We start from the raw sequence: 223,903 nt of genomic DNA on the forward strand, positions 1-223,903 counted from the left end.
CGCGGGCAGATCCCGCGCGAACGGCGGCAGATCCTCCGCGGGATCGGCGAACGTGAGACCGGCGGTCGCGGCGAGCGCGGTCGCCTCAGGCAGGCCGGCGAGCGTCGACCGCGCCGCGCGCACCTCGGCCGCCGGGGCGACCGCCTGCCACAGCTCGGCACCCGCCCAGGTCTCGTCCCACGGTCCGACGCCGCCCCCGGGGTCGCCTCCGCGCGCCGGCTCGCCCCCGCGCGCCGGCCCGCCCCCGCCCGGCCGCCAGGCCGGGTCGGCCGCCAGCCGCAGTGCGCGGACCGTCACCTCGTGCGCCCGCACGTGGTCGGGGTGCCCGTATCCCCCGCCGGGCTCGTACGTCGCGACGACGGCGGGACGCGTCGTGCGGACCAGGGCCGCGAGCCGCCCGGCCGGCTCGTCGAGCGGAACGCGCGCGAACGCCGTCGGCGGGGAGTCCGGCGCCGGACCGGCGACGCCGGGCGCCACCCACGTCATCCCGGAGTCCTCGTACCGCACCGGGTCCGCTCCAGCGCCCACAACCCGGGTGACCTGCGCAGATGCCTGCGGCAGCGTGTCGAGGAAGGCCTGCTCGACCGCGCCGTCCACCCCGCCGCCCAGCGCCAGGAGCGCACGCGCCAGCTCGGTCTCCCGGTAGGCGCCCAGCGCGGGGCCGTCGCCCGCGAGGCCGGCCCGGCCCTCCGACGTCGTACCGGCCAGGGCGATGACCTCGCCGCGCTCCCCGCGCGTGCAGGTCACCACGCGGACCGGCAGCCCGGCGGCGGCGAAGGCCGCCAGCAGCCCACCGGTCGACAGGGTCTCGTCGTCGGGGTGGGCGTGCACCGCCAGCACACCCCCGAGCACCCCCTGGAAAGCACTGAGTGCTGGATCCTCGCCCTCGGAACGCATGTTCATGGGCGAAGATCCAGCACTCAGCGACGCGGGAGCGTCAGCCGCGCTTGGCGCGAGCCGTCGCGCGGGCGCGGTCGGTGGCGTTCAGGAGCACCTTGCGGATGCGCACGACCTCGGGGGTCACCTCGACGCACTCGTCCTCCTGCGCGAACTCCAGCGACTCCTCGAGCGTGAGCTTGCGCGGCGGGATCAGGTTCTCGAAGTTGTCGGCGGTCGAGGACCGCATGTTCGTCAGCTTCTTCTCCTTGGTGATGTTGACGTCCATGTCCTCGTTGCGCGAGTTCTCGCCGACGATCATGCCCTCGTACACCTCCTGCGTGGGGTCCACGAAGAAGGAGCCGCGCTCCTGGAGGTTGATCATGGCGAACGGCGTCACCTTGCCGGAGCGGTCGGCGACGAGCGAGCCGGTGTTGCGCGACTCGATCGGGCCGTGCCACGGCTCGTAGCCCTCGGAGATCGAGGCCGCGATGCCGGTGCCGCGGGTGTCCGTGAGGAACTGCGTGCGGAAGCCGATCAGGCCGCGCGCCGGGACCATGAACTCCATGCGGACCCAGCCGGTGCCGTGGTTCGTCATGGTCTCCATGCGGCCCTTGCGCTGCGCAAGGAGCTGCGTGACCGAGCCGAGGTACTCCTCGGGCACGTCGATGGTCATGCGCTCCATCGGCTCGTTGACCTTGCCGTCGATCGTCTTGGTGACGACCTGCGGCTTGCCGACCGTGAGCTCGAAGCCCTCGCGGCGCATCTGCTCCACCAGGATGGCCAGCGCCAGCTCGCCGCGGCCCTGCACCTCCCACGCGTCGGGACGCTCGGTCGGGAGCACCTTCAGGGAGACGTTACCGATGAGCTCGGAGTCGAGGCGGTCCTTGACCTGGCGGGCGGTGACCTTGTGGCCCTTGCCGCCCTTGCCCGCGAGCGGGGAGGTGTTGATACCGATGGTCATCGAGATCGCGGGGTCGTCCACCGTGATGAGCGGCAGCGGGCGCGGGTCGTCCAGGTCGGTGAGGGTCTCGCCGATCATGATGTCGGCGATGCCCGCGACGGCGACGATCTCGCCGGGGCCGGCCGTGTCGGTCGGCACGCGGTCGAGCGCCTTGGTCTCCAGCAGCTCGGTGATCTTCACGCTCTGCAGGGTGCCGTCGTGGCGGGCCCACGCGACGTTCTGCCCCTTGGACAGGGTGCCGTTGTGGATGCGCAGCAGCGCGAGGCGGCCGAGGAACGGCGACGCGTCGAGGTTGGTGACGTGCGCCTGCAGCGGCACGCCCTCCTCGTAGGTCGGGGCCGGGATCTTCTCGAGGATGGTCGCGAACAGCGGCTCGAGGTCCTCGTTGCCGGGCAGGCCGCCGTCGGCGGGCTGGTCGGTGGAGGCACGGCCGGCCTTGGCCGACGCGTAGACCACGGGCACGTCCAGGATGGCGTCCAGGTCGAGGTCCTCGACCTCGTCCGACAGGTCGCCGGCGAGGCCGAGCAGCAGGTCGGTGGTCTCCGCGACGACCTCGCTGATGCGGGCGTCCGGACGGTCCACCTTGTTCACGACGACGATGACGGGCAGCTTGGCCGCCAGGGCCTTGCGCAGCACGAAGCGGGTCTGGGGCAGCGGGCCCTCGGACGCGTCGACGAGCAGCACGACGCCGTCGACCATCGACAGGCCGCGCTCGACCTCGCCGCCGAAGTCGGCGTGGCCCGGGGTGTCGATGACGTTGATGGTGATGCCGTCGGCCTCACCGTTCGCCGCCGCCGCGGGACCGGCGTACCGGATCGCGGTGTTCTTGGCGAGGATCGTGATGCCCTTCTCGCGCTCGAGGTCGCCGGAGTCCATCACCCGGTCCTCGAGGTGCTGACGGGCTTCGAACGCCCCGGCCTGCCTGAGCATGGCGTCCACGAGCGTGGTCTTGCCGTGGTCGACGTGGGCCACGATCGCGACGTTACGCAGGTCGGAACGGGTCGCACGGGCCGAGGTCGGCGCGGTTGCAGGCACGGTCACGAAGCACTCATTTCCAGAAGGGAGGTCAGGGGCGCGGACTCTGGCCCGGAGCGGACCGGTCTCGCAGCACCACCCATCTTACCCGCGAATCGAAATCCCCAGGTGTCGACCGTGTCACTGTGCGGTGAACACCCCCGAACGTGTCAGACCCCCAGATCACCGGAGTGACCTGAGGGTCTGACACGTACGCGGGAGGACCGGGTCAGCCGCCGATCTCCAGGCTCGCGCCCGGGATCGCCGCCAGGAGGTCCTGCGTGTACTCCTGCTGCGGGTTGTCGAACACCTCGTCCGTGGTCGCGTGCTCCACGATGCTGCCGTCCTTCATCACGGCCACCAGGTCGGCGATCTGCCGGACCACGGCCAGGTCGTGCGTGATGAACAGAAAGGACAGCCCGAGCTCGGCCTGCAGGTCGTTGAGCAGCGTCAGGATCTGCGCCTGGACCAGCACGTCGAGCGCCGAGACGGCCTCGTCGAGCACGAGCACCTCGGGCTTGAGCGCCAGCGCACGCGCGATCGCGATGCGCTGCCGCTGCCCGCCCGACAGCTCGTTCGGGAACCGGCGCATCGTCGCCTGCGGCAGCGACACCATGTCGAGGAGCTCGCGCACCCGCGCCTCGCGGGACTTGCGGTCGCCCACCTTGTGCAGGACGAGCGGCTCCTCGATCGACCGGTAGATCGAGTACGTCGGGTCCAGCGACCCGTACGGGTTCTGGAACACCGGCTGCACGCGGCGGCGCAGCGAGAACTGCTCCTTCGCCGACATCTTCGAGACGTCCTTGCCGTCGTACAGGACGGAGCCCGACGTCGGGTCGAGCAGGCCCAGCACCATGTTGGCCGCCGTGGACTTGCCGGAGCCCGACTCGCCCACGAGCGCCAGGGTGTGACCCTTGGGCAGCGTGAAGTTGATGCCGTCCACCGCGGTGAAGTCGGTGTGCGAGCCCGGCCGGGAACCACGGATGTGGAACACCTTGGTCAGGTCCTTCGCCACGACGACGTCGGGCGCCGTCGTCTCCGCCTCGTCGGCGTGCTCGGCGAGCAGGTCGTCCGACTCCTGCCCGCGCTCGTGCGCGGACTGGATGCGCCGGGAGGCCAGCGACGGGGCCGACGACACGAGCCGCTTGGTGTACTCGTGCTGCGGGTCCTTGAGGATCTGCGCCGCCGGGCCGGACTCCACGACCCGGCCCTTGTACATCACGATGAGGTGCTCGGCGCGCTCGGCGGCCAGGCCCAGGTCGTGCGTGATGAACAGGACGGCCGTGCCGAGCTCCGCCGTCAGCCCCTCCAGGTGGTCCAGGATCTTCTTCTGGACCGTCACGTCGAGGGCCGACGTCGGCTCGTCCGCGATGAGCAGCTTGGGCCGCGAGGCCAGGCCGATCGCGATGAGCGCACGCTGGCGCATGCCGCCCGAGAACTCGTGCGGGAACTGGCGCGCGCGCCGCTCCGCGTCGGGCAGGCCGGCCTCGCTGAGCAGCTCGGCGACGCGCGCGGTGCGCTCCGCCTTGCCGCCCTGGAAGCCGTTGGCCACCAGCGCCTCGTCGATCTGTGCGCCGATGCGCCACACCGGGTTCAGGTTGGACATCGGGTCCTGGGGCACCAGGCCGATCTCCCGGCCGCGCAGGTCCTCGACCTGCTTGCGGCCCAGCCCGACGAGCTCGCGCCCGCCGAACGAGATGGACCCGCCGGTCACCTTGCCGGTCCCCGGCAGCAGGTCGATGATCGCGTGCGCCGTCGTGGACTTGCCGGAACCCGACTCGCCCACGATCGCCACGGACTGCCCCGGGTAGACCGTGAGGTCCACGCCGCGGACGGCCTCGACCGTGCCGGACGCCGTGGTGAACGAGATCTGCAGGTCCTTGATCTGGAGCAGCGGCGTGGTGTCGTCGTGCTTCTCGACGGGCACCGGGGCGTCCTCGGTGGTCCCGTCGGTGAGGGTGATCGTGGTGCTCATCGCTTCCTCGCCTTCGGGTCGAGGGCGTCGCGCACGACGTCGCCCATCATGATGAAGCTCAGCACGGTCAGCGCGAGCGCGGTCGCCGGGTAGATCATGATCTCCGGGGCGACCCGGATCGACTCCTGCGCCTTGGCGAGGTCGCCGCCCCACGAGACGGTCGACGTCGGCAGGCCGATACCGAGGAAGCTCAGGGTGGCCTCCGCGACGATGAACGTACCGAGCGCGACCGTCGCGTAGACGATGATCGGCGCGGCCGAGTTGGGCAGCACGTGCTTGCCGAGGATCGCTCCCCGGCCCATGCCCAGCGCCTTGGCGGCGGTGACGAACTCGTTGTTCTTCACACCGAGCACCGCACCGCGCGTGATCCGGGCGATGGACGTCCAGCCGAAGACCGCCAGCACGACGGCGACCACGAACGCGTTCCGGTCGTCCAGCAGGCTCATGATGACGATCGCGGCGAGCACGAACGGCACGGCGAAGAAGATGTCGGTGAACCGGGACAGGAGGGTGTCGAGCAGGCCGCCGAAGTAGCCGGCGATCGCGCCGATGAGGGTGCCGATCACGACGACGAACAGCGTGGACAGGATGCCCACCGTGACCGACGCGCGTGCCCCGTAGACCGCTCGGGCGTAGATGTCGCAGCCCTGCTTGTCGAACCCGAAGATGTGGCCCGCGGTGGGCCCGCCCAGCGAGTCCTCCAGGTGGCACTCCGTGGGGCTGGTCGAGGTGAACAGCCCCGGGAACACCGCCATCAGGACGACGAACACGATCAGCGTCGCGGACACCCAGAACAGCGCCCGGTGACGCATGTCGCGCCAGGCGTCGGACCAGAGGCTGCGCGGTGCCTCGGACGTGTCGACGGCGTCGATCACGCCGACCTGCACCTCCTCAGGAGGCGCCACGAAGTGCTCTTGCCCCGAGCGGGGAGTCTTCTCGTAGCGGTTCTCAGGCATAACGGATCCTCGGGTCCAGGACGGCGTAGAAGACGTCCACGAGCAGGTTGGCGAAGATGTAGACGACGACGAGCACGGTGGACAGCGACACCACCGTCACGTTCTCGCCGCGGACGATCGCCTGGTACAGGGTTCCGCCGACGCCGTTGATGTTGAAGATGCCCTCGGTCACGATCGAGCCGGCCATGAGGTTGCCCAGGTCGATACCGATGAACGTGACCACTGGGATCAGCGAGTTGCGCAGCACGTGGCGCGACATGACCTTGTCCCGGGGCAGGCCCTTGGCCCGGGCGGTCCGCACGAAGTCCGCCGTGATGTTCTCGACGACCGACGTCCGTGTCAGTCGCAGGATGTAGGCGAAGGAGGTCGTGGCGAGCACGATCGCGGGCATCAACAGGCTGATGAAATCAGGGTCACGGCCGGCGGTGATCGGCAGCCAGCCGAGCTGCACGCCCACGACGGCCTGCATCACGAAGCCGATCACGAACGTCGGCACCGAGATGAGCACCAGGCTCCAGAGGAGCACGGTCGAGTCGAAGAGCTTGCCCTTGCGGACGCCGGCCCAGAGCCCGAAGCCGATGCCGAAGACGGTCTCGATGACGATCGCCATGAGGGCGAGCTGGAACGTCACCGGGAAGGCCTGGGCGATCACCTCGACGACCGGGCGGCCGGTGAACGTGACGCCCATGTCGAAGGTGAAGACGCCCTTGAGGAAGTAGAGGTACTGCATGAAGAACGGCTGATCCAGGTGGTACGCCTCGCGGATGGCGAGCTCGGCAGCTGGGGACAGGCCACGTTCGCCGCCCAGCGCGGCCACGGGATCGCCGGGGCGCAGGAACACCAGCCCGTACAGCAACAGCGTGGCGCCGAGGAACACGGGGATCACCTGCAGCAGCCGGCGTCCGATGTACCAGAGCATTCGTAGGTCTCCTTGGTAGATGGCTGCGGAACATTCTCCAGGACGTCACCCGGTGTTCTTGCTCCGCACAGTGGAGGGCGGGGCGCGTGGTTCACGCGCCCCGCCCGTCACCTGGGGTGATGACTCACGCCGGCGGACCGGACGTGATCACAGTCACTCCGTCTTGGTGACCTCGTACAGGAGCGGCATGCTGTCCCAGCCGAACTCCACGTTGTCCACGTACTCGGAGTGCCCAGCGGTCGTGGAGTAGTACCACAGCGGGATACCCGGGAGGTCCTTGAACAGGATCTCCTGCGCCTTGTTGTAGAGCACGTTGGCCTCGTCCAGCGAGGGAGCGGCCGCGGCCTCCTTGAGGGCGGCGTCGAACTCGTCGCTCTCGTAACGGCCGTCGTTCGAGCCGGCCAGCGCGGCCTTGCTGTAGAGCGGGCCGAGGTAGTTCTGCAGCGACGGGTAGTCAGCCGACCAGCCGGCACGGAACAGACCGTCGACCTTGCCGTCCGGGCCCTTGTCGCGCTCGTTGAGGACCTCGTCGAACGTCGGGTAACCGGTCATCTCGCACTTGATGTCGAGGTCGTTGATGTACCCGTTGCACACGGCCTCGACCCACGCCTGGTGGTCCGAGTCGGTGTTGGTGTGGATCGTCAGGACGTAGTCGTCCGGCAGCGGGTCTTCCTCGTTGGCCTCGTCCCAGAGGGCCTTGGCCTCCTCGGCGTTGTACGTCGTGACCTCGTTGCCCGGGATCTCACCGGTCCAGCCGTTGATGACCGGCGACGTGAAGTCGGTGGCCGGGATACGGGTGCCGGCGAAGATCGTCTCCGTGATCTGCTCACGGTTGATCGCCATGGAGAGGGCCTGACGGCGCTTGAGGCCGGCGTCGCCCTGGAACTCGGGGAGCCACTCGGGCACGGTCATGGCCGCGAAGCTGGCGGACGGCTCGCTGATGGCGCCGTCACCCAGATCCTCCTCGAAGGTGCTCATCGCCGAGGTCGGGACGTTCTCGAGGATGTCGAGGTTCCCGCCCTGCAGGTCGGCGTACGAGGTGTTCTCGTCGGTGTAGACGATGAAGTCCAGGCCACCGTTCTGGGCCTTGCGCGGGCCGTTGTAGGCCTCGTTCGGGACCAGGTTGATCTCGGAGTCGTGCTCCCAGCTCTCCAGCACGTACGGACCGTTGGTGACCGGCTTCTCGCCGAACGCCGCGGTGTCGCCGTAGTACGCGTCGGGCAGCGGGAAGTACGCCGAGTAGCCCAGGCGGATCGGGAAGTCGGACTCCGGCTGGGTCAGCTTCACCGTGAACTCGGTGTCACTGACGACCTCGAGGCCCGACAGCGTCTCCGCGGTCGGCTCCTCGGCCATGCCGGAGACGTTGCCCTCCTCGTCGAACTCGGGGACACCCTGCGCCTCGGCGAAGCCCTCGATGGGGTCGAAGAAGCCGGCGCCCTTGGCGCCGTTGGGGCCGTAGGCCGCCCAGTTCCACGCGTCCACGAAGTTGGCCGCGGTGACCGGCGTGCCGTCGGACCACTCCCAGCCGTCCTGGATGGTGATGTTCCAGGTCTGGTTGTCGTCCGACTCGATCGACTCGGCGATCTCGTTGTGCACGACACCCTCGGCGTCGTAGTAGACGAGGCCCGAGTAGAGCTGCTGGACGACGAGCCCACCCTCGGTCTCGTTGGTCATCGACCCGACGAGCGGGTTCTGGGGCTCACCGTTGCTGATCGTCACGATCCCGGTGCTGGCGCCGTCGCCGGTCGCCTCATCGCCGCTGTTGCCACCGCCACAAGCGGTCAGCACGAGCGACGAGGCGAGCGCGAACGCGCCCAGCCCCACAAGTCGCTTTCGAGGTGTCACGTGTCCTCCTGGGTAGCAGTACACCCCGGCACGGCGGGTGCCGTCCGGAGCGATGCGGACGCTTCGTTGCGCCCCGTGGTATCACGGAATAACGTAACCGCTCCCCGGACGTGCCGATGACCACCACCCGAGAAACTCCACCGAGTTGTGACCATCTCGGTATGCACGGGTAACACCGAGTAACAGTTCTGACCAGGTGGTTCTCACAGCCGTAACACGACCGCCGTGAGCGCCCGGAGCAGGAAATTCACCCGTTGCCCGGGGCGATGAACCGCCCGACCAGGCGGGATGCCCGAGGTCCCGCGTACGGTCCGCCACGCGAGGAGTCACCCCATCGATCCGACCTACTCGATCAGCCCGGCAGCTTCTGCGCATTCGTCCTGGTCCTTCTCATAGGCGTCCATCTCGCCCTCAGGAAGGACCGGACCGTAGAGCACACCCTCCCGCGCCGTCACCTCCCAGCCCTGGTCGACGAGGCAGTCACGCACGGTGGTCATCTGGGGGTTGAGCGCGCCGGCAGGTTCCGACGCGGAGGGCAGCGCCCCGCGCGGCTCGGTCCCCGGTGCGCCGCACGCACCGAGGACCAGAACCACGAGGAGCGCTCCCCCGAGCCCCGTCAGGAACTGACGCAAGACGCACCCGCGGAGGAGACGGTCCCCGTGATCGTCCAGGTCGCCGCGCGCCACCCCTCCCAGTAGATGTTGTACGTCTTGTAAGTGGTGCCGGCGTTCGGGGTCAGCGCGAGCTGCTGACGGCCGCTGCCCTCCAGCTTGTGGGTGGCCACGCCCTTGTTCACCGACGTCGTCTTGAGGACCTGGCTGGCCGAGCACGAGCGGAACCCGGTGGCCGCGCTCGCCGGCGCCGCCGCGCCGAGCAGCATCCCGAATGCCGCGAGAGTCGCAATACCGCCGCTGACGAGCACCCTCTTCTTCTTCATGTCACTCCCGTTGTGAGTTGGGCATGAACCTCGCTGCGCAAGGCGGCAGGAGGTCGGTGCAGCAAGTCTTGTGCCGGGAGACGGGATCAAACAGGCGGCGGACCGGCAGGAGACCGGCAGGACGGGAGCCTCCGCAGCGGGCCCGGTCCCACAGCACTCCGGCCTCGGGAACGCCGCACTCCGCGTACGCCCGCGCGGCCCGGACCAGATGTCGCCGTTCCGTGACCACCTCGCCCTGACGACGGCAGAGGTCGGCGAGACCGTGATGGGCCCGCGCCAGCTCGAAGGTGTCCTCGTGGGCCTGGGCGAGGGCCGCCGCGCGCTCGAGGTGACCGGCGGCCTCGTCGAGCGCACCGGTCAACACCTTCGCCCGCCCGAGGTCGACCAGGGCGGTCCGCACCAGCGACGGATATCCCAGGTCCTCCGCGTCCTCGAGCGCCTGACCCAGGTGGACCACGGCCTCGGCCCCTCGGTCGAGCTCGATGAGGTCCGTGCCGAGCTCAGTGAGGATCGGACCGAACCCGGCCCGGAAGCCCAGCTCCCGGCACCGGTCGAGGCACGCGCCGTGCACCACCAGGGCCGCGGCCGCGTCACCGCCTTCACGGGCCAGGGTCCCCCGGTAGCTCTCGAGCCGGAGGCGGTTGTACTCGTCGTGGTCCTCGACGAGCCGTTCGGTCTCGTCGAGGCAGCGCTCGGCGTCGGCGAGGCGGCCCAGGCGGAGCAGCGGGACGATCATGTTCGCGCCCACCACCACGCGTGCCATCGGGTCGCCGGCCTCCTCCGCGGAGGCACGAGCCGTCTCGTAGACCTCCAGGGCCGCCGCGAAGCGGCCGGACTGCCGGTGAGCGATCCCGATGCTCCTGAGCGCGAGCGCGGCCGCGGCGTCGTCCCCGAGCCGGCGGTACAGGACCACCGCCTGCTCGAGGCACTCGATCGCGGCGCGACACCGGCCCGCTACCAGCAGCTGACGGCCCCGGTCGGCGAGGGTGATCGCCTCGTGCCCCTCGTCCTTGAGCTTCCGGGCGATGTCCAACGCGGTCCGGTTGATGGTGAGGTACTCCTCGTGGTCCCGGTCCGCCAGCCGGAACGCTCCGAACGCGATGGCCAGGTGCCAGGCCGCCTCGAGGTTCCCGGACCGTTCTGCCGCGGGCACGGCGGCCGCCAGGTTGGCCCGCTCGGCCCTGAACCAGGCGAGCGCCTCGTCCCTGTCGGCGAACCCGGGCAGACCGAGGTCGTACCTCGCCACACCCTCGACCAGGATCCGGACCGTGGTCGCGGACACCTGGCTCGCCGCGCGGTAGGCGAAGTGCAGGTACACGTCGACCAGCCGGGCCAGGGCGCCGTCGCGCTCCGCCGCCGTCTCCTCGGTGCCGGTGAGCTGTGTCGTGTAGACCCGCACCAGGTCGTGCAGGCGGTAACGGCCCGGAGAACGGCTCTCCACGAGGTGCACGTCGACGAGCGCCTCCAGCATCCACGCGACGCGCTGCTCCCTCAGCTCCGACAGGGCAGCGGCTGCCGGCGCGTCCACGTCGTCGCCGGGAACGAGGCTGATCCGCCGGAACAGGCGCCGATGGTCGGCGTCGAGCTCGACGTACGACGCGCTGAGTGTGGCGGCGACTCCCCCGTGCCGGACGTCGAGCTCCGGGAGGAGCCGGTCGTCGTCGGCCAGGCGCGCCAGCAGGTGCTCGGCCCGCCAGTGGGGACGGCTGCGCAGGCGTCCCGCGGCCAGACTCATCGCCAGCGGCAGCCGACCGCATCGCTCCGCGATCCCCGCCGCTTCCTGACGGGTGATGCGGTCGGGAACCGCGGCCAGGAGCATCGCGACGGCCTCGGCGGGCTGCGGGAGGTCGAGCGCGACCGAGTGCGCACCCACGAGGTGCGACAGGTCGCGACGGCTCGTGGCGAGGACGAGGCTGCTGGGTGTGCCCGGCAGCAGCGCGTCCACCTGATCCGCGTCGGTCGCGTTGTCGAGCACCAGCAGCACCCGCCGGTCGGCGATGACGCTCCGGTAGCGAGCCCTGAGCTCGTCGACGCCCGTCGGCAGGTCCCGGTCGGCGGTGCCCAAGCCGCGCAGCAGGCGGGTCAGGGCGTCCTTCTGCCCGAGTGGCGGTTCCTCGGAGAACGACACCCCGTGGAGGTCCACGAACAGCTGGCCGTCCGGGAAGCGGGGAGCCAGCTCGTGGGCCGCCCACACCGCCAGGGACGTCTTGCCCACCCCGGCCATGCCGTGCACGGTGACGACCGCCGTGCCGTCGTCCACCGCGGCGACGATCCCGTCCACGTGCCGTTCCCGGCCGACGAACCGCGCCGGGATCCGCGGCAGCTCCCGGGGTACGACGACGCCGTCCGACGGCGCGCCCGGCAGCGCGCGGTCGCCCGCGGTCAGCCCCAGCGCGTCGAGGAGGAGCCGTATCGTCCGTGGTTGCGGCTGCGTCCTGCCCGACTCGATGTCCCGGATCGTCCGCGTCCCGATGCCGGCCTTGTGGGCGAGCTCCTCCTGCGTCAACATCGCCCGGAGCCGGAGGGGCCGCAGATCGATCTGACCGTCGGACCGTCGTTCGGGCATCTCCGAAGAATAGGCGGCAAACCGGGCACGACCGAACGAGCCCGACGGGACCTCCCGCTAGGACGCCGGAGCGACTACCTGTCCGTCGCGCAGCTCCACCACGCGGTCGGCCCGAGCCATCAGCTCGGGGTCGTGGGTGGAGACGACGGCGGCCACGCCGCGCTCGTGCACCACCCGGGCCAGCAGGTCCATCACGACGGCCGCCGTCCCCGAGTCGAGCTGCCCGGTGGGCTCGTCCGCGAGCAGCACCTCCGGGTCGGCCACGAGCGCGCGGGCGATGCCCACCCGCTGCTGCTGCCCGCCCGAGAGCTCGTACGGCCGCTGCTTGGCGTGCCCGCTCAGGCCGACGGCGTCCAGCGCCTCCGCCACGCGCCGCGACCGCTCGCCCTGCGCGGTGCGCCGCAGGCGCAGCGGGACCTCGACGTTCTCGGCCGCGGACAGCACGGGCACCAGGCCGAACGACTGGAACACGTACCCGATCCGGTCCCGCCGGGCCGCGAGCACGGCCTTCTCCCCGAGGGCGGTCAGCTCGGCGTCGCCGAGCCACACGCTGCCCGACGTCGGCCGGTCCAGCCCGCCGAGCAGGTTCAGCAGCGTCGTCTTGCCCGAACCGGACGGGCCGCGCACCACGAGCAGCTCGCCCGCCGCGACCTCCAGGGTCGCGTCCGACAGGGCCCGCACCTCGCCGGCGCCGGTGCCGAACACCCGGGTGAGACCTTGGGCCCGCAGCACGGTGCGGGCCGGGGTCGTGGTGGTCATCGGTCCTCCTCGGTGGGGGTGGTCTCAGCCGACGGGTGGGGCTCCGCGGCCTGGCCGGGCGCCGCCGGCCACACGCCCACGTGGTCGGGCTCGAGCGCCAGGCGCACGCGGTCACGCAGGTCGAGCGCGTGCACGAAGTCCTGCGGAAGCTGCAGCCGGCCGACCCGGTCGACCACCGCGAACTCCTCCGCGACGTGCCGCTCGGCGCCGTGCTCGTCGACCTCCGTACGCCGCAGCGTCTCCGTCGCCGTGCGGCCGTCGCGGATCTGGATCGTGCGCGCGACGTGCTCGGACACCGTCGGGTCGTGCGTCACGATCAGCGTCGTCACACCGGTCTCCCGGTTCACGCCCCGCAGCGCCTCCAGCACCTCGACCGAGGTGGTCTCGTCGAGCTCGCCGGTAGGTTCGTCGGCCAGCAGCACGCGCGGGTTGTTCGCCACGGCCACCGCGATGGCGGTGCGCTGCTGCTCGCCGCCGGACATCTCACCGGGCCGTCGCCCGGCGACGTGGCCGACCTCCAGCAGGTCGAGCAGGTCCGCCACGCGGCGTGCGCGCTCCCGCCGCGGGAGCGCCCCGGCCAGCTCCAGCGGGAGCCGCACGTTCTCAGCTGCCGTGAGGTACGGCAGCAGGTTGCGCGACGTCTGCTGCCACACGAAGCCGACCGTCGAGCGCTGGTACCGCACCCGCTCGGCGTGGCCCATGGTCAACAGGTCGGTGCCCGCCACCACGGCGGAGCCGCCGGTCGGCGTGTCCAGGCCGGAGAGGATGGTCAGCAGCGTGGACTTGCCCGACCCGGACGCGCCCACGACGGCGACGATCTCCCCCGGCTCGACCGTCAGCGTGAGGCCCTGCAGCGCCTGCACCTCGACGCCGTCGGTGGCGAAGATCCGCACCAGGTCGGCGCAGCGGATCTCCCCGCCGCCCGCCGGGCCCGCCGCGGCCGGCGCGCCGCCGTCCGTCAGCTCGATGGTCGTGCTCATCGGGTCTCCCTCATGTCAGTCGTTGCTCCCCATCCGGAGCTGGGCCGCCACCTCGCCGCGGCGGCTCAGCGCCGCCGCCACGCCGACCGCGGCCAGCACCACCACCACGAAACCGGCGGCGGCCGCGCCCAGCAGCAGCGGGTCGTACCTCGCGCCGGGCTGGGTGGGACCGCCGGTCAGGGCGGTGACGTCCACGGCGGCCAGCACCAGCTCCGGCACCACCACGCCGAGGACGGCGCCCACCACGAGGGCGACCACGGCCCAGGGGCCGATCTCCCAGCCGACCAGCCCGCGCCCGAGCCGAGGCGAGAGGCCGAGGGTCTGCAGCACGGCGAGCAGCCGCGCCCGCGCGGGAGCGGCGAGCATCAGCGTCATCACCACGGCCCCCGCGCACAGCAGCCCCGCGAGAAGCACGGCCAGCACGAACGCGATGGCCAGCCCGCCGGAGACGGGCGCCGCCAGCACGGCGTCCGCCTCCTGGTCCGGGTCCTCCACGACGGACGACGGCAGCAGCCGCGAGAGCTCCGCCGTCACGGCGGCGCGGTCGGCGTCGTCGGTCAGGCCCACGAGCGCGAGGCGCGGGTAGCTGACGTCGCCCGTGGCCTCGGTGAGACGGCCGGCGTCGGCCACCACGAGCGCGCGACCCGCGGGGAGGCCCGGCAGCTCGTCGACCACGTCGACGACCCGGACGGGTACGTCGCCCTCCTGCGTCGTGAGCGTGATCCCGGTGGTGCCCGGTCCGACGCCGGGGCCCGCCGCGCCGGGGGTGAGGATCACGGGCAGCGCCTCGTCGCCGTCCGCGCCACCCGACCCGGCCAGGCCGGCGAGCGTCTCGGGGGCGCCCTCGACGTCCCGCTGGGCCACGACCAGCTCCGCCGTGTCCACCGTCCACACCTCGACCCGAGGCGAGGAGCCCGCTCCCTGCAGCAGGCCGTCGCCGACGTCGCCCACCGGCGACACGGCGGCGACGCCGTCGAGCGCGGCGATCTGCTCCGCGACCGGCTCGTCGACGACCGGGCCGGAGACGCGCAGGTCCGCGCCGGTCGCGCGCCAGGCCTCGCGGACCACGCCGCCGGAGACCGTGGAGTACAGCACCGCCGAGGTCGCCGCGACGGCCACCGCGAGCACGAGCGCGACCGCCGGGACCGGGCCGCCGGCGGGGTCGCGAGTGGCGCGGGCGGCGCCGAGGAACGGGACCAGGTCGCGCCGCGGTGCGAGCGCCCGCTCGGCCGCGAGCGCGAGCCAGGGGTAGGCGCGGACGGCGAGCAGCGTGAGCGCCAGGGAGACCAGCAGGGGTGCCGCGGCGACCAGCGGGTCGACTCCGGCACCGGAGCCGGAGCCCGAGCCGGCGACGACCCCGCGCGACAGCAGCAGCCAGGCGGCGAGCGCCGCACCGGCGACGACGAGCACCTCCAGCACCCAGCGCACCCGGCTCCGGGAGCGGGGCGCGAGGTCAGAGCGCGTGGTCCGCAGGCCGGCAGGCGACGTGGCGAGCGCGAGGGCCACCGCCGGCGCGAGCCCCGCGGCCACCGCCAGGAGGACCTGGGCGACGGTGACGGGGGCGTCGACGCCGACGGCGGCCGAGAGCACGAGGCCCGCCGCGAACCCGACGGCCGCCGAGCCGAGCCCGACGACGAGCCCCTCGCCGCCCATGAGCAGGCGCACCTGGGTGCCGGACGCGCCACGGGCGCGCAGCAGCGCGAGCGCGGACCGCCGCCGGTCGACGACGAGCCGCGCCCCGAGGGCCAGCACGGCGACGGTGGCGCCGAGCGGCCCGACGGCGAGGACGGCGACGATCGCGTCGACCCCGGTGCGCTGCGCGAGCAGGTTCTCGAGGATCTCGGTGAGCCTGCTGGTGGGCCGGAGCTGGAGCGGGGTCGGGTCGTCGGGGCCGGCCGCGACGAGGAACGTCTTCGCCGACTGGCCGTTCATCTGGGCCAGGAGCACGGGCACGTCGGCGGCGGTCAGGCCGTCGGTGCTCACCGGGTACCAGACGCGGGTCTCGGCCACGCCGAGGGTCAGCGGCGTGATCATGGCCGGGTCCACGTAGGCGGTCGCGGTGCCGAGCAGGCCGCGGTTCGGGTCGGCGATCACGGAGGCCCTGGCCCCCAGGGCATGGTGCAGCCAGTAGTCGGCGTCCGGGTCGCCGGTCTCGAAGATCCCGGTCACGACGAGGGACGGGTAGCGGCCGGCCAGCGCGATCACGCCCGAGCCCGAGAGGTTGTCGTACCGGCCGCCGAGCTTCCAGCCGTACGTGTCGGCGACGGCGCGCGACACGGCGACCTCGAACGCCGGCGCCCGCTCCGTGGGCTGGCTGATGGACTGCTCGTCCCCCACGAACACGGGCCCCGCGGTCGCGGTGGGCCAGCGCCCCTCGACCAGCTCGGCGTGCTCGGCCAGGTCCGGGGCCGAGCGGAGGAAGACCTTGGCCTCGGCCAGCTCGGAGCTGGGTTCCGGCTCGGTGTACGCGGGGTCGCCAGACGTCACGTGGAAGAGCGGGGCGCCCATCACCGAGCGCAGCGGCTCGGGGGTCTCGGCACGCACGGCGTCCAGGTTCTCGGCGAACGGCGTCCAGTCCGGCTCGTCCGGCACGCCGCTCCCGACGCTGCCCGGGTCGTAGAAGCCCCCGCTCGGTGCCTGGCCGGGGATCGAGCCCGCCACCGAGATCACGTCCCGGGCCGGTCCCGAGGCCGTGGCGGTCTCGTAGACCACCTGGTCGGCGTGCATGGTCGCGACGGCGCGCGGCGCGGTCGAGAGCACCCCCGCGGCGAGGAAGGCGACCACGCCCAGCGCGGCCGTCGCACCCCAGGAGGTGCGCAGCTGCCGTCGCGCGAGCAGGCCGAGCCCGGACAGCGCCCCCATCAGCGGACCTCCTCGCGGTAGGTGGTGTCGCGGGCCTGCGCGGTGACTCGCCCGCCCACCCCGATCGCGACCAGGACCAGCCCGGCCACGGCGGCGGCGAGCACCAGGCCGGTGCCCCCGGTCGCCAGCACGAACTGCGCGGGCGGTGCCGCGTCGATCCCGGTCAGTGTCGCGGCGGCCAGGCCGCCCGCGGCCAGCCGGGCCACGCCCCAGCCGGCGACCGCGCCGACGGCGAGCGCCACGATCCCGACGGTGACGAGCTCCGCGGCCCGTGCCCGGCCCTGTGCCGCGGGGCCGAGCCCCACGGCGCGCAGGACGATGACCTCGCCGCGCCGCTCCCGGAGGGTGGCCACGGCGACGGCGAGCACGCCCGCCAGCGCGAGCACGGTCGCCCCGGCCGCGGCGAGCCAGAACGAGACGCGCACCGGCACGGCCGTGTCGGTGGAGCCGTAGCCCGGCGTCGTCACGATGGGCCGTTCCCGGCTGCTGCGGCCGGCGGCCTCCGCGGCATCCGTCGCCTGCCGGGCGAGACCTGCCACGGCCCCCGCCGGCGCGACGGCGCCGGGCGGCCCGGCCGCGAGCCAGACCTCGTTGGTGAGCGCGGGGTCGTTCACGTCGCGCACCAGCACTGCGGCGAGCGCCGCGCGGTCCACCAGGACGGCGTACGGTTCGAGCGCCCCGGGCACGGTGCCGGACGACGCCACGACCTCGACGGGCAGGCGGGTCGCGCCGAGGGTGAGCTCGAAGGTGTCTCCCGCGGTGACGCCGAGCGAGTCGACCAGCGAGGACGAGGCCAGCAGCGGGACGGGGCCGGCGGCCGGGGTGGTCAGGAGGCGCAGCCGGTTCGCGCCCGCGACGCCGTCACCGAGGGACATGCGGAACGCGGCCTCCCCCTCGGTCAGCTCCAGGCCGGTCGGTCCGTCGAAGGTCTCGGACGGCGTCCACACCGGCTGGTCGACGCGCAGCCCGCCGGCCGTGATGCCGTCGACGGCCAGCGACACCTCCGCGATCGACCACCCGGGCCGGGTGTCCACGTCCAGAGCCGCGATCCGCCACGTCTGGCCGGGCGGCGGCGCGGGGACCTCGCCCCGCAGCTCCTGCGCGACCTCGTGCTCGCCGAGGGTGCCGTCGCCGCCGTCGCCCTCCGTGAGCTGCCCGAGGTCGACGGTGGCCAGCGTGCCGTCCATGGCGGCGAGCACGATCGACAGGTCGAGCTGGTGCCGCGGCGCCCAGCCCACCAGGTCCGTCTCCACCGTCTCGTGGATCCGGCCGCGCACGGTGACGCCGATGTCCCGGGCGTCGCCGACCAGGGCGGGCGCGTCGGCGAAGGCGTCGTTCGCCAGGTCGTCGGCCAGCGCCGCGGTGTCGAGCACCTCCTGCGGGGCACGCACCACCTTCGGCACGTCGGCGGCGGGCAGCGCCAGCATCGCGACGGGCAGGCCGTCGGAGTAGGCCGTCCCGGACAGCACGGGCGCCGCGGCGCGGGCGGTGCTGCCCGGACCCGTCGTGCCCGGCAGGTACGGCGCCGGGTCCAGGCGGCCGCTCTCGGGCGCCGTGACGCGCACGTCGGCACCGTTGGCGAGCACGTCGACGTCGGCGCGCAGGCGCTCCGCGGTGCCGGTGTAGCCGCCGGCGAGGGTCGCGGCCCCGCCCGCGAGCACGAGCAGGACCACGGGCACCACGTAGACGACGATCCGGCGGGCCACCTGTCGCGCGGCCAGCGGGCCGACGACGCCACGCGACCGCCCGGCCAGCCCCGCCCACAGCCGCGTAGCCGGGCCGAGCACCGCCATCGCCGCCACGGCGAGCGCCGCCAGCGCGAGCGCGGGTGCCGCGGCCGCGGCCGGGTCGGTGCGCAGGCCGCCGGGCGTGGAGACGAGCGGCGACCCGTAGCGCAGCAGCTGGGTCACGCTGACCGCAGCGGCGGCCACCGTCAGCACCACGGTGCCGAGCGCGGCGACCTGGCGCACGCGCCCCGAGCGGTCGGTCACCTGGCGCCGCACCGCTGCCTGCACCTGCAGCGTCGCCACCAGGACGAGCGTCGCGGTCGCGGCCACCGTGACGGCGAGGGCGACGGCCAGCGGCGTCCCGACGGAGACCGCCGCGCCGGCCTCGGCGCCCACGACCGCGCGCAGGGCGCCCCACGCGGCGGCCCCGCCCGCCGCGGCGGCGGTCAGCGCGAGCAGCGCGCCCTCCACGGCAGCCGCGGCCGTCACGGTGCCGGGCGCGGCACCGCGGGAGACCAGGAGGGCGACCTCGCCCTCCCGGGTGGCCGCCAGCAGCCGGGCCACCTGGACCAGCGCGACGAGGCCGACGAGCGCCAGCAGGCACAGCGGGACGAGCGCGACGGCGTCCGCGGCGCGCAGCGCGGCCCCCAGGTCGGCCGCGATCACGTCGAGCGTCCCGGTGACGGTCAGCCCGCGGGGCGCGACGTCGGTGTCCTCGCCGAGGATGCGGTCGACCTCGGGCGTCAGCGCCGCCAGGGCGGGCAGGTCCTCGGGGGTCAGCGCGGCGCCGTCGGGCACCACCGTCCAGCGGGCGAACGGGTCGGTGTCGAGCCCGGCGACGACCTCCTCGCTCACCACGACGGGGCCGGGGTACGCGCCGTCCGACCCGGTGAGCACGCTCGGGTCGCCGAGCCAGCCTGCGTCGTCGGGGTCGGTGACCCGCCAGGTCGCGGCGATCGTGACCGCCGTACCGGTGTCCGCGGGGTCCTCAGGGTCGATGCCGAGCCGGACCCGGTCGCCGACCGCCAGCCCGGCGGCCTCGGCGGCGTCGGCCTGGACCGCCGCCTCGTCCGCGGCGGCCGGCCAGGCGCCGTCGACCAGCGTGACACCGCTCGCGCCCGCGCCCGACAGGGCCTCCTGCCGCGAGGGCGCGGGCAGCAGCGCGACCGTCCAGCGGCCGAGGTCCTGCCCGTCGGCGTCCGTCGTGTACTGCGCCTCGGTCCGCACGTCATAGGTGACCCGGTGCGGCACGCCGTCCAGCAGGTCCGCGAGCACCTCCTGCACACGCGCGTCCTGGGCGTCGGCCGCGGCGCCGTCCGCGAGCCGGGTCGCGAGCTGAAGCGCCCGCCCCGAGGGCTCGGCCGCGGCCAGCCCGTCGCGCGCTCCCGCGGTCGCCGCGGCCTGCGTCCAGCCGACCGTCACGCCCAGGGCGCCGGTCAGCACGGCCACCAGCAGCCAGACGAGCGCGAGCAGCCCACGGTGCGCCGTGGACCGGCGGGCAAGGAGGGTGGCTCGACTCACGGGGCCAAGGTAGCCCGGCCCTGTGACACGCACGACGAAACTAGGGACGCCCCGGGCAACGATCCGGTCACGCCGCTCAGCCGGCTCGCTCGCCCTCCAGCGCCCCGCCCGCGGCGCGCCAGCCCATCAGGCCGCGCGCCAGGCTCACGACGTCGAACCCCAGCTCGGCCAGGAGGTTGGCCGCGCCCCGGGAGAGCAGGCCACCCGTGCAGAAGGCGATCAGCACCCGGTCGTCGGGCAGTTCCTCGGCCCGCGCCTCCAGCTCGGTCAGCGGCAGGTGGACCGACCCCGGGACGTGGTGGTCGCGCCACTCCCGCTCCCGGCGCACGTCGACCACGAGCGCACCCTCGTCGACCAGACGCAGCGCCTCGGCGGCGCTCACCTCCGGCGGACGCCGGAGGTAGTGGCGGACGCTCATCGCCGCGCCTCCCGTCGCACGTTGACCAGGGTGAAGACGCCGCCGAGCACCGGCACGAGCGCCAGGAACCGGGTGCGCGGCAGGAGCCCCTGCCCGAGCAGCGCCGTGACCGCCACCGCGAGGTAGAGCGCGCCGTGCGTCGGGCCGAGCGCCGACGCGACGCCCTCGACGTGCACGGTGGCGAGGTTGCCGAGCAGGAGCGCCACGCTCACGAGCTCCAGGACCGAGAGCACCTCCAGGGCGCGCAGGAGCGGCCTCACGCCGACCCCGGCCGCACGACCATGAGCACGACGACCGCGGCCCACAGCAGGTTGAAGACGCCGGTCAGCATGCTGAGCGAGCGGAGCCGCGCGGCGTCGTCCGGCGCGTCGAGCGCCACGCGCTGGCCCGGCGCGATCCGCAGCGCGAGCAGGCCGCCCGCGACGGCGGTGAGCACCATCGCCACGACCACCCAGATCTCGCCCAGGCGCCCCTGGACGCCGGCGAGCACCAGACCGATCACGGGCACGACGAGGGCCAGCAGGCCGTAGACCCGGGTCACACCGTGCAGCACCCGGGCCACCGAGGCACTGCGCCCGGACCGGGCGGACGGGTCCGCGGAAGGCGCCGTCGCGCCGGCCGAGACGGGCACGAATCGCGGGAACAGGCTGGTGGTCACCGCCACCGGGCCGACGAACAGGATGCCCGCGAGCACGTGCGCGGACAGCAGCAGGTTTTCCATACCTTCAGCCTAACTGAAGGATGGGGGTGCTTCAGCCCACCTGAAGGTTGGTGCGACCCCGCGTCACCGGCTCCGCGCCAGGTGCTCCTCGATCTGCCGCCGCAGCGCCTCGGTGAGCACGGGGTGCTCCTCGGCGAACTGGGCGTCGAGCACGGCGACCCGCTCCGCCGCCTGACCCAGCAGGCGCTCGCCGGCGGCGGTGACCCGGAGCCGGGACGCCGCGCCCGCGCGCGCCGTGGCGTCCTCGACCAGGCCGTCCGCCGCGAACGCGGCCACGGCGGAGTGGGCGCTCTGCACGGTGATGCGCGAGCGCCGGGCCAGCTCGCTGAACGAGACTCCCGGCGTGGCGCGGATGTGGCCCAGCAGGCCGTACTTGCGGGTCGTCAGGCCGAGCGGCTTGAGCGCGTCCGCGAACGCCGCGTCCCAGACCCGGCCCATCGTCAGCAGGGCGATCGTCGGGCTGAACGGCGGTTTCTCGGGCATGGCAGCAGGCTAACCGCCGGGCATGACGCAGGCCCCCTCGCCGTGGTGGGCCGAGCGGCTCCACCAGGCCAGGGGGCCTCGTGACATCGGACGGCGGCGGGGCCGCCGTCATCCGTGCTAGCGCTGGTTCGCGGGCACGTACGGGCGCTCGGTGGCGCCGGTGTAGACCTGGCGCGGACGCCCGATCTTGGTCTGCGGGTCCTTGATCATCTCGCGCCACTGGGCGATCCAGCCGGGCATGCGGCCCAGCGCGAACAGCGGCGTGAACATGGCCGGCTCGAAGCCCATGGCCTTGTAGATGAGGCCGGTGTAGAAGTCGACGTTCGGGTAGAGCTTGCGCTCCACGAAGTAGTCGTCCGAGAGGGCGATCTCCTCCAGGCCGCGCGCGATGTCGAGCAGCTCGTCCTTGGCGCCGAGCTTGTCGAGCACCTCGTCCGCGGACTTCTTCACGATCGCGGCGCGCGGGTCGTAGGACTTGTAGACGCGGTGGCCGAAGCCCATCAGGCGCACGCCATCCTGCTTGTTCTTGACCTTCTCCATGAAGGTCTCGACGGTCTCGCCGCCCGAGCGGATCTTCTCCAGCATGGTCAGCACGGCCTCGTTGGCCCCGCCGTGCGCCGGACCCGAGAGCGCGTTCACGCCCGCGGCCACCGACGCGTACAGGGTCGCGTTGGACGAGCCGACCACGCGCACCGTGGACGTGGAGCAGTTCTGCTCGTGGTCCGCGTGCAGCACGAGCAGCTTCTCCAGCGCGTCCACGATCACCGGGTCGGCCTCGTAGGCCTCGTACGGCGTCGCGAACGTCATGCGCAGGAAGTCCTCGACGTAGCCGCGCGAGTAGTCCGGGTACAGCAGGGGCTCGCCCACCCGGCGCCGGTGCAGGTAGGACGTGATGGTGCGCGTCTTGGCGAGCAGCAGCACGGTGGCCAGGTCGACCTGCTCGTCGTCCGCCGGGTCGAGCGACTCCGGGTAGAACGTGGACAGCGCGTTCACCGCGGAGGCGAGCACCGCCATCGGGTGCGCGTTGCGCGGGAACGTTCCCATGAACGTGCGGAAGTCCTCGTGCACCAGGGTGTGCCGGTTGACGCGCTCGGTGAACGCGTCCAGCTCCGCGGGGCTCGGCAGCTCGCCGTAGATGAGCAGGTAGGCCACCTCGAGGAAACCGGAGGCCTCGGCGAGCTGGTCGATGGGGTACCCGCGGTAGCGCAGGATGCCGGCGTCGCCGTCGATGTAGGTGATCGCGGACTCGCACGACGCCGTGTTCATGAAACCGGGGTCGACCGTGACCAGACCCGTGTCCTTGAGCAGCGACGACACGACGATGCCGTCGTTGCCCTCGCTGGCGGCGACGACAGGCAGGGTGTGAGTGGTTCCGTCGACGGCGAGCTCGACGCGGCTCGAGCCGTCCAGCGGTGTGGAGGTCATGTCTTCCTTCCTGAGTGGCGCACGAGGGACGCTGCTGTGAAAGAAAGGTGTCGGGACAGCGTCGACCTGGGGCACGACAGTATCGCGCCCTGCTTTAGTTTTTCCAATCCATCGGTCAAGGCTGCGTGATGCGTGTCACAGCATCGGCAATCTGCGCGTCAGTCGAGGTCAGCGCCACCCGGGTGTGCGTGCCGTCGCCGTACAGGTGCCCCGGCGCGGTCAGGATGCCCCGGGCCGCGAACCACTCCGCGACCGCCAGGCCCGGGCGGCCGTCCGGCGCCGCCACCCAGAGGTACAGCCCGGCCTCCGAGCCGTCGATGACGAACCCGGCCTCGACGACCGCCGCGGCCAGCGCCCGGCGCCGCGCGCCGTAGGCCTCACGCTGGGCGGCGACGTGCGCGTCGTCCGCCAGGGCCGCCGTCATGGCGGCCTGCACCGGCGCGGGCACGATGAGGCCCAGGTGCTTGCGGGTCTGCGTGAGGTCGGCGACCAGGGCGCCGTCGCCCGCGAGGAAGGCCGCGCGGTAGCCCGCGATGCTGGACTGCTTGGAGAGGGAGTACGCGGCGAGCAGGCCCTCGTGGGAGCCACCGCACACGCGCGGGTCGAGGATCGAGGGGACGCCGCCCGTGCCCGTCGCGGCGTCGTAGGGGGAATCCCACACCAGCTCGGCGTAGCACTCGTCGGAGACGACGACGGCGCCGATCGCGCGCGCGGCGTCGACCACGGCGCGCAGCGCCTCGACGCCCAGCACCCGTCCCGTCGGGTTGCCGGGGCTGTTGACCCAGACCATCTTCACGTCGTCGCGCCCGGCCCAGTCGGCGACGTCGTCCGTCGCGAGCGGCGTGGCACCGGCCGCGCGGATGCCCGCGAGGTAGGTGGGGTAGGCCACGGCGGGGTGCACCACCACGTCGCCGGGGCCCAGGTGCAGCAGGGCGGGCAGCAGGCCCACGAGCTCCTTGGAGCCGACGGTCGGCACCACCGCGGCCGGATCGAGGCCCGGCACCCCGCGGCGCCGGGCGAACCAGTCGGCGACGGCCTGGCGCAGCGCGGGCGTGCCCGCGGTCATCGGGTAGCCCGGCGCGTTCGACGCGGCCTCGAGCGCCCGCCGCACGACCTCGGGCGTGGGGTCCACGGGCGTGCCCATGGAGAGGTCGATCAGACCGGCCGGGTGGGCCTTCGCCGTCGCCGTGATCCCGTCGATCGAGTCCCAGGCGAAGGGTAGGTCGGTCAGATCGTGCAGACCCACGTCAGGCCTGGGGCGGAAGGGCCGCGATCATCGGGTCGTCCTTCTCGATGACGCCCATCTTCGCGGCGCCGCCGGGCGAGCCCAGGTCGTCGAAGAACTCCACGTTCGCGCGGTAGTAGTCCTTCCACTCGTCGGGGACGTCGTCCTCGTAGTAGATGGCCTCGACCGGGCAGACCGGCTCGCACGCGCCGCAGTCCACGCACTCGTCCGGGTGGATGTACAGGGAGCGGCTGCCCTCGTAGATGCAGTCCACGGGACACTCCTCGATGCACGCCCGGTCCTTGACGTCGACGCACGGCTGAGCGATCACGTAGGTCACTTGGAGGGTGTCCTTCCACTTCCGGACTGAGGATCATGCACGATGCCGACCGCGGTACGACCCGGCGGGGCGATCCTAGTATCTCTCGGGACGCCCCCAGATCCCCACCGGTCTCACGCAGCGGAAGGAGAACCGACGTGACATTCGCTACACCGGCCGCGCCCGGCGGGTGGCGGGACCTGCGCCCCGGCACCCGGGTGGTGGTGAGGCGGCGCCTGGCGCCGGGCGGTCCCGTCGTGTCGGACGGCGGGACGGAGCACCGCTGGACGGACCTGATCGGCTTCGTCGTCGAGGTGTCCGACGCCGGCCTGCGACTGCGCACCGACCCGGTCCCGGGCCGCGGCGAGCCGCAGGAGGTCGACGTGGCGGCCGCCGACATCGAGGCCGCCAAGCCGATCCCCCCGCGACCCGTCAGGCGTTCTGGTCCACCCAGATGACGCCGGTCGGGCACATGCTCACGGCCTCCTGCACCGCGAAGTCGAGCTCGGGAGCCGGACGCTCGTCGAGCAGCACGACGATGCCCTCCTCGTCCTGGTCGAACACGTCGGGTGCGAGCAGGACGCACTGGCCGGCGCCGCAGCAGGCGTCGCGGTCCACGTTGATCTTCATGGGGGTCACTCTCCCCACTTGACGGGCAGTTCGTCGAATCCGGCCACCAGCAGGCCTTCCTTGCGCGGCACGGACTCGACGTCCACCGCCAGCTCCAGGGTCGGCACCTTGCGCACCAGGGCGGCGAGCACGATCTGCAGCTCGGTGCGCGCCAGCGACTGGCCGAGGCACGAGTAGGAGCCCGCGCCGAACGAGAGGTGGGGATTCGGACGGCGCCCCAGGTCCATCTCGTCCGCGCCCTCGAACGTGCCCTCGTCCCGGTTCGCCGCCGCGAGGCTGCACACCACGGTCGTGCCCGCGGGGACGGTCTCGCCCGCGATCTCGATCTCCTCGTCCACCCAGCGCACCATGCCGAAGCCCGCGTTCGGGTCGAACCGCAGCGACTCCTCGACCGCGCTGCGCACCAGCGACGGGTCGGCGACGAGCTGCTCCCACCGGGAGCGGTCGCCGAGGAACAGCGCCATCATCTTGGCGATGTGGCTCGCGGTGGTCTCGTGGCCGGCCACGAGCAGCGCCATGCTGGTGCCGATCACGGTCTGCGCCGTCAGCCGTGGGTCGTTCTGGTCCACGAGCGCGATGAGCTCGGAGATCAGGTCCTCGCCCGGGTCCGTCCGCTTGGCCTCCACCAGGCCGGCCATGTACGCGCCGAACTCCTGGCGCGCCGCCGAGATCTCCTCCTGCGTGTACCGCGTCGTGCTCAGCGCCGTGTCCGACCAGTAGGGGAACCGCTCCCGCTCGTCCTCCGGCACACCCAGCAGCTCGCAGATCGCCCACACGGGCAGCGGGAACGCGACGGCCGGGACCAGGTCCGCGGGACCGCCGGCGGCCAGCATGTCGTCGATGAGCTGCTCGGCCTTCGCCTCGATCCCGGGGGCCATCGCCTGCACCCGCCTGGCGGTGAACGTCGCGTTGACGAGCCGCCGCCAGGCCTGGTGCTGCTCCTCGTCCGCCATGACCCCGGTCGGGTCGTTGCTGAACGTGCCGCCGTCGTCCTGGGACCCCACGCCCGTGCCGCTCGCCGGGATCACGCGGCCGAACCGCCCGTCGGTGAGCATCGCGCGGACGTCGTCGTACCGGGTCAGCAGGGTGGCCTCGCCACCGCTGGCGAGGCGCACCCGTGCCACGGGGCACTGCTGGCGCAGCTCGGCCCACTCCGGTGGCGGCTCGATGGCGCGATCCGACGGGATGGGGTAATCGAGCAGGTCAGACATGTTGTCCTCCGGTTGGCTGAGGGGGTGTGTCCTCCCCATCCAATACCGGTCCGGGTGAATCGGACAAGGGTGTCCGGTTACTCAGGCGTTGGCGACCAGACCCAGCTCCGCCACGCTCGCCAGGTGCTGGTGGCGCGGCACGATCCGGACGGTGTAGCCGAACGGCCCGGAGGTGTCCAGGCCCACCTCGCCGCCGAACGCGTGCCGCCCCGCCTCGTAGGACTCCACCAGCGCGAGGGACTCGGCGGTGAACTCGTCGATGACGTCGGCCTCGGTGACCCGTCCGTGCACCACCTGCACGTCCACGTCGTCCGGCGACAGCGGCCCCAGCGAGACGTACGCGCGGACCGTCAGTCGGTCCCCGACCCGCACCGCCTCACCGATGCCCGCCGACTCGACGTGGTCCACACGCACCTGCGGCCACGAGCCCCGCACGTGGGCCTTCCAGCCCGCGAGATCCTTCGCCGCGGCGTACCCGTCGGCGGCGAGCACCCGACCGGCCTGCGCCGCGGGCGCGTACAGCCCGTGCACGTACTCGGAGACCATCCGCGTCGCCTGCACCTTGGGGCCGAGCGTGGCCAGCGTGTGTCGCACCAGCTCCAGCCAGCGGCTCGGCACGCCGTCGGCGGACCGGTTGTAGAAGGCGGGCGCCACCTGGGACTCCACCAGGTCGTAGAGCGCCGCGGCCTCCAGGTCGTCGCGGCGGTCGGCGTCCTCGACGCCGTCGGCCGTGGGGATGCCCCAGCCGTTCTCGCCGTCGTACCACTCGGCCCACCAGCCGTCCTCGATGGACAGGTTCAGGCCGCCGTTGAGCGCGCTCTTCATCCCGGAGGTGCCGGACGCCTCCAGGGGCCGCAGCGGGTTGTTCAGCCAGACGTCGCAGCCCGGGTACAGCGACTGCGCCATGCCGATGTCGTAGTTCGGCAGGAACACGATGCGGTGCCGCACCTCGGGGTCGTCGGCGAAGCGGACGAGCTGCTGGATGAGCCGCTTGCCGGAGTCATCGGCCGGGTGCGACTTGCCGGCCACGATGAGCTGCACCGGGCGCTCGGGGTGCAGCAGGAGCGCCTTGAGCCGCTCCTGGTCGCGCAGCATGAGCGTGAGCCGCTTGTAGGTGGGCACGCGCCGCGCGAAGCCGATGGTGAGCACGTCGGGCGACAGCACGTCGTCCACCCAGCCGAGCTCCGCCGGGGACGCCCCGCGCTCCCGCCAGGACTTGCGCACCCGGCGCCGGGCCTCGGCCACCAGCTCGCCGCGCAGCTCGCCGCGCAGGGCCCACAGCTCGGCGTCCGGCACCTTGCCCGGGTCCAGCCAGCCGGCCGACGCCTCGGGCGCCGTGATCTCGTCCAGGCCCATGCGCTCCGCCTCCACGGCGGCCAGCCGCGGCGCCACCCAGGTGGGCGAGTGCACGCCGTTGGTGACCGACGTGATCGGCACCTCGCGCGAGTCGAACCCGGGCCACAGGCCCTCGAACATCTCGCGGGAGACCTGGCCGTGCAGCAGCGAGACGCCGTTCGCCCGGCCGCCGAGCCGCAGGCCCATCACCGCCATGTTGAACACGGTGGGGTCGCCGCCGTCGTAGTCCTCGGCGCCGAGCGCGAGCACCGTCTCCAGCGGCACGCCAGGCATCGCGTTGTCGCCGCCGAAGTAGGCGCTGACCAGCTCCTTGGGGAACCGGTCGATGCCCGCGGGCACCGGGGTGTGGGTGGTGAAGACCGTGGCCGCGCGCACCGCCTCGTGGGCCTCGCCGATGTTCAGGCCGGACCCGACGAGCTCCCGGATCCGCTCCACGCCGAGGAACCCCGCGTGGCCCTCGTTGGTGTGGTAGACCTCGGGCTCCGGCGCGCCGGTGAGCCGCGACCAGGCGCGCAGCGCGCGCACGCCGCCCACGCCGAGCAGCAGCTCCTGCTGCAGGCGGTGCTCTCCCCCGCCGCCGTACAGGCGGTCGGTCACCTTGCGGGCCGCGTCGTCGTTCTCCGGCACGTTCGAGTCGAGCAGCAGGAGCGGCACCCGGCCGACCGCCGCGACCCACACGTGCGCGTGCAGGGAGCGCCCGCCGGGCAGGGCGAGCGAGATGACGGCGGGCGTGCCGTCCTCCTCGCGCAGGACCGCCAGCGGCAGGCCGTCCGGGTCGAGCAGCGGGTAGGTCTCCACCTGCCAGGCGTCCCGCGTCAGGGACTGCCGGAAGTAGCCGGCGCCGTACAGCAGGCCCACGCCCACGATCGGCACGCCCATGTCGGACGCGCTCTTGAGGTGGTCGCCCGCCAGGATGCCGAGGCCGCCCGAGTACTGCGGCAGCACCGAGGTGATGCCGAACTCCGGCGAGAAGTAGGCGATCGCGTGCGGCAGCTCGCCGCCCGACGTCGTGGTCTGGCCCTGGTACCACTGCGGGTCCCGCAGGTACCGGTGCAGGTCGTCGGACGCCGCCCGCACGCGGCCCGTGAACTCCTCGTCGGCCGCGAGCGCCGCGAGGCGGTCGGAGCCGAGCGCCGCGAGCAGGGCGACGGGGTCGCCCCGGACGTCGGACCAGAGGTCGGGGTCGATGCTCGCGAACAGCTCGCGCGTCGGCGCGTGCCAGGACCAGCGAAGGTTCTGGGCCAGCTCGTCGAGCGCCGCGAGCTGCTCGGGGAGGACCGTGCGGACGGTGAATCTGCGGATCGCTCTCACCGGCAGAACACTACGCACATGTGGAGGCGAGCACACCTGTTGCCGAGGGCTTCACCGACCCGTCCGACGACGTTCACCGGACCTCGGCGCGCCCCACAGGCGAGTCCCCCGCCAGGCTCGATAGCGTGTTCCGGTGAGCCCGCACACGAGTCCCGGCCGGATCGGCCGCATCCCCGTCCTCGAGGTCGCTCCTGTCGTCGAGGGTGGCCGCTGGCCTGCGAAGGCGGTGGTCGGTGAGGTCGTGCCCGTCGAGGCCACGGTCTTCCGCGAGGGGCACGACGCCGTGGCCGCGACGGCCGTGCTCGTCGCCCCGGACGGGACGGACCACTCGTGGGCGCCCATGACCGACGTCGCGCCGGGGCTCGACCACTTCCGCGGCGAGCTGCAGCCCGACGCCGAGGGCGACTGGTCCTTCCGCGTCGAGGCGTGGTCGGACCCGTACGGCACGTGGACGCACGACGCCGGGATCAAGATCGCCGCGGGCATCGACACGGAGCTCATGCTCGCCGAGGGGGTGCTCCTCTTCGAGAAGATCTGCCGCCGGGTGCCGGGCGACCCGCTGGTCGCGGCGGGCCGCACGGCGCGCGACGCACGGGTGCTGACGGCGGCCGCCAAGGCGTTGGCCGACGCCCGCCGTCCGGCGCTGGCGCGGTTCGCGGCGGCGACGTCGCCCGAGGTGGTGGAGGCCCTGCGCCGCGCGCCGCTGCGCGAGCTGGTCTCGGCGTCGGACACGTACCCGCTCCGGGTCTCGCGCAAGCTGGCGCTGGCGGGGTCCTGGTACGAGATGTTCCCGCGGTCCGAGGGTGCCTACCGGAAGAAGGACGGCACGTGGGTCTCGGGCACGTTCGCGACGGCGGCGAAGCGCCTGCCGGGCATCGCGGCGATGGGGTTCGACGTCGTCTACCTGACGCCGGTCTCCCCCATCGGCACCACGTTCCGCAAGGGCCGCAACAACACCCTGGAGGCGGCGCCCGGCGACCCGGGCAGCCCGTACGCCATCGGGTCGGCGGACGGCGGGCACGACGCGATCCACCCGGACCTGGGCACGGAGGCGGACTTCCGGGCCTTCGTCGCCGCCGCACGGGCAGAGGGGCTGGAGGTCGCGCTCGACATCGCCCTGCAGTGCTCGCCGGACCACCCCTGGGTCACCGAGCACCCGGAGTGGTTCGTGGTGCGCGCGGACGGGTCGATCGCGTACGCGGAGAACCCGCCCAAGAAGTACCAGGACATCTACCCGCTCAGCTTCGACACCGACCCGGACGGCCTGTACGCGGCGGTGCTCGGCGTGATCCGCACGTGGATCGACCGGGGCGTGACCCTGTTCCGCGTCGACAACCCGCACACCAAGCCGCTCGACTTCTGGGAGTGGCTGCTGGCACAGGTGCACGCGACCGACCCCGAGGTCATCTTCCTGTCGGAGGCGTTCACCAAGCCGGCGATGATGCAGACGCTGGCCCGGATCGGCTTCCACCAGTCGTACACCTACTTCACCTGGCGCAACACCAAGGAGGAGGTCGAGGAGTACCTGGCCGAGGTGAGCGGTCCGCAGGGCTCGGTGCTCCGCCCGTCGTTCTGGCCCACGACCCACGACATCCTCCCGCCCTACCTCATCGAGGGCGGCGTCTCGGCGTTCGCGGTGCGCGCGGTGCTGGCCGCCACGGGCTCGCCCACGTGGGGCATCTACTCCGGCTACGAGCTGGTGGAGAACGTGCCCCGCCCCGGCGTCGAGGAGCAGATCGACAACGAGAAGTACGAGTACCGGCCGCGCGACTGGGCGCGGGCGGACGACTACGGGATCGCCCTGCTGCTGGGCGAGCTGAACGCGATCCGCCGCGCGCACCCGGCCCTGCAGCAGCTGCGCAACCTGACCGTGCACCCCACGACGAACGACCAGGTGGTCGCGTACTCGCGCCGGATCGGCGCCGATCACGCGTCGCGCGCGACAGCGACGCCACCGGGCCGCACCATGAGAGCAGGGGGTAACGATCGGCGTGCCCCGCGGCACGACGACGTGATCGTGGTCGTGCTGAACCTGGACCCCCGGAACGTGCAGGAGTCTGTAGTGCACCTGGATCTCTCCGCCCTCGGCCTCAGTGCCCCCGACGGCGACGACAACGCCCCGTTCTACGTGGCACACGACCTGCTGTCCGGCGAGACCTACGGCTGGGGAGCGCATCCCTGGGTGCGGCTCGACCCGCAGGTCCGGGTGGCGCACGTCCTCCAGGTGGGGCCGGCATGACGACGTTCGGGCCGGGAGGCCCCGCCGTCGGGCCGCCGGAGGGATACCCCGCACAGCCCACGCCGCCGCCGGCGGCGCAGCCGGCCGCGGCCCGGCCGCCCGTGTCCGTGCCCAACCCGCCGTCGGTCCCGGTGCCCGTCCAGGCCCTGCCGCCGCGTCGGCAGCCGCGCCTGGACGCCCGGCGCAAGGGCCTCGTCGCCGACCCCGAGTGGTACAAGAAGGCGGTCTTCTACGAGGTCATGATCCGGTCGTTCTCCGACTCGGGCGACAACGGGTCGGGCGACCTGCGGGGCCTCGTGGAGCGGCTCGACTACCTGGAGTGGCTCGGCGTCGACTGCCTCTGGCTGCCGCCGTTCTTCCCGTCGCCGCTGCGCGACGGCGGGTACGACGTGGCCGACTTCACCGCCGTCTCGCCGCAGTTCGGCACGATCTCGGACTTCAGCGACCTGGTCACCGCCGCGCACGAGCGCGGCATCCGGGTCGTGATCGACCTGGTCATGAACCACACGAGCGACGCCCACCCGTGGTTCCAGGCGTCCCGCGCCGACCCGGACGGCCCGTACGGTGACTTCTACGTGTGGAGCGACGACGCCTCGCAGTACCAGGACGCCCGGATCATCTTCGTGGACACGGAGACCTCGAACTGGACGTTCGACCCGGTGCGGCGGCAGTACTTCTGGCACCGGTTCTTCAGCCACCAGCCCGACCTCAACTTCGAGAACCCGCGCGTCGTGGAGGCCATGCTCGACGTCGCCCGGTTCTGGCTCCAGCTCGGCGTGGACGGGTTCCGCCTCGACGCCGTGCCGTACCTGTTCGAGGCCGAGGGCACCAACTGCGAGAACCTGCCGGAGACGCACGGGTTCCTGCGCAAGGTGCGCCGCATGCTGGACACCGAGTTCCCGGGCCGCATCATGCTGGCCGAGGCGAACCAGTGGCCGGCGGACGTCGTCGAGTACTTCGGCACGGAGGACGACCCCGAGTGCCACATGTGCTTCCACTTCCCGGTGATGCCCCGCATCTTCTACGCGATCCGCGACCAGCGGGCCCGCCAGCTCCTGGAGATCCTCGCGGACACCCCCGCGATCCCCGCGAACGGGCAGTGGAGCACGTTCCTGCGCAACCACGACGAGCTCACCCTGGAGATGGTCTCGACGGAGGAGCGCGCCAGCATGTACGGCTGGTACGCCCCCGACCCGCGGATGCGGGCCAACGTGGGCATCCGGCGGCGGCTCGCGCCGCTGCTGGACAACGCCCGCAAGGAGATCGAGCTGGCCAACGCGCTGCTGCTGTCGATGCCCGGCACCCCGTGCCTCTACTACGGCGACGAGATCGGCATGGGCGACAACATCTGGCTGCCCGACCGCGACGCGGTGCGCACGCCGATGCAGTGGACGCCGGACCGCAACGCGGGCTTCTCCACGGCCGACCCGGGCAAGCTGTACCTGCCGCTCGTGCAGTCGCTGGTGCACCACTACCAGCACACCAACGTCGAGGCGCAGCTCGCGCAGCCGACGTCGCTGCTGCACTGGATGCACAACATGCTGGCGTTCCGGCGCCTGCACCCCACGTTCGGGACGGGCGACTTCACCGCGCTCGACTGCAACGACGAGTCGGTCATCGCGTTCACCCGGTCGTCGGCCGAGGAGACGCTGCTGATCGCCGCGAACCTGTCGGCCACGGCGCGCTCGTCCACGATCAAGCTGCCCGGGTACGCGGGCTGGACGCTGACGGACGTGTTCGGCGGCGCCGCGTTCCCGAGCGTCGGCGACGACGGCATCCTGACGATGACATGGGGCGCACGCGACTTCTACTGGCTGGTGCTGGCCCCGCCCGCACCGGCCGGGCCGAACGGCGCCACGGAGACGAGCGAACCCGTCGGGCAGGCGCGAGAGGGGTGAGCCCGGCGCGTCCTGTCCACGTCTCCCCCGGAGCCGCGCACCTCCCGCCCGAGGTGCTGCGGCTCCTGGACACGTGGCTGCCCGCACAGCGCTGGTACCCGGTGCCCGCCGAGGGCGTGACGCACGAGCCGTGGCTCACGATCACGTTCGGCGGCGTGGCCGACGTCGTCGTCGCGCTCCTGCGGCTGGCCGGCCCGGGCCTGGCGGCGGGCGACGAGTCGCTGGTGATCCAGGTCCCGCTGGTGCTGACCCCGACGGCGGAGCCGGAGGCCGACACCGCCGACACCGAGGCGGCCGGCCTCATCGGCACCGTCACCACGGCGTCAGGCACCGCGACCGTGCACGACGGCGGGGTCCACCCCGCGGCCTGGCACGCCTACTTCACCGCCGCCCTGCCCGCCGCGTGCGAGCCGGAGGACTGCGCCGAGCTCCGCGACGCGCGGCGCATCTCCGGGGAGCAGTCGAACACGTCGGTGGTGCTCCCGGCCCTGCCGCACGCGACCGGGCGCGGCGGGATGCTCAAGATCCTGCGGACGGTCGCCCTCGGGCCGCACCCCGACGTCGTGATCCCGGAGGCCCTGACCCGGGCCGGCTGGGACGGCGTGCCCCGGTTCCTCGGCGCGGTGGAGCTGCCCGCGCCGGGCGCCGGCTCGCCCGGCGACTCCCGCAGCGGCGACGCCGGGCCCGTGGCACACCTCGCGGTGCTGTCCGAGCTCGTGCACGAGGCGACCGACGGGTTCGAGCTGGCGTGCGCGTACGCGGCCCGGGACGAGGACTTCGGGGAGCGGGCCGCCGAGCTGGGCGCCGTCGTCGCGCACCTGCACGCCGCCCTGCGCGAGGCCCTGGGCCCCGGACCGGCGCTCGAACCCGCCGGGTTCATGGGCGTGCTGCGCCGCCGGGCCGCCGAGGCCTTCGCCGACGTCCCCGTCCTGGCCCCGCATCGCGCGGGCGTCACCGCCCTGTACGACGCGCTGAGCGCGCGGCTGTCGGCGGTCGTCGAGCGCGCCGACGTCGTGCCGCTGCAGCCGATCCACGGCGACCTGCACCTCGGGCAGGCGCTCTGGTCGCCGGACGGCTGGAAGGTCCTCGACTTCGAGGGCGAGCCGCAGCGTCCCGTGTCCGAGCGCACGGCGCCCGACCTGCCGCTGCGCGACGTCGCCGGGCTGCTCCGGTCGCTGGACTACGCCGCCGCCGTCGGGCAGGCCATGGACCCGCACTGGGTCTCGCACGCGCAGGTGAGCTTCCTCGAGGGGTACCGGCAGGCCAGCGGCGAGGCGCACGGCGAGACCGTGCGCCCGGTCGACGGAGCGACATCGACGGGCAGCCCGCTCGACGTCGGCACCGCCGAGCTCCTGCTGCGTTCCCTGACCGTGGACAAGGCGCTGTACGAGGTGGTCTACGAGTTCCGGCACCGCCCCGCGTGGACCCATATCCCGCTCGCCGCCGTGGACCGCGTGCTCGGCTCGTGACCTGGGCATCGGTACGCGCCGGGTACGTGTCGCACGTCACGCGCCCGACGTGGAAAGGTGAACCCATGGCTGACCTGCCCGACGTCGACCTCGAGGTCCTGACCGCTGTCGCGTCCGGAACCCACCACGACCCGCACACCGTGCTCGGCCCGCACCTGCTGGACGGGCCCTGGACCGTGGTGCGCGCCCTGCGCCCGCTCGCCGACGAGGTGGTCGTCGTCACGGCGAGCACCGAGGTGTCCGCCACGCACCAGGGTGCTGGCGTGTGGGCCGCCGTCGTCCCGGCCACCGAGGAGGAGGACGGCTCCCGGCACGCGCCCGACTACCGGATCCGCACCCGGTCCGGCACGGACACCTGGTCCTCCGACGACCCGTACCGGTTCCTGCCCACTCTGGGCGAGGTGGACCTGCACCTGATCGGCGAGGGACGGCACGAGCAGCTCTGGCAGGTGCTCGGCGCCAACGTCCACCGGTACCCGAGCGCGGCCGGCGACATCGCCGGGGTCGCCTTCGCCGTGTGGGCGCCGAACGCACGCGGCGTACGACTCGTCGGCGACCACAACGGCTGGGGCGGCACGCACCCCATGCGGTCGCTCGGCGCCACGGGCGTCTGGGAGCTGTTCGTCCCCGACGTCGGCCCGGGTCTGCGGTACAAGTTCGAGATCCTGGGGGCCGACGGCGTCTGGCGCGCCAAGGCCGACCCCCTCGCCAAGGCGACGGAGCAGCCGCCCGCCACCGCGAGCGTGGTCACCACCTCGACGTACGAGTGGCAGGACGACGCGTGGCTCGCCGCCCGGTCGTCGTCCGACCCGCACTCCGCGCCGCTGAGCGTGTACGAGGTGCACCTGGGCTCGTGGCGGCCCGGCCTCGGCTACCGCGAGCTCGCGGAGCAGCTCACCGGCTACGTCGTGGAGCAGGGCTTCACGCACGTGGAGCTGCTGCCCGTCGCGGAGCACCCGTACGGCGGTTCGTGGGGCTACCAGGTCACGAGCTACTACGCGCCGACGTCGCGGTTCGGCTCGCCCGACGACTTCCGGTACCTCGTGGACCGGCTGCACCAGGCCGGCGTCGGCATCGTCCTGGACTGGGTGCCCGCGCACTTCCCGCGCGACGAGTTCGCCCTGGCCCGGTTCGACGGGACGCCCCTGTACGAGCACCCCGACCCGCGGCGCGGCGAGCAGCAGGACTGGGGCACGCTGATCTTCGACTTCGGCCGCCGCGAGGTGCGCAACTTCCTGGTCGCGAACGCCACGTACTGGTTCGAGGAGTTCCACGTCGACGCGCTGCGCGTGGACGCCGTCGCCTCGATGCTCTATCTCGACTACTCGCGCAAGGAGGGCGAGTGGACGCCCAACGTGCACGGCGGGCGGGAGAACCTGGAGGCCATCGCGTTCCTCCAGGAGGCGAACGCGACCGCGTACCGGCGCACGCCCGGCGTGATGATGATCGCCGAGGAGTCCACGGCGTTCCCCCAGGTCACGGGCCCGACGTCGAGCGGCGGGCTGGGTTTCGGCCTGAAGTGGAACATGGGCTGGATGAACGACACCCTGCGCTACCTCGCGGAGGACCCGTACAACCGGCGCTACCACCACGGCGAGCTGACGTTCTCGCTGGTGTACGCGTTCACGGAGCAGTTCGTGCTGCCGATCAGCCACGACGAGGTGGTGCACGGCAAGGGGTCGCTGCTGCGCAAGATGCCCGGTGACCGGTGGCAGCAGCTCGCCGGCGTCCGCTCGTTCCTGGCCTACCAGTGGAGCCACCCCGGCAAGCAGCTGCTGTTCATGGGGTGCGAGTTCGCGCAGGACACGGAGTGGGCCGAGTCCGAGGGGCTGCGCTGGGACCTGCTCGGCGACGCCGGGCACTCCGGCGTGCAGCATCTCGTCCGGGACCTGAACACGCTCTACCGCGCGACGCCGGCGCTGTGGGAGCTCGACTTCGATCCGGCGGGCTTCGAGTGGCTCGAGTCGGACGACGCCGACCACAACGTGCTCGCCTACGTGCGCCGGTCGCGCTCCGGGGACCCGGTGGTCGTGGTCGTGAACTTCGCGGGGGTGCCCCACGAGGGGTACCGCCTGCCGCTGCCGGAGGTACCGGCACCGCGGGTCGAGCCTGGATCGCGGGTCGAGCCTGTCGAGACCCTGCCGCCCGCCGAACCGGTGGAGACGTCGATGCGCGTCGCGCCGGCCGACGCCGCGACCCTGGCCACGCCGGTGCCCGCGGGCGGGCCGGTGTGGCGCGAGGTGCTCAACACGGACGCCACGGTCTACGGCGGCTCGGGCGTCGGCAACATGGGCAGCGTCCAGGCCGAGCCGGTCCCCCACCACGGCCGCGCCTGGTCGGCGACCATGCGAATTCCCCCGCTGGGCGCCCTCATCCTGATCCCGGAGTAACCCGATTCCCTTTGGGGCCCGGCTTTCTTCGCTTTGAAGAGACTCAAAGCGAAGAAAGCCGGGCCTCAAAGGCGATCAGCGAGACGCGCGGAACCGTCCGACCGACGGCACGCCCCGTCAGTACAGGCTGATCGCCAGGCGCTTGCGGGCCTTGCTCACCCGCGGGTCCGCGGTGCCGGCCACCTCGAAGAGCTCCAGCAGCCGCACCCGGATCTTCTCCTTGCCGTCGGCGTCCGCCTCGGGCAGCAGGTCGAGCAGGCGCGCGAACCCGTCGTCCACCTTGCCGCCCAGCATGTCCATGTCCGCCACGGCGAGCGCGGCGTCGACGTCTGACGGCGCCGCCGCGGCAGCCTGCCGCACGGCGGCGAGGTCGGAGCTGTAGGTGCGCTGCATGAGGTGCACCTGGGCGAGGCCGGCCGTGGCGTCCGCGTCCTTCGGGTCCTGTCGCAGCGCCTTCTCGTAGGCGGCCGCGGCACTCTCCAGGTCGTCGCGCTCGATCGCGTCGTACGCCTCCTGGTGCAGCGGCGGCAGCGGCGGCTCCACCTCCGGCGCCGGCTCGTCCGTCGCGGGGGCGCCGCCCGGGGCCCGGCCCGTGACGCCGTTCTGCTCGGCGGCGGCGAGCACCTGGTCGAGCACGCCGCGGATCTGCTGCTCGTCCGCCGCGCCCTGGAACAGGGGCAGGGGCTGGCCCTGCAGCACGGCGACGACGGTCGGCACGCCCTGGACCTGGAACGCGGCGGCGACCTGCGGCGAGGCCTGCGCGTCGACGCGGCCCAACAGGAACCGGCCGCCGTACTCCTGGGCGAGGCGGCCCATCGTGGCACCGAGCTCGGCGTTCGCCTGGTCCGTCGGGATCCAGAGCAGGATCACCACCGGGTACGTGGCCGAGTCGCGGACCAGCTGCTCGAAGTTCGCCTCGCTGACGTCCACGACGAAACCGCTGGCTTCGGGTGCGCCACCGGGTTCTCCGGGCGGCGGCGCCTGGGGACGGTTGAGGGCGGACAGGTCGACGGCGCCGCGCACCGCGAACTCGGGCTGCGCGCTCCGGGCGGGGCCGGGCTGAGGGGAGGTACTGCTCATGGGGGCAATCCTAATGAACCACGCGATCGATACCCGTCGACTCCGCTCTCGGCGATCACGTGCCTACTTGTTCGACACCGCGTAGGGCACCCGGTGGAAGCCCAGCAGGCTCACCTGCTCCGCCGAGTCGGCCGGCGGTACGTACAGCGCGACCATGTCGCGGTAGGCGACCTTCATCACCTCGGTGCCCGTGGCGCCGCCCCACAGCGCCTTGGCCGACGGCGTGCTCGGCGAGAGCTGCCATCCCTTGTCCGCCGTCAGGGTCTCCTGGCTCAGCAGCGCAGCCAGCACCACGGCGCCGCCGTCGGACGTGCGGACCGCCTTGACCGGGTCCTTCGTCGCCTCGTACGCGACCTTGAAGGTGCCCTTGGCCTCCTTGTCCGCCTTCTTGATCTCCGCGAGCTGGCCGTCGCCGGTCTTGCGCAGGGTCGTCCGCAGCTTGTCGTCCGCGGCGTCGCCGAAGTTCGCGGCGTACTTCGACTTCTCGTCGACGTTCAGGACCGACACGTACTGCGTGACGGCGTCCTGCGGCGTCACCTTGAGGCTCGAGTCGTCGGCCGGCACGGCCGGGCTGCCCAGCGCGGCCTCCGCGAACTGCGGCATCGTCACCCCGGGTACCAGGTAGACGAAGCCCCACATCTTGTACTGGTCGCGAGGTGCGGGCTGCTCGAACGCCGCGAGCATCGGCGTGCCCTTGACCGGCTGCTCCGTGATGACGAAGCTGCTGCGCGGCCAGCCCTGGTCGGACGGCAGGATGAGCTGCCGCGTCTCGATCGACATGCCGCTCAGGCCCTCGCCGTCACGGGCCGCGGCGATCCGCAGCTCGGCCCGGCGCAGCTCGAGCGCGGGGCCGGTCAGCCGCTCGGCCAGCGCCTCCGCGCCGTCGGCGCCCTGCGCGCCGTCGACGACCCCCGTCACCTGGTCCAGGATCTTGCGCTCCTGGGTCTCGGTGACGACCGCGGCCACGACCGGGGCGTCGGCGACCGGGACGGGGAGCTCTGCGGTGCACCCCGCGAGCAGGAACGACGTGATCGCGAGCGCCGCGGGCGGGACGAGCCCGGAACGCGGAAAGGGTGGCCTCCGTGAGTTCACGGAGGCCACCCTAACCAGGGCTGACGCGCTGGTCAGCGAAAGATCAGCCGTTCGAGACCGACCACGGCACATGCTCGTACCCGACCAGGCTGACCTGGTCCTCCGAGTCCTTGGGCGGCACGTACATCGCCACCATGTCCTTGTAGTTGACCTCGACCACGTTGGTCACGTCGGCATCGCCCCACAGGGCCTGGGTCGTCTTGGTCGGCGGGCCGATCTCGCAGCCCTCCTCCTTGGCGGTGATGGTCTCCTTGCTGATCATCGCCGCCATCACGAGGGCGCCGCCGTCCGCCGTCCGGACCGACTTGACCGGGTCCTTGGTGGGCTCGTACGCGACCTCGAAGGCTCCCTTGCAGTCCTCCTTGTTGATCGCGTCGACCTGCAGCTTGCCGTAGTCCCGGAAGAACTGGCGCAGGTCGTCGTCGGCGAAGTTGCCGGCGTACTTCGAGTCCTTGTCCACCGTGAGCACGGACGCGTACTGCTCCACGGCGGACTGGGGCGTCATCTTCAGGCTCTCGTCGTTCGCCGGGACCGCGGCGCTGCCGAGGTCGGCCTCCGCGAACTGCGGCATCGTGACGCCCGGCAGCAGGCGGACCCAGCCCCACATCTTGTACTGCTCGCGCGCGCTGGACTGGTTGAAGGCCATCAGCACGGGCGTGGTGAGGTCCTTGGGCTGGACCGTGATGGCGAAGCTGGTGCGCGGCCACTCCTGGTCGGAGGGCAGGATCACCTGCTGCATCTCCATCGCCAGGTCCGTCAGCGGTTCCTTGTCCTTGCGGGCGGCGGCGACCTTGAGCTGGGTCTCGCGGATCGCGAGGGCCGGCCCGGACAGGCGCGCGGCGAGCGAGTCGGCGTCGCTGGACTTGGTCACGCCCTCGACCACGCCGGAGACCTTGTCCAGGATCTTGCGCTCCTGCGACTGCGAGACCACGGCCGCCGCGACAGGCGCCTCCGGCTTGGGGACGGGGAGCTCCTCGGCGCAGCCGGCCAGCAGGCCCGTGGCGAGCAGGGTCGCCACCACGGCCATGGAGCGGGTCGTGGTGCGTCTCATCGATTACCTCCGTCGTCGTTCCCCGTGACGCCCCAGGTCTGGCGCCACGCAGCGGCACGGCTGCTCGGGGTCTCCTGCTCGGGTTCGGGTTCGGGCTGCGGCTCGGCGGCCGGGACGGCCGGCATGGCGCCGGTCGCGGCCCGGCGCTGCGCCTGCTCGCGCATGCGCATCTCGCGCCGGGTCATCGGCTTGCCCGACGCCGCGGGGGCGGCCTCGGCGGGAGCCGGTGCCACGGGCCGCGCGGGAGCGGGCTGCGTGTGCTCGGGGACGGCGCCGCCGAACTGCGCGGGCGCGGGCTGCGCGGGCGCGGCGGGTGCGGGCGCGCCCGGACCCTGGCTGCGCCGGCTCCGCCGCATGCCGCGGATGGAGGCCGCGGGGGCGGCGACCGGCGCGGGAGCCGGCTCGGGCTCCGGTGCCGGGACGATCGGGGCGGCACCGCCGAAGGGGGCGGGCGCCCCCCATGCCTGCGTGCGGTCCTCGTGGGGCTCGGGCGTGCCCGGCTCGGGCCGGCCCTGCCCGGGTCCGCCCGGTCGCGGCGTGCCCGGTCGCGGCGTGCCCGGCTCGGGACGCGCGCGGCCCGGACGCTCCGGGGCCGCCGGCGGGAAGACCGCCGTGCCGCCGTCGGGCGCCGGGCCGGGCGCTCCGCCCGGTGCGGGCGGGAATCCGCCGCGGGTCTCCTCGGGGTGCTGCTCCGGCTCGGCGCCGTCCACCCCGAAGACCGCTTCACGACGCGGCAGCTCCGAGGACGACTGGCGCGTGCGGACCGCGGACGTCGATCCGCCCTTGCCGTTGCGCTTCTTGCGCCGGGAGCCGAGGAGCATGAAGACGCCGAGGATCAGGACGAAGCCACCGCCCAGCACGCCGGGCCACAGGTACGGCGTGTTGACGGGGCGCGGCCAGGTGAGCTCGAGCGTGGGCGCCTCGGCGCCCTTGCCGACGCCCGCGGCCAGCAGCACGACGCGGCCGGGCTGCTCGGTCCAGCGCAGCTGAACGGTGGTCTCGCCGCTCACCTCGGAGATCCACATGTCGGACCCGGCGGGGTCCGGACCGGTGGTCGGCTTCTCCGCCGGGGTCTCCTCCGCGTCCTCGTCGTCCGTGGCGGCGGGGGTGCCGGGCGCGACGCTGAGCGTCTCCCACGAGGACAGGCCGGTGACCGAGTCGTAGGGGTCGCTGCCGACCCAGCCGAGCACGTCGACGTCGGACCCGAGCGCGAGCGTGACCTTCTGTCCCTCGGGGACAGTGGCCCGCACGGTCACCTGGTCGTCGACGAGGCCGAGGACTCCGGGCTCCGTCACGACCATGGTTCCGTCACCGCTGGGGGTCGCGGTCGCGACAACAGTGTCGGAATCGCGCAGGACGGTTGCCGTCGCGATCCCGAAACCGATCCCGCCGAGGCCGGCCAGGATCAGGAGAATCGCCAAAAAGCGTTGCACCACCGATTCCCTTCGAATTTAGGGCGCGAGCCCGTCGATCAGGTGGATGTTCCAGCATAGGGACCCAACTCAGAGCACTGTCCAATGACGGGTGTGCTTGTGAGGTTCGGCCGGGACTCTCACTCTTCCTTCACCGAGGTCTGCCTGAACCGCCACGGTGGTCGAGGGGCCCCGGACCAGCGGGCAGTATTCCACGCATTGCGTAGATTGCATCCCGCTGCGGAGTATCCACATCCGCAGAAGGCACGTATTCTGGGCGCCGGACGGGCCGATAACCGGCGTCCCAGGGGGGAGCCTGACCCGCGCCTCACCAAGTTCCGACACTGGAGGTCTGCACCGTGTCCGACGAGCGCTCGCTCTTCCCGACTGCCATGCGTGGGTACGACCGCGACCAGGTGCACGCACACCTGGACCGCCTGAACCACGCGCTCGAAGAAGCACGCCGGCAGGTCGAGGCCTCCGACGGCCGTGCCATGCAGCTCACGCAGGATCTGAACGATGCCAAGCGCAACCTGCGCGAGACCGAGAAGCCGTCGTACGCCGGCCTCGGTTCCCGCATCGAGCTCCTCCTGCGTTCCGCCGAGGACCAGTCGACGGACATCATCAACCAGGCCAACCAGCAGGCTGCGGACATCATGGCACGCGCCAAGCTGTCGGGCGGGCAGGTGCGCTCCCGCGCCGAGTCCGAGGTGGCGGAGATGCTCGCCAGCGCTCGCCGCGAGGCCGAGGAGATCCGCACGACGATGGCCGCCGAGGCCGAGGGTCACCTGCTGGCCGCGCAGCGCCGTGCCGAGGAGCTCGTCGGCTCCGCGGAGCGCGAGTCCGCGCAGATCGCCAGCGCGATCAACGCCGAGGAGAGCGAGCGCCGGGCCAGCCTGGAGCGCGAGCTCGGCACCCTGCGCTCGACGGTCGAGCGGGAGACCACGGAGCTGCGCGTCAACACCGAGCGCGAGACCGCCAAGCTCCGTGCCCAGGTGAACGCCGAGACCACGGAGCAGCGCGAGACCGCCGAGCGCGACTCGTCCGCGATGCTCGCGAGCGCCCGCGCCGAGTCCGAGCAGATCCTCTCCGAGGCGCGCCGTCAGGCCGCCGAGGCGTCCAACGCCGTCACCACCGAGATGGAGGACCTGCGCGAGCAGGCCCGCGCCGCGCTCGCCCAGGCCGAGCTCGACATCGCCACCCGCAAGGAGGCCGTGGAGAAGGAGCTCGCCGAGCGCCACGAGACGGCCAAGGCCGAGACCGCCAAGCTCGTCAAGACGGCCGAGGAGCACGCGGCCGAGGCCGAGAAGCGCGTCGCCGTCGCGCTGGAGCAGTCCGAGAAGATCCGTTCCGAGTCCGACGTCTACGTCAAGGACCTCGTGGCCGACGCCCGCAAGTCCGCGGACCGGATCGTCGCCGACGCCCGCGAGTTCGCGGAGCAGACCATCGACGACGCCCGCGCCGAGGCCGAGTCGAGCCGGTCCGCCGCACAGCACCAGCTCGAGGACCTCACGCGTCAGCACGACTCGATCAACTCCTACCTCGAGGAGCTGCGCGGCATGCTCGGGACCCCGGCGACGGCCCCGGGCGCTCCTGCCGCGACGCCCGCCCCGGCGGCCAAGGCCGCGAGCATGGCGGGGGCCACCCCGGCACAGCAGGCACGCTTCGCGGTCGTCGGCGACGGCACCGAGGCCGAGCCCGAGGTGCCCGACGCGGACGGGTCGATGCCGGCCTCGATCCCGCCGAGCAACCCGACGCCCGTGCCCGTCGGCACCGCGACCGTCGTCATCCCGTCGGTCAAGGGCACCAAGGCCAGCACGAAGGCCGGCCAGGCCGCCTCCGACTCGGCCTCCTCCCCCGCGGAGAGCGACGACGCCGAGGCGCCCGTCTCCGAGAAGGCCGGCGCGTCGAGCTGATCCACTCCCCCGGCAGGACCGGGACGGAACGAGGGGCGTGACCCACCGGGTGGTGGGTCACGCCCCTCGTTCTGTTCTGTCGGGCCCGTTCAGTGGTGCGCGACCACGTGCGTGTGCAGCAGCCCGAGGGCCGCGGCGACCGCCTGGGGCTCCTCGACGACGCTCAGGTGCCCCGCGCCGGGCACGAGCGTGAGCGCGGCGTCGCCCATCGCGGGACCCAGGGGCGATCCTGCCGCCCGGACCATGTGCTCGGCCTCGGTCAGCGGCGTGATCGAGTCCTCGGCCCCCACCACGACGGCGACCGGCGCGTCCAGGCGATCGAGCACGTAGGTCCGGTCGGGCCGGGACGCCATCGCGCGCTGCGACCATGCGACGCCCGCCGGCGACTGGGCGCGGATCCACGAGTCCAGGACGGGGAACAGGTTCCGGCGGTGCTCCGTGCTGGTGGCGCCGACCAGGTTGGCGGGCATCCCGAGCACCGCGTCCACGGTCTGGCTGGCGTCGACCGCGGCGGCGATCCGCAGCCGCTTGGCGCGCGCCTCCTCGGTGTCCGCCGTCGACTTCGTGTTCACCAGGCCCAGCCCCGCCACGAAGCCCGGGTGCCGCTCGGCGAGCGCGAGCGCGACGTACCCGCCCATCGAGTGCCCGACGACGACGGCGTTGCCCTCCCCCGCGTCGGTCATCGTCAGGTAGACCGCGTCCGCGATGTGCTCGATGCTCGGCGGGAAACCGTCCAGGTCGCTGTGCCCCGCACCGGGCAGATCGACCGCGATGGCCCGGACGCCCGGCGGGAGGTGCTCCGCGCACGCCACCCACATCCGGTGGTCGAGCGGGAAGCCGTGCAGCAGCACGAGCGGCACACCCCCGCCGTCGCGCAGCGTGAAGGTCGCCAGGTTCCTGGTGGCTCGAGAGGTCATCGTCGTCCTCCTCCGGAGAGTGCTGTGGTTGGTGCCTGGTGTGGTGTCGTTCAGGAGACGCCCAGCGGCCCGTCCCAGTGGGTCGGCAGCGGGAGCGGGTGGTCGGGCAGGACGTGGGCGACGATCTCGTTCAGCGCACGGGCGACGGCGGGCTCGCCGACCCAGAGGTGCTTCGCGCCGTCGACGCCGATCACCTCGGCCTGCGGCACCCGCGCGAACCGCCGGCGGGCCTCGTCGGGCCGCAGGTAGTCGTCGAGCTCCGGCACCAGGACGACGAGCGGCTTGCCGAATGCCGCCCAGCGGTCCAGGTCCTCGTCCGTGGCGCGGTGCAGCGGCGGCGAGAGCAGGACGGCACCCTCGACGCTCGGGTCGGCGCCGTGCTTGAGGACCAGCTCCGTGCCGAACGACCAGCCCACCAGCCACGGCCGGGGCAGCCCGCGGAACTCGGCGAACTCGATCGCGGCCGCGACGTCGTACTTCTCCGCCTCGCCGCCGTCGAACGTGCCCTCGCTCGTGCCACGCGGGGAGGAGGTGCCCCGGGTGTTGAACCGCAGCACCGCCAGGTCGGCCAGCGCGGGCAGCCGCCACGCGGCCTTGCGGTACACGTGGGAGTCCATGAATCCGCCGTGCGTGGGCAGCGGGTGGAGCGTCAGCAGGGTGGCCGCCGGCTCGGTGTCCGCCGGCAGGGCGAGCTCGCCCACGAGCGTGAGACCGTCGGCGGTGTGCAGCTCGACGTCCTCCCGCAGCGCGGGCAGGACGGTGAGCGAGCGGATCTGGTGGTTCGTCTGGCCGGAGGCCGCGTCCGGCGTCGCTTCAGTGGTCATCGGGACCATTGTCCTCCCGCGCGCGGGAGGACGCGTCGGCGCGCGGGTGTGTCTCGCAGCACCTTGACCATCCGCGGCGGACGGGGAGCGGGTGCTCCGAGCTCCTGACCTCAGCGCAGGTTGGCCCGCCGCTGCCAGCAGCTCGTGTGCCAGTGCCGCCGCGCGTCCAGCCCGGCCTCGGGCCCGCCGAACCCGTCGGTCCTCCAAGCGACGACGTGCGCCGTGCCGGCCGTGACCTCCTGGCGGCAGGCGGGGCAGACGTAGGTCTTGTCGGACGACCGGATCCGCTGCACCACCCACTCGCCGTCCGCCGCCGACTCGCTGCGACGTCCGCCCGTGGCCCGGTCCACGTCGAGGGGGACATGGCCCGCGGCATACGGACGCTTGCTGGAGCGGCGGTTCGACGGCATGCCATCTATTCTTCCGCAGGGCGGAGCGGATGGCTCAAGGCTGTTCGGGAACAGCCCGCATCGCGCACCACAATGCCTGGGAGCCGCACTCATCTCCGCCCGCTAGAGTGTGGCGGTCCCCAGCAAGGCGCACACCTACCGAAGGACTACTCGTGAAGCACCGCACCACTGCCGCCCTGGCAGCCGTCGCGCTGGCATCCATCGCGCTCACCGGCTGCGCGAGCGCCGACGACTCCGGGAGCGACAACGCCGCCGCCTCCGACGGAAACGTCTGCGAGGTGACGCCCGCCGCGGAGCCGTCGCCCATGCCCAGCCCGGCCGAGGAGGACGTCAAGGCGGTCGACGCGATCGAGGTCTCGGGCCCGGTCGGCAAGGAACCGAAGGTGACGTTCAAGGCGCCGCTCAAGGTCACGACCCCGACGTCCCGCGTCGTGGACGAGGGCACCGGCGCGGAGCTCGTCGAGGGCGCCCAGGTGACCATCAACTACGTGGTCATCGCGGGCAAGGACGGTTCCACCAGCGGCTCGACCTGGGAGACCAAGAAGCCGGAGTCGTTCACGCTGGGCGACCCGCAGTACGACCTGCTGAACGACCGCCTGATCGGCCAGAAGGTCGGCACCCGCCTCCTCATGGCGAGCACCGCGATGGACCAGACCATCCAGGTGACGATGGTCGAGGTGACCGAGTCCAAGGAGATCCCGACGCGTGCCGAGGGCGCCGAGGTGGCCCCCAAGGAGGGCCTGCCCACCGTCGAGCTCGCGGAGAACGGCCAGCCGACCGTGACGATCCCTGCCGACTACGAGGCGCCCACCGAGCTGGTGGTCCAGCCTCTCGTCGAGGGTGACGGCGCCGAGGTCACGAAGGACCAGACGGTCACCGTGCAGTACGCGGGCTGCCTGCTCGACGGCACGTCCTTCGACTCCTCGTGGAGCCGTGGCACGCCGACGTCGTTCCCGCTGAGCGGTGTGATCCCCGGCTGGACCAACGGCATCGCCGGCCAGAAGGTCGGCAGCCAGGTGCTCCTCGTCGTCCCGGCGGACCAGGGCTACGGCGAGCAGGAGAACGGCGCGATCCCGGCGAACTCGACGCTGGTGTTCGTGGTCGACATCCTCGAGGCCAAGGCGGCCTGACCCGACCGGCCCGCTCGCGGGCCGGCCTGAGATCTCGCGCACGTACCGTGCGCATCACCGCTGATCACGGCACAGACGTGGCGGGTACCCGAGCCGGGTGCCCGCCACGTCTCGTAGGGTCTTCCCATGACCTCGACCGACCTGCCGGCCACCGAGCCGGCTCCCGTGGAACGCGAAGTTCTCACGTGGGAGACCTTCCCTGTCGCGGTGCGCGACCTGGCCCACAAGGTGGTGGACAGCGGGTTCGTGCCCGAGGTCGTGATCGCCGTCGCCCGGGGCGGTCTGGTGCCTGGCGGCGCCATGGCCTACGCGCTCGGCACCAAGGGTGTCGGCACCCTGAACGTCGAGTTCTACACGGACATCGGCCAGACGCTCGACGACCCGCGGGTGCTGCCGCCCCTCATGGACACCTCCGAGCTCCCGGGCGCCAAGGTCCTCGTGGTCGACGACGTCGCCGACTCCGGCCGCACGCTCGCGCTGGTCATGGACATGCTGGAGAAGAAGGGCGCGGAGGCCCGGTCGGCCGTCCTCTTCACGAAGCCGCGCACGATCATCCAGCCGGACTACTCGTGGAAGGACACCGACCTGTGGATCACCTTCCCCTGGTCGGCCGAGCCGCCGGTGACGGGCGCGAGGTCGATCGACGCGTGAGGTGCTCGGCACCGGTGGGCCGCTGAGCCGTGGTGCGCCGGGGTGACCCTGCGAACCGCTGGATCCCGGCGTGCACGGTCAGGCCCACGAGGCACGTGACCAGCACGCCGAGGGCCAGCCCGGAGGCGACGTCGTGCACGTAGTGGACGCCCGCGGCGACGCGGGCGCCCGCCACGGCCAGCGCCAGCGGCACGACGAGCGGCCAGAGCCGGGGCACGACCAGGAGGCAGGCCACCGCCAGAGCACCCGCGAGGGTCGAGTGGTTGCTCGGCCAGGACCAGTCCCCCGGGGCGGGGCACGCGAGCACGGTGGCGACGTCGACCGCCCGGCACGGCCGCTCCTCGGTGACCAGCAGCTTCACCACCTCGCTCGTGACGTACGCCGCGACGACCCCCACCCCGGCGGCGGCGAGCAGCCAGAACCGGGGGCGGTCCCGGAACCAGGTGCGGAGCACGAGGCCAGCCGTGATCGCGACGAGCGCCAGCAGTCCCCGGTCCGCGACGAGACCCGCGAGGCCGGCCAGGGGTGACGCGGCGGTTCCGCCGGCGATGCCCTCGAAGAGGTGGCCGCGACCGGGCCAGGCCAGGAGCGCGACGGCGGAAAGTACGAACAGGGCGCTGAGGGCCGCGGGAACGACGGCGTGAGGCACCGGGCCGGCGACCCGTCCGACGGGACGATGCGCTGCCGGTGCGTGGCGTGTGGTGGTCATGCCGAGAACGCTAGGAACCGCCGAGACCGTGCGGATCTGACGTGGGTCAGGAGTTGTCTATGACCCTGGTCCTACGTCGCCCGCCCGAAGTTCATACCCAGGCTGGAAGCGCGAGCCCGGCGCGTCGACGACGATGGTCCGGTGACCCAGCCGTCCGCCTCCGCGTCCACCGACACCGAGATCAAGACTGACACCGCCACCGAGCGCCCGACCGGCGAGCGGCTCCTCGCGGCCCTGTTCGCGGTGCTGCTGGTGCTCGCGGGCGTCGATCCCTGGTGGATGATCCCGCTCGCGGCGGTCGCCGCACCTCTCGGCCTGGCCGACCACAGGGCACGCCGGGGTGCGCTGGCCATGGCCCTGGCCGCGGCGGCCGGAGCCGTCGCCGTCCTGGCGGGCTGGGCCGACCTGCGTGACGCGCTCGTCACCGCGGCCCGCGGTGTCGTCACCGGTGTGCTGCCCTGGTCGGTGGCCATGGCCTGGCATGCCCGGCGCGCGGCCGAGGCCGACGCCGCGACGGCGCTCGTCCGGGAGCAGGATGCGCGGCGGCTGCGCGCCGAGACGGATCTGGCGCGGCAGCGGCTGCACCTCGCCGAGGGCCTCCACGACGACCTGGGGCACGCCCTCAGCCTCGTCGCCCTCAACCTGGGCCGGTTGGAGCTCGAGCTGGAGCGCGGTCGGGACACCGAGCCCGAGGCCGGCACCGACGCCGTCGTCGGCTCGGAGTCCGAGCGTCGCCGATCGGCAGACGCGTCGGCAAGTGAGTCCGTCGCGCTGGCACGACGACAGGTCTCGGACGCGGTGGCCCGCCTCGGCGCGTCCGTCCAGACGCTGCGCACGGGCCTGCCCGACGGCCCGCCTGCCGCCAGCGGAACCACCGCGGACGCGGTCAGCCCGGACGCACTCGTCGAGGAAGCCCGCCGTGCCGGGGCGGACGTCGAGCTCAGCGGGTCGCCCGCGCCCGAACGCCTCGCCGCCTTCGGCCCTGTCGCCGTCCGGGTGGTCCAGGAAGGTCTGACGAACGCGCTCAAGCACGCGCCGGGTCAGCCGGTCCGTGTGGAGCTGAACGAGGTCGCCGAACGCCTCGTGGTGGAGGTGCGCAACCCGTTGCCTGCCTCGACCGCAGATCAGGGCACCGGCGAGCAGGCGCACGCCGGTGGGGGCACCGGGGTGCGGTCGCTCGGGCGGCAGATCCGTGCTGCGGGCGGATCGATCGAGGCCGGGCCGACCGAGCTCGACTACGTGCTGCGCGCGGAGCTGCACCCGGCGGCCGATCGCCCCATCCGTCGCCACGAGGACACGGATGTGGCCGCTCGCTCCGCGGGCGCGACACCGTCGTTGCTGCGCGCGCATACGGTCACCGACGGGCTGACTCGTGCCCGACGCCGTGGCGGGGCGCTGCTGCTGGCCGCGGTGCTCGTGCCGGCCGCCGCCCTGGTCGTGGTCGCGGGTGCGATCCAGCTCGCGGACCATCTCGCGGCCAGGCGCGCGCTGCTCGACCCGACCGACTTCGTCCGCATCGCGGTGGGCGACACCCGGTCCGACGTCGACCCCCTGCTGCCCCGGGCCACGCTCGAACCACCCCGCCGGGCCGACCCGGCGTGCGACCACTACGCGGTCACGGCCGACCCGCTCGCGGACGCCTCCGGGGACGCCTACCGGATCTGCTGGTCGGGCGACCGCGTGAGATCGACGGACCTCGTGGTCGGCGGCGCGTCGTGAGCGGCCCGGACGTTGCCGCCCCGCTCCGTGTCGTGCTCGCGGACGACGAGCCGCTCGTGCGCGCAGGGCTGGCCGGAATCCTCGAGACCGACGATGGGATCCGAGTCGTCGCGCAGGGCTCCTCGGGCGAGGAGGCATTGGCCGCGGTGCGTACCCTCCGGCCTGACGTCGTGCTCCTCGACGTGCGCATGGGCACGATGAGCGGCCTGGAGACCTTGGCGGAGCTCCGGCGTACCGCCGGGGCCCTGCCGTGCCTCATGGTCACGACGTTCGGCGAGGACGAGTACATCGCGGAGGCCGTCCGGTTGGGCGCCGACGGGTTCGTGCTGAAGTCGGGCGACCCTCGCGAGCTGCTGCTCGCGGTGCGGGCCGCGGCGTCGGGCGGCGCGTTCTTCTCGCCCGCGGTGTCGCGGCGGCTGCTGCAGACAGGGGTGGGCACGCGCTTCATCGCTCAGCAGGAGGCGAGGAGGCGGTTCGAACGCCTCACCCAGCGAGAACAGGAGGTGCTGGCCCTGCTGGGCGAGGGCTTGGCGAACCCGGAGATCGCGGCGCGACTGCACCTCGCCGAGGGCACCGTCAAGGTGCACGTCACGTCGATCCTGCGCACCACGGGTGCCCGCAACCGCGTCGAGGCGGCGCTCATCGCGGCCAACGCCGACGCCGGGTCGCCATAGCGGGACGGAGCACCGGCAGACGTGCCGGCCGGAGCCGTATCGCGGAGGGCGCCCGCGCGAACGGCCCGGAACCGCAGCATGCTGCCGTCCCGGGCCGTTCTGTCACTTCAGGTCCGCTCGCGCGGGAAGGGTGCGACGGTCAGTCGCGGTAGTAGGGCTGGACCTCTGCCTTGCTGGCGCCGATCCGCACGTTCCGGAAGTCGGACCGGAACGTCGCGCCCGGCTGGTAGTCCTTGTACATCCCGTACTTGATCCGGAAGGAGTCGTCGTAGTAGTCGTCCGCGCCGTCGTCGCACGTGGTGTTCGGTCGGTAACCGTAGTAGTCCTCCCGCTCGAGGATCTTCGTCTCGGTGGTGGTCGCTCCCACCTTCCGGTGCCAGACCTCGATGAGCCCCTTGGGCCCGCCGGCGCTGTAGGCCTCCACGTTGTACTTGATGACGAAGGAGTGCCACTCGTCGGTGCCGATGTCCGTCGTCGCCATCGCCGGGTTGTAGTAGTCCTCGCTCACGGTCGGGTCGTCGCCCCGGCGCACGAACTGGAGGTTGTGCCCGTTGCCCGCGCCGGACTGGATGCGGATGCCGCCGATCGGGTTCGCGTTGCACTGCCACAGCTGCATCACGTACGCCCCGCTACCGGTCACGCTGTCGACGCCCGCGGGGATGCGGATGTCGAACCCGACCCACACGTTGGTGTGGAACGGCAGAGTTCCCCTCGGCGTCGCCAGCTCCGTGCGGTCCCGGAGCCGCTTGCCGTCGGCGCCCACCCAGGTGTTCATCTCTGCGTTCTCAAGGACGGCGCCCGGGTACCTGTAGTCGTGCTGCGTGCGGAACGTCAGCGCTGGTGCCTCCGCGGTCCCCGTGATCGTGGGTACCTGGCCCGCCCCCTGACACTTGCCGTCGTAGGTGCGTCCGTTCTCGATGAGGTTGCCGCCGTCGCCGATCCCCGGACCGCACAGAGTGGGTTTGTCGATCGTCCAGGGCCTGCCCACGATGCCCATCGCGTAGCTGGGAACCTCTTCTACCGCACTGTCTGCCGCGCTTGCTGATTGTGTGGTTGCCAGCGCGGCAACTCCCAACGAGGCGGTCAGGGTTGCCGCCATGGCGAGAGCCGTCATTCTTCGAGCGAGCCGACCTGGGGTCGAGATCCGCATCCGTGTCATCCCTTGCTTGGAGGGAAGTGCTTCGTTCGTCCGCAACATAACCGTGGCGGGGCCCGAGCTCAACGAAAGAAGCCGGGAATTGGCTGCCTGGGGAAACTCTGCACACAAACGAGGCCCGGAACCGCAGAGTTCTGCGGTTCCGGGCCTCTGATCAGCCGCTATGGGCGACGGGTTCCCGACACGAGGTCAGAAGTCCCAGTCGTCGTCCTCGGTCTCCACGGCCTTGCCGATCACGTACGACGAGCCCGACCCCGAGAAGAAGTCGTGGTTCTCGTCCGCGTTCGGCGACAGCGCCGCGAGGATCGCGGGGTTGACGTCGGTGTCCTCCTTGGGGAACAGCGCCTCGTAGCCCAGGTTCATCAGGGCCTTGTTGCCGTTGTACCGCAGGAACTTCTTGACGTCCTCGGTCAGCCCCAGCTCGCCGTAGAGCGAGTCGGTGTACTCGACCTCGTTCTCGTACAGCTCGAACAGCAGGTCGAAGGTGTACGCCTTGAGGTCGTCCTGCTCGGGCTGCGTCAGCTTGGCGAGGCCCTTCTGGTACTTGTAGCCGATGTAGTACCCGTGCACGGCCTCGTCGCGGATGATGAGGCGGATCAGGTCGGCCGTGTTCGTGAGCTTCGCCCGCGAGGACCAGTACATCGGCGCGTAGAAGCCGGAGTAGAACAGGAACGACTCGAGCATCGTCGAGGCGACCTTGCGCTTCAGCGGGTCGTCGCCCCGGTAGTAGTCGAGGACGATCTCCGCCTTCTTCTGCAGGTGCTCGTTGCTCTCGGACCACTCGAACGCGTCGTCGATCTCCGGCGTCGACAGCAGCGTGGAGAAGATCGAGGAGTAGCTCTTCGCGTGCACGCTCTCCATGAAGGCGATGTTGGTGTACACCGCCTCCTCGTGCGGGGTGAGCGCGTCCGGGATGAGCGACACGGCGCCGACCGTGCCCTGGATCGTGTCCAGGAGGGTCAGGCCGGTGAACACCCGCGACGTCATGGTCTTCTCGTGCTCCGAGAGCGTGTTCCACGACTGGATGTCGTTGGACACCGGCACCTTCTCGGGCAGCCAGAAGTTACCGACCAGGCGGTCCCAGACCTCGAGGTCCTTCTCGTCCTCGAGGCGGTTCCAGTTGATCGCCGTCACGCGATCGATGAGCTTGAGCTTGCCCGTGGGTGACATGGAAGTTCCTTCAGTGGCTGCGGTCGGGGCTGGTCTGGTGGGGAAGAGCGTGCGTCACAGCATGCAGGAGACGCAGTTGTCCACCTCAGTACCCTCCAGGGCGAGCTGTCGCAGGCGGATGTAGTAGAGGGTCTTGATGCCCTTGCGCCACGCGTAGATCTGCGCCTTGTTGACGTCGCGCGTGGTCACCGTGTCCGGGAAGAACAGGGTCAGCGAGAGGCCCTGGTCCACGTGCTGCGTCGCCGCGGCGTACGTGTCGATGATCTTCTCGTAGCCGATCTCGTACGCGTCCTGGTAGTAGTCCAGGTTGTCGTTCGTCATGTACGGCGCCGGGTAGTAGACGCGGCCGAGCTTGCCTTCCTTGCGGATCTCGATCTTGGCCGGGACCGGGTGGATCGACGACGTCGAGTTGTTGATGTAGCTGATCGACCCCGTGGGCGGCACGGCCTGCAGGTTCTGGTTGTACAGGCCGTGCTCCATGACCGAGGCCTTGAGCGCGCGCCAGTCGTCCTGCGTCGGGATCGACACGCCGGCGTCGGCGAACAGGCGCGTGACCCGCTCCGTGGCCGGCTTCCACTCCTGCTCGACGTACTTGTCGAAGTACTCGCCCGTGGCGTACTTGGAGTCCTCGAACCCGCCGAACTTCTGCTTCCGCTCGATCGACAGGCGGTTGGACGCCGCGATCGCGTGGTAGGCCACGGTGTAGAAGTAGATGTTCGTGAAGTCGATGCCCTCCTCGGAGCCGTAGTAGATGCGCTCCCGGGCGAGGTAGCCGTGCAGGTTCATCTGGCCCAGGCCGATCGCGTGGCCACGCTCGTTGGCCAGCTTGATCGACGGGACGGACTCGATCGAGGTCTGGTCGCTGACCGCGGTCAGCGCGCGGATCGCGGTGTCGATGGTGCGGCCGAAGTTCGGCGAGTCCATCGCCTTGGCGATGTTCAGCGAGCCCAGGTTGCAGGAGATGTCGCGGCCGACCTCGTCGTACGAGAGGTCCTCGTTGAACGTCGACGGGGTGGAGACCTGCAGGATCTCGGAGCACAGGTTCGAGTGGGTGATGCGGCCCTTGATCGGGTTCGCCTTGTTCACCGTGTCCTCGAACATGATGTACGGGTACCCGGACTCGAACTGCAGCTCCGCGAGCGTCTGGAAGAAGTCGCGCGCGCTGATCGTGGTCTTGCGGATGCGGTCGTCGGCGACGAGCTCGTCGTACTTCTCCGAGATGGAGATGTCGGCGAACGGCTTGCCGTAGACCCGCTCGACGTCGTACGGGCTGAACAGGTGCATGTCGGCGTTCTTCTTGGCCAGCTCGAACGTGATGTCCGGGATGACCACGCCGAGCGAGAGGGTCTTGATGCGGATCTTCTCGTCCGCGTTCTCCCGCTTGGTGTCGAGGAACCGCATGATGTCGGGGTGGTGCGCGTGCAGGTACACGGCACCGGCGCCCTGACGCGCGCCGAGCTGGTTCGCGTAGGAGAAGGAGTCCTCCAGGAGCTTCATCACGGGGATGACGCCCGAGGACTGGTTCTCGATGTGCTTGATCGGTGCGCCGTGCTCGCGGATGTTGCTCAGGAGCAGGGCCACGCCACCGCCGCGCTTGGAGAGCTGCAGCGCGGAGTTGATGCCGCGCGCGATCGACTCCATGTTGTCCTCGATGCGCAGCAGGAAGCAGGACACGGGCTCGCCGCGCTGCGCCTTGCCGACGTTGAGGAAGGTCGGCGTCGCGGGCTGGAACCGCCCGGAGATGACCTCCTCGACGATGTCGCGTGCCGTCTGCTCGTGGCCGTCGGCGAGGCCGAGCGCGACCATGGCGACGCGGTCCTCGAAGCGCTCCAGGTACTTCTTGCCGTCGAACGTCTTCAGCGTGTACGAGGTGTAGTACTTGAACGCGCCCAGGAACGTCTCGAAACGGAACTTCTTGGAGTACGCGAGCTGGAACAGCTCCTTGACGAACGAGCCCGAGTACTTGGCCAGCACGGTCGGGTCGTAGTACTTGGCCTCGACGAGGTGCTCGAGCTTCGCCTCGAGGGTGTCGAACTCGACGGTGTTCGGGTTCACGTGCTGCAGGAAGTACTGGCGGGCCGCCTCGCGGTCCTTCTCGAACTGGATCTTTCCGTCCGGTCCGTACAGGTTCAGCATGGCGTTGAGCGCGTGATAATCCATCTGGAGAGACTCCAGGGGGATCTCAGTCAGGCTGAGAGGCTCAGTGGTTGTTGCTGCCAAAATCGTCCCAATCCGTTGCGGACGCGCGTGACGTCCTGCGCCGTTCCCAGAAGCTCGAAGGCGTACAGGTACGGGACATCACACTTCGCCGAGATGATGTCGCCGGTGATGCAGTACGCAGCCCCGAAGTTGGTGTTCCCCGCGGCGATGACGCCGCGGATGAGCGACCGGTTGTGTTCGTCGTTGAGGAACTTCCTCACCTGCCGCGGGACGGCCCCGCCCTCGTTGCCGCCACCGTAGGTGGGGGCCATGAGGACGTAGGGCTCGTCCACGCGCAGGAACCCGTCGGCCGGGCGGAGCGGGATCCGGTGCACGGACATCCCCAGCTCTTCGAGAGCGAGCTTCTCGACGAATCTGTGCGTGTTCTCGGACACGCTGGAGAAGTAGACGAGAGAGCCCACGTCACGCCTCCTTGCCGACGTAGCGGTGGTGCGGGTCAGGCCGAAGCGGCCTGAAGCGCGGCGACCGCGCTGATCTGGTCAGGGCGAAAGCCCGACCAGTGGGTGTCACCGGCCACCACGACCGGTGCCTGGAGGTAACCGAGGCCGCGGACCATCTCCAGCGCCTCAGCGTCCTGCGTGATGTCGACGACCGTGTACTCGACACCCTTGCGATCCAGTGCCCGGTACGTCGCGTCGCACTGGACGCATGCCGGCTTGCTGTAGACCGTGACGCTCATGTCCGCCTCCTCTGACCTCGAAGAACACCCGTGAACTTACGTCGGTGTGCTTTGTTCGCGGGTGTGCGTCTCCCGCTGCACCAAACACTACACCTAGGGTCTGACACTCGCTCGGTCACGACATGTAGTGGTTCGGGACGTGGTAGGCACTACGCCGGGAACGCTCGTGACGCTCATGGACCATGCTGCCACGAGCCTCTGACACCGCCAGGGAGGCCGCGCGCACGGGTTCCCGGGGCGTCGTCGGGGGAGCCGTCGGGGCCGCCCGAACGGGCACCTCGACGGCCTCTCGGGGCCCGAAAAAAATCTGAGTCAACGGCGTGTCGCGCCCCTTCGGCGTGTCACCGAGACGGAGTTTGTCGGGCTCGCCACACGACCGACAGCCTCGACCGGGAATACCTCGCCGCGGGGGTAGCTACGCGGTCGGGCCGGGGCGGTGCCAGCCGGCCGCGTCGACGCCGCCGGGCACGGCGGTACCGGGGTCGTACGGGGCTCGCGTGAAGTGGAAGGTGCCGACGTCCAGCGCGACGGGCGCGCCGTCCGCCTCGACCACCCGGAGCCGCTCGCCCAGCCAGTACCCGCCGTCGACGCCACGAAGCTCTCCGTGCACGACGTCGAAGAGCGTGCCGCGGCCCCCGCTGTTCCGGGACCGCAGGTCGACCCGCCCCGCCGCGTCGACGCGCACGTCGAACGGGACCGGCCCCCAGTACCAGGTGCCGGCGAGCCCGGCCGGCACGAGCCCGTCCGGACCCGTCTGCCGCGCCGTGCGGAGCTCGTCGGGCACCGGCCGCACCCGCGGCGTCCCGTCGCCCTGGAACGCCCCCAGCAGGGCCGTGCCGTCGCCGAAACCTCCGGTGGACGAGCCGCACACCGCGACCACGTCGCCCGTCGTCACGTCCGCCCGCAGATCGGCGGTGAACCCCGGCACGGAGCCGCCGTGCCCGATTGTGCGGACGGCGCCGTCCTGGCGCACCCGCACCCCCAGGCCGTGCGCGGTGGCCCACGGGCCGCCGGCGGGCCCGGCGTCGTCGACCACCACGCGCGGGACCGCCAGGTGCCGGCGCAGCTCCAGCGGGAGCACGGCCTCGCCGGCGTCCCGGTCCGCCTCGCGGCCGACCAGCCACATCCCGAACCGCACCAGGTCCGACGGCGTGGACCACACCTCGCCCGCCGGGCCCGCCGCGCGGTAGTCGGGGACCGGCTCGCGGTGCACCAGGTCGGCATCCGGGTGCACGGCGTAGCCGTCGACGTGGGGTCCCACGGGCACCCGGCCGGTGGCGGTCATGCCCAGCGGCTCCCACAGCTCGTCGCGGAGCACCTTGTCCCACGCGCCGCCCCGGACCACCTCGACCAGGCGGCCCAGCACCGCGAACCCGGGGTTGCTGTAGTGGTACCGCTCGCCCGGGTCCCAGAGCTGCTCGACGCCGGAGGCGGTCAGCTCCTCCCACGTCGGCCCGCCGTGCCGCTCCCACCACGGGCCCGGGAACTCGGCCTGCAGGCCGCTCGTGTGCGTCAGCAGGTGCCGGATCGTGGCGTCCGGGGCCGGGGCGTCCGGCAGGTGCCGCCCGATCGGGTCCCCGAGCGCCACGGCGCCGTCGGCCACCAGGCGGAGCACGGCCACCGCGACCATCGGCTTGGTGACGGACCCGATGCGGAAGGCGTGCTCCGTCGTCGGGCCGCCCGCCGTCGCGCCGTCCGCCCCGGAACCGCCGGCCCACGGGGCCGCTGCCACCTGCGCCCACACCACCTCGCCGCCGCGGCCCACGGCCGCGGAGAGGGCGGGCACGCGACGGGCCGCGCGCGTCCGCTCCAGCAGGCCGGCCAGGACGTCACCGAGCTCGTTCATGCGCAGAAGGTATACCGTCGCCGCCTCCGCCATCGGCGGCGCCCGTGCTCGTCGGAGACGAACGTAGGGATCGTCGTCGCATGAGGGCGCATGCGACGACGATCCCTACGTTCACCAGCCCCGGCGCGGCGGCGCCGGCAGGACGTCAGGCCGGGGTCACCTCGTCCGTACCGGGGAGCGTGTTGGTCGTGGCCAGGCGGCGGTACCAGTGCGCCGAGTCCTTCCACGTGCGCTCCAGCGTCTCGTAGTCGACGCGGATGATGCCGAAGCGGCGGTCGTACCCGTAGGCCCACTCGAAGTTGTCGAGCAGCGACCACGCGAAGTACCCGCGCACGTCCACGCCCTGGTCCCGGGCGAGGCCCAGGGCCTCGACGTGGTCGTGCAGGTACGAGACGCGCTCGACGTCGTGCACGCGCGCCACGCCGTCCTCGACCACGACGGTGTCCGCGAAGGCGGCGCCGTTCTCGGTGACCATGAGCGGCTGGTCGGGGTAGCTGTCGCGCAGCGAGACCAGCAGGTCCGTGAGGCCGGCCGGCTCGATGTTCCAGCCCATGGCGGTGTACGGGCCGGGCTGCGGCAGGAACTCGACGTCGTCGGCCGCGATCCACGGCGTGCCCGCGGAGTCCTTGTGTCCGTCGGCCTGCTGCCGCTCCCCCTCGCCGGAGAAGTGCCGCACGCGCGCCGTCGAGTAGTAGTTGACGCCCAGGACGTCGAGCGGCTGCGCGATGACCTCCAGGTCGCCGTCCTGCACGAACGACCAGTCGGTCACCGAGGCGGTGTTCTCCAGCAGGTCCGCGGGGTAGGCGCCCTCCAGGACCGGCCCGAGGAAGGCCCGGTTGGCCAGCGCGTCCACCTTGCGGACGGCGCCCTGGTCCACCGCGGACGCCGGGTCGTCCGGCCGGAACACGTGCAGGTTCAGCGTGATCGACGTCTTGGCGGTGTCACCGAGCACCTCGCGGATCTGCTGGACGGCGAGGCCGTGCGCCAGGTTGAGGTGATGCACCGCCTGCAGCGCGGCCAGGGACTCGGTGCGGCCCGGGGCGTGCACGCCGGAGCCGTAGCCCAGGTAGGCCGTGCACCACGGCTCGTTGAGCGTGGTCCAGACGTCGATGCGGTCGCCGAGCTCCTCGGCCATCTTGCGGGCGTACCGCGCGAACGCGTAGGCGGTCTCGCGGTTGGTCCAGCCGCCGGCGTCCTCCAGCTCCTGCGGCAGGTCCCAGTGGTAGAGCGTGACGACGGGCTTGACGCCCGCGGCGATCAGGCCGTCCACGAGGTCCGAGTAGAACCGGATCCCCTCGGCGTTGAACTCGCCGGAGCCCCCCGGCTGCACCCGCGGCCACGCGATCGAGAACCGGTAGGCGCCCAGGCCCAGGTTCTTGATGTGCTCGACGTCCTCCTGCCAGCGGTGGAAGTGGTCGTCGGCGACGTCACCCGTGTCACCGTTCAATGTCCGGCCCGGCGTGTGCGAGAACGTGTCCCAGATGGACGGGCCACGCCCGCCCTCGGTCGCGCCTCCTTCGATCTGGTACGACGCGGTCGCCGATCCCCAGAGGAAATCCGTGGGGAACTTCCGTGCACTCACAGTGCCACCTCTCCCGGGCCGGTGGCCCGAACGGTCTTGCCTTCGTTCTCGACGCTCCATTCGCCAGGAGCGTCAGCACTGGTCACGTGCACGACGCCGGACTCGTACCGCACACGGAACGTCGCCGGGGCGCCGGTGCCACCGGGGACCAGGATCTCTTCGTCGAACCCTTCGGGCAGACGGGTGCAGCGTAACGTCACGCCCTCGGCCCACGCGTAGTCAGGCCGGTCGTCGCGCGCGCCGACGGGCAGCACGGTGCCGGGCCGCACCAGCACGGGCAGGGTGTCGAACCCGTGCTCCTCCGTGACCCAGCGGGACCCGGAGACGGTCGGGGCCAGGTCGGACGCCGCCACCTCCGGCAGGCGCGTCCACTCCCCCTCAGGCAGGTAGTAGTCCGCGCGGGACTCGCCGAACACGGGCGCGACCAGCAACGACGGCCCCAGCATGTACTGCGTGTCCACGGGGGCGGCGCTCCGGTCGGACGGGAACTCCAGCACCATCGGCCGCATCACGGGGAGCCCCGCTCCGGCGGCGTCGGCGCCGGCCCTGCCGAGGTACGGCATGAGCCGCATCTTCAGCCGGGTGAACTTGCGCGTCACGTCGACGGCCTCGTCGTCGAACGCCCACGGCACGCGGTACGAGCTCGACCCGTGCAGGCGGGAGTGCGAGGACAGCAGGCCGAACGCCGTCCACCGCTTGAAGACGGCCGGGTCGGGCGTGCCCTCGAAGCCGCCGATGTCGTGGCTCCAGTAGCCGAACCCGGACAGCGACAGCGACAGGCCGCCGCGCAGCGACTCGGCCATGGACACGAACGTGGACTCGCAGTCGCCGCCCCAGTGCACCGGGAAGGCCTGGGTGCCCGCCGTGGCGGAGCGGGCGAACAGCACGGCCTCGCCCGTGCCGCGCTCCTCCTCGAGCAGGTCGAAGACCGTCTTGTTGTACAGGGAGGCGTAGAAGTTGTGCATGCGCTGCGGGTCGGACCCGTCGTGCCAGACGACGTCGGTCGGGATGCGCTCCCCGAAGTCCGTCTTGAAGCAGTCCACGCCCTGGTCCAGCAGCACGCGCAGCTTGTCCTGGTACCAGGCGGCGGCCTCGGGGTTGGTGAAGTCGACCAGCGCCATGCCGGCCTGCCACTTGTCCCACTGCCAGACGTCGCCGTCGGCCGTGGTCACCAGGTAGCCCTTCTCCGCGCCCTCCTGGAACAGGTGGGAGCGCTGGGCGATGTACGGGTTGATCCAGACGCAGACCTTCAGGCCGCGCTCGTGCAGTCGCGCGAGCATGCCCTCGGGGTCCGGGAACGTGGCCGGGTCCCACACGAAGTCACACCAGTGGAACTGCCGCATCCAGAAGCAGTCGAAGTGGAACACCGACAGCGGGATGTCCCGCTCGGCCATGCCGTCGACGAAGCTCATGACCGTGGACTCGGAGTAGTCCGTGGTGAACGACGTGGACAGCCACAGGCCGTACGACCAGGCGGGGACGACGGCGGGCCGCCCCGTCAGCGCCGTGTACCGGCGCAGGATCTCCGCCGGCGTCGGCCCGTGGATCACGTAGTACTGCAGCGACTGCCCCGGCACGGAGAACTGGGTGCGGCTGACCACCTCGGAGCCGACCTCGAACGAGACCTTCTCGGGGTGGGCCACGAACACGCCGTAGCCCCGGTCGGTCAGGTAGAACGGGACGTTCTTGTACGCCTGCTCGCTCGCGGTGCCGCCGTCCTCGTTCCAGACGTCGACGCTCTGGCCGTTCTTGACGAACGCGCCGAACCGCTCGCCCAGCCCGTAGACGTGCTCGCCCACGGAGAGCCCGAGCTGCTCGTGCACGAAGTCGCCCTCGGGCGTGCTCGCCAGCCCGACGCTGCGCGCCGAGGAGGTGGTGAGCACCGTGCCGCCGGCCACGAAGTCGACCTGCCACTCGCCGTCGGTCGAGACACGGGCCGTGAGACCGCCCGACGTCAGCTCGGCGGGACCCTCACCCGGAGCGGCGGGCGCCACCACCTTGACCACCCCCGGCTCCCGGTTGACCGCGAAGTGCGGGCCGGGGTCGCGGCGACCCTGGTGGTGCTCGATGCGCACGCCGATGACGTCGTCCGCCGGGGCGTCGAACGTGACGGTCACGACGGGGCGGTTCAGGGTGTCGCCACGCTTGGTGATCGCCGCGGTCGGGGCGTACACGGTCAGGGTCTCGTCGCCGGCCTCGACCGAGTCGATGTCGCGGGGGCGGAGCACGTCCACGCCGGGACGCAGCTGCCAGTAGCCGTCGGTGAATCTCATGGCTGGTACCTCTCGGCGGTGGGGGACGCGGTCACTTGACCGCCCCGGCGGTCACGCCCCGGGTCAGGGTGCGCTGGAAGATCAGGAAGAAGATGACGGCTGGCACCAGCGACACGAGCGAGCCCGCGTTGATCGTGGGCGCGTCCATCATCCGGTCGCCCTGCAGGGAGGCCAGGGCGATGGGGATGGTCTGGGTGTCGTTGCTGGTCAGCATGACCAGCGGGATGAAGAACTCGTTCCAGGTCCAGATGAAGAAGAAGATCATCAGCACCGAGAGCGTGGGCCGCACGATCGGGAACACGACCTGCCAGAGGATGCGCCAGCGGCTCGCGCCGTCCAGGGCAGCCGCCTCCAGCAGCGCGGGCGGGAACGTGCCGAGCACGGACGACAGCAGGTACGTGCCGAACGCCGACTGGATGACGGTGAAGATGATGATCACCGACCACTGCGAGTTCGACAGGCCCACCGACTGCGCCATGGTGAACAGCGGGTAGATCAGCGCCTCCTGCGGCAGCATGTTCGCCAGCAGGAACAGGGCGACGATCCACAGCCGCCCCTTCACGCGGCCGATGCCGATCGCGTACGCGTTCAGCAGCGACAGGAGCGCGCCCAGTACTGCCACGACGGCCGAGATGAACACCGAGTTCCACAGCTTGACCGGGAAGTCGGTGCGCTCCCAGAAGGCCACCACACCGTCGAGGTACAGGCCGGACGGCAGGGACAGCGGCCCGTTGGCCGCGTAGTCCTGCGGCGACTTGAACGCGTTGAGCAGCATGATCCCGAACGGCGCGAGCACCGCGAGGCCCACCAGGACGGCGGCGGCCAGCACGAGCCAGCGGCCCGCCCCGCGGCGGTAGCGCGAGTCGATCGCGGCGGCCCGCGCCCGGGCCGATCGGGCGGCGGGTCGCAGGTCTGTGGCGACGGCCATGTCAGACCCCCTCCCTCTCACGTCGTTCGGCCCGGTTCTGCAGGCCGAGGATGATCAGGGCCACGGCGACGATCACGAGCGTGAGCACCGTGGCGATCGCGGACCCGTAGCCGACCTGGGACTTGTCGAAGAAGTTCAGGTACGAGTAGTAGCTGGGCACCAGGGTCGAGCTCTCGGGGCCGCCGCGCGTCAGCACGTAGATGGGCCCGAACACCTTCAGGGCCGCCACGGTGCAGGTCAGCGTCACCACGAACGTCTCGGGGCGGATCTGGGGAACGGTGATGGCCCGGAACCGGTCCCACCAGCCGGCGCCGTCGAGCTCGGCCGCCTCGTACAGCTCGGGGTCCACGCGCTGGAGCGCCGCCATGAAGATGACCACGGGGTAGCCCATCTGGACCCAGATCAGCACGAGCATCACCGACGGCAGCGCCGTCGTGGGGTCGCCCAGCCAGTTCGGCGGCGACTCGATGCCGACGCCCCGCAGGATCACGTTGAGCGCACCCGTCTGGGAGTTCAGGATCCAGTTCCACAGCACGCCCGCCACGGCGACGGGCAGGATCTGGGGCAGGTAGTACGTGGCCCGCAGCACCGACGAGACGCGCTCACCGAACCGCCGTCCGAGGTAGTCGAACAGCACCGCGGCCAGCACCAGGCCCAGCAGCGTGGGCACCAGCACCATCGCGACGATCATCGCCAGGGAGTTGCCGAACGACGTCCAGAACTTGTCGTCGCCCAGCAGGTCCACGTAGTTGCCCAGCCCGTTCCAGCGCAGCGGCGCCATGCCGCCGCGCCACTTGAACAGGCTGAAGTACACGTTGGTCACCAGCGGGTAGCCGATGACCACGACGAACGCGACCGCGCCGGGCAGCAGGTAGGGCAGGTACGCCACCCACTGCGCCCGACGACGGCGCGTTCCGCGCGGCGCGCGCGGGCGCTGGTCCGCCCGTGCGCGCCGGTCGGTCACGGCGGTGTCAGCCATCGAGCAGGTCGGCCTTGCCCTCGTCGTACGAGCTCTGCAGCCCGTCCAGCACCTCGGCCGGCGTCTTGGACCGGTTGACCAGGGACTGCAGCTCGCTGACGATCACGTCGTAGTAGCCGGCCACGGGCCAGTCGGGGTAGTACGCCAGGCCGTCCTCGTCGAGGATCGCCTGGAAGTTCTCGGTGAGCTCGCGCGTGCGCTCGTCCTCGATCACGGACGGGTCGCCGGCCACGGGCAGGCCGCCCTCGGTGGCCAGCACGTCCTGCACCTCGGGGCGCAGCGTGATGTCGATGAACTCCTCGGCCAGGCTCGGCGAGTCGGCGTTGGCCGGGACCACCCAGAGGTTGCCCGACGAGCCGGTGTGCAGCGTGTTGCCCGGGAAGTTGAACTGGCCCCAGTCCGCCTTGGTCTCGGCCACGAGGCGGCCGAACCACCAGGAGCCGCTGACCATGAGCGGGTAGGTGCCGTCGATGAACGAGACGCCCATGTCCTCGGCGGTCAGGGCCGCGGAGTCGGAGGCGATGTAGCCCTTGTCGATCCACTCGTCGAGCTTCTCGGTGGCCTGGGTCATCGCGTCGTTGTGGAAGTCGACGTCGTTCGCGAAGAGCTGGTAGTCGTCCACGAGCTGGCGGTCGCCGTACGCGAGCACGAGCTCGTACCAGAGCTGGCCCAGCGGGTACTCGGCGCCGGCCTCGGCGAGCGGCGTGATGCCCTCCTTCTTGAAGGCGGCCAGCACGTCCTCGAACTCGTCGAGCGTGGTCGGCACCTCCAGACCGAGGTCGGCCAGCATCTCCTTGTTGTAGTAGACGCCCACGAACTCGCCGTAGTTCGGCACGCCGTACCACTCGCCGGAGCCCATGAGGCCCTGCTCGTCGTACGTCGCGGTGGTCGCGAGCGAGCCGGACAGCTTCTCGTCCCAGCCGCGCTCGGTGGCCGCGTCGGTCAGCGGGGTCAGCAGGCCCTGGGCCGCGAGCTGGCCCGCGGTCGCGTTGCCCTTGTTGAACTCCATGACGTCGGGCACGTCGTCGCCCGTGAGCACGATCTTGGCGTTCTTCTGGATCTGCTCGAACGTCTGCTTCTCGACGTCGACCGTGACGTCCGGGTTCTCCTCCTCGAAGATCTCGATGGCCTTGGCCCAGGCCTTGCCCATGGCCGAGTCCTCGTTCTCGTAGTGCCAGATGGTGAGCGTGCTGTCGTCGGTGTCGCCACCGCCGCCGCCCTGGCCGGTGCACCCGGCCAGTGCCATGGCGCCGGCCATCGCCGCCGCCACGACCGTCATCGTCCGCTTGTGCCTCATTGCATCTCCTTGGGTCCACGTCGGACTGCTGCGTCCGGATCGTCGAAGCGTTTCAACACGCTAAACCTAGACTCTCACAGATGTCCAGTGGCACTTTCGGCGCGAAACGCTACTCTTCTGTCGAAGCGCTTCCCCATCATGCGGCACACTGGTGTGCCGGCACCGCGCGCTACCTGCACCGGCACCGATCCGAAGGGAGCACCGTGGCTACGATCGACGACGTCGCGAGGACGGCGGGGGTGTCGACCTCGACCGTGTCCTACGTGCTGTCCGGCAAGCGCCCCATCTCCGCACCCACCCGGGCACGGGTGGAGCGCGCGATCGAGAAGCTCGGCTACCGCCCCCACGCCGGCGCCCGGGCGCTGGCGTCCGCGCGCACCAACGTCATCGCGCTGATGGCGCCGCTCCGCGTGGGCGTGAACGTGCCGGTCATCATGCAGTTCGTGGCGGGCGTGGTCACCCGGGCGCGCGACTTCGACCACGACGTGCTGCTGCTGACCCAGGACGACGTGAGCGGCCTGGACCGCGTGACCGGCGGCTCGATGGTGGACGCGCTGGTCATGATGGACATCGAGGCCGACGACCCGCGCGTGCCCCTGGTGGCCGCCGCCAAGCAGCCGACGGTGCTCATCGGCCTGCCTCAGGACCCGGAGGGGCTGAGCTGCGTGGACCTCGACTTCGAGGCCGCGGGCCGGCTCGCCGTGCGACACCTCGCGCAGACGGGCCACACCGACGTGGCGCTCATCGGCTCGCCGCCCGAGGTGCTGCGGCGGCACACCTCCTACGCCGAGCGGATGATGCGGGGCCTGCGCGAACAGGCCCGCAGCTCCGGCGTGACGGTCAAGGTGGAGGCGTGCGACTCGTCGCCGTCGGGCGCCTCGACCGCCGTGGACACCCTGCTGGCCACCGCCCCGGACACGACGGGCATCGTGGTGCACAACGAGGGCGCGCTCCCCCACGTGCTGTCCCGGCTGACCGAGCGTGGCCTGGTGGTCGGCCGGGACATGTCGGTGGTCGCGGTCTGCCCCACCGACGTCGCGCTGTCCCAGCGCATCCCGATGACCAGCATCGACCTGCCCGCCGAGGGCATCGGCAAGGTGGCCGTGGACATGGTGATGGCGCGCCTCGAGAGCGAGCAGCCGTCCGAGACCCGGCTGCTCGCCCCCGTGCTGACCGAACGCGAGAGCTCGGCACCCGGTCCCGCCGCCGAGGACGGCTGACGGCGGGAGCGGGCCGCCGCTCATCCCTTGATGGCGCCGAAGATCACGCCCTTCGTGAAGTGCCGCTGCACCAGCGGGTACACGACCAGGATCGGCACGATCGCCAGCACCATCACGGCCATCTTGACCGGCAGGCCGGTCACGGCGCCGTCGGCCACGTCGACCTGGCCGACGCCGCTGCCCGGCAGCGTCACGCCCTGCAGCACGTAGGACCGCAGCACGAGCTGCAGCGGCCACTTCGCGTTGTCGTTGATGTAGAGCATGGCGTTGAAGAACGCGTTCCAGTAGCCGACGCCGTAGAACAGCGCGACCACCGCCACCACGGCCTTGGACATGGGCAGCACGATCTGCCCGAGGATGCGCCAGTCCCCCGCGCCGTCGATCTTGGCCGCGTCCGTGATGGACCGGTCGATGCCCATGAAGAACGCCCGCAGGATGAGCACGTTGAACGCGCTCACGGCTCCGGGGAGGATGAGCGACCAGTAGCTGTCGATCAGCCCCAGGTTGCTCACCAGCAGGTACGTCGGGATCATCCCCGCGCCGAAGAACATGGTGATGAGGAAGACGAACAGGATGGGCCGGTGGGCGAAGGAGCCCGGCCGGCTCAGGCCGTACGCGGCCAGCACGGACACCGTGGTCGAGAGGACGGTGCCGACGACGGTGATGCCGATGCTCACGACCGTGGCCCGTGTGACGATCCCGCCGGACAGGATCTGCTCGTAGGCCGCGAACGTCAGGCCGCCCGGCACCGTGACCAGGCCGCCGGACCGGGTGATGTCCGCCTGGGTCGACAGGCTGGTGAGCACCACCGTGTACAGGGGATAGACGACCGTGGCCACGATGAGCAGTAGCGCCGCCCCCTTGACCAGGAGCCCCAGCGGGTTGGGGTCCTCCTCCCAGACCGGTCGGTTCCGGCCGCGCAGCAGGGCGCGGTACCGGCTCGGGCCGCTCGCCGGCTGCCGGGCTCGGCCCGGTCCGGGTGGGGTGGACGACGGCGCCGGCCGCGCCGGCCTCGGCGTCGTCCGGATCTCGTTCTCGTTGTCGGTCTCGGCACTCATGCGCGCTGATACACCCCCGCCTCGCCCACCAGGTGGGCGAGCTTGTTGGCCCCGAGCACCAGGGCGAGCGACACCAGGCCCTTGACGAGCCCCGCGGCCGCCGCGAAGGCCCAGTCGCCGTTCACGACGCCCTGGTAGTACACGAACGTGTCGAGCACCTCCGCGACGTCGGTGCCGACGGCACCGCGCTGGAGGATGAGCTGCTCGAACCCGACGGTGAGCGCGTCGCCCAGCCGCAGGATCAGCAGCAGGATGATCACCGGCCGCAGCGCGGGCAGGGTCACGTGCCACATCCGCCGCCACCGGCCCGCGCCGTCGACCACCGACGCCTCGTAGAGCTGGGGGTCCACGGTGGCCAGCGCCGCGAGGAAGATGATGATGCCCCAGCCCGCGTCCTTCCAGACGGACTGCGCGGTGAGCAGCAGCAGGAACGTGTCGGGGTTGGTCATCAGGTCGAAGCCCGTGTACCCCGCCTCCCGCAGCCGGCTCGCCACCATCCCGGCCCCGCCGAAGATCTGCTGGAAGATCGTCACGACGATCACCCAGGAGAAGAAGTGTGGCAGGTACACGATCGACTGGATGGTCGTGCGCAGCCCCGGTGACAGCACGCTGTTCAGGAGCAGCGCGAGCACGATCGGTACCGGGAAGAAGAACACGAGCTGGACCGCGGTGATGACCAGCGTGTTCGCCACGGCGTCGAGGAACAGCGGGTTCGTCAGCACGCGTGCGAAGTTGGCCCACCCGATGAACGGGCTCTCCCGGATGCCGACGTACGGCGAGTAGTCCTGCCAGGCCACCACGTTGCCGAGCATCGGCACGTAGGCGAACACGGCCAGCAGCAGCACGGCCGGGGCCACCATGATCAGCAGCGTCCGGTCGCGCCGCGCCCGGACGGTCCAGGGGATCCTGCGCCGGGGCGGCGCGGCCGCCGGCGGGCTCTCCGCCGGGCTGTCCGCGGGCGAGCTCGGGGCGCTCAGTCCGGTGCTCACTGCTCGTCCAGGATGCCCTGGTAGAACGCCCGCAGCTCCTCACCGCCGGTGCTGCGCCACGTCTCCACGGCGTCGTCCAGGTCCGCGAGGGTCTTGCGCCCGCGCGCGATGTCCTTCTCCAGGTCCACGAACGGCGTGCCGAGCGACGCGAACTGCGACGGCTCCGTGATCTGCTTGCCGTAGAAGGCGGGCTCCTCGACGTACTCGGAGGCGGCGGCCATCCACGTGCAGTAGGCCTCGACGTAGCCCTCGAACTGCACCTGCGCGTTCACCTTCGGCGGGTCCACGAGGAAGATGTACGACGGCGCCACGTCGTCGGCCGCGGCGTCCGTCGCCCGGGGCAGACCGTCGCCGTCGATCTCGTAGTGCTCACCCTCGACGCCGAAGTTGACGAGCTGGAACTCCGTGGTGCCGAACGGGGAGGCGAGGAAGTCGGCGGCGGCGAGGAGCTCCTCGATCTGCGCCTTGTCGTCCCGCTTCTTCAGGAACGAGAACATGTCCGCCGGGGCGCCCTTCCAGATCCGGGGCGTGCCGCCGTCGTGGGCGATCGGGTCGAACGGCCGCGGGTCGAAGTCCGGGTTGCTCGGCAGCACCCGGCCCAGGGACTCGTGCCAGCCGCCCACACCGTCGTTGACGATCAGGATCTCGCCCGCCTCGAACAGCGGCTTCATCTCCTCGGGCTTGTCGGCCACGGCCGTCGGGTGCACCGCGCCCGACTTGTACAGCCGGGCCTGCCAGTCCAGCGCCGCCCGGTACTCCTCGGACTCGACGCGGCTGACCAGCGAGCCGTCGTCGGCCAGCTTCCAGCCCTTCTCCGGGGGCACCGCGAACATCATGTTCGCCGTGATCCACTGGTCGGCCGAGCCCCAGCGCTTCTTGCCCGGGTCGGTCAGCTCCTTGGCGAGCTCGATGAACTCGTCGGCGTCCCGCGGCTGCTCGGTGATGCCGAGCTCGGCGAAGAGGTCGGCCCGGTAGAACGTCGCCAGGTGGACCAGCTCCCCCGGGAACGGCAGGCCGTAGAGCTTGTCGTTGAAGACGCCGTAGCGCCAGGCGTCCGTGGGGATGTTGGCGAGGTTCTTGTACTTCTTGACGTTGTCGCCGGACAGGTACGGCGTGAGGTCCTCGAAGAGGGCGTCGACGGCCTGCGCGAACCGCGGCGGGAAGTTCCAGGTGGGCACGCAGACCCAGTCCGGCACGTCCTTCGCCGACGCGAGCACGGCCGCGAGCTTGTCGCCGTAGGTGTTGCCGTCGGAGATCTGGAACTCGACGGTGGTACCCATCGCCTCGCTCACCGCGTCGAAGTAGGGGTTGCCCGACGTCTTGGGGATGGCGCTCCACAGTGGCGTCATCGCGGTGTAGGCACCGCCCGAGCCGGGCGGCGTCTCGAAGGCCGTGACCAGCTCGTCAGGGATCGAGGCGTAACCGGCGGTGGAGCCGTTGACCGACGGGAAGTCGGGCTTGACGTACTCGACCGGCACGTAGGTGGGCAGCACGCCCGAGCTCACGGTGGCGCCGCCCTGCGCGGGACCCGCGGCGCCGGTGGTGCAGGCGGTGAGCAGGGACGGGACGCCGACGACGCCGGCGCCGACCGCGAGGAAGCCGAGGAACGACCGGCGGCTGAGCCCGCCGGTCAGGTGGGGTGCTGTCATGGCTCTTCACTCCTTTGTGGACAGCGCGGCACGTCTGTGTGCCCGGACACGACGGAGGCTTCGACGCTTCGACGTCGAAGCGCTTCGACCTACATCGTTGGCAGAACAGTAGGGCAGACGCAGAAGTCGAGGCAATGATTCGCCCTGAATTGGGCAATTGACCATTGAACCGTTTCGAGGACTGGGCCTACTCTTCGACCGGACGCAGACCGCCAGTACGACCCCGACGCCAAGGGAGCACGACGACGTGCCGAACCAGACGCAGCCCCTCTTCCGCGACCCCGCCGCGCAGCTCACCGACCGGGCCCGCGACCTGCTGGACCGCCTCACGCCCGACGAACGGCTGAGCCTGCTGCACCAGCACCAGCCCGCGATCGAGCGGCTCGGCCTCGCCCCCTTCCACACGGGCGCCGAGGCGCTGCACGGCGTCGCGTGGCTCGGCCGCGCCACCGTGCTGCCCCAGCCCGTGGGGCTGGGGGCCACGTGGGACACCGACCTGCTGCGCCGCCTCGGCGACCTGGTCGCCACCGAGCTGCGGGCCAAGCACGCCGCGGACCCGGCGGTCTCCCTGAACGTCTGGGCGCCCGTCGTGAACCCGCTGCGGCACCCCGCCTGGGGCCGCGGCGAGGAGGGGTACAGCGAGGAGCCGCGGCTCGTCTCCCAGCTCGCGACGGCGTACTGCGCAGGGCTGCGCGGGGACCACCCGACCGTGTGGAAGACGGTCCCGGCACTCAAGCACTTCCTCGGGTACGGCAACGAGACGGACCGCTCGGCGACGTCGTCGAACCTGTCCGAGCGCACCCTGCACGAGTACGAGCTGCCCGCCTACCGCGGGCCGGTCGAGGCAGGCGTCGCCGGCGCCGTGATGCCGTCGTACAACCTGGTCAACGGGGTTCCGGCACACACGTCGGGCGACCTGCTGGCCGAGCTGCGCTCGTGGGCTCCCGGGTCGGTGGCCGTGGTGTCGGACGCCGGCGCGCCCACCTTCCTGGTCACCGTCCAGCGGGCGTTCGCCTCCCACGCGGAGGCGCACGCCGCGGCCGTGCGTGCGGGCCTGGACTCGTTCACGGACAACGACACCGACCCGTCGCTCACGCTGGACCGGCTGCGCGCGGCGCTGGCGGCCGGGCTGCTGACCCAGGACGACGTCGACACCGCCGCGCTGCGCCTGCTGGAGCTGCGGCTGCGCACGGGCGAGCTCGACGGGGACGCGGACCCGTACGCCGGCATCGGCCCCGACGCGATCGACCTGCCGGAGCACCGGGTGCTGGCGCGCGAGGCGGCGGCCAAGTCCGTGGTGCTGCTGCGCAACGACGGGACGCTGCCGCTGGGAACGCCCGGGCGCATCGCCGTCGTCGGCCCCCTGGCCGACCGGGTGCTCACCGACTGGTACTCCGGCACCCCGCCGTACGCCGTCCCGCTCGCCCGCGCGGTCGCGGGGCGCTACCCCGACGCCGTCGTGGACGTCGTCGACGGCGCCGACCGGGTGGCGCTGCGCGCCACGTCGTCGGGCCGGTACGTGACGGTCACCGCCGACGGCGAGGTGACCGTGTCCGCGCCCGACGCCGGGCCGGGAACGCACCTGGACGTGACCGACTGGGGCGACGGGGTGCTGACGCTCCGGTCGGTCGCCTCGGGCCGGCTCCTGACGGGCGCGGGCTGGATCCTGGCGGCCGACGCCGAGCGGGTCGGCGGCTGGGTGGTGCAGGAGTCGTTCCGGCGGCACCACCACACCGACGGGACGTGGTCGCTGCTGCACGTCGCGAGCGGGCGGTGGGTCCGGGTGCAGCTCGGGTCCGGGCTGCTCGTGGCCGAGGCGACGCGGCTCGCGGACGCCGAGCGGTTCGCGTGGCGCACCGTCGTCTCGGGGCAGGCCGAGGTGGCACGCGTCGCGGCGGCCGCGGACGTCGTGCTCGTGGCCGTGGGCAACGACCCGCACCTGGGCGGACGCGAGACCGAGGACCGGACGTCGCTCGCGCTGCCGGAGCAGATGGCCGAGACCTGGCGGGTCGCGCGCGAGGCGTGCCCGGCGGCGGTGCTGGTCGTCACGTCGTCCTACCCGTACGTGCTGGGGCCGGGTGTGCTCGACGGGCCTGGCGGGGAGGACGGCGCGGGCACCGGGGCGCTGGTCTGGGCCGCACACGGCGGGCAGGAGGCCGGGAACGGCCTGGTGGACGTGCTGTCCGGCGACGCGGAGCCGTCCGGGCGGCTCGCGCAGACCTGGCCGGCGACCGAGGCCCAGGCGGGCGACCTGTTCGACTACGACGTGGCCCGCCAGGGCGTCACCTACCGGCACCTGGCCACCGAGCCCGCCTACTGGTTCGGGCACGGGCTGAGCTACACGACCGTCGCCTACGAGGGCCTCCGGCTGGAAGGCGGGGCCGGCGGGCTCGGGCCGGAACAGGGCGCGGCGACCACCGCCGTGGTCGCGGTGCGCAACACCGGCGAGCGCCCCGTGGACGAGCTCGTCGCCGTGCACGGCCTGTCGCCCGACCTGCCGGTGCCCGCCGCGCGGCGCCAGCTCCTGGGCCACGCGCGCGTGCGGCTCGCCCGGGGCGCGGCGGCCGAGGTACCGGTGCCGCTGGACCTGGGCGCGCTCGCCGTCCGGCACGACGGCGCCATGGTGCTGCAGCCGGGCACGTACACGGTGGCTTCGGGGCCGTCGGCCGGGGACCTGCGGGTGCGGGCCGAGCTCGTCGTCAGCTGACCTCGCGCTCCGCGTGCTCCCGGTCGAGGATGGCGAAGACCAGCTCGGTGGACCACCCGCCGTCGCGCACGTCGCTCTCCACGAGGCGGGCCTCCTGCCGCAGCCCCAGCCGCTGGACCACGCGGACGGACGGGAGGTTCTCCTCGTCGATGCGCGCGAACACGCGGTGGAAGCCGTACGACTCGAAGGCCAGGCGCAGGGTGGCCCGGACTGCCTCGGTGGCCAGCCCGTGGCCGCCGACGTCGGGGTGCAGGGCGTAGCCCACCTCGGCCTGCCGGGGACCGACCGCCCACTTGAGCATGGTCTCGCCGACGACGTCGCCGTCCGACTCGACGGCGAGCACCAGCACGTCGCCCGGCTCCTCGAACGGCGCGCTCGACCAGGTGCGGAGCTTCACGTCCGCCGTCTGCCGGTCCCAGGGCGGCTGGTACATGAACCGCACCACGTCGGGGCGGGAGCGCCAGGCGAAGAAGGCCTCCGCGTCGTCCGGGGCGACCGGGCGGAGCGTGAGGCGCGGGGTGACCACCGGCCAGCGGGGGTCGGCACGGTAAGCGGGCGGCACGGAAGAGGGCACGCTCAGACCGTAGCGCCCGCGACCCGGGTTGCCACCGGAATTGAGGTGGTATCTCGGGGCGAGTCGGTCGGGCCGGTGTGTCGTCGCTCAGCGCGCCTCGAACGGCACGCTCTCCCAGCCGGCCGGCACGTCCCGGGGCTCCCACGAGGTGTCGGGCGTCCAGTCGGCCCAGGCCTTGTCCCACCAGAGCTCACCGGCGTCGAGCAGCCCGGCGATCCGGGCGCCCTCGGCGCGGATCTGCTCCATCCGGCCGGGGTAGCGGTCAGGGCCGGTCTCCTCGAACTCGACGACGTCCTTGAACTCGTAGGTCTCGGCGTCGGCCGCCCACCAGACGTCCAGCTCGTGGTCGAGCGTGTCGAACCCCATCGGGGTGCGGCGCGGCGCGTCCTCCAGGTTGAAGTACCAGCCCTGGAACGCGCGCTCGGGGCCGTCCCAGAACAGGAAGAGGGAGTGCTCCACCCCGGCCCAGTGCAGCTCCAGGCGCCCGTGGCCGCGCCAGCGCGTGCTGCCCGCGAGCTTCCAGGGGTGCTCCCCCACCGGGAACGTGCCCGAGCCCGGGTACGCCAGCGGGGTGCCGCCGGGCGTGTAGGTGACGAGCAGGTCGCCGTCGTCCTGCACGCAGACCTGCGGGATCGCGATCCAGGGCTCACCGCGCATGATCTCGCGGCGCACCACCGTCTGACCGGGCCGGAAAACAGGAGACGTCATGGCGGGAACGCTAACAGCGACGAGTTACGCCCCGGCGACATCGACGTCAACACCGGCGACGTCGACACCGTGGCGCAGCACCCGCACGGGCCGCAGGTCGGCGTCCGTGACCAGCACGTCGGCGCGGGCACCGGGCGCCAGGGTGCCGAGCTCGCCGGCCAGCCCCAGCACCCGGGCGGGCACGGCCGTCGCGGAGCGCACGGCATCGACCAGGGGGACGCCGCCGCGCACGGCGTGGCGCACCACGTCGACCAGGTGCGCCGTGCCGCCTGCGATCGGCCCCTCCTCCTCCGGCGCGCCGGGCGCGGCCTGGGGAGTGGCGATCCGGGCGACGCCGTCGTGCACCACCACCGACATCGGGCCCAGCTCGTAGCGGCCGTCGGCCACGCCGGCCGCCGCCATCGCGTCGGTCACGAGCACCACGTGGTCCGGACCCACCGTGTCGAACACCGAGCGCACGGTCGCGGGGTCGAGGTGTACGCCGTCGCCGACGAGCTCCACGACCATGTCGCCGCGGGACGCCGCCGCCAGGCAGGCCGCGATGGGGCCCGGCCGACGGTGGTGCAGGGGGCGCATGCCGTTGAAGAGGTGCGTGGCGGTCATGGGGCCGGGCGTCCGGCCCGCCGGGTGGTCCGACGCCCGCAGAGCCGCCGTGACCTGCTCGATCAGCGCCTCGGCCTGCTCGGTGCTGCCGTCGGTGTGGCCCAGGGAGGGCAGCACGCCCGCCTCGACCAGCGCCTCGGCGACACCGCCGGGTCCCGTCACACCGGGCACCTCCGGAGCGACGGTCATGGTGCGCAGGTGTCCCCGGGCGGCCGCGGCCAGGTCCCGGACCAGCTCCACACTGCCTTCTTGCAGGTCAGCCGGGTTGTGGGCGCCCCGGCGCCGGTGCGAGAGGAACGGTCCCTCCGCGTGCAGGCCCTCGATCTCCCCCGCCTCGGCGAGCTCGGCCAGCACCGCGGCTCGCCGCAGCAGCACCTCGGGCTGAGCCGTCACGAGCGACGCGAGCAGGGTGGTGGTGCCGTGCGCCCGGTGCTGCAGCACACCGGTCATCGCCTCGTCGGCCGAGGTGACGTCCGGGAAGGAGGCACCGCCCCCGCCGTGGTTGTGCAGGTCCACGAGACCCGGCAGCACGAACGTCCCGGGTGCGGGCGGCACTCCGTCGAGGGCCGGGCCGTGACCGGCCTCCAGGGCGTCGACCACGGACCCGGCGAACGCGATGCGCCCTCCCGTGGCGACCACGACGCCGTCGTCCACGACGGAGCCGCTCAGAACCAGACGCCCGCGCACGACCACCACTTCGCTCATGCCGGACATCCTCCCACCCGCCCCACCCCACCCCACGCCGTTGAGTGCTGGGTATGTGCGGCTTCGAAACGATTCGAGACCGCAAATACCCCGCACTCAACGAGGGAGGTGGGGTTTAGAAGAGACGAGTTGTCGGGTCGTCGACGCCGCGCATGGCGTCGTAGTCCAGCAGGAGGGTCTTGATGCCGCGGTCCTTCGCCAGGACGCGGGCCTGCGGCTTGATCTCCTGGGCCGCGTAGACGCCCTGCACCGGGGCCAGCAGCGGGTCGCGGTTGAGCAGCTCCAGGTAGCGCGTGAGCTGCTCGACGCCGTCGATGTCGCCGCGGCGCTTGATCTCCACCGCGACGGTGGAACCGGAGCCGTCCCGCGCGAGGATGTCCACCGGGCCGATGGCCGTGGGGTACTCGCGCCGCACCAGGGTGTGCCCGGCACCCAGCAGCGCGATCTGCTCGGCGAGCAGCTCCTGCAGGTGCGCCTCGACGCCGTCCTTCACGAGGCCGGGGTCGATGCCCAGGTCGTGGCTGGAGTCGCTGTGGACGGTGAACAGCTCGACCTCGAGCCGGTCGTCCGACTTGGCGTGCTGGACGGTCCACACCTCGGTGACGCCGCGCTCGGCGGCCTCCGCGGAGGGCTCGCGCACCATCAGGGAGCACGGGGGGCTCATCCAGTTGAGCGGCTTGTACGAGCCGCCGTCGGAGTGGATGAGCACGCTGCCGTCGGCCTTGACCACGAGCAGCCGCGTAGCCTGCGGGAGCATCGCGGTCAGGCGGCCCGTGTAGAGGGCGGAGCAGTCTGCCACGACCAGCCGCATCAGAGAACCAGATCCTGTCGTCCGGGAGGGGCGGCCTCGAGCCAGGAGGCGAGGCCGAAGTAGTCGCCGGCAGCGAGGTCGAGCTCGAAGTCGAGCCCGTCGTACCGGCACTGGACGAGGTAGTGGTCGCCCTGACCACGCTCGTCCGGGTCCAGCGGGGTGCGGCTCGTCACGGTGAGCCGCTCCCGGTACCACGTGCGGGCCGGACGGGGTGACAGCGACCAGCACCGCCACCACTCGATCCGGCCCACCGCGTACTGCGCGATGCCCGGCGTCCAGGAACCCTCGGGGTTACCGGTCGCCCGGGCACTGCAGTCGAACGATCCGACCCTCCGGGAGAGGGTCCGCAGCCGGGAGATCCCGGCCGCGATCACGAGCGCGAGCGCCCCGAGTACCGCAATCGCGATCCATACGACGCCCGGCACGCGCGCTCTCCCTCAGACCAGGGAGATCTCGTCGACCACGAGGGTGACGAGGTTGTTGTCCACGGACATGAAGCCGCCGGTGACCGTGGCCTCCACAGCCGGGCCCGACGCCGTCTGCACCTTGACGGTGCCGGGGCGAAGCACCGCCAGCAGCGGCGTGTGGTTCGCCAGGATGCCGATCTGGCCGTCCGCGGACGGCGCACTCACCTGCGTCGCCGCACCGCTCCAGACCTTGCGGTCCAGGGACACGAGGTCCACGCTCAGCTCTGCCACGAGAGCTCCTTCCGATGTAGCGGGCGTGCTGCCGCCCCTGCCGGGTTGCCCGATTCTAAGGGGTCCGGCGGGGCGGCATCACGCACGGGGGAACGGACGAGACCTCAGGCCCCGTACTCCTTCTGAATCCGTGCCCAGTTCTCCTCGAGCATCTCAAGCCCGCCGATGTTGTAGAAGGCCTGCTCGGCGATGTGGTCGAACTCACCGGCGCAGATCTTCTTGAACGCCTCGATGGTCTCCGACAGCGGCACCGTCGAGCCCACCACGCCGGTGAACTTCTCGGCCATGTAGGTGTTCTGGGAGAGGAACTGCTGGATGCGACGCGCACGCGCGACGACCGTCTTGTCCTCCTCCGAGAGCTCGTCCACACCGAGGATGGCGATGATGTCCTGCAGCTCCTTGTTGCGCTGCAGGATCGACTTGACCTCGGTGGCCACGTCGTAGTGCTCCTGGCCCACGTACCGCGGGTCGAGGATGCGCGAGGTGGAGGCCAGCGGGTCGATCGCCGGGTACAGACCCTTCGACGCGATCTCACGGGAGAGCTCGGTCGTCGCGTCCAGGTGGGCGAACGTCGTGGCCGGGGCCGGGTCGGTGTAGTCGTCAGCCGGCACGTAGATGGCCTGCAGCGACGTGATGGAGTGACCACGCGTCGAGGTGATGCGCTCCTGGAGGAGGCCCATCTCGTCGGCCAGGTTCGGCTGGTAGCCCACGGCGGACGGCATACGGCCGAGCAGCGTGGAGACCTCGGAACCGGCCTGCGTGAAGCGGAAGATGTTGTCGATGAAGAGCAGCACGTCCTGCTGCTGCACGTCACGGAAGTACTCCGCCATCGTCAGCGCCGACAGGGCCACGCGCAGACGCGTGCCCGGCGGCTCGTCCATCTGGCCGAAGACGAGGGCGGTCTTGTCGAAGACACCCGCCTCGTCCATCTCGGCGATCAGGTCGTTGCCCTCACGGGTGCGCTCGCCGACACCGGCGAACACCGACACACCACCGTGGTCCTGGGCCACACGCTGGATCATCTCCTGGATGAGGACCGTCTTGCCGACGCCCGCACCACCGAAGAGGCCGATCTTGCCACCCTGCACGTACGGGGTCAGCAGGTCGATGGACTTGATGCCCGTCTCGAACATCGTGGTCTTCGACTCGAGCTGGTCGAAGGCCGGCGCCTTGCGGTGGATCGGCCAGCGCTCGGTGACCTCGAACTTCTCGCCCTCGGCGAGGTTCAGGACCTCACCGGTGACGTTGAAGACCTTGCCCTTGGTGATGTCGCCGACGGGCACGCTGATGGGCTCGCCCGTGTCGGTCACCACGGCGCCGCGGACCAGGCCGTCGGTCGGCTTGAGCGCGATGGCGCGCACCAGGGAGTCGCCCAGGTGCTGCTCGACCTCGAGGGTCAGGGTGAACGTGTTCTCGTCCTCGCCCTGGCCGGACAGGTCGATCTGGACGGTCAGCGCGTTGTAGATGTCGGGGATCGCGTCCTCGGGGAACTCGATGTCCACGACGGGGCCGATCACCCGAGCGACCCGGCCGGTGCCGGGGCCGCTCGTGTGCTCGACCGTGGATTCCACGGTGGTGGCGGTCATGGTTGCCTCGCTTCGGTGGGCCGGAGGGTCCTCCGGCGGGGAGTCTTTTCGGTTCTGTTCAGGACGCCAGGGCGTCAGCACCGGAGACGATCTCGCTGATCTCCTGGGTGATGTCGGCCTGGCGGGCCTGGTTGGCCAGTCGGGTGTACGTGCGGATCAGGTCCTCGGCGTTGTCGGTCGCCGTGTGCATGGCCCGCTGACGCGCGGCGAGCTCGGACGCGGCGGCGTCGAGCAGCATCGCGTAGATGCGCTGCTGCACGTACCGCGGGAGCAGCTCGTCCAGCACGGCCTCGGGCGACGGCTCGAAGTCGTAGAGCGGCAGGGCCTCGTGCTCGTCGGCCTCGGAGACGCCCTCGACCACCTCGAGCGGCAGCATGCGCACCACGCGGGCGCGCTGCGTCACCATGTTGACGAACAGCGTGGAGACCACGTGCAGCTCGCTGACACCGCCGTCGGGCTCCTCCGCGAGGAACACCTCGAGCAGCGTCGCCGCGATGTCCTCGGCCGCCTCGCGCGTCGGCTTCTCCGAACCGTACGACCAGCTCTTGGCGATCTCCCGCCCGCGGAACGTGTAGTACGCGATCGCACGGCGGCCGGCCACGTAGAGCACGACCTCCTTGCCCTCGGCCGTCAGCTGCCCGATGAGCTTCTCGGCCTCGCGGACGATCGCCATCGGGTAGGAGCCGGCCATGCCAGCGTCGGAGGAGACCACGAGGACGGCGACGCGGTTGCCGCCCTCCTCCCGCGTGAGCGGGTGGTCGACGTCGGTGTGCGACGCGACAGCCGACACCGCGCGGGTGATCGCCTGTGCGTACGGCGCCGCCGCCGCCGCCGCCGCCCGGGCCTTGCCGATGCGGGACGCGGCGATCAGCTCACGCGCGCGGAAGATCTTCTTCAGCGACTGCGTCGACTTGATCCGCGCCTTGTAGATGCGCTGAGCTCCACCGGCCACGGTCAGGCCTTCTTCTTGACGACGATCTGCTCCTGCTGGACGTCCACGTCGCCCTCGACCTCACCACCGACGAGCGCGGTGCCGTCGGCCCGCTGGAAGCCGGCGCGGAAGTCGTCGACGGCGGCGCTGAGCGCCTCCTCCGTGTCGGACTCCAGCTTGCCGGTCTCGCGGATCGTGGACAGCACGTCCGTCTTGCGGCGCAGGTGGTCCAGCAGCTCGGACTCGAACCGCTTGACGTCCTCGACCGCGACGTCGTCCAGCTTGCCCTTGGTACCGGCCCACACCGCGGCGACCTGGTCCTCGACCGCGTACGGCGAGTACTGGGGCTGCTTGAGCAGCTCCGTCAGGACGGCACCGCGCTGCAGCTGCGCACGCGACGCGGCGTCGAGGTCGGACGCGAACATCGCGAACGCCTCGAGCGAGCGGAACTGCGCCAGCTCCAGCTTCAGCGTGCCAGAGACCTTCTTCATCGCCTTGATCTGCGCGTCGCCGCCGACTCGGGAGACCGAGATACCGACGTCCACGGCGGGACGCTGGTCGGCGTTGAACAGGTCGGACTGCAGGAAGATCTGGCCGTCCGTGATGGAGATGACGTTGGTCGGGATGTACGCCGAGACGTCGTTCGCCTTGGTCTCGATGATCGGCAGACCGGTCATCGAGCCCGCGCCCAGCTCGTCCGAGAGCTTGGCACAACGCTCCAGCAGACGGGAGTGCAGGTAGAACACGTCACCCGGGTAGGCCTCGCGGCCCGGCGGACGGCGCAGCAGCAGCGACACGGCACGGTAGGCCTCGGCCTGCTTCGACAGGTCGTCGAAGATGATCAGGACGTGCTTGCCCGAGTACATCCAGTGCTGGCCGATGGCCGAGCCGGTGTACGGCGCCAGGTACTTGAAGCCGGCCGGGTCGGACGCCGGAGCCGCGACGATGGTCGTGTACTCGAGCGCGCCGGCCTCCTCCAGGGCGCCACGCACGGAGGCGATGGTCGAGCCCTTCTGGCCGATGGCGACGTAGATGCAGCGCACCTGCTGGTTCGGGTCGCCGGTCTCCCAGTTCGCCTTCTGGTTGATGATCGTGTCGACCGCGATCGCCGTCTTGCCGGTCTGGCGGTCGCCGATGATCAGCTGACGCTGACCACGGCCGATCGGGATCATCGAGTCGATCGCCTTGATGCCGGTCTGCAGCGGCTCGTGCACCGACTTGCGCTGCATGACGCCGGGCGCCTGCAGCTCCAGGGCACGGGTGCCCTCGGTGGCGATCTCGCCCAGGCCGTCGATGGGGGCGCCCAGCGGGTCGACCACGCGGCCGAGGTAGCCCTCGCCCACGGGGACCGAGAGCACCTCACCGGTACGGCGGACCTCCTGGCCCTCCTCGATGCCGGTGAACTCGCCCAGGACGACCACACCGATCTCGCGGACGTCCAGGTTCTGCGCGAGGCCGAGCGTGCCGTCCTCGAAGCGCAGCAGCTCGTTGGCCATCACGCCCGGGAGGCCCTCGACGCGGGCGATGCCGTCCGCGGCGTACGCGACGCGGCCCACCTCCTCGGTGACCGCTTCCTGGGGCTCGTAGGCCTTCACGAAGCTGTCCAGTGCGGCCCGGACCTCGTCCGGCCGGATCGTCAGCTCAGCCATTGCTCTTCTCCTGTCGTGGCCGCGAGAGCCGCGGCGGAAGGTTCTTGTTCACGTTTTCAGCCGGCCAGACGACGCTGAGCGTCAGCAAGGCGCGACAGGACGGTGGAGTCGACGACGTCCGCGCCGACCTGGATGCGCATGCCCCCGACGACGGTGGGGTCCACGGTGACGTTCAGCTGGACGGGCTTGCCGTACGAGCGCTGGAGGATGGCGCCGAGGCGCTCCTCCTGCTCGCGCGTCAGCACCGTCGCACTCGTCACGGCGGCGACGAGGCGCTGGCGGCGTTCCGCCGCGACCTCGCCGAACCAGCCGATCGTCTGCACGAAGCGACGGCCCCGCAGCGACGACGTCGCGCGCTGCGCCAGGCGCTGGGTCACGGTGTCGACCTTGCCACCGACCAGTGCGTCCACGAGCGCCACCCGGCGCTCCGGAGCGGTCGAGGCGTCCGAGAGGACCTGCTTGGCCTCCCGCTGGCCGACGAGCGACCGGCTGAGCCGGAACAGCTCGTCCTCGACCGTCTCCAGCGCGCCGCGCGCCTCGGCGGAAGCCAGCACGGCATCCACGCCGAGGCGCTCGACGGCGTCGGCCAGGTCCTCGTCGCTCGACCACCGTGCCCGGGCGAGCCCGGACACGAGGTCGACCACGCGCTCGTCGAAGCCGCCCAGCAGACCGGCCACCAGGCCGGCCTTGGCCTCGCCCTCGCGGGAGGGGTCGGCGAGCGAGCGGCGCAGCGCGGCGGAGTCGTCGAGCGCCGACACCAGGGTGAGCAGGTGCTCACCCAGCGTCAGCGCGTCAGCACCCGCGGCACGCAGCACCGGCTCGAAGCGCTCCTGCGCCGCCGTCAGCGATGCCCCGCTCGATCCCCGCATCACGCCTCCTTGTTGCTTGCCACGGCCTGGCTCGCCTCGAGCTCGTCGAGGAACCGGTCGACCACGCGCGACTGCCGGGCCGAGTCCTCGAGGGACTCGCCGACGATCTTCGACGCGAGCTCGGTCGCGAGCGAGCCGACCTCGGTGCGCAGGGACACCGACGCGGCCTGCCGCTCGGCCTCGATCTGACGGTGCGCCGTCTCGGTGATGCGCTCCGCCTCCTCGCTCGCCTTGACCTTGAGGTCCTTGACGATCGCGGTGCCCTCGGCACGCGCCTCCTCACGGACCTGCGCGGCCTCGGCACGGGCCTCGGCGAGCAGCGCCTGCTGCTGCGCCAGTGCCTCGTCGGCCGCCTGCTGCGCGGCCTCGGCCTTCTCGATGCCGCCCTCGATGAGGGAGGCACGCTCGTCCAGGATCTTGTTCATCGGCGGCAGGATGAACTTGTAGAACGCCACGGCGATGATCAACAGGATCACCGTCGACCACAGCAGGTCGTATCCAGCGGGCAGGAACAGGTCGATGCCCGCGGGCCCTTCCTCTGTCTGCGCCGCCACGACGTCGGCAGCGCCCGTGAGCGCAGCCATCACGCGGCGGGGAAGAGGAAGCCGGCGACCAGGCCGAGAAGCGCGAGCACCTCGACGAACGCGACACCCAGGAACATGGTGGCGCGGAGCTGGCCGGCGACCTCGGGCTGGCGGGCCATGCCCTCGATCGTCTTGCCGATGAGGATGCCGAGGCCGATACCCGGGCCGGTCGCGGCGAGGCCGTAGCCGACAGCGTTCAGGTTACCGGTGACCTCGGCGAGAGTGGTGACGTCCACTTGCGTCTTCCTTCCGTTGGGCGCCGCACCGGATGGTGCGGCGTCGCGTGGTGTGCGAAGGCGCTGGTGCGCCCGTCGCGGGTTTTCCAGGTGAAGCTGTGCAGCGCCGCCCGGAGGAGCGAGCACCGTCAGTGCTCCTCCTCCAGCGACATGTTGATGTAGACCGCGGCCAGCAGCGCGAAGATGTACGCCTGCAGGAACGCGACCAGGAGCTCGAAGAGCGTCACGAACAGGCCGGCGGGCAGGGTCAGGAGGCCGAAGGCCATCAGCCCGCCACCTGCCGAGTCCACGACGAAGAACTGCGTGGCGGCGAAGCAGAGCACCAGCATGATGTGGCCGGCGACCATGTTGGCCACGAGTCGGACCGCGAGCGAACCCGGTCGGATGACCAGGAGCTGCAGCAGCTCGATCGGCGTCAGGATGAAGTAGATCGGCCACGGCACGCCCGGCGGGAACAGGTTCGCCTTGAGGTAGCCGCCCAGGCCGTGCTTGCGGATGCCGACCGCCCAGTAGGTGACGAACACCCACAGGGCGAGGAGCAGCGGGATGCCGATGCGCGAGGTGCCGGCCAGGTTCAGGCCCGGGATCACGCTCGTGACGTTGAACGCCAGGATCGCCAGGAAGATCGTGGTGAGCATGGGGACGAAACGCTTGGCGTTGTCCTTGCCCAGGATCTCCTCGGCGATCTGCACCCGGACGAAGTCCAGCATGTACTCGACGCCGGCCTGGAACCGGCCCGGCACCACCTTGGCGCGGCGCGCGGCGATCACGAAGACCGACAGCAGCACCAGCGTGGCGATGATGCGGATGATCCAGATGCGGTCGATCTGGAAGATGGTGCCCTCGAAGAGAATGGCCGACGGGAAGAAGTCGGCGATCGACGGCGTGTGGAAGCCGCCCTCACCCTCGTGGCCTTCAGTGGCGGCGAGGATTACGGACGTCGCATACGTGGACAGGAGGACTCCCAGGTGGTCATTCGGCCCCGCGCGCGTTTCCCGCTGTGTGGCGGAACGGGCGCGCCGTCGGGCCTGGCCGTCATGGATTCGTCGTAAGCCTAACCTATGTCCCATGCGGTTCCGGCCGTAGAACCGCATGACACGGCCCCTTGTGACTTATTGCGCAACCCCGCGTCAGGTCGTGGGCCGCTCATGGGGTCCGGTCAGGGCTTGGTGTCGGGCTGAGCCTCGGGCTCGACGTAGGGAAGGCGGCCGTTCCGGACCGCGCGGTAGTCGAGCAGCGCGGAGCCGACGGCGCCGAGCAGCAGCACGACGAACAGGACGACCCGGTCGTAGAAGTCGAACTGCGTGATGATCACCAGGACGACGATCAGCACCACCATCTTGGCGAGCCAGCTGCCCATCACCACGGCCCCCATGGCGGCCGGGCCCTTGCCGACGGTGTAGAGCATGGACCACACCGTCGTGGCGCAGAAGAACGCGGCGAGCGCGGCGCCGATCAGGGCGCCCCACAGCCCGGGCAGGCCGGCGACCAGCAGCCCGACCAGCGACCCCAGGACGGCGAGGCCGCCCACGAGGATCAGGCAGTCGCGCAGGGCCGCACGCAGCACCGCCTGCTCGGCAGCGCCCCGGGGCGCGTCGGGGGCATCGGGTGCCTGCTCGGTCATTCGACGGTCTCCTTGGTCTTGACGGTGGTCTTCGCGGCGACACTCTCCGTGGCGCTCTGCGGTACGAGGGCGGCCGGCGCCGTCCCGGCCCCGACGGCGGCGGGCACCTTGGGGGTCTGCCCCGACAGCGCGACGTCGTCGTCCAGGAACCGGCCGCGGTTGCGCAGCGGGCCGAGGGTGGCCAGCAGCGCGAGCACCACGAACACCGTGGTCCAGATCAGCACGATCTCCCAGTCCCACTGGACGAGGGCTGCGGCGCTGAAGGCGAACACGGCGGTCCACACGTACAGGATGACGACGGCGCGGCGGTGCGAGTGGCCGAGGGCCAGCATGCGGTGGTGCAGGTGCATGCGGTCGGGCGCCATGGGCGACTTGCCGGCGGCCAGCCGCCGGATCACCGCGAGCCCCATGTCCAGCAGCGGCAGCATGAGCACCGCGACCGGGAGCAGCAGCGGGATGAACGCGGGCAGGGCCTGCGAGCCGGTCATCACGTCGGGCGTGACGTTGCCGGTCACGGTGATCGCCGCGCCGGCCATGACGAGGCCGATCAGCATGGACCCGGCGTCGCCCATGAAGATGCTCGCCGGATGGAAGTTGTAGGGCAGGAAGCCCACGCACACGCCCACGAGCACCGCCATCATCAGCGAGGCCAGGGAGGAGTAGTCCTCCGCCGAGACCTGCTGGGTGAGCCCGTAGGTGTACAGGAAGAAGGCGGCGCCGCCGATCGCGACGATGCCGGCGGCCAGGCCGTCCAGGCCGTCCACGAAGTTCACGGCGTTCATCGCGACCACGACGGCCAGGACCGTCACCACGAGCGACATGCGCGACGACGGGATGGTCGTCCCGGCGATCGGCAGCGTGATGAGCTGGACGCCCTGCAGGGCCATGAACCCGGCGGCCAGCACCTGGCCCGCGAGCTTGGTGACCCAGTCGAGGTCCCACTTGTCGTCGGCCCAGCCGAGCGCGCAGACGATCGCCGCGCCGCCCACGATGCCCCACGCCTGGCGGTCCTCGAAGACCCCGGACAGGAACGGCATCTGGGAGGCCAGCATGACCGAGACGACGATGCCGATCAGCATGGCGAGCCCGCCGAGCCGGGGCGTCGGCACCGAGTGCACGTCGCGGGCCCGCACGGCGGAGATGGCCGAGGTCTTGAGCGCGACCCAGCGCGCGAAGGGCGTGGTCAGGAACGTGACCGCCGCGGCCACGAGCATCAGGAGCAGGTACACCCTCACTCGTCGTCCTCCGCGGCGGGGGCCGGGGGCGCGATCGGGTCGTCCTCCGGCGACGCAGCAGGGCCTTCGACATCCGTGATCCTGCGCAGCTCGGCCAGCGACACGGCGCCCTCGCGGACGACCCGCAGCACCGGTCCGGTCGCGTCCACGATCGTGGAGGCGACGCCGCCGGGCGCCTCCCCACCGTCGAGGTAGACGGCGACCGACGCCCCGAGCTGGGACACGGCGTCCGCCACGTCCTGCGCGGCGGGGCTGCCGGACTTGTTCGCGCTGGAGACGGCCAGCGGGCCGGTGCGCTTCAGGAGGGCGAGCGCCGCGGGGTGGTCCGGCATGCGCAGGGCGACGGTGCCGCCCGTGTCGCCGAGATCCCACTGCAGCGACGGCTGCGCGTTCAGGATGACGGTGAAGCCGCCGGGCCAGAAGGCCTCGACCAGCTTGCGGGCCTCGTCGGGGACGTCGGTGGCGAGGCCGTCCAGCGTCGCGACCTCACCCACGAGGACCGGCGGCGGCATCTGCCGCCCGCGGCCCTTGGCCGCGAGCAGGGCCGCGACCGCGACCTCGTCGAACGCGTCGGCCGCGATGCCGTACACGGTGTCGGTGGGCAGGACCACGAGGCCGCCACGGGAGATCGCATTCACTGCCTCGTCGATCGCGGGGCCCCAGGACTGCGGGTCGGTGGCGTCGAGCACGGGCTGCACAGGCACACTCACGCGGACCAGTCTTTCACGATCCGGGCCCGGGACGATCCAGTCGGCGTGCGACCACCATGCGGGGCCGGCCGGTGAGGTCCTTGCGCGTCTCCGGCTCCCCGAACACGGGCCTGCCCTCCGCGTCGTGCGCGGCCGCGACCATCGCCCGCGCCGCCTCCGCCTGGACCTCCGCGTGCTCCATGACGTACAGCCCGCCGGCCCGCAGCAGGCGCGCGGCGGCGTCCGTGATGCCGCGGGGCACCTCCAGCCCGTCGGGCCCCAGCCCGTACAGCGCGACCGCGGGGTCGTGCTCGGCGACCTCGGGGTCCACGGGCACGGCGTCCGACGGGACGTACGGCGGGTTCGAGACGACGACGTCGGCCGTCCCGTCGACCCCGTACAGGGCCGTGCGGGCGTCGCCCTTGACGAGCCGGACGATCCGCTCGGGAGCCGACTCGGGGTCCGCCTGCGGGTCCGCCGCCGTGGCAGGGTCCAGGCCCGCGGCGACGGCGCTCAGGGCGTCGACGTTGCGTGCCGCCCACGCGTGGGCGTCCTTGTCCAGCTCGACGGCGTGCACCCGCGCGCCGGGCACCTCGGTGGCCACGGCCAGCGCGATGGCCCCGGACCCGGTGCACAGGTCGACGACGACGGCGCCGCCCCGCTCGCCCACGACCTTGGCGGCCTCGTCGATCGCCACCTGGGCGACCTCCTCCGTCTCGGGCCGCGGCACGAACACCCCCGGCCCGACGGCCAGCTCCAGGTGCCGGAAGGGCGCGACGCCGGTCAGGTGCTGCAGGGGCTCGCGGGCGGCCCGCCGGGCGACCAGGCGCGCGAACGCGGCGGCCGCGTCGTCGGGCACCTCGCGGCCGAGCACGGTCAGCCGCAGGAGCTCCCCGCGGTCCACCCCGAGGGCGTACGCCAACAGTGCCTCGGCGTCGGCCTGGGGCGACCCGACCCCGGCGTCCGCCAGCTCCTCATGGGCCCACTTCAACAGCTGCGCGCTCACCGCGCTCCTCCGACCACGGCAAAAGCCTGCCCGACGGCGCCGAAAGCCGCCAGACCCGGGGCGTCAGACACCGGAGGCCTCGGCGAGCCGGGCCGCCTCGTCGGCGTCGATCGCGGAGCGGACCACGGGGCCCAGGTCGCCGTCGAGCACCTGGTCGAGGTTGTACGCCTTGTAGCCCGTGCGGTGGTCGGCGATCCGGTTCTCCGGGAAGTTGTACGTGCGGATGCGCTCGGACCGGTCCACGGTGCGCACCTGCGAGCGGCGCAGCTCGGCCGACTCGGCGGCCGCGGCCTCCTGCTGGGCGGCCAGCAGCCGGGCCCGCAGCACGCGCATGGCCTGCTCGCGGTTCTGCAGCTGCGACTTCTCGTTCTGCATCGAGACGACGATGCCCGTGGGCACGTGCGTGATGCGCACCGCGGAGTCCGTGGTGTTCACGGACTGCCCGCCCGGGCCGGAGGACCGGTAGACGTCGATGCGCAGGTCGTTCTGGTCGATCTCGAGCTCCCCCGGGTCGTCGACCTCGGGGAACACGAGCACGCCCGCCGCCGACGTGTGGATGCGGCCCTGCGACTCGGTGACCGGCACCCGCTGCACGCGGTGCACGCCGCCCTCGTACTTGAGGCTGTGCCAGACGCCGTCCTCGGGGCCCTGGACGCTCTTGGCCTTGACCGCCACCTGCACGTCCTTGTAGCCGCCCAGGTCGGACGCCGTGGCCTCCAGGAGCTGCGTGGACCAGCCGCGCTGCTCGGCGTACCGCAGGTACATGCGCAGCAGGTCGCCCGCGAACAGCGCGGACTCCTCGCCGCCCTCGCCGGCCTTGATCTCGAGGATGACGTCGCGGCCGTCGTCGGGGTCGCGCGGCACCAGTACCCGGCGCAGCTTCTCCTCCGCGGTCGACTCGGCCTCCCGGAGCGCGGGGAGCTCCTCGGCGAACGAGGCGTCCTCGGCCGCGAGCTCGGCGGCGGCCTCGGCGTCGTCGTGCGCCTGCTCCCACGCCTTGTATGCGCCCACCACCTGGTTGAGCTCCGCGTACCGGCGGCCCAGCGTGCGGGCGCGACCGGGGTCGGCGTGCACGGCGGGGTCCGCCAGCGCCGTCTCGATCTCGGCGTGCTCGCTGAGCAGCGGCCCGACGGCGGCGAACGACTCGGTCACGGTCTCTCCTTGGTCCGGCGGCGGGTCGGGGCAAAGCAACAGCGCCGGTGGTCCGGCGCCCGACTGCCCCTGGAGAGGTTGTCGGACCGGACCACCGGCGCTGCGGAGTCGCTACTTGTCGGCGTCCTTCTTGCCGTAGCGCGCCTGGAACCGGGCCACGCGGCCACCGGTGTCCATGATCTTCTGCTTGCCCGTGTAGAACGGGTGGCAGGCGCTGCAGACGTCGGCGCTGATCTTGCCGGACGTCTCGGTGCTACGCGTCGTGAAGGTGTTGCCGCAGGTGCAGGTGACCTGGGTGACGACGTACTCGGGGTGGATTCCAGCCCTCATGTTGCTCCTTGGTGAGATGCCACTGGGTCGCCCTGCAGAACCGCGAGGACGTGAACCAGCGAGCCAGCCAGTAATTGTGCCACTACCTCGCCCGGATCGGCGAGGCAGTGGGGTGTGACGTGGGTCGGACGCCGTCAGACGGTCTCGCCGACGTTGTCGTCCTCCGTGAGACCACCCGGCGTCGTCTTCTGCACGTGCAGCAGGAACTCGACGTTCGTCTTGGTCTTCTTGAGCTGACCGAGCAGCAGCTCGGCGGCCTGCGTCTGGTCGAGCGCACCCATCACGCGGCGCAGCTTGTAGACGATCGCGAGCTCGTCCTTCGACATGAGGATCTCCTCGCGCCGGGTGCTCGAGCCGTTGACGTCGATCGCCGGGAAGATGCGCTTCTCGGCCAGGGACCGCGACAGACGCAGCTCCATGTTGCCGGTGCCCTTGAACTCCTCGAAGATCACCTCGTCCATCTTCGAGCCGGTCTCGACGAGAGCCGTCGCGAGGATGGTCAGCGAGCCGCCGTCCTCGATGTTGCGGGCCGCGCCGAAGAACTTCTTGGGCGGGTAGAGCGCGGCGGCGTCCACACCACCGGAGAGGATGCGGCCCGACGCCGGGGCGGCCAGGTTGTAGGCGCGCGACAGGCGGGTGATGCCGTCGAGCAGCACCACGACGTCCTGGCCCAGCTCCACGAGGCGCTTGGCGCGCTCGATGGCGAGCTCGGCGACCAGCGTGTGGTCCGAGGCGTGGCGGTCGAAGGTCGAGGAGATGACCTCGCCCTTGACCGAGCGCTCGAAGTCGGTGACCTCCTCGGGACGCTCGTCCACCAGCACGACCATGAGGTGGACCTCAGGGTTGTTGGCGGTGATCGCGTTGGCGATCTGCTGCATCATCAGCGTCTTGCCGGCCTTGGGCGGCGCGACGATGAGGCCGCGCTGGCCCTTGCCGATCGGCGCGACGATGTCGATGACGCGCGGCGTCAGCTTCGTCGCCTCGGGGTTCTCCAGGCGCAGGCGCTCCTGCGGGTACAGCGGCGTCAGCTTGGTGAACTCGGGGCGCTCCCGCGCCTCCTCCGGCGTCATGCCGTTCACCGTGTCCAGGCGCACCAGGGCGTTGAACTTGTTGACCTTGGCGTTGCGGCCGGTCGGCTGCTGCGGAGGCTCCTCGCCCTCGCGCGGCTGGCGCACGGCGCCCACGACGGCGTCGCCGCGGCGCAGGCCGGCCTTCTTGACCTGGTTCAGCGACACGTAGACGTCGTTGTTGCCGGGCAGGTAGCCCGACGTCCGCACGAACGCGTAGTTGTCGAGGATGTCGAGGATGCCGGCGACGGGCAGCAGCACGTCGTCCTCGCGCACCTCGACGTTCTCGAGACCCGCGACGTCCGGACCCTGGCGGCCGCGGCCGCGCTTGCGGTCCCGGCCCCGGTCGCGGCCCCGGCGGCGGCGCGAGTTTCGGTCGTCGTCGAGGTCGCCGGCGGTGGTCCGGTCGGCGGCGCGGTCGGCACCGCGGTCGGCGGTGCGCTCCGCGGTCCGGGCGGTGCCCCGCTCGGACCGGTCGGCGGTGCGGTCGCCGGCGCGCTCGGCGCCGCGGTCGGCACCGCCGCGCGAGGTGCGGCCGTTGGCGGACTGGCCGTTGCGGGCCTTGTCCTCGGCGGACTTGTCGGCGGCGCCGTCGGCGGCACCCTGTGCGGCGCCACGACGGCGTCCGTTCTGCTCCCGCGGCGCCGCGACGGCGTCGGCCAGCTGGGCGAGACGGGCGGCCTTGTCGGCTTCCGTGCTCGCGGCGGCGCGCACACCCGAGGTGGTGACCTCGGCGGCGGCGACCGGCGCCTCGCTACGGGCAGGCTTGTCGGTGGTGGACAGCTCCGGGGTCGAAGCGGCACGGGCCGGGCGCTTCGTCGCGCCACCCGTCTTCTCGCGGATCGAGTCCACGAGGTCGCTCTTGCGCATCCTGGAGGTGCCCTTCACGCCCAGGTCTCCGGCGAGTGCCTGGAGCTCGGCGAGGCGCATGCTGCTCAGCGCTCCGGTGCCGGCCGCACGGCCGGTGGCTGACTGAGCGTTATCGGTGGTGTCTGTCACGAAGGACCCTTCCCCCTCGAACTGCGGCTGGTCGCCTGATCGCGGGCCGCGGGATAGTGGGCGCCCGGCGCCGAACGGCCGGAACGCGGAAAACCTCGCATCAGTGGTACGACGAAGACGGCTGACGGGGGCGTTGTCTGCCTTCTCGCGAGATGCGGTGGCCGTAGATCACGGCCTGCTACGGGCACGGCTGAGCGGCTGAGACTGTCGCTGGGTAGGCGGTGGGGAACCGATGTTGAATCCGTGTTCCCGCCACCATGGCTCAGGAGTGCTATCCCGAAGGTTCACTGCATACTACCACCCCGTACTGCTGGTGATCCTGGTCCGACATGACTTCTCTTTGCCCCCGACGAGCCGGACGATAGCGCACCTGTGTTACCGGTAATCCTCCGGGCACGCGCACCTGTCAGATCGATCCCGGGGCTCAGCCGGCTCCAGCCCGCGGTCTCGTCCACGAGGTCCCGCAGGACGGCGTCGCGCGCGGCCCGGTGCCCGGGCCCGGCGAGCACGAGGACGGTGGGCCCGGCGCCCGAGACCGTGGCCGGGACCCCCTCCTCGCGCAGCGCGCGCAGCAGCTCGGCCGAGGCGCCCAGGACGCCCGCCCGGTACGACTGGTGCAGCCGGTCCTCCGTGGCGTCGAACAGGAGCTCCGGACGCCGGGCCAGGGCCTCCACGAGGAGCGCCGCACGGCCCGCCGTGAAGGCGGCGTCGCCGTGCGAGACCCGCGCGGGCAGCGCCGCCCGGGCGCGTGCGGTCGCGAGCCGCACGTCGGGCACCAGCACCGTGGCCTCGATCGCCGGGTCGATGTCCAGCCCGACCGCGCGCGGACCGTCGGCAGTGGTCCACGCGACGGTGGCGCCACCCTGGATCGCGGGCGCGGCGTTGTCGGGGTGCCCCTCGAACTCGGTGGCCAGGCCCAGCACGGTGGCGGCGTCGATGGCCCGCGGGTCGGCCAGCAGGGCGCGCGCGGCGACGATCCCGGCCACGACGGCGGCCGACGACGAGCCGAGGCCGCGACCGTGCGGGATCACGTTGTGGCACGTCATGTGGATGCCGGTGGGCACGGCACCCGCGAGGTCCAGCGTGCGCCGGAGCGCCCGCACCACCAGGTGGTCCTCCCCCAGGGGCACCTCGCCGGCGCCCTCGCCCTCGATCTCCACGACCACGTCGGAGCTCGCCACCAGGCGCACCTCGACCTCGTCGTACAGGGCGAGCGCGAGGCCCAGCGAGTCGAAGCCGGGCCCGAGGTTCGCGCTCGTCGCGGGCACCCGGACCCGCACGTGGTCGGCGCCGAGCTGCATCAGAGTGACAGCGCGTCGGCGATCGAGACGACGTCGGCGGAGACCCGTACGGGCTCGACCTCGCCGCCGTCGGGCGTGCGCAGCGCCCAGCTCGGGTCCTTGAGCCCGTGGCCGGTCACCGTGATGGTGATGCGCGCCCCCGCGGGCACCAGGCCGCGCTCGTGCCGGGCCAGCAGGCCTGCGACCCCGGCGGCGGACGCCGGCTCGACGAACACGCCGACCTCGGCCGACAGGATCCGGTGCGCCGCGAGGATCTGCTCGTCCGTGACGGCCTCGATGACGCCGCCCGAGGTGTCCCTGGCCTGCTCGGCCAGCTCCCACGAGGCGGGGTTGCCGATGCGGATGGCGGTGGCGATCGTGTCCGGGTCGTCGATGGGGTAGCCCTTGACGATCGGGGCGGCGCCCGCCGCCTGGAAGCCCCACATGGCCGGGGTCCGGCTCGCGACGCCCGCCTCGGCGTACTCGGTGAAGCCCTTCCAGTAGGCCGTGATGTTCCCGGCGTTGCCGACCGGCAGCAGGTGGATGTCCGGGGCGTCGCCCAGGGCGTCCACGATCTCGAAGGCGGCGGTCTTCTGGCCCTCGATCCGGTCCGGGTTCACCGAGTTCACGAGCTCGACGGGGTGGGTGTCCGCGAGCTTGCGGGCCGCCACGAGGCAGTCGTCGAAGTTGCCGTCCACCTGCAGCAGGCGGGCGCCGTGCGCGACGGCCTGGCTCAGCTTGCCCATGGCGATCTTGCCGTCCGGCACGAGCACCGCGCAGACCATGCCGGCGCGCGTCGCGTACGCCGCGGCCGACGCCGAGGTGTTGCCCGTCGACGCGCACACGACGGCGCGCGCGCCGCGGCCGGCGGCCGCGGAGATCGCCGCCGTCATGCCACGGTCCTTGAACGAGCCGGTCGGGTTCATGCCCTCGACCTTGACGTAGACCTCGGCGCCCGTGCGCTCGGACAGCGCCGGGGCGGGCACCAGCGGTGTGCCGCCCTCGCCCAGCGTCACGATCTTCTGCTGGAGGTGGGCGGGCAGCCGGTCGGCGTACTCGGCGATCACGCCGCGCCAGAGGCGCGAGGCGGGCGCGCGGCCTTGGCCGGCGGACGGGTCGTTCGGTTCTGCGGGCAGCACGGGCACGGTTCAGCCTTCGACTCTCAGGACGGACGTGATCTCACGGACCGGTTCGAGCGTGCGCACGGCCGCGATGGTGGCGGCCAGCGACGCCTCACGGGCCGCGTGGGTGGTCAGCAGCAGCTCGGCGGTGCCCTCGGAGGGCCCGGTCTGGCGCACGGTGTCGATGGAGACGCCGTGGTCGCCCACGACCCCCGCGACCTGGGCGAGGACGCCCGGGAGGTCGGCGACGAGCAGACGCACCTGGTAGCGCGTCACGGCGGCGTCCGCCGGGAGCAGCGGGCGCGCCGCGTACGTGGACTCCTGCGGGCCCTTGCCGCCGAGCACGCGGTGGCGCGCCGCGGAGACGACGTCGCCCAGCACCGCGGACGCCGTCGGCCGGCCGCCGGCGCCCTGGCCGTAGAACATGAGCGGCCCGGCGGCGTCGGCCTCGACGAAGACCGCGTTGAACGCGCCCTTCACGCCCGCCAGCGGGTGCTCCAGCGGCACGAGCGCCGGGTGGACGCGCACGGAGACGCCCTCGCCGGTCTGCTCGGCGATGGCCAGCAGCTTCACGGTGTGCCCGGTGCGGGCGGCCCACGCGACGTCGTCGGACGTGACGCCCGTGATGCCCTCGCGGGCGACGTCGTCCGCGGAGACGCGGGTGTGGAAGGCGAGGCTGGCCAGGATGGCGGCCTTGGCCGCGGCGTCGTACCCCTCGACGTCGGCCGTGGGGTCCGCCTCGGCGTAGCCGAGCTCCTGCGCCTGCTTGACCGCCTGGTCGAGGTCGAGCCCGCCGGAGGCCATCTGGTCCAGCACGTAGTTGGTGGTGCCGTTGACGATGCCCAGGACCCGGCGCACGTGGTCGCCCGCCAGCGACTCGCGCACCGGCCGCACGATCGGGATGGCGCCCGCCACGGCGGCCTCGTAGTAGATGTCGACGCCCGCGGAGTCGGCCGCCTTGTAGAGCGTGGGGCCGTCGGCGGCCAGGAGCGCCTTGTTGGCGGTGACCACGGCGGCCCCGCCCTCGATGGCGCGCAGCAGCAGGGCGCGAGCCGGCTCGGTACCGCCCATCACCTCGACGACGATGTCCGCGGAGTCCACGAGGGACTCCGCGTCCTCCGTGAGCAGCTCACGCGGGACGGCGGCGTCGCGGGGACGGCTCGCGTCGCGGACGGCGATGCCGGCGAGCTCCAGCGGAGCGCCCGCGCGGGCGGCGAGATCAGTGCCCTGCTCCAGCAGCATCCGGGCCACCTCGGTGCCCACGACGCCACAGCCCAGCAGTGCGACACGCAGCCCGCGGGCGGGCTCGGGGACAGGCACAGCGATCCTGCTTTCGTGTTCGGGGGACGGTCCGCTCCCGGTGCGGTTCCGCACGGGTCGGGACGTTGCGACCAGGGTAACCGGAGCGTCCGACATACGGGCGCCCTGTCTCACGCCGGCACCCGTCCCGCCGGATCGAACCCGGGTGGCACAGAACGACAGCGAGACCGAACGCCGGTCGGCGTTCGGTCTCGCTGCAGGTCTTCTTCGGGCGGGGCGGGGCCGTCAGGCCTCGTTGATCCCGTGGCAGACCTTGTACTTCTTGCCCGAGCCGCACGGGCACTGCGCGTTGCGCGGCGTGCCCGGGAAGGTCCGGCCGTCGCTCGTGGCGGCCGTCGCCTCGCCGTGCAGGGACGCCCGGCGGCGCGCGCCGTCCGACGACTGCATGAACGCCGAGCCCGTGCCGTCCTCGCTCGGGGCCGAGTACGTCAGCGGCTGCTGCCGGTTCGGGGTGTCCAGGCCCTTCGCGAGCAGGATCGGCTCGGTCGCGGCGCCCGCCGCCCGGCGCTGCCGCGGTGCGGGCGGCTGGGCCGGCTGCGGGGCCGAGGCGGGCTGGACCACCGGGATCTGCGTGGTGGGCGGGGCGTCCGGCTGGCCCGTGCCCAGGCGGCCGCGCGGCGGGACCGGCCCGGCGGCGGGCAGCTCGGAGCCGCCGTCCTCCACCTGCTCGGCGCCCGGCTGCTGCACCGTCACCTCGAGGTTGAACAGGAACCCGACCGACTCCTCCTTGATGGCGTCGGTCATCGCCTGGAAGAGCTGGAAGCCCTCGCGCTGGTACTCGACCAGCGGGTCGCGCTGCGCCATGGCGCGCAGCCCGATGCCCTCCTTGAGGTAGTCCATCTCGTAGAGGTGCTCGCGCCACTTGCGGTCCAGCACCGAGAGCACCACGCGGCGCTCGAGCTGGCGCATGGCCGGGGCCGAGAGCTCGTCCTCGCGCGCCTGGTAGGCCACCCGCGCGTCGGACAGGATCTCCTCGAGCAGCATGTCGCCGCCGAGCCGGTCGATCCCGCCGGCCTCCTCGGCGACCTCCTCCGGCGTCAGGGACACCGGGTAGACGGCCTTGAGCGCCGTCCACAGCGCGTCCAGGTCCCACTGCTCGGGCGGGCCGTCGGCGGTCGCGTTGGTCACGTACTCCGTGATGGTGTCCGTGAGGAAGTGCTGCACCTGCTCGCGCAGGTCCTCGCCCTCCAGCACGCGCAGGCGCTCGGCGTAGATGACGGTGCGCTGGCGGGACAGGACGTCGTCGTACTTGAGGACGTTCTTGCGGATCTCGAAGTTGCGGGACTCCACCTGGCCCTGCGCGGACATGATGCCGCGCGTGACCATCTTGGACTCCAGCGGCATGTCGTCCGGGAACCCGGCGCGGTTCATCATCGACTCGGCGAGGCCGGAGTTGAACAGCCGCATCAGGTCGTCCTGCATCGACAGGTAGAACCGGGACTCCCCCGGGTCGCCCTGGCGCCCGGAACGACCGCGCAGCTGGTTGTCGATGCGGCGGGACTCGTGCCGCTCCGTGCCCAGCACGTACAGGCCGCCGGCGGACTTGACCTCGTCGTGCTCGGCGGCGACGCGTGCCTTCGCCTTCTCCAGCGACTCGGGCCAGGCGGCCTCGTACTCCTCCGGCGTCTCGACCGGGTCGAGGCCCCGCTCCGCGAGCTCGGCCACCGCGAGGTACTCGGCGTTGCCGCCGAGCATGATGTCGGTACCGCGGCCTGCCATGTTCGTGGCGACCGTGACGGCGCCCTTGCGGCCTGCCATCGCGACGACCGCGGCCTCGCGCTCGTGCTCCTTCGCGTTGAGCACGTTGTGCGGCACACCGGCCTTCTTCAGCTTGGCGCTCAGCAGCTCCGACTTCTCGACGCTCGTGGTGCCCACCAGGACCGGCTGCCCGTAGGCGTGCCGCTCCACGATGTCCGAGACCACCGCGTTGAACTTGCCGTCCTCGTTCTTGTAGACGAGGTCGGGCTGGTCGAGGCGCTGCGGCGGGTTGTTCGTCGGGATCGGGACGACGCCGAGCTTGTAGGTGCCCTGGAACTCGGCGGCCTCGGTCTCGGCCGTACCGGTCATGCCCGAGAGCTTGCCGTACAGGCGGAAGTAGTTCTGGAGGGTGATCGTGGCGAGCGTCTGGTTCTCCGCCTTGATCTCCACCCCCTCCTTGGCCTCGATGGCCTGGTGCATGCCCTCGTTGTAGCGCCGGCCCGCGAGGATACGGCCCGTGTGCTCGTCGACGATCATGACCTCGCCGTTCAGCACGACGTAGTCCTTGTCGCGCTTGAACAGCTCCTTGGCCTTGATGGCGTTGTTCAGGAAGCCGATCAGCGGCGTGTTCAGCGACTCGTACAGGTTGTCGATGCCGAGGTAGTCCTCGATCTTCGCGATGCCCGGCTCGAGCACGCCGACGGTGCGCTTCTTCTCGTCGACCTCGTAGTCCACGGTCGGCACCAGCCGCAGCACGACCTTGGCGAACTCGGTGTACCAGCGGTTGGCGTCGCCGGCCGCGGGGCCCGAGATGATCAGCGGGGTGCGCGCCTCGTCGATGAGGATCGAGTCCACCTCGTCGACGATCGCGAAGTTGTGCCCGCGCTGCACCAGGTCGTCCGTCGACCACGCCATGTTGTCGCGCAGGTAGTCGAAGCCGAACTCGTTGTTCGTGCCGTAGGTGATGTCCGCGGCGTACATCTCGCGGCGCTGCGCCGGCGTCTGCCCCGACAGGATGACGCCGGTGGTCATCCCCATGAACCGGAAGACGCGGCCCATCAGGTCACCCTGGTACTTGGCCAGGTAGTCGTTCGTGGTGATGACGTGCACGCCGTCGCCGGACAGCGCGTTGAGGTACGCCGCGGTGGTCGCCACCAGCGTCTTGCCCTCACCGGTGCGCATCTCGGCGATGTTGCCGAGGTGCAGCGCCGCGCCACCCATGATCTGCACGTCGAAGTGTCGCTGGCCGAGCGTGCGGCGGGCCGCCTCGCGGATCGCCGCGAACGCCTCCGGCATCAGCTCGTCCAGGGTGGCACCGTGCTCGAGACGCTCCCGGAACCGGGCCGTCTCCTCCCGGAGCTCGGTGTCGCTGAGCTCGACGAAGCTGGGCTCCAAGCGATTGACCTGCTCAGCCACATTGTGCAGCTTCTTCAGGACACGTCCTTCGCCGATGCGAAGGACCTTGTCGAGGATGGACACGCGGGTTCTCCCAGGTCGTCGTCGAGTTTTCGCCGTCGCCCATCGTAGGCCGTAAACCTGAGCGGGTGGCCCAGAGCCGACGACGGACCGACGGGGTTCGCTCTCGGGGTAACGATCACGGGAAGCATGCGGTTCCTGAGCCCGCCATGGGTTTCTCGTGACGAACCGGAGACCGACACCGGATAGAGTGGTCACATCGCCCACCCGCCCGCGCTCGCGCGGCAAGCCGTCCCGTGCTCGACCCTGGGTTCGCACCTGGTACCCCTGGCACGACGTCCTGTCCACGAGCCCTGACAGGACGGAACGGACGTGCTTCCGGTACTCCTCGCTCACGGCGTCCTCGCGCTCGCCGCGCCAGCCCTCGTCAACCGTCTCGGTCGACGCGCCTTCTGGGTGCTCGCCCTCGGTCCCGCCGGGGCCGCTGCGTATGCCCTGTCCCAGACGTCCGCCGTGTACGCCGGCCGCACGCCCACGGAACGGGTGGAGTGGATCCCCGCGCTGGGCCTGGCCGTCGACCTGCGGCTCGACTCCCTGTCCTGGCTGATGCTGCTGATCGTCGGGGCGGTCGGCACCCTCGTGCTGCTGTACTGCAGCGCCTACTTCGCCAAGGACGCCCGCGGCCTGGGCCGGTTCGGCGGGTTCCTCGTGGCGTTCGCGGGCACGATGGCCGGCCTCGTCACCGCCGACGACATGCTGCTGCTGTTCGTGTTCTGGGAGCTCACCACGGTGTTCTCCTACCTCCTGATCGGCCACTACGCCGACCGCACCTCGTCGCGGCGCGCCGCGATGCAGGCGCTGGTCGTGACGACCGCGGGCGGGCTCGCCATGCTGGTCGGCGTCGTCGTCCTGGGCGTCACCGCCGGCACCTGGAGCGTGTCCGCCGTCATCGCCGACCCGCCGGCCGGGCCGGCCGTGACCGTCGCCGTCGTCTGCCTGCTGGCCGGGGCGGCCACCAAGTCCGCGCTGGTGCCCACGCACTTCTGGCTGCCCGCCGCGATGGCGGCGCCCACGCCCGTGTCCGCCTACCTGCACGCGGCCGCCATGGTGAAGGCCGGCATCTACCTGGTGGCCCGGTTCGCGCCCGCATTCTCGGACCTCACGGCCTGGCGCACGGTCGTGCTCGTGCTCGGCGGCACGACGCTGCTGCTCGGCGGGTACCGCGCGCTGCGTCAGCACGACCTCAAGCTCGTCCTCGCGTTCGGCACGGTCTCCCAGCTCGGCCTGCTCACGCTGCTGCTCGGCTACGGCACGCGCGCCACCGCGCTGGCGGGCCTCGCGCTGCTCGGCGCGCACGCCATGTTCAAGGCGTCGCTGTTCCTCGTGGTCGGCGTGGTGGACGCCGCGACGGGCACCCGTGACCTGCGCAAGCTCGCCGGCGTCGCCCGGCGGCTGCCGGTCACCGCCCTGGCCGCCACGCTCGCGACCGCCTCGATGATCGGCCTGCCCCCGTTCGCCGGCTACGTCGCCAAGGAGGCCGCGCTGGCCGCCTGGGAGCACGACGGCGACGTGCTCGGCCGGGTCATGACCGTCGTGGTCGCCGTGGGCTCGGCCCTGACCGTCGCGTACGGGCTGCGGTTCCTCTGGGGCGCGTTCAAGCCGCGCCTGCCGGCCACGGCCGAGCCCCTGGAACGAGAGGTCGCGACGGCGCACGGCGCGGCACCCGGCACCACGCCGACGACGACTCCCCCCGCCCTGGCCGAGGCCGCACCCGGCACCATCCACCCGCAGCCGTTCTGGATGGTCGCGCCGCCGCTGGTCCTCGCCGTCCTCGGCCTGGTCGTGGCCCTCGTCCCCCAGGTGGGCCAGGAGCTGCTCGCCCCGTACGCGAACACCTACCCCGTCGGCGAGCCCGGGCACCTCACCCTCTGGGAGGGGTTCACGCCCGCCCTCGCGGTCACCGTCGCCGTGTTCCTCGCCGGTGGCCTCGCGTTCTGGCAGCGCGCCCGCGTCGAGCGGCTGCAGGACTCGCTGTGGTCCCCCGACGGCGCCGACGTGCTCTACCGCCGCTTCATGCGCAAGCTCGACCGCCTGGCCAGCGACGTCACGGCCGGCACGCAGCGCGGGTCCCTGCCCTTCTACCTGGGCGTCATCCTCGTGACGCTCGCCGTGGGGCCCGGGCTCGCGCTCGCGTCCGGCCTGGTGGGCGAGCCGAACGGCCTTCCGGTCGCGCAGGACGCCGCCGAGCGCGCCGGTGTGCTCCACCTCGGACCGTTCGCCCTGGTGCCGTGGGACCGCCCGGCACAGCTCGTCGTCGTGCTCGTCGTCGTGCTGGCCGCCGTGCTGACCGCGCGCGCCCGGCGCCGGCTCAAGGCCGTGATCCTGGCGGGCGTGGCCGGCTACGGCAACGCGGCCCTCTTCCTGCTGCACGGCGCGCCCGACCTCGCCCTGACCCAGGTGCTGTGCGAGACCCTGACCCTGGTGGTCATGGTGCTGGTGCTCCGCCGCCTCCCGCCGTACTTCTCGGACCGCCCGCTGGCGGCCAGCCGCTGGGTGCGGCTCGCGATCGGCGTGGTCACGGGCCTGGTCGTCATGGCGTTCGTGGCGGCCGCGCCGCTGGTGCGCGTGCACACGCCGGTCTCCGTCGACTTCCCCGTGGAGGCCGAGACCTTCGGCGGCGGGCACAACATCGTCAACGTCACGCTCGTCGACATCCGCGCCTGGGACACCGTGGGCGAGATCTCCGTGCTCCTGGTGGCCGCCACCGGCGTCGCGTCGCTCGTCTTCCTGCGGCAGCGCAGCGGCGACGTGCTGCGCCTCGACCGGGCCGCGAACCCGCAGGCGGTCCAGCCCGGCGACAGCGCCGGCGCGCAGCCGGCGCGCCGCGGCCGGTGGCTGCTCGCCGGGCCCACGCTCGACCCCGTGCAGCGGTCGATGCTGTTCGAGGTGCTCACCCGCGTGGTCTTCCATCCCATGATGCTGTTCGCCCTGTTCCTGCTGTTCAGCGGGCACAACGCGCCGGGCGGCGGGTTCGCGGCGGGCCTCGTGGCCGGCCTGGCCCTGACCGTCCGCTACCTGGCGGGCGGCCGGTTCGAGCTGGGCGAGGCCGCCCCGGTGCACCCCGGCCTCGTGCTCGGCACCGGCCTGTTCCTCTCGGCGGGCGTGGGCCTGGTGGCACTGCTCGTCGGGCAGGAGGCGCTCGAGAGCACGATCGTCGACCTGCACCTGCCCGTGCTCGGCGACGTGCACCTGGTCACCAGCCTGTTCTTCGACGTCGGAGTGTTCCTCGTGGTCATCGGCCTGGTCATCGACATCCTGCGCACCTTCGGCGCCGAGCTGGACCGGCAGGCGGAACCCTTCGCCTGGTCGATCGGCCAACGTCGGCGCGTCGAGGTCCGCACCGGGGGTGACCGCGCATGATCGTGCTCGACACCGTGCCCTCGGGGGCGCTGCTGCTGACCGTCGGCGTGCTGTTCGCCTCGGGCGTCTACCTGCTGCTGGAACGGTCGTTGACCCGCGTCCTGCTCGGCTTCGTGCTCCTGGGCAACGGGGCCAACCTCGCCATCCTCGTGGCGGGCGGCCGCGCGGGGGCGCCGCCCATCACCGGGGCCACCGCGGAGCCGATGAGCGACCCGCTGGCCCAGGCCATGGTGCTGACGTCCATCGTCATCACGCTCGCCCTGGTCGCGTTCGTGCTGGCCATGGCCTACCGCTCGTGGCAGCTGCACGGGCACGACGAGGTGCAGGACGACGTGGAGGACACCCGCATCGCACGGCTCGCCGTCGCGGACGCGCCGTCCTACGCCGACAGCGACGCCGAGGAGTCGGGGTCCACCCTGGACGAGGAGGCGGTGGCCGTGCGGGACGAGGTCGCGCTTCCCGACCCCACCTCCGGGTCGGACGACGCCGCCCGGCCCGGCACCGGCGCCCGGCCCAGCCCTGGCGCCCGCGGGGGTGACGGCGCATGAACCTGTGGAGCACCGAGACGCTCGTCCCCCTGCCCGTGCTGGTGCCGCTGTTCGCCGCGGGTCTCGCCCTGGCGCTGCACCGGTACGAACGGGCACAGCGGATCATCTCCGTGGTCGCCCTGTCGGTGGTGGTGGCCGCCGCCGCGGGCCTCGTGGTCGCCGCCCAGGACGGGCCGGTCGTCATCGACGTCGGCGGCTGGGCCGCGCCCGTGGGGGTCAACCTCGTGGCCGACCCGCTCTCTGCGCTCATGCTGCTGGTCAGCGGCGTGGTGCTGCTCTGCGTGCTGCTCTACTCGATGGCACAGGGCATCGCCGACGGCGACGACCGGACGGCGCCCGCCACCAAGGACGCGAAGATCCTGCGCGAGGCCCTGGAGGCCCAGGACCCCGACGCCGACGAGGACGTGCGCCGCGACGTGCTGCCCGTGGCGATCTTCCACCCGACGTTCCTCATCCTCGCCGCGGGCGTGGCGGACGCCTTCCTCGCCGGCGACCTGTTCAACCTGTACGTCGGCTTCGAGATCCTGCTCGCCGCCTCGTACGTGCTGCTCACGCTGGGCGGCACCGTCGAGCGGATCCGGGCGGGCAGCGTCTACGTGGTGGTCGCGCTGCTCAGCTCGATCGTGTTCCTCGTCGCCGTCGGCCTGGTCTACGCCGCCACCGGCACGGTGAACATGGCGCAGCTCGCCGAGCGCCTGCCCGACGTCGACCCGGGCATACGGCTCGGCATCCAGGCGCTGCTGCTGCTCGCGTTCGGCATCAAGGCGGCCATCTTCCCGCTGTCCGCCTGGCTCCCCGACTCGTACCCGACGGCCCCCGCGCCGGTCACCGCCGTGTTCGCGGGCCTGCTCACCAAGGTCGGCGTGTACGCGATCCTGCGCACCCAGACGCTGCTCTTCCCGCGGAACGAGGTCCTGGAGAACGTGCTGCTCGTGCTGGCGCTCGCCACCATGATCGTGGGCATCCTCGGCGCGGTCGCGCAGGACGACGTGAAACGTCTGCTGTCGTTCACGCTGGTGAGCCACATCGGCTACATGATCTTCGGGGTCGCGCTCGCCACCCAGGCGAGCACCGCGGCGGCCATCTTCTACGTGGTGCACCACATCACCGTGCAGACGGCGCTGTTCCTGGTGGTGGGGCTCATCGAGCGCCGCACCGGGACCACGTCGCTGGACCGCCTGGGCGGCCTCGCCACCCTGGCGCCCGGGCTCGCGGTCCTGTTCTTCGTCCCGGCCATGAACCTGGCGGGCATCCCGCCGCTGTCCGGGTTCTTGGGCAAGGTGGGCCTGCTGGAGGCCGGTGTCGTGGACGGCTCCGGGCTGGCCTGGGTGCTGGTCGTCGGCTCGGTGGTCACCTCGCTGCTGACGCTGTACGCGGTGGTCCGGGCCTGGAACAAGGCGTTCTGGCAGCCCTGCCCCGAGAAGCTGCCCGAGCCGACGCCCCTGCCCTGGGGCATGGTGGGGCCGACGGCGGCCCTGGTGGCCGTCAGCGTCGGGCTCACCGTGGTGGCCGGGCCGCTCTACGACTACGCCGACCGGGCGGCCGAGTCCGTCATGGACGGGCACACCTACATCGAGGCCGTGTTCCCCGACGGCGCGCCGCGGGGCACTGGCGAGTCGAACAAGGTCACCGACGACACGGTGGAGGTGGAGCCGTGAACCACACCGACACCGCCCCGAGCCCGTGGCGCCGCCGGGCGCGCCGGGTCGTGACGCTCTGGCCGACCATGGTCGTGGGCGCCGTGCTCTGGGTGCTCCTGTGGGGTGACCTGTCCTGGGCGAACGTGGTGTCCGGCGTGCTGCTCGGCGCGCTCGTGGCGCTGGCCTTCCCGCTGCCGCCCATCGGCACGGCCAGTACTCTGCGGGTCGGCCCGTTGCTCCACCTGCTCGGCCGGTTCGTCGGGGACCTTGTGCTCGCGTCGTTCCAGGTGGCGTGGACCGCCGTGGTCCCGCGCCGGACCGGGCGCGGCGGCCCGACGCCGCACGGCGCCCTGGTCTCGGTGCCCCTGCGCGCCGACTCGGACCTGTTCATCGCGACGACCGCGGGCCTGTCGTCCCTGGTCCCGGGCACGCTCGTGATCGACCTCGACCGGCCCAGCCGGACCCTGCGGCTGCACGTGCTGGACATCGCGGCGTCGGGCGGGCCCGAGGGCGTCCGGAAGGCCACCCTCGACCTGGAGGCCCGGCTGCTGCGCGCCTTCGCGCCGAGCGCCGAGCTGGCCCGGGTCGGGCTCGCTCCGTACACCCTGGACAAGGAGGAACGCCGATGATGGTCGCCGTCGGGGTGGTAGCGACCACCCTGCTCGCCGTGGGCGCGCTGCTCGCGGTGGTCCGGATCGAGCGCGGGCCCACCATGCTGGACCGGACCGTGGCGTTCGACGTGCTCACCACCGTCCTCGTGGGTGCCATCGCGGTCGAGGCCGCGATCTCCCGCCGCACCGAGTCCGTGCCCATCCTCGTGGTGCTCTCGCTGGTCGGCTTCATCGGGTCGGTGACGATCGCCCGCTTCGCCGCCGTCGAACCCCCCAAGAACGGCACGGCCACGCAGCGGTCCGGGCCGCGGCCGGGCGAGGTCGGCCCGGGGACGGGCAGGTCGGGGCCGGACGGTGGTTCGGGTTCGGCAGGTTCCGGTGCGTCCGGTTCGGACGAGGTAGGCCCGGGGGCACCCTCGGGCGCCGTCGGCCGGCGGGAGGAGTCATGACCGTCGTGACCGACGTCGCCGCCGCCGTCTGCCTGCTGCTCGGCGCCTTCTTCTCGTTCTCCGCCGGGGTCGGCGTGATGCGGTTCGACAACCTGCTCTCGCGGATGCACGTCGTGGCCAAGCCGCAGGTCCTGGGCCTGCTGCTGCTCCTGGCGGGCGTCGCGCTCCGGCTGCAGGACAAGGGCTCGGCGACGATGCTGCTGCTCGTGGCGATCTTCCAGCTCATGACGTCCCCGGTGGCCGCCTACATGGTGGGCCGGGCGGGGCTGCGCACGCGCTGCGTCGACCCGTCGCTCCTGGACACCGCGGACGACGACTTCCCGGTGCGCACCGTGACGCCCCGGGACCAGGGGTGACGTTCGGCTAGGCCGCGCCGCCGCTGGTGGCGGGCTCGTCGGCCGGCTCGTCGGCGGGCTCGGCCGCCGCTCCGTCGGCGGACGCGTCCCCGGCTGCCGCGGCGGACCGGCGTTCCGCCTGGGCGTCGCGCAGCTCCTCGGCGGCGTCGTACCCGAGCGCCGCCTCCGCCGCCTCGTCGGCGAGGGCCAGGCCGGCCGTGCCGTACAGGTGGAACACCGCGTCGGCGCCGTGCCGCTCGAGCTCGGCCGCGTCGTCGTCGTACCGGGCGACGGCCGCGACGGTGCCCTCGAACCCGCTCGCGCGCAGCTGCGACAGCGCGATGAGGTTGGCCGCGTGGAACGGCATGGCGAGGATCGCGAGGCGGACGGCGCCGGCGCTGCGCACCCGGCCCCAGAACTCGATGTCCGTGGCGTCGGCCTGCACCACCGTGAAGCCCTCGCCGCGCAGGGCGGTGACGCGGGTCGGGTCGTGCTCGACGCCCACGACGTCCATGCCGTAGTCGTCGCGGAGCTGCCGGACGGCGCCGCGGCCGACCCGGCCCATGCCGAGCACGAGCGCCTCCGCGCCGGACACGTCGATGAGCCGCTCCTCCCGGTGCAGCCACTCGTTGGGCTTGGACGGGAACCGCTTGGCGAGCGACATCGCGAACTCGTTACCGCGCGTGTTGATCGCGGAGGACAGCACGAAGCTGGCGGCGACGGCGACGGCGAGCACCACGAGCCACTCGTCGTGCAGCAGACCGGTCTGCGAGCCGACCGCCACCACGATGAGGCCGAACTCGGAGTAGTTGGCCAGCACCAGCCCGGACAGGATCGCCGTCCGTTTGCGCAGGCGCATCAGGCGCAGCAGCACGGCCGTGACGATGGCCTGCAGCGGCAGCATGAGCAGCAGGAGGAGCCCGATGATCGCTGCCTGCCAGCTCAGCTCGCCGGAGAAGCCGATCGACACGAAGAAGCCGACGAGCAGGAGCTCCTTGACGGTGAACAGGTTGCGGGACAGCTCGGTGGCGGCGGGGTGGCCGGCCAGCAGCATGCCCATGACGAGCGCGCCGAGGTCGCCCTTGAGCCCGACGGCCTCGAACAGCGCGTAGCCCGGACCGAGTGCCACGGCCACGCCGAACAGCGCCTGCAGCTCGCCGTGGCCCACCCTCGACCACACCTTGCGCAGCAGCCAGGCCCCGGGGATCAGCAGCACGAGGGCGAACGCCCAGGGGCTCGGCGGGTGGTCGGAGGCGACGGACAGGAAGACGACGGCGATCAGGTCCTGCATGACGAGCACGCCGATGGCGATCCGGCCGTACAGGGCGGACTGGTCGGAGCGGCCGTCGAGCACCTTGACCACGAACACCGTGGACGAGAACGACAGGGCGAGCCCGAGGAGCGCGAGGACGCCCAGGCCCTCGCCCGCGAGCATCGAGAAGCCGACCACGCCGAGCAGGCCGAGGAAGCCGACCGCGATCGCGACGCTGACCAGCAGGTGCGCGACGGTGGTGAACCAGACGTCCTTGCGCAGCAGCGTCTTGACGTCGAGCTTGAGGCCGATGCCGAAGAGCAGCAGCGTCACGCCCAGGTCGGCGACGGTCTCGAGGTAGGCCGGCTCCTGGACGCCCGCCGCGTGGAGCGCGAACCCGGCCACCAGGAACCCGACCAGGGGCGGCAGCCGGAGCAGCACCGCACCGAGCCCGGCCGCGACCGTGGCTACCAGGAAGATCGCAGCGGTGGCCATGCCCCGAGTTTAGTTGGCGCGTGTTTCAGGAAACCGCCGCCGCGGCACGGAGTGCGGGTGAAAGGGTGCCCTTGTCCTCGACGGTCACGCCCTCCAGGTTGAGCCACCTGGCCATGGCCTGCAGCTCGTGCGCCAGCCGGGCCGGCGTGTGGTCCGTCAGCGTCGGCTCGGCATGCGCCGACTGGACGCGCAGCACGCCCGCGGCGCGGTCGGCCTTGAGGTCCACGCGGGCCGTGAGCTGCGCGTCCTCGAGGAACGGGAGCACGTAGTACCCGTCGGTGCGCTGGGCGGCCGGGGTGTAGATGCCGATCCGGTAGCGCATGCCGAACAGGCGCTCCAGGCGGGTGCGCTCCCAGACCAGCGGGTCGAACGGGGCGAGCAGGGCCTGCCCTGCCGCGCGCCGCGGACGGGCGGCGTCGCGGTGCAGGAACCACTTCTCCGACCCGCCGGCCACGCGCGCGGGCAGCAGCACGCCGTCCTCGGCGAGCTCGGCCAAGGCCCGGTCCGCGACCGACCCCTTGAGCCGGTAGTAGTCCTTGATGCTGCGCGCGTCGCCGATCCCCTGTGCCCGCGCTCCGAGCTCCAGGAGGGCCTTCTTGGCCTCGACCTCGGGCACCTCGGCCAGGGCTGACGGCGGCAGCACGCGTTCCGGCAGGTCGTAGAGCCGCTCGAACTGCGCGTTGCGCCCGGCCGAGACCACCGCACCGGTGAAGAACAGGTGCTCGACCACGCGCTTCTCGGTGCTCCAGTCCCACCAGGTACCGCGCTTGCGGCGCACCGAGCGCCCCTCGGAGACGAACCGGTCGTGGATCTGGGAGGCCGACAGCGGGCCCTCGGACGCCACGAGGTCGTGCACCTCGCGGACCTGCGGCGCGTCCGGCAGACGCACGCCGTCCAGCTCGCGCCAGTCGTACTCCTCGGCGAACCACCGGCGGCGGAACGCCAGCAGCGGCCAGACGTGCGGGGGCACGTAGGCCGCGACGTGCGCCCAGCTCTCCACGAGCCGGCGGTCAGCCGCCGCGCCCCGCGTCGAGCGCCGGGCGTGCCGGCCCGACACCGTGGCCCGGTCCAGCAGGTCGGTGTCGTACGGCCCCAGCCGGGAGAACAGCGGCAGCAGGTGCGCGCGGGCCAGCACGTTCACCGAGTCGATCTGGAACAGGCCGAGCCGGTCGATCACGCCCTGGACGTGCCGCATGGTGCGCGGCCCGTCGGTGCGCGGGCGATGCAGGCCCTGGGCCGCCACGGCGACCCGGCGTGCCTGGTCGAGGGACATCTGGATCGGTTGCACGGCCCCATCCTGCCGCGCACCACTGACACTGGCCGCCGCCCGCCGGCCCTCCGACGTGTCAGACGGACAGATCCCTCGGGTGACCTGTACGTCTGACACATGTGTGGGGCTGTGGACAACCGGCGGCGGTGCGCGGCGGCGGGCAGGGTGGGCAGGTGCGTCCCGTCCGTGAGCTCGCTCGCCTCCTGCTGCCCGTCGCCTGCCCGTGCGGCGAGCCCGACGTGCCCTGGTGCGCCCGGTGCGCGGCCCTCCTGGCCGTTCCGTTCGCGCGGGTCGAGCACGGTGCGCCCCGCCTGGACCGGCTCGACGGCGTGCCGCCGGTGCCCGTGTGGGCGCTGACGCCGTACGCCGGCCCGGTGCGCGACGTCGTCGTGCACTGGAAGGACCGCGGACGGGCCGACCTCGACCGCCTCCTCGCACCCGCGCTCCGCCGCGCCGTCGCCCACCTCGGGCCGGTGCTCTCCCCCGCCTGCGGCGCACCGCTCGCGGTCGTGCCGGTGCCGTCCACGGGGGCCGCGCGCCGGGCGCGCGGCCGCGAGCCCGTGGCCGTCCTGGCGCGGGCGGTGGCCACGGGGCTGCACGACGGCGGTGTGCCCGCCCGCGTGGTGCCCGCCCTCGCCCGGACCGGTCGCGGACGGGACCAGGTGGGCCTCGGCGCGCGGGCCCGCGGGCGCAATCTGAGCGGTTCCGTCCGCATGACGAGACGCGGGGCGCGGGCGCTCGGACAAAGATCGATGTGCATTCTTGTGGACGACGTGCTCACGACCGGCGCGACCCTCGCCGCCGTCGAACGAGCCCTCGAGGAGTGCGGGCACGACGTCCTGGGAGCAACCGTGCTGGCAGCGACCCCGGCTCCCGGGAGGCGGGGCTCAGATCGCGGAAACGTGAGCGTCGGGTGAAAGCGACGTTCCGATCCGAACCTCAAAGTGTGACAGATCTGTGTCGTCTTGTTCACCGTTGATTGGGACTGTCGTTACCCAGGCGACAGAGTTAGCCTGAACGTCCCACGCAAGATCCGAGGCCCGACGAAGTTGTCGGGCGCCGCGACGGGAGGTGGTTCGTGCCCGGCACCAGCAGGGGGTGCCAGACCCAGTAGAGGAGGGCGCACGCCGCCGGCAAGGGACGGCGTGGCCCAGTGTTCCCGGAGCGGAGATACGCACATGGAAATTGTCGTTGTCGGCAGGCACACGGACGTGGCAGACCGTTTTCGCCAGCACGTGGAGGACAAGCTCGCCAAGGTGGAGCTGCTGTCCCCCTACGTACGCCGGGTGGATGTGGAAGTCACGCACGAGAACAACCCGCGGCTGTCCGAGAACCGCGAGCGCGTCGAGCTCACGCTGCGCGCCAAGGGCCCGGTGATCCGCGCCGAAGCTGCGGCAGACGACCGCTTCGGCGCCCTGGACCTCGCGATCGACAAGCTGAACGAACGACTCCGCCGAGCCCGGGACCGTCGCAAGGACCACCGGAACAACAAGGTGCTCGCCCCCGTGGACGTGCGCCCGCTCGACGAGATCCTGACCGACGGCGGCTCCGGCGGACCCGAGCCCCAGATCTCGACCCCGGCAGCGCTGGCCGCGCCGGGTGACTCCGTGGAGACCACGATCGGCGACTCGCCCGTGGTGATCCGCCAGAAGCTGCACCACGCCGACCCGATGACCCTCGACGACGCGGTCTACGAGATGGAGATGGTGGGCCACGACTTCTACCTCTTCATCGACAAGGAGACGTCGCGCCCGTCGGTGCTCTACAAGCGCAAGGGCTGGTCGTTCGGTGTGATCCAGCTCGACAACCCGTGCGGCGGCGCCCCGGTCACCGACCTGACGTAGCGAGCAGCCCGGGTAGGCGCAGCCGAGAACAGGACGGCGGCGAGGCGGATGCGGTTCCGCCTCGCCGCCGTCCTGTTTCCCGCGCCTGGACCGCGCGTGGCCGGTCGGCCCGGGTCGGGTCGGCCCGGTCTGCTCAGCCCGGGTAGGCGACGAGGTCCACGTCCTCCGCGATCGGCTGCCAGACGCCGGTCTCCTCGTGCTCCAGGTCGCCGTCCTCGGTGAGCACGAGGATCCCCTGCTCGGAGACGCCCGCAGCGATCTGCTCCACGTCGGTGAGCCCCGGGAGCTGGCGCGACTGCCCGGCGGTGCCGGCCAGGCCGCCGACACCCGCGTTCCAGACGGAGGACGCGCCCTGACCGTTCCGGGTCAGGAGGGCGAGCGTCGTGAGCCCTGCCCAGCGGGCCTCCACGACGTCGGCCACCGGCGCGGCGACCGAGAGCGCCGCGGCCAGGCTGACCGGGACGTTCTCGGCGTCGCGCACGATGCCCGCGACCTGCACCTGCCGGCCGGACGGCGTCTCGCTGACGACCGCGATGCGCGAGCCCTCCGGCGACACCGACACGCTGATCACCCGGCGGCCCTTGAGCCACTCGGGCTTCAGCTCGACCACGTCGAGCGCGTCCGTCGCGACCCGCAGCTCGCCCGCGTCGCCGCTGGTCCACGTGTTGCCGTACTTGTCCACCGACGGCGCCGCCAGGTCGGACCCCTCCAGGACCGGCACCGGGCCCTCGCCGTCGTCGAGGGAGAGGTTGACGATCCGGTCCGTGCCGTCGCGCACCACGATGGGCGTGGTCCCGGGGCTGACGGCGAGCGCGGTCGGGTCGATCCCCGACAGGTCGATGGACACGTCGTGCTCGACGAGCCGGCCGTCGTCCACCCGGTACAGCTTGTCGTCCTTGAGCACGATCGCCTGGGCGATCGTCACCGGGAGGTCCACGTTGGCCGCGTCGACCGACAGCCGGTTCTGGTTGCTGAACAGCTCGACGGGGACCACCCGGCCGGCGCCCTCGGAGAGGGTCGCGGAGAGCTGCGCCGCGATGACCGCGCGCTGCGCCGCCGGCACCTCGCTGATCTGCTCGGTGAGGCGGATCGGCACGACGTCGGCGTCGTCCCTGCCCGGGACGGACTGCGAGACGAGCCCGGTCCCGTCCGGCACCAGCGACTGCGTGGCGCCCTGGAGCCACTCGGGCGGCCCGGCGAGGATCTGCTCCACGGCCACCTTCTGCCACAGCCGGCGCGGGAACCAGCGCAGGTCGGGCACCAGGGTCGTGATCTCGTTCGCGCTCGGGAAGTACAGCCGCGTGGCCCGGTACTGGTTGGCGAAGAGGTTGGCGGGCACGAGCACGCCGTTGTCGAGTGCCGAGATGCGCCACTCGCCGCCCACCATGACGAGCGTGAACCGGTAGCCGACCTCCCGCGGGCTGCCCACCTCGGTGTAGGCGCCGGCGCTGTCCAGGGTCGCGATGGTCGTCGCCCGGACGACGATCTCCACCGTGTCGGTGGTCCCGAGGTCGATCTCCTCCTCGAGCGGCTCCGGCAGCGGCGCCTCGCGGACGACGCGCACCGCCTCGTCCGGGTCCCAGGCGTCCGCGACCTCGCTGGTCAGGAACTCCCGGGCGGTCTGGAACTCCTTGGGCGACGTCGCCGCAGCCGCTGCCGCGCCCAGAAAGCCCGACACGATCGCCTGCGGCTCCGTGCCGGACATGGGCCCGCGCGGCAACATCGCGATGCCGGCCTGGGGCTCGACGGGCGCCGTGCCCACCCGGACGGGGCCGGAGGTGGGGATCTGGGCGCAGGCCCCGAGCCCGACGGCGGCGAGCAGGGCGACGACGACGGCGACCGCCGTGTTCGCTGGCCTACGCATCAGTGCACCTCCAGGTCGGTCGTCGCGGGTCTCGGTCCGGTGCGCTCGCCGTGCTCGTCCAGACCGTGGTCGGACAGGTCCGGGATCTGCGTCGGGGTCGGCCCGGCGGACGGGTGCACCACGGGGATCTGACCGGTGCGCACGCCGGGCCCGTGCGACACGGGCGCCATGGTCACCGGCGGCTCCTCCACCTGGACGCCCGCGCTGCGTGGGAGCGTGAGGCGGAAGCTGGCCCCCTGCCCGGGGCGGCCCCAGGCGTCGAGGCGGCCCGCGTGCAGGTGGGCGTCCTCCAGGGCGATCGCCAGACCCAGGCCGGAGCCGCCCGTGGTGCGGGCGCGCGCCGGGTCGGCCCGCCAGAACCGGTCGAACACGTGCTCGACCTCCTGCTTGGTCATGCCGACGCCGTAGTCGCGCACCACGACCGCCACCGCGCGGTCGTTCTCCGCGACGGTGACCTCGACCGGGCGCTCCTCGGCGTGCTCGATCGCGTTGACCACGAGGTTGCGCAGGATGCGCTCGATCCGGCGCGGGTCGAAGTCGGCCGCGGCGTCGCCGTCGGGCAGGCGCACCGAGACCCGGACGTCCTTGGTCTCCGCCAGCGGGGCGGCCTGCTCCACCACGGACATGACCAGGTCGCCCAGGTCGCGGCGCTCGGCGTCGAGCACCGCGGCGCCGGCGTCGAACCGGCTGATCTCCAGCAGGTCGGCCAGCAGCGACTCGAACCGGTCGATCTGGCCCAGCAGCAGCTCGGCGGAACGGCTGGCGTCCGCATCCATCTGGTCACGCGACTCGTGGATGATCTCGCTCGCCATCCGGATGGTCGTCAGCGGCGTGCGCAGCTCGTGCGACACGTCGGAGACGAACCGCCGCTGCATCGCGGAGAGCTCCTCCATGCGCCGGATCTGGTCCTGCAGACTGTCGGCCATCTCGTTGAACGACCGCGCCAGGCTCGCCATCTCGTCCGCGCCGCGCGCGCCGGGCATGCGTTCCGAGAGGTGCCCCTCGGCGAGGCGCTCCGCCACGGTCGCGGCCCGCGTCACCGGCGTCACCGTCTGCCGGGCCATCGTCCACGTGACGACGCCGAGCAGGGCCAGCATCCCGAACCCGCCCGCGAGCAGCACGCGGTGGACGAACGACAGCGTCTCCTGCTCGGGCTCCAGGGAGTAGAGGTAGTAGATCTCGTAACGGGCGTCGGGCGCGGCCTGGACCGTGGAGCCCACGATGACGCCCGGCCGGACCACGCCCGGGTCGTCCGCCGCCGGGATGCCGACCGCCTGCAGCACCTGGTCGTCCTCGGAGGCGATGTTCGCCCGGCGCAGCTCGTCGGTGATGACCACGTCCGTCAGGTCACCCCGGGACACGACGTCGGACACCTGCGCGGTGCCGCCGGGCTCCTGCAGCAGGAAGTAGTCCTGCGCGGTGGAGCCGCTGGTGGCGCTGAGCGTCGAGACCGTGTCGTTGAGCAGGCTCTGCAGGTCGCCGTTCGACGTCGTCGCGGAGTTCGAGAAGTTCTCCGAGACCAGGGCCGTCAGCGCGGCGGCCTCGCGGTCGATCGCGGCGAGCCGCTGCTCGTAGATCCCGTCCCGCACCGACGTCGACAGGTACAGCCCGAGCACGGCGATCGCCGCCAGGCCGATCGCGAGCGCGGTGGTGACGACCCGCAGCTGCAGCGAGGAGCGCCACTGCGCGATCCCGCGGCGGGTGGCCCGGACCGTGACCACCCGGGCCCGTGAGACCACTCGGCGAAGCCGCGCGGCCAGGCCGGACGGCATCAGCGTGTCGCGCCCGCCTTGTAGCCGACACCGCGCACCGTCAGCACGATCTCCGGGTTCTCCGGGTCACGCTCGATCTTGGAGCGCAGGCGCTGCACGTGCACGTTGACCAGGCGCGTGTCGGCGCTGTGCCGGTAACCCCACACGCGCTCCAGCAGCACCTCGCGCGTGAAGACCTGCCACGGCTTGCGGGCCAGCGCCACGAGCAGGTCGAACTCGAGCGGGGTGAGCGCGATGCGCTCGCCGTCGCGCATGACGGTGTGGCCCGTGACGTCGATCTCGACGTCACCCACGACCAGGCGCTCCGGGCCCGGGTCCTCGCTGCGGCGCAGGCGCGCCTTGATCCGGGCGACGAGCTCCTTGGGCTTGAACGGCTTGGACACGTAGTCGTCGGCACCGGACTCGAGGCCCACCACCACGTCGAGCGTGTCCGACTTGGCCGTCAGCATGATGATCGGCACGCCCGACTCGGCGCGGATCTCGCGGCAGACCTGGACGCCGTCCTTGCCGGGCAGCATGAGATCGAGCAGCACGAGGTCGGGCTGATGGGTCCGGAACATGCCCAGCGCGGAGTCCCCGTCGGCACAGAAGATCGCCTCGATGCCCTCGCCCTTGAGGACGATGCCGATCATCTCCGCCAGTGCTGTGTCGTCGTCGACGACAAGAACTCGTACCTTCATGCCCTCCAGTGTGCCAGCCCGGTCCAGCAAACCCGGCCTTGTGCGCCCCGACCTGGCGTGTTCGGCACAGGTTCACCCGGTGGGGGTATGCCGGAGGCCGCGGGAGCACCGCACCCCGGTACGGGGGAAAACCCCCGGAGAACCCGGCGGTCGACCCCATGTCGCCGGCACCCCGCGAGGGGCGAACCTGGCACCATGACAACCATGACCGCCGACCGGCTCGCACCCGCCGCCGTCCCGGACGGCGCCGCGCGGCCCGGCCCCGGCTTCCTCACCGCACCGTTCTCGGCCCGCACCTGGCGCGAGCAGGGCTACCTGACGCTGGTGCTCCTGCTGGCCCCGTTCGCCCTGACCTACACGCTCTTCGCGGTCAGCTTCACCGCCGGCATCGCCGTCACGGTGGTCGGGCTGTTCGTGGCCGGGGCGGTCGTGGCCGGGGGCCGCGGCTGGGGCTCGATGTACCGCGGCCTCGCCCGCGACCTGCTCGACCTCGACGTCGCCGTGCCCGCCCCGTACGTGCGGCCGCGCGGCTTCTGGCGCACGATCGGCTCCCTGATCGGCGACGCCACCGGCTGGCGCGCCCTGCTGTTCATGTTCGTCACGTTCCCGCTCGCCATCCTGTCCTTCGTCACGAGCATCACGTTCCTGGTCACCGGCCTCGGCGGCCTCACCTACTGGTTCTGGTACCGGTACCTGCCGGAGCAGACCGGCAGCGACGGCGCACTGCACCGCGGGGCGCAGTTCGGCGACGCCTACTTCCTGGACACGCCCCCGCGCCTGGCCCTCGCCGCGCTCGCCGGCCTGCTCCTGCTCTTCTGCTGGCCGTGGATCACGCGGATGTTCGCCCTGCTCTTCCGCGTGCTCACCACCGGCCTGCTGAGCCCCACGCGGGCCAGCCTGCGGGTCGCCGAGCTGGAGCGGTCCCGCACCGGCACCGTGGACGACGCCGACGCCCGCCTGCGCCGCATCGAGCGCGACCTGCACGACGGCACCCAGGCCCGCCTGGTCGCCGTGGCCATGCAGCTCGGCGAGGCGCGCGAGCAGCTCGCCGACGGCGGCGACGCCACCCAGGCCGCCGAGCTGGTCGACACCGCGCACGAGTCGACCAAGGAGGCGCTCACCGAGCTGCGCGAGCTGGCCCGGGGCATCCACCCGCCGGCGCTCGACAGCGGCCTCGGCGTGGCCCTGGAGACCCTCGCGGCGCGGTCGGCCCTGCCCGTCACCGTCGACGTGGACCCGAGCGTGGAGGCGGACGGCCGCCTGGCCCCGGCGCTGGAGTCGATCGCCTACTTCAGCGTGGCCGAGCTCGTCACGAACGCGGCCAAGCATGCCCGCGCCTCGGGCGTGTACGTGCTGGTCGAGTCCGTGGGCGGAGCCGGCGACGCCGGGGCGGCGCTCCGGATCCGCGTGCGCGACGACGGCCGCGGCGGCGCCGTGGTCGTCGCGCCCGACGGCTCGGGACTGCGGTCCGGGCTGGCCGGTCTGGCCGACCGGGTGCGGTCCGTCGACGGCACGTTCGACCTGTCCAGCCCGGTCGGCGGGCCTACGGTGGTCACCGTGACCCTGCCCACCCCCGGCCCGTCCGGACGCGCGTGACCAGCCCGGCCGACCCGACGCCGGGCGCCGACCCGACGCCGGGCGCCCCGACGCCCGGCACCGGCACCGCCCTGCGCGTGCTCATCGCGGAGGACTCGGCGATCCTGCGCGACGGCCTCGCCGCGCTCCTGACGCGGCGGGGCCACACCGTGACCGGCGTCGAGGACGGGAACGCGCTGGAGCGGGAGGTCGCGCGCGCCGCCCGCGAGGACTCGCTGCCCGACGTCGTGGTGGCTGACATCCGCATGCCGCCCACCTTCACCGACGAGGGACTGCGGGCCGTGCTGAGCCTGCGCGCCCGGCATCCGCGCCTGCCCGTGCTGCTGTTCTCGCAGTATGTGGAGACCCGCTACGCGAGCCGGCTCCTGGCCGGCGACGCGCGCGGCGTGGGCTACCTGCTCAAGGACCGGGTGGCCGACGTGCGCGACTTCGTCGACGCGCTCGGCCGCGTGGCGCGCGGTGCCACGGTGCTGGATCCCGAGGTCGTCACGCAGCTCATGGGCTCCGCCCGCGAGGACACCGCCCTGGAGCGCCTGTCGGCCCGGGAGCGCGAGGTGCTGGGCCTCATGGCGCAGGGCCGGTCCAACAAGGCCGTCGCGGACCTGCTGCACCTGTCGGCCGGGGCGGTCGAGAAGAACGTCGCGGCCATCTTCACCAAGCTGGACCTGCCGCAGGACGCCGCCGACCACCGCCGGGTCCTGGCCGTGCTCCGGCACCTCGGCGTGTGACCGCCGTCGGAGCCGGCCACCGAAAGCGATAGACCCCCTAACGGTTCTTGTCTACGATGTGTCCGATTCGGCATGGACCGGATGAACCGGACAAGTGGACAGGGGAGATCTATGGGCAGAACGCAGAGGTTGCGCCTCGCAGCCATGGCGGCCGCCGTGACCGTCACGGCGACGGTGGCCGTCGTCCCGACGGCGTGGGGCGTGACCGCCACCGGCGCGTCGGTGGCCCGGGCGGCCAGGACCGCCGACACCGGGATCGTGTCGACCGTCGCGCCGGTCCTGAAGGCGGACGGCGCCGCCCGGCGCACCTACTCCGCCCAGGAGATGCAACGGGTGGACGCCGAGGGCGGGGACCCCGCCGTGCTGGAGTACTGGACGGAGGAGCGGATGGCGGCGGCGAAGCCGCTGGACGCACCCGGCGACCCCGCGCTCGTCGAGAAGATGGCCAAGGGCGTCGCGACTGAGCTCATGGCCGGCACCACGGTGGGCCGTGCGGGTGACCTCCCGGCCACCCGGCTGGGCGACGGCGCCTCGGCGGGCACGACCGTGACCCGCCCGGTGGCACCCGAGAAGGCCTCGGCCGGCGGGGCGCAGACCCAGTCGATCAACACGTTCCCGATCAGCACCGGCAAGCTCTTCATCGGCGGCTACGGGAGCGGGAGCTACTGCTCGGCGGCGACGATCAACACCAAGTCGAAGCGGGTCGTGATCACCGCGGGGCACTGCGTGCACGAGGGCCGGGGCGGCACCTGGCACAGCAACCTGGTCTTCGTGCCGAGGTACGACGGCACCGCGGCCGACCCGACGCCCTACGGGACGTTCCAGGCGCGCACCCTGCACACCTTCAAGACCTGGGTGCAGAAGGGCGGCACCGCGCAGGGCTGGTACCGCGACGTCGGGATGATCACGACGTTCGCGAACGAGGCGGGGCAGCGCGTGGTCCCTGCCGTCGGCGGCAACGGGCTGAAGATCGACCAGTACTACCGCTGGCCGGTGAAGGTGTTCGGCTACCCGTCCAACCGTGACTACGGCGAGGTGCTGTGGGGCTGCCAGGGCATGACCCGCAAGAGCGGCGTCGCGGCCCGCACCTCGCTGATCAGCGGGTGCAACTTCGGCACCGGCTCCTCCGGCGGCCCGTGGGTGTGGCACTACAGCGACAAGACCCGCCTGGGCTACGTCCGCGGGGTCACCTCGTACGGGACCCCGCAGAACCGGTCCATCGGCGCGCCGCACTTCGACAGCGCGGTGCACCAGCTCGCCGTCCAGACCAACGGCTGAGAACGCCGCGGATGAGCAGCAGCGCCCGGCCGCCTCGTGCGGCCGGGCGCTGCTGTCGTCGGCTCAGAGCCGGCCGGCGGCCTTGAGGGCCAGGTACTCGTCCGCGAGCCGCGGCGCGAGGTCGTCCGGCAGCGCCTCGACGACGTCGGCCCCGTAACGGCGCAGCATCGTGGTGACCGCGGTGCGCTCCAGGTCACCGCGGGCGGCGGCCGCGGCGTCGTACACGTCGGCCACCGTCTCGCGGCCGGCGCGCAGCGCCGCCACCTCCTCGTCCGCGACGGAGGCGACGACCACGGTGTGGTCGCGGGCGAGCTGGTCCACGACGGGCAGCAGGCCGTTCTCCACCGCCGCCGGGTCCAGGGTCGTGAGCAGCACCACGAGCGCGCGCTGCGTCATCCGGGTGCGTACCTGCGCCACCACGCCCGGCCAGTCCGTCTCCAGCAGCACCGGGTCCACGGTGGCCAGCGACTCGGCCAGGGCCGGCATGAGCCGGGGCCCGGCGGCGCCCGCCACCCGCGCCCGCACGGTGCGGTCGAACGCCACGAGCTCCACGCGGTCGCCCGCGTGCCCGGCCAGCGCCGAGAGCAGCAGCGCCGCCTCGATGCTCGCGTCCAGGCGCGGCGCGCCCGTCGAGTCGGCCGCGCCCACGCGGGCCGCGGCCGTGCGGCCGGTGTCCAGGACGATCAGCACGCGCCGGTCACGCTCGGGGCGCCAGGTGCGCACCACCACCTCGCGGCGGCGGGCGGTGGCCCGCCAGTCGATCGAGCGGACGTCGTCACCCACCACGTACTCCCGCAGCGAGTCGAACTCCGTGCCCTCGCCGCGGATCTGCACGGCCGCGCGGCCGTCCATCTCCCGCAGCCGCGCCAGGCGCGACGGCAGGTGCTTGCGGCTGGCGAACTCCGGCAGCACGCGCAGCCGGCCGGGGACGGGCAGCGTCACCTGGCGGCCGGCCAGGCCGAGCGGCCCGAGGCTGCGGACGGTCACGCCGCCCGCCGCCCGGTCGCCGCGGCGCGTCGGCACGAGGACGGTCGGCAGGCGCGCGGCCTCGCCGTCGGGCAGGTCCACGTGATGGCGCCCCGGCCCGCCCGACGCCGGGCGCACGCGCTCGGACCTGCCCCGCCCCGGACCGGCACCGGCCGACGGGCCCCACGCGTCCCGGACGACCGCCCGCAGGCGCCGGCCGGAGGCGTTGCGGACCACGAGCTCGCTCGTCGCCTCGGAGCGCAGCCGGACCGACGCCGGCACACGCCGCTGCACCGCCACCCGGCGCGGCGACGCGGCCAGGACGATGTCGGCCACGCACACCAGGACCACGAACGTGGCCCAGACCAGCACCGTCCCGTCGGCCGGCAGGAGCAGCACGGGCACCACGCCGAGGCCCATCAGGGCGGCGGCCCGCCACGTCACGACCATGCGGGCCTCAGCGCGGCACGGGCACGGAGGCCAGCACCGTGTCCAGCACGCCCTCGGCGGTGACACCCTCGAGCTCGGCCTCGGCGCGCAGCTGCACGCGGTGCCGGAGCGTCGGGTGGGCCAGCGCCTTGATGTCGTCCGGCGTCACGAACGAGCGGCCCGACAGCCACGCCCAGGCCCGCGCCGTGCGCAGCAGCGCGGTGGCGCCACGCGGCGAGACGCCGAGCGAGAGCGACGGCGAGAACCGCGTGGCGCGGCAGACGTCGACGGCGTAGCCCAGCACCTCGCGGGAGACCTGGACGCGGGCGACCTCGGCGCGGGCGCGCTCCAGCACCCCGGCGTCGGCCACGGGCGTCACACCGGCGGCGGCCAGGTTGCGGGGGTCGAACCCGGCGGCGTGCCGGGCCAGGACCTCCACCTCCTGGTCCCGCTCGGGCAGCGGCAGCACGAGCTTGAGCAGGAACCGGTCGAGCTGGGCCTCGGGCAGCGGGTAGGTGCCCTCGTACTCGACGGGGTTCTGGGTGGCGATGACCAGGAACGGGTCCGGCAGCGGACGCGGCGTGCCGTCCACCGACACCTGACGCTCCTCCATCGCCTCCAGGAGGGACGCCTGGGTCTTCGGGGGCGTGCGGTTGATCTCGTCCGCCAGCACCAGGTTGGTGAACACGGGGCCCTCGCGGAACGAGAACTCGGCCGTGCGCGCGTCATAGACGAGCGAGCCCGTCACGTCACCCGGCATGAGGTCGGGCGTGAACTGGATCCGCTTGGTGTCCAGCTTCAGCGCCGCCGCGAGGGTGCGGACCAGCAGCGTCTTGGCGACGCCCGGCACACCCTCCAGGAGCACGTGCCCCTGGCACAGCAGGGCGATGAGCAGGCTGGTCACGGCGGCGTCCTGCCCGACGACGGCCTTGCCCACCTCCGTGCGGACCGCCGCGAGGGCGGAGCGGAGCTCCTGCGACGGAGCGGGCGGCTGGGCCGGGGCGGGCGCCGGCGCGGGCTCGGCGTCGCCCTGGCCGTCGACCGGCACGGTCTGCACGGTCTGGGCGGACGCCGGCTCCGCGGCGGGCTGTTGGGGGAAGGCTGGTTCGGTCACGGTCGGTGGACCTCGCTCTCCAGGGTGTCGAGTCGGCGCGCGAGCTCGGCGAGCGCGGCGTCGTCAGCGGGCGGTGGGCCGTAGAGCAGGTCTGCCACCTGCTGCGACGGGCGGTTCGTGGCGGCCACGACGGCGTCGACCACGGTGTTGGCGTCGGACGAGCGGGCCAGGCCGAGGCGCGAGGCGATCCGGTCGGCCGACGCGGCCCGGAGGCCGGCGGCGGCGTGCCCGCGGGCGCGGGCGGCCCGGTACAGGCGGGCGCGACCGCGCGTGGCCTCGGCCGAGCGGACGAGCACCGGCAGGTCCTCGACGATCAGCGGCCCCATGCGCCGCACGCGCCAGAGAGCGAGCAGCACGGCGGCGAGCAGCGCCACCAGGGCGACCGGCGCGGAGCCGGGCGGCATGACCGCGTTCACCTGGCCACGGTCTGCGGGGGTGGGCTCGTCGCTGCCGGTGCTGACGTCCATCGGGTCGGGGACCAGCCAGACGAGGTCCTCGTTCTGGCCGAGCATCCACAGCGCGAGCGCCGAGTTGCCCTCCGTGAGGACGGTGCCGTTGCGGAGCACCGAGGGGTCGCTGACCACGGTCACGGAGCGGTCCGGGAAGTCGAGGCGGGCGTAGGCGAACCCACCGGCACCGTCCGGCCAGCACAGGACCGGCCGCACCTTGTCGCCCGCCCCGGACGCGTCGTGCAGGCCGGGCGCCAGCGTGACCGCGCCCGCGGCCTGTGCCGCCGGGTCGTCGCACTGCGGCTCGACCGGGTCGGGCCGCTCGCCGTACGTGATGTCGAGCTTGTCGCGGCTCACGCCCGCGACCATGCTGTAGTCCGGGGCGAGGACGACGAGGTCGGCGCCCGTGCGGTTGAGCGCGGAGACCTGGTCGTCCGCGAAGAACGACGGGTTGGGCGTGACCAGGAGCGTGCTGTCCGGTCCGGCCGCGGCGACGGCGTCCGCCACGGAGGTGACGTGCGTGACGCGCACGCCCTGGTCCTCGAGCACCTCGGCCACGGCCATCGCACCGTCCGCCTCCGGGTTGTCCGGCGCGTAGGACTCGGCGGACGTGGGCGTGCGGACCACCGCGAGGAACAGGACGAACAGGGCGACCGCGGCGAGCACGGTCAGCGGCCAGCGCATCCGCCGCCACCGGCTCGCAGCCCGCGACCGGCCCGTCGTGTCGTCGCCGATGACCACCGGCGGCTCGTCGACCGGGCCCGTGGTCGCGACCGGCGCCGCCGAGGGCGGCGTCGGGGCGGGCGGCGCCGCCGGCGCGTACGGGGAGGGTACCTGCGTGGTCATGCGGACACCCCCGGCTTCTCGTCCACGCTCTCGGTCGCGTCGTCGTGTGCGCCGTCGTGCGCGTCGGGGCGGGAGTCCGTGCCGTTCCCGGTCGCGGGGACGGCGGCGGGCCGGGCCGCGGTGACCTGGGCGTCGAGCTCGCGCAGGGCCGCGTCGTCGGCCGCCGTGGCGACCCGGTCGCCGTACTCGACCCCGTCGAACAGGTCGGCGCCGGAGCGCAGGCCGGCGGCCTGGCCGGGCAGGCGCTCGCCCGCGTCGCCCGCGGCCTCCTGCGCCGTGCGGCCCGGTCGCGGCTCGATGACGACCCGCTCCTCCAGGGACCGGACGACGGCGCGGAAGCGTTCCACGGTCGCGGTCCGCCAGTCGCCCGACGCCGCCGCGGCGTCGGCCGCGGCGCGCATCTGCGCGGCCGTCCGCGCGTCGTCGGCGTCGAGCACCTCGGCCTTGCCCGTCCGGTCGCGGCCGAGCCGCACCGGCCCGGCAATCAGCCACGCGATGGCCAGGACCACCACGGCGGCGATCGCGAGGACGATCCCGAGCTGGGGCCCGGACATCGCGGTGTCGGGCCAGTCGATGCTGTTGAGCCAGTCCATGACCCAGCGGATCACGCGCGAGAGCAGCGACTCGCGCTCCGCGTACTCGGGGCGCTGCAGCTCGCTCGTGAGCCACTCGCGTGCGGTGTCCCGGTCCGGGACGACGGGCAGATCGGCCCTCATGTCACTTGTCCGCCGCGGCTGCGGCCGCGGCCTGCAGCTGCACGTCCAGTCCCTCGCGACGCATCCGGGTGTCGATGTAGAGCAGGGCTGTGACACCCCCGAGGAACAGGACGCTCAGGCCGCCCGTGATGACGTAGGTGACCCCGTAGCTGACGGCCACGGCCACGTCGCTGGCCGACATCATCGCCAGGCCCAGGACGAAGCCGATCGGGAGGGACACGATCTGGCCGATCACGCTCAGGATGATCGAGGTCAGCAGGTAGATGCCGAGCACCCGCCAGAACGAGCCGCGCGTGAGCTTCCAGGCGCGGGTGAAGGTCGCCCAGAAGCCGCCGCCCTCGACCGCGAGCGCGGGCGGCACGAGGATCACGCGGGTGAACGCCCAGACGCCGGCCACCACGAGCCCGGCGAGCACGACGAGCAGGCCGACCACACCGAGTGTCGGGTCCACGGAGAACAGCCCGACGACGATGCCGACGGCGAGCACGTAGGCCACGAGCACGACGAGGGTGCTCAGCAGCGAGAAGCCGATGAGGAACCAGGCCCGCTTGGCGACGCGCCGCCACGCGTCGGACACCGAGATCTTGCGCCCGATGACCGAGTCGCTGACGGAGATGGCCATGACGCCCATGGCCAGGGGCGAGGCGAGCATGAGCAGCAGGCTCGTGCCGAGCAGCGACCCGTAGGTCACCCCCAGCAGGTCCTGCGTGAACCCCATGTCCTGCATGGCCGGGTCGTTCTCGAGCTCCGCGAAGAAGCTGCCCCACAGGTCGGTGAACCAGGTGGTCAGCGGGATGCTGACCAGGGTGCCGATCGCGACGGCGACGACCACGATGATCGCGGTGAGCCCGAGCGTGACGGCGGGGTTGTGCCGCACGGCGCCGAACGCGCCGTCGTACAGCTCGCCCAGGGTGAGCGGGCGCAGCGGGACGATCCCGGGCTTGTCGGCGGCGGGCCGGTAGCCCGGGACGGGGCCGCCCTGCGCGTAGGGGCTGTACTGGCCGTACTGCGTCTGCCCGTACTGGTTCTGCCCGTACTGCCCGGCGGGCGGCGTGCCGTACTGAGGCTGCTCCGGCGCCTTGGGGGCCGACGGGTCGTACCCGGGCGCGTACTGCCCGTACCGCGGCGGCTCGCCCCAGCCGGCGGGCTGGGAGCCTCCGGACTGCGGGGGCGTCGGCTGCGCCGGCTGGTCGGGTGCGCTCTCGGGCGTCGTCATGGGGCGTGCTCCGGGTGTCGTCTGCGGTGATGCCTGTGCGCCGCAACCCTAGTACGGGGTACTGACAGGGGGCGGCGTAATTCGAGCGTGCGGGCGGGTCGCCACGCGACCGTCACCCCGTTGTGACCACCGTAGCGCCGGCCTCGTGCTCCGCGAGGTCGCCCGTCGCGCCGGCCCGGACGGCGCGTCCGCCCAGCACGTAGACGTAGGTCCAGAAGGCGGCGAGCACGATCGCGCCGATGACGATCTTGAGCCACCAGAAGAGCTCGGAGCCGGTCACGAAGCCCTCGACGAGGCCCGAGACCGCCAGGGCCGCCGCGAGCCCGATGACCGTGGTGATCAGGGCGCGGCCCTCGGCGGCCAGCGCGACCGACCGCTTGCGGTGTCCCGGGTCGATCATGGTCCAGAACAGCCGCAGGCCTGCCGCGCCCGCGACGAAGATGCAGGTCAGCTCCAGCAGTCCGTGGGGCGCGATGAGCGTGAGGAACAGGTCGAGCTCGTCGTGCGCGGCCATCATGCCGCCGGTGGCGCCGATCTGGACGGCGTTCTGCCACAGCACGTTCAGGGTGAAGAAGCCGGTGATGCCGCCGGCGACGGCCTGCGCCGCGATCCAGGCGTTGTTGGTGAAGACGACGCCGGCGAACCCGATCCCGGGGTCGTAGTAGGAGGCGAAGGCCTCGTTGACGTAGTTCTCCTGCGCCGACGGCGGCATCAGGGCGTTCATCGCGTCGGCGTCGGAGGCGATGTAGACGCCGGCGACCACCGCGACGAGCACGCACGCGGCCGTCACCGCGTGCGACCACCACCGGATCCGGTAGAACGCCGCGGGCAGCGACACCGTCGCGAACCGCACCACCTCGCGCCACGCGGGTTCGTGCGACCCGGCGATGCGCGTGCGTGCCCGGTTCAGCACGTCGGACAGGCGGGTCACCAGCGCGGGATCCGGCGCGGCGGACCGGACGGTCGACAGGTGCGTGGCCACCGACTGGTACAGGCGCACCAGCTCGTCCGACTCGGCGCCGTCCAGCCGGCGCCGGGAGGCGAGCTCCTTGAGGCGGTCCCACTCTGCGGCGTGCACGGCGGTGAAGGCGTCGATGTCCACGACGGTAGTCTGCCGCACAGGGACCGCGGCGGGTCCCGAGGGCCGCACCATCCGACAGCACCCCGACCGGAGGAAACGTGCAGGACGGCATCGTCATCGGCGAGGGCGTGGTGCTGGACGCACGCCCGGCGTCGTTCATCACGCGCGCCATGGGCGCGATGCTCGACTTCCTCGTGATCGGCGCGGTCGTCGCGGTCGTGCTGATCGTCGGCGCGGTCTGGTTCCTGGAGAACGCCGTGCTGGGCGAGGACATCGCGGCGATCGTCTACGTGCTGGCGAACGTCGTGGTCATGGTGGGCATCCCGGTCACGGTCGAGACGCTGTCGCGCGGCCGCTCGGTCGGCAAGCTCGCCTGCGGCATCCGCGTGGTGCGCGACGACGGCGGCCCGGTCCGGTTCCGGCACGCGCTGGTGCGGGCGCTCATCGGCGTGATCGAGCTGTGGCTGACGTTCGGCGGCATCGCGGCGATCGCGTCGCTGTCCAACGCGAAGGGCAAGCGCCTCGGCGACCTCGCGGCCGGCACGTACGCGGTGCGGGTGCGGGGCGGCAAGCCGGCGTCGGCCCCGGTCGTGATGCCGCAGTCCCTGGCCGCGTGGGCGCACACCGCCGACATGCGCCGCCTGCCCGACGGGCTCGCGCTGGCCGCCCGGCAGATGCTGGGCCGCGCCGCCCGCCTCGCGCCCGAGTCCCGGGCACGGCTGGCCGACGACCTCGCCGGCCGCATCGAGCCCTACGTCGCCCCCGGCCCGCCGCCGGGCACTCACCCCGAGGCGTTCCTGCACGCGGTGCTCGCCGAGCGCCGTGAGCGCGAGCTCGCCGCGGGGCAGCGGGAGCGCCGCCGGGCGGAGGAGCAGGCGGAGCTGCTGCACCGCCTCCCGTTCGCGGTGGCCGACCCGCCGCGCTGAGGCCCGCCGCCGTGAGGCCCGCAGGCCCGCCCGCTCGGACCGGCGCGCTCGGGCCGGCACGGTCAGGTGCGGACGTCGTCCCAGGCGCGCATCAGGCCGCGCGAGCGCAGCACCGCCGAGCAGCGCAGCAGTCCGGCCTGCACCGCCCGGCGCAGCCGGGCCGACGTCGGCCGCTCGACGCCGTAGTGGATCGCGACCGCCAGGCCGAGGCTCAGCGCTCCCGCCGCGAAGAGGGCGACCGTGCGTGTGGTCTCGTGGGCCAGGATGTCGATGACGGCGTACCCGAACTGGGTGTGCACGAGGTACACGGGATAGGTCAGGGCACCGACCGTGCCGAGCACGGTCGCGACCCGCCGGGGTGGGGCGTTCCTGCCACGCAGCGTGGTGGCCCAGACGGCGACGACGCTGGCCAGCATGATCATCACGGCGATCACCGGGTCCACGGTCACGCCCTGCAGGTCGGACGCGCGGCCGGCGGCCTCCTGCACCCGCAGGACGCACAGGACCAGGCCGCCCACGAGCAGCGTGCTGGTGACCAGGTCGAACCCGTCGCGGTAGGCGAGGAACAGCAGCATGCCGACGGCGAAGTACGGGGCGTAGACCGGCACGAGCCAGTCGGCCAGCCAGTGGGCGCCGAACTCCTGCGCGGCCCAGCCCGCGAGGGGCCAGAGGGTGGCGAAGGCCAGCACGCGGTTGCGCGTGAGCGGCCCGAGCGCCAGCACCACGAAGACCAGCAGGTAGAACTTCAGCTCGACCAGCAGGGTCCAGAACACGACCTGGACGCCGGTGACGTCGAAGAGGTCCTGCACCATCGTGAGGTTGACCAGGGTCTCGGTCAGGTTGGTCTGGCGGCCGCCCGACCAGAACTGCTGCAGACCGACGGTCAGCACGATGCACGCCCAGTAGGCCGGGAAGAGCCGGCCCACCCGGGAGGCGACGAAGCCGGCGATCCCCCGGCCGTCGGCGCTGAGCAGGATCACGAACCCCGAGATCATGAAGAACAGCTCGACGCCCAGCCAGCCGTACCGCGTGACCTCGTTGAGCAGCGGGAACGCCCGGTCGGGGTCGGCGCCCCAGTAGCTGGTCACCGTCGAGGTCGCCGTGAAGTGGTAGAGCAGCACGGCGGCCGCGGCGCCGAAGCGCAGGCCGTCCATGGCCACGAGCCGGCCGGTGATCTTCCGGCGCGGACTGCCCGTGGTCGCGGGGCTCGCCTCGGGAACGGACGGGGTCAGGCTCTCGTCAGGACGGGTCATCGCCGCCGACCTTAGATCACGGAACGATAACGGTCAAAGTTCACCCTACCAGAAGCGCCAGGAGCGTTTTAGCCGAAGTGTCCCAGTCATACCCAGCGGCGCGGAGCCGCGCGGCGGACGACCGCTCGGCCCAGGTGGCCGGGTCGTCGAGCGCGCGGACGGCGGCGACGTACCCGTCCACGTCGTCGGGGTCGACGTACGCCCCGGCTGCCCCACCGACCTCGCGGAACACGGGGATGTCGCTGACCACCAGGGGCGTGCCGAGCGTCATGGCCTCCACCAGCGGGAGCCCGAAGCCCTCGTCGCGGGAGCCCGAGACGAGCGCCGTCGCGCCGCGCAGCACGTCACGGTAGACCTCGTCGGACGCGCCGTCGTGGAACACGAGCGTGCCCTCGCCGGCCAGCTCGGTCAGCCGCGTTCGCTGCTCGGCCGTGACCGGGCTCATCAGGTGCAGCTCCCACCCGGGCAGGCGGGCCATGGCGCGGGCCGGCAGCTCCACGTTCTTGTAGGGCATGAACGAGCCCATGTAGACGAGCGACCGGGTGCGGGGCGAGCGGGGCAGGTCCGGCACGGGGTCGGGCGCGTTCGGCACCACGGTCACGGGACGGCGGGTCAGCCGGTGCGCGGCGATCAGGTCGCGCGTGGTCTCCGAGACCGTGACCACGGCGTCGGCCCGGTTCAGCAGCAGCCGCTGCGGCCACCACGCCAGGTGGAACGCCCGCCACAGCAGCCGCACGGCGGCGGGCAGGTTCCGCGGGGGCGTGGGGTGCCGGTAGTAGATGAGGTCGTGCAGGGTCAGGACCACCCGGTAGTCCCGCCCCCAGGTGCCCATGGTCTGCATCGGGCTGAACACGACGTCGGCGCCCGTGCGGCGCACCTGGCGCGCCACGAACGGCTCGCGCCAGCTCGTCGGGGCGCTCACCCGGTGCCACGGCAGCCCGGGCGGCAGGTGCGCGAGCTGGCGCTCGTCGTCCACCAGCACCTCGATCGGGTGCAGCCGGGCCAGCGCCGTGACGATGCCCGCGGTGTACCGGCTGATCCCGTCGTGCCGGCCGACCCGCAGGTAACGACAGTCGACGACGATCTTCATCTGATCTTCCCTCACTGTTCATCCCGGTCGCCGATGGCCTGGAGACCGGCCAGGAAACCGGCCGTCTCGCGGGCCACGACGTCCGGCGCCTCGTAGTGGGCCAGGTGGCCGATCCGCGGGACCACGGCCAGCCGGGCGTCCGCGAGCGCCGCCGCGAGGACCCGCTGGGACGGCAGCGGGGCGACGTCGTCGTTCTCGGAGGCGACCAGCAGCGTCGGCACGGTGATGCGCCCCGCGTAGGCGGAGACGTCCGTACCGACCGACGCGTGGAAGGCCTCCAGCAGGGTGCGCCGGTCGGCGAATCCGGAGAAGTACCGGTCGTGCTCCGCGTGGATCCAGCGCCGCAGGTCAGGGTCGTCGGAGGTGACCATCGCGAGGCTCGCCACGCGGGTGAACAGCGGGTGACGCAGCAGGCCGGTCCCGGCCCGCTCCGGCAGCGCCGCGGCCAGCCGGTGCACCCCCACGGTGACCGCGCTCATCGCCCGGCGCGGGCCGTCCAGCGCCGCCGTCGCGATCGGGTTGACGAGCACGAGCGCGCGCACGGGCGGTTCGCCCGGCACCGGTCCGGCGGCCGGGCCAGCCACCGTCGCCGCCGCGACGATCGAGCCGAAGGAGTGCCCGGCCAGCACGGCGTCACCTCCCGGGGCGACGGCGGCCAGCAGCTCGGCGGTCCACCCGGCGTAGCCGGCGACGTCGTGCACCCCGTCCGGCAGCGGTTCCGACGCGCCGAAACCGGGCAGGTCGGGAACCCATACCTGCAGGTCAGGGCGTTGCGCGACGAGGTCGGCCACGATCGGCTCCAGCCCGTGGTGGTCGCCGCGCAACCCGTGCAGGAACACCAGCCGGTGCGGCGCCGCGGCGTCCCCGTACACCCGGACGTGCGCGCGGACGCCGCGGAGGCGAAGGTCCTCGTCGCGCGCGGGTGTGGCCGCGACGAGTCCCGCGTACGGTGCCTGGAGATCGCGCGAGCGCGTGTCGGTGTTCATCGCGCTGACCCTAAGCACTCGAGGGACGGTCACGGGAGTGGTCGGAGAAAGATGGGGGAAAACCCCCATCTCATTACGGGGGGAAACCTGGTGGCGGAGAAGGGCGTCCTTACGTCACCGTTGTCCCATGCAAGCCATAGCGGTCGCCCTCGCCGTCCTCGGCGCCGCCCTGTTCGCCGGCGCCGCGGTCCTGCAGCACCGCGAGGTGGCCGACCTCTACGGGCAGCCCTTCCCCCGCGAGCGTGTCCTGTCCCTGCGCCGCCTCAGCCGGATCGTCCGCCGGCCCGGCTGGCTGGCCGGGTTCGGGCTCGCGGCGGGCGGCACGATCGTGCACGCGGTGGCGCTGGCGCTCGCGCCGCTCCGGCTGGTCCAGCCGATCGGCGTGCTCGCCGTGCCCGTGGCGGTGCTGCTCTCCTCGCTGCTGCTGCGGCGGGCGCCGGGCCGGAACGTGCTGCTCGGCGTCGCCCTGACCATGGCGGGGGTGGCGGTCTTCGTCGCCGCGTCCGTGAGCGCCACCTCGGGCAACGTGCCGCCGCCCGGGTCCACGCTGCCGACCATCCTGATCGTCGGGGGCGTCGTCGTGGGCCTGGGCGCCGCCGGCCTCGCGGCCGGCGGCTGGCTGCGCTGCGTCGCCTGCGCCACGGCGGGCGCCACCGCGTTCGGCCTGCTCTCCGCGCTCATGCGCGTGATCTTCCAGGAGCTCGCCGTCGGCACCCCCTGGTACGACCCGCAGGTGCTCGGCACCGGCGCGGCGGCGATCGCCGCGCTCGTGCTGGGGGGCTGGCTCGTGCAGCAGGCCTACCCGGCCGGCCCGCCCGAGGTCGTGGTCGCCTGCCTCACGGTCGTGGACCCGATCGTGGCCGTGCTGCTCGGTGCGGTGCTCCTCGGCGAGGGCGCCGACACGCCCGTCGCCACCTGGTTCCTCCTCGGTGGCGCGGCGCTCGCCGCGGCCGCCGGGGTCCTCGTCCTTGCCCGGCTTCACCCCGACGCCGTCGCGGCCCGCGCGGCGCGTACCGCCCCTTCGAGACTTCCCGAACCATCGAGAGGTACAGCACAGTGAACCTGCCTGGTACTCCCCGCACGATCTTGATCGGCGCCGATACCTACCCGCCCGCCGTGAACGGCGCCGCCCGGTTCGCCGGCAGCCTGGCCACCGGCCTGGCCGGCCGCGGGTACGAGGTGCACGTCGTCGCCCCGTCCCCGACGGGCAAGCCCGTGCGCGAGGTGCGCGACGGCGTCGTCCTGCACGGGCTGCGTTCCAGCCGGTACCCCACGCACCACAACCTGCAGATCTCCCTGCCCTGGGAGACCCGCCGGGCGATCGCGGACGTGCTCGACGAGGTCCGGCCCGACGTCGTGCACACCAACGGCAGCTTCATCGTCGGCCGCGCCCTGGTCGACGCCGCGCACCGCCGGGACCTGCCCATCGTGGCGACCAACCACCTGATGCCGGAGAACCTCGTCGGCTACCTGCTGGTGCCCGGCTCGATGCACCGCAGGGTCGGGCGCTGGCTGTGGCAGGACATCGGCCGCGTCTACGCGAAGGCCGACGTGGTCACCGCCCCCACGCCGCGCGCCGTGGACCTGCTGGCGCAGCACGCCGGGCTCAGCCACGCGATCCCCGTGTCCAACGGCATCGACACCGACCGGTACACCACCACCGTCCGCGACGGCCGCACCGAGCCGACGGTCCTGTTCGTAGGTCGCCTGGACCAGGAGAAGCGGGTCGACGAGATCATCCGCGCCTTCGCCCTGCTCCCCGAGGGCCTCCCGGGCCGCCTGGAGATCGTGGGCACCGGCGCGAAGGCCGACGACTGGGCCGCGCTCGCCGCCGAGTCCGGCGTCGCGGGGCGCGTCCGGTTCCGCGGGTACGTGCCCGACGACGAGCTGCTCACGGCCTACTCCGAGGCCGACCTGTTCTGCATGCCGGGGGTGGCCGAGCTGCAGAGCCTCGTCACGCTGGAGGCGATGGCCTCGGGCCTGCCGGTGGTCGCCGCCGACGCGATGGCGCTGCCCCACCTGGTGCGCCCCGGCGTCAACGGCTGGCTCTACACGCCGGGTGACGTGCGCGAGCTGGCCAACCGGCTCGGCGACCTCCTGGCGGACGCCGGCCTGCGCCACCGGATGGGCGCCGCGAGCCGCGAGCTCGTCGCCGCGCACGCCGTGGACGGCACCCTCGACGCGTTCGCGGAGATCTACGAGAAGGTCCACGCCACGCGCGCCACCCCTGCGGCGGCCTGATCGCCTGTCGGGGGTCGAGCCCTGCTGTCGCGGGTCGAGCTTGTCGAGACCCTGGTCTCGACAAGCTCGACCCGCGATGGGCTCGAGCGGCGGAGGTCAGCCGCCGAAGACCGGCGCCACCGCCTTGACCAGCTCGTTGCCGCCGAGCACCAGGAACATCGCGGCCACCAGCACCAGGATCACGTTGACCCACCAGCGGTTGCGCCACTGCTGCGGCACCGCCCTGCTGTTCATCAGGAACAGCAGCGTCAGCGCGAGGAACGGCATGAACAGCGAGCCCAGTGCGCCGTAGACCACGACGAGCAGGATCGGCTTGTCGAGGAACAGCAGCGCCATCGGCGGGAACGTCAGCCAGAGGATGTACCACCGGTAGTAGGTGCCGCCCGCGCCGCGGCGGCGGTCGTCGGCGGGCAGGTTGCGCATCGTGGCCACGAAGTCGGCGAACATGAGCGAGACGCCGTGCCAGACGCCGATCACCGACGAGAACGTCGCGGCGAAGAAGCCGACCAGGAACAGCGGCGCCATGAACGCCCCGTACCGCTGGGCGAGCACGTCGGCGACGTCGACCAGCCCCTGCTCGCCGTCCGCCACCGCCAGGCCCGCCGAGTACAGGAGCTCGGCGCCCACGATCAGCATGGCGATCACGAAGACGCCCGACATGAAGTACGCCCACGCGTTGTCGATCCGCATCACGCGCATCCAGCGCGGCGTGTCCCAGCCCTTCTCGGTGAGCCAGTACCCGTAGGCGGCCAGGGTGATGGTGCCGCCGACGCCACCCGCCAGGCCGAGCGTGTTGAGCACCGCGCCCTCGGGGATGATCGGCACGAGGCCGGCCGCGATCTCGCCGAGGTTCGGCGCCGTCAGCGCCGCCGAGCCCACGACGGTCACGAACATGACGCCGATGAGCACGGCCATGACGTTCTCGAACGGCTTGTACTTGCCGAACCACACCAGCAGCAGGCCGGCCACGCCGGCGGCCATCGCCCAGTACCGCACCTCCAGCACCGGGAACAGGCCGTTCAGCGCGAGGCCGACGCCGGACATCGCCGCCGCGCCGTAGCTGAAGCCCCAGACGACCACGTAGATGCCGAAGTAGACGACGGCCCACAGGCCGAGCGACTTCCAGCCGTCGAAGATGGTGCGGCCGGTCGCGAGCGTCCAGCGGCCGGCCCCCTCGACCAGCGCGATCTTCACGACGACGCCGAGGATCACCGCCCACAGCAGCGCGTACCCGTAGTTGCTGCCCGCGACCATCGTGGCGACCAGGTCACCGGCGCCGATGCCGGTGGCCGCGACGACGAGGCCCGGGCCGATGATCCGCCAGCGCGGTCTCTCCAGGGACTCGCCGCTCCCGGGGCCGGCGCCTCCCGAACCACCGGCCGTGGCCGTCGTCTGCGGGCCGGCCGTCGGCCGGTCCCCTGGACCCCCGTGCGAAGTGACCTCATTGTCCTTTTCCATGGCGTGACTGTACCCAGGCGTTTCACCCACCCAAAAGGGACGCGCCCCGCACCGGCCCGTGTCACAGAGGTTTAACAGGACCGTTATGTATTGCATACACAGGCAACCCCTCAGGAGTGATTGTATGCAATCGTCCTTCTCAGACCCGGATTGGATTCTCCAGTGCGCACACCACCGCCGCGGCTGCGCGGCCCCCTCGCCCCCGCCGCCGGCCTTCTCGCCGCGGCGCTCGTCCTGTCCGGCTGTCAGGAGGTGCAGACCGCCGCCCCCGTCCAGGAGACGGCGGACGTCACGGGCGTCACCCTGGACGGCCGGACGATCTCCGAGGGCGGCGACCTCGTCATGGCCCTGTCGGCCGAGCCCGACGTGCTCGACCCCACCACGTCGTCGTCGCTCTACACGCGCTACGTCATGCAGACCATGTGCGAGAAGCTCTACGACATCGACGAGGCGGGCGAGATCGTCCCGATGCTCGCCACCGAGCTGCCCGAGGTGTCCGACGACGGCCGCACCGTCACCTTCCCGGTCAAGGAGGGCGTGCAGTTCGCCGACGGCACGCCGTTCGACGCCGAGGCCGTGAAGACCTCGATCGAGCGCCACCTCACCAAGGAGGACTCGTCCCGCCGCAGCGAGCTGGGCCCGATCGAGCAGGTGACCGCGCTGGACGACAGCACCGTCGAGATCACCTACGAGACGCCGTTCGCGCCGCTCACCGCCGTGCTGGCCGACCGCGCGGGCATGATCATGTCGCCCACGGAGCTGGAGAAGGCCGGCGACGACTTCGGCGAGCACCCCGTCTGCGTGGGCGCCTTCAAGTTCGCCGAGCGCGTGCCGCAGACGTCGATCACGGTCGAGCGCGACCCGCTGTACTACGACGCCGAGAACGTGCACCTGGACTCGATCACGTACCGGATCATCACGGACGCCAGCATCCGCTCCGCCAACCTGCGCTCCGGCGACGTCCAGGTGGCCGACACCCTCTCGACCCAGGATCTCGCCGAGCTGGAGGACGCCGAGGGCGTCGGCCTCCTGGAGGTCGGCTCCCTGGGCTACCAGGCCATGACGGTCAACGTCGGCAACACCGACGGCGTCGGCGCCCCGCCCGGGAAGATCGACACCCCGATCGCCACGGACCCGCGGGTGCGCGAGGCCTTGTCGATGGCCGTGGACCGCGAGCAGCTCGTGAAGTCCGTCTTCAACGACCGGTTCGACCCGGCCTGCTCGCCCATCTCCCCCGCGTCGACGTTCAGCACCGCGGCGAGCGAGGCATGCCCGGAGTACGACCCCGAGGGCGCCAAGGCGCTCCTGGAGGAGGCCGGCGCGGACGTGCCGTACAAGATCGAGATCAAGGTGACCAACACGCCCGACACCCTGCGCCTGGCGCAGGCCGTGCAGGCCTCGGTGGCCGAGGGCGGGTTCGAGCTGACGATCGTGCCCGTCGAGTACTCCTCGCTGCTGGAGGTCCAGGAGCAGGGCGACTTCGACCTGCTGCAGCTCGGCTGGTCGGGCCGCGTGGACCCGCACGGCAACATGTTCAACTTCCTGTCCACGGGCGCCGGCAACAACTACTCCGGGTACAGCGACCCCGAGGTCGACGACCTGCTCACGCAGGCCGCCACCGTGATCGACCCGGCCGAGCGGGCCGACCTGTACGGCCAGGTCGTCACGAAGGTCCAGGAGGACAACCCGATCATCTACCTCTACCGGACGCGCAGCATGACCGGCTACGCCGACGAGGTGGCGGGCATCTCCACGTACGCCGACGGCGTGGTCCGGCTGAGCCACGCCGCGTTCGTCGAGGCGAGCTGAGCCCACGGTGCGTCGTTACCTCCTCGTCCGCCTCGGGCAGTCGGCGATCACGCTGCTGCTGGCGTCGATGGTGATCTTCCTGGGCGTGCGCATGCTGCCCGGCGACCCCGCGCTCGCGATGGCGGGCGAGGAGGCCACGCCGGAGCGGCTCGCCATGATCCGCGCCGACCTCGGCCTGGACCAGCCGGTCTGGGTGCAGTACGGGCGGTTCCTCGCCGAGGTCGCCTCGGGCGACCTCGGCGAGTCCACCCGCACCGGGGCGTCCGTCGCGAGCATGATCGGCGCCACGCTGCCCGTGACGCTGTGGCTGTCGCTCTACGCGATCGTCGTGGCCGTCGTGACCGGCGTGGCGCTCGGCCTGCTCGCCGAGCGCTACCGCGGCCGCTGGCCCGAGTGGGTCGCGAACGCCGCGGCGCTGACCAGCCTGTCCGTGCCGAACTTCTGGCTCGGCATGCTCGCGATCCTCTACCTGTGCATCGGCCTGGGCCTGTTCCCGGCGTCGGGCTACGTGCCGCTCACGGACGACCCGGTGGGCTGGCTGGTGCACCTGACCCTGCCGGCGCTGATCCTCGGCACCGGCCTGGCCGCCGTCATCATGCGGCAGACCCGCGCCTCCATGATCGAGGCCATGCGCACCGACTACGTGCGCACGGCCCGCGCCAAGGGCCTCGGCCGCACCCGGGTGCTGCTGCGGTACGGGCTGCGCAACTCCCTGATCGTCGTGGTCACGATCGCCGGGCTCCAGCTCGGTGGCCTCATCTCGGGCGCTGTCGTGACCGAGCAGATCTTCGCCCTGCCGGGCTTCGGCAAGCTCACGCTCGACGCCGTCTTCCAGCGCGACTACCCGGTGATCCAGGCCGTCGTCGTGCTCACCACGGTGGGCTACGTGCTGGTCAACCTCGCCGTGGACGTCCTGTACTCCGTCATCGACCCGCGTATCCGAGTGGGAGGTCGCTCATGACCGTCATCGAGCACAGCGGTCTCGCACCGGATCCGGGCCCCGCCGTCGTCGGGCCTCGGCGCCTGCTGTCCCGCCTGCGCACGCCGCAGGCGATCACCGGCGCCGCGATGCTCGCGGTGGTGGTGCTGGCCGGGCTCCTCGCGCCCCTGCTGGCGCCGCACGGGCCGGCCGAGGTGCACTTCGACGCCCCGTTCCAGCTCCCCGGCACCGTCGGCTTCGCGCTCGGCACGGACGACCTGGGCCGCGACGTGCTGTCCCGGATGATGTACGGCATCCGGGCGTCGCTCATGGTGGGGATCGTGGCGGTGGGCCTCGCCGTCGTCGTCGGCACGCCGCTCGGGCTGGCCGCCGGCTACTGGCGCCTGCTCGACGCGCCCGTCTCGCGCCTGACCGACGTGACGCTCGCGTTCCCGTTCCTCATCCTGGCCGTGGGGCTGGCCGCCATCAACGGGCCCAGCCTGGCCGGGGCCGCGATCTCGCTCGGCATCGCGCAGGTGCCGACCATGGTGCGCGTGGTGCGCGCCGAGACGATGCGGCTCAAGGAGAGCCCGTTCGTGCTGGCCGCGACCGCGATGGACGCGTCCGGTCCCCGGATCCTCGCGCAGCACGTGCTCCCCAACTGCCTGTCCGCGATCATCGTGCAGGCCACGGTGATCATGCCGGCGGCGGTCCTGGGCGAGGCCGTGCTCTCGTTCCTGGGGCTCGGCATCCAGCCGCCCACCCCGTCCCTGGGCATCATGCTCTCGGACGCGCAGCAGTACCTGGGCCGCGCGCCCACCGCCGCGCTGTTCCCCGGGCTGGCCATCGTGGCCATCTGCCTCGGCTTCAACCTCCTCGGGGACGCCCTGCGCGACGCCCTCGACCCGTCCACCGACCGTAAGTGAGTGTCATGACCTCCGCTCCGTCCGCCCGGCCCACCTCGCCGTTCGTCCGCCCCACCACCCCGGCCACGCGGCCCGACCTGCGGGGCACGTTCGGGATGGTGGGCTCCACCCACTGGATCGCCACCGCGAGCGCCCAGGCCGTGCTCGAGCGCGGCGGCAACGCGTTCGACGCCGCGGTCGCCGGCGCGTTCGTGCTGCACGTCGTGGAGCCGCACCTCAACGGGCCGGGCGGTGACATGACCGGCGTCTTCGTGACGGCGGACGAGCCGGCGCACCCGCGCGTCCTGGTGGGCCAGGGTCCCGCTCCCGCCGGCGCGACGATCGAGCACTACCGGTCCGAGGGCCTCGACCTGGTACCCGGCTCGGGCGCGCTGGCGGCGGCGGTGCCGGGCAGCGTCGACGCCTGGCTGCTGCTCCTGCGCGACCACGGCACCTGGGACCTGGGCGACGTGCTGGCCTACGCGATCGGGTACGCCCGCGACGGGCACCCACTGCTGGAGCGGGTCGCGGGCACCCTGCGCACGGTCGCGGACCTGTTCCGGGACCACTGGCCCACGTCGGCGGCCCACTGGCTGCCCGACGGCGAGGTGCCCGCCCCGGGCACGGTCGTGACGAACCCGGAGTACGCCGACCTGCTGGACGCCGTGGTCGCCGCGGGTGCCCAGGGCACGGACCGCGCGGCGGCGATCGACCTGGCCCGTGCCGCGTGGCGCGAGCGGGTGGGCGCGGCCGTCGAGGAGTTCGTGGCCACGCCGCACCGGCACTCCGACGGCGGCGACCACGCCGGCGTCATCACGGCGGCCGACGTCGCGGCCTTCTCGGCGTCGTACGAGGACGCCACGACCGTCACCTTCCGCGGGTACACGATCGCCAAGACCGGCGCGTGGGGCCAGGGCCCGGCGCTGCTGGCCACCCTCAAGATCCTGGAGGGGTTCGACGACGCCGCGCTGGACCCGTCCACGGAGCTCGGCGCGCACACGGTCATCGAGGCGCAGAAGCTCGCGCTGGCCGACCGCGACGTCTGGTACGGCGACCCGGCCGCCGACGACGTGCCGCTGACGTACCTGCTGAGCGAGGAGTACGCGGCCGCACGGCGGGCGCTGATCACGGACGCCGCGAGCCACGAGCTGCGCCCGGGCGACGTGCCGGGCCGGACGACGCCGGTCCCGCCGGTGCTGCGCACCGAGTACGCCACGAACGCGCCCGCGGGGTCGCTGCCGGGCGCACCCGGGGGCGGCGCGGCGGCGGGCGTGGGCGAGCCGACGGTCGAGGTCCCCTCCCCCGACTCCCCCGAGCACACCGGCGCGACCCGCGGCGACACGTGCCACATCGACGTCGTGGACCGCTGGGGCAACATGGTCTCGGCTACGCCGTCGGGCGGCTGGCTGCAGTCCTCCCCGACGGTGCCGGGGCTGGGCTTCTGCCTGGGCACCCGCCTGCAGATGACGTGGCTGGACGAGGCGTCGCCGTCGGCCCTGACGCCCGGGCGACGTCCCCGGACCACGCTGACGCCGACGCTCGTGCTGCGCGACGGCGAGCCGGTCATCGCGCTCGGCTCGCCGGGCGGCGACCAGCAGGACCAGTGGCAGCTCCTGTTCCTGCTGCGGGTGCTGGTGGGCGGGTACACGCCGCAGCAGGCGATCGACGCGCCCGCCCTGCACACGACGTCGTTCCCCGGCTCGTTCTGGCCGCGCACGTGGACGCCGGGCGGGGCTGTCGTGGAGGACCGGCTGGGCGACGACGTCATCACCGCGCTGGAGGGCCGCGGCCACGTCGTGACCCGGGCCGGCGACTGGGCGCTGGGGCGCCTGTCCGCCGTGACCCGCGACCCGGCCACGGGCCTGCTGGGCGCGGCCGCCAACCCGAGAGGAGCGCAGGGATATGCCGCAGGACGCTGACACCACCCCTGTGCCGGACGGCGGGTCGGGCCCGGACCGCGGGTCGAGCCTGTCGAGACCACCCCTCCTGCGCGTGCGTGGCCTGGACGTCGCCTACGGCGACACCCCCGTCGTGCGCGGCGTCGACCTCGACGTCGCGCGCGGGGAGCGGGTGGCGATCGTGGGCCAGTCGGGCTCCGGCAAGTCGACGGTGATCGCCGCGCTCCTGCGGCTCCTGCCCGGCGCGGGCCGGATCACCGGCGGCACCGTCGAGCTCGACGGCGAGGACCTGGCCGCGGCCGGCGAGGCCCGGATGCGGGCCGTCCGGGGCGGCCGGATCGGGCTGGTGCCGCAGGACCCGGGCACCAACCTCAACCCGGCCATGCGGCTGGGCGACCAGGTGGCCGACGCGCTGCGCGCCGACGGGCTGCGCGGCCCGGCGGTGCGGCGGCGGGTGCTGGAGCTGCTGGCCGAGGCCGGCGTGCCCGAGCCGGAACGCCGCGCCCGGCAGTTCCCGCACGAGTTCTCCGGCGGCATGCGCCAGCGCGTGCTCATCGCGATGGCGCTGGCGCGCGAGCCGGAGCTGCTGCTCGCCGACGAGCCGACGTCGGCCCTGGACGTGACCGTGCAGCGGCGCATCCTGGACCATCTGGTGGCGCTGGCCGAGGCGCACGGGACCGCGATGATCCTGGTCACGCACGACCTGGGGCTGGCGGCCGACCGCGCGGACCGGGTGATCGTGATGCTCGACGGGCAGATTGTGGAGCAGGGCACGCCCGAGCAGGTGCTGCGGTCCCCGCAGCACGAGTACACGCGGCGGCTGGTCGCGGCGGCGCCCGCGGCCGTCGTCGCGCAGGGCGAGGCGGCGGCTCCGGCCGCGCCGGCCGCCGGCGGCGACGGCCCGGCCGGCGACGTCGTCACCGTGCAGAACCTCGTCAAGGAGTACCGGGTGCGCGGGCGCGGCGGGCTGCTGCGCGCCGTCGACGACGTGTCGTTCGCCGTGCCGCGCGGCGGCACCACGGCCCTGGTGGGCGAGTCGGGCTCGGGCAAGACGACGGTCTCGCGCATCCTGCTGGGCCTGGAGACGCCCACCTCCGGCGAGGCGCTGGTGGACGGCAGGGCCATCGCCGGGGCGGGCCGGGCCGAGCGGCGCGCCCTGCGCCGCCGGGTGCAGCCGGTGTTCCAGGACCCGTACGCGTCGCTCGACCCGACCCACACCGTGGAGCGGGTGATCGACGAGCCGCTGCGGATCTTCGGCATCGGCGACCGGGAGTCGCGCCGGGCGCGGGTCGCGGAGCTGCTGGACCAGGTGGCGCTCCCCCGGGACGTCGCGCAGCGGCACCCGGGCGCGCTGTCCGGCGGGCAGCGGCAGCGGGTCGCGATCGCGCGGGCCCTGGCCCCCGAGCCGGAACTGCTGGTGCTCGACGAGGCGGTCTCGGCGCTCGACGTGCTGGTCCAGGAGCAGATCCTGGACCTGCTCGCTGACCTGCAGGAACGGCTCGGTGTGTCGTACCTCTTCATCAGCCACGACCTCGCGGTGGTCCGCGGCATAGCGGATAATGTGGTGGTGCTGCGGCAAGGCCGCGTCGAGGAGCAGGGGTCCGTCGACGACGTGTTCCACTCCCCGCGGGCCGACTACACCCGAGACCTGCTAGGAGCCATCCCCGGTGCCGCCTTTGCCCGATGAGCCCGCGCTCCCCGCTCTGGTGCGACCCACCGTGCAGGACGCGATCCGGCGCGACATCATCGCCGGCGTCCTGACGCCCGGCGCCCGCGTGACGGAGGCCTCGCTGGCCCAGCGGTACGACGTCTCGCGGGTGCCGGTCCGCGAGGCGCTGCGCGGCCTGGAGAGCGAGGGGTTCATCGACTCCCGGCCGCACGTGGGCTCGCGGGTCGCCGCGATCCCGGTGCACGACGCCGACGACCTGTTCGCGGTGCGGGAGGCGCTGGAGGTGTCCACCGCGCGCAGCGCGGCCCGGCGGGCGGCGTCGCTCTACTCGGGCGACGAGAGCCCCGAGGACTGGTGGCGCCTGCGGCGGCAGATCGCGGCTCTGCTCGACGCCGGGGACGCGCACGTCGCCGCCGGCGACCTGGACCCCCTGGTCGGCATCAACGACCAGATCCACATCGCGATCGCCGAGCTCAGCGGCAGCGCGACCCTGACCCGGCTGCTGCGCCAGCTCTCCTGGAAGATCGAGTGGCTCTACGCCGCCGACATGCAGTCGCGCGGCAAGCGGCTCTGGCCCGACCACCGGGTGATCGTCGGGGCGATCGACGCCGGCGACGGCGAGCGGGCCGCGGCCCTCATGGCGGCCCACGTCCGGGAGTCGCGGATCGGCTACCTGTCGCGCTACGGCGTCACGCGGCCCAGCTCGGACCCCGAGGTCGCCGCCGCCGTCGCCGCGCGCTCGGCCGCCGCGCCGGGCGGCACCGTGCCCGGCGCGGATACCGTGGGGGCGTGACGAGCGACGAGCAGACGGGGTCCGGGCACGACGGTTGCGGGTGCGGGTGCGGAACCCCGGGGCGGGAGGCGTTCGTCCAGCTCGGTTCCCGCCCGGCGGACGCCGCCACGACGCCCGTCCGGGGCCGGCACGACCTCGAGCAGGCCCGGGTGCCCGCCGGCCGGTTCACCATGGGCGACTCGTCGGGCGACCGGAACCCCGGCGACGGCGAGACGCCGCGCCACGAGGTGACGCTCCACGCGTTCGAGATCGACGCGACCACGGTGACGAACGCCGACTTCGCACGGTTCGTCGACGACACCGGCTACCGCACCGAGGCGGAGACGTTCGGCTTCTCCGCGGTGTTCCACCTTGCCGTCGCGGCCGACCCCGGCGACATCATGGGCCAGGCCGACGGCACGCCGTGGTGGTTCGGCGTCCAGGGCGCGGACTGGGCGCACCCGGGCGGGCCGCGCTCCGGCGTCGACGGCCTGGAGGACCACCCCGCAACCCACGTGAGCTGGAACGACGCCGTCGCCTACTGCGCGTGGGCGGGCCGGCGCCTGCCCACGGAGGCCGAGTGGGAGTACGCCGCCCGCGGCGGCGTCGAGGACGCGAAGTACCCCTGGGGCGACGCCGAGGTGGACGACGCCGGGTGGCGCGCCAACATCTGGCAGGGCTCGTTCCCGCGGACGAACACGCTCGACGACGGCTGGCTCACCACCGCGCCGGTGCGGACGTTCGAGGCCAACGGGTACGGCCTGTGGCAGCCGGTGGGCAACGTCTGGGAGTGGTGCCAGGACTGGTTCGACCCGGGCTACTACGCGCACTCCCCCGCGGCGAACCCGCCGGGCCCGGACCGGGGCGCCCAGCGGATCCTGCGGGGCGGCAGCTACCTGTGCCACATCTCGTACTGCAACCGCTACCGCAACTCGGCGCGCTCGTCGAACACTCCGGACTCGTCGATGGGCAACGCGGGCTTCCGCACGGTCGCCCTCACCCCGGGCGGGTAGGGCGGAGCCGCTCAGGTCAGCAGATCGCGGTACTGCGGACGGGCCTTCATCGCGTGGATGACCAGCGTCTCGCCGGAGTCGAAGTCGAGGGTCACCAGCTCGAGCAGCCGCCCGGCGTCGTCGAACCCGAGCAGGAGCCAGCGGCGAGGGTCGTCCTCGTCGTCCAGGGGCGCACGGTAGGCCGGTTCCTCGACCGCGCGCCGGACCCCGGCCTCGGTCAGCCGGTCTCGCCGAAAGTGCTTGCGGGCTGAGTCGTGCAGCCTCACGCGACATGCGCCCAGGCGCGCACCGCGGCCCGGATCGCCTCGGACCGGTTCGCCAGCCCCTCCGCCTTGGCCTGCCGGTCCAACGCAGCAAGCGTCGCGGCGTCGAGCCGGGCCGGAACGACCTCGCCCGGTCCGTCGCCGGCCGGCGGACGACCGCGGCGACGCAGCTTGGTCACGTCATAGCCGGCCTCGGCCTCGTCGGCCCAGTCCTGGATCTGTTCCTCGCTCACCGCCTGCCCGCGGATCTTCCTGTCACTCATGTCAATATCGTATACGTAAAGCGGTGGCAGTCAACGGCTGTGCTCCGCTGGTCAGCCGAACGTAGGAGTAGTCGCCTTCAGAGCGCTCCTGCGGCGACTACTCCTATCCTACGTTCGGCCTCTGGGTGCCACGGGCCAGGATCAGAACGTGCGGTGGGTCCAGCGGCCCGCCAGGAGGGTGGCCGCCACCGGCATCTCGCGCAGGGTCGCCGCGGCGGCGTCCACGGCGCCGGGGTCCACGTCGCCGCCGTCCGCGCCGAGAACGAGCGGGTCGGCGTCCAGGACCACCAGGTCGGCCGGCGCCCCCGCCGTCGGGAGTAGGCCGCGCCCGTCCGTCGACGCCTCCAGGGCCGTGCGCAGGCCGATCCGCTGCTCCGGGTGCCAGGGCGCCCGGCCGTCCCGCGACCGGCTGACCGCGGCGGCGACCGCGAACCACGGGTCGAGCGGCGCGACCGGCGCGTCCGAACCCAGGGCGAGCACCGCGCCGGCGTCGTCCAGCGCGCCGAACGCGAAGGCTCGGCCGGTGCGCCCCGACCAGTGCCGGTCGGCGATGTCGCGGTCGTCCATGGCGTGCTCGGGCTGGACGGAGGCGACCACGCCGAGCTCGGCGAACCGCGCGAGGTCGGCGGGGTCGAGGAGCTGCGCGTGCTCGACCGAGCCGCGCGCGGCGGTCGCGGCGAACGCGTCCAGCGCGAGCGTGTTGGCGTGGTCGCCGATCGCGTGGATCGCGCACCGCAGCCCGCCGGCGTGCGCCCGTGCCATGAGCGGGACCAGCTCCGCGGGCGGCACCGACAGGATCCCGTGCGCCTCGGGCCCGGTCAGGCCCGGGTACGCGTCGTGGCAGTAGGCGGTGCGCGTGTTGAGCGAGCCGTCGGTGACCACCTTGAACGGCCCCTGCTCCAGCAGGCCGGCCGTGCCGGGCAGCACGTCGCCGCTGCGCAGCCCCTCGGCCAGGACGTCGTCGAGCCACGGGGTCCAGACCCCGGCGCGGACCCGCAGCGCGCCGAACCCGCCGGCGAACCGGCGGCGCCAGGCCGTGAGGTTGTCCGTGATCTCCAGGTCGACGACGCCGACCACGCCGCGCGCCGCGGCGGCCGCGGCGGCGTCGGCCACCCAGGCGTCGGCCAGGTGGTCCGGCGCCCGGTCGACGGCGGCGGCCAGCGGCAGCCACTCCGCCTCGCGCAGCACGCCCGTGGGGTGCGCGCCGACGCCGACGAACTGCAGGCCGGCCCTGCTGAGCCACGCGCAGTGCAGGTCGCCGGACACGAGCACCACGGGCACCTCGCCCGCGACGGCGTCCAGCAGGTCCGCCGTGGGGACGTCGGGCCACAGCCCGTCCCGGAACCCGTAGCCGACCAGCGCCGTGCCGGGCTCGGGTGGCCCCTCGGCGAGCCGGTCGCGCACCAGGGCGACGGCCTCGGCGGCCGAGCGAGCGCCCGACAGGTCGAGCCGGCGCCGCACGAGCGCCCACTGCGTGAGATGCACGTGCGCGTCCCAGAGTCCGGGCATGAGGGTGCGCCCACCCAGGTCGACGCGCTCGACGCCGCCGTCGCCGACCCGCCCGGCCGGCCCGACGGCGGCCACCACCCCGTCCCGCACCAGCACGTCGACGAGCCCGCCGACCGCTCCGCCGACCGCCCCGTCGGCGGATCCGTCGAACGGAGGACTGCTCGGCGCAACACCCCCCGATCCGCCGACGGAGCCTACGTTCGGCACCCCGCCGACCAGGCGGGCGTTCGTCAGCAGCAGGGGCGCGGCGGCGGTCATGCGGCGCCGTCCGGGCGGCGGTCCAGCTCGGCGCGCACCTCGGCCGCGAGCGCCGGCTGCGCGTAGTGCGGGTCGGACCCGAGCGCCGTCACGACGCGCTCGACGACGGCGCGCGGCTTGTCCTGGCTCAGCTTCGCCTTGCCCTGCCAGCGGTTGACGCGCAGGCGGAACGCGGCGGCGCCCTTGGCGATGCGGTGGGCGTACTCCTCGACGCCCGGCAGCCGGACAGGCTCGGGCATGACCGACTCGTACCGGTCGACGGTGTCGGACAGGACCGCGTACGACTCCTCCGGCCCGAGCAGCTCGACGGTGCACCAGAGGTGGACGGCGAGGTAGTTCCACGTCGGCACGGCGGGCGTCATGTCGTACCAGCCGGGCGAGACGTAGCCGTGCGGACCCTGCACGATCAGCAGGGACTCGCGGCCGCTGTCCAGCGCGTGCAGCACCTCGTCCGGGCGGCCGACGTGGCTGAGCAGGCTCATCGGTGCGCCCGGGGGCGTGTCCTCCAGCAGGACCGGCAGGTGGGAGGCGACCGGGGCGCCGTCGTCGGCCACGGAGACCAGGGTGGCCCAGCCGTGGGTGCGGACCAGGTCGCGCACGCGGGCCTCGTCCTGGATGTCGTAGTCGCTCGTGTGGATCACAGGGTCATCGAACCATCACGCCGGGCCCGTCCGGGACCCGTCCCGTGTGACCGACGCGTAAAACTTTCATTTCCTTCTGAAACTTCATTGACCTTGATCACCGGTGTGCGCTCAACTGTTCGCCACCCGAGCAGGACCCGGTGCGCGAGAGCGCGCTACCCGTGGAGGAACCATGAACCCGAGACTCCGGTCGCTCCCCTACCGCGCTGGTACGGCGGCGACCGCCCTCGCGCTGACCCTCGCCCTGTCCGCCTGCGGTTCGACCGACGGCGACGATGCCGCCGGTGCCGCCGGCGGCGGCGCCATCAGCGTGGCCGTCACCGACCCGATCCAGACGGTCCCCGGCCGCCAGACCGTCGCCTACGACCTGAACATGGCCGTCTGGTCGCCGCTGACCTGGGTCGACGCCGACGGCGAGCTCACCTACGTGGCCGCCGAGTCGATCGAGTCGGACGACGCCACCACCTGGACCGTCACGCTGCGCGACGGCTGGACGTTCCACGACGGCACCCCGGTGACCGCACAGTCGTACGTCGACTCCTGGAACGCCGTCGCCTACGGGCCCGACGCCTTCGAGAACTCCGGCCAGCTCTCCGGCATCGCCGGGTACGACGACCTGAACCCCGCCGAGGGAGACCCCGAGACCAAGGAGATGTCGGGCCTGGCCGTCACGGACGACCTGACGTTCACCGTGACGCTCGACGGCCCCGACGGGCAGTTCCCGATGCAGGTCAGCCAGGCCCAGACCGCGATGTACCCGATGCCCGCCTCCGCCCTGGAGGACATGGACGCCTACAACACCCACCCCGTGGGCAACGGCCCGTTCGTCGTGGTCGGCGACTACGTGGAGAACGAGCCGATCGAGACCGAGGCGTACGCCGACTACCAGGGCACCGCCCCCACGGTCGACGCCATCTCGTTCGTGCCGTACGCCGACGCCACCACCGCCTACACCGACGTCCAGGCGGGCAACATCGACGTCGCGAGCGTGCCGGCGGCCCGGCTGCCGCAGGCCTCCGGCGACTTCGGCGAGCGCCTGTACACCTTCGAGGCGCCCGGCATCTCCTACCTCGGCCTCCCGCTGTGGGACGAGCGGTACGAGGACGTGCGGGTGCGCCAGGCCATCTCGATGGCGATCGACCGCGAGACCATCTCCGACGTCGTCTACGGCGGCCTCTACACCCCGGCCACCGCGTTCACCCCGGCCGTCGAGGCGGGCACGCCCGAGGGCATCTGCGGCGACTTCTGCACGTACGACCCGGAAGCGGCCAAGGCGCTCCTGGACGAGGCCGGCGGGTTCGACGGCACCATCGACATCTACTTCCCGGGCGGCATCGGGCTCGACGAGCTGTACAAGGCGATCGCCAACCAGCTCCGCCAGAACCTGGGTGTCGAGGCCGTCGCCACGCCGAGCGCGGACTGGGCCGAGTTCTCCGAGAACCGCACGAACGGCGACATCGACGGCCCGTTCTTCTCCCGCTGGGGCGCCCTGTACCCCAGCCAGCAGAACACGCTGCGCTCGTTCTTCGTGGAGAACGGCGGCTGCCCCAACTGCATCCCGTACTACGAGGACGACGTCGCCGACCTGATCGCGGCGGCCGACGCCGAGGCCGACCCCGACGCGGCCGGCGCGGCCTACGCCGCGGTGCAGGAGCGCCTCCTGGAGGACTTCCCGGCGCCGCCGCTGTTCTTCGAGACCTACTCCTACGTGACCTCGGAGCGCGTCGCGGAGCTGCCGACGTCCGCGGTGGGCAACCCGACCTTCTCCGCCGTCGTGCTCGCCGAGGGCGCATGAACGGCACCGCCACCGGGGGGCTCGACGCGGGCCTGCTCGACGACGTGCTCGACCGGGCCCGCGCCGTCCCCCCGATCAGCGACTTCCCCACCGTCGACGCGCTCCTGGACTGGTTCTCGGCCCTGGCCGACGACCACCCGTCGCTCGTGCGCCGGCGGCGCGTGGGGACGTCGCGGCTCGGGGAGCCGATCGAGATGTTCTCGGTGGGTGACGGGCCGCGGCCGCACCTGCTCTTCGCGGGCGTGCACCCCAACGAGCCCATCGGGTTCCGCACGCTCCAGCACCTGGCCACCGAGCTGGTCGCCGACCCGGGGCTGCGCGCCTCGACCGGCGCCACGTGGCACCTCGTGCCGTGCATCGACCCGGACGGCACCCGGCTCAACGAGTCCTGGTTCGGCGACCCCGCCGACCGCGCCGCCTACGCCCGGGGCTTCTACCGGCCGGCGCCGTCGGAGCAGGTGGAGTGGACGTTCCCGTTCGCGTACAAGGGCGCGTACTTCGACGACGTGATCCCCGAGACCCAGGCGCTCATGCGCCTGATCGACGAGCTGCGCCCCGAGCTGATGGTCAGCCTGCACAACGCCGAGCTGGGCGGCGTCTACTACTACCTCAGCGAGGACCTGCCGGACGCCGTCGGCCCGCTGCACGCCGTGCCCGCGGCGCTCGGCCTGCCGCTCGACACGGGCGAGCCCGAGTCCCCCGCCCTGCAGCGGCTGGCCCCCGCCATCTACCGGGCCGGCTCGACCCGCGACGAGTACGACTACCTGGAGTCCCTCGGGCTCGACGCCCCGTCGCTCGTGGGCGGCGAGGGGTCGGCGGCCTACGCCCGGCGGCACGGGACGGTCAGCCTGATCGCGGAGCTGCCGTACTGGTCGCACCCGGCCGCGGACGACACGGCTGCGAGCGACGCCGACTACGCGGACGTCGTCCGGACCAAGGCCGAGGCGCTCGTCGAGCTCGGCGGCACCCTGACCGGCCTGCTGGACGAGGCCCGGGGCGACCTGACGCTGCGCAGCCCGTTCCTGCGGGCCAGCGAGTCCTTCGTGCCGATGATGACGGACGCGGGCACCAGCGAGCTCGTGCGGGCCGGGCGGCTGCCGTCACGGCCCGCGACGGGCGCCGAGGTGTTCAGCAGCGAGGAGGTCGTGCGGATGTTCCGGCTGCGGTTCGGCGGCATGCTGGTCCGCGCGCTGGCGGCCGAGGCCGCGGCCGGGCTGGCCACGGCCCGGCTGCACCGCGTGCACGCGCGGGCCCGGGAGCTGTACGACGGCTGGCTGGCCGACGCCCAGTCCGTGGCGGGCCTGGAGGTGCTGCCGGTCGAGCGGCTCGTGGGCGTGCAGTACGGCGCCACGCTGGCCGTGTCGCACGTGCTGGCGGCGCGCGGGTCGGGCTCCGGCTCCGGCAGCCCCAAGGCAGGGGGCGGACGGCGATGACCCGGCGCGTCACCCGGCGCCTGGTCGACCTGGTCGTGGTCTTCCTCGGCGTCACGCTGATCATCTACCTCATGGTCTTCGCGCTGCCCGGGGACCCGATCGCCGCCCTCGGCGGCGACCGGCCCCTAGCCCCCAACGTGGTGGCCGAGCTGCGCGAGCGGTACCACCTGGACGAGCCCGTGCTCCAGCAGTACCTGCGCTACCTCGGCGGACTGCTGCAGGGCGACCTCGGCACCACGTTCCAGGGGCAGTCCGTGGCCGACCGCATGGCCCTGCGCTGGCCCGTCACCATCACCCTGGCGCTGACCGCCTGGGGCATCGAGGTGCTGCTCGGCGTGCTGCTCGGCCTGGTGGCCGGGCTGCGCGCCGGGGCCGTCAGCGACCGCCTGGTCCTGGCCGGCACCGTCGTCGCGACGTCGATCCCGGTGTTCGTGCTCGCCGTCTCCGCCCAGCTCTGGCTGGGCGTGGAGCTCGCCTGGTTCCCCGTGGCGGGCACCGGCGCGGGGTGGCCGACGGCGTACCTGCTGCCCGCCACGGTCATCGCCGTGTTCGGGCTCGCCTCGGTGGCCCGCCTGATGCGCGGCTCCGTGGTGGACACGCTGCGCACCGACTTCGTGCGGACCCTGCGGGCCAAGGGCCTGCGGGAGCGCCAGGTGGTCGGCGTGCACGTCCTGCGCAGCTCCGCGATCCCGGTGCTCACCTACCTCGCGATCGACCTCGGGTACCTGCTCGGCGGGACCGTCGTGGTCGAGGGCGTGTTCAACCTGCCCGGCGTCGGGCAGCTCCTGTTCCAGGCGATCCGCGCCCACGAGGGACCCACGATCGTGGGCGTGTCCACCGCGCTCATCCTGGTGTTCCTGCTGACCAACCTGCTGGTCGACCTGCTCGCCTCCGTCCTCGACCCGAGGATCCGCCATGAGTGAACCCCTGCCCGCCGCCCCCGTCACGACGGGCCCCGCCGCGGGAGCCGCGGCCCCGGCCGTCACCGCACCGGCCGTCGCCCGGCGCGGCGTCTGGCGCACCCTGCGCCGTCGTCCGCTGTTCTGGGTGTCCGCGGCCGTGCTCACCGTGCTCGGCCTGGTCGCGCTGGTCCCCTCGGCGTTCGCCGGCTGGTTCGGCCACCCCGACCCGCGGGCCTGCGACCTGGCTTCCAGCGCCCTGCCGCCCGGCGGCGGGCACGTGCTCGGCACCGACGTGCAGGGCTGCGACGTGTGGGCCAACGTCGTGTTCGGCACGCGCGCGTCGCTCACCGTGGGGCTGCTGTGCACCGCCGTGGCGCTGGCCGTCGCACTGGTGGTCGGCACGCTGGCCGGCTACTACGGCGGCTGGCTCGACCGGGTCGTGGCCCGGCTGACCGATGTGTTCCTCGGGTTCCCGTTCCTGCTCGGCGCCGTGGTGGTGCTGACGTCGGTGGGCTCGCGGTCCGCCGTGTCCGTGGCCCTCGTGCTGGCGCTGTTCTCGTGGCCCACGATGGCGCGGCTCGTGCGCGGCTCGGTGCGCACGGTGCGCGACGCGCCCTACGTCGAGGCGGCCCGCGCCATGGGCCTGCCCGACCGGCGGATCATCGCGCGCTACGTGCTGCCCAACGCGATCGGTCCGGTGCTGGCCGTCGCGACGATCATGGTGGGCAGCGTGATCGTGGCGGAGTCGACGCTCACGTTCCTCGGGCTGGGGCTCAACGCGCCGTCGATCTCGTGGGGGCTGCAGCTCTCCAGCGCGCAGTCGTTCTTCCAGACGTCGCCGCACATGCTGGTGGCGCCCGCCGTGGTGCTCACGATCACGGTGCTCGCCATGATCACCCTGGGTGACGTGCTGCGCGACGTGCTCGACCCGAGGGGTCGCTCGTGAGTCCGGCTCCTAGGGTGGGCGCATGAGCAGCCACACCCCCGCTGACCAGCCCGGCGACCAGAGCGCCGACCCCACCGCCGACGGCGCGGACGACCCCGTGCTCGACACCGCGGCCGAGCACTTCGTGGAGCAGTTCGCCCTGACGTGGGGGGCGTCGCACAGCCCGCGCATGGAGGGCCGGATCGTCGGCCTGCTCATGATCGTGGACCGGCCGTACCTGTCCTCGCAGCAGATCGCGCGGCTGCTCAAGGCTAGCGCCGGCGCCGTCTCCACGAGCACCCGGCGCCTGGTCGAGACCGGGTTCGTCAAGCGGCACGCGGTGCTCGGCGACCGCCAGCACTACTTCCGCGTCGAGGACGACATCTGGGGCAGCTTCCTCGCGAGCGAACGGGCCTACCTGGGCCACCTGCGGAACGTGATCGACGACGGCCTCGCGATCGCGGGCGACGCCGACGGCCCGCACAAGCGCCTCGTCAACGCGCGCAACTACATGGAATGGCTTGCCGGGTACCACCGCAAGATGCTCGCCGACTGGGAGGCGTACCGCGACGCCCAGGCGGCGGACGGAACAGGAGAACCGTGACCGACGTCGCCACCGCTTCCGGCCCCTCGCCCGCAACCGAGCCGGGCCCGTCGTCCGGCGCCTCCCCCGTGCTGGAGGTACGCGACCTGACCGTCACCTTCCGGGTCGACGACGGGCACGCCCCCGACGTGCACGCGGTGCGCGGCGTGTCGTTCGACGTGCTGCCGGGAGAGGTGCTCGCCGTCGTCGGCGAGTCCGGCTCGGGCAAGAGCGTCACGTCGCTCGCCCTGCTCGGGCTGCTCGGCCGCCACGCCACGGTGGGCGGCAGCGCCCGCCTCGGCGGGGCGGGCCGGGAGGCCGTGGAGCTGATCGGGCTGGAGCGCCGGGCGCTCCAGGACGTGCGCGGGCGCCGCGTCGCGATGGTCTTCCAGGACTCGTCGGGCGCGCTGGACCCCGTGTTCACCGTGGGCTACCAGCTCGACGAGATGCTGCGGCGGCACGCGCCCGACCTCACGCGCGCCCAGCGCCGGGAGCGGTCCGTGGAGCTGCTGCGCCTGGTCGAGCTGCCCGACCCGGCCGCGCGCCTGAAGTTCTACCCGCACCAGTTCTCCGGGGGCCAGGCCCAGCGGGTGATGATCGCGATGGCGCTGGCCTGCGACCCCGAGGTGCTGCTCGCGGACGAGCCGACCACGGCCCTCGACGTCACCGTGCAGCGCGAGGTGCTGGACGTGCTGCGCCGGCTGCGCGAGCGGGTGTCCACGGCGATCGTGCTGATCACGCACGACATGGGCGTGGTCGCCGACCTCGCGGACCGCGTGGTCGTGATGCGTGGCGGCGAGGTGGTCGAGACCGCGCCGGTGCGCCAGCTCTTCGAGGCGCCGGGCGCGGCGTACACGCGGGAGCTGCTCGCGGCCGTGCCCCGCGTGGGCACGCCGGACCGCCCGAGCGGGGCCGACGACGCCGGCCGGCCCGCCCTCGCGTTCGAGGACCTGGTGGTGGAGTACCGCGACCGGCGGGGCCGCGCCGTGCGCGCCGTGGACGGCGTCACCCTCAGCGTGCAGCCCGGCGAGATCGTCGCGCTGGTGGGCGAGTCCGGCTCCGGGAAGTCGTCGATGGGCCGCTGCGCGCTCGGGCTGGCGCCCGTCACGTCCGGCTCGGTCGAGGTGGTGGGGACCCGCCCGGGCCACGACGCCGCGCGGACGGTGCGCGCCGCCCGGGCCCGGATCGGGGTGGTGTTCCAGAACCCCGCCGCGTCGCTGAACCCGCGCTACTCGATCGGCGAGTCCGTGGCCGAGCCGCTGCGCGTCCACGCCGGGCTGCGGGGGCCCGAGCTCGAACGCCGCACCGCCGAGCTGCTGGAGAGCGTGGAGCTTCCGGCGTCGTGGGTGTCCCGGTACCCGCACGAGCTCTCGGGCGGCCAGCTCCAGCGCGTCTCGATCGCCCGCGCCATCTCGCTGGGGCCGGACCTGCTCATCGCCGACGAGCCGACGTCGGCCCTGGACGTGTCCGTGCAGGCCACCGTGCTGGACCTGTTCCGGCAGGTGCAGCAGTCCCTCGGGTTCGCGTGCCTGTTCATCAGCCACGACCTCGCGGTGGTCGACGAGCTCGCCGACCGCGTCGCCGTCATGCACCGCGGCCGGCTGGTCGAGACGGGCGCGCGGGCCCAGGTGCTCGGCCGCCCGGAGCAGGACTACACCCGACGCCTCCTGGCGGCGGCCCCGGTCCCGGACCCGACGGAACAGGCGGCCCGCCGGGCGGCGCAGCCAGGCTGACCCCGCCTCGTCGGGAACCACGTGGGCCTGCTGCAGGTTCCTGCAACCAGCCCTGCGTTCGCCGAGGCATGCTCGGCTCATGTTGAGACGAGGAATAGTGAGCGCGCTGACGCTGCTGACGATGGTCTTCGCAGCGCCGGCACAGGCAGTAACCATCGAGTACAACGTGGCGGTCGACCACTACGTGTCGTGCGGCGCCGTTCTGGAGAAGAGCTGGGGCTCGGGCTGCTACCGCCAGGACGGCGACTACTTCTGGGTCACCGACGACAGCAGCGACGATCGCAGCACGGGTGTGATCTGGCGGCACCCGAGCACCGGCCGCGAGGGGATCTGCCGCAACAAGGACGGATACTTTGGTGGCGGGGTCCGGACCTGCAACAAGGACTTCCCGGAGAACACGAAGATCCGCTGGCGGATCGCGCGCTGCGACGGCAGTGTGCACAGCTGCAAGAGCCTGAGCCACTGGGTGGACTCCTCCGGTGTCATCGAGGAGACCACCTGACGAGGTCGCCGGGGCGGAGCCGTGGGCCGGAGGATCTCCGGCTCACGGCTCGTGAGTACTCGCTCCCAACCGCACCGAGACCAGGGCGTTATCTGTGGTCCATATGGATGTAAGCCGCAACTCCTAGCATCCCCGGGTGTCTCCTTCCCGCACGAACGCCACCGGCCGGGTCGGCGCCCTCGACGGGCTGCGCGGCCTCGCCCTGCTCCTCGTGGTCGCGTTCCACCTCTTCGGCCAGGGCCGGGTCTCGGGCGGCGTCGACGTGTTCCTGGTGCTGTCCGGGTACTTCGCCACCGGCACGCTGTTGCGCCGCGCCGAGGGCGGCACCTTCCGGCTCGCGGCGCACTACGCCCGCACGCTCGCGCGCCTGCTCCCCGCGGCGCTCGTGGTGCTCGCCGCCGTGACGGTCGCCCTGCTCACGCTCGCGCCCCGGTTGCGCTGGTCGGCCGGGCTGCGGGAGATCGGCGCGTCCGCGACCTTCTGGGAGAACTGGGAGCTGGTGCACTCCGCGCTCGCGTACGGCGCGGCCGGACCCGACGCGAGCCCGCTGCAGCACTTCTGGTCGCTCTCGGTGCAGGGCCAGTTCTTCGCCGTCTGGCCCCTGGTGGTGCTGGGCCTGGTCGCGGTCGCCCGACGCCGCGCGCCGGCCGGGCGCACCCCGCCGTCACCGCGGCGCCTGGTCACCGCGGTGACGGCCGCGGTCACCGCCGCGTCGTTCGGCTATGCCCTGTGGCTCGTCCAGGCGGACCAGCAGGTCGCCTACTTCAGCACCTTCACCCGGTTCTGGGAGATCGGCGTCGGCGCGCTCCTCGCCCTCCTCCCGCGCGCCGGGCGCGCCGCGGCCCCGGCGGGCCGCACGCGGAACCTGCTCGGCTGGGCGGGCCTCGCCCTGGTCGTGGGGTCGGGTTTCGTGGTCGACGGCGCCGACGTGTTCCCCGGCGCCTGGGCCCTCGTGCCCGTGGGCGGCGCGGCGCTGGTGCTGCTCGCGACCGTCCCGGGGCCGACGGCGGGAGCGCGTCCTGCCGGGCCGCCGTCCCGCGGCGTCGAGCGGCTCCTGGACAGCGCGCCGCTGCGTCTCGGCGCACACGTCTCGTACGCGCTGTACCTGTGGCACTGGCCCGTCCTGGTGTTCTGGCTCCTGACGACGGGGGCGCACCGGGCGAGCCCGCTGACCGCCGCCGGGGTCCTCGTGGTCTCGGCCGTGCTCGCCTGGCTCACCACGCGGCACGTGGCCGAGCCGCTGCTCGCCCACGTCACGGCCCGCCTGGCCGCTCGCCGGCCCGCGGACGCCGCAGCACGGCGCGCCCTCGCCGCTCCCGCCGACCACGCAGACCACGCCGACCGGGCCGGCTCGGCCCGCCAGCCCGGGCCCGCCGACCTGGTGGGCGACGTGACCGCCCGGGCCGCCGGGACGCCGTCGGGCCGCCGGACGCTGGCCGTGCTGGCGGGCGCCGCCGTGCTGATGCTGGGCGGCGCCCAGGCCGCGGCCACCGCGCACGACCAGACAGTGCGGCACAGCGTCGACGGGCTGCTCACGCCCTCGCCCGACCATCCGGGCGCCGCGGCCCTCGCCCCGGGCTCGCCGTCCACGGACCCCGCGGACGCCGGCGGCGACCCGGACGCGGTACCGTTCCGGCCCGCCACGTGGGTGGCCTACGACGACCATCCCGACCGGCCCGACTGCGCCCAGGGCGGCGACCGCTCCGAGCTGCTGGAGTGCACGGTCGTGGCACAGGACGACCCGGCGCCCGTCGTCTACCTCGCGGGGGCGTCGCACGAGCAGCAGTACGAGGAGGCGTTCGCCGCGCTGGCCCGGACGCACGGCTGGGAGCTGCGCGAGATGCTCAAGCACGGCTGCCGCCTCGCGACGTCGGGCGGCGGCCCGGGCACGGCGGGTGCGGGCACGGCCGGCGCGGGATCCACGGGCGCCGGGTCCACGGGCGCCGGGTCCACGGGCGCCGAGTCCGCCGGCCCCGTGCCCCCGCCGTCGTGCGCCGCCTGGAACGAGCGGGCGCTGGCCGCGCTGGTGGCGGCCCGCCCGGACGCCGTCGTGGTGATCGGATCGCGCACGTACGAGGACGGCTCGCCGGAGCAGGTGCTGCCCGGCCAGGTGGACGCGTGGCGCGCGCTGGACGACGCCGGGATCCGCGTCGTGACCGTCCGCGACAACCCGCGCTTCGAGTGGTTCGTGCCCGAGTGCGTCGACGCCGCCGGCTTCCCCGAGGCCTGCGGGCGTCCCCGCTCCGAGCAGCTCGCCGCCGTCTCGCCGGTGCCGACCGCGCCGGGCGTCCCCGCGTCCGCGGTGCACCTGGACCTCACCGACTCGATCTGCGGGCCCGAGGTGTGCGCCGCCGTGGTGGGCAACGTGCTCGTCTACCGCGACGACGACCACCTGACCAACACGTACGTGCGCACCCTCACGCCCGTGGTGGGGCGGCAGCTCCGGGCGGGCGCGCCCTGGCTGTTCGAGGACGGGCGGAGCGCCGGACCGGGGTAACCTCTGCGGCGATGAGCAGCACGCGGCACGACCCGGGACCGGACCAGCTCAAGGGCATCCTCATGGTGCTCGTGATCTTCGGGCACACCTTCTGGCAGGGCGTCGGCGACTCGTGGACCAAGTGGATGATCTACGGCTTCCACATGCCGATGTTCCTGTTCCTGTCCGGGTACATGATCTCGATGGCCCGGTTCGGCACCCGGCCGTGGGGCGAGCTGCTGCGCCACTACTGGAAGCGCATGATCGCGGCCTGGCTCGTGGTCAGCGTGCTGTGGCTGGCGGTGCAGGAGCCCGACGCCTTCGGCTCGGTGCGGTCGTTCGTCGAGGTGCTGGTGCTGCGCCCCTCGTTCCACCTCTGGTACGTGCCCATGCTGTTCCTGAGCGTGCTGCTGCTGCGCCTGCTCGGCGGCCCGCTCGGCCGCTCCGTCGTGGCCCGGGCGGCGCTCGGCGTGGCCGCCGTCGCCGGCGCGCTGCTGTTCCAGACACCGCTGAAGGAGCTGGTCCCGCAGGTCGTCCTGGACAACGTGGACGCCCGGTACGCCGGGTACTTCGTCTGGATCCTGCTCGGGGTGGCGGTGCGCAACGGGTGGTTCCCGCGCCTCGCCCTGCTGTGGGTGCTGCCGGTGGTGGCCGTGGGCCTCGTCGCCCGGAGCTGGGTCTACACGTCGGACGGCGCCGGGCCGTGGTGGAGCGTCGCCGCGTTCACCGTGCTCTCGCTGGGCGCGTCCCTGTGCGTGCCGGCGCTCCGGGACGCCCTGCGCACGCCCCTGCCGGTCGTCGGCGACGCGCTGCGTACCGTCGGCCACCACTCGCTGTACGTCTACCTGCTGCACCCGTTCGTCACGGACGCGTTGCACACCCCCGAGGTGGGCTGGCTCCGGTCGATGGCGCTCGGGGCCGCCGTCACCGTCGCGATCCTCGCGGCGAGCTGCGTCGTGGCGGGCGTGCTGGAACGGGTGGGGGCACGGCGCCGCCGGTTCGTCCGGCCGACCGGCACGTGAGGGGTCAGTACCGCGGGTACGCGTAGTAGAGCACCTGCGACTCGGGCACCCAGTGCTCGACGACGCCGCGGACCCCCGACGGGAGCGCACCGCCACCCCCGGTGTTGCCGTCGATCACCTTGATCCGCGAGCCGTCCACCTGCACCACGTACATCGTGTGCGACGCCGCGCCGGACGCGATGTAGGACACGAAGGCCAGCGCTCCGACGCGCGGCGTCGAGCCCGTGGGCAGGTTCCGCCGCACGGAGTCCCGGTAGGCGCCCCACGTGGTGGACTGCGGCACGAACCCCGCGTGGCCGGAGGCCTTGAAGATCCAGGACTGGAACAGGCCGCACCAGGGCGCGTTGCTGCGCGCCCACACGTTGTACTTGCTGTACCAGTCATAGCGCGAGCCGTTGTGGGCGTCGTAGCGCACCCGGTAACCCACCTGGGACCGGGCCGCCGCCACGACCTCGCCCAGCGCGCCGGTCAGCCCGGTCGACGCCGTCGCGCCGTCGCCGTTGGAGTACAGCACGCCGCCCTCGAACCGCTGCACGCAGCCGCCGCGCGCCAGGCCGCACAGCGGGTCCATCACGGGGGCGCCCATCCGGCCCTTCGCGCCGCCCAGGTGCCGGTACTCACCGAGGATCCCGCCGTGCACCCACCAGGTGCGGTCGCGGCCCGAGCGAGTCACCTTGACGAGGATCCCCTTCTGGTAGGACCGGGACACCACGGTGCGCGTCACCTGCCGCAGGCCCGACGTGCGCTTCCCGATCGCCGCGCCCATCTGCCGCTCGCGGGAGGTCATGGTGCGGTCCGCCGTGGTGAACCCGACGCCGATCCGCCCCGTCCACGACGACCGCGCGCTCGACGAGCCGCGGTAGATCGCCCGGTACTCGTAGACGGCGCCCGCCCGCACCCGCACGCTGTACCGCCCGGACCGGTTCGTGGTGTCGGCGCCCACCGTGCGCCAGCCGGACTCGTCCATCCGCTTCTTCTGCACGACGACGGCGCGGCCCCGCGCCGGCGAGCCGCCCACCGTGAGGCGGCCGAACATCCAGAACGTCTCACCCTTGCGCAGCCGTCGCTCGGTCACGCCGCCGGTCAGGGCGCTCGGCCGGGCGGCGGTGGCGACGGCGCCGGCGGTGGCGCCGGCGGTGGTGCCCGGGGCCTCGCGGGGTGTCGCGCCGGCCGTCGTACCCGGCCCGGCCGCGCTCGCCGCGACGCCCGTGGTGGGCACGATCAGCGCGACCGTCAGCGCCGTGCAGACCCACCGGCGCGGCCGGCGCGGCCGGCGCGGCCCGGACCGTCCCGCGTGCCGCGGCGCCGTCCGCGCGCCCGTCCTGACCCGGTCCGTCCCCGCACCGGGCTGCTGCGCGAAAGATCGCCACATGTCCGGCAGGCTACGTCCGCCCCGCGGAACGTGCAGGACGAACGCCCGGGACGCCGGCCGGCGGCGGCCGGTCAGGCGTCCCGGGCGTGGCCGGTCAGAGCTTCGCGGGCAGCGCCTCGCGCAGCCGGTCGGTCAGCTCGGTCATGTAGGTGCGGGTCACGTGGTTCGGGTCGCGGTAGACCAGCACGTTCCCGATCACGGCGGGGCAGGTCTCCTCGTCGCAGAAGTAGTCGAGGACGTCCGCCGACTTGACCCGCGGCGCCTCCTCGAGCGCGCCCGGCACGGTGTCGCGGCCGCCCAGGGCGTCGCTCCTCGGCTGGTCGCACTGCGTCGGGTCGGAGTAGTTCTCGGTGACGCACTCGATCACGTCCGCCCGCGCGTGCGGGGTGTCCCGCAGCACGACGACCTGCGAGCCCCGGTCGGCGAGCTCGTTCCAGACCTCGGCGAGGCCCGCGGCACCGGAGTGCTCCTCGCCGTCGCGCGCGGCGAGCGAGTACGACTCCTGGAACGTCGTGACCACCAGCTCGGGCGCCAGCTCGCGCAGCTCGGCGCGGGTCTGGACGTTGGCCGCGTTGCAGGCGTCGATCTCCGGGCTCTCGCCGTTGCGCGAGTCGGCGCTGTACGGGCAGGCGGCGTGCAGGTAGGTGACCACGCGCCAGTTGCGTTCCGTGGCGACCTGGACGATCGGCTCGGTGAACATCGCGGCGTGCGAGTCGCCCACCACGGCCACGGTCGCCGCCGGGTCCTCGGTCGCACCGAACTCGCAGGGGGCGGTGACGGCGTCCCGCTGGCCAGCCATGCAGGCGTCGACCTCGGGGCTCTTGTCCTGCGCGGCCTTGATCGGGTTGGGCGAGATCGCGGTGCTGCCGTCGACGAACGGCGCGAAGTCCCGCTGGATCCCCTCGGGGATGGTCTGGCCCGCCTCGTCCGCGGCCTCCTGGGCGTTGTGGTCCCAGCGCTCGATGATGCCCTGCACCTTCCACGGCAGCGTCAGGGTGAGCCCGGCCACGAGCACCATCGCGACGAGGGCGGTGACGAGCATGCGCCCGTCGGCCCGGAACCAGCGCGACGCGCGCACCGGCTGCTCCACGAGGGCGTAGCTGGCGATGGCCATGGAGAACGAGGCCAGGAGGATCACCATGATGTCGGTGAACCGTGGCTCGCGGCCGGTGTAGACGCCGAAGAACACGATCACCGGGAAGTGCCACAGGTACAGCGAGTACGAGATGTCGCCGATGCGCTGCACGCCCCACGACTCGGTGACGGTACGCATCGAGCCCGGGCCCGTGGTGCGGCCCGCCAGGATCACGGCGCAGGCGCCCAGCACGGGCGCGAGGGCGGCGAAGCCGGGGAACGGGGTGCCGTCGTCGAACAGGCAGGCGGCCGCGACGATGGTCGCGGCGCCGAACACGGCCATCGTGCTGCGCAGCGGCGCGAACCGCTCCGTGTCCTGGATCAGCAGCGCCAGGATGCCGCCCGCGGCGAGCTCCCAGACGCGGGTCAGCGTCGAGTAGTAGGCCACCGGGTCGTCGGCGAGCGACTGCCGGACGCCCCAGACCAGGGAGGCGACGCCCACCACGGTGAAGATCACCAGCAGGACGCGGCGCAGCGACTCGGGGTCCGCGACCACGACGCCGCGGCGCGCGCCGCCCCAGATCCCGACGGCCAGCAGCACGAGCAGCGGCCAGACCAGGTAGAACTGCTCCTCGACGCCCAGCGACCAGAAGTGCTGGAACGCCGTGGGGTCGTTGCTGGCCGCCTGGTAGTCCACGGCCTCGGCCGCGAGCGCCCAGTTCTCGACGTAGAGCACGGAGGCGAGCGCCTGCCGCCACCACGACTCCACGAGGGAGGGCGGCAGCAGCACGAGCGAGAGCACGATCACGCCGACGGTGGTGACCACGGAGGCGGGCAGGATGCGCCGGGCGCGGGCAGCCCAGAACTTCTTGAGGCTCACCGAGCCCGTGGTCGAGACCTCGCGCCACAGGTGGCCCGTGATGAGGAACCCGGAGATCACGAAGAAGACGTCCACACCGATGTAGCCGCCCGGCAGGACGGTGGGATCGATGTGGTAGATCACCACGAGCAGCACCGCGAGGGCTCGCAGTGCCTGGACCTCGGGACGGAACTTGCGGGTGCGGACGGGGGCCTCGGACGTGGTGGAGGCGCGGTCCTCGGTGGCGGCGGGAGCCGTCGTCGTTGCCGTCATGGAGTGTCAGGCTCTTCGCTTCGGGGGCAAGGACGGGGCCCACTGTCCCACAAAAACAGTGGGGTGAAGAATTTCGTGTTTCGTGTCCGTTTCAGATGTGCGGATGCGATGGCGATCCTGGTCAGGACGCGTAGGTTGCCCTACGGGGTCCCGCAGGGGGACTCGCACCTTCAGCCACAGGAGAGTGAAGCATGCGCATGTCCCACTCCCGTCGAGCACTCGCCGTCGCCACGGCGACGACGCTCGCGCTCACCGCGCTCGGCGGCGTCGCCGGCGCGACGGACGAGCCCGAGTCGACCCCCGTCCCGATCGTCACGCCGGACGGGGCCCTGTTCTCGTACGTCGTGAACACGGAGCGGCCCGGGGCCGCCCAGACGGCGCTCGCCACGAAGGCGATCAAGCGCGCGGACGGCGTCGTCGTGCAGAGCTGGCCCCAGATCGGCGTCGTCGTGGTGCACTCCGCGAACGGCTCGTTCCGCGAGGACGTGGTGGCGCTCGACCGCCTCGGCGTCATCGAGTCGGTCGGCGCGACGCGCACCGTCTCCCCCACGGAGGGCACGCCCGGCGCGGACGCCCCGGCCGGCGCGAAGGAGAGCCGGTCCGTGGTGGGCAAGGGGCAGAAGGGCTCCGTGGGCGGCACGGTCGACGGGCCGTCCCGCTCCGCCGCGGCCGACCCCGACCCGGGCGAGGTGACGCAGTGGGACATGGAGATGATCAAGGCCGACCAGGCCGTCGAGATCAACCCCGGGTCGGCGCGCGTCACGGTGGGCGTGCTCGACTCCGGCATCGACGCGGCGCACCCGGACCTGGCCTCCCAGGTCGACGCCGACCAGTCGGTGAACTGCACCGACGGCGGCCGGCCCGACCGGTCGGCGACCGGCTGGCTGCCCACCACGTCCGACCACGGCACGCACGTGGCCGGCACCATCGCCGCGGCGCAGAACGGCACCGGCATCGTGGGCGTGGCCCCGGGCGTCAAGCTGGCCTCGGTCAAGGTCGTGAACGACGACGGCTACATCTACCCCGAGTACGCGGTCTGCGGCTTCGTCTGGGCGGGCCTGGAGCGCATGGACGTCACGAACAACTCGTACTACGTGGACCCGTTCATGTACTGGTGCGACGACCAGCCCGACCAGGCCGCCGCCAAGGAGGCCGTGCGCCGCGCGGTCGAGTTCTCGACCGACCGGGGCGTGGTGCACGCCGCCGCCGCGGGCAACGCGGCCACCGACCTGGCGAACAACACGACGGACACCTCCAGCCCGAACGACTCGGCGGCCGTGCAGCGCGTCATCAACTCGGGCTGCGAGGACATCCCGACCGAGCTGGACGGCGTCGTGTCCGTCTCGTCGCTGACCCAGGCGGGCAACCTGAGCTCGTTCTCGAACCGCGGCCTCGGCAAGATCGACGTCTCCGCGCCGGGCAGCTCGATCCTGTCCACCGAGCTCGACGGCACGTGGGGCCTCAAGAGCGGCACGTCGATGGCGTCGCCGCACGTCGCGGGCGTGCTCGCGCTCCTGAAGTCGGCGCACCCGCGCTGGTCGCCCGCGCGCCTGGAGGCGGCCGTCCGCGCCCAGGCCGACGACCACGAGTGCACCACCACGACGGCCGGCCCGGCCTGCGTGGGCACGCCGGCGGAGAACAGCTTCTACGGTGACGGCATCGCCGACGCCCTGGACGCCGTCCACCGCTGACGCCGCACCCTGAACGTGTCAGACCCTCAGATCCCTCCCGGGGTCTGAGGGTCTGACACGTTCTAGAAGCGGGTGCGCACCGCCGGGGGCTGCATCGGGTCCACGAACAGCCACGGGGCCTTGACCCGCAGCGCGTTGTGCAGCGGGCGGGCGAGGGTCCCCGCGTAGGTGGCGGTCATGTGGTTGTCGTCGCGGTAGATCAGCACGTTGCCGACGACACCCTGGCAGAGCTGGTCCCCGCAGATGTACCGCGTCAGGTCCAGGTGCACCGCCGAGTCGGGCACGCCCTCGGCCTCCTCGACGGGGTTGACCGGCGAGTACACGTCCGCACGGGCCCGCGCGCAGGCCAGGCCGTCGGCGTGCTCCTCCACGCACGCGGGCACCTGGAAGCCGAACCGCGGGTTGTCGCGCAGCGTGACCACCCGGATGCCCGCGTTCGCGAGCTGCCGCCAGGCCCGGGCCTCCGCCGGGATCACGGTGTCGCCCGGCTCCGAGGTCGACGTGCGGCTGCCGACCACGACGACGGCGTCGGGCCGCAGCTCCTCGAGCCGCTCCAGCGCGTTGATCCGCCACGACCAGCACATGTCCGCGGGGTCCACCGCGCCCACGGGGGCAGCGAGGCGGCAGCCGCGGCGGGCCATCAGCAGCACCTCCCAGTTCTCCCTGCTGCCCACCTCGGCCATCGCCGGCGCCCACTGGATCATGTGGGAGTCGCCGACCATGACCACCAGGTGGTCCGCGTCCGGCGAGTCGGTGACCGTGCACGTCATCGGCACGTCGGTGCCCGGGTTCACCACGTTGTCCTGGATGCACCCGTCGTCGTCGACCGCGGGCAGGTCCAGGGCGGCGACGGCGGGGGCCGGCAGCACGTCGACGTCGTCCGGCACGTCCACGGCGAGCGCCTGGCTCAGGGCGAGCGCCCCGGGGTACGACGCCGCCGCCTCCTGGGCGGCCGCCTCGGCGGCGGCGAGCAGCGCGGCGTCCTGCCGCTCCAGCTCCCGGATCCCGACGACGGCGCCGCCCGCCACGAGCGACACGGCCACCGCGGTCGCCACGAGCGCACGCGCGCCGCCCACCGCCTCCCGGAACCGCTGCGCGGGGTCGGCGACCAGCTTGGTGGTGAGCCAGGACAGCGCCACCGAGACGGCCAGGATCGCCGCGGCGCCGAGCGGGTCCACCCGGTCGAGCCCCTCGTGGTGCAGGTAGGCGATGAGCAGCGGCCAGTGCCACAGGTACAGCGCGTAGGAGATGTCGGCCACGAAGCGCAGGGGCGCCACCTGGAGCAGCCGGCGCGGCCCCCAGCCGGCGCTGCCGCCGGAGCCCAGCAGCACGAGCAGCGCGCCGGTGACCGGCCACAGGGCCCAGGGCCCCGGGAACAGCGCGCCGCCGTCGAGCACGAACCCGCTGGAGACCACGAGGCCGAGGCCCGCCCAGCCGAGCAGCGGCCGCAGGCCGTGGGGCACCCGCAGCCAGGGCAGCAGCAGGGCGAGGAAGCCGCCCACGCCCAGCTCCCAGAAGCGCGCCCAGGAGTGGAAGTACGCGACCGGCTGGTCCGCGCCGTGCAGGCTCAGCGCGAAGACGAACGAGGCCACCGTCAGCGCGCCGACCACCACGAGCAGCAGGTCGCGCGAGCTGATCCACAGCCGGTGCGCGACCGCCACGACGAGCAGCACCAGGACGGGCCAGGCCAGGAAGAACTGCCCCTGGACGGACATCGACCAGAAGTGCTGCAGCGGGCTGGTCTGCGGGCCGGCCGCGCCGTAGGAGAGCTGGCCGGCGATCATCTCCCAGTTCACGTAGTACAGCGCGGAGGCGAGGAGCTCGCGGCCGGTCTGCACCCAGGTGCCACGCGGCAGGACCCACCAGGTGAGGGCCGCCGTCGCGGCGAGGACGAGCAGGGCCGGGGGCACCAGCCGGGCGAACGTGCGCCCGTAGTGCTCGCCGAGGCGCAGGCTCCGGGTGTCGGCGCGGCGCAGCAGCGAGCCGGTCGCCAGGAAGCCCGAGAGCACCAGGAACACGTCGACGCCGCCGGAGACCCGGCCGTTGCCGAACAGGTGGAACGCCACCACGAGGGCCAGGGCCAGGCCGCGCAGGCCGTGCAGCTCGGGGATGTGCGTGCTCGCACGGGGCCGGACGACGGCGAGCGGCAGCGACCGGTCGTCGGGCGCACCGGCCGGGCCCGCCGTCACGCCCGAGGGCGGCAGCGGGTCGGAGACAACAGTCACTGATCCTCCGGGTCGGTGCACGGAGCGTGTGGTCCGGCGGAGGGGACGAGCACCCTGGCCAGGGACCACTTCGGCAGCGTCGGAGGGCCGCCGACCGAGGTCGGCGGCCCTCTGGCGCTGCGGAGCGTATCAGGACCGGGTGGACGCACCCAGCGCTGGTCGGACCCCGCCCGAGCGGTGACCCGGAGGTGACTCAGTACTGGTGCGCGGCCCCGCCGATCATGCCCGCGGCGACGGTCTTGTTCGTCGCCTCGTCGACGAGGATGAACGCACCCGTCTGGCGGTTGGCCTGGTAGGAGTCCACGAACAGCGGCTGGGTCACGCGCAGGCGGATGCGCGCGATCTCGTTCAGCTTGATCTCGGTGGCCTCCTCGTCGCGGTGCAGGGTGTTCACGTCGACGCGGTAGTTGATGTTCTTGACCATCGCGCGCGCCCACCGGGTGGTGTGCTTGATCGCGTACTTCTTGCCCTGCACCAGGGCGGCCGACTCGTCCATCCAGCAGATCTGCGCGTCGACGTCCTGCGTGACCGTCGGGGCGTTGTTCGGGCGGCAGATCATGTCGCCGCGCGAGATGTCGATCTCGTCGGCCAGCCGCACCGTCACCGACATGGGGGGATACGCCTCCTCGACGGGGCCGTCGGCCGTGTCGATGGACTCGATCGTGGTCTCCAGCCCCGCGGGCAGGGCCAGCACCCGGTCGCCCGGCTTCATGACCCCGGACGCGACCGTGCCCGCGTACCCGCGGTAGTCGCGCGTGTCGTTCTGCTGGGGCCGGATCACGTACTGCACCGGGAACCGGACGTCGACCAGGTTGCGGTCGGAGGCCACGTGCAGGCGCTCGAGGTGGCTGAGCAGCGGCGAGCCGTCGAACCACGGCATGTTCTCGGACCGCGTCACCACGTTGTCGCCCGCCAGGGCGGACACCGGGATGAAGGTCAGGTCGGGCACGCGCAGCCGGGAGGCGAACTCGGTGAACTCCGCGCGGATCTTCTCGAAGACCTGCTCGTCGTAGTCCACGAGGTCCATCTTGTTCACGCAGACCACCACGTGCGGCACGCCCAGCAGCGTGGCCAGGAACGTGTGGCGGCGCGACTGCTCCACCACGCCCTTGCGCGCGTCCACGAGGATCAGCGCCACGTCCGCCGTCGAGGCGCCCGTGACCATGTTCCGCGTGTACTGGATGTGGCCGGGGGTGTCCGCGATGATGAACTTGCGCTTGGGCGTCGCGAAGTAGCGGTACGCCACGTCGATGGTGATGCCCTGCTCGCGCTCGGCGCGCAGCCCGTCCGTCAGGAGCGACAGGTCCGCGTAGTCGTTGCCGCGGTCCCGGCTGACCTGCTCCACCGACTCGAGCTGGTCGGCGAAGATCGACTTGCTGTCGAACAGCAGCCGGCCGATCAGGGTGGACTTGCCGTCGTCGACCGAGCCGGCCGTGGCGAACCGCAGGAGGTCGCCGCTCGCGACCTCGGGGTGCGCCTCGGTGGCGTCGGGAAGAGTCGTCGTCATCAGAAGTAGCCTTCCTTCTTGCGATCCTCCATGGCGGCCTCGCTGACCTTGTCGTCGCCGCGGGTGGCGCCACGCTCCGTCAGGCGGACGGCGGCCACCTCCTCGACGACGTCGCGCAGCGTGGCCGCGGCGGACTCGACGCAGGCGGTGAGGTTCGCGTCGCCGACCGTGCGGTAGCGCGTGGACAGGACCTGGGCGCTCTCGCCGTCCTTGAGCGGCGTGAAGTCGTTGACCTCGTAGAGCATGCCGCTGCGCTCCACGACCTCGCGCTCCTTGGCGAGGTAGAGGTCGGGCAGGTCGATGTCCTCGGCCTCGATGTAGGACCAGATGTCCAGCTCGGTCCAGTTGGACAGCGGGAACACCCGGATCGACTCGCCCTGGTGGACGCGGCCGTTGTAGAGGTTCCAGATCTCGGGGCGCTGGTTCTTCGGGTCCCACTGGCCGAAGTCGTCGCGGAAGGAGAACACGCGCTCCTTGGCGCGGGCCTTCTCCTCGTCGCGGCGGCCGCCGCCGAACAGGGCGTCGAAGCCGTGCTTCTCGGCCGCCTCCAGCAGCACCGGCGTCTGGATCCGGTTGCGCGAGCCGTTGGGCTCCTCCTGCACGAGGCCGCGGTCGATCCCCTCCTGGACGGAGGCGACGACGAGCTGCACGCCCGTGCGCTCCACCCAGCGGTCCCGGCAGTCGAGCACGGTCTGGAAGTTCAGGCCCGTGTCGACGTGCATGATCGGGAACGGGACGCGCGCCGGGGCGAACGCCTTGACCGCGAGGTGCAGCATGACGATGGAGTCCTTGCCGCCGGAGAACAGCAGACAGGGCCGCTGCATCTCGGCGACCACCTCGCGCATGATGTGGATGCTCTCGGCCTCCAGGCTGCGCAGCTGGCTCAGGACGTGACTCTTCACTCCTCAAGCACCTTCTTTGCTATCTGCCCCGACCACGGACTCGACACCTACGGAGTCGAGCAGCTCACGCAGGCGCGGAGCGAGGGCCGGGGGGCATACGAACAGGTCGGGGAGCCAGGGGTTCTCCCGGTTGTACTCGAGCTCGGATCCGTCGAGGCGGGTGCAGACGAGACCGCGGGAGGAGGCCACGGCGACCGGCGCCGCGGAGTCCCACTCGTACTGCCCACCGCCGTGGACATAAGCGTCAACTGTAGCGTCGGCGACCGCGAGCACCTTGACCCCGGCGGAGCCCATGGGCACCAGCTCGACGTCGGCGCGCTCGGCCAGCGCCGCCACGAAGGCGGGCGGGCGGCTGCGGCTCGCGGCGATCCGCAGCGGCCGGTCCCCGGCCAGCACCGCGGCCGAGTCGTCGGCGCGCCCGACGGCGTCCGCGGTGGTCAGGACCTGCCCGCGGGCGGGCAGGGCGACGGCACCGGAGGTGAGGCCGGGGCCCCGCTCCCAGAGCGCGACGTGGACGGCGAAGTCGTCCCGCCACTGCCCGGCCAGGGGCCCGTCGGCGTGCCGCTCGGCAAACTCGCGGGTGCCGTCGAGCGGGTCGATGATCCACACCCGGTCGACACCGGTGCGGACGGCGTCGTCCTTGGCCTCCTCCGAGAGGACGGCGTCGGCGGGCCGGGCTGCGGACAGCGCGGCCGCGAGCCAGGCCTGGGCCGCGGCGTCACCCGCGTCCTTCAGCTCCTTGGCGTCGAAGGAGCCGCCGGCGGCGTCGACCTCGGCGCGGAGCGCGAGCAGCACCTCCGCCGCTCCCGAGGCGAGTGCGCGAGCGAGGGCGTCGTCGTCGAGCGACGCCGGAGGGAGCGAGGGGGACGGCGCGTTCATCGGTCTCCAGGGTGGACGGCTTCCGGCAGATCCGGCCGTCCTGACGCGACGCTCGACAGGGGGCCAAGGTGCCACAGGTGCAGTCCGGCGGACGCGCCGAGGCTACCATTCCGGCATGCGATCCAGCGCCAGTGGACCAGTAAGCATCACTACCGGCAGCAGGGAGCGCTAATGACTACTATTCCGATGAGTTTGATCGGGAAACTGACGACCAGCGCCCGGCCCGAGGTCCGCGCCGGATGAGCGTCGACCTTCCCCTGGTCCTGGGCGGCCTCGCCGTCGGCTTCGTCGTCGGCCTGACCGGGATGGGCGGCGGCGCCCTCATGACGCCGATGCTGATCTTCGTCTTCCGCGTCGACCCGCTCGTGGCGGTCTCCAGCGACGTGGTCGCCAGCCTCTTCATGAAGCCCGCCGGGGCGATCGTGCACCTGCGGCGCCGGACGGTGCACCTGCGGCTCGTGCTGTGGCTGTGCATCGGCTCGGTGCCGGCCGCGTTCTCCGGCGCCCTGCTCATCAAGGCGCTGCCGTTCGGCGACTCCCTCGACACCGCGCTCCAGACCGTGCTCGGGGTGGCCCTGCTCATCGCGTCCGGCGGCCTCGTGCTGCGCGCCGTGCTGCAGATGGTGCGCAGCCGCTCGGCGCTCGGCGAGGGTCCGACGCCGGCGTCCGCGCCGCGCGAGCTCGTGGTCCGGCCCGTCCCCACCGTGATCCTCGGCGCCGTCGCCGGGCTCCTGGTGGGCATGACGTCGGTCGGGGCCGGCTCCGTGGTCATCGTGGTGCTCCTGCTGCTCTACCCGGCACTCAAGGCGTCCCAGCTCGTGGGCACCGACCTGGTCCAGGCCGTGCCGCTCGTCGCCGCGGCGTCGCTGGGCCACATCCTGTACGGCGACTTCTCGCTCGGGCTGACCACGTCCCTGCTCATCGGCGCGATCCCGGGCGCCTGGTTCGGCGCGCACGTGTCGTCGCGCGCGCCGGGCGGCATCATCCGCCGCGCCCTGGCCATCCTGCTGCTCGCGTCCGCGCTCAAGCTGCTCGGCGCGAGCCTGCCGGTGGTGCTGGGTGCGGCCGGTGCCGCCCTGGTGGTCGGCAACCTGGTGTGGTTCTGGGTCAAGCGCCGGTTCGGCGCCGCTCCGCCCGCGCCCGGAGCAGACTCGGCGGACCGGGACCGGGACCAGGACCCGGCCGGGCCGCCCGCAGAGACAGCCGGACCTGCGGCCGGAGCCGCGACCGACCCCCCGGCCGGCCCCGGCCCCGAACCCGAACCCGAGACCGCCGACGACCCGGCAGAGACGAGCCCGCACCGATGACCGACTCCCCCGCCCGCGTCCTGTCCGACGACGAGCTGGACGTCCTCGAGCTCACCCTCGGCGGCGCGCTCCCGCCGTCGGCCCTCGTGGCGGCCCTACGGCCCGGCGTGGCGGACGGCGACCCGGCCGGCGCCGTGCCGGCGAACGCCCTGCCGGCGGACGCCCTGCCTGCCGACGTCCTGCTGACCGACGCCGAGAACACCCCGCTGGCCCGGCTCACGGCTCGACCCGGCGAGGCGCCGTCCGTCGAGCCGCTCAAGCCGCTCGCCGCGGCGATCGGCCCGCAGTGGGACGCCGCCGTGCGCCGCCCAGCCCGCGAGGTGCGGGCGGGCCTCGGCGACGGCCCGGGCACGGGCCTCGGCCTGCTCGTCACCGAGGTGCCGACCCGCGAGGAGACCGACGCCGCCGTCGCGCTCGCCTCCGGCGGCGATGCGGGCGGCGACACAGGCGGCGACACAGGCAGCGGCTCCGGCGACGGCTCCGGCAGCGACGCAGGCTCCGGCCCCGTCATGCTGCTCGTGCCGGTCGCGCGGCACGCCCCCGGGCCCGGCGTCGTCGGCGCCCCGGGGCTCGTGCGTGCGGCCCAGGGCCTGGCTGCCGCCCTGACCGAGCGCACCGGCGCGCGGGTGGCCACCGTCGTCGTGCCGTGGTCCGGGCGGAGCGGCGCATCCCTGGACGACGTCGCCGCCGCCTACGGCGCGGCCCGCGTCGAGCGGCTGGCCGCGCACCGCTCGCCGGCCACGGCCGAGCGCGTGGCGGCCCTGCCCGGTGTGCGGGACGAGGCGGTCCGCGCGCTGTACCCGCCGGCGTCCGCGGCCGAGCTGACCCGCGCCGCGAGCGGGGCGCACCGCCGCGGCGCCGTCGTGTTCTTCACGGGCCTGTCGGGTTCGGGCAAGTCGACGGTGGCGCGCGCCCTGGCGGCCGAGCTGGAGGACGACGGCCTGGGCACTACCCTGCTCGACGGCGACGAGGTGCGCCAGCACCTGTCGAAGGGGCTCGGGTTCGACCGCGCGTCCCGCGAGACCAACGTCGAGCGCATCGGCTACGTGGCGGCGCTCGTGGCCCGGCACGGCGGCATCGCCGTCGCCGCGCCGATCGCGCCCTTCGCCGCCGGCCGGGCGCGGGTGCGGGCCATGGCGGAGGAGGCCGGGGCGCACTTCGTCCTGGTGCACGTCAGCACGCCGCTGGAGGTGTGCGAGGCCCGCGACCGCAAGGGCTTCTACGCCCGGGCCCGCGCCGGCGAGATCGCCGAGTTCACGGGCATCTCGTCCCCCTACGAGGACCCCGACGACGCCGACCTCGTCATCGACACCACCGACGTCCCGGTCCCCGACGCGGTGGCCGCGGTCCGCCGCCACCTGCTGACGCTCCTGGGCTGAGGCAGCGCGGATCCGGGTGATCGGCAAAAGGTCAGGTGGTCGGCAGCTCGGGCTGCCGACCACCTGACCTTCTACCGATCACTCACCCGGGGCCCCATCGGGGCCCCCGGTCTCAGGCCCTGGCCTCCGCGGCCTTCTTCAGCTCGGCCTCTTCCGCCTTCTTCCGTGCGGCCTCCTCCGCCGCGCGCTTGCGCTGCAGCGCCCGACGGCGCGCCGGGCCCATGCCGGGTCGCTGCGCGCGCACGAAGTTCTTGTACGCCTCGGCGACCTCGTGCACGGGACCGTCCATGACGAGCTGACCCTGGTGCATCCACAGCACGCGCGTGCACATGGCCTCGATCGTCGAGATCGAGTGGCTCACCAGGAAGACGGTGCCCGCGTTGGCGCGGACCTCCTCGATGCGCGACTTGCTGCGCTCCTTGAAGGCGGCGTCGCCGGTGGCGAGGGCCTCGTCGATCATCAGGATGTCCGGCGACGCGGCCGACGAGATCGCGAACCGCAGGCGCGCGCCCATGCCGGACGAGTAGGTCCGCATCGGCAGGTAGACGAAGTCGCCGATCCCGGCGAACTCCACCACCTCGTCGAACTTCTCGTCGACCTGCTTGGGCGTGAGCCCGAGCGCGAGGCCGCCGATCATGATGTTCCGCTCGCCCGAGAGCTGCGGCATGAGCGCCGCGTTCACGCCGAGCAGCGACGGCTCGCCGGAGACGTGCACGCTGCCCTTCTTGGGGGGCATGAGGCCGGCGATCGCGCGGAGCATGGTGCTCTTGCCCGAGCCGTTGACGCCGACGATCCCGACGGACTCGCCGTGCCGCACCGTGAACGAGACACCGCGCACGGCGTGCACCTCGCTCACCGCGCCGACGTGCCGGCGTCCGGCCTGGAGCAGCCGCTTGTGGAAGGGCACCCTGACCTTGACCTCGCGGATCTCGGCCCCGCCCTTCTCGGCCTCCTTGCGGGCGCGGCCGCCGATGACCCGGTACACGACGTGCAGGTCGTCCACCACGAGGCAGGGGTCGCCCAGGTCGGTCTCCAGCGCCTCCTGCCCGGCGTCCTCGGGCTCGACCTCGAGGTCGAAGTCCATGTGCTCGTCGGCCTCAGTCACGTCCGTACCTCTCCTCGCCGCGCCAGAACACGATGAACCCGGCCACGAAGAACACGACGGCCCACACGCCGCCGAGGGCCCACATGAGGCCGCTGGGCGGGAACTGCTCCTCCTGCATCAGCACGGAGCGCACCAGGTACAGGTACACCGCGACCGGCTGGTACTCCAGGATGCCGCCCACGATCGCCTTGGACGTCTCGGGGATCTCCATCCGCGCCACGTAGTCGGCGAGCGGGAAGATGACGCCGGAGGCGTACATGACGACGCGCATGATGAACGGCAGCACGTTCTCGATGTCCGGCGTCGTGGCCACGTACCGGGCCATGAAGAAGGCCAGCCCGGTGTTGAAGATCCACATCAGCGCGACGGCGGCGGGCAGCAGGAGCCACCACCAGGTGATGTGGATCATCTCGTAGCCGGGCAGCAGCCCGCTGAGCAGCGACACGATGCACATGACCACGATCGCGGGGAGCAGCGTGGTCAGCAGCGACAGCACCGTCGACATCGGCAGCACGGCGCGCGGGAAGTGCAGGGACCGCAGCAGCTGGGTCTTGCCGCTGATCGACTTGGCACCGCCGGTCACCGAGGACTCGATGAAGCGGTACATGAAGACGCCGATCACGATGAAGGCGATCGAGTTGTCCACCCCGCGGTTGAGCCCGAGCAGGATGCCGAAGATCAGCACGTACACGGTCGCGTTGAGGATGGGGTTGAGCACTGCCCAGAGCTGGCCCAGGTAGTTGTTCTGGTTCTTGGCGTACGCCGTCGACGTGGCCAGGACGCGGATGAAGGCCCAGCGCCCGGTCAGGTCGCGGATGTACTCGCCCAGCGGCGGGCGGACGTTCAGGGGGCGCAGCCCGTACTTCTTCGCGAGAGCGAGCCGCTCGGCAGACGTCGTGCCGGGGACGAGCGGCGGCGGTGGCTTCTTAGCATCACCGCTGGCGGCAGGCTTTGCTGGCGCGGCCGCGTCGGTAGTAGGTGTGCTCACGGTCTGGGAAATACCTGTCTGGTCGGGGGCACTGCCGGGTGACGATCCGGCCGTTCGATCCTAGCGGGTCACGAACCCTAGCAGTGTGGTCGGGATTAGTGGAGGACCGCACGGAACCACGCCCGCCGGACCTCGGCGGACGTGTCACGTGAGAGACTGCCACGCGTGCAGCACCCCCGTCCCGCTCCTCGAACGACCGACCCGGGCACCGCGTTCCCGCGTGTCGCCGGCGCCCTGGTCGAGTCGCCGCTGCAGCTGCTCTGCACGGTCGAAGCGCACGCCGCCGGGTACGGCGGCACCGAGACGCACGTGCACGTGCGCGACGACGTCCCCGCCCTCGGCGACGCCCTGTCCGCGGTGCGCGAGCTCAGCCTCCCCGACGGACTGACCTTCGACCTGGCGGGCCGCCGCAGCGCCCTGACCGCGCGCGAGCCCGTCTGGCTCGTGGGCGATGCCTTCTCCGGCCTGTTCCAGGCCACCGCGCCCCTCCGGCGCCCGGAGCGCATGGTCCTGGTCGACGACGGCCTGGCGACCCTCGAGCTGTGCCGCCTCCTGGTGCGCCGCGACCCGCTGGTCCGGATCGGCCGGCCCGCGCGCGCCCCCCGCCGCCGGCTCGGCGCCGTCGCCGCCGGCCGCCTGCGGTCGCTCGCCGCCGACGGCCGCGTCACGATCTTCACCGCGATGCCGCTGACCCCCGACCTGTCCGCGGGCCTGCGGGCCCAGGGCTTCGACGTGCGGCACAACCAGTTCGGCTGGCTCACCGCGCAGCCCGCCGACGAGGCCATGCCGGAACCCACGATCGTCGTCGGGTCGGCGATGGCCGCGGACCAGCTGATCGACCCCCACCGGTACGTCGACTGGATCCGGTCGCTGGCCAAGGAGAGCGCCCTGCGCTACGTGCCGCACCGCCGGCAGACGCCGGAGCTGCTCGCCACCCTGGCCGAGATCGACGGTGTCACCGTCGACGCTCCCGGGGCCCCCGTCGAGATCCGGCTGCGGGGCCTGCGGGCGGGCCAGCGGGTGCTGAGCCTGCCGTCGACATCGACCATCCTGCTGACCACTATCATTTCACCGCTCGGTGTCCCCGTCACCGCGCTCGACGTGCCCGCCGACTGGTGGACACCGCGCGCCACGGCCGAACAGCGAGCACACCTGACCAGCGTCGTCGAGCTCGCCCGGCAGGCCCGGGCCGCAGCCGACGACGCTTCGGAAACCGACTCCCCGGAGGCGAACGAATGACCATCCGCGTGCTCGCGGTCGCGGACAGCGACTCGTATCTGAAGTGGGCATGCGCGACGCTCGACAGGCTCGGCCCGGCCGACGAGAGCGGGCTCGACCGCTCGGCCGTGATCGTCAAGACGCCGATCGCACCGACCACCAGTCAGATCGCCGCCGCCGTCGCCGGGTCCTCGGTGGTCCGGCCCGCCGTCCTGCCCGTCCGGGACCTCGCCGCGCAGATCCGGGACAACACCCCCGACGTCGTGCTCATCGCGGCCACCGGACCCGTCGCCGAGGTCGTGGCGCGCGCCGTCGTCGCCGCGGCGGGCAAGCGCCGCCCCGCCCTGATCACCGGCCTGCCCGGCATGGCGCTGCCCGCCACGTCCGAGGGCACGGGCTGGCGCCGCTGGTGCGACGCGTTCGTGGTGCACAGCCGCCTCGAGGTCGACGCCTACCACGAGGCCTTCGCCGCGCACGGGGTCACGCCCGAGGTACCGCTGGCCCACCTGCCGTTCCTCGAGCACTCGGCCGCGAGCCTGGGCACCGAGCCGGTCAAGCGCGTCGTGTTCGCCGCGCAGGCCAAGGTGCCGGACAACCGGCCCGACCGCGTCACCCTGCTGGACCGCCTGGCGAAGCTCGCCGAGGACGACTTCGAGGTCATCGTGAAGCTGCGCGCCCGCAAGGGTGAGCGGCAGACGCACAACGAGGCGTTCCCGTACGACGAGCTGTGGGACACCGAGCACGAGCGGCTGGGGCACCGCAGCGACGCGCTGCGGTTCGTCGACGGTCCGATGGCGGAGTGGCTGCAGGCCGGCTCCGCGCTCATGACCGTCAGCTCGACCGCCGCGATGGAAGGGCTGGCCCTCGGGCTGTCGACCGTCATCATCGACGACTTCGGCGTGACCCCCGAGCTGCTCAACGCGCCGTTCGCCGGCAGCGGCTGCGTGATGCACGTGGCCGACGCCGCCGAGGCGTTCCGCGCCGGCGGCCCGCAGCCCGACGCGGCGTGGCTCGAGGACAACTACCTGCACACGACCGACTCGGAGCTGCCGGCGACGGTCCGGGAGCTGGCCGCCCGCCGCGAGGCCGGCACGCTCACCGAGCTGGCCGAGGTCAAGCCGTGGCTGCGCGCGCGCTACCTGCGGATGGCGCTGCAGATGTACCTGCCGAAGGCCGCCTACGACACGATCCGGCTGACGACCCGCCCCGTCCGTCTGATGTTCCAGGACAAAAAGGCCTGACCTCCCTCGTTGAGTGCTGGGTATTTGCGGGTCCGAAACCGGAAAACCCACACATACCCAGCACTCAACGAGGGGTAGACGAGGGCTAGACGCCGTCGTCGACCCGGACGCGTTCCGTCAGGCCGCGGAGGAAGCCCGCGCCCCATGCCATGTGCATGGTCACGAGCGTGGCGGGCAGGGCCAGCGCCGAGCGCAGGTCGAGCCGCGGTCGGCGCGTCGCCGCGTGCGCGGACGCCGCCAGCACGCCCAGGAGGTAGGCGGCCGGCGGCACAAGGCCTACCAGCGTCACGGGCAGCGAGCCTGCGACGGCGCCGCCGATCGCCACGAGGACGGACACGCCCAGCACGACGACGGCGGTCGGCGGGGCGAGGTAGCGCAGGTTCGCGGTGCCGGGGTTGCGGCGCACCACCTCGCGACGCCACATCCCGGTGCGCCAGAACTGCGTGGCGACGGCGCCCAGCGTGCGGCGCGGCTTGTACTCGACCACGAGCGACGGGTCGAACCACAGCAGGCTGCCGCTGGTGCGCAGGCGCAGGCACAGCTCCCAGTCCTGGGCCCGCACGTACACGGGCGAGTACCCGCCCACGCGTTCCAGGGCCTCGCGGCGGAACGTGCCCAGGTAGACCGTCTCGGCCGGGCCGGCCTCGCCGCCCGTGTGGAAGGACGCGGCGCCCAGGCCCGCCGGGTGGCTCATCGCGCGCGCGACGGCCTTCTGCACCGGGGTGTCGCCGACGGGCAGCATCCGCCCGCCGACGCCGTCCGCGCCGGCGGCCTGGAGGGCCTCCACGGCGCGGCGCACGTACGTGGGCTCGGCCACCGTGTGGCCGTCCACCCGGACGAAGATCGAGTGCCCCTCGGGCATGCGCTCCAGGCCTGCGTTCAGGCCGAGCGGCTTGGAGCCCGTCGGATTGTCCACGACGGTGACGCGTCCGGTCTCGACGGCGAGCTTGTCCGCGATCTCGCGGGTGCGGTCCTTGGACGGTCCCACCGCGAGCACCACGTGCAGCGGGTGCGGGTAGTCCTGGCCCAGGATCGAGCGCACCATCGCCTCGAGGTAGGGCTCCTCGTCACGTACGACGGCGACCACCGTCACCAACGGCATGCTCGCCGCCTCTACCCGCTCGGGCACGAGGCCTCCTCTCGTTGACGCGCTGGCCGGACCCATGGGTCCACGATCTCGTGTTCTGTCAGTAATCGGAAACATCGGAGGCGGGCGCCGCGCGTGCGGTGCCCGCCTCCGACGACTCAAGCTGTGGTGCGGTGTCAGGCTCTGTGGCTCAGACTCTGTTCTTCTGACGCCTGAGCCTGCGGCTCCGCTCCGGGCGGGGCCTCGTTCCTCGGCCCCCACCCTGCGCTGTGCCTTCGGCTCAGGCGTCGACGCGACGCAGGCGCGACATCGGCGAGAACTCGCCGGGCATGACGCGCTTCTGGCCGTCACCGAGCGCCTTCTCGAGGATGCGGATGTCGCGCACCAGGTTCTCGAGGCCCTTGGGCTCGAGCGAGGAGGCGTGGTCCGAGCCCCACATGGCGCGGTCGAGCGTGATGTGCCGCTCGACGGCCACGGCGCCCAGCGCCACGGCGGCGAGGGAGATCTGCAGGCCGGTCTCGTGGCCCGAGTAGCCGACGGGCACGCCGTAGCGCTCCTGCAGCGTCGTGATGGTGCGCAGGTTCGCCTCCTCGGGGGGAAGCGGGTAGGTCGACGTGGCGTGCAGGATCACGAGCTTGCTCGTGTCCAGGATCTCCACGGCGGCGTCGATCTGCTCCAGCGTCGACATACCGGTCGACAGGATGATCGGCTTGCCGGTGGCGGCGAGCGCACGAAGCATCTCGTGGTCGGTGACCGAGGCGGAGGCGACCTTGTGGGTCGGCACGCCCATCTTCTCCAGGAAGTCCACCGAGGGGGCGTCCCACGGAGAGGCGAACCACTGGACGCCCTTCTCCTTGGCGTACGCGTCGATCTCCGTGTACTCCGGCTCCTCGAACTCGACCTTGTACTTGTACTCGAGGTACGTCATCTCGCCCCAGGGCGTCTGACGGATCTTGTCACGCTGGTCCTTCGGCGTGCTGATCTCCGGGGTGCGCTTCTGGAACTTCACGGCCTGGCATCCGGCCTCGACCGCGACATCGATCAGCTTCTTGGCGATCTCGACGTCACCGTTGTGGTTGATGCCGATCTCACCGATCACGTACACGGGCTGGTCGGCGCCGACCTGCAGGTCGCCGATAGTGACCGGCGCGGGCTGCGCGTTCGTCGCGCTCATAAGAAGGTCCTTCCGAAAGGGTCGAGCACAGGGTAGTGCTGTTACGTGTCGTCGGGACTAACCGGTGACGACGGGGGTCTGGGTGGCTGCCGAACCGGCGGTGACTTCACCCGGACGCGCAGCGAGTATACGGTCACAGATCTCACGGATCGCACCGTTCCCGCCCTCGCGGGACAGCACCAGCCGGGCCTGCGCCTTGACCTCGGGACGCGCGTCGGCGACCGCGACGGGCCACCCGACGACGGCCATGGCGGCCAGGTCGTTCACGTCGTTCCCGACGTACGCGACCCGTGCCGGGTCGAGGTCCTGCTCGGCGATCCACGCCCGCAGCGCGGTGGCCTTGTCCTCGACACCGTGCATGACCTGCACCTTCAGCTTGTCGGCGCGGGACGCGACCACCTTGTTGGTCTCGGTCGAGAGAATGAGGAACGGCAGGCCGGTCCGGCGCAGGCGGGACACGCCCATGCCGTCGCCGCGGCTCACGCGCACCTGCTCGGTGCCGTCCTGGTCCACGTAGGCGTGATCGTCGGTGTGCACGCCGTCGAAGTCGGTGACGAGCGCGTCGACGTCGAGCGGCACCGGCGCGGCGTCGCTCTCCTGGTCGACGAGCTGGCGGGCGAGCCAGAGGTCGCGCGGCTCGTCGATCTCGATGGACCACTCGGGCGCCAGCGGCTGGATGCCGACGTCGCCGAAGAAGCGGCGGCCGGTTTCACGGAATCCGTCCGTGCGCATCACGTAGAACGCACCGGTCTCGCGGTAGTGCGGCGCGCGGTCCTGCCGGCGCGGGCGGAAGTCGGTGGTGTGGCCCACGGGCGTCGCGACGCCGTCGTCGATGCGCCACTGGAAGTCGTGCGTCTCGGAGACCGCGACCACGACGTCCTTCTCGCCGCGCGTGACGCGGCGGATGGCGGTGTCCAGGTCCTCGGGGTCGATGAACGGCGAGGTGCACTGCACCAGCACGGTGACGGGCGGGATCTCCTGGGCGGGCAGGCCGCCGTCCCCGGCCTCGACGCGGTCGAGCACGTGCAGCAGGGCCGACTCGGACGACGCCGTGCTGCCGGCGATCTCGGCGGGGCGGACCACCACGCGCGCGCCGTGCAGCCGTGCCTCGGCGGCGATCTCGTCGTGGTCGGTCGAGACGATGACCTCGGCCACCGAGGGGGCGGCGAGGGACGCCTGGACGGCACGTCCGACGAGCGTGATCCCGTCCACCCGCGCGAGGTTCTTCAGGGGTACACCCTGCGAACCTCCCCGGGCCGGGATGACGACGACGGCGGACGGGGTTTCACCGGGTACTGACATACGTGGCACTCTCGGATCGGGACGGGACGGGTACGCCGTCCACAGTAGCGTGACCCGCGCCGTCCGACGCACACGGGCCCGCCCCCGGCGCCGGGCAGGATGTGGGATCCTGCCGTAGCGCGGCGACAGCCGCCGGTCCCCCAGAAGAATCCCCACGAAACGGTATGCGGCGCCCCAGAAGCCGGCGTGACCGTGCCGAGAACGGAGACAGCTCGAGTGCCCGGAACCGAAGGTCGCATGGCGAACTCCCCGCACGACGGCGACGTGCCTCGAGCCGTTTCCCGGACCAAGCGGCGTGAGAACGCGCAGCGTACCGCCGAGGTGATGCGCGCTCTGCAGCGGGCCACGGGCTCCCGGCCGAAGCTCGACGCGGCCACCACGCGCGCGCTCGCGCGGGGCGCGATCGCCTGGAAGCACGTCCCCGCGGTGCACGCGGCGCTGCTCGCCGGCGCGAGCAAGGCGATCGACCGCGGGGACCTGCCGGCCGCGGCCACGCTGACCCGGCTGCTGCGGACGGGCGCGCCCGACGCCGAGACCCTCCGCCTCGCGGGCATCGTCGCCCTCCTCGGCGGCGACGCCGAGACGGCGGAGCAGCACTTCTACGACGCCTCCAAGGGCACCGGCTCGGTGGCCCGCCGCCACGCCAACGCGAAGCGCGCCGTCGAGGACATGCAGCAGTTCGTGGACTTCCGGGCCGGGATGCGCGACGACGACGGCCCGGCGGACCTCGCCGACCTGCGCGAGCTCGCGGCGTCGGTCTCCCTCGCGAACCGCAGGGCGGCGGACGCCGCCTTCGGCCGCTACCTCGTGGCGTGCCTGACCCACGGCGTGGAGGGCCCGCTGGGCGACCTCCTGGACGCGTTCGCCGACGCCGGCCGCATGACGGTGCTGGAGGCACGGCCCGACCTGCTCGACGTCGCCGTCGAGAACGCGGAGTACATCGCGGCCGACGGCGACCACGCCGGGGCGCTGCACCTGCTGCAGGGCACGTTCCGCCAGTACGGGATGGTCACCGAGCGGTACCTCGTCGCCCTCGGCACCACGCTGTCGGCGCTCAGCCGCTACGACGCGGCGCGCCGGGCCTTCCGGATCGCCAGCCCCGGCCTCGGCTCGGCGCGCGCGGCGCAGGTGGCCTGGATCATGCACGACGACGAGTCGGCGCACGCCCTGGCACGCAAGGCGATCCGCCACGACATGCCGCGCTCGTCGGTGCGGACCGTGCTCGCCCGGTCCGAGAACCCGGTCACGCCGGCGGAGGCGGACGCCCCCACGGGCGGCATGGGCCACGTCGCGTTCTACGTGGACCGCGGGGAGAACTTCGGCGACATCGTGCTGCCGGACGCCGTCCGGGACGCGATCACGGAGCCCGCCGGCCCCACCGAGTGGACGTCGTTCCACGCGCACCAGGTCTTCGACGACGAGTTCGTCCGGATCGCGAACGCCCAGCGCGCGCTCGTCGTGGGCGGCGGCGGCCTCTTCCTCCCGGACACCTCGCCCAACTCGAACAGCGGCTGGCAGTGGAACGTGCCGCCCGCCTCGCTCGACGCGCTGACGGTGCCCGTCTACGCCTTCGCCGTCGGCTTCAACCTCTTCACCGGGCAGCGGTTCAAGGGCGACCTGTTCCGCCGCAGCCTGATCGAGTTCACGCGCAAGGCCGAGTTCCTGGGCCTGCGCAACACCGGCTCGATGGAGCGCGTGCGCGACCTGCTGCCCGCCGAGCTGCACGACAAGGTGCGCTTCGTGCCCTGCCCGACCACCGTGCTGGAGCGCATCCGCCCGGACCTGCCCGCCGGACGCACCGGCTCCGGCACGGTCCTGGTCAACGCGGCGTTCGACCGCAGCGAGCGGCGCTTCGGCGGCGGGTACGCGGACTTCCTCGAGCAGATCGTCGAGCTCGCCGAGAAGGCGGGCAAGGGCGGCGCGGAGGTGCGGATCGCCGCGCACACCCGCGGCGACCTGAAGCTGGCGAAGGATCTGGAGGCGGCGCACGACCTGGTGCTGCCCGTCGACGAGCTGCACTACATGGACCAGGCCGACGCGCTCGCCGTCTACCGGCAGGCGTCGCTCGTGATCGGCATGCGCGGCCACGCGACGATGATCCCGTTCGGCCTGGGCACCCCCGTCCTGAGCATCGTGTCGCACCCGAAGATGCGGTACTTCCTGGAGGACGTCGAGCGCCCGGACTGGGGCTACGACGTGGCCGACGCCGACCTCGGCGCCCGGCTCGCGGAGCGGACCCTCGACGTGCTGGCCCGGGAGGACGAGTACCGGGCGGACGTCGCGGACCGCCAGCAGCTGCTGCTCCCGCACGTCCGCGCCGCGGCCGCGGACGTCGCCAAGGCTTGACCTCTCGTGTCACCACATCGCCGTTAGACTCAACCGGTCTCAGTACACCGAAAGGGAGTTATCTCGATGCCCACCATGCGGAGCGTGCCGCTCGGCCGTGAACCGGGCGACGCGGAGATCGCATCGTTCGCCGACCTGATCGACAGGCCCCTGCTGATCGTCGGCAACGGGCCGTCGTCGGCCATGCCTCCCTATCACCGGATCCCGGCGGGCGTGGTCGTCTTCCGGATGAACTGGTTCTTCCTGGAGAGCAACTACCACTTCGGTGACCGGGTCGACGCGTACTTCAGCGCCATCCCGAACGAGAAGCTGGAGAAGCTGCTGCAGGACGAGGTCCGCTCGGGACGCTACGACGTCCGCCGGATCCTCAGCCCGATGCGCCACGCCGCGAACCGCGACGGGGACAAGTACGGCCTGGACCCGCTCGCCGGCGTCGAGGAGCTGGACTCCTGGTCCATCCCGGCGCGGCACCCCCGCCTCGCCCGCGCCTTCATGAGCCGGCCCGGCCTGCCCACCACGGGCATGCAGGCCCTGGCGTTCGGCCTCGGGGTCGGCTTCCGCGAGATCTACCTCGCGGGTGTCGACCTCTACGAGTCCAAGGACAGCCGCTACGGCTACACGGTCACGCAGGCCGCGGAGTCCGCGCTCAAGGACAAGGACCTCACCCCGGGCTACGAGTCGGCCCACGGTCTGGACTCCGACCTCGCGTTCCTGCGCTCCTGCCTCGCCGAGTTCCCGGACGCGACCATCCGTTCGGTGAGCCAGTCGGACACGCTGCACCTGTTCGTGCCCCCGGCCGACGAGCTGACGGAGCGCCCGCACCTGACCCCCGAGGCGGTGCCGTCGCTCGCCGTGTCCAAGGACACCGTGGACCTCGAGCTCCCCGAGGTCGGCGAGGACACCTCCGTGATCGTCCCCGCGGTCGGCGGCCCGCTGTGGAAGGAGATCGACGGTCGCAAGTGCGCGTACATCACCGTGGTCTCCGGCTCGTACCACCACGGCGCGCGCGCCCTCGCGAACTCGCTGCGCGAGCACTCCGACGTCCCGCTCATCGCGCTCGTCACGCCCGACGCCGACCGCAGCGCGCTGGCCGCGAGCGACATCCGGACCATCCAGGTCCCGGGCATCCGCAACCCGATGAACTCGGGCGGCAACAAGATCCAGGCGCGCTTCGCGATGACGTACACGAAGCTGCACGTGTTCCGGCTCGACTTCTTCGACCGCGTCGTCTACCTCGACAGCGACACCGTCGTGAAGGGCAGCCTGGACGAGCTGTTCGAGGGCGACGACTTCGCCGCCGTGCCCGACGCCGGCCTGGACCTGCCCGACGGCAACGTGTTCAACTCCGGCGTCTTCGCCGTGAACCCGTCGCACGGCATGTTCGAGAAGATGATGTCGCAGCTCAGCCACACGACGTCGTACGACGGCGGCGACCAGGGCTTCCTCAACCAGTTCTTCTCGGACTGGCGCAAGCTGCCGCTGGAGTACAACACCACCAAGCGCATCTACTCCCACCACCCGCAGGTGTTCAACGAGGAGGATGTCAAGGTCCTCCACTACGTGGGCCGCAAGCCGTGGGAGCCGACGTCGAAGGGCGAGCGGTACGACCAGCTCGACTACGCCTGGCTCGACTACCTCTCCGACTGGGAGAAGAACGAGCTGGTGCGCGAGCTGCGCCACACCGCGGCCGGCGGCAAGCCGCCGGAGGCCGGCAGCAGCAGCCCGTTCCGGCAGGCCCAGCTCGCCAACCGGACCAACAAGGCGAACGAGGCCGTGCGCCTGCTCGAGGGCGTCATCGCGGAGCGTCAGCCGACGTCGGGCGAGCTGCGCGAGCTGGCCAAGGCGTACCGCCGACTGGGCCGGCACGACGACTGCGCGCGCGTGCTCAAGCAGGCGTACGCCATCGACCCGCGCCGCAGCGTGATGAAGGACATGATGCTGGCGCAGGCGCGCTCCATCAAGAAGAAGCTCGCCTGAGCCGGAGGCGCAGCGCAGGGTGAGGGCCGAGGAACGAGGCACTCGCCCGGAGCGGAGCCGCAGGCTCAGGCGACGACAGACAGAGCCTGCGCCGTGCACAACGACGCCCGTGGGGCGAGAACATTCCGGTTCTCGCCCCACGGGCTTCGTGCTACCGGCTGAGCACCCGACGGGCCCTGCGGCGTCCGGCCCGCACGATCCGCCGGACGGCGGCCAGCGACCCCTGCTTGCCCGAGGCCGCGTGCGCACCCGCGCGGGTGGGCTTCGCGGTGCGCGCGGCGGCCGCGTCGCCCGCCTGCTCCCGCGCCCCGGCCTGCGCGTCGCGGGCGGCCTCCGCCAGCCGGCGCCGCTCGAAGTCGGCGTCGTAGCAGGCCTGCGCGAGGCTGAGCTCCCGCTCGCGATAGGGCACGAGGTCGGCGTCGACCTGCTCCCCTGTGAGGCGCTCGTAGATGACCGACAGGTTGTGCCGGGTCGTGTCGACGAACCGCTGCTGGGTGGCCGCGAGCTCCGCGCGCAGCACCGCGCGCTTCCGGTCGGCCTCGTCGATCCGCGCGAACGCGTCGGTCGCGAAGTCGCTCCGCCACGGGTCGACCAGGAACTCCGGGTGGCCGATCTCGTGGGCGAAGTACTTGATCTTGTTGTTGGTGCTCAGCGAGAGCGGGATGTTGTTCAGGCCGAACGGGATCATCTGCGAGTGACCGCGCGCCCCGAGCACCACCGGCAGGTGCGCGTAGGTGCGCACGCCCTCGAACAGCACCCGGGTGTTCCCGAAGAGCCGGTGCCCCACCAGCCCGAGCTCGGCGCCGTACTCCTGGAAGAACTTCATGTCCGTGCGCTTGTGGCCCAGGAACTCGACAGCCCACCCGTCCTCCTGCAGCGCCAGGACGAGGTCCCGCAGCCGCGGGAAGACGGCGTCGGGCTCCAGACCCGAGTCCACGTGCGCCGTCTCGAGGCCCACCTGGATGCCGATCCGCCGCGCGTCCTCGTCGGGGGGCTCGCTCGCGATGCGCGGCAGCAGCACGCGCGCGATCGTCGTCGGGCACGGCTGCAGGGTGAGCTGCGGGGCGTCCTCCGGCGCCTCCAGCCAGTCGCGCATGTCCTCGACGGCGCCTGTCGAGCGCAGCCCGAAGAAGACGCTCTGCGCCATCGTCCGGTTGACGTGCCTGCGGAAGACCTCGTTGTACCGCTCCGGGTCGAACGGCGCCGGGTTGCCCGCGCCGAACACGATGATCGGCTTCCTCAGCCGCGCCAGGAGCTCCGTGGTGATGTTCCACTGCCAGCCCGAGGCAGGTGTGGCGTTGGTGCGCCGCGGGAAGATGCCCCCGCCGCCGATGACCACGCCGTCGAAGTGCTCGTTGATGTCGTCCACGAACGCGGTGGTCGCCCGCTCGCGGAACGGGCTGCTGCTCGTGAGCTCGAACTGCTCACCGCCGCCCCAGGAGTTGAAGGTCTGGCGCACGAGCTCGAACAGGAGCTGGTCGCCGTAGCTGTAGACGGTCTTGAGGTCGAGGTGCAGAAGGCGTAGACGTCGCATGGTCCCCTCACATCGCGCGGCTGCCCCCTCTGAGGGGAATATAACCGCGGGCCGCCCGACCTGCGCGGGGACCGCGACGACGTCACCCGGGGCGCGTGCAGCCGCGACGACGTCAGGAGCCGCCGGGCAGGTACGGCGACGTACCGTCCGCGCCGATCCCCCGGTGCAGGGCCTCGTTCGACGGCGCGAGCGTGGCGAGCAGTCCGGCCCGCCGCTCCGGGGTCAGGAGCCGGGGCGGCGGGTGCGTCAGGTTGGAGAAGTGCGCGTCCAGGAAGTGCCGGAGCTCCTGCGTGTCCTGCTTCTCCAGCAGGCCGTTGCCGAGGAGCGCGATCTGCAGCGCCACGTCCGAGTAGCCCCGGTTGACGCTCTCGGTGTTGAACGAGAACGTCGGCGGCACGCCCGCGCCGGTCGCCGCGAAGAAGTCCCGCACGAAGCCGCGCGACCCCAGGGTCTTGATGGTCTCGAAGTACTTGACCGTCAGGTCCGCGCCGTCGGGCAGCGCCGCCCGCATCTGGTCGACGAGCACGTCCCAGCGCAGGTACTCGTCGGCGACCGGCTCCATGAACTCCTCGAACGTGAGGGTGGAGCCCATGCGGACGGTCTGCAGGTAGGCGCTCTCCACGAACCGGTCCTGCCGGCGCACGTAGAACAGCACCGTGACCCGCTCGGGGCGCAGCTCCTCGACGGCGATGCGCAGCACGTCGCCCGCGGCCCGGTAGACCGGTCCTCTGCGGAACGACTGCACCGTCGCGAACAGGTCCTCGTGCGACAGCACGAGGCTCTCGTGGTCGAGCTGGTCGCGCAGCCGCGCGAAACCGAGGCCGACGTTCTCGATCCCGGCGCCCTTGCGGCGCCACCGCGCGTGGGCCCCGCCGGTGGCGGCCTCGTAGTCGTGGCGGACCAGGACCGCGTAACCCTTCGCCCCGAGCTTCTCCCGGTTGGCGTTGAGGGCCTTCTGCACGAGCGTGGAGCCGGTCTTGGCGGCGCCCGCGTGGAGCACGAGGTGCTTCATCGCACCGAGAGTACGCGCGGGCGGGCCCGACGGCGCGGATTTCCGGGCACGACGAAGCGCCGAGGCGGTCGGCGGACCACCCCGGCGCTCCGGCTCACGTCAGGTCAGCCGCCCATGAGGCGCTTGCGCAGCGGGCGCAGGCGCCGGCGCAGGCCGTCCGGGACGAGCTGCTTGCGGGGACCGCCCACGGCCTCGAGGTCCTTGCGCGCCTTGTTCAGCTCGCGCTTGAGCCGGCCGTTGTCCTGCTCGAGCTTGTCGAACCGCATGGACGAGTCGTACGCCCGGGCCGCGGTGCGGCGCTCCTGCGGCGTCAGCGCGCGGAACGACGGCGTGACCGTCTCGCCCGTGAGGTTCTTGTAGATCGTCGCGAGGTTGTCCATCGACGTGTCGAAGAAGCCCTGGCGGACGCCCGCCAGCTCCTTGCGCAGCTCCGGCTGGCGCTCGTAGGACTCGTTGATGGTGCGGTACAGGGTGTCCTGGAAGCCGTCCGCGCGCGGGTCGATCGCCCAGTCCGCGTGGCCGATGTCGGTCGCGAAGTAGCGGATCTTGTGGTGCACGTACAGGGACAGCGGGATCGCGCCCATGCCGAACGGCACCATCTGCGCGTGGCCGCGCGTGCCCAGGATCATCGGCAGGCCGGCGAAGTACTCGATGCCCTGGTAGAGCACGTCGCGGTTGCCCCACAGCACGTGCTCGCTGTCCACGATGCCCCGCTCGGTGAGCCGGTCGTGGAAGCCCATGTCGGCACGGGCGTGCGGCACGCTCTCGATGCGCCAGCCCTCGCCCGAGAGCTTGGCCAGCACGTCCACCTGGTCGGCGTAGATCTTGTCGGCGTCGAACCCGGCGCGCGCCTGGCGCTTGCCCACGATCGACTCGGCCGAGATGCGGCGCTCGTGCGGGATCTCGTCGCGGAACAGGTCCGGGTACAGGAACGACGAGAGCGTCGTCGGGCACGGCTGGTACGTGACCCGGTCCCGGTTCGACTCCTTGATGTACGGCTTGATGGTCTCCACCGAGCCGTGGTTGCGCAGACCGAAGAACACCGACTTCTCGAGCGTCAGGTTGACGTGCTCGCGGAACGGGTCCTCGAAGTCCGGCTGGTCGATGAAGCGGTTGTTGCCCACCGCGAAGATGATGAGCGGCTTCTCGATGCGGCGCAGCAGGTCCAGCGAGATGTTCCACTGCCAGCCGGAGCGCTGGTTCGGGTTGGTGTCGCTGAGGAACAGGCCACCACCGCCGACGACGACGGCGTCGACGTTCTCGTTGATGAAGTCGACCAGACGCGCGGTCACGGGGTCGCGCAGCTGTCGGCTCTGGACGATCTCGAAGGCGTCCCCGCCCGCGAAGCCCTCGAAGAGCTCGCGCACGGTCTCGAACAGCAGGGTGTCCCCGTAGTTGCCGTACGTCTTGATGTCGAAATGGAACAGTCGAAGTCGCTTCATCGTGTCACGCGCCGGGTCTTGGAATGCACGGGAACCATCCTTGATCAGTGTGGTCAGATCTGCCAAGCCCGCCGCCCCCTGGGCGACGGAACGTCATGTCGCGGTGCGGGTCACTTCCCGCCGCGGAGGTAGGGCGACTCGCCCTTGTTCACCGCGAGGTCCGCCGCGGCCTGCGAGATGCCGGGCGTCACCATCTCGTGCAGCGCCTTGTTGGACGGCGCGAGCTCGGTCAGCATCTGCTCGCGCTGCTCCGGCGTCAGGAGCAGCGGCGACGGGTGCGTCACGTTCGAGAAGTTGGCGTCGAGGAACAGGCGGAGCTTACGGCGGTCCTCCGCGTCGAGCTCGCCGTTGCCGACGAGCGCGAGCTTCAGTGCCGCGTCAGAGTACCCGCGGTTGACGGCCTCGGTGTTGAAGGAGAACGAGGGTGTCACACCCGCGCCGGTCTGCTGGTAGAACTCGCGCACGAACGGCCGCGAGTGCAGCTCCTTGATGCCCTCGAAGTAGTTGACCCGCACCTCGGCGTCCGCGGGGACGGCCCCCTTGATCGTCTCGACCAGGGTGTCCCACCGCAGGTTGTCCGAGGTCACGGGCTTCATGAACTCCTCGAACGACTGGGTCGAGCCCACGCGTACGGTCTGGAGGTAGGAGCTCTCGACGAACCGGTCCTGGCGGCGCACGTACAGCAGCACCGTGGTGCGCTCCGGCCGCAGCACCTCCTGGGCGATCCCGAGGACGTCGCCGGCGGGCGCGTACAGCGGGCCGGTCCGGAACGAGTGCACCGAGGCCAGGAGGTCCTCGTGCGAGATGATCAGGCTGTCCTGCGTCGCCGCGTTCCGGACCATCTCGAAGGCCTTGGTCACGTTGCGGAGGCTGCCGCCCTGCCTGCGCCACCGGGAGTGGTATCCCTCGGTGAGGTTCTCGTACTCGTTGCGGATGAGTACGTCGTAACCACGCGCCGCGAAGGCCTCACGGTTCGCACGTAGGGCCTTCTGCACGAGCGTCGTACCGGTCTTGTGCGCGCCGACGTGCAGGACGAGGTGCTTCACGGGAACCAACCTTTCGGGGCGGATGAACGCCCACGAGGATACAGGCGGTCCCTACCCCCTCCGTGAAGTGCTTCGTGGGAGGCTCACCACCGCACGAACGCCACCCCGCTGACCCGCACCCGGGCGTCGTCGAGCGTGCGCAGCGTCACCCGCCCGGACATGGTCCGCGGGAGGCGGACGGTGAGGACCCGCTGCGCCGCGCTCGGCCGGTCGGTGTCGAGCACCCCCACGCGGGTGGACCCCACGTACACGGCCAGCCGCCCGCGCCCGGGCGCCGTCGCGGTCATGACCCGCACCTGGGTCACGCGCTCGACGTCGGACACCACGAGCCGGCTGTCGGCGTGCACGGTGGACCAGGCCCGGTCCCGGAAGTAGGCGTCGTTGCGCACCAGGGCCCAGGTGCCCGTGGTGCGGGCCATCGAGGCGAACGACACGGGGCGGGTGGTGCGCACGAGGTGCGAGATCGGGCCGAGCCGGCCGTTGCGGTCGACCGCCCGCACGGCGTACTGCACCGACAGCCCCTCGGCGGCGTACAGGTTGGCCGAGGTGCCCGACACCGTGACGATCCGCCGCCAGTAGCGCTCGTTCGGCATGGGCGACCGGTAGCCGGCGTAGCGCTCCAGCACCTGGTAGCGCACCGCCCCCGGTTCGGCGGCCCAGTGGAACCGCGTCCGGGCCGGCCACTGGATCGGGTACTGGTTCCCCTTCGCGGCGCGGGCCGTGATCGTGCCGGTCGTGAAGCGCACGGTGCCGTACCGGTCGAGCGCGGCGTTCTTCATCGCGTTCACCGCCCGGCGGATCGCCGGGAGCCGTTCGGCCAGCTGGGTACCGGGGCACGCGGTCCAGTTCGTGGTGCGGTGGCCGAGGATGCGGGGCACCCGCACCACGTCGCCCGGGTCGCTGCGCGTGCCGGACCCCGAGCTGCCGCCGTTCGGCAGGCCCACGGTCCCGGTCACGGGCATGTGGTAGCGGTAGGCCTTCCACGCGAGCACGCGCTCCAGGCTGCGCAGCAGGGACGACGTCGGGGAGGCCGAGTCGAAGCTGCCCATCGCGGAGATGCCGATGGTGCCGGTGTTGAAGCCCCCGGCCTGCGCGCCGATCGGGTTGTCCGTCGCCGCCTCCCGGCGCCCGACGAAGACCGTCCCGTACCGGTCGACGAGGAACTGGTAGCCGATGTCCGGCCAGTCCCGGGACTGCGTGTGGTAGGCGTAGATGCCGCGGACGATCGCCGCCGACTGGCTCCGGCTGTACGCGTTGGTGCCCGCCGTGTGGTGCACGTACATCGCGTCCAGCCGGCCCGACACCTCGGGCCACACCTCGCCCAGCGACTCGTCGGCGCCCCAGCCGCTGCGCGGCACGAGCGCTGGCCGGATCTCGTCGCCGGTCGCCGCGTTCGCCGAGCCCGCCGGCTGCGCCGTCGCCCCCGCGTTCGCGTCGGCGGCCGTCGCGCCCGGATCCACGACGTGGACGCGCAGGCCGGACGGCGTCCGCCCGCTCACCGTCCGCACGCGGGCCTGCACGGCGTCGGCGCCGGCAGAGAGGAACGGCTCGGTACCGGCCCGGCCTCCCGGGACGCCCGTGCCGTCGGCGCCGACCTCCTCGACGCCGACCGACTGCCAGGCGCCCCAGGCGTCGTCCTCCCGGACGCGCAGGGCGACCTCGGTGACCTCCTCGTCCGAGGCGGCGTCCCAGGTGACGCCGGCGACGAGGAACTCCAGGGTCTCGGTGCGGGGGCTCAGCGCCGCGAGCCGGCCGGGCGCCGCCCCGGCGTCGTCCGCAGACCCGGACCGCGTGCCGCCCGCCGTGCCCGCCCCGCCGTCGGCCTTCGTCTCGGCGTGGGCGTCGGCGTGGGTGTCCCCGTTGGTGTGCGCGGGGGCCTCGTCGTGGCCCTGCGCCGCGCGCAGGGCGCTCGGGTCGCGCCGCGCCGCGGGGTCGACGCCGCGCAGGCGGACCTCGTCGAGCTCCGGGGTCACCGCCGAGGCCTCCGGAAGGGGCAGCTCGACGGCCGGCAGCAGCACGCCGCCGGCGGAGAGCACGAGTACCAGGGATGTCGTGGTCGTTCGCCGTACGAGTGGCTTCATGGCCCCGACCGTAGGCACGGCCGGGCGACACCGCACCCATGTTGGCATTAATCACCCGTTTCGGGTGAGGAGCGGGTGACCTGCGGGTGACCCCGGGTGCCGAGCGGCGGGCCGTGATGCAGAGTGCAGTGAGGAGAGATCACCATGAGCACACGAGCCGGCGCCGAACGACCCGTCCCCTCCCCCGCCCCGCGCGGCGGACGCGAACGCCAGCCCGGGCGGCAGCGCCCGCACCGCTGGCGCCACCTCCTGCTCCCCCTCGTCCTCGCGACGGCGTCGCTCGTCGCGGCCCCGGGCACCGCGAGCGCGGCGGTGCCCGACCGGTTCGTCATCGAGGGCTCGGGCTTCGGCCACGGTGTGGGGATGGCGCAGTACGGCGCCTACGAGATGTCCCGGCGTGGACACTCCGCCGCGGGCATCCTCGCGCACTACTACCAGGGCACGGTGGCCAAGCGAGTCAACACCAAGACCCTGATCGACGTCCAGGTCTACGGGCCCGACCCGTACTCGTACACGAGCTACGGCGACTCGGGCGCGACCAAGGTCACGGTGCGCGGCGGCGGGTGGCGGCTGCGCGCGGGCGAGCGGACCGTGGCCTTCGGCCCGGCGGGCACGCTGAACGTGTCGACGGCCAAGGGCGACGTGCTGGTGCGCACCCCGGACGGCCGGCTGCACCGGCACGACGAGCTGACCCTCCAGTGGACCGGGACGCCCTCCTACAGGCCTGGCGCGAGCCCCGCGACGGCGAGCGTCAAGGGCGCGCACGGCTCCTACCGGTACGGGCGGCTCCTGCTCAGCGCGTCGCAGGGGGTGCCGAACGTCGTCAACCGGCTGCGGCTGAACACCGACTACCTGTACGGCGTCGCCGAGATGCCGTCCTCGTGGGGCTCCGCCGGGGGCCAGCAGGCGCTGCGCGCACAGGCCGTCGTCGCCCGGTCGTACGCGGTGCTGGAGACGGCGCAACGCAAGGCGGTCTGCCGCTGCCACGTCGTGGACGACATCCGCGACCAGCAGTTCTCCGGGTGGAAGAAGGCCTCGGGCGAGGGCAGCGCGTACTGGCGCAAGGCCGTCAGCTCCACCGCCCGCACGCTCAGCCGGGCGAGCGTGCTGACCTACGGCGGCCGGGCCGTGGCCGCCCACTACTACTCGTCGAGCGGCGGGAGCTCCCGGTACGGCTGGCGGAGCGCCCGGTCCGAGGACGTGTGGTCGTCGGCCGTGCCCTACGAGCGGTCCGAGACGGACCCGTACTCGAAGGCCGCCCCCGGCAACGGCATGGTGCGCTGGGAGCGGGCGCTCAGCCAGGCCAGGGCGCAGCAGCTCTTCGGCCTGGACCGGGTCGCGTCGATCAAGGTGACCGACCGGTACTCGAGCGGTCAGGTCAGGCGGCTCGTGGCCACGGCGCCGAACGGCGCCACCCGGAGCGTGACGGGCAAGGCCGACCAGATCCGGTCCCGTGTGGGCGCGAAGACCTCGGCGGGCAACGTGCCGTCGTCCTGGTTCACGAGCATCCAGCCGGGCTGAGCCCGCCCGTTCAGAGCGGGCGGGCGTCCGACTCCAGCAGCACCGGGATGCCGTCGCGCACCGGGTAGGCCAGCGGCCGCTCGGGATCGGTCGAGTGCAGCTCCGGCTCGCCGCCGGGCCCGACGCCGTCCGTCAGGGTCGCCCCGGTCACGGGGCAGCGCAGGATCTCGCGCACCCACGGCTCCAGCGGCTCGGTCTTGGCAGTGCTCACGGTGTCTCTTCTCCCTCGGCCGGCTCGGCGGCCGGATCACGCACGAGCGACAGGACGTCGTCGCGCACCTTCTCCATGATGTCCTGGTCGGCGGCCTCCACGTTCAGCCGCAGCAGCGGCTCGGTGTTGGACGCGCGCAGGTTGAACCACCACTGCGGGTGCGACTCCCAGTGCGAGACCGTCACGCCGTCCAGGGTGTCCACCACGATCCCCGGATACGCCGCGCGGTACGCGTCGAGCACCCGCTCGGTCGCCGCGGCGGCATCCGGCACCGTCGAGTTGATCTCGCCCGAGCCGACGTACGGCTCGAACATCTCGGCCAGCTCCGACATCGTGTGGTCCTGCGTCCCGAGCGCGGCCAGCACGTGCAGCGCCGCCAGCATCCCCGTGTCCGCGAACCAGAAGTCGCGGAAGTAGTAGTGCGCGGAGTGCTCGCCGCCGAACACCGCGCCGTGCTCGGCCATCTGCGCCTTGATGAACGAGTGCCCCACCCGGGTGCGCACCGTCTCCGCGCCCGCCGCGGACAGCAGGTCGGGGACGGCGTGGGACGTGATCAGGTTGTGGATCACCGTCGGCGTGCGGCCGGCGGTCAGCTCCTTGGTCACCTCCGCGAGCCCCACCAGGGCGGTGATGGCCGACGGCGAGACGGCGCCGCCCCGCTCGTCCACCACGAAGCACCGGTCGGCGTCGCCGTCGAACGCGAGCCCCAGGTCCGCCTCGTTCGCGACGACGGCGGCCTGCAGGTCGATCAGGTTGGCCGGCTCCAGCGGGTTGGCCTCGTGGTTGGGGAACGTGCCGTCCAGCTCGAAGAACAGCGGCACCACCTCCAGCGGCAGCCCTGCGAGGCCCGCGGCGTCGCCCAGGACGGCGGGGACCGTGAGGCCGCCCATGCCGTTGCCGGCGTCGACCACGACCTTCAGGGGCCGCACGCCGGACAGGTCCACCAGCTCGCGCAGGAACCCCGCGTAGTCGGCCAGCACGTCCTGCTCGGTCACCCGGCCGGGCTCGGCCACCGGCTCGGGAAGCCCGCCGTCCAGGTACCGCTGCGCCAGCTCGCGCACCTCGGCCAGGCCGGTCTCCTGCCCCACCGGGCGCGCGCCCGAACGGCACAGCTTGATCCCGTTGTACCGCGCCGGGTTGTGGCTCGCGGTGAACATCGCGCCCGGCACGTCCAGCCGCCCCGACGCGAAGTAGAGCCCGTCGGTGGAGCACAGGCCGATCAGCGTGACGTCCACGCCCTGGTCGGTGACGCCCCGGGCGAACGCGTCCACCAGCTCCGGGCCGGAGTCCCGCATGTCGCGGCCGATCACCATGGCGGGCCGGGCCGCCGCGGCGGCGTCGGCGCCATCGGCGTCCGCGAGGACGACCACACGGGCGAACGCGGCCCCCAGGGCCTGCGCCACGTGCGGGGAGAGCTGGTCGGGGACGACACCGCGTACGTCGTACGCCTTGACGAGGGTGCTCAGGTCGATGGCCACGCCGCCAGCCTACGGAACGCGGACGGCCCACCGCGATCAGGGGTGCCCCCGATCTGCGGGTCGGGGTGCCCCGACCACCGGCCGCCGCCACGCGTCGCGGCACGCCGCCCGTCACGTTCCCGCACCACTTCCCCGCACGGCGTCCCCGCATCCTGTCCAGGAACCGGATGTTTCGTACGGTTATCCTTGCGCGGTGCTTGCGATTGCCCAGTTCCACGCCCCGCTTCCGCTGACCAACACGATCCAGCGGTACGACTGGGGATCCGTCGACGCGATCCCGCACCTGCTCCGCGCGGAGCCGGACGGTGAGCCGCAGGCCGAGATGTGGCTCGGCGCGCACACCAGCGCGCCGTCGGTCAGCGCGATCACGCGCGACGGCGAGGTCGACCACGTCACCCTCGACCGCCTGGTCCGCGAGGCGCCCGTGCAGACGCTCGGCCACCGGGTCGCGGAGCAGTTCGGGCCGCGCCTGCCGTACCTGCTCAAGGTGCTGGCCGCCGGCAAGGCGCTGTCGCTGCAGGTGCACCCCTCGCCCCGGCAGGCCCGGGAGGGCTTCGCGCGCGAGAACAAGGCCGGGATGCCGCTGACCTCGCCGAAGCGGTCGTTCAAGGACGACCAGCACAAGCCCGAGATGATCGTCGCGCTCTCGCAGTTCGAGGGGCTGGCGGGCTTCCGCACGCCGCGCACCATCCTCGACGTGCTGGAGGGCCTGGCGGGCGACATGGTCGCCGGCGTCCGGGCGGCCCTGCTCAACGACCGCAGCCACGACGGCATGCGGGAGGCGTTCAACCACCTGCTCTCCGCCCGCGCCGACGAGGCCTGCGCCGCCGACATCGAGGCGACCCTCGAGTCGGTGCGGGCCCGCCTGGCGGCCGGCTCCCCGTTCGAGCGCGCCGACCACACCGTGATCGACCTCGCCGAGCAGCACCCCGGCGACCCGGGCGCCATCGCGTCCCTCATGCTCAACCGCTTCTCGCTGGAGCCGGGCGAGGCCGCGTTCACGCCCGCGGGCGTGGTGCACGCCTACCTGTCCGGCGTCGGCATCGAGATCATGGCCAGCTCCGACAACGTGCTCCGCGCCGGCCTGACCACGAAGCTCGTGGACGAGGAGAACCTCGTCGCGTGCACCGTGTTCGCCCCGCAGCAGCCGTCCGCCCCCGAGGTGACGACGGCGGGCAGCCGCGGGCAGGTGCACACCTACCGCGTGCCGGTCACGGAGTTCGCCCTGACCACCGCCGACGTCGACCCGGGCGAGCCCGTGGCGCTGCCCGCGACGGGGCCGCGCATCCTGCTGTGCCTCGACGGCGAGCTGGTGCTCACCGCGGACCGCTCCGAGGAGGGGCCCCAACGCCTGGCCCAGGGCGAGTCGGTCTTCGTGCCGCACGACGCCGGCAACCTGGAGCTCTCAGGCGCGGGCCACGCGGTCTGCGCCTGGGTCCCCTGATCCCGCGGCGCGGCGCAACGCGCCGCGCCGATTCAGATGATCGGCAGAAGGTCAGGTGATCGGCACCTCGGGGTACCGATCACCTGACCTTCTGCCGATCACGCGGGCGGGCGGCGCGGGCGGGCGTCAGGCCGAGTTGTCGTCGTCCGCGCGCAGGACCCGGAGGTGGCCCCGGCGGGCCGTCTCCGTCACCGTCGGCGGTTCTGCCGGACGACGCCGGCGGCCGGCCTCGCGCACGGCGTCGGCCAGGGCGGACAGGTCGTCGGGGCTCGGCCCTGCGTCCTCGAACTCGGGCATGAGGCGCACCACCTCCCACCCGCGCGGCGCGGTCAGCCGTTCGGCGTGCTCCGCGCACAGGTCGTAGCTGTGGGGCTCGGCCAGGTGCGCCAGCGGACCCAAGACCGCGGTCGAGTCCGCGTACACGTACGTGAGCGTCGCCACGGCCGCATTGGTGCAGGCCGAGCGCGAACACTGTCTCACCGATCTCACGCGCCGAGACTACGCCGCTGACCGGGTAGGACGTGCCGAACACGCCGGGCATTCACGGGCGTAACGGCGGTGATCCGGCACGAGTTCGTCCGGCGGACCGGGCGAGCAGCAGCCCCACGCCCGCGAACGCCAGGTCGACGACGGTCAGGACCACCCGGCTGACGAGCACCGCGAGCCCCGCGGCAGGGCCCGGCAGCACCCCGGCGAGCACCGCCGCGAGCACCACCTCGCGCACGCCCGCACCCGCCGGGGCGACCACGAACAGGAACCCGGCGGTCCACGCGAGCGCCCAGCCGCCCGTCGCCAGGGCGAGCGTCCGGGCGGTCGGGGGCAGACCCAGCCCCAGGCAGAGCACCCAGAGCTGCAGCCCCGCCACCAGCCAGCCCGCCACCGACCACGCGGCGGTGCGGCCGAGGCCGCCCCAGGTCATCGCATGCTCCGGCGCGCCGCGCCGGGCGACCCGCAGGGCCAGCGTGATCAGCCGGTTCAGCACGGGCGGTACGAGGACGACCACGACCGCCGGGGCCGCCCACACCACCCAGGACCACGCGCCGAGCGCACCCGCGGACACGAGCGGCAGCGTCACCGCGCCGACCGCCGCGCCGGAGGCGATGGAGACCGCGACGGCCACCAGCATCGCGGCCGCCGACCGGGCGCGCGGCACCCCCTGCCCCGCCCCGGCCTCGGCGGCGGCCACGACGTTCCACACCCCGCCCGGCACGTACTTGCCGAGCTGGCTGGTGCCGAACACCGCGACGGCCCCGCGCAGCGGCAGCGGCGAGCCCAGGTCGGCCAGGACGGCACGCCACGCCAGCAGCGTGCACCACACGTACCCCACGCCGAGGACGGCGACGACCGCCACCTCGCCCGCGGACAGCCCGGCCGCGGCCCGCGCCAGCGCCTCGCGGTGGGCGACCACGTACCAGAGCGCGAGCGTCAGCGCGACGCCGAGAAAGCCCCACCGCACCCAGCGCGACCGGAGCGCCGCGAGCATGCGCGCCGACAGCGGACGACACGCCGGGCGCGGACCGCGGGTCGGCTGCGGACGGGAGACGGGCGCGGTGCGGGGCTCGCTCACAGCACGTCCTGGCGCCGCAGCTCGGCGACCAGCGGCTCGGCGACCACCTGGGGCCGGATCCGGTCGCGCCCGCGCGCCGCCCGGTCCCGGGCATCCGCCAGCGCCTCGGGGGTGCCCAGCCGGACGAGCTCGGCCGCGAGCGCCGCCGCGTCGGCCGCCGGGACCAGCTCGACGTGCTCCCCGAGGGCGCGGCGCTGCGGCGGGGTGTCCGAGGTGATCACGACGCAGCCGGCCGCGAGGCCCTGGTACACCTTGTTGGGCACCACGCGCAGGCCCTTCGGGGTGTCGCTGAAGATGCCGAGGCAGACGTCGTGCGCGGCGACCAGGGCGGGCAGCTCGCCGGGCTCGACCCAGTCGTGCCAGGTCACGCCCGGTGTGCCCGCCAGGATCTCGCGGGCGCGGGGCAGGTCCTGGCCGGCGCCGACCATCGTGACGCGCAGGGGCGCGCCCGCCGTGACGGCGTCGCGCACCGCCTCGGCGATCACGGGTGCGCCCTGCAGCGGGGTGTACAGCCCGAAGAAGACGACGGACAGCCCGCCCGTCGGGGCCGGGGTCTCGACAGGCTCGACCAGCGGCGGTCGGGTCTCGACGTGCTCGTCCACCGGGGGCCGGGTCTCGACGGGCGCGGCCACCGGGAGCTGCCACTCGTCCGGGGCGCCGACCAGCACGACCACGCCCTTGTCGGGGTCGGGGAGCATCCGCCGGTGCTCGTCGGTGTCGGTGACCACCACGTCGGCGCACGCGACGGCCAGCCGGTCCAGCCCGGTGAGCAGCCGGACGCGCAGGCCGGCGGCCCCGCGGTCGGCGGCGGTGTCCCCGGCGAAGACGAGGTGGTCGAGCACGACCGTGGAACGGGGGTACAGCAGCCGGGCCAGGAGCACGTCGAAGTGGCCCAGGTACCCCACGAGCACCGCCTCGGGCCGGCCCTCCGCCCGCCGGTGCCGCACGGCGTCGCCCGCCAGCGCCGCCCAGCACCGCACCAGGCGGACGGCGAGGACGGGCAGCCGCCAGGGCTGCTGCAGCATCCGGACCCGTTCGGCGGTGGACAGCCCGAGGGGGCGGTTCAGCTCGGTGACCTTGATCCCGTGGGCGCGCAGCCCGGCGACCAGGACGGCGGTGCGGGGGTGCCGCGCGGCGTCGTACGTGCCGAAGACGATCACTGGACGCTCGCGGGGACGTCCGCGAGCCCCGGGCCGGCGCCCGACGGCCGGCCGTTCTGCGCCGCGCCCGGCACGGCGGGACCCGTCGTCGTGCCGTACTGCACCTCCTTGAGGCGCTCCAGCGTCTCCTCGAGCAGGACCCGGTTGGTGCGCTGGAGGTCGGCCAGCACCAGCAGGGCGAAGCTCAGCAGCGCGCCGACCATCGAGGTCGCCCCGAGCACGATCGACTGGAGGTGCTGCCCGGCGGTGCCCGTGGCCAGGAGCACGGCGTACCGGCCGAACGGCACCAGCGCGCCGAACGCGAACAGGAGGCCGAGCGTGACGAACACCGTGTGCGGCTTGAACATCACGTAGGACCGGCTGATGGCCTGGGCCGACTTGGCGATGTGCTGCCACATGCTGGTGAAGAGCCGGGACTCGCGGGTCTTCGGGTTGGTGGTGACCGGCAGGCTCGCGATGCGCATCCGCTTGTGCCCGGCCTGGATGATCGTCTCCATGCAGTAGCTGAACTGCGTGACGACGTTGAGCCGCAGCAGCGCGCCGCGCGAGTAGGCGCGGAACCCGCTCGCGGCGTCGGGCAGGTCGGTCCCGGCGGCGAAGTTCACCACGGCGCTGCCCGCCTGCTGCAGCAGCTTCTTGAGCGGGGAGAAGTGCGCGATGGTGGCGGTCTGCCGGTCGGCGATCACGATGTCGGCGTTCCCGAGGACGACGGGCAGCACCAGGTCGCCGATCCGTTCCTGCGGGTACTGGTTGTCGCCGTCGGTGTTCACCACGACGTCCGCGCCGTGCCGCAGCGCGTAGTCCACGCCGTCGCGGAACGACCGGGCCAGGCCCATGTTCCGGGTGTGCCGCACGAAGTGGCGCACGCCGAGGCGGCGTGCGACCTCCACGGTGTTGTCCGTGGACCCGTCGTCGATGACCAGGATCTCGATCTCGTCGACCCCAGGGATGCTGCGGGGGATCGTGGCAAGCACGTCAGGAAGGGTCTCTTCCTCGTTCAAGCAGGGAATCTGCACGAACAGCTTCATGGCCTGTGCTTTCGATGAGCAGTGTTCCTCGGAATGATGCCGAGGAGTAGTGACTCGCGTCACGAGCCTAGGAGCGGCACATGACCAGGGCATGAACACTGGGTGCCGGGGAATGACTGTTACCCGGCCGTGACCGGGGCGCCCGGCCCGGGCAACCTGCCCTGGCTACCCTGCACGCGTGTCCCGACCCCGCGTGGTCCCCGGCGTGGTGTGGCTGATCGTGCTCCTGCACCTGGCCGTCATGCTCGCCCAGACCGCGGTCTTCCCCAACGTCCGCTCGCCCGACGAGCGCCAGCACGTGGACCTCGTGCTCCAGGTGCGGCAGGGCGACGCCTGGCCGTGGCCCGGCCCGGGCACCGCGTACGTCACGCAGGGCGTCACGGCGGGCGGCTTCATCGGCGCGGACAGCCTGGACGGGCCCCAGCACCTGGCCGACCGCGACGACGTCCCGCCCCGCGGCGAGCGCCCGTCGTACCGGGCGGCCGGCGGCGCCGCCACCCTGACGGCGGAGGGGGCCGACGGGCGCCAGGAACCGGTGTTCAACCAGCTCGTGCAGCACCCGCCGCTGTACTACCTGCTGGGCGCGGGCGTCGTGAGTCTGGTGCCCGGGTGGCAGGACGCCCCGCTGGACCAGGTCTGGCTGCTCCTGCGCTGGTGGAACGCGCTGCTCGCGCTCCCGCTGCCGCTGCTCCTGTTCGCGACGGCGCGGCGGCTGCGCCTCCCCGAGCCCCTGCCGGTCGCGGCGGCCCTGGCCCCGCTCGTGGTCCCCGAGCTGACGCACCTCGAGTCCGCCGTCAACAACGACAACCTGCTGGTGATCCTCGGCGCGTGCGCCACGCTCCTGGTGGCCCGGGTCCTCACCGGCGACCTGAGCCGCCGCACGGCCCTGCTGCTCGGGCTGGTCTCGTCGCTCGCGCTGCTGACCAAGGGCTTCGCGCTGATGTTCCCCGCGTGGATCCTCCTGGCCTACGCCGTCGCCGCGTGGCGGTACCGCGGCGTCCGCGCCGGGCAGCTGCGCTCCGCCGCGACGTCGCTGCTGGTGGTCGCCGTCGTCACCCTGCCGGGGATCGCGTGGTGGGTGCGCAACGTGGTGGTCCACGGGATGCTCCAGCCGCACGGCACGCACGCCACCCCGCCGGACCTCACCCGCGTGCACGGCTGGTCCGACGGCGGTCTCACCTGGCTCGGCCGGTTCGCCGAGCGCATGGTCACGCTCTTCTTCGTCCAGGACCACGCCGCCACCCGCGCGCACGACGCGTCGTGGTGGGCGGCCCGCGTGGCGCTCGTCCTGGTCGTCGCCGGGCTCGCCGCCGCCCTGGCGCGCCGGCCGCTCCCCCGGCTCGACGCGCTCGTGCTGCTGTTCCCCGTGCCCGCCCTGGCCGGGATCGTCGCCCGTGGGTCATGGGAGCAGTTCGCGGCGTTCGGCGACGTCGGCGCCGCGCAGCAGGGCCGCTACCTCTACACCGGCCTCGTCGGGCTGCTGGTCGTCGCGCTCGCGGGCGCCGCCGTGCTGCGGCCCGCGTGGCGCCGCGCGACGCCGGCGGCACTGCTGATCCTCGCCGCGGGCATGCACGCGGCCTACCAGTACGACGCGTGGCGCCTGTACTGGTGGCCCGCGGACGGCGGTCCCGGCGCGCTCGGCCGCGCCCTGGGCGCCGTCGGCCACTGGTACCCCTTCCCCGCCGCGGTGCTCGGCGCGGTGGTCGCCGCGGGGACGGCGCTCGCCGTGGCCGTCGCGGTCTCGGTCGCGCGCACCGCCGTCGTCCCGCCGCCGGACGACGTGGCCCGGCCGCGGACGGCCGACGCCGACCCGGTGCCGGCCGCATGACCCGGCTCCGCACCGAGCGGGCCGAACGCCTGGCCCTCCTGCTCGCGGTGCTCTCCGGGATGCTCCTGTCCCTCACCGTCGCGCTGGCCGACGCGCCCTACGCGACCGGCGACGAGCCCCCGCACGTCGACTACGCGTACCAGGTGTGGCACGGCGGCCTGCCCGTCTTCGAGGACGGCCTCGTCCTGCGGCCCGACGGCGCCTGGCTCGCCCCCGTGCAGTGGACCGCCCAGCACCCGCCCCTGTACTACCTGCTGGTCGCCCCGCTCGTGGGCCCCCTGGCGGACGCCGGCCACCCGGTCGCCGCCGTCTACGCGGCCCGCGGCGTGAACGTGCTGCTCAGCGGCGTCTTCGTCCTCGCGGCGTGGTGGAGCGCGCGCCGGCTGACCCGGCCGGGCAGCGCGCTGCCCCCGCTCGTGGCGTTCCTCGCAGGGGCCATGCCCGCCGCCGCGCACGTCGGCGGCAGCGCGTACAACGACCTGCTGGCCGCCACCGCCGTGACCGTCCTGTTCGGGCTGGCCGCGACAGCGGTCCGGCGCGGGCTGGACGCCCCGCTGATCACGTGGCTGTCGCTGGTCGCGGCGACGTGCGCGCTGACCCGGCTGTCGGCCGCGCTCCTCGCCGCCGTCGTCGCGGGCGTCGCCCTCGCCGCCGGGGCGGTGCGGGCCGCGCAGGGCCGGGGCCGGTGGGCGCCCGTCGCCGCGCTCGCGCTGGCCGGCCCCGGCGCCGTGCTGGCCACCAGCGGCTGGTTCTACCTGCGCAACCTGGAGCTGACCGGCACCGTCACCGGCTCGCACTTCGACTGGGCGCTGGCCCACCAGAACCGGCAGGAGCGTCCCGTGTGGGCGGTGCTCGCCGACCCGGAGACCTGGACCCGCCTGCCCGACCTGTTCTGGTGGGCCGGGCGCCTGCCCCCGAACACGGCGCTCACGCTCACCACGATGATCGTCACCGCCGCGCTGCTCGTGTGGACGCCCCTGGTGCTCGCCCTGGTCGGGGTGGTCCGACGGCGGCGGGCGGCCGCCCGGGGCCTGCTCTCCCCCGCGCCGTCGGACGAGCCCGGCAGCGCACCGGCCCACCCCACCGACCGGCTGCTGCTGCGCGCCCTGCCCGTCGTCGCCGTCGCCGTCTCGGTGACCGTGCAGGTCACGTACGCCGCCAGCAGCGGCGGCGTCTACCCGCGCTACCTGCTGGTGGTCTCGCTGCCGCTGTGCCTCGCGATCGCGGCGGGCCTGGCGGTGCGGCCCCGGCTGCTCGTCCCCGCCTGGACCGCCCTGACCCTGCTGGACCTGGCGGTCTGGCTCACGGTCGAGCTGACCACGCCCGCGCCGCCGGGGTACTACGCCGAGCTGCCGCTGCCGGCCGCCGCGGTGGGGGTGCTCGCGGCCGGCGCGGTCGCCGCCGCGTCGGCGCTCGCGCTCCGGGCGAACCGGGCAGTGGCCACCACCGCGGCGATCCCACCGGCCGCGACCACGAGGCCGACCAGCACGAGCTGAGCCCCGGTCAGCGGGCTCCATCCGGCCCAGCGGGCCGCGGCGTCGGCCACGGACTGGCCCGGGCCCTGGTAGAAACCCCGGAACCCGTAGGCGAGGCCGCTCGCCACGGCCAGGCCCGCCGCGGCGACCACCCACGGCGTCGCGCGGCGCAGGCGCGGCCCGAGCAGGGCGAGCAGGCCCAGCGCCACCCCCGCGCTCAGCGCGAGGAGGCCCGCGAACAGGTAGCGGCCCTGCACGGCGGAGATCCAGCCGTGGGCCGCGTAGTCGGGCCAGGCATTGACCAGCACGCCGCACCACAGCGCCGCCGGCTGCAGCAGGAGCACCGCGGTCGCGCGCCGCGCCGGGCCGCGCAGCACCGCCAGCGCGCAGAGCGCGGCGACGACGATCGCCGCCGTCCAGAACACCGCGTCGGGCAGGCGGACCTCCAGCCAGCCGAAGTTGCCGAAGAACGACCGGGTCAGGCTGGTCACGACGGTCCGCAGGAAGTACCAGAGGCCCCGGGACTCCGCCTCGGGGAACCGGTCCGGGATGCCCACGGGCTGCACCGTGCCCAGCACCAGCAGGTTGCGCAGCCACCACCAGCCGCCGACGACGAACGCGGCGCCGCCCGCCAGCAGCGCCCCGGCCGCTCGCCGGCCACGCGGGCCGGGCGCCAGCAGGTACGCGGCCACGACCACGGGCAGTGCGAACGCCGCCATCACCTTGGTGAGCAGCCCGAGGCCCACCGCCGCGCCGAGCGCGGCCGCCGTCCGCGTCCGCAGGTCGCCCGTGAGCACACGGACGCAGAGGTACGCGGTCGCCGCGCCGGCCAGCGTGACGAGGGCGTCGTTGGTGACGCTGCCCAGGATGTGCCCCACCTGCGGCACGAACAGCGTGACCGACGCCGCCACCAGCGCCGCCGCCCGCGACCCCGACAGCCGGCGCACGGCCGCGGCCGCCAGCAGCGGCAGGGGCGCGAGCAGGACGACGTCGAACAGCCGCAGCGCCAGCAGCTGAAGGTCCCACCGCGCCTCGGCCAGGCCCGTCGCGTGCAGCACGCCGGCCGCCACCGCGTAGTACAGCGGCGGGTGCTGGGTCATCTGGTCCACGGCCTCGGTGTCGAGGTGCCGCGTGCTGGTGCCCGGCGGCAGCGGGTCGGCCAGGGCGTTCGCGCCGGTCACCGTGCCGCGCTCGGCGTCCGGGGTGGGCGGCACGCCGACGAACGCGGGGATGCCGTCGCGGTCCAGGTGCCGCCCGGGCACGTCGGTGGCCAGCGCGGCCTGGTCCTGTGCCGCGTCGACGGCGGGGCCCACCAGCGCCTCGCCGGCGGGCGGCCAACCGCCGCCGTACGCGAGACGGAGCACGCTGTTGACGTGCTGCGGCTCGTCCGGGGCACGGAACGGCGGGGTCAGCACCGCCCACAACCCGCCGACCAGGACGACGAGCGCGGTGACCAGCGCCAGGGCTCTGCGGTACGCCGCCTCGGCGGGATCGTCGCGCACGCCCACAGGATAGGGGTGCGAGGTGAAGCGGGCGCCTCGTCGTGGCGATGACCGATCGCACCCCGGATCCGACGTATCGTCAGTAGGTGCCTCCGTTTTCTCCTCGCGGCCGGAACCGGCGGTCGGGCCGGGGCTCCGGCCCCGCCGGCAGCTCGTCCAGCGGCTCCTCCGGCAACGGCTCCTCCGGTACCGGTTCCGCCAGCGGCTCACCCGGCCCGACCGGGATCTCCAAGGCCTCGCAGGCCGACCTGCTCCGGCTCGCCGCCGCCCGCCCCGGCGCGCCTGGTGAGGCGTCCGGGCAGTCCGCCGGACAGGATGCAGGGCCGCGGCGGCGGGACCGGCGCGGACGCGGGCTGCGCGGCCCGATGTTCCCGCCGGGCACCCCCGCGCACCGCACCCGCGCGCAGCGGTTCGACGAGCTCGTGCTCGACGTCGTCGAGGACCTCGACCGGACCTGGGCCACGCACCTGCGCGGCACCGAGTTCGCCGTGGAGGACGTGCCGCCGTCGGACCCCGCGCCGTGGGAGGACGGCGGGGTGCTGCTCGGGCGGTTCTTCCCCGCCGAGGCCGGCCGCCCCGGCCGCGTGGTGGTCTACCGCCGCCCCGTGGAGGTGCGGGCGATCGACCTGGACGACCTCGCGGACCTCGTCCGCGACGTGGTCGTGGAACAGGTGGCGCACCTGCTGGCCCGCACGCCGGAGGAGATCGACCCGAACTTCGGCGAGCGTTCCTAGGGCACGGGGGTCAGCCCGCGGCGTCGACCCGGCGCACGCGCACGTCGCCGTCCGCCGCGAGCGGCGGCGTCGGGGCCAGCACCGAGAACAGGCTCGCGTCGTCGGCCTGGACCAGCCGCACCGACCAGACCACCTCGGGCTGGTCGGCGGGCTGCTCCGCGACCACCGCCACGGCGTCGCCGAGCTCTGACAGCTCGGACCAGCCCACCTCGACGGTCTGTCCGGCGGGCACGTCGACCGGGTGCGTCCAGGCCACCTCGCCGTCCGGCCCGACGCCGCGCAGCGTCACCTCGGTGCTGCCCGTCGCGTCCTCGATCTCGTCGGGACCGCGCTCGTCGGGCACGCCGCTCAGCGTCACGCCGTACACGACGTCCTCCGGCACGGCGACCGCGCCGTCTGCGGCCCCGCCCGCCTGCCCGGTACCCGTCTGCCCGGCAGCCGTCGTGTCGGCGACCGCCTGCCCGGCCAGCCAGGCCCGGTCGTAGGGGTCGTCGTCGATCACGGCGGCGATCCCGTCACCCTCCGCGGCGGCGCCCTTGCGGTCCACGGCCGCTCCGGCGACCACCGGCACGTCGGCGTCCACCACCACGGTGTAGCTCCCGGCGGGCAGGCCGCCCAGCGGCAGGGTCGTGACCTGCCCCGGTTCGAGCGGCAGCTCCTCACCGCCGCGCAGCCGCACCGGACCGTCGGGCCCGAGCACCGCGACCCGCGCCGTGCCGGCCCGGGTGCCCGGCGCCAGCACGTCGAGGCGCGGGGCGTGCGGGTCGTCCACGGTCTCGCCCGTGCTGGTCACGCCCGACACCGCCGTCGTCCGCGACGGCGCGCCGCCGGCCACGACGAGGTCCGCGCCCGCGGGCACGAGCCCCTCGATCCGGTGGTGCTGCACGTAGGCGCCCACCCGGCCGCCCTCGGCGGTGACGTGCAGGGCGAGCCGGCCCTGGTCGGGCGCCACGGCCTCCAGCATCGTGACCACCTGCTCCCCCGGCGGCACGACGACGAGCGACTGGCTCCCCAGCACCACCGGGCCGGACGCGCCCCAGGCCTCCAGGGTCACGGTGGCCGCGGTACGGCCCGGGTTCTGCAGCACCAGGCGGCCGCTCGACCCCACCGAGGTGCTGCCGCCGACCAGCCAGTGCTCCACGGCGGGCTCCACGCACGGCCCGGCGACCAGGCCGCGCAGGTCGCCCTCGGTGGTCACGGAGGCCACGGTCCCGGCGGCGTAGGTCGCGGTGCCGGGTGTCAGGCGCAGCACGCGCGCGCCCGGCAGCCTGCCGTCGAGCACGGCCGCGTCGGCTCCCTGCTCCAGCGGCCCGGTGAGCTCCGCCTCCTGCTCGCCGTCGAGCGTCGTGACCGCCGGCTCCTCGCCGTCGGCCCCGTCGAGCACGGCGGCGGTCAGCGACGTGGTCGTCGCGACGGGGGCCGCGCTGAACGCGTCGTCCCCGACGTCGGGCTGCTCGAGCCGCGCCGGCGTGGGGCAGACCAGCCCCGTCCCGGTGGCCGCCACGGGGACGGACCGCGTGTCGTCGACCGCCGGGGCCGCGTCGCGCGCGGCGCCGCGCGGGTCGGCCGTGCCCGTCGTGGCCAGGGCGCCGACCGCCAGCGCGCACAGCAGGGCGCCCACCGCGGCCGCCGCCCGCCGGACCGCGGACCCGGCCGTCAGGTTCTTGCGCTTCATCGACCCCTCCTGCGTCCCACCGGCAGCGCCAGCAGGGCGAAGACCACCAGCGTGAACGTCGTCAGCACGAGCCAGGCCGTGCGGTGCGGCGCCTCGTACCGGACCACGAGGTGCCCGGCGTCGGCCCCGAGCGTGAAGGCCTGCAGCCCGGCCGCCTCGTCCGCGGGGACGGGCTCCAGCCGCCGGCCGTCGAGGGACGCGTGCCAGCCCCGGCCCGCGGACTCCGCCAGCACGACGACTCGGTCCGCGCCCCCGGCCTCGACCTCCGTGTGCACGGCCGTGCCACCCGACGGCAGCACCTGGCGCGTGGCGCCGTCCTCCTCGATCCGGGCCCAGCCGGGCGCCGGCTCCTCGGCGGGCGCCACCCGCCACACCGAGACCGCCTGGCCCTCGGTCACCCGGCTCATCCCCGGCACCATGTCGAGCGTGGCCACGAGGTCGCCGACGGCGGGAGTGTCGGACCGGACCTGCACGGCCCCGATCCCCAGGTCGGCGAGCTGCTGCGGCACCCCCTCGGTCGTGCCGGACGTCAGTGCGGCCACGACCGCGTCGAGCGCGGCGGCAGGGTCGGTCGCCGGGTCCGCGGCCGAGTCAGCCGCCTGGTCGCCCCCGGGACGGGCGGCCACCCGCGCCGCCACCGAGGCGTCGGCCAGCTGCGAGCCGTCGGCCCGCAGCAGCGCGTACCGCACCGTGCCGTCGGCCGAGAAGCCGACCTCCAGCACACGGGCCTGCCGCGGCGGCGCCTGCATCTGCTGCCCGACGGCGGGCACCACCGGGTCGGTCGTCACGTGCAGCAGCCCGGACCGGCCGCCGTGCGCGACGCTGCCGGAGCCGGTCAGCCACACCACGGCCTGCGTCGCGGGGAGCAGCACCGCGACCACGGTCAGGCCGACGACGGCTACCTTGCGCGCCGAGCCCAGGAAGCCGCCGAGCGGCACCCCGTGCCCGGTGAGCACGCCGACGCCCGCGACCGCCGCGGCACCCAGGCCGAGCAGCAGGAGGGACAGCCCGGGACCCGCCCAGCGGCCGTCGTCCTGCGCGAGCACCGCCGCGGCGAGACCCGCGGCGGCGACCAGCCAGCCGACCAGCGCCATGGCCGCGACGTGCCGCGCCGCGTCCGTGCCGCCCCTGCGGCCGATCCCGGCGAGCGCGCCCACCAGCCCGACCACCGCGAGCGCGAGCACCAGCACGCCGAGCACCCAGGGCGCGGCCGCGACGACGACGCCGGCGGCGGTGAGCAGGAGCCCGCCGTCGGGCACGTCGAACCAGGCGGCGGGAGCCACCGGCAGGCCGAGCAGCAGCGCCGGCCCGGAGGCCGTGCCGGGGTCCGGGACGCCCGACCCCGCGAGGGGCTCGGCGGTCAGGAGACCGAGGTCGCCGTCCCGCAGCGCCGTCCACCACAGCGGGGCGCCGACCACGAGGGCCGGCACGAGCGCGAGCGCGAGGTGCACGCGACGGCGCGGGGCGACGAGCATCGCCCCGGCCAGCACGAGCACGGCGGCGGGGAGCAGCACGGGCGCGCCCGCGACCACGCAGGCCAGCAGCAGCCCGCCCGCGCCGGCCGCACCGAGCGAGCCGGTGCCGGTCCGGGCGGCGTACGCCGAGCCGCCGTCCGGCGCGCCGTCCGAGCCGCCGTCGGCGTGCGTCACCCGGTCGACGGCCTGGACGCCGACCGCGCGGACGAGCGCCACGGCGGTCCAGGGCAGCAGGGCGTGCACCAGCACGCCGCCGAGCAGGCCGCCGTCCAGGGCGCCGAGGAACGCGGGGGCGACGGTCCACGCCAGGGCGGCGAGCGTGCGCAGCCACACGGAGCGCGTCACCGTGCCCGCGGCGGCCCACGCGCCGACGGCGGCCAGCGGCAGCGCCAGCAGGAGCAGCGCGTTCACCGCGTGCTGCAGCGTGCCGCCCACGAGCACCGACAGCCCGGAGAGCACGAGGAGGAGGGGGTCGGCCGGCGCGGCCGTGCCGAGCCCGTCGCGCACCCAGCCGGACGTCGCGGCCGACCAGGTGGTCGCCGTCGTGCCGCCGGCCGGGAGCAGGGCCCCGCCGACCAGCCGCCCGCCGGAGGCGAGGGCGCCCAGCCCGGGGCCGAACAGCGCGGCCGCGAGGCCCACGGCGCCGACCACGACCACGGCGAGCGCCGACCGGCGTCGCACCGCCAGGACCTGCAGCTCGGCCTGCTCCAGCTCCGACGGCGCGGCGTCGACCCGGTGGGCCTCGCCGCGGGCGAGCCGCTTGTCGCGCCGTTCCGCGGCGACCTCGCGCCAGGTGCCCAGGAGCGGCCGCAGTACGCTGCGCGGCACGGTCGACGTGCGCGCGATCCGGCGTCGGGCCCGCAGCAGCGGACCCAGCCGGAACACCGCCCACAGCGGCGCGACCAGCTCGTCGCGGGCGCGGTCGGGGTGCTTCATCGCGAGCCGGTAGCTCGCGGCGAACGGCGCCCAGACCACCATCGCGAGCATCGCGAACGGCAGGACCCACGGCGCGACGGAGGTCAGGCGCAGGTAGAGCTGGCTGCGGCGGCGCGCGCCGGCCGAGCCGGGTGCGTGCAGGGCGACCTGCGCGTGCCGCACCACGGCGTCGGGCACCACGACGACGCGGTGGCCCGCGAGCCGCACGCGCCGGCAGAAGTCGGTCGAGTCGCCGAACTGGCCGTACGCCGGGTCGGTGCCGCCCACCTCGCGCCACACCGACGCGCGCACCAGCGCCCCGGCGAGCCCGACGGCGAGCACGTCCTCGCGGGAGTCGTGCTGCCCCTGGTCGATCTCGGTGTCGTCGACACCGGTCATGCGCCGGCCCAACGGCGACACGGTGTGCCCCACCTCGACCAGCACGCCCCGGTCGGCCGCGTCCGGGTCGAGCGGCAGCCCGTCCGGGCCCGACTCCCAGTGCCGCTGCTTGGCCCCGGCCACCGCCACGGCGTTGGAGTGCTCCACCGCCCGGGTCAGCGCGGCCAGCGCGCCGGGCGCGGGTGCGGAGTCGTCGTGCAGGAACCAGAGCCAGCCGCGCTCCGGGACCCCCGTCGCGGCGAGCATGGCCTGGACCGCCTCGCCGAAGGTGCGGGCACCCGCACCGGCCACGTACCGGGCGCCGCCGAGCAGCAGGTCCTGATGCCCGGACGTCGCGGGGGCGGTGTCGACGTCGACCACGACCACGTCGTCCGGGGTGCGCGACTGGGCGCGCAGCGCGGCGAGCGTCGCGGCGAGGTAGGGGCTGCTGCCGCGGGTCACCACGACGGCGGTCACCGTGACCGCCACGGGCGGCTGCACGGTGGGCTGGGCCGGGACCTTGGCCCACACCGGACCCGCCGGGGCGGCATGGGAGCCCCGGTCCGGGCTGGGGGCCGACAGGCTGTCGGTACGTGGAGCGCTCATCTCGCTTCACATCATGCGGCGCGTCCTCGCCGACACGCCGCAGACGCGCCGGTCGGGCGCCGAACGGTGCGCGGGTTGCGTCCCCCGCCGCGTACGCCCTGGAGGCGAACCCTTTACACGGCGCGGCGCTTGAGCTTGCGGCGCTCCCGCTCCGAGAGACCACCCCAGATACCGAACCGCTCGTCGTTCTCCAGCGCGTAGTCCAGGCACTCCGCCCGCACCTCGCAGCCGGAGCAGACCTTCTTGGCCTCGCGGGTGGACCCGCCCTTCTCCGGGAAGAAGGCCTCCGGGTCGGTCTGCGCGCACAGGGCGCGCTCCTGCCAGCCGAGCAGGGAGTCGTCCGGCTCGGTCAGCACATACAGCTCGCCGAAGAGGGGCAGGACCGGTGCCACCGGTGCGACCTCGCTCTCCGCGTCAGTCGGGAACTCCACGTCCGATTCCAGCATGTTCCACATGACGTGCCCCTCCATGCCGTGTCCGTGCCCCGAGGCCTGGCCGGTAGATCATGTGATCGACCGACCCATCAAGCCTGTCTGGCCAGACCTGCAGTTTCAGGCCCCGTTGCGTATTCGCTACGAAAACTGCATACATGGAATTACACGCGTGTCGCCTGGAGTCGTCAAGCGGAAATGTGCTATCGCCCACTGGTTCCACGGGTAATTCACGAGTCCTTCCGCAGGTCGTGGCGCACGTCTCACTCGCCGGCCGCTTTTCCGACCGGCGAAACCCCCGGCGTGCCGACACGCCGGAGTGTCCTTCCGGGCCCCTGCGGACAATGGCCGGCGGACCGGCCGGCGGACGACCGCGAGAACGATCCGGCCGCGATATGGCGCACGTGCCCGACATGCCGTCGGCGGCGTGGCGCGCACGCAGCACGCGCACACACCCGCCACCCCGCGCACGGGGTCGCCCCACGTCCTCCCCCAGGGTTCACACCTAGGCTGACGGCATGCAGATCGCGCCCCGCACCGGCGGCTCCGTGCCCGACGTCGCCTCGCTCCTGGCCCGCCTTGCCGCCGACGGCGGCCGGCCGCGCCTCACCTGGTACGGCGACGACGGCGAGCGGGTCGAGCTCTCCGGCGCCGTCCTCGCCAACTGGGCCAGCAAGACGGTCAACCTGCTCGTCGAGGAGTTCGACGCCGCGCCCGGCACCACCGTCGTCGTCGACCTGCCCGTGCACTGGCGCACCGCGGTCTGGGCGCTGGCCGCCTGGCGCACGGGCGCGACCGCAGCCCTGCCCGACGCCGGCGTGGCCCGGCCGGACGTGGTGGTCACCGACACCCCGGAGCGGTGGGCGGACGGCGGGGCGGACCTCGTCGTCGTCTCCCTGCCCGCGCTGGCCCGGAAGTACGACGGCGACCTGCCGCCCGGCGCCATCGACGCGGCGTCCGCGGTGATGACCTACGGCGACGCGATCGCCTGGGTGCCCGAGGTGGACCCGGACCAGGACGCGCTGGTGACCGCCGCGGGCGCCGTCGGGCACAAGGTGCTGGTGCCGGAGCCCGGCGACGGGGCACGCGTGCTCGTGGACGGACGCGGGCCCGTCGCCGAGGTGCTGCGCGACCTGCTCGGCAGCTGGGCGGGCGGCGGGTCGGTGGTCCTCACGTCGTCCGCCACGGCCGCCGCGCTGGAGGCGGACGCCGACCGGCTCGCGCGCCTGCGCGGCAGCGAACGCATCGACTGAACCGGGCAAAGCCCGGACCACAGGACTTCCCGGGCCACCACCGGGTACGGACCGGTCGAAAAGGGCCCAGGCCGATCGGGCCAGGGCTTCTCCACGAACCCTCTACGGTCCGCCCCCGGGCGGTGCGCCGCCGTGCAACATGCAGCCTCTAGGATCGGTGGCCGTGACATTTCCCGACTTCAGCGCCTCTGGTGCGACGAACCCCTCCCGGGGGCCGTCCCATGCCCGGGCGCTGGGACAGCTGAGCAGCGCGTCCCGCGCGATCGCCATGGTGGTCGTCGCGGTCCTCTCGCTGGCTGTCGCCGGCGGTGCCACCGCGGTGACCCAGCTGACCGGGAACATCGAGACCGCCGACATGGCGGCGCTGGGCACGAACCGGCCCAAGCAGGTGCTCCCGAAGGACCCGAACGCGGGCATCCCGCTGAACATCGTGGTCATGGGCAGCGACTCGCGCAGCGGGGACAACGACGCGCTGGCGGGCGGCGGCGAGATCGGCGCCCGCTCGGACACGACCATCGTCATGCACATCTCGGGCGACCGGTCGCGGATCGAGATGATCTCCGTCCCCCGCGACTCCACGGTCGACGTGCCGAGCTGCACCACGGCCGACGGCGCGACCACGGCCGAGCTGTACGGCACCAAGTTCAACGCCGCGTTCTCCCAGGGGGTGCAGGTCGGCGGGACCGTCGCCGACGGCGCACTGTGCACCGTCAAGACGATCGAGGAGCTCACCGGCGTCTACATGGACGGGTTCATCGTCGCGGACTTCGCCGGCTTCTCCGCGATGGTCGACGCCGTGGGCGGGGTCGAGGTCTGCGTCGAGGAGGAGATCTACTCCGCCGACGCGAACCACCTCTCGCTCTCGCCCGGCACCCACACGCTCCAGGGGCAGAAGGCCCTCGACTACGCCCGCGCGCGCAAGGGCGACGGGCTCGGCGACGGTTCCGACCTCGGCCGCATCGGCCGCCAGCAGGAGGTCATGGCCTCGCTCTCCCGCAAGGTGCTGAGCCAGGACGTGCTGACCAACCCGTCCAAGACGCTCAAGTTCCTCAAGGCGGTCACCGGCTCGCTCACCATGAACGAGGAGCTGGCCAGCATCGACGGACTCGCCGGGTTGGCCTACTCCATGCGGAACGTGCGGCCTGACACGATCACGTTCATGACCGTCCCCAACGAGTACGACCCGAACAACGCGGCTAACGTCGTATGGACGGACGACGCCGTACAGCTGTGGGACAACGTCAAGCACGACCGGCCGATCGACAGCGACCCGGACGCCCCGTCGGCGGACCCCTCGGGTTCCGCGACGGACGACGGTACGGCGACGGGCGAGGAGAGCACGGAGACCGACGCGGGCACCGGGACCGGGACCGACGCCGGAACAGAGGCCGGCGACGGCTCCGGGACGGAGCCCACGCCGGAGTCGACCGAGATCAAGCAGGCCGGTGAAGAGGCCTTCACCGGCGCCGACACCACCAAGGTCTGCGGCTGAGCCCATGTCAGATCCCAGAACGTCGAACCGTTCGGCCCCGCAGGCCGACGACGACGTCACGCGTGTCCGGATCCCGCCCAGCTTCACGCCCCAGGGCGCGAGGAGCGGGCGTCCGGGCGCCGACGACGCCATCCCGGTCGGTGACACGGGCGAGCGCCCGCGGACCGTCCCCGGCGGCGCGTCGAGCAAGCAGCAGCAGGGCGGACCCGCTAATGCGGAGACGCCCGGCGTCGGGGTTCCCGGCGTCGGTGGCGCCCACCGCATCGGACGGCCGGAAGGCTCCGACGAGGCGCGCTACGAACCACGTATCCGTCGACAGTCTTCACGGGAGGTACCGGTGTCCGGCGAGCGCAGGGGGACGAATCCCCCGCCCGTTCCACCACGAAGGTCGGGGCTGCCCGCGCGCAGCGAGTCCGCCGGGCAGGTGCCGAGGTCCATCCCGCCGCGGTCGGCGCCGCCGAGCAACGGCGGCCAGCCGCCGCAGGCCATCCCGCCGGGCCGCCCGGTCCGGGCGAGCGCCGGACCCGTGCGCCCGACGCCGGTGCGCAGCGCGCCCCGTCCCGCGGCCGGCGGCAACGGCCGGGGTGGCGGCTATCCGCAGCAGGGTGCTCTCGCCTCCGGCGGGCGCGGCGGCCGAGGCGGCAGCAACATCCGCATCCGCAAGGGCCGCGTGGCCGGCGTCATCGCGGTGCTCGTGCTCCTCGCGGTCCTCGCGTGGCCGATCGGTCTGCTGATCTGGGCCAACGGCAAGATCCAGCACGTCGAGGCGCTGTCCGGCGCGGACAACACCCCGGGCACCACCTACCTGCTCGCCGGCTCGGACGCCCGCGGCAGCGGCGGCATCGACGACTCCACGAGCGGTGCCCGCACGGACACGATCATGCTGCTGCACAAGCCGCGGTCGGGTCCGGTGGCGCTCATCTCGATCCCCCGCGACACCTTCGCGGAGATGGGTGACGGCTCGGGTGGCAACAAGATCAACGCCGCGTACTCCTACGGCGGCGCGCCACTCCTGGTCAAGACCGTGGAGCAGCTCAGCGGGCTCACCGTCGACCACTACGTCGAGGTCGGCTTCGGCGGCGTCTCGGGCGTCGTGGACGCCGTCGGCGGCGTGCGGCTCTGCCTCGACTACGACGTGCACGACGTGAAGTCGAAGCTCAAGTGGCAGAAGGGCTGCCACGTCGCGGACGGCAAGACGGCGCTGGCGTTCTCCCGCATGCGCTACTCCGACCCGACGGGCGACATCGGCCGCGCGCAGCGCCAGCAGCAGGTCATCGCGCAGATCGGCAAGAAGGTCGCCGACCCGGGCGTGCTGCTCAACCCGGCCTCCCAGGTGGGGCTCGCGGACGCCGGCCTCGCGGCCGTGGTGACCGACACCGACACGGGGATCATCGACGTCGCGATGCTCGGCCTGGCTTTCCGGTCCGCGAACGGCAAGGACGGCGTGACCGGCACCCCGCCGATCGCCTCGATCAACTACCGGACGCCGTCGGGCGCCTCAGCGGTGCTGCTGGACGAGAACCAGACCGGCGAGTTCTGGGCCAAGATCCGCGACGGCGAGTACCCGGCGGGCGAGAAGATCGGCGGCATGCCGGGCTCCTGACCCGTCTCCCGCCCCGTGTCAGACGCCCAGGTCCCTCGAGGGACCTGGGCGTCTGACGTGTCCGGGGGCGGACCTGGTCAGAGCTGGGCGCGCAGCTTCTCGCCCTTGGCGTGCGCCACCGCGCTCAGCTCCTCCTGGAACGCCTCCATACGCGCGCGCAGCGCCGCGGCCTCGTCGCCCGCGCCGGACGCGAGGATGCGCGCCGCGAGCAGGCCCGCGTTCCGCGCCCCGCCGATCGACACCGTCGCGACCGGCACGCCCGCCGGCATCTGCACGATGGAGAGCAGCGAATCCATGCCGTCCAGGTACTTCAGCGGCACCGGCACCCCGATCACGGGCAGCGGCGTCACCGACGCCAGCATGCCGGGCAGGTGCGCGGCCCCGCCGGCGCCCGCGATGATCACGCGCAGCCCGCGGTCGGCGGCCTGCCGCCCGTAGTCGATCATCTCGGTGGGCATGCGGTGCGCGGAGACGACGTCGACCTCGACCGGCACGCCGAACTCGCCCAGCGCCTCGGCCGCCGCCTGCATGACGGGCCAGTCGGAGTCGGATCCCATCACGATGCCGACCTGCGGGGTGGTGCTCATGCGCTCGCCTCTTCCTCGGAGATGGTGGGCTCGACCCGCGCAGCAGTCTCGCCGCGCAGCAGCGCCGCCGCCGCGACGGCTCGGCGGCGCACCTCGTCCAGGTCGTCGCCGCTCACGTTCACGTGACCCAGCTTGCGGCCGGGGCGGATGCCCTTGCCGTACAGGTTGACGCGCGCCTCGGGGAACGCGGCGAGCACGTCCGGCAGCGCGTCCGTGAGCTCGTCCAGCGTGGAGCCGAGCACGTTGGCCATGACGGTCCAGGTGGCCGTCGGCTCGACGGCGCCCAGGGGCAGGTCCAGGACGGCGCGCAGGTGCTGCTCGAACTGGCTGGTCACGGCGCCGTCGATGGTCCAGTGCCCGCTGTTGTGCGGGCGCATGGCGAGCTCGTTGACCAGCACCGTCGGCGTGCCGTCCGGCCCGGGCACCTCGAACAGCTCGACGGCCAGCACGCCGGTCACGTCCAGACCCTCGGCCACGGTCGCCGCGATCTCGCGAGCCTGCGCGTCGAGGCCTGCGGACAGGCCGGGCGCGGGAGCGATCACCTCGGAGCAGACGCCGTCCCGCTGGATCGACTCCACGACGGGCCAGGCCCGCACCTCGCCCGACGGGCGCCGGGCCACCAGGGCGGCCAGCTCGCGCGTGAACAGCACCTTCTCCTCGACCAGGAGCTGCGGGCCGCCGTCGGCCACGGCCGCGAACCAGTCGGCGACGTCGTCCGGGGAGGTCACCACCCGCACGCCCTTGCCGTCGTAGCCGCCGCGGGAGGTCTTCACCACGGCGCTGCCGCCCACCTCCGTCAGGAAGGCCGCCAGGGCGGCCCGCCCGTCCTCGGGCGACGACGCCGGGAGCGGCGCCCACCGCGGGCACGGCACGCCGAGCTCGGTCAGCCGCTGCCGCATCACGATCTTGTCCTGGGCCTGCACCAGCGCGTGCGGGCCGGGCCGCACGGGCGTCCCGTGCTCGATCAGGTCCGTGAGCAGCGCGTTCGGCACGTGCTCGTGCTCGAACGTCAGCACGGCGGCGGCGCGGTCGCCGGCCGGCGCGATGAGGGAGCGGATCGCGGCCTCGTCGGACGCGACGCCCACCGGGGCGTCGGTGACGACCTGCGCCGCGGACGACGCCGGGTCCTCGACCAGGACACGCAGCCGGATGCCCAGCTCGCCGGCGGCGGGAGCCATCATGCGGGCGAGCTGCCCGCCTCCGACGACGGCGACGACGGGTGGGCCGGACTGACGGAACTCTGTTGCACTCACGTCGGTGAAGCCTACCGGCGGCCGCGCACCTTCTTCTGACCGAGGGTGGAGATCTTCGACCCCACCGGCAGCACCTGGTGCGGGTCGAGGGTCTTCGGCACGCCCGAGAGGAACACCGAGAACACCGGCGGGGTGCGCTGCGTGAGCTGCAGGTTGCCGCCGTCGGCCGCGACGAGGTCACGCGCCAGGGCGAGGCCCAGGCCCGTCCCCGCGCCGGACGTGACGCCGCGCTCGAAGATCTTGCCCTGCATGTCCTCGGGCACGCCGTCGCCCTCGTCCGTGACCTCGACGGCCATGGCCCCGCGCTGCCCCTCGCGGATCCGGAGGGTCGTGGTGCCGCCGCCGTGCTTGAGCGAGTTCTCCAGCAGGGTGGACAGCACCTGGGCCAGCGCACCCGGCGTCGCCAGCACGCGGGCGCCGCCCGAGTCCTCGACGTTCAGGTGCCGGCCGGCCCGCTCGAAGGACTCGCGCCACTCCTCCTCCTGCTGGAGGAAGACGACGGCGACGTCCACCGACTCGGTGGTGCCGCCCTGCGCGCGCCGGGAGCGGGCGAGCAGGTCGTCGACCACGCCGACCAGGCGTTCCACCTGTTCGAGCGAGATCCGGGCCTCCTCCTGCACCTCGGGCTCGCTGGAGGTGAGCGTGATCTCCTCCAGGCGCATCGTCAGCGCGGTGAGCGGCGTGCGGAGCTGGTGCGAGGCGTCGGACGTGAACTGCCGCTCCACCGCGAGCCGCGCCGCGAGCCGGTCCGAGCTGCGGGCCAGCTCGGCCGCCACCAGGTCGATCTCCTCCACCCCGGAGGGATCCAGCCGTGGACGCACCTGTCCCGCGCCGAGCTGTTCCGCGGACGCCGCGAGGTACACGAAGGGTTGCGCCAGCCGGTTGGCCTGCCACGCCGCCGTGACGGCGCCGGCGGCGAACGCCCCCACGCTGCCGAACACGACGAGCACCACGACGTTGATCGCCTTGATGTACGCGGGCCAGGCGGAGACCGAGACCAGCACGCCCATGACGGGCTGCTCCTCGGAGATGAGCCCCCGCTCGATCGTCGCGCCGGCGATGGGCTCGCCCGAGGTGAGCTGCTCGCCGTTCGGCTGGTTCACCGTGACGTAGGCGACGATGTCGTTGCCCTGCGGCTGTACCGCCCGGTCCAGGACCGACTGGTCCACGAACCCGGCCTCGGCGGCGGACCGGTTGCGCTCGTAGGAGTTGACGGAGGAAGCCAGGAGGTCCTGCACCCGGGTCTCGACCCGCTGTTCTTCCTGGCCGTAGATGTAGCGGGCACCGAAGATCGCGAGCGGAATGCCCAGGAGCAGGACCGCGACCGCAACCGCGGCGATCGTCGCCTGCAGTACGCGGGCGCGCATCTGGCTAGCTCGCCCCGATCTCGAAACGGAAGCCGAGGCCGCGCACGGTGGAGACGTAGCGCGGGGCGTTCGCGTCGTCACCGAGCTTGCGGCGCAGCCACGAGACGTGCATGTCCAGCGTCTTGGTGGAACCGACCGGGTCGGAGCCCCACACGTCGCGCATCAGCGTGTCCCGGACGACCACGGAGCCGGCGTTCTGCACGAGGACGCGCAGCAGGTCGAACTCCTTGGTGGTCAGGTGCAGCTCGCGGTCGCCCTGGAAGGCGCGGTGCGCGGAGACGTCGACGCGGACGTCCTGCGCGTGCAGCTCCTCCTCCTCGCCCGTCTCGCCGTGCGAGCGGCGCAGCAGCGCCCGCACGCGGGCGAGCAGCTCGGCCAGGCGGAAGGGCTTGGTGACGTAGTCGTCGGCACCGGCGTCGAGGCCCACGACGAGGTCGACCTCGTCGGCACGGGCGGTCAGCACCAGCACGGGCACGGTGAGGCCGTTGGCCCTGATCTCGCGCGCGACATCGAGCCCGTCCATGTCGGGAAGGCCCAGGTCCAGAACGACGATGTCCGCACCGGTCGAGCTCTCGATCGCACCTTTGCCGGTTCCTTGCACGACGACGTCGTATCCCTCACGGGAGAGCGCTCGTGCCAACGGCTCGGCAATGGCCGGGTCGTCCTCGGCTAGGAGTACGTGAGTCATTTCGCCATCGTAGGGCATAACCGACGCTCTGGCGCTACCCGGTCACGGCTCTTGACAGCCGTCCTACCGAATCCTTTCGGCTGACACCGCCATGGCGCAAGTGCTACCACGGTATGACGCGCCGGCGCAACGGTTCCACCTACTCTGACCTGCATGGGTTGGTACGAGCGGTGGCAGGGGTGGACGGAGCGGCACAGGTTCCTCGTGGACCTCACGTGGACCGTCCTGTTCGGGCTCCTCGCACTGGTCACCTCGACCGACATGTACTCGTCCGGACCGACGACACAAGCGATCATCATCTCGGCCACCGTGCTCGCCCCGATGCCGTGGTGCCGCACCCGTCCGGTGATCTCCTGCGCCCTCGTCTTCGTCGCCTGCATGGTGCACATGACGTTCCTCGGGGTGCCGGTCGTCCTGCCCGCGGACCTCGTCGTGCTGGTGTCGCTGTACTGCGTCACCGTGTACGGGCCCCGGTGGTCGTACCTCGCGGCCGGCGCCGCCGCGGTCGTCGGGGTGCTGACACTGGGCATCTCGGGCTGGATCAACTTCGGCAGCAGCCTCGCGCACGGGATCCCCACGATGATCGGGGCCGGCTCCCTGCTGGCCACCGCGTTCGCCCTGGGCCTGGTGCGCAGGTCCCGCCGCCTCATGATGGAGGCGCTGCGCGACCGCGCCGAGCGCCTCGAGATCGAGCGCGACCAGCAGGCGCAGATCGCCACCGCCGCCGAGCGGGCCCGCATCGCCCGCGAGATGCACGACATCGTGGCCCACTCCCTCTCCGTGGTCATCGCGCAGGCCGACGGCGGACGGTACGCCGCGGCCGCCGACCCCGCTGCCGCCCAGCGCGCGCTGGGCACCATCGCCGAGACCGGCCGCGCGGCGCTGGCCGACATGCGCCGGCTGCTCGGCGTGCTCCGCGAGGGCCCGGACGACGGCGGTATCCCGCTGGGCCTGGTGGCGCCGGACGGCGCGCCGTCGAGCCGCCCCCGGCCGCCGTCCGGCGCGGGCGGCGCGGCGCCCGGTCCCGGTGCCGACCGGGCCGGCGGCGCGGGGGCCGCGGTCACGGTCCCGGACGGCGGGGCGCCCCTGCGCCCCCAGCCCGACGTGACCGACCTGCGCGACCTCGTGGACCAGGCCCGGGCCGACGGCCTGCGCGTCTCCTGGGCGCGGGTGGGCGTGGAGCGGCGGCTGCCGCCCGGCGTCGGGCTCACGCTGTTCCGGGTGTGCCAGGAGGCGCTCACGAACGTGCGCAAGCACGCCGGCCCCCGGCCCGCCGTCACCCTGCTGCTGCGCTGGGGCGAGGACGAGGTGGAGCTGCGCGTGGACGACGACGGCCGCGGGCTCGCCGCGGCCGGGTCCGCCGACGCGGCCGAACCGCAGCCCGCGGCCGGGTTCGGCCTGCTGGGGATGCGGGAGCGCGCCGAGATGTTCGGCGGGACGCTGACGGCGGGGCCGCGCGGCGGCGGCGGGTTCTCGGTCCGGTTCGTCGTGCCGATCCCGCGGGCAGAGGCCCCCGAGCCGGCCACCCCCGCGGAGCCCGCCGCGCCCGTCGCACCCGTCGCGCCCGTCGCACCCACCACCGAACCGAGCACCACGCCGAAGGAGAACGATGACTGACGCCCTCGACACGCCCGTACGGGTCGCCCTGGTCGACGACCAGCCGCTGGTCCGCGCCGGGCTGCGGATGGTGATCGACTCCCAGCCCGACCTGCGGGTGGTGGTCGAGGCCGACGACGGCCGCGACGCGCTGCGCCTGCTCGCCGCGACGGCGTCCGACGTGGTGCTGATGGACGTGCGCATGCCGGGGATGGACGGGCTGTCCGCGACGCGGGCGCTGCTGGGCGAGGGCGGTGTCGCGGCGGGCGACCCCCGCGTCGTCGTGCTCACCACGTTCGACCTGGACGAGTACGTGCTCGACGCGATCCGGGCGGGGGCCAGCGGGTTCCTGCTCAAGGACGCCCAGCCGGAGGAGCTGCTCACGGCGATCCGCACGGTGCACCAGGGCGACGCGGTGATCGCGCCGTCGTCCACGCGGCGGCTCATGGAGCGCCTGGTCACGGCGCTGCCGCCCGAGGAGGCGGCGGGTCCCCAGGAGGCGCTGGCCGGCCTCACGGGCCGCGAGCGCGAGGTCCTGGTGCTCATGGCGCGCGGGCGGTCCAACACGGAGATCGCGTCGGACCTGTTCGTCGCGGAGGCGACGGTCAAGACGCACGTGGGCCGCATCCTCGCGAAGCTCGACGCGCGCGACCGCGTCCAGGCCGTGGTGACGGCGTACGAGACGGGCCTGGTGCGCCCGGGCGCCTGACCGGCACGTCGAGTGCTGGACATCTGTGCTTCCACGGCCGTTCCGAGCGCAGATGTCCAGCACTCGACGGTCACTCGGCGGCGAGCGCCGCGACCGGGTGGGTGCGGACGGCGGCGCGGGCGGGCACCACCGAGGCGAGCAGCCCGGCGACGAGCGCGACGGCGAGCACCACCCCCGCCTCGGTCCACGGGACGACGAGCGGCACCTGGCCGAGCACGGACAGAGCTGTGGTGGCGCCCACCCAGCCGTACACCAGGCCCAGCACGATGCCCAGCACCGCGCCGACGCCCGCGATGACCATGCCCTCGACGGCGAGCGTGGCCCGGAGCTGGCCGCGCGAGAGCCCGATGGCCCGCAGCATCGCGTTCTCGCGCGTGCGCTCGATGACGGAGAGCGACAGGGTGTTGGCCACGCCGACCAGCGCGATGAGCACGGCGACGGTGAGCAGCCCGACCACGATGGAGAGGATCACGTCGACCATCCGCTGGTAGGCGGACCGCTCGACGACGGTCCCGGTGACGCCGACGGTCTCCCCCGTGGTCGAGACCGCCCCCTGGACGGCGGAGACGACGTCGGCGGCGTCGCGGTCGTCGTCGACCCGCGCCCACACCTCGCCGGCGGCCAGGCCCGGGGCGAAGGCCGCGAGGTCCTGGGGCGTCAGGTAGGCGCGGTCGGAGCGGGAGCCGCTGTGCACGACGTCGAGGGTCACCCGGCCGCCCGGACCGGTGAGCACGAGCGTGTCCGCGCCCTCCAGGTCGTACAGCGTGGCGGCCCGCCGCGGCACGACGATCGTGCCCGGCCGCAGCCGGTCGGCGTCGGCGGGGGTGTTCGCGACGGACCGCAGGTCCGCCGGGTCGACGGCGGCGACCTGCACGGGTGTGCCGCCGTCCGCCCGGCGGGCCGACGCGTTCGTCACCGGGACCACGGCGCCCAGCCCGTCGACGCCGGCGAGGGCGTCGGTGACGGCGGGGGGCACGGCGGCCGCGGCGCCGTCGGCGTCGTGCGCGGTGCTGGTGACGCGCAGGTCGACCGGGAACCGCGCGTCGAGCTGGTCGTTCATGGTGAGTCGGGCGCTGGCGGCGCCCGAGGTCATCATCGAGACCAGCGTGACCCCGATGAGCAGGGCGGTGGAGGTCGCCGCCGTCCGCCGGGGGTTGCGCAGCGCGTTGGCGGAGGCCAGCCGGGCCGTGGCGCCCCCGGCGCCGGCCAGGCGCCCGAAGGACGCGGCGACGCGGGGCAGCCAGAAGACGGATCCCACGATGATGCCGACGAGCGACACGGAACCGCCCAGGACCGCGGCGAACAGCCCGGTGTCGATGCTGCCGGACCTGCCGAGAACGACGCCGGCGGCCATCACCGCGAGCCCGCCCAGGGTGGCGAACGCCGCGAACACCGCGCGGGCCCGGCCGGTCCCGGCCGGGTCGAGGCCGGCGGCCGGGCGCAGCGCGGCGAGCGGGGCGACACGCGACGCGGCGCGCGCCGGAGCGACCGCGGCGGCGAGGGTGACGAGCAGCCCGGCCGCGAGCGGCACGAGGAACGCCGTCGGGGTCAGGGGGATCGTTCGCGGGAGGGCCACCCCGAGGTCGAAGGCTGGCGCGACCAGAAGCCCCGCCTGCACGAACAGCGAGCCGACGGCGATGCCTGCCACCGAGGCGACCGTGCCGAGCACGACCGCCTCGAGCAGGACGCTCCGGTGGACCTGACCGGTGCCCGCACCCACGCAGCGCAGCAGCGCGAGCGTGTGCGAGCGCTGCGCCACCAGCACCTGGAACGTGTTGGCGATGACCAGGCCCGCGACCACCAGGGACACGGCGGCGAGGGCCAGGACGAACACGAGGTAGACGATGTTCTGGCCGCCCGAGATCCCCGCCACCACGTCCTCGGCGTACTCCTCGGGGGTCGTGACGCCGGTGGCGGAGGGGACGGCCGCCGCGAGGGCACCCCGGACGTCCGCGACGGCGGCCGCGTCGCCGGGCCGGTCGAGGGCGACGACGACGGTCCGCATGCCGGGTGCCGCGCCGGCCCGCTTGTCGGACGCGCTGCCCGTCGCCCCGGCGGGCGCCGCGCCGGACCCGGCGAGCTGCCGCTCCAGCGCCGCCGGGGTGACGACGGCGACGCCGCCGCCCGCGGCGTACGCCGAGACGGGGTCGTCGACCAGGCCCGAGACCGTGAGCGTCTCGACGGCCTCCTGGCCGCCGTAGCACTCGGCGCCGCGCTCGCCGAGGCCCGGCCCGCCCGGGCCGGGCGTGCCGGCCCGGAGGCAGCGCGTCGACGAGACGGTGTCGCCCACACGGACGCCGAACAGCTCCGCGACGTCCACGGGGAGGGTGATGCGGTCCGGGCCGTCGGGCCAGGTGCCGTCGGCCAGCACCAGCGGCGTCAGCCGGGGGTCGGACGGCGCCGCGACGAGCGACTGGCGGACCGTCCGGCCGCCGTGGGCGAGCTCCACGTAGGTGCCGCGGAACCCGTCGGCCGCGGCGACGCCGTCGACGGCGCGCACCGCGTCGACGTCCGCCGGCGTCATCGTGCCCGCCCGGTCGAAGACGACGAGGTCCGCGTCCGCGTACTGCGCGGCGACCTGGTCGTACGTGGTGCGGGTGACGACGGTGCCGGCCTGCAGCGTCGCCGCGACGAACGCGGTGCTGATGAGCACCGCGAGCCCCGCGGCGGCGAGCCGGCCGAGGCTGCGCCGCATCTGCGCGAACGTGAGGCGGACGGTGGGGCCGACGGTCAGCACGCGCGGCCTGGCCGGCTCGACGGGAGGTACACGATGGGGGTCCACGGGATCTCTCCTCGGGTCGTCGCGGCTGCTGCGTGCTGACCGTCCTTGCCGGGCGCTACTCCGCGGCGAGCGCCGCCACGGGGTGGGTGCGCACGGCGGCCCGCGCCGGCACGACCGAGGCGACCAGCCCCGCGACCAGGGCGACGCCGAGCACCAGCGCGATGTCGGTCCACGGGACCACGAGCGGCACCTCGCCCATCACGGACAGCGCGGTGGCGGCACCGGCCCAGCCGTACAGCAGGCCGAGCAGCACGCCGAGCACGGCGCCGACCCCCGCGATGAGCATCCCCTCGATGGCGAGGGTGGCCCGGAGCTGCCCCTTCGAGAGGCCGATCGCCCGGAGCATCGCGCTCTCGCGGGTCCGTTCGATGACGGACAGCGACAGGGTGTTGGCCACGCCGATCAGCGCGATGAGCACCGCGACGGCGAGCAGCCCGACGACGATCCCGAGGATGACGTCGATCACCTGCTGGAACGTGTTCCGCTCGACGACCGCGCCGGTCACCTCCACGACCTCGTCGGTGGTGGACACCGCGTCCTGCACCGCCGCGACCGTGCCGGCCACGTCCTCGCCGTCCGCCACGCCGGCCCAGACCAGGTTCGGCCGCAGGTCGGGGTAGATGGCCGCCAGGTCCTCCGGCACCATGAACGCCCACGCGTACTGCACGTCGCTGCTGATCACGTCGAGCGTGGTCGTGCCACCGGGGCCCGTCAGCTCGATCTCGTCGAGGCCCTCGAGCCCGTAGCTGGTGGCGACCTGGTCGGGGACCACGAGCGTGCCCGGCCGCAGGTCCCCGAGCGCGTCGGGGGTGTTCACCACGGCGCGCAGCGCGTCGGGCGCCACGGCGATCGCGGGCACCACCGGGCCGTCCTCGTCGGCGGTCGTCGCGGTGACCGAGGTGACCTCGGTGACGCCGCGCAGCCCGGGGACGCCGTCGACGGCGTTCGTGACGACCGACGGCATGGCAGCCTGCTGGCCGTCGTCGTCGTACGTGGTGGACGCGACCTCGAGGTCGACCGGGTACCGCGCGTCGAGCTCGTTGTCCATGGAGACGCGGGCGCTGGCCGCGCCCGTCGTCATCATGCCGACGAGGGTGACGCCGATGAGCAGCGCGGTCGACGTCGCCGCCGTCCGCCGCGGGTTGCGCAGGGTGTTCGCCGCCGCGAGGCGGGCCGACGGGCCCGTCGCGCCGACCAGCCGGCCGATACCGGCGGCGACCTTGGGCAGCCAGAACACCGAGCCGACGATCACGCCGATCAGCGACACGGTGCCACCGCCGACGGCGGCCAGCAGGCCGAGGTCGATGGTGCCCGACAGCCCGAGCGCGACGCCCAGGCCGAGCACCGCGAGGCCGCCCACCGTGGCCAGGACGGCGAAGACGGCCCGCACGCGGCCGGCGCCCTTCTGCAGGGTCGGCGCGTCGCTCGGCCGGAGCGCGGCCAGCGGCGCGACCCGGGACGCCGCGAGGGCGGGGGTGAGGGCGGCGACGAGGGTCACGACGATGCCGACGGCGAGCGGCGCGACGAACACGGGCCAGCTCAGGGTGATGGCCTGGGGCAGCGGTACGCCGAGGTCGAAGGCCGGCGCGATCATGAGCCCGGCCTGGACCAGCGCCGAGCCGAGGACGATCCCGACGACGGACGCGACGGTGCCGAGGATCGCCGCCTCCAGGAGCACGCTGCGGTAGAGCTGCCCCGTCGTCGCGCCGACACAGCGCAGCAGCGCGAGGGTACGGGCGCGCTGGGCGACGAGCACCTGGAAGGTGTTGGCGATGACCAGGCCGGCGACCACGAGGGCCACGGCGGCGAACGTCATGACGAAGACCAGGAAGATGATGTCCTGGCCGCCCGACATGGAGGCGACCGACTTCTCGGCGTACTCCTCGGTCGTGGTGACGTCGGTGGCCGCGGGGACGGCGGCGGCGAGGGCCGCCCGCACCTCGTCGACGGCGTCGGCGTCGGCCGACGGGTCGAGCGCGACGACCACGGCGCCGGCGGTCGGCTCGGTGCCGGGCCCCGCCTCGTCCGCGAGCCACTGCGCGAGCGTCTGCTGCGCCACCACGGCGGCACCACCCATCGCACCGTAGGCGGCGTACGGGTCGTCGACGAGGCCGGTGACCGTCAGCTTGTCGACGACCTCCCCGCCCTCGTACGTCTCGCTGCCGTCGTCGGCGACGACCGGCTCGCCCGCGACCCACCGGGACGACGCGACCTCGTCGCCGAGGCCGACGCCGAGGCGCTCGGCGACGTCGGCGGGGAGCGCGATCTCGGCGGCCGTGGCGGGCCAGGCGCCGTCGGACAGCTCGAGCGGGGTGAGCCGCTCGTCCGACGCCGCGCCGACGATGCCCTGGAAGATCGAGGTGCCGGCGTGGTTGAGCTCGGTGTAGGACATCGCCTGGGTGTCGGCGGCGACGACACCTTCGACGCCCCGGACGGCCTCGACGTCGGCGTCCGTCAGGGACTCGTTGTCGTCGAAGACCACCAGGTCGGAGTCGGCGAGGCCCGCCGCGACCTGGTCGTAGGTCGTGCGCGTGATGACGTTGCCGGCCAGGAGGGTCGCCGCGACGAACGCGGTGCCGATGGTGATCGCGATGCCCGCGGACGCGAGGCGGCCGAGGCTGCGGCGCATCTGCGCGAGCGTGAGGCGTGCCGCCGGTGCGGTCCCGGCCATCAGGCGCCGGCCCCGGTGGTGACGGCGGGCTCCAGCGTGCGCAGGGCGTCCAGCCCGGCCATGGCGGACTCGGGGGTCGGGTCGCTGATGTCGCCGGCGATCCGGCCGTCGGCGATCAGCACGACCCGGTCGGCGTACGCGGCGGCGGACGGGTCGTGGGTGACCATGATGATCGTGCGGCCCAGCTCCCGCACCGAACGCCGCAGGAACGACAGGACCTCCGCCCCGGAGCGGGAGTCGAGGTTGCCGGTGGGCTCGTCGGCGAACACGACGTCGGGCTGCGCGATCAACGCCCGCGCGATCGCGACCCGCTGCTGCTGCCCGCCGGACAGCTCACCGGGCCGGTGGGTCAGACGACCGGCCAGGCCCAGGGTCTCCACCAGGG

At 73.0% G+C, this 223,903-nt stretch carries 179 protein-coding genes and 1 pseudogene (1 of these 180 running past the window's edge); 58 read left to right on the forward strand and 122 right to left on the reverse strand.

Translation table 11 applies throughout. The features are described from left to right. The 20 genes from ACZ7LE_RS25725 to fdxA all read right to left on the reverse strand — a co-directional run. Window positions 1-903, reverse strand: the 5' portion of a protein-coding gene (locus tag ACZ7LE_RS25725) for a PIG-L family deacetylase (RefSeq protein WP_470406065.1). Its footprint begins 300 nt before the window's first position; only the first 903 of its 1,203 coding nucleotides appear in the window; it begins with the start codon at window positions 901-903; its stop codon lies off the left edge, out of view. A gap of 34 nt (window positions 904-937) precedes the next feature. After that, window positions 938-2,881 (reverse strand): translational GTPase TypA, encoded by a 1,944-nt coding sequence (gene typA / locus ACZ7LE_RS25730; protein ID WP_470406066.1) that lies wholly within the window; start codon window positions 2,879-2,881, stop codon window positions 938-940. Between the two features lie 202 nt (window positions 2,882-3,083). Then, the gene (locus ACZ7LE_RS25735) at window positions 3,084-4,829 is read right to left on the reverse strand and encodes a dipeptide ABC transporter ATP-binding protein (protein WP_470406067.1); all 1,746 of its coding nucleotides are present in this window, start codon (window positions 4,827-4,829) and stop codon (window positions 3,084-3,086) included. Beyond that, window positions 4,826-5,785 (reverse strand): ABC transporter permease, encoded by a 960-nt coding sequence (locus ACZ7LE_RS25740; RefSeq protein WP_470406068.1) that lies wholly within the window; start codon window positions 5,783-5,785, stop codon window positions 4,826-4,828. Before ACZ7LE_RS25740 ends, ACZ7LE_RS25735 begins: the two co-directional genes overlap by 4 nt. After that, a complete protein-coding gene (locus tag ACZ7LE_RS25745) occupies window positions 5,778-6,704 on the reverse strand; it encodes an ABC transporter permease (RefSeq protein WP_470406069.1) in 927 nt (308 codons plus the stop codon). Before ACZ7LE_RS25745 ends, ACZ7LE_RS25740 begins: the two co-directional genes overlap by 8 nt. Window positions 6,705-6,857: 153 nt before the next feature. Continuing rightward, the gene (locus ACZ7LE_RS25750; RefSeq protein ID WP_470406070.1) at window positions 6,858-8,549 is read right to left on the reverse strand and encodes a peptide ABC transporter substrate-binding protein; all 1,692 of its coding nucleotides are present in this window, start codon (window positions 8,547-8,549) and stop codon (window positions 6,858-6,860) included. 344 nt (window positions 8,550-8,893) lie between these two features. Then, window positions 8,894-9,142: a hypothetical protein gene (locus ACZ7LE_RS25755; protein ID WP_470406071.1), complete on the reverse strand. Its 249-nt coding sequence runs from the start codon at window positions 9,140-9,142 to the stop codon at window positions 8,894-8,896. 23 nt (window positions 9,143-9,165) lie between these two features. Continuing rightward, window positions 9,166-9,486 (reverse strand): hypothetical protein, encoded by a 321-nt coding sequence (locus ACZ7LE_RS25760; protein ID WP_470406072.1) that lies wholly within the window; start codon window positions 9,484-9,486, stop codon window positions 9,166-9,168. A gap of 1 nt (window position 9,487) precedes the next feature. Then, window positions 9,488-12,052: an ATP-binding protein gene (locus tag ACZ7LE_RS25765; RefSeq protein ID WP_470406073.1), complete on the reverse strand. Its 2,565-nt coding sequence runs from the start codon at window positions 12,050-12,052 to the stop codon at window positions 9,488-9,490. A gap of 57 nt (window positions 12,053-12,109) precedes the next feature. Beyond that, the gene (locus ACZ7LE_RS25770; RefSeq protein WP_470406074.1) at window positions 12,110-12,811 is read right to left on the reverse strand and encodes an ABC transporter ATP-binding protein; all 702 of its coding nucleotides are present in this window, start codon (window positions 12,809-12,811) and stop codon (window positions 12,110-12,112) included. Next, entirely contained in the window at window positions 12,808-13,791 is a 984-nt protein-coding gene (locus tag ACZ7LE_RS25775) for an ABC transporter ATP-binding protein (RefSeq protein ID WP_470406075.1), read from the reverse strand. The genes ACZ7LE_RS25770 and ACZ7LE_RS25775 overlap by 4 nt, the downstream gene beginning before the upstream one ends. A gap of 15 nt (window positions 13,792-13,806) precedes the next feature. Then, on the reverse strand, window positions 13,807-16,653 hold the full coding sequence (locus ACZ7LE_RS25780; RefSeq protein ID WP_470406076.1) for an FtsX-like permease family protein: 2,847 nt from the start codon (window positions 16,651-16,653) through the stop codon (window positions 13,807-13,809). Continuing rightward, on the reverse strand, window positions 16,653-19,901 hold the full coding sequence (locus tag ACZ7LE_RS25785) for an FtsX-like permease family protein (protein WP_470406077.1): 3,249 nt from the start codon (window positions 19,899-19,901) through the stop codon (window positions 16,653-16,655). Before ACZ7LE_RS25785 ends, ACZ7LE_RS25780 begins: the two co-directional genes overlap by 1 nt. Window positions 19,902-19,977: 76 nt before the next feature. Beyond that, window positions 19,978-20,319 (reverse strand): rhodanese-like domain-containing protein, encoded by a 342-nt coding sequence (locus tag ACZ7LE_RS25790; RefSeq protein ID WP_470406078.1) that lies wholly within the window; start codon window positions 20,317-20,319, stop codon window positions 19,978-19,980. After that, window positions 20,316-20,579 carry a hypothetical protein gene (locus ACZ7LE_RS25795; protein ID WP_470406079.1) on the reverse strand — a complete coding sequence of 88 codons (264 nt, stop codon included), beginning with the start codon at window positions 20,577-20,579 and terminating at the stop codon, window positions 20,316-20,318. The genes ACZ7LE_RS25790 and ACZ7LE_RS25795 overlap by 4 nt, the downstream gene beginning before the upstream one ends. Further along, window positions 20,576-21,040, reverse strand: coding sequence for a hypothetical protein (locus tag ACZ7LE_RS25800; protein ID WP_470406080.1), 465 nt, complete (start codon window positions 21,038-21,040; stop codon window positions 20,576-20,578). The genes ACZ7LE_RS25795 and ACZ7LE_RS25800 overlap by 4 nt, the downstream gene beginning before the upstream one ends. A 63-nt stretch (window positions 21,041-21,103) precedes the next feature. Continuing rightward, window positions 21,104-21,523, reverse strand: a complete 420-nt coding sequence (locus ACZ7LE_RS25805; protein ID WP_470406081.1) for a MarR family transcriptional regulator — start codon at window positions 21,521-21,523, stop codon at window positions 21,104-21,106. A gap of 117 nt (window positions 21,524-21,640) precedes the next feature. Next, window positions 21,641-22,948 (reverse strand): citrate synthase, encoded by a 1,308-nt coding sequence (locus tag ACZ7LE_RS25810; protein WP_400549100.1) that lies wholly within the window; start codon window positions 22,946-22,948, stop codon window positions 21,641-21,643. A gap of 115 nt (window positions 22,949-23,063) precedes the next feature. After that, window positions 23,064-24,194, reverse strand: a complete 1,131-nt coding sequence (gene dapC / locus ACZ7LE_RS25815; protein ID WP_470406082.1) for a succinyldiaminopimelate transaminase — start codon at window positions 24,192-24,194, stop codon at window positions 23,064-23,066. Window position 24,195: 1 nt separating this feature from the next. After that, window positions 24,196-24,513, reverse strand: coding sequence for a ferredoxin (fdxA, locus tag ACZ7LE_RS25820; protein ID WP_020017584.1), 318 nt, complete (start codon window positions 24,511-24,513; stop codon window positions 24,196-24,198). A 137-nt stretch (window positions 24,514-24,650) separates the two neighbouring features. Between fdxA and ACZ7LE_RS25825 the strand changes: the two genes are divergently transcribed. Further along, entirely contained in the window at window positions 24,651-24,950 is a 300-nt protein-coding gene (locus ACZ7LE_RS25825) for a DUF6725 family protein (RefSeq protein ID WP_470406083.1), read from the forward strand. Here ACZ7LE_RS25825 and ACZ7LE_RS25830 read toward each other — a convergent pair. The 3 genes from ACZ7LE_RS25830 to glgP all read right to left on the reverse strand — a co-directional run bounded on the left by ACZ7LE_RS25830 (window position 24,925) and on the right by glgP (window position 29,000). Further along, window positions 24,925-25,122 (reverse strand): ferredoxin, encoded by a 198-nt coding sequence (locus ACZ7LE_RS25830; protein ID WP_470406084.1) that lies wholly within the window; start codon window positions 25,120-25,122, stop codon window positions 24,925-24,927. The two genes, ACZ7LE_RS25825 and ACZ7LE_RS25830, sit on opposite strands and share 26 nt — an antisense overlap. A gap of 5 nt (window positions 25,123-25,127) precedes the next feature. Then, window positions 25,128-26,333, reverse strand: coding sequence for a cytochrome P450 (locus ACZ7LE_RS25835; protein ID WP_470406085.1), 1,206 nt, complete (start codon window positions 26,331-26,333; stop codon window positions 25,128-25,130). An 81-nt stretch (window positions 26,334-26,414) separates the two neighbouring features. Continuing rightward, window positions 26,415-29,000, reverse strand: a complete 2,586-nt coding sequence (glgP, locus tag ACZ7LE_RS25840; RefSeq protein ID WP_470406086.1) for an alpha-glucan family phosphorylase — start codon at window positions 28,998-29,000, stop codon at window positions 26,415-26,417. A 133-nt stretch (window positions 29,001-29,133) separates the two neighbouring features. Here glgP and ACZ7LE_RS25845 point away from each other — a divergent pair, with 133 nt between their 5' ends. From ACZ7LE_RS25845 to glgB, 4 genes are all read left to right on the forward strand, one after another. Continuing rightward, complete coding sequence (locus tag ACZ7LE_RS25845; RefSeq protein WP_470406087.1) at window positions 29,134-31,239, forward strand: alpha-1,4-glucan--maltose-1-phosphate maltosyltransferase; 2,106 nt, start codon at window positions 29,134-29,136, stop codon at window positions 31,237-31,239. Then, window positions 31,236-33,137, forward strand: coding sequence for a maltose alpha-D-glucosyltransferase (gene treS, locus ACZ7LE_RS25850; RefSeq protein WP_470406088.1), 1,902 nt, complete (start codon window positions 31,236-31,238; stop codon window positions 33,135-33,137). Before ACZ7LE_RS25845 ends, treS begins: the two co-directional genes overlap by 4 nt. Then, the gene (locus ACZ7LE_RS25855) at window positions 33,134-34,606 is read left to right on the forward strand and encodes a maltokinase N-terminal cap-like domain-containing protein (protein ID WP_470406089.1); all 1,473 of its coding nucleotides are present in this window, start codon (window positions 33,134-33,136) and stop codon (window positions 34,604-34,606) included. Before treS ends, ACZ7LE_RS25855 begins: the two co-directional genes overlap by 4 nt. Window positions 34,607-34,671: 65 nt before the next feature. Further along, window positions 34,672-36,996, forward strand: a complete 2,325-nt coding sequence (glgB, locus tag ACZ7LE_RS25860) for a 1,4-alpha-glucan branching protein GlgB (protein WP_470406090.1) — start codon at window positions 34,672-34,674, stop codon at window positions 36,994-36,996. Between the two features lie 117 nt (window positions 36,997-37,113). Here glgB and ACZ7LE_RS25865 read toward each other — a convergent pair whose 3' ends face one another. The 4 genes from ACZ7LE_RS25865 to ACZ7LE_RS25880 form a co-directional block, all read right to left on the reverse strand. Beyond that, window positions 37,114-38,076 carry a tetratricopeptide repeat protein gene (locus ACZ7LE_RS25865; protein WP_470406091.1) on the reverse strand — a complete coding sequence of 321 codons (963 nt, stop codon included), beginning with the start codon at window positions 38,074-38,076 and terminating at the stop codon, window positions 37,114-37,116. A gap of 63 nt (window positions 38,077-38,139) precedes the next feature. Then, on the reverse strand, window positions 38,140-39,168 hold the full coding sequence (locus tag ACZ7LE_RS25870) for a DUF8094 domain-containing protein (protein WP_470406092.1): 1,029 nt from the start codon (window positions 39,166-39,168) through the stop codon (window positions 38,140-38,142). A 43-nt stretch (window positions 39,169-39,211) separates the two neighbouring features. Continuing rightward, window positions 39,212-40,219: a DUF8094 domain-containing protein gene (locus tag ACZ7LE_RS25875; RefSeq protein ID WP_285108383.1), complete on the reverse strand. Its 1,008-nt coding sequence runs from the start codon at window positions 40,217-40,219 to the stop codon at window positions 39,212-39,214. Then, window positions 40,216-41,514 carry a hypothetical protein gene (locus ACZ7LE_RS25880; protein WP_470406093.1) on the reverse strand — a complete coding sequence of 433 codons (1,299 nt, stop codon included), beginning with the start codon at window positions 41,512-41,514 and terminating at the stop codon, window positions 40,216-40,218. Before ACZ7LE_RS25880 ends, ACZ7LE_RS25875 begins: the two co-directional genes overlap by 4 nt. A 476-nt stretch (window positions 41,515-41,990) precedes the next feature. On the opposite strand from ACZ7LE_RS25880, the gene ACZ7LE_RS25885 reads away from it, so the two are divergent. Next, the gene (locus ACZ7LE_RS25885; RefSeq protein WP_470406094.1) at window positions 41,991-43,547 is read left to right on the forward strand and encodes a DivIVA domain-containing protein; all 1,557 of its coding nucleotides are present in this window, start codon (window positions 41,991-41,993) and stop codon (window positions 43,545-43,547) included. Window positions 43,548-43,636: 89 nt separating this feature from the next. Here the strand turns inward: ACZ7LE_RS25885 and ACZ7LE_RS25890 are convergent, their stop codons facing one another. The 3 genes from ACZ7LE_RS25890 to ACZ7LE_RS25900 all read right to left on the reverse strand — a co-directional run bounded on the left by ACZ7LE_RS25890 (window position 43,637) and on the right by ACZ7LE_RS25900 (window position 45,698). After that, complete coding sequence (locus tag ACZ7LE_RS25890) at window positions 43,637-44,464, reverse strand: alpha/beta fold hydrolase (protein ID WP_470406095.1); 828 nt, start codon at window positions 44,462-44,464, stop codon at window positions 43,637-43,639. 50 nt (window positions 44,465-44,514) lie between these two features. Beyond that, window positions 44,515-45,288, reverse strand: coding sequence for an alpha/beta hydrolase (locus tag ACZ7LE_RS25895; RefSeq protein ID WP_470406096.1), 774 nt, complete (start codon window positions 45,286-45,288; stop codon window positions 44,515-44,517). Window positions 45,289-45,398: 110 nt separating this feature from the next. Beyond that, on the reverse strand, window positions 45,399-45,698 hold the full coding sequence (locus ACZ7LE_RS25900) for a hypothetical protein (protein ID WP_470406097.1): 300 nt from the start codon (window positions 45,696-45,698) through the stop codon (window positions 45,399-45,401). Between the two features lie 152 nt (window positions 45,699-45,850). Between ACZ7LE_RS25900 and ACZ7LE_RS25905 the strand changes: the two genes are divergently transcribed. Next, entirely contained in the window at window positions 45,851-46,828 is a 978-nt protein-coding gene (locus tag ACZ7LE_RS25905; RefSeq protein WP_470406098.1) for an FKBP-type peptidyl-prolyl cis-trans isomerase, read from the forward strand. A gap of 126 nt (window positions 46,829-46,954) precedes the next feature. Next, window positions 46,955-47,479 carry a phosphoribosyltransferase gene (locus ACZ7LE_RS25910; RefSeq protein ID WP_470406099.1) on the forward strand — a complete coding sequence of 175 codons (525 nt, stop codon included), beginning with the start codon at window positions 46,955-46,957 and terminating at the stop codon, window positions 47,477-47,479. On the opposite strand, the gene ACZ7LE_RS25915 is transcribed toward ACZ7LE_RS25910, so the two are convergent. After that, window positions 47,421-48,188 carry a phosphatase PAP2 family protein gene (locus ACZ7LE_RS25915; protein ID WP_470406100.1) on the reverse strand — a complete coding sequence of 256 codons (768 nt, stop codon included), beginning with the start codon at window positions 48,186-48,188 and terminating at the stop codon, window positions 47,421-47,423. The two genes, ACZ7LE_RS25910 and ACZ7LE_RS25915, sit on opposite strands and share 59 nt — an antisense overlap. A 141-nt stretch (window positions 48,189-48,329) precedes the next feature. On the opposite strand from ACZ7LE_RS25915, the gene ACZ7LE_RS25920 reads away from it, so the two are divergent. Beyond that, on the forward strand, window positions 48,330-49,907 hold the full coding sequence (locus tag ACZ7LE_RS25920) for a sensor histidine kinase (RefSeq protein ID WP_470406101.1): 1,578 nt from the start codon (window positions 48,330-48,332) through the stop codon (window positions 49,905-49,907). Then, on the forward strand, window positions 49,904-50,581 hold the full coding sequence (locus tag ACZ7LE_RS25925; protein WP_470406102.1) for a response regulator: 678 nt from the start codon (window positions 49,904-49,906) through the stop codon (window positions 50,579-50,581). Before ACZ7LE_RS25920 ends, ACZ7LE_RS25925 begins: the two co-directional genes overlap by 4 nt. 139 nt (window positions 50,582-50,720) lie before the next feature. On the opposite strand, the gene ACZ7LE_RS25930 is transcribed toward ACZ7LE_RS25925, so the two are convergent. The 11 genes from ACZ7LE_RS25930 to ACZ7LE_RS25980 form a co-directional block, all read right to left on the reverse strand. After that, a complete protein-coding gene (locus ACZ7LE_RS25930; protein ID WP_470406103.1) occupies window positions 50,721-51,569 on the reverse strand; it encodes a heparin lyase I family protein in 849 nt (282 codons plus the stop codon). 357 nt (window positions 51,570-51,926) lie between these two features. Beyond that, the gene (nrdF, locus tag ACZ7LE_RS25935) at window positions 51,927-52,907 is read right to left on the reverse strand and encodes a class 1b ribonucleoside-diphosphate reductase subunit beta (RefSeq protein WP_285108366.1); all 981 of its coding nucleotides are present in this window, start codon (window positions 52,905-52,907) and stop codon (window positions 51,927-51,929) included. A 54-nt stretch (window positions 52,908-52,961) separates the two neighbouring features. Continuing rightward, window positions 52,962-55,067, reverse strand: a complete 2,106-nt coding sequence (nrdE, locus tag ACZ7LE_RS25940) for a class 1b ribonucleoside-diphosphate reductase subunit alpha (RefSeq protein ID WP_470406104.1) — start codon at window positions 55,065-55,067, stop codon at window positions 52,962-52,964. Between the two features lie 26 nt (window positions 55,068-55,093). After that, a complete protein-coding gene (gene nrdI / locus ACZ7LE_RS25945; protein WP_400549035.1) occupies window positions 55,094-55,528 on the reverse strand; it encodes a class Ib ribonucleoside-diphosphate reductase assembly flavoprotein NrdI in 435 nt (144 codons plus the stop codon). Between the two features lie 35 nt (window positions 55,529-55,563). Then, window positions 55,564-55,806, reverse strand: a complete 243-nt coding sequence (gene nrdH / locus ACZ7LE_RS25950) for a glutaredoxin-like protein NrdH (protein WP_020017613.1) — start codon at window positions 55,804-55,806, stop codon at window positions 55,564-55,566. A gap of 415 nt (window positions 55,807-56,221) precedes the next feature. Continuing rightward, window positions 56,222-57,652, reverse strand: coding sequence for a serine hydrolase domain-containing protein (locus ACZ7LE_RS25955; protein ID WP_470406105.1), 1,431 nt, complete (start codon window positions 57,650-57,652; stop codon window positions 56,222-56,224). Window positions 57,653-57,797: 145 nt separating this feature from the next. Continuing rightward, complete coding sequence (locus ACZ7LE_RS25960; RefSeq protein WP_470406106.1) at window positions 57,798-59,234, reverse strand: GH1 family beta-glucosidase; 1,437 nt, start codon at window positions 59,232-59,234, stop codon at window positions 57,798-57,800. Further along, a complete protein-coding gene (gene yicI / locus ACZ7LE_RS25965) occupies window positions 59,231-61,507 on the reverse strand; it encodes an alpha-xylosidase (protein ID WP_470406107.1) in 2,277 nt (758 codons plus the stop codon). Before yicI ends, ACZ7LE_RS25960 begins: the two co-directional genes overlap by 4 nt. Window positions 61,508-61,538: 31 nt before the next feature. Beyond that, complete coding sequence (locus tag ACZ7LE_RS25970; RefSeq protein ID WP_470406108.1) at window positions 61,539-62,435, reverse strand: carbohydrate ABC transporter permease; 897 nt, start codon at window positions 62,433-62,435, stop codon at window positions 61,539-61,541. 1 nt (window position 62,436) lies between these two features. Continuing rightward, window positions 62,437-63,414, reverse strand: coding sequence for a carbohydrate ABC transporter permease (locus tag ACZ7LE_RS25975; RefSeq protein WP_470406109.1), 978 nt, complete (start codon window positions 63,412-63,414; stop codon window positions 62,437-62,439). After that, window positions 63,407-64,711, reverse strand: a complete 1,305-nt coding sequence (locus tag ACZ7LE_RS25980; RefSeq protein ID WP_470406110.1) for an ABC transporter substrate-binding protein — start codon at window positions 64,709-64,711, stop codon at window positions 63,407-63,409. Before ACZ7LE_RS25980 ends, ACZ7LE_RS25975 begins: the two co-directional genes overlap by 8 nt. A 203-nt stretch (window positions 64,712-64,914) precedes the next feature. Between ACZ7LE_RS25980 and ACZ7LE_RS25985 the strand changes: the two genes are divergently transcribed. Then, window positions 64,915-65,931 carry a LacI family DNA-binding transcriptional regulator gene (locus tag ACZ7LE_RS25985; RefSeq protein ID WP_377234583.1) on the forward strand — a complete coding sequence of 339 codons (1,017 nt, stop codon included), beginning with the start codon at window positions 64,915-64,917 and terminating at the stop codon, window positions 65,929-65,931. A 20-nt stretch (window positions 65,932-65,951) separates the two neighbouring features. On the opposite strand, the gene ACZ7LE_RS25990 is transcribed toward ACZ7LE_RS25985, so the two are convergent. The 3 genes from ACZ7LE_RS25990 to ACZ7LE_RS26000 are packed head-to-tail and all read right to left on the reverse strand — an operon-like array spanning window position 65,952 to window position 69,627. Then, on the reverse strand, window positions 65,952-66,989 hold the full coding sequence (locus ACZ7LE_RS25990) for a carbohydrate ABC transporter permease (RefSeq protein ID WP_470406111.1): 1,038 nt from the start codon (window positions 66,987-66,989) through the stop codon (window positions 65,952-65,954). Next, a complete protein-coding gene (locus ACZ7LE_RS25995; RefSeq protein WP_470406112.1) occupies window positions 66,986-67,978 on the reverse strand; it encodes an ABC transporter permease in 993 nt (330 codons plus the stop codon). The genes ACZ7LE_RS25990 and ACZ7LE_RS25995 overlap by 4 nt, the downstream gene beginning before the upstream one ends. Continuing rightward, on the reverse strand, window positions 67,975-69,627 hold the full coding sequence (locus ACZ7LE_RS26000; RefSeq protein WP_470406113.1) for an extracellular solute-binding protein: 1,653 nt from the start codon (window positions 69,625-69,627) through the stop codon (window positions 67,975-67,977). Before ACZ7LE_RS26000 ends, ACZ7LE_RS25995 begins: the two co-directional genes overlap by 4 nt. Window positions 69,628-69,874: 247 nt before the next feature. Between ACZ7LE_RS26000 and ACZ7LE_RS26005 the strand changes: the two genes are divergently transcribed. Beyond that, window positions 69,875-72,334, forward strand: coding sequence for a glycoside hydrolase family 3 C-terminal domain-containing protein (locus tag ACZ7LE_RS26005; protein WP_470406114.1), 2,460 nt, complete (start codon window positions 69,875-69,877; stop codon window positions 72,332-72,334). Here ACZ7LE_RS26005 and ACZ7LE_RS26010 read toward each other — a convergent pair. The 25 genes and pseudogenes from ACZ7LE_RS26010 to secA all read right to left on the reverse strand — a co-directional run. After that, on the reverse strand, window positions 72,327-72,908 hold the full coding sequence (locus tag ACZ7LE_RS26010; protein WP_470406115.1) for a GNAT family N-acetyltransferase: 582 nt from the start codon (window positions 72,906-72,908) through the stop codon (window positions 72,327-72,329). The two genes, ACZ7LE_RS26005 and ACZ7LE_RS26010, sit on opposite strands and share 8 nt — an antisense overlap. An 87-nt stretch (window positions 72,909-72,995) precedes the next feature. Further along, window positions 72,996-73,616, reverse strand: a complete 621-nt coding sequence (locus tag ACZ7LE_RS26015; RefSeq protein ID WP_470406116.1) for a ribonuclease FAU-1 family protein — start codon at window positions 73,614-73,616, stop codon at window positions 72,996-72,998. Window positions 73,617-73,640: 24 nt separating this feature from the next. After that, window positions 73,641-74,933: an N-acetylglucosamine-6-phosphate deacetylase gene (locus ACZ7LE_RS26020; protein WP_470406117.1), complete on the reverse strand. Its 1,293-nt coding sequence runs from the start codon at window positions 74,931-74,933 to the stop codon at window positions 73,641-73,643. A gap of 106 nt (window positions 74,934-75,039) precedes the next feature. Next, a complete protein-coding gene (gene nucS, locus ACZ7LE_RS26025) occupies window positions 75,040-75,735 on the reverse strand; it encodes an endonuclease NucS (RefSeq protein WP_470406118.1) in 696 nt (231 codons plus the stop codon). Next, on the reverse strand, window positions 75,735-76,160 hold the full coding sequence (locus ACZ7LE_RS26030; RefSeq protein ID WP_020017630.1) for a DUF2550 domain-containing protein: 426 nt from the start codon (window positions 76,158-76,160) through the stop codon (window positions 75,735-75,737). The genes nucS and ACZ7LE_RS26030 overlap by 1 nt, the downstream gene beginning before the upstream one ends. A 12-nt stretch (window positions 76,161-76,172) precedes the next feature. After that, complete coding sequence (locus ACZ7LE_RS26035; protein ID WP_470406119.1) at window positions 76,173-76,433, reverse strand: F0F1 ATP synthase subunit epsilon; 261 nt, start codon at window positions 76,431-76,433, stop codon at window positions 76,173-76,175. A 104-nt stretch (window positions 76,434-76,537) separates the two neighbouring features. Beyond that, complete coding sequence (gene atpD / locus ACZ7LE_RS26040; protein ID WP_470406120.1) at window positions 76,538-78,019, reverse strand: F0F1 ATP synthase subunit beta; 1,482 nt, start codon at window positions 78,017-78,019, stop codon at window positions 76,538-76,540. Between the two features lie 58 nt (window positions 78,020-78,077). After that, window positions 78,078-78,971, reverse strand: coding sequence for a F0F1 ATP synthase subunit gamma (locus ACZ7LE_RS26045; protein WP_470406121.1), 894 nt, complete (start codon window positions 78,969-78,971; stop codon window positions 78,078-78,080). A gap of 2 nt (window positions 78,972-78,973) precedes the next feature. After that, a complete protein-coding gene (atpA, locus tag ACZ7LE_RS26050; RefSeq protein WP_470406122.1) occupies window positions 78,974-80,599 on the reverse strand; it encodes a F0F1 ATP synthase subunit alpha in 1,626 nt (541 codons plus the stop codon). Window positions 80,600-80,655: 56 nt separating this feature from the next. Further along, on the reverse strand, window positions 80,656-81,468 hold the full coding sequence (locus tag ACZ7LE_RS26055; RefSeq protein WP_470406123.1) for a F0F1 ATP synthase subunit delta: 813 nt from the start codon (window positions 81,466-81,468) through the stop codon (window positions 80,656-80,658). After that, window positions 81,468-82,052, reverse strand: coding sequence for a F0F1 ATP synthase subunit B (locus tag ACZ7LE_RS26060; protein ID WP_470406124.1), 585 nt, complete (start codon window positions 82,050-82,052; stop codon window positions 81,468-81,470). Before ACZ7LE_RS26060 ends, ACZ7LE_RS26055 begins: the two co-directional genes overlap by 1 nt. Continuing rightward, the gene (locus ACZ7LE_RS26065) at window positions 82,052-82,288 is read right to left on the reverse strand and encodes an ATP synthase F0 subunit C (protein WP_119142629.1); all 237 of its coding nucleotides are present in this window, start codon (window positions 82,286-82,288) and stop codon (window positions 82,052-82,054) included. The genes ACZ7LE_RS26060 and ACZ7LE_RS26065 overlap by 1 nt, the downstream gene beginning before the upstream one ends. A gap of 128 nt (window positions 82,289-82,416) precedes the next feature. After that, window positions 82,417-83,358 carry a F0F1 ATP synthase subunit A gene (gene atpB, locus ACZ7LE_RS26070; RefSeq protein ID WP_470406125.1) on the reverse strand — a complete coding sequence of 314 codons (942 nt, stop codon included), beginning with the start codon at window positions 83,356-83,358 and terminating at the stop codon, window positions 82,417-82,419. Window positions 83,359-83,447: 89 nt separating this feature from the next. Beyond that, complete coding sequence (locus ACZ7LE_RS26075) at window positions 83,448-83,912, reverse strand: hypothetical protein (RefSeq protein ID WP_397398519.1); 465 nt, start codon at window positions 83,910-83,912, stop codon at window positions 83,448-83,450. Further along, complete coding sequence (locus ACZ7LE_RS26080; RefSeq protein ID WP_470406126.1) at window positions 83,909-85,147, reverse strand: MraY family glycosyltransferase; 1,239 nt, start codon at window positions 85,145-85,147, stop codon at window positions 83,909-83,911. Before ACZ7LE_RS26080 ends, ACZ7LE_RS26075 begins: the two co-directional genes overlap by 4 nt. Further along, window positions 85,144-85,851, reverse strand: coding sequence for an L-threonylcarbamoyladenylate synthase (locus ACZ7LE_RS26085; protein WP_470406220.1), 708 nt, complete (start codon window positions 85,849-85,851; stop codon window positions 85,144-85,146). The genes ACZ7LE_RS26080 and ACZ7LE_RS26085 overlap by 4 nt, the downstream gene beginning before the upstream one ends. 19 nt (window positions 85,852-85,870) lie before the next feature. Then, window positions 85,871-86,842, reverse strand: a complete 972-nt coding sequence (gene prmC / locus ACZ7LE_RS26090; protein WP_470406127.1) for a peptide chain release factor N(5)-glutamine methyltransferase — start codon at window positions 86,840-86,842, stop codon at window positions 85,871-85,873. Window positions 86,843-86,905: 63 nt separating this feature from the next. Next, entirely contained in the window at window positions 86,906-87,994 is a 1,089-nt protein-coding gene (prfA, locus tag ACZ7LE_RS26095; protein WP_470406128.1) for a peptide chain release factor 1, read from the reverse strand. Between the two features lie 111 nt (window positions 87,995-88,105). Further along, complete coding sequence (rpmE, locus tag ACZ7LE_RS26100) at window positions 88,106-88,324, reverse strand: 50S ribosomal protein L31 (protein ID WP_020017644.1); 219 nt, start codon at window positions 88,322-88,324, stop codon at window positions 88,106-88,108. A 134-nt stretch (window positions 88,325-88,458) separates the two neighbouring features. Next, window positions 88,459-90,390: a transcription termination factor Rho gene (rho, locus tag ACZ7LE_RS26105; protein WP_470406129.1), complete on the reverse strand. Its 1,932-nt coding sequence runs from the start codon at window positions 90,388-90,390 to the stop codon at window positions 88,459-88,461. A gap of 284 nt (window positions 90,391-90,674) precedes the next feature. Next, on the reverse strand, window positions 90,675-91,691 hold the full coding sequence (gene thrB, locus ACZ7LE_RS26110) for a homoserine kinase (protein WP_470406130.1): 1,017 nt from the start codon (window positions 91,689-91,691) through the stop codon (window positions 90,675-90,677). After that, window positions 91,691-92,806 (reverse strand): threonine synthase, encoded by a 1,116-nt coding sequence (gene thrC, locus ACZ7LE_RS26115; protein ID WP_470406221.1) that lies wholly within the window; start codon window positions 92,804-92,806, stop codon window positions 91,691-91,693. Before thrC ends, thrB begins: the two co-directional genes overlap by 1 nt. 12 nt (window positions 92,807-92,818) lie before the next feature. Continuing rightward, window positions 92,819-94,111 carry a homoserine dehydrogenase gene (locus ACZ7LE_RS26120; RefSeq protein ID WP_470406131.1) on the reverse strand — a complete coding sequence of 431 codons (1,293 nt, stop codon included), beginning with the start codon at window positions 94,109-94,111 and terminating at the stop codon, window positions 92,819-92,821. Window positions 94,112-94,336: 225 nt separating this feature from the next. Next, window positions 94,337-94,498, reverse strand: a complete 162-nt coding sequence (locus ACZ7LE_RS26125) for an SEC-C metal-binding domain-containing protein (RefSeq protein WP_450095640.1) — start codon at window positions 94,496-94,498, stop codon at window positions 94,337-94,339. A 294-nt stretch (window positions 94,499-94,792) separates the two neighbouring features. Beyond that, window positions 94,793-97,288, reverse strand: a pseudogene (gene secA / locus ACZ7LE_RS26130) (preprotein translocase subunit SecA); the annotation flags it as partial. Window positions 97,289-97,597: 309 nt separating this feature from the next. On the opposite strand from secA, the gene ACZ7LE_RS26135 reads away from it, so the two are divergent. From ACZ7LE_RS26135 to mnhG, 6 genes are read left to right on the forward strand one after another with little or no spacing between them, the layout of a single operon-like run. After that, complete coding sequence (locus ACZ7LE_RS26135) at window positions 97,598-100,645, forward strand: Na+/H+ antiporter subunit A (RefSeq protein ID WP_470406132.1); 3,048 nt, start codon at window positions 97,598-97,600, stop codon at window positions 100,643-100,645. Further along, window positions 100,642-101,193 (forward strand): Na(+)/H(+) antiporter subunit C, encoded by a 552-nt coding sequence (locus ACZ7LE_RS26140; protein ID WP_470406133.1) that lies wholly within the window; start codon window positions 100,642-100,644, stop codon window positions 101,191-101,193. The genes ACZ7LE_RS26135 and ACZ7LE_RS26140 overlap by 4 nt, the downstream gene beginning before the upstream one ends. Continuing rightward, a complete protein-coding gene (locus tag ACZ7LE_RS26145; RefSeq protein ID WP_470406134.1) occupies window positions 101,190-102,851 on the forward strand; it encodes a Na+/H+ antiporter subunit D in 1,662 nt (553 codons plus the stop codon). The genes ACZ7LE_RS26140 and ACZ7LE_RS26145 overlap by 4 nt, the downstream gene beginning before the upstream one ends. Continuing rightward, window positions 102,848-103,462, forward strand: a complete 615-nt coding sequence (locus ACZ7LE_RS26150; RefSeq protein ID WP_470406135.1) for a Na+/H+ antiporter subunit E — start codon at window positions 102,848-102,850, stop codon at window positions 103,460-103,462. The genes ACZ7LE_RS26145 and ACZ7LE_RS26150 overlap by 4 nt, the downstream gene beginning before the upstream one ends. After that, the gene (locus ACZ7LE_RS26155; RefSeq protein WP_470406136.1) at window positions 103,459-103,893 is read left to right on the forward strand and encodes an MrpF/PhaF family protein; all 435 of its coding nucleotides are present in this window, start codon (window positions 103,459-103,461) and stop codon (window positions 103,891-103,893) included. Before ACZ7LE_RS26150 ends, ACZ7LE_RS26155 begins: the two co-directional genes overlap by 4 nt. After that, window positions 103,890-104,249: a monovalent cation/H(+) antiporter subunit G gene (gene mnhG / locus ACZ7LE_RS26160; protein ID WP_470406137.1), complete on the forward strand. Its 360-nt coding sequence runs from the start codon at window positions 103,890-103,892 to the stop codon at window positions 104,247-104,249. Before ACZ7LE_RS26155 ends, mnhG begins: the two co-directional genes overlap by 4 nt. A 7-nt stretch (window positions 104,250-104,256) precedes the next feature. Here mnhG and ACZ7LE_RS26165 read toward each other — a convergent pair whose 3' ends face one another. Continuing rightward, window positions 104,257-105,975 carry a cation:proton antiporter domain-containing protein gene (locus ACZ7LE_RS26165; RefSeq protein ID WP_470406138.1) on the reverse strand — a complete coding sequence of 573 codons (1,719 nt, stop codon included), beginning with the start codon at window positions 105,973-105,975 and terminating at the stop codon, window positions 104,257-104,259. Between the two features lie 25 nt (window positions 105,976-106,000). Then, entirely contained in the window at window positions 106,001-107,263 is a 1,263-nt protein-coding gene (locus ACZ7LE_RS26170; RefSeq protein WP_470406139.1) for a winged helix-turn-helix domain-containing protein, read from the reverse strand. A gap of 155 nt (window positions 107,264-107,418) precedes the next feature. On the opposite strand from ACZ7LE_RS26170, the gene ACZ7LE_RS26175 reads away from it, so the two are divergent. Beyond that, window positions 107,419-108,162, forward strand: coding sequence for a ComF family protein (locus ACZ7LE_RS26175; protein WP_470406140.1), 744 nt, complete (start codon window positions 107,419-107,421; stop codon window positions 108,160-108,162). 261 nt (window positions 108,163-108,423) lie between these two features. Then, window positions 108,424-109,089, forward strand: coding sequence for a ribosome hibernation-promoting factor, HPF/YfiA family (hpf, locus tag ACZ7LE_RS26180; protein ID WP_285108301.1), 666 nt, complete (start codon window positions 108,424-108,426; stop codon window positions 109,087-109,089). A gap of 133 nt (window positions 109,090-109,222) precedes the next feature. On the opposite strand, the gene ACZ7LE_RS26185 is transcribed toward hpf, so the two are convergent. From ACZ7LE_RS26185 to mtrA, 3 genes are read right to left on the reverse strand one after another with little or no spacing between them, the layout of a single operon-like run. After that, the gene (locus ACZ7LE_RS26185) at window positions 109,223-110,953 is read right to left on the reverse strand and encodes an LpqB family beta-propeller domain-containing protein (RefSeq protein ID WP_470406141.1); all 1,731 of its coding nucleotides are present in this window, start codon (window positions 110,951-110,953) and stop codon (window positions 109,223-109,225) included. Then, window positions 110,953-112,692, reverse strand: a complete 1,740-nt coding sequence (gene mtrB / locus ACZ7LE_RS26190) for an MtrAB system histidine kinase MtrB (protein ID WP_470406142.1) — start codon at window positions 112,690-112,692, stop codon at window positions 110,953-110,955. The genes ACZ7LE_RS26185 and mtrB overlap by 1 nt, the downstream gene beginning before the upstream one ends. Before the next feature lie 32 nt (window positions 112,693-112,724). Next, complete coding sequence (mtrA, locus tag ACZ7LE_RS26195) at window positions 112,725-113,405, reverse strand: MtrAB system response regulator MtrA (RefSeq protein WP_026366090.1); 681 nt, start codon at window positions 113,403-113,405, stop codon at window positions 112,725-112,727. Window positions 113,406-113,600: 195 nt separating this feature from the next. Between mtrA and ACZ7LE_RS26200 the strand changes: the two genes are divergently transcribed. The 3 genes from ACZ7LE_RS26200 (at window position 113,601) to ACZ7LE_RS26210 (ending at window position 117,007) form a co-directional block, all read left to right on the forward strand. Then, window positions 113,601-115,001, forward strand: a complete 1,401-nt coding sequence (locus ACZ7LE_RS26200) for a sensor histidine kinase (protein WP_470406143.1) — start codon at window positions 113,601-113,603, stop codon at window positions 114,999-115,001. Window positions 115,002-115,072: 71 nt separating this feature from the next. Next, window positions 115,073-115,729 (forward strand): response regulator, encoded by a 657-nt coding sequence (locus ACZ7LE_RS26205; RefSeq protein ID WP_470406222.1) that lies wholly within the window; start codon window positions 115,073-115,075, stop codon window positions 115,727-115,729. Between the two features lie 111 nt (window positions 115,730-115,840). Next, entirely contained in the window at window positions 115,841-117,007 is a 1,167-nt protein-coding gene (locus ACZ7LE_RS26210; protein WP_470406144.1) for a trypsin-like serine peptidase, read from the forward strand. Between the two features lie 63 nt (window positions 117,008-117,070). Here the strand turns inward: ACZ7LE_RS26210 and ACZ7LE_RS26215 are convergent, their stop codons facing one another. From ACZ7LE_RS26215 to ACZ7LE_RS26240, 6 genes are all read right to left on the reverse strand, one after another. Further along, window positions 117,071-118,423 carry a DUF58 domain-containing protein gene (locus ACZ7LE_RS26215; protein WP_470406145.1) on the reverse strand — a complete coding sequence of 451 codons (1,353 nt, stop codon included), beginning with the start codon at window positions 118,421-118,423 and terminating at the stop codon, window positions 117,071-117,073. Window positions 118,424-118,430: 7 nt separating this feature from the next. Then, complete coding sequence (locus tag ACZ7LE_RS26220; protein WP_470406146.1) at window positions 118,431-119,516, reverse strand: AAA family ATPase; 1,086 nt, start codon at window positions 119,514-119,516, stop codon at window positions 118,431-118,433. Next, window positions 119,513-120,811, reverse strand: coding sequence for a DUF4350 domain-containing protein (locus tag ACZ7LE_RS26225; RefSeq protein WP_470406147.1), 1,299 nt, complete (start codon window positions 120,809-120,811; stop codon window positions 119,513-119,515). Before ACZ7LE_RS26225 ends, ACZ7LE_RS26220 begins: the two co-directional genes overlap by 4 nt. Next, window positions 120,808-121,527, reverse strand: coding sequence for a DUF4129 domain-containing protein (locus tag ACZ7LE_RS26230; protein ID WP_470406148.1), 720 nt, complete (start codon window positions 121,525-121,527; stop codon window positions 120,808-120,810). Before ACZ7LE_RS26230 ends, ACZ7LE_RS26225 begins: the two co-directional genes overlap by 4 nt. A 1-nt stretch (window position 121,528) precedes the next feature. Beyond that, the gene (locus ACZ7LE_RS26235; RefSeq protein WP_470406149.1) at window positions 121,529-122,743 is read right to left on the reverse strand and encodes a DUF7544 domain-containing protein; all 1,215 of its coding nucleotides are present in this window, start codon (window positions 122,741-122,743) and stop codon (window positions 121,529-121,531) included. A gap of 112 nt (window positions 122,744-122,855) precedes the next feature. Then, window positions 122,856-123,845: a stage II sporulation protein M gene (locus ACZ7LE_RS26240; RefSeq protein ID WP_470406150.1), complete on the reverse strand. Its 990-nt coding sequence runs from the start codon at window positions 123,843-123,845 to the stop codon at window positions 122,856-122,858. 77 nt (window positions 123,846-123,922) lie between these two features. On the opposite strand from ACZ7LE_RS26240, the gene ACZ7LE_RS26245 reads away from it, so the two are divergent. After that, window positions 123,923-124,750, forward strand: coding sequence for an RDD family protein (locus ACZ7LE_RS26245; RefSeq protein WP_470406151.1), 828 nt, complete (start codon window positions 123,923-123,925; stop codon window positions 124,748-124,750). 62 nt (window positions 124,751-124,812) lie between these two features. On the opposite strand, the gene ACZ7LE_RS26250 is transcribed toward ACZ7LE_RS26245, so the two are convergent. The 3 genes from ACZ7LE_RS26250 to ACZ7LE_RS26260 are packed head-to-tail and all read right to left on the reverse strand — an operon-like array spanning window position 124,813 to window position 128,079. Further along, a complete protein-coding gene (locus ACZ7LE_RS26250; RefSeq protein ID WP_470406152.1) occupies window positions 124,813-126,003 on the reverse strand; it encodes an acyltransferase family protein in 1,191 nt (396 codons plus the stop codon). A 40-nt stretch (window positions 126,004-126,043) separates the two neighbouring features. Further along, window positions 126,044-127,093 carry a glycosyltransferase family 4 protein gene (locus tag ACZ7LE_RS26255; RefSeq protein ID WP_470406153.1) on the reverse strand — a complete coding sequence of 350 codons (1,050 nt, stop codon included), beginning with the start codon at window positions 127,091-127,093 and terminating at the stop codon, window positions 126,044-126,046. Between the two features lie 11 nt (window positions 127,094-127,104). Continuing rightward, on the reverse strand, window positions 127,105-128,079 hold the full coding sequence (locus ACZ7LE_RS26260; protein ID WP_470406154.1) for an alpha/beta fold hydrolase: 975 nt from the start codon (window positions 128,077-128,079) through the stop codon (window positions 127,105-127,107). Between the two features lie 127 nt (window positions 128,080-128,206). On the opposite strand from ACZ7LE_RS26260, the gene ACZ7LE_RS26265 reads away from it, so the two are divergent. Both ACZ7LE_RS26265 and ACZ7LE_RS26270 read left to right on the forward strand, forming a co-directional pair. After that, on the forward strand, window positions 128,207-129,139 hold the full coding sequence (locus ACZ7LE_RS26265; RefSeq protein ID WP_470406155.1) for a DMT family transporter: 933 nt from the start codon (window positions 128,207-128,209) through the stop codon (window positions 129,137-129,139). Beyond that, window positions 129,136-130,320: a glycosyltransferase gene (locus ACZ7LE_RS26270; protein WP_470406156.1), complete on the forward strand. Its 1,185-nt coding sequence runs from the start codon at window positions 129,136-129,138 to the stop codon at window positions 130,318-130,320. Before ACZ7LE_RS26265 ends, ACZ7LE_RS26270 begins: the two co-directional genes overlap by 4 nt. Before the next feature lie 96 nt (window positions 130,321-130,416). On the opposite strand, the gene ACZ7LE_RS26275 is transcribed toward ACZ7LE_RS26270, so the two are convergent. Continuing rightward, entirely contained in the window at window positions 130,417-131,778 is a 1,362-nt protein-coding gene (locus tag ACZ7LE_RS26275) for an Nramp family divalent metal transporter (protein WP_470406157.1), read from the reverse strand. A gap of 162 nt (window positions 131,779-131,940) precedes the next feature. Here ACZ7LE_RS26275 and ACZ7LE_RS26280 point away from each other — a divergent pair, with 162 nt between their 5' ends. Genes ACZ7LE_RS26280 through ACZ7LE_RS26310 form a run of 7 tightly spaced genes read left to right on the forward strand, consistent with a single transcriptional unit; the run spans window position 131,941 to window position 140,763 of the window. Beyond that, on the forward strand, window positions 131,941-133,587 hold the full coding sequence (locus tag ACZ7LE_RS26280; RefSeq protein WP_470406158.1) for an ABC transporter substrate-binding protein: 1,647 nt from the start codon (window positions 131,941-131,943) through the stop codon (window positions 133,585-133,587). A gap of 7 nt (window positions 133,588-133,594) precedes the next feature. Further along, window positions 133,595-134,548: an ABC transporter permease gene (locus ACZ7LE_RS26285; RefSeq protein WP_285108271.1), complete on the forward strand. Its 954-nt coding sequence runs from the start codon at window positions 133,595-133,597 to the stop codon at window positions 134,546-134,548. Then, window positions 134,545-135,432 carry an ABC transporter permease gene (locus tag ACZ7LE_RS26290; protein ID WP_470406159.1) on the forward strand — a complete coding sequence of 296 codons (888 nt, stop codon included), beginning with the start codon at window positions 134,545-134,547 and terminating at the stop codon, window positions 135,430-135,432. Before ACZ7LE_RS26285 ends, ACZ7LE_RS26290 begins: the two co-directional genes overlap by 4 nt. Window positions 135,433-135,437: 5 nt before the next feature. Continuing rightward, complete coding sequence (locus tag ACZ7LE_RS26295; protein WP_470406160.1) at window positions 135,438-137,330, forward strand: gamma-glutamyltransferase family protein; 1,893 nt, start codon at window positions 135,438-135,440, stop codon at window positions 137,328-137,330. Continuing rightward, entirely contained in the window at window positions 137,314-138,996 is a 1,683-nt protein-coding gene (locus tag ACZ7LE_RS26300) for a dipeptide ABC transporter ATP-binding protein (RefSeq protein ID WP_470406161.1), read from the forward strand. Before ACZ7LE_RS26295 ends, ACZ7LE_RS26300 begins: the two co-directional genes overlap by 17 nt. 19 nt (window positions 138,997-139,015) lie before the next feature. Continuing rightward, window positions 139,016-139,771 (forward strand): GntR family transcriptional regulator, encoded by a 756-nt coding sequence (locus ACZ7LE_RS26305; RefSeq protein ID WP_470406162.1) that lies wholly within the window; start codon window positions 139,016-139,018, stop codon window positions 139,769-139,771. After that, entirely contained in the window at window positions 139,768-140,763 is a 996-nt protein-coding gene (locus tag ACZ7LE_RS26310; RefSeq protein ID WP_470406163.1) for a formylglycine-generating enzyme family protein, read from the forward strand. Before ACZ7LE_RS26305 ends, ACZ7LE_RS26310 begins: the two co-directional genes overlap by 4 nt. A gap of 11 nt (window positions 140,764-140,774) precedes the next feature. Here the strand turns inward: ACZ7LE_RS26310 and ACZ7LE_RS26315 are convergent, their stop codons facing one another. From ACZ7LE_RS26315 to ACZ7LE_RS26330, 4 genes are all read right to left on the reverse strand, one after another. Then, window positions 140,775-141,029 carry a toxin gene (locus ACZ7LE_RS26315; protein ID WP_470406164.1) on the reverse strand — a complete coding sequence of 85 codons (255 nt, stop codon included), beginning with the start codon at window positions 141,027-141,029 and terminating at the stop codon, window positions 140,775-140,777. After that, the gene (locus ACZ7LE_RS26320; protein ID WP_470406165.1) at window positions 141,026-141,289 is read right to left on the reverse strand and encodes a ribbon-helix-helix domain-containing protein; all 264 of its coding nucleotides are present in this window, start codon (window positions 141,287-141,289) and stop codon (window positions 141,026-141,028) included. Before ACZ7LE_RS26320 ends, ACZ7LE_RS26315 begins: the two co-directional genes overlap by 4 nt. Before the next feature lie 141 nt (window positions 141,290-141,430). Continuing rightward, entirely contained in the window at window positions 141,431-143,056 is a 1,626-nt protein-coding gene (locus ACZ7LE_RS26325) for an amidohydrolase (RefSeq protein WP_470406166.1), read from the reverse strand. Further along, window positions 143,053-143,697, reverse strand: coding sequence for an FMN-binding negative transcriptional regulator (locus tag ACZ7LE_RS26330; RefSeq protein ID WP_470406167.1), 645 nt, complete (start codon window positions 143,695-143,697; stop codon window positions 143,053-143,055). The genes ACZ7LE_RS26325 and ACZ7LE_RS26330 overlap by 4 nt, the downstream gene beginning before the upstream one ends. Window positions 143,698-143,869: 172 nt before the next feature. On the opposite strand from ACZ7LE_RS26330, the gene ACZ7LE_RS26335 reads away from it, so the two are divergent. From ACZ7LE_RS26335 to ACZ7LE_RS26375, 9 genes are all read left to right on the forward strand, one after another. Continuing rightward, window positions 143,870-145,492: a peptide ABC transporter substrate-binding protein gene (locus ACZ7LE_RS26335; RefSeq protein WP_470406168.1), complete on the forward strand. Its 1,623-nt coding sequence runs from the start codon at window positions 143,870-143,872 to the stop codon at window positions 145,490-145,492. Beyond that, entirely contained in the window at window positions 145,489-146,925 is a 1,437-nt protein-coding gene (locus ACZ7LE_RS26340) for a M14 family zinc carboxypeptidase (protein ID WP_470406169.1), read from the forward strand. Before ACZ7LE_RS26335 ends, ACZ7LE_RS26340 begins: the two co-directional genes overlap by 4 nt. After that, window positions 146,922-147,848, forward strand: coding sequence for an ABC transporter permease (locus ACZ7LE_RS26345; protein WP_470406170.1), 927 nt, complete (start codon window positions 146,922-146,924; stop codon window positions 147,846-147,848). Before ACZ7LE_RS26340 ends, ACZ7LE_RS26345 begins: the two co-directional genes overlap by 4 nt. Beyond that, on the forward strand, window positions 147,841-148,773 hold the full coding sequence (locus tag ACZ7LE_RS26350) for an ABC transporter permease (RefSeq protein WP_470406171.1): 933 nt from the start codon (window positions 147,841-147,843) through the stop codon (window positions 148,771-148,773). The genes ACZ7LE_RS26345 and ACZ7LE_RS26350 overlap by 8 nt, the downstream gene beginning before the upstream one ends. A gap of 22 nt (window positions 148,774-148,795) precedes the next feature. Beyond that, a complete protein-coding gene (locus ACZ7LE_RS26355) occupies window positions 148,796-149,356 on the forward strand; it encodes a GbsR/MarR family transcriptional regulator (protein ID WP_470406172.1) in 561 nt (186 codons plus the stop codon). After that, entirely contained in the window at window positions 149,353-151,068 is a 1,716-nt protein-coding gene (locus ACZ7LE_RS26360) for a dipeptide ABC transporter ATP-binding protein (RefSeq protein ID WP_470406173.1), read from the forward strand. The genes ACZ7LE_RS26355 and ACZ7LE_RS26360 overlap by 4 nt, the downstream gene beginning before the upstream one ends. Before the next feature lie 97 nt (window positions 151,069-151,165). Then, complete coding sequence (locus ACZ7LE_RS26365) at window positions 151,166-151,570, forward strand: hypothetical protein (RefSeq protein ID WP_470406174.1); 405 nt, start codon at window positions 151,166-151,168, stop codon at window positions 151,568-151,570. Between the two features lie 136 nt (window positions 151,571-151,706). Next, window positions 151,707-154,067, forward strand: a complete 2,361-nt coding sequence (locus tag ACZ7LE_RS26370; RefSeq protein ID WP_470406175.1) for an acyltransferase family protein — start codon at window positions 151,707-151,709, stop codon at window positions 154,065-154,067. 11 nt (window positions 154,068-154,078) lie between these two features. Continuing rightward, complete coding sequence (locus ACZ7LE_RS26375) at window positions 154,079-155,068, forward strand: acyltransferase family protein (RefSeq protein WP_470406176.1); 990 nt, start codon at window positions 154,079-154,081, stop codon at window positions 155,066-155,068. 4 nt (window positions 155,069-155,072) lie between these two features. Here ACZ7LE_RS26375 and ACZ7LE_RS26380 read toward each other — a convergent pair whose 3' ends face one another. Further along, window positions 155,073-156,440 (reverse strand): hypothetical protein, encoded by a 1,368-nt coding sequence (locus ACZ7LE_RS26380; RefSeq protein WP_470406177.1) that lies wholly within the window; start codon window positions 156,438-156,440, stop codon window positions 155,073-155,075. A gap of 94 nt (window positions 156,441-156,534) precedes the next feature. Beyond that, window positions 156,535-158,646, reverse strand: a complete 2,112-nt coding sequence (locus ACZ7LE_RS26385; RefSeq protein ID WP_470406178.1) for an acyltransferase family protein — start codon at window positions 158,644-158,646, stop codon at window positions 156,535-156,537. A gap of 191 nt (window positions 158,647-158,837) precedes the next feature. Between ACZ7LE_RS26385 and ACZ7LE_RS26390 the strand changes: the two genes are divergently transcribed. Beyond that, a complete protein-coding gene (locus ACZ7LE_RS26390) occupies window positions 158,838-160,337 on the forward strand; it encodes a S8 family peptidase (RefSeq protein WP_470406179.1) in 1,500 nt (499 codons plus the stop codon). 62 nt (window positions 160,338-160,399) lie between these two features. Here ACZ7LE_RS26390 and ACZ7LE_RS26395 read toward each other — a convergent pair whose 3' ends face one another. From ACZ7LE_RS26395 to ACZ7LE_RS26410, 4 genes are all read right to left on the reverse strand, one after another. Then, a complete protein-coding gene (locus ACZ7LE_RS26395; RefSeq protein ID WP_470406180.1) occupies window positions 160,400-162,562 on the reverse strand; it encodes an acyltransferase family protein in 2,163 nt (720 codons plus the stop codon). 193 nt (window positions 162,563-162,755) lie between these two features. After that, entirely contained in the window at window positions 162,756-164,069 is a 1,314-nt protein-coding gene (gene cysN / locus ACZ7LE_RS26400) for a sulfate adenylyltransferase subunit CysN (RefSeq protein ID WP_470406181.1), read from the reverse strand. After that, entirely contained in the window at window positions 164,069-164,971 is a 903-nt protein-coding gene (cysD, locus tag ACZ7LE_RS26405) for a sulfate adenylyltransferase subunit CysD (protein WP_470406182.1), read from the reverse strand. Before cysD ends, cysN begins: the two co-directional genes overlap by 1 nt. 3 nt (window positions 164,972-164,974) lie before the next feature. After that, window positions 164,975-165,850, reverse strand: a complete 876-nt coding sequence (locus tag ACZ7LE_RS26410; RefSeq protein ID WP_470406183.1) for an inositol monophosphatase family protein — start codon at window positions 165,848-165,850, stop codon at window positions 164,975-164,977. A gap of 239 nt (window positions 165,851-166,089) precedes the next feature. Between ACZ7LE_RS26410 and ACZ7LE_RS26415 the strand changes: the two genes are divergently transcribed. Beyond that, entirely contained in the window at window positions 166,090-167,157 is a 1,068-nt protein-coding gene (locus tag ACZ7LE_RS26415) for a sulfite exporter TauE/SafE family protein (RefSeq protein ID WP_470406184.1), read from the forward strand. Further along, on the forward strand, window positions 167,154-168,536 hold the full coding sequence (gene cysC, locus ACZ7LE_RS26420; protein WP_470406185.1) for an adenylyl-sulfate kinase: 1,383 nt from the start codon (window positions 167,154-167,156) through the stop codon (window positions 168,534-168,536). The genes ACZ7LE_RS26415 and cysC overlap by 4 nt, the downstream gene beginning before the upstream one ends. A gap of 112 nt (window positions 168,537-168,648) precedes the next feature. On the opposite strand, the gene ACZ7LE_RS26425 is transcribed toward cysC, so the two are convergent. Together ACZ7LE_RS26425 and ACZ7LE_RS26430 are read right to left on the reverse strand one after the other, a co-directional pair. Beyond that, on the reverse strand, window positions 168,649-169,641 hold the full coding sequence (locus tag ACZ7LE_RS26425) for an ABC transporter ATP-binding protein (protein ID WP_470406186.1): 993 nt from the start codon (window positions 169,639-169,641) through the stop codon (window positions 168,649-168,651). Further along, window positions 169,634-170,629 carry an ABC transporter permease gene (locus ACZ7LE_RS26430; protein WP_397398459.1) on the reverse strand — a complete coding sequence of 332 codons (996 nt, stop codon included), beginning with the start codon at window positions 170,627-170,629 and terminating at the stop codon, window positions 169,634-169,636. Before ACZ7LE_RS26430 ends, ACZ7LE_RS26425 begins: the two co-directional genes overlap by 8 nt. A gap of 165 nt (window positions 170,630-170,794) precedes the next feature. Between ACZ7LE_RS26430 and ACZ7LE_RS26435 the strand changes: the two genes are divergently transcribed. Both ACZ7LE_RS26435 and ACZ7LE_RS26440 read left to right on the forward strand, forming a co-directional pair. After that, window positions 170,795-171,868 carry a hypothetical protein gene (locus ACZ7LE_RS26435; RefSeq protein ID WP_470406187.1) on the forward strand — a complete coding sequence of 358 codons (1,074 nt, stop codon included), beginning with the start codon at window positions 170,795-170,797 and terminating at the stop codon, window positions 171,866-171,868. Then, a complete protein-coding gene (locus ACZ7LE_RS26440; RefSeq protein WP_470406188.1) occupies window positions 171,865-173,088 on the forward strand; it encodes a DUF6716 putative glycosyltransferase in 1,224 nt (407 codons plus the stop codon). The genes ACZ7LE_RS26435 and ACZ7LE_RS26440 overlap by 4 nt, the downstream gene beginning before the upstream one ends. Before the next feature lie 85 nt (window positions 173,089-173,173). On the opposite strand, the gene ACZ7LE_RS26445 is transcribed toward ACZ7LE_RS26440, so the two are convergent. The 3 genes from ACZ7LE_RS26445 to ACZ7LE_RS26455 all read right to left on the reverse strand — a co-directional run bounded on the left by ACZ7LE_RS26445 (window position 173,174) and on the right by ACZ7LE_RS26455 (window position 176,651). Next, window positions 173,174-174,217, reverse strand: a complete 1,044-nt coding sequence (locus ACZ7LE_RS26445; RefSeq protein ID WP_470406189.1) for a glycosyltransferase family 2 protein — start codon at window positions 174,215-174,217, stop codon at window positions 173,174-173,176. 238 nt (window positions 174,218-174,455) lie between these two features. Then, window positions 174,456-175,349 (reverse strand): N-acetylneuraminate synthase family protein, encoded by an 894-nt coding sequence (locus ACZ7LE_RS26450; protein ID WP_036959513.1) that lies wholly within the window; start codon window positions 175,347-175,349, stop codon window positions 174,456-174,458. A gap of 57 nt (window positions 175,350-175,406) precedes the next feature. Further along, on the reverse strand, window positions 175,407-176,651 hold the full coding sequence (locus ACZ7LE_RS26455) for a cytidylyltransferase domain-containing protein (RefSeq protein WP_470406190.1): 1,245 nt from the start codon (window positions 176,649-176,651) through the stop codon (window positions 175,407-175,409). 324 nt (window positions 176,652-176,975) lie between these two features. On the opposite strand from ACZ7LE_RS26455, the gene ACZ7LE_RS26460 reads away from it, so the two are divergent. Both ACZ7LE_RS26460 and ACZ7LE_RS26465 read left to right on the forward strand, forming a co-directional pair. Next, window positions 176,976-178,997, forward strand: a complete 2,022-nt coding sequence (locus ACZ7LE_RS26460) for a polysaccharide pyruvyl transferase family protein (protein ID WP_470406191.1) — start codon at window positions 176,976-176,978, stop codon at window positions 178,995-178,997. 66 nt (window positions 178,998-179,063) lie between these two features. After that, window positions 179,064-180,974, forward strand: a complete 1,911-nt coding sequence (locus tag ACZ7LE_RS26465; RefSeq protein ID WP_470406192.1) for a glycosyltransferase — start codon at window positions 179,064-179,066, stop codon at window positions 180,972-180,974. Window positions 180,975-181,125: 151 nt separating this feature from the next. Here the strand turns inward: ACZ7LE_RS26465 and ACZ7LE_RS26470 are convergent, their stop codons facing one another. From ACZ7LE_RS26470 to ACZ7LE_RS26490, 5 genes are all read right to left on the reverse strand, one after another. After that, window positions 181,126-182,508 carry a polysaccharide pyruvyl transferase family protein gene (locus tag ACZ7LE_RS26470; protein WP_470406193.1) on the reverse strand — a complete coding sequence of 461 codons (1,383 nt, stop codon included), beginning with the start codon at window positions 182,506-182,508 and terminating at the stop codon, window positions 181,126-181,128. A 112-nt stretch (window positions 182,509-182,620) separates the two neighbouring features. Then, window positions 182,621-183,520 (reverse strand): hypothetical protein, encoded by a 900-nt coding sequence (locus ACZ7LE_RS26475; protein ID WP_470406194.1) that lies wholly within the window; start codon window positions 183,518-183,520, stop codon window positions 182,621-182,623. Window positions 183,521-183,624: 104 nt separating this feature from the next. Further along, entirely contained in the window at window positions 183,625-184,962 is a 1,338-nt protein-coding gene (locus ACZ7LE_RS26480) for a polysaccharide pyruvyl transferase family protein (RefSeq protein ID WP_470406195.1), read from the reverse strand. A gap of 110 nt (window positions 184,963-185,072) precedes the next feature. Continuing rightward, the gene (locus ACZ7LE_RS26485) at window positions 185,073-186,008 is read right to left on the reverse strand and encodes a hypothetical protein (RefSeq protein ID WP_470406196.1); all 936 of its coding nucleotides are present in this window, start codon (window positions 186,006-186,008) and stop codon (window positions 185,073-185,075) included. Window positions 186,009-186,091: 83 nt separating this feature from the next. Next, window positions 186,092-188,089 (reverse strand): N-acetylmuramoyl-L-alanine amidase, encoded by a 1,998-nt coding sequence (locus tag ACZ7LE_RS26490; protein ID WP_470406197.1) that lies wholly within the window; start codon window positions 188,087-188,089, stop codon window positions 186,092-186,094. Window positions 188,090-188,233: 144 nt separating this feature from the next. Between ACZ7LE_RS26490 and ACZ7LE_RS26495 the strand changes: the two genes are divergently transcribed. Continuing rightward, entirely contained in the window at window positions 188,234-189,610 is a 1,377-nt protein-coding gene (locus tag ACZ7LE_RS26495; protein ID WP_470406198.1) for a SpoIID/LytB domain-containing protein, read from the forward strand. Window positions 189,611-189,620: 10 nt separating this feature from the next. Here the strand turns inward: ACZ7LE_RS26495 and ACZ7LE_RS26500 are convergent, their stop codons facing one another. Further along, complete coding sequence (locus ACZ7LE_RS26500) at window positions 189,621-189,821, reverse strand: Trm112 family protein (RefSeq protein WP_470406199.1); 201 nt, start codon at window positions 189,819-189,821, stop codon at window positions 189,621-189,623. Next, window positions 189,818-191,299, reverse strand: coding sequence for a phosphomannomutase/phosphoglucomutase (locus ACZ7LE_RS26505; RefSeq protein WP_470406200.1), 1,482 nt, complete (start codon window positions 191,297-191,299; stop codon window positions 189,818-189,820). Before ACZ7LE_RS26505 ends, ACZ7LE_RS26500 begins: the two co-directional genes overlap by 4 nt. Window positions 191,300-191,492: 193 nt before the next feature. Between ACZ7LE_RS26505 and manA the strand changes: the two genes are divergently transcribed. Next, a complete protein-coding gene (gene manA, locus ACZ7LE_RS26510) occupies window positions 191,493-192,743 on the forward strand; it encodes a mannose-6-phosphate isomerase, class I (protein WP_470406201.1) in 1,251 nt (416 codons plus the stop codon). 126 nt (window positions 192,744-192,869) lie between these two features. Here the strand turns inward: manA and ACZ7LE_RS26515 are convergent, their stop codons facing one another. The 4 genes from ACZ7LE_RS26515 to ACZ7LE_RS26530 are packed head-to-tail and all read right to left on the reverse strand — an operon-like array spanning window position 192,870 to window position 196,498. Next, window positions 192,870-193,232: a DUF3499 domain-containing protein gene (locus ACZ7LE_RS26515; RefSeq protein WP_026366101.1), complete on the reverse strand. Its 363-nt coding sequence runs from the start codon at window positions 193,230-193,232 to the stop codon at window positions 192,870-192,872. 52 nt (window positions 193,233-193,284) lie between these two features. Continuing rightward, window positions 193,285-194,310, reverse strand: coding sequence for a lysylphosphatidylglycerol synthase domain-containing protein (locus tag ACZ7LE_RS26520; protein ID WP_470406202.1), 1,026 nt, complete (start codon window positions 194,308-194,310; stop codon window positions 193,285-193,287). Then, entirely contained in the window at window positions 194,307-195,470 is a 1,164-nt protein-coding gene (locus ACZ7LE_RS26525) for a glycosyltransferase (protein ID WP_470406203.1), read from the reverse strand. The genes ACZ7LE_RS26520 and ACZ7LE_RS26525 overlap by 4 nt, the downstream gene beginning before the upstream one ends. Then, window positions 195,467-196,498: a glycosyltransferase family 2 protein gene (locus ACZ7LE_RS26530; RefSeq protein WP_470406204.1), complete on the reverse strand. Its 1,032-nt coding sequence runs from the start codon at window positions 196,496-196,498 to the stop codon at window positions 195,467-195,469. Before ACZ7LE_RS26530 ends, ACZ7LE_RS26525 begins: the two co-directional genes overlap by 4 nt. Before the next feature lie 178 nt (window positions 196,499-196,676). Between ACZ7LE_RS26530 and ACZ7LE_RS26535 the strand changes: the two genes are divergently transcribed. Further along, window positions 196,677-198,326, forward strand: coding sequence for a phospholipid carrier-dependent glycosyltransferase (locus ACZ7LE_RS26535; protein WP_470406205.1), 1,650 nt, complete (start codon window positions 196,677-196,679; stop codon window positions 198,324-198,326). A 1,339-nt stretch (window positions 198,327-199,665) separates the two neighbouring features. On the opposite strand, the gene ACZ7LE_RS26540 is transcribed toward ACZ7LE_RS26535, so the two are convergent. Then, window positions 199,666-201,303, reverse strand: a complete 1,638-nt coding sequence (locus ACZ7LE_RS26540) for a DUF2142 domain-containing protein (RefSeq protein ID WP_470406206.1) — start codon at window positions 201,301-201,303, stop codon at window positions 199,666-199,668. 86 nt (window positions 201,304-201,389) lie between these two features. Between ACZ7LE_RS26540 and ACZ7LE_RS26545 the strand changes: the two genes are divergently transcribed. Then, on the forward strand, window positions 201,390-202,037 hold the full coding sequence (locus ACZ7LE_RS26545; protein ID WP_470406207.1) for a metallopeptidase family protein: 648 nt from the start codon (window positions 201,390-201,392) through the stop codon (window positions 202,035-202,037). Between the two features lie 10 nt (window positions 202,038-202,047). Here ACZ7LE_RS26545 and ACZ7LE_RS26550 read toward each other — a convergent pair whose 3' ends face one another. From ACZ7LE_RS26550 to ACZ7LE_RS26560, 3 genes are all read right to left on the reverse strand, one after another. Beyond that, the gene (locus ACZ7LE_RS26550; protein ID WP_470406208.1) at window positions 202,048-203,712 is read right to left on the reverse strand and encodes a DUF5719 family protein; all 1,665 of its coding nucleotides are present in this window, start codon (window positions 203,710-203,712) and stop codon (window positions 202,048-202,050) included. Beyond that, the gene (locus tag ACZ7LE_RS26555; RefSeq protein WP_470406209.1) at window positions 203,709-207,086 is read right to left on the reverse strand and encodes a glycosyltransferase family 2 protein; all 3,378 of its coding nucleotides are present in this window, start codon (window positions 207,084-207,086) and stop codon (window positions 203,709-203,711) included. The genes ACZ7LE_RS26550 and ACZ7LE_RS26555 overlap by 4 nt, the downstream gene beginning before the upstream one ends. Window positions 207,087-207,199: 113 nt before the next feature. Further along, complete coding sequence (locus tag ACZ7LE_RS26560) at window positions 207,200-207,541, reverse strand: WhiB family transcriptional regulator (protein WP_397398634.1); 342 nt, start codon at window positions 207,539-207,541, stop codon at window positions 207,200-207,202. Between the two features lie 494 nt (window positions 207,542-208,035). Here ACZ7LE_RS26560 and ACZ7LE_RS26565 point away from each other — a divergent pair, with 494 nt between their 5' ends. The 3 genes from ACZ7LE_RS26565 to ACZ7LE_RS26575 all read left to right on the forward strand — a co-directional run bounded on the left by ACZ7LE_RS26565 (window position 208,036) and on the right by ACZ7LE_RS26575 (window position 211,865). Further along, window positions 208,036-208,770 carry a TIGR03089 family protein gene (locus tag ACZ7LE_RS26565; RefSeq protein ID WP_470406210.1) on the forward strand — a complete coding sequence of 245 codons (735 nt, stop codon included), beginning with the start codon at window positions 208,036-208,038 and terminating at the stop codon, window positions 208,768-208,770. Between the two features lie 163 nt (window positions 208,771-208,933). After that, window positions 208,934-210,262, forward strand: coding sequence for an LCP family protein (locus tag ACZ7LE_RS26570; RefSeq protein WP_470406211.1), 1,329 nt, complete (start codon window positions 208,934-208,936; stop codon window positions 210,260-210,262). Window positions 210,263-210,266: 4 nt separating this feature from the next. Next, window positions 210,267-211,865 (forward strand): LCP family protein, encoded by a 1,599-nt coding sequence (locus ACZ7LE_RS26575; protein WP_470406212.1) that lies wholly within the window; start codon window positions 210,267-210,269, stop codon window positions 211,863-211,865. A gap of 77 nt (window positions 211,866-211,942) precedes the next feature. Here the strand turns inward: ACZ7LE_RS26575 and purE are convergent, their stop codons facing one another. The 4 genes from purE to ACZ7LE_RS26595 all read right to left on the reverse strand — a co-directional run bounded on the left by purE (window position 211,943) and on the right by ACZ7LE_RS26595 (window position 215,760). Continuing rightward, window positions 211,943-212,452: a 5-(carboxyamino)imidazole ribonucleotide mutase gene (purE, locus tag ACZ7LE_RS26580; RefSeq protein ID WP_470406213.1), complete on the reverse strand. Its 510-nt coding sequence runs from the start codon at window positions 212,450-212,452 to the stop codon at window positions 211,943-211,945. Then, window positions 212,449-213,633 carry a 5-(carboxyamino)imidazole ribonucleotide synthase gene (locus ACZ7LE_RS26585; RefSeq protein WP_470406223.1) on the reverse strand — a complete coding sequence of 395 codons (1,185 nt, stop codon included), beginning with the start codon at window positions 213,631-213,633 and terminating at the stop codon, window positions 212,449-212,451. The genes purE and ACZ7LE_RS26585 overlap by 4 nt, the downstream gene beginning before the upstream one ends. An 83-nt stretch (window positions 213,634-213,716) precedes the next feature. Continuing rightward, window positions 213,717-215,072: a sensor histidine kinase gene (locus ACZ7LE_RS26590; protein ID WP_470406214.1), complete on the reverse strand. Its 1,356-nt coding sequence runs from the start codon at window positions 215,070-215,072 to the stop codon at window positions 213,717-213,719. A 4-nt stretch (window positions 215,073-215,076) separates the two neighbouring features. Beyond that, the gene (locus ACZ7LE_RS26595) at window positions 215,077-215,760 is read right to left on the reverse strand and encodes a response regulator transcription factor (RefSeq protein WP_026366105.1); all 684 of its coding nucleotides are present in this window, start codon (window positions 215,758-215,760) and stop codon (window positions 215,077-215,079) included. Between the two features lie 153 nt (window positions 215,761-215,913). On the opposite strand from ACZ7LE_RS26595, the gene ACZ7LE_RS26600 reads away from it, so the two are divergent. Continuing rightward, on the forward strand, window positions 215,914-217,377 hold the full coding sequence (locus ACZ7LE_RS26600) for a sensor histidine kinase (RefSeq protein WP_470406215.1): 1,464 nt from the start codon (window positions 215,914-215,916) through the stop codon (window positions 217,375-217,377). Next, a complete protein-coding gene (locus ACZ7LE_RS26605) occupies window positions 217,370-218,065 on the forward strand; it encodes a response regulator (RefSeq protein WP_377227852.1) in 696 nt (231 codons plus the stop codon). The genes ACZ7LE_RS26600 and ACZ7LE_RS26605 overlap by 8 nt, the downstream gene beginning before the upstream one ends. A 70-nt stretch (window positions 218,066-218,135) precedes the next feature. Here the strand turns inward: ACZ7LE_RS26605 and ACZ7LE_RS26610 are convergent, their stop codons facing one another. The 3 genes from ACZ7LE_RS26610 to ACZ7LE_RS26620 all read right to left on the reverse strand — a co-directional run. Then, on the reverse strand, window positions 218,136-220,847 hold the full coding sequence (locus ACZ7LE_RS26610) for an FtsX-like permease family protein (RefSeq protein ID WP_470406216.1): 2,712 nt from the start codon (window positions 220,845-220,847) through the stop codon (window positions 218,136-218,138). Window positions 220,848-220,902: 55 nt separating this feature from the next. Then, entirely contained in the window at window positions 220,903-223,476 is a 2,574-nt protein-coding gene (locus ACZ7LE_RS26615) for an ABC transporter permease (RefSeq protein ID WP_470406217.1), read from the reverse strand. 41 nt (window positions 223,477-223,517) lie between these two features. Beyond that, a partial coding sequence (locus tag ACZ7LE_RS26620; protein WP_470406218.1) for an ABC transporter ATP-binding protein occupies window positions 223,518-223,903 on the reverse strand: 386 nt, incomplete at its 5' end.

It is taken from the genome of Promicromonospora sp. NPDC110617, from assembly GCF_055598465.1.

Excerpts from the sequence above, each read along its gene's own strand:
- ACZ7LE_RS26340 (WP_470406169.1), top strand. The coding sequence starts at position 145,489 with ATGAACGGCACCGCCACCGGGGGGCTCGACGCGGGCCTGCTCGACGAC.
- ACZ7LE_RS25955 (WP_470406105.1), bottom strand. The coding sequence starts at position 57,652 with ATGAACGAGCTCGGTGACGTCCTGGCCGGCCTGCTGGAGCGGACGCGC.
- ACZ7LE_RS26555 (WP_470406209.1), bottom strand. The coding sequence starts at position 207,086 with ATGAGCGCTCCACGTACCGACAGCCTGTCGGCCCCCAGCCCGGACCGG.
- ACZ7LE_RS25990 (WP_470406111.1), bottom strand. The coding sequence starts at position 66,989 with ATGAGTGCCGAGACCGACAACGAGAACGAGATCCGGACGACGCCGAGG.
- ACZ7LE_RS26450 (WP_036959513.1), bottom strand. The coding sequence starts at position 175,349 with ATGAGCGCGACGAACGCGCAGCCCGCGCCGGTCACTATCGGCGACCTG.
- thrB (WP_470406130.1), bottom strand. The coding sequence starts at position 91,691 with ATGCAGCTCGGCGCCGACCACGTGCGGGTCCGGGTGCCCGCGACGAGC.
- ACZ7LE_RS26300 (WP_470406161.1), top strand. The coding sequence starts at position 137,314 with ATGCCGCAGGACGCTGACACCACCCCTGTGCCGGACGGCGGGTCGGGC.
- ACZ7LE_RS26000 (WP_470406113.1), bottom strand. The coding sequence starts at position 69,627 with ATGACAGCACCCCACCTGACCGGCGGGCTCAGCCGCCGGTCGTTCCTC.
- ACZ7LE_RS25775 (WP_470406075.1), bottom strand. The coding sequence starts at position 13,791 with ATGAGCACGACCATCGAGCTGACGGACGGCGGCGCGCCGGCCGCGGCG.
- ACZ7LE_RS26575 (WP_470406212.1), top strand. The coding sequence starts at position 210,267 with ATGTCAGATCCCAGAACGTCGAACCGTTCGGCCCCGCAGGCCGACGAC.
- ACZ7LE_RS26590 (WP_470406214.1), bottom strand. The coding sequence starts at position 215,072 with ATGCGCGCCCGCGTACTGCAGGCGACGATCGCCGCGGTTGCGGTCGCG.
- ACZ7LE_RS26055 (WP_470406123.1), bottom strand. The coding sequence starts at position 81,468 with ATGCGGGGATCGAGCGGGGCATCGCTGACGGCGGCGCAGGAGCGCTTC.
- ACZ7LE_RS25865 (WP_470406091.1), bottom strand. The coding sequence starts at position 38,076 with ATGAGCAGTACCTCCCCTCAGCCCGGCCCCGCCCGGAGCGCGCAGCCC.
- ACZ7LE_RS25810 (WP_400549100.1), bottom strand. The coding sequence starts at position 22,948 with ATGACCTCCACACCGCTGGACGGCTCGAGCCGCGTCGAGCTCGCCGTC.
- nrdF (WP_285108366.1), bottom strand. The coding sequence starts at position 52,907 with ATGTCACCCACGGGCAAGCTCAAGCTCATCGATCGCGTGACGGCGATC.
- atpB (WP_470406125.1), bottom strand. The coding sequence starts at position 83,358 with ATGGGACATAGGTTAGGCTTACGACGAATCCATGACGGCCAGGCCCGA.
- ACZ7LE_RS26290 (WP_470406159.1), top strand. The coding sequence starts at position 134,545 with ATGACCGTCATCGAGCACAGCGGTCTCGCACCGGATCCGGGCCCCGCC.
- ACZ7LE_RS26615 (WP_470406217.1), bottom strand. The coding sequence starts at position 223,476 with ATGCGCCGCAGCCTCGGCCGCCTCGCGTCCGCGGGCATCGCGATCACC.
- ACZ7LE_RS26415 (WP_470406184.1), top strand. The coding sequence starts at position 166,090 with ATGAGCGTCGACCTTCCCCTGGTCCTGGGCGGCCTCGCCGTCGGCTTC.
- ACZ7LE_RS26550 (WP_470406208.1), bottom strand. The coding sequence starts at position 203,712 with ATGAAGCGCAAGAACCTGACGGCCGGGTCCGCGGTCCGGCGGGCGGCG.
- ACZ7LE_RS26020 (WP_470406117.1), bottom strand. The coding sequence starts at position 74,933 with ATGTCCGGCATGAGCGAAGTGGTGGTCGTGCGCGGGCGTCTGGTTCTG.
- purE (WP_470406213.1), bottom strand. The coding sequence starts at position 212,452 with ATGAGCACCACCCCGCAGGTCGGCATCGTGATGGGATCCGACTCCGAC.
- ACZ7LE_RS25980 (WP_470406110.1), bottom strand. The coding sequence starts at position 64,711 with ATGAGGCACAAGCGGACGATGACGGTCGTGGCGGCGGCGATGGCCGGC.
- ACZ7LE_RS25770 (WP_470406074.1), bottom strand. The coding sequence starts at position 12,811 with ATGACCACCACGACCCCGGCCCGCACCGTGCTGCGGGCCCAAGGTCTC.
- ACZ7LE_RS25970 (WP_470406108.1), bottom strand. The coding sequence starts at position 62,435 with ATGGCCGTCGCCACAGACCTGCGACCCGCCGCCCGATCGGCCCGGGCG.
- ACZ7LE_RS26060 (WP_470406124.1), bottom strand. The coding sequence starts at position 82,052 with ATGGCTGCGCTCACGGGCGCTGCCGACGTCGTGGCGGCGCAGACAGAG.
- ACZ7LE_RS26225 (WP_470406147.1), bottom strand. The coding sequence starts at position 120,811 with ATGACCACGCAGGTACCCTCCCCGTACGCGCCGGCGGCGCCGCCCGCC.
- atpD (WP_470406120.1), bottom strand. The coding sequence starts at position 78,019 with ATGACCGCCACCACCGTGGAATCCACGGTCGAGCACACGAGCGGCCCC.
- ACZ7LE_RS25800 (WP_470406080.1), bottom strand. The coding sequence starts at position 21,040 with ATGGAAAACCTGCTGCTGTCCGCGCACGTGCTCGCGGGCATCCTGTTC.
- ACZ7LE_RS25745 (WP_470406069.1), bottom strand. The coding sequence starts at position 6,704 with ATGCTCTGGTACATCGGACGCCGGCTGCTGCAGGTGATCCCCGTGTTC.
- ACZ7LE_RS26490 (WP_470406197.1), bottom strand. The coding sequence starts at position 188,089 with ATGAAGCCACTCGTACGGCGAACGACCACGACATCCCTGGTACTCGTG.
- ACZ7LE_RS26235 (WP_470406149.1), bottom strand. The coding sequence starts at position 122,743 with ATGACGACGCCCGAGAGCGCACCCGACCAGCCGGCGCAGCCGACGCCC.
- ACZ7LE_RS26410 (WP_470406183.1), bottom strand. The coding sequence starts at position 165,850 with ATGAACGCGCCGTCCCCCTCGCTCCCTCCGGCGTCGCTCGACGACGAC.
- ACZ7LE_RS25890 (WP_470406095.1), bottom strand. The coding sequence starts at position 44,464 with ATGACCTCTCGAGCCACCAGGAACCTGGCGACCTTCACGCTGCGCGAC.
- ACZ7LE_RS26380 (WP_470406177.1), bottom strand. The coding sequence starts at position 156,440 with ATGTGGCGATCTTTCGCGCAGCAGCCCGGTGCGGGGACGGACCGGGTC.
- ACZ7LE_RS26140 (WP_470406133.1), top strand. The coding sequence starts at position 100,642 with ATGATCGTGCTCGACACCGTGCCCTCGGGGGCGCTGCTGCTGACCGTC.
- ACZ7LE_RS26350 (WP_470406171.1), top strand. The coding sequence starts at position 147,841 with ATGAGTGAACCCCTGCCCGCCGCCCCCGTCACGACGGGCCCCGCCGCG.
- ACZ7LE_RS26565 (WP_470406210.1), top strand. The coding sequence starts at position 208,036 with ATGCAGATCGCGCCCCGCACCGGCGGCTCCGTGCCCGACGTCGCCTCG.
- ACZ7LE_RS25760 (WP_470406072.1), bottom strand. The coding sequence starts at position 9,486 with ATGAAGAAGAAGAGGGTGCTCGTCAGCGGCGGTATTGCGACTCTCGCG.
- cysC (WP_470406185.1), top strand. The coding sequence starts at position 167,154 with ATGACCGACTCCCCCGCCCGCGTCCTGTCCGACGACGAGCTGGACGTC.
- hpf (WP_285108301.1), top strand. The coding sequence starts at position 108,424 with ATGGAAATTGTCGTTGTCGGCAGGCACACGGACGTGGCAGACCGTTTT.
- ACZ7LE_RS26605 (WP_377227852.1), top strand. The coding sequence starts at position 217,370 with ATGACTGACGCCCTCGACACGCCCGTACGGGTCGCCCTGGTCGACGAC.
- ACZ7LE_RS26530 (WP_470406204.1), bottom strand. The coding sequence starts at position 196,498 with ATGAAGCTGTTCGTGCAGATTCCCTGCTTGAACGAGGAAGAGACCCTT.
- ACZ7LE_RS26165 (WP_470406138.1), bottom strand. The coding sequence starts at position 105,975 with ATGGCCACCGCTGCGATCTTCCTGGTAGCCACGGTCGCGGCCGGGCTC.
- ACZ7LE_RS26200 (WP_470406143.1), top strand. The coding sequence starts at position 113,601 with ATGACAACCATGACCGCCGACCGGCTCGCACCCGCCGCCGTCCCGGAC.
- treS (WP_470406088.1), top strand. The coding sequence starts at position 31,236 with ATGACGACGTTCGGGCCGGGAGGCCCCGCCGTCGGGCCGCCGGAGGGA.
- ACZ7LE_RS25830 (WP_470406084.1), bottom strand. The coding sequence starts at position 25,122 with ATGAAGATCAACGTGGACCGCGACGCCTGCTGCGGCGCCGGCCAGTGC.
- ACZ7LE_RS26355 (WP_470406172.1), top strand. The coding sequence starts at position 148,796 with ATGAGCAGCCACACCCCCGCTGACCAGCCCGGCGACCAGAGCGCCGAC.
- ACZ7LE_RS25790 (WP_470406078.1), bottom strand. The coding sequence starts at position 20,319 with ATGAGCGTCCGCCACTACCTCCGGCGTCCGCCGGAGGTGAGCGCCGCC.
- ACZ7LE_RS25875 (WP_285108383.1), bottom strand. The coding sequence starts at position 40,219 with ATGAGACGCACCACGACCCGCTCCATGGCCGTGGTGGCGACCCTGCTC.
- mnhG (WP_470406137.1), top strand. The coding sequence starts at position 103,890 with ATGACCGTCGTGACCGACGTCGCCGCCGCCGTCTGCCTGCTGCTCGGC.
- ACZ7LE_RS26325 (WP_470406166.1), bottom strand. The coding sequence starts at position 143,056 with ATGACCGCCGCCGCGCCCCTGCTGCTGACGAACGCCCGCCTGGTCGGC.
- ACZ7LE_RS26215 (WP_470406145.1), bottom strand. The coding sequence starts at position 118,423 with ATGGTCGTGACGTGGCGGGCCGCCGCCCTGATGGGCCTCGGCGTGGTG.
- ACZ7LE_RS25835 (WP_470406085.1), bottom strand. The coding sequence starts at position 26,333 with ATGTCTGACCTGCTCGATTACCCCATCCCGTCGGATCGCGCCATCGAG.
- ACZ7LE_RS26155 (WP_470406136.1), top strand. The coding sequence starts at position 103,459 with ATGATGGTCGCCGTCGGGGTGGTAGCGACCACCCTGCTCGCCGTGGGC.
- ACZ7LE_RS26585 (WP_470406223.1), bottom strand. The coding sequence starts at position 213,633 with ATGATGGCTCCCGCCGCCGGCGAGCTGGGCATCCGGCTGCGTGTCCTG.
- ACZ7LE_RS26495 (WP_470406198.1), top strand. The coding sequence starts at position 188,234 with ATGAGCACACGAGCCGGCGCCGAACGACCCGTCCCCTCCCCCGCCCCG.
- ACZ7LE_RS26385 (WP_470406178.1), bottom strand. The coding sequence starts at position 158,646 with ATGACGGCAACGACGACGGCTCCCGCCGCCACCGAGGACCGCGCCTCC.
- ACZ7LE_RS26145 (WP_470406134.1), top strand. The coding sequence starts at position 101,190 with ATGAACCTGTGGAGCACCGAGACGCTCGTCCCCCTGCCCGTGCTGGTG.
- ACZ7LE_RS26335 (WP_470406168.1), top strand. The coding sequence starts at position 143,870 with ATGAACCCGAGACTCCGGTCGCTCCCCTACCGCGCTGGTACGGCGGCG.
- mtrA (WP_026366090.1), bottom strand. The coding sequence starts at position 113,405 with ATGAAGGTACGAGTTCTTGTCGTCGACGACGACACAGCACTGGCGGAG.
- ACZ7LE_RS26475 (WP_470406194.1), bottom strand. The coding sequence starts at position 183,520 with ATGAAGCACCTCGTGCTCCACGCGGGCGCCGCCAAGACCGGCTCCACG.
- ACZ7LE_RS26390 (WP_470406179.1), top strand. The coding sequence starts at position 158,838 with ATGCGCATGTCCCACTCCCGTCGAGCACTCGCCGTCGCCACGGCGACG.
- ACZ7LE_RS26375 (WP_470406176.1), top strand. The coding sequence starts at position 154,079 with ATGAGCAGCACGCGGCACGACCCGGGACCGGACCAGCTCAAGGGCATC.
- ACZ7LE_RS26345 (WP_470406170.1), top strand. The coding sequence starts at position 146,922 with ATGACCCGGCGCGTCACCCGGCGCCTGGTCGACCTGGTCGTGGTCTTC.
- nrdE (WP_470406104.1), bottom strand. The coding sequence starts at position 55,067 with ATGGATTATCACGCGCTCAACGCCATGCTGAACCTGTACGGACCGGAC.
- yicI (WP_470406107.1), bottom strand. The coding sequence starts at position 61,507 with ATGAGATTCACCGACGGCTACTGGCAGCTGCGTCCCGGCGTGGACGTG.
- ACZ7LE_RS25805 (WP_470406081.1), bottom strand. The coding sequence starts at position 21,523 with ATGCCCGAGAAACCGCCGTTCAGCCCGACGATCGCCCTGCTGACGATG.
- ACZ7LE_RS26455 (WP_470406190.1), bottom strand. The coding sequence starts at position 176,651 with ATGTCAGTACCCGGTGAAACCCCGTCCGCCGTCGTCGTCATCCCGGCC.
- ACZ7LE_RS25915 (WP_470406100.1), bottom strand. The coding sequence starts at position 48,188 with ATGACCACCACACGCCACGCACCGGCAGCGCATCGTCCCGTCGGACGG.
- ACZ7LE_RS26015 (WP_470406116.1), bottom strand. The coding sequence starts at position 73,616 with ATGACGTCTCCTGTTTTCCGGCCCGGTCAGACGGTGGTGCGCCGCGAG.
- ACZ7LE_RS26320 (WP_470406165.1), bottom strand. The coding sequence starts at position 141,289 with ATGAGTGACAGGAAGATCCGCGGGCAGGCGGTGAGCGAGGAACAGATC.
- ACZ7LE_RS25765 (WP_470406073.1), bottom strand. The coding sequence starts at position 12,052 with ATGCCCGAACGACGGTCCGACGGTCAGATCGATCTGCGGCCCCTCCGG.
- glgB (WP_470406090.1), top strand. The coding sequence starts at position 34,672 with ATGGCTGACCTGCCCGACGTCGACCTCGAGGTCCTGACCGCTGTCGCG.
- ACZ7LE_RS25735 (WP_470406067.1), bottom strand. The coding sequence starts at position 4,829 with ATGAGCACCACGATCACCCTCACCGACGGGACCACCGAGGACGCCCCG.
- ACZ7LE_RS26295 (WP_470406160.1), top strand. The coding sequence starts at position 135,438 with ATGACCTCCGCTCCGTCCGCCCGGCCCACCTCGCCGTTCGTCCGCCCC.
- ACZ7LE_RS26265 (WP_470406155.1), top strand. The coding sequence starts at position 128,207 with ATGCAAGCCATAGCGGTCGCCCTCGCCGTCCTCGGCGCCGCCCTGTTC.
- ACZ7LE_RS25740 (WP_470406068.1), bottom strand. The coding sequence starts at position 5,785 with ATGCCTGAGAACCGCTACGAGAAGACTCCCCGCTCGGGGCAAGAGCAC.
- ACZ7LE_RS26230 (WP_470406148.1), bottom strand. The coding sequence starts at position 121,527 with ATGAGGGCCGATCTGCCCGTCGTCCCGGACCGGGACACCGCACGCGAG.
- ACZ7LE_RS26560 (WP_397398634.1), bottom strand. The coding sequence starts at position 207,541 with ATGTGGAACATGCTGGAATCGGACGTGGAGTTCCCGACTGACGCGGAG.
- atpA (WP_470406122.1), bottom strand. The coding sequence starts at position 80,599 with ATGGCTGAGCTGACGATCCGGCCGGACGAGGTCCGGGCCGCACTGGAC.
- ACZ7LE_RS25900 (WP_470406097.1), bottom strand. The coding sequence starts at position 45,698 with ATGCCGTCGAACCGCCGCTCCAGCAAGCGTCCGTATGCCGCGGGCCAT.
- cysN (WP_470406181.1), bottom strand. The coding sequence starts at position 164,069 with ATGACGACGACTCTTCCCGACGCCACCGAGGCGCACCCCGAGGTCGCG.
- ACZ7LE_RS26600 (WP_470406215.1), top strand. The coding sequence starts at position 215,914 with ATGGGTTGGTACGAGCGGTGGCAGGGGTGGACGGAGCGGCACAGGTTC.
- ACZ7LE_RS26275 (WP_470406157.1), bottom strand. The coding sequence starts at position 131,778 with ATGGAAAAGGACAATGAGGTCACTTCGCACGGGGGTCCAGGGGACCGG.
- ACZ7LE_RS26260 (WP_470406154.1), bottom strand. The coding sequence starts at position 128,079 with ATGAACACCGACACGCGCTCGCGCGATCTCCAGGCACCGTACGCGGGA.
- ACZ7LE_RS26595 (WP_026366105.1), bottom strand. The coding sequence starts at position 215,760 with ATGACTCACGTACTCCTAGCCGAGGACGACCCGGCCATTGCCGAGCCG.
- ACZ7LE_RS25975 (WP_470406109.1), bottom strand. The coding sequence starts at position 63,414 with ATGGCTGACACCGCCGTGACCGACCGGCGCGCACGGGCGGACCAGCGC.
- ACZ7LE_RS25895 (WP_470406096.1), bottom strand. The coding sequence starts at position 45,288 with ATGACCACTGAAGCGACGCCGGACGCGGCCTCCGGCCAGACGAACCAC.
- ACZ7LE_RS26125 (WP_450095640.1), bottom strand. The coding sequence starts at position 94,498 with ATGCAGTCGTCGGACGGCGCGCGCCGCCGGGCGTCCCTGCACGGCGAG.
- ACZ7LE_RS25780 (WP_470406076.1), bottom strand. The coding sequence starts at position 16,653 with ATGGGGGCGCTGTCCGGGCTCGGCCTGCTCGCGCGACGGCAGCTGCGC.
- ACZ7LE_RS26210 (WP_470406144.1), top strand. The coding sequence starts at position 115,841 with ATGGGCAGAACGCAGAGGTTGCGCCTCGCAGCCATGGCGGCCGCCGTG.
- nrdH (WP_020017613.1), bottom strand. The coding sequence starts at position 55,806 with ATGAGCGTCACGGTCTACAGCAAGCCGGCATGCGTCCAGTGCGACGCG.
- ACZ7LE_RS26250 (WP_470406152.1), bottom strand. The coding sequence starts at position 126,003 with ATGACCCGTCCTGACGAGAGCCTGACCCCGTCCGTTCCCGAGGCGAGC.
- rpmE (WP_020017644.1), bottom strand. The coding sequence starts at position 88,324 with ATGAGGGCTGGAATCCACCCCGAGTACGTCGTCACCCAGGTCACCTGC.
- ACZ7LE_RS26480 (WP_470406195.1), bottom strand. The coding sequence starts at position 184,962 with ATGAAGCGACTTCGACTGTTCCATTTCGACATCAAGACGTACGGCAAC.
- ACZ7LE_RS26440 (WP_470406188.1), top strand. The coding sequence starts at position 171,865 with ATGACCATCCGCGTGCTCGCGGTCGCGGACAGCGACTCGTATCTGAAG.
- ACZ7LE_RS26185 (WP_470406141.1), bottom strand. The coding sequence starts at position 110,953 with ATGCGTAGGCCAGCGAACACGGCGGTCGCCGTCGTCGTCGCCCTGCTC.
- ACZ7LE_RS26075 (WP_397398519.1), bottom strand. The coding sequence starts at position 83,912 with ATGACCGAGCAGGCACCCGATGCCCCCGACGCGCCCCGGGGCGCTGCC.
- ACZ7LE_RS26465 (WP_470406192.1), top strand. The coding sequence starts at position 179,064 with ATGCCCACCATGCGGAGCGTGCCGCTCGGCCGTGAACCGGGCGACGCG.
- ACZ7LE_RS25910 (WP_470406099.1), top strand. The coding sequence starts at position 46,955 with ATGACCTCGACCGACCTGCCGGCCACCGAGCCGGCTCCCGTGGAACGC.
- ACZ7LE_RS26255 (WP_470406153.1), bottom strand. The coding sequence starts at position 127,093 with ATGAAGATCGTCGTCGACTGTCGTTACCTGCGGGTCGGCCGGCACGAC.
- nucS (WP_470406118.1), bottom strand. The coding sequence starts at position 75,735 with ATGCGGCTGGTCGTGGCAGACTGCTCCGCCCTCTACACGGGCCGCCTG.
- ACZ7LE_RS26460 (WP_470406191.1), top strand. The coding sequence starts at position 176,976 with ATGCGCGCTCTGCAGCGGGCCACGGGCTCCCGGCCGAAGCTCGACGCG.
- ACZ7LE_RS26470 (WP_470406193.1), bottom strand. The coding sequence starts at position 182,508 with ATGCGACGTCTACGCCTTCTGCACCTCGACCTCAAGACCGTCTACAGC.